215 protein-coding genes, 1 tRNA gene, 2 pseudogenes and 1 riboswitch (2 of these 219 only partly in view) are annotated in these 229868 nt (G+C 56.5%); of the genes and pseudogenes, 117 read left to right on the forward strand and 101 right to left on the reverse strand.

Annotation, left to right across the window (positions count from 1 at the left end; translation table 11 throughout):
* The 4 genes from artQ to GO007_RS03525 all read right to left on the reverse strand — a co-directional run.
* A protein-coding gene (gene artQ, locus GO007_RS03510) for an arginine ABC transporter permease ArtQ (protein WP_095095560.1) crosses the window boundary here: on the reverse strand, window positions 1–245 show its 5' end (the start). The gene continues 472 nt to the left of window position 1, outside the view; 245 of the gene's 717 nt are visible here — the first part of the coding sequence; it begins with the start codon at window positions 243–245; the stop codon falls past the left edge of the window.
* Between the two features lie 6 nt (window positions 246–251).
* A complete protein-coding gene (artI, locus tag GO007_RS03515) occupies window positions 252–983 on the reverse strand; it encodes an arginine ABC transporter substrate-binding protein ArtI (RefSeq protein WP_095098014.1) in 732 nt (243 codons plus the stop codon).
* A gap of 20 nt (window positions 984–1003) precedes the next feature.
* The gene (gene artP / locus GO007_RS03520; RefSeq protein ID WP_095095563.1) at window positions 1004–1732 is read right to left on the reverse strand and encodes an arginine ABC transporter ATP-binding protein ArtP; all 729 of its coding nucleotides are present in this window, start codon (window positions 1730–1732) and stop codon (window positions 1004–1006) included.
* 223 nt (window positions 1733–1955) lie between these two features.
* Window positions 1956–2474: a lipoprotein gene (locus GO007_RS03525; RefSeq protein WP_095095566.1), complete on the reverse strand. Its 519-nt coding sequence runs from the start codon at window positions 2472–2474 to the stop codon at window positions 1956–1958.
* 117 nt (window positions 2475–2591) lie between these two features.
* Here GO007_RS03525 and GO007_RS03530 point away from each other — a divergent pair, with 117 nt between their 5' ends.
* Together GO007_RS03530 and GO007_RS03535 are read left to right on the forward strand one after the other, a co-directional pair.
* Window positions 2592–2912, forward strand: coding sequence for a heavy metal-binding domain-containing protein (locus tag GO007_RS03530; protein WP_095098017.1), 321 nt, complete (start codon window positions 2592–2594; stop codon window positions 2910–2912).
* A gap of 2 nt (window positions 2913–2914) precedes the next feature.
* Window positions 2915–3745, forward strand: coding sequence for an N-acetylmuramoyl-L-alanine amidase (locus GO007_RS03535; RefSeq protein WP_095095569.1), 831 nt, complete (start codon window positions 2915–2917; stop codon window positions 3743–3745).
* 7 nt (window positions 3746–3752) lie between these two features.
* Here the strand turns inward: GO007_RS03535 and GO007_RS03540 are convergent, their stop codons facing one another.
* The 4 genes from GO007_RS03540 to poxB form a co-directional block, all read right to left on the reverse strand.
* Entirely contained in the window at window positions 3753–4766 is a 1014-nt protein-coding gene (locus tag GO007_RS03540) for an NAD-dependent epimerase/dehydratase family protein (protein WP_095095573.1), read from the reverse strand.
* Window positions 4767–4862: 96 nt separating this feature from the next.
* A complete protein-coding gene (locus GO007_RS03545; RefSeq protein WP_095095577.1) occupies window positions 4863–6296 on the reverse strand; it encodes a DUF2867 domain-containing protein in 1434 nt (477 codons plus the stop codon).
* Window positions 6297–6306: 10 nt separating this feature from the next.
* A complete protein-coding gene (ltaE, locus tag GO007_RS03550) occupies window positions 6307–7308 on the reverse strand; it encodes a low-specificity L-threonine aldolase (RefSeq protein ID WP_095095580.1) in 1002 nt (333 codons plus the stop codon).
* 118 nt (window positions 7309–7426) lie between these two features.
* Window positions 7427–9145 carry a ubiquinone-dependent pyruvate dehydrogenase gene (poxB, locus tag GO007_RS03555; RefSeq protein ID WP_095095583.1) on the reverse strand — a complete coding sequence of 573 codons (1719 nt, stop codon included), beginning with the start codon at window positions 9143–9145 and terminating at the stop codon, window positions 7427–7429.
* Window positions 9146–9296: 151 nt separating this feature from the next.
* On the opposite strand from poxB, the gene GO007_RS03560 reads away from it, so the two are divergent.
* On the forward strand, window positions 9297–9731 hold the full coding sequence (locus GO007_RS03560; protein WP_095095585.1) for a DoxX family protein: 435 nt from the start codon (window positions 9297–9299) through the stop codon (window positions 9729–9731).
* A 46-nt stretch (window positions 9732–9777) separates the two neighbouring features.
* Here GO007_RS03560 and hcr read toward each other — a convergent pair whose 3' ends face one another.
* The 4 genes from hcr to aqpZ form a co-directional block, all read right to left on the reverse strand.
* Window positions 9778–10746: an NADH oxidoreductase gene (gene hcr / locus GO007_RS03565; RefSeq protein ID WP_095095588.1), complete on the reverse strand. Its 969-nt coding sequence runs from the start codon at window positions 10744–10746 to the stop codon at window positions 9778–9780.
* An 11-nt stretch (window positions 10747–10757) separates the two neighbouring features.
* Window positions 10758–12410 (reverse strand): hydroxylamine reductase, encoded by a 1653-nt coding sequence (hcp, locus tag GO007_RS03570; protein ID WP_095095591.1) that lies wholly within the window; start codon window positions 12408–12410, stop codon window positions 10758–10760.
* A 145-nt stretch (window positions 12411–12555) separates the two neighbouring features.
* Window positions 12556–13455, reverse strand: a complete 900-nt coding sequence (locus GO007_RS03575; RefSeq protein WP_095095594.1) for a LysO family transporter — start codon at window positions 13453–13455, stop codon at window positions 12556–12558.
* Window positions 13456–13582: 127 nt separating this feature from the next.
* Window positions 13583–14278: an aquaporin Z gene (aqpZ, locus tag GO007_RS03580; RefSeq protein WP_041144770.1), complete on the reverse strand. Its 696-nt coding sequence runs from the start codon at window positions 14276–14278 to the stop codon at window positions 13583–13585.
* 391 nt (window positions 14279–14669) lie between these two features.
* On the opposite strand from aqpZ, the gene GO007_RS03585 reads away from it, so the two are divergent.
* The 3 genes from GO007_RS03585 (at window position 14670) to macB (ending at window position 19488) form a co-directional block, all read left to right on the forward strand.
* The gene (locus GO007_RS03585; protein WP_095095597.1) at window positions 14670–16328 is read left to right on the forward strand and encodes an ATP-dependent endonuclease; all 1659 of its coding nucleotides are present in this window, start codon (window positions 14670–14672) and stop codon (window positions 16326–16328) included.
* A 101-nt stretch (window positions 16329–16429) separates the two neighbouring features.
* Window positions 16430–17545, forward strand: a complete 1116-nt coding sequence (gene macA / locus GO007_RS03590) for a macrolide transporter subunit MacA (protein ID WP_095095600.1) — start codon at window positions 16430–16432, stop codon at window positions 17543–17545.
* Entirely contained in the window at window positions 17542–19488 is a 1947-nt protein-coding gene (macB, locus tag GO007_RS03595; RefSeq protein WP_095095603.1) for a macrolide ABC transporter ATP-binding protein/permease MacB, read from the forward strand. Before macA ends, macB begins: the two co-directional genes overlap by 4 nt.
* A 68-nt stretch (window positions 19489–19556) precedes the next feature.
* On the opposite strand, the gene cspD is transcribed toward macB, so the two are convergent.
* Window positions 19557–19778 carry a cold shock-like protein CspD gene (cspD, locus tag GO007_RS03600; RefSeq protein WP_004860015.1) on the reverse strand — a complete coding sequence of 74 codons (222 nt, stop codon included), beginning with the start codon at window positions 19776–19778 and terminating at the stop codon, window positions 19557–19559.
* Between the two features lie 325 nt (window positions 19779–20103).
* Between cspD and clpS the strand changes: the two genes are divergently transcribed.
* The gene (clpS, locus tag GO007_RS03605; protein WP_095095606.1) at window positions 20104–20421 is read left to right on the forward strand and encodes an ATP-dependent Clp protease adapter ClpS; all 318 of its coding nucleotides are present in this window, start codon (window positions 20104–20106) and stop codon (window positions 20419–20421) included.
* Window positions 20422–20451: 30 nt separating this feature from the next.
* The gene (gene clpA / locus GO007_RS03610; RefSeq protein ID WP_076945049.1) at window positions 20452–22731 is read left to right on the forward strand and encodes an ATP-dependent Clp protease ATP-binding subunit ClpA; all 2280 of its coding nucleotides are present in this window, start codon (window positions 20452–20454) and stop codon (window positions 22729–22731) included.
* 136 nt (window positions 22732–22867) lie between these two features.
* Here the strand turns inward: clpA and infA are convergent, their stop codons facing one another.
* The 5 genes from infA to trxB form a co-directional block, all read right to left on the reverse strand.
* A complete protein-coding gene (gene infA / locus GO007_RS03615) occupies window positions 22868–23086 on the reverse strand; it encodes a translation initiation factor IF-1 (RefSeq protein ID WP_002211347.1) in 219 nt (72 codons plus the stop codon).
* A gap of 512 nt (window positions 23087–23598) precedes the next feature.
* Entirely contained in the window at window positions 23599–24303 is a 705-nt protein-coding gene (aat, locus tag GO007_RS03620; RefSeq protein WP_095098020.1) for a leucyl/phenylalanyl-tRNA--protein transferase, read from the reverse strand.
* A 180-nt stretch (window positions 24304–24483) separates the two neighbouring features.
* On the reverse strand, window positions 24484–26205 hold the full coding sequence (gene cydC / locus GO007_RS03625) for a heme ABC transporter ATP-binding protein/permease CydC (protein WP_095095609.1): 1722 nt from the start codon (window positions 26203–26205) through the stop codon (window positions 24484–24486).
* Window positions 26206–27972, reverse strand: coding sequence for a heme ABC transporter permease/ATP-binding protein CydD (gene cydD / locus GO007_RS03630; RefSeq protein WP_095095612.1), 1767 nt, complete (start codon window positions 27970–27972; stop codon window positions 26206–26208).
* Between the two features lie 113 nt (window positions 27973–28085).
* Complete coding sequence (gene trxB, locus GO007_RS03635) at window positions 28086–29054, reverse strand: thioredoxin-disulfide reductase (RefSeq protein WP_095095615.1); 969 nt, start codon at window positions 29052–29054, stop codon at window positions 28086–28088.
* Window positions 29055–29585: 531 nt separating this feature from the next.
* On the opposite strand from trxB, the gene lrp reads away from it, so the two are divergent.
* The 9 genes from lrp to GO007_RS03680 all read left to right on the forward strand — a co-directional run bounded on the left by lrp (window position 29586) and on the right by GO007_RS03680 (window position 43286).
* A complete protein-coding gene (gene lrp / locus GO007_RS03640) occupies window positions 29586–30080 on the forward strand; it encodes a leucine-responsive transcriptional regulator Lrp (protein ID WP_000228469.1) in 495 nt (164 codons plus the stop codon).
* Window positions 30081–30215: 135 nt separating this feature from the next.
* Window positions 30216–34250: a DNA translocase FtsK gene (gene ftsK / locus GO007_RS03645; RefSeq protein ID WP_095095618.1), complete on the forward strand. Its 4035-nt coding sequence runs from the start codon at window positions 30216–30218 to the stop codon at window positions 34248–34250.
* A gap of 132 nt (window positions 34251–34382) precedes the next feature.
* Window positions 34383–34994 carry an outer membrane lipoprotein periplasmic chaperone LolA gene (gene lolA, locus GO007_RS03650; RefSeq protein WP_095095621.1) on the forward strand — a complete coding sequence of 204 codons (612 nt, stop codon included), beginning with the start codon at window positions 34383–34385 and terminating at the stop codon, window positions 34992–34994.
* An 8-nt stretch (window positions 34995–35002) separates the two neighbouring features.
* Window positions 35003–36346: a replication-associated recombination protein RarA gene (rarA, locus tag GO007_RS03655; protein ID WP_095095624.1), complete on the forward strand. Its 1344-nt coding sequence runs from the start codon at window positions 35003–35005 to the stop codon at window positions 36344–36346.
* A 92-nt stretch (window positions 36347–36438) separates the two neighbouring features.
* Window positions 36439–37731, forward strand: a complete 1293-nt coding sequence (gene serS, locus GO007_RS03660) for a serine--tRNA ligase (RefSeq protein ID WP_041144783.1) — start codon at window positions 36439–36441, stop codon at window positions 37729–37731.
* A gap of 201 nt (window positions 37732–37932) precedes the next feature.
* Window positions 37933–40371: a dimethylsulfoxide reductase subunit A gene (gene dmsA / locus GO007_RS03665; RefSeq protein ID WP_095095627.1), complete on the forward strand. Its 2439-nt coding sequence runs from the start codon at window positions 37933–37935 to the stop codon at window positions 40369–40371.
* A 10-nt stretch (window positions 40372–40381) separates the two neighbouring features.
* On the forward strand, window positions 40382–40999 hold the full coding sequence (locus tag GO007_RS03670) for a DMSO/selenate family reductase complex B subunit (RefSeq protein WP_095095630.1): 618 nt from the start codon (window positions 40382–40384) through the stop codon (window positions 40997–40999).
* Between the two features lies 1 nt (window position 41000).
* The gene (locus GO007_RS03675; RefSeq protein WP_095095633.1) at window positions 41001–41864 is read left to right on the forward strand and encodes a dimethyl sulfoxide reductase anchor subunit family protein; all 864 of its coding nucleotides are present in this window, start codon (window positions 41001–41003) and stop codon (window positions 41862–41864) included.
* A 273-nt stretch (window positions 41865–42137) separates the two neighbouring features.
* The gene (locus GO007_RS03680) at window positions 42138–43286 is read left to right on the forward strand and encodes an MFS transporter (RefSeq protein WP_095095636.1); all 1149 of its coding nucleotides are present in this window, start codon (window positions 42138–42140) and stop codon (window positions 43284–43286) included.
* A gap of 55 nt (window positions 43287–43341) precedes the next feature.
* Here the strand turns inward: GO007_RS03680 and GO007_RS03685 are convergent, their stop codons facing one another.
* The 5 genes from GO007_RS03685 to GO007_RS03705 are packed head-to-tail and all read right to left on the reverse strand — an operon-like array spanning window position 43342 to window position 47114.
* Window positions 43342–43782 (reverse strand): PTS sugar transporter subunit IIA, encoded by a 441-nt coding sequence (locus GO007_RS03685; protein ID WP_095095639.1) that lies wholly within the window; start codon window positions 43780–43782, stop codon window positions 43342–43344.
* A 52-nt stretch (window positions 43783–43834) separates the two neighbouring features.
* Entirely contained in the window at window positions 43835–44746 is a 912-nt protein-coding gene (locus tag GO007_RS03690) for a transketolase family protein (protein ID WP_095095645.1), read from the reverse strand.
* A complete protein-coding gene (locus GO007_RS03695; protein ID WP_044352287.1) occupies window positions 44746–45543 on the reverse strand; it encodes a transketolase in 798 nt (265 codons plus the stop codon). Before GO007_RS03695 ends, GO007_RS03690 begins: the two co-directional genes overlap by 1 nt.
* A gap of 12 nt (window positions 45544–45555) precedes the next feature.
* Window positions 45556–46821, reverse strand: coding sequence for a PTS ascorbate transporter subunit IIC (locus GO007_RS03700; protein ID WP_095095648.1), 1266 nt, complete (start codon window positions 46819–46821; stop codon window positions 45556–45558).
* Between the two features lie 17 nt (window positions 46822–46838).
* Window positions 46839–47114, reverse strand: a complete 276-nt coding sequence (locus GO007_RS03705; RefSeq protein WP_095095651.1) for a PTS sugar transporter subunit IIB — start codon at window positions 47112–47114, stop codon at window positions 46839–46841.
* Between the two features lie 122 nt (window positions 47115–47236).
* Between GO007_RS03705 and GO007_RS03710 the strand changes: the two genes are divergently transcribed.
* Window positions 47237–48085 carry a MurR/RpiR family transcriptional regulator gene (locus GO007_RS03710; protein WP_095095654.1) on the forward strand — a complete coding sequence of 283 codons (849 nt, stop codon included), beginning with the start codon at window positions 47237–47239 and terminating at the stop codon, window positions 48083–48085.
* A gap of 88 nt (window positions 48086–48173) precedes the next feature.
* On the opposite strand, the gene pflA is transcribed toward GO007_RS03710, so the two are convergent.
* The 4 genes from pflA to ycaO all read right to left on the reverse strand — a co-directional run bounded on the left by pflA (window position 48174) and on the right by ycaO (window position 54456).
* A complete protein-coding gene (pflA, locus tag GO007_RS03715; protein WP_041144788.1) occupies window positions 48174–48914 on the reverse strand; it encodes a pyruvate formate lyase 1-activating protein in 741 nt (246 codons plus the stop codon).
* 205 nt (window positions 48915–49119) lie between these two features.
* Window positions 49120–51402, reverse strand: a complete 2283-nt coding sequence (pflB, locus tag GO007_RS03720; protein WP_095095657.1) for a formate C-acetyltransferase — start codon at window positions 51400–51402, stop codon at window positions 49120–49122.
* Window positions 51403–51453: 51 nt separating this feature from the next.
* On the reverse strand, window positions 51454–52311 hold the full coding sequence (focA, locus tag GO007_RS03725; RefSeq protein ID WP_095095660.1) for a formate transporter FocA: 858 nt from the start codon (window positions 52309–52311) through the stop codon (window positions 51454–51456).
* A 384-nt stretch (window positions 52312–52695) separates the two neighbouring features.
* Window positions 52696–54456, reverse strand: coding sequence for a 30S ribosomal protein S12 methylthiotransferase accessory factor YcaO (gene ycaO / locus GO007_RS03730; protein ID WP_095095663.1), 1761 nt, complete (start codon window positions 54454–54456; stop codon window positions 52696–52698).
* Between the two features lie 138 nt (window positions 54457–54594).
* Here ycaO and GO007_RS03735 point away from each other — a divergent pair, with 138 nt between their 5' ends.
* The 6 genes from GO007_RS03735 (at window position 54595) to ihfB (ending at window position 61167) form a co-directional block, all read left to right on the forward strand.
* Window positions 54595–55287, forward strand: coding sequence for a DUF421 domain-containing protein (locus tag GO007_RS03735; RefSeq protein WP_095095665.1), 693 nt, complete (start codon window positions 54595–54597; stop codon window positions 55285–55287).
* A gap of 310 nt (window positions 55288–55597) precedes the next feature.
* The gene (gene serC / locus GO007_RS03740) at window positions 55598–56686 is read left to right on the forward strand and encodes a 3-phosphoserine/phosphohydroxythreonine transaminase (RefSeq protein ID WP_095095668.1); all 1089 of its coding nucleotides are present in this window, start codon (window positions 55598–55600) and stop codon (window positions 56684–56686) included.
* A gap of 72 nt (window positions 56687–56758) precedes the next feature.
* On the forward strand, window positions 56759–58042 hold the full coding sequence (aroA, locus tag GO007_RS03745; protein WP_095095673.1) for a 3-phosphoshikimate 1-carboxyvinyltransferase: 1284 nt from the start codon (window positions 56759–56761) through the stop codon (window positions 58040–58042).
* Between the two features lie 193 nt (window positions 58043–58235).
* Window positions 58236–58919: a (d)CMP kinase gene (gene cmk, locus GO007_RS03750; RefSeq protein WP_041144795.1), complete on the forward strand. Its 684-nt coding sequence runs from the start codon at window positions 58236–58238 to the stop codon at window positions 58917–58919.
* 135 nt (window positions 58920–59054) lie between these two features.
* Window positions 59055–60728, forward strand: a complete 1674-nt coding sequence (rpsA, locus tag GO007_RS03755; RefSeq protein WP_004860074.1) for a 30S ribosomal protein S1 — start codon at window positions 59055–59057, stop codon at window positions 60726–60728.
* A 151-nt stretch (window positions 60729–60879) separates the two neighbouring features.
* The gene (ihfB, locus tag GO007_RS03760; RefSeq protein ID WP_004100704.1) at window positions 60880–61167 is read left to right on the forward strand and encodes an integration host factor subunit beta; all 288 of its coding nucleotides are present in this window, start codon (window positions 60880–60882) and stop codon (window positions 61165–61167) included.
* Between the two features lie 16 nt (window positions 61168–61183).
* On the opposite strand, the gene GO007_RS03765 is transcribed toward ihfB, so the two are convergent.
* Window positions 61184–61378, reverse strand: coding sequence for a hypothetical protein (locus tag GO007_RS03765; RefSeq protein WP_095095676.1), 195 nt, complete (start codon window positions 61376–61378; stop codon window positions 61184–61186).
* Here GO007_RS03765 and GO007_RS03770 point away from each other — a divergent pair.
* The 7 genes from GO007_RS03770 (at window position 61377) to GO007_RS03800 (ending at window position 69749) form a co-directional block, all read left to right on the forward strand.
* A complete protein-coding gene (locus GO007_RS03770; protein WP_095095678.1) occupies window positions 61377–63641 on the forward strand; it encodes a ComEC family protein in 2265 nt (754 codons plus the stop codon). The genes GO007_RS03765 and GO007_RS03770 overlap by 2 nt on opposite strands.
* A 36-nt stretch (window positions 63642–63677) precedes the next feature.
* Window positions 63678–65426, forward strand: coding sequence for a lipid A ABC transporter ATP-binding protein/permease MsbA (gene msbA / locus GO007_RS03775; protein ID WP_095095681.1), 1749 nt, complete (start codon window positions 63678–63680; stop codon window positions 65424–65426).
* Window positions 65423–66403 carry a tetraacyldisaccharide 4'-kinase gene (gene lpxK, locus GO007_RS03780; protein ID WP_095095684.1) on the forward strand — a complete coding sequence of 327 codons (981 nt, stop codon included), beginning with the start codon at window positions 65423–65425 and terminating at the stop codon, window positions 66401–66403. Before msbA ends, lpxK begins: the two co-directional genes overlap by 4 nt.
* Before the next feature lie 57 nt (window positions 66404–66460).
* Window positions 66461–67690, forward strand: a complete 1230-nt coding sequence (locus GO007_RS03785; RefSeq protein WP_095095687.1) for a winged helix-turn-helix domain-containing protein — start codon at window positions 66461–66463, stop codon at window positions 67688–67690.
* Window positions 67691–67789: 99 nt separating this feature from the next.
* Window positions 67790–67972, forward strand: coding sequence for a protein YcaR (gene ycaR, locus GO007_RS03790; RefSeq protein ID WP_041144800.1), 183 nt, complete (start codon window positions 67790–67792; stop codon window positions 67970–67972).
* On the forward strand, window positions 67969–68715 hold the full coding sequence (gene kdsB, locus GO007_RS03795; protein WP_095095690.1) for a 3-deoxy-manno-octulosonate cytidylyltransferase: 747 nt from the start codon (window positions 67969–67971) through the stop codon (window positions 68713–68715). The genes ycaR and kdsB overlap by 4 nt, the downstream gene beginning before the upstream one ends.
* A 140-nt stretch (window positions 68716–68855) precedes the next feature.
* Window positions 68856–69749: a YcbJ family phosphotransferase gene (locus GO007_RS03800; protein WP_095095694.1), complete on the forward strand. Its 894-nt coding sequence runs from the start codon at window positions 68856–68858 to the stop codon at window positions 69747–69749.
* Here GO007_RS03800 and elyC read toward each other — a convergent pair.
* On the reverse strand, window positions 69726–70505 hold the full coding sequence (elyC, locus tag GO007_RS03805) for an envelope biogenesis factor ElyC (protein WP_095095699.1): 780 nt from the start codon (window positions 70503–70505) through the stop codon (window positions 69726–69728). The two genes, GO007_RS03800 and elyC, sit on opposite strands and share 24 nt — an antisense overlap.
* A gap of 120 nt (window positions 70506–70625) precedes the next feature.
* On the opposite strand from elyC, the gene cmoM reads away from it, so the two are divergent.
* The 7 genes from cmoM (at window position 70626) to GO007_RS03840 (ending at window position 81382) form a co-directional block, all read left to right on the forward strand.
* A complete protein-coding gene (gene cmoM / locus GO007_RS03810) occupies window positions 70626–71426 on the forward strand; it encodes a tRNA uridine 5-oxyacetic acid(34) methyltransferase CmoM (protein ID WP_095095702.1) in 801 nt (266 codons plus the stop codon).
* Window positions 71423–72745, forward strand: coding sequence for a chromosome partition protein MukF (mukF, locus tag GO007_RS03815; RefSeq protein ID WP_095095705.1), 1323 nt, complete (start codon window positions 71423–71425; stop codon window positions 72743–72745). The genes cmoM and mukF overlap by 4 nt, the downstream gene beginning before the upstream one ends.
* Window positions 72726–73430: a chromosome partition protein MukE gene (gene mukE / locus GO007_RS03820; protein ID WP_095095708.1), complete on the forward strand. Its 705-nt coding sequence runs from the start codon at window positions 72726–72728 to the stop codon at window positions 73428–73430. The genes mukF and mukE overlap by 20 nt, the downstream gene beginning before the upstream one ends.
* Window positions 73430–77878 (forward strand): chromosome partition protein MukB, encoded by a 4449-nt coding sequence (gene mukB / locus GO007_RS03825; RefSeq protein ID WP_095095711.1) that lies wholly within the window; start codon window positions 73430–73432, stop codon window positions 77876–77878. Before mukE ends, mukB begins: the two co-directional genes overlap by 1 nt.
* Before the next feature lie 197 nt (window positions 77879–78075).
* Window positions 78076–79866: a L,D-transpeptidase gene (gene ldtD, locus GO007_RS03830; protein WP_095095714.1), complete on the forward strand. Its 1791-nt coding sequence runs from the start codon at window positions 78076–78078 to the stop codon at window positions 79864–79866.
* Between the two features lie 303 nt (window positions 79867–80169).
* A complete protein-coding gene (locus tag GO007_RS03835) occupies window positions 80170–80721 on the forward strand; it encodes a YcbK family protein (RefSeq protein ID WP_045855436.1) in 552 nt (183 codons plus the stop codon).
* Window positions 80722–80734: 13 nt separating this feature from the next.
* Window positions 80735–81382: an MBL fold metallo-hydrolase gene (locus GO007_RS03840; protein ID WP_095095717.1), complete on the forward strand. Its 648-nt coding sequence runs from the start codon at window positions 80735–80737 to the stop codon at window positions 81380–81382.
* Between the two features lie 66 nt (window positions 81383–81448).
* Here GO007_RS03840 and GO007_RS03845 read toward each other — a convergent pair whose 3' ends face one another.
* From GO007_RS03845 to pncB, 4 genes are all read right to left on the reverse strand, one after another.
* Complete coding sequence (locus tag GO007_RS03845) at window positions 81449–82639, reverse strand: amino acid aminotransferase (protein ID WP_095095720.1); 1191 nt, start codon at window positions 82637–82639, stop codon at window positions 81449–81451.
* A 191-nt stretch (window positions 82640–82830) separates the two neighbouring features.
* The gene (ompF, locus tag GO007_RS03850; RefSeq protein WP_095095723.1) at window positions 82831–83886 is read right to left on the reverse strand and encodes a porin OmpF; all 1056 of its coding nucleotides are present in this window, start codon (window positions 83884–83886) and stop codon (window positions 82831–82833) included.
* A gap of 591 nt (window positions 83887–84477) precedes the next feature.
* Window positions 84478–85878 carry an asparagine--tRNA ligase gene (gene asnS / locus GO007_RS03855; protein WP_095095726.1) on the reverse strand — a complete coding sequence of 467 codons (1401 nt, stop codon included), beginning with the start codon at window positions 85876–85878 and terminating at the stop codon, window positions 84478–84480.
* A gap of 166 nt (window positions 85879–86044) precedes the next feature.
* A complete protein-coding gene (pncB, locus tag GO007_RS03860; protein ID WP_095095729.1) occupies window positions 86045–87247 on the reverse strand; it encodes a nicotinate phosphoribosyltransferase in 1203 nt (400 codons plus the stop codon).
* 329 nt (window positions 87248–87576) lie between these two features.
* Here pncB and pepN point away from each other — a divergent pair, with 329 nt between their 5' ends.
* Window positions 87577–90192 (forward strand): aminopeptidase N, encoded by a 2616-nt coding sequence (gene pepN, locus GO007_RS03865; RefSeq protein WP_095095732.1) that lies wholly within the window; start codon window positions 87577–87579, stop codon window positions 90190–90192.
* A 51-nt stretch (window positions 90193–90243) separates the two neighbouring features.
* On the opposite strand, the gene ssuB is transcribed toward pepN, so the two are convergent.
* Genes ssuB through ssuE form a run of 5 tightly spaced genes read right to left on the reverse strand, consistent with a single transcriptional unit; the run spans window position 90244 to window position 94488 of the window.
* Window positions 90244–91017, reverse strand: a complete 774-nt coding sequence (ssuB, locus tag GO007_RS03870; RefSeq protein ID WP_095095734.1) for an aliphatic sulfonates ABC transporter ATP-binding protein — start codon at window positions 91015–91017, stop codon at window positions 90244–90246.
* Complete coding sequence (gene ssuC, locus GO007_RS03875) at window positions 91014–91805, reverse strand: aliphatic sulfonate ABC transporter permease SsuC (protein WP_095095737.1); 792 nt, start codon at window positions 91803–91805, stop codon at window positions 91014–91016. Before ssuC ends, ssuB begins: the two co-directional genes overlap by 4 nt.
* A gap of 10 nt (window positions 91806–91815) precedes the next feature.
* Window positions 91816–92961: an FMNH2-dependent alkanesulfonate monooxygenase gene (gene ssuD, locus GO007_RS03880; protein ID WP_095095741.1), complete on the reverse strand. Its 1146-nt coding sequence runs from the start codon at window positions 92959–92961 to the stop codon at window positions 91816–91818.
* On the reverse strand, window positions 92958–93920 hold the full coding sequence (locus GO007_RS03885; RefSeq protein ID WP_095095746.1) for a sulfonate ABC transporter substrate-binding protein: 963 nt from the start codon (window positions 93918–93920) through the stop codon (window positions 92958–92960). The genes ssuD and GO007_RS03885 overlap by 4 nt, the downstream gene beginning before the upstream one ends.
* Window positions 93913–94488, reverse strand: a complete 576-nt coding sequence (gene ssuE, locus GO007_RS03890) for an NADPH-dependent FMN reductase (RefSeq protein ID WP_095095749.1) — start codon at window positions 94486–94488, stop codon at window positions 93913–93915. Before ssuE ends, GO007_RS03885 begins: the two co-directional genes overlap by 8 nt.
* 252 nt (window positions 94489–94740) lie before the next feature.
* Here ssuE and pyrD point away from each other — a divergent pair, with 252 nt between their 5' ends.
* A complete protein-coding gene (pyrD, locus tag GO007_RS03895; RefSeq protein WP_095095752.1) occupies window positions 94741–95751 on the forward strand; it encodes a quinone-dependent dihydroorotate dehydrogenase in 1011 nt (336 codons plus the stop codon).
* A gap of 167 nt (window positions 95752–95918) precedes the next feature.
* Window positions 95919–96461, forward strand: a complete 543-nt coding sequence (gene zapC / locus GO007_RS03900) for a cell division protein ZapC (protein ID WP_095095755.1) — start codon at window positions 95919–95921, stop codon at window positions 96459–96461.
* A gap of 45 nt (window positions 96462–96506) precedes the next feature.
* Here the strand turns inward: zapC and GO007_RS03905 are convergent, their stop codons facing one another.
* Window positions 96507–97616 (reverse strand): YcbX family protein, encoded by a 1110-nt coding sequence (locus GO007_RS03905; RefSeq protein ID WP_095095758.1) that lies wholly within the window; start codon window positions 97614–97616, stop codon window positions 96507–96509.
* Window positions 97617–97714: 98 nt separating this feature from the next.
* Here GO007_RS03905 and rlmKL point away from each other — a divergent pair, with 98 nt between their 5' ends.
* From rlmKL to rmf, 6 genes are all read left to right on the forward strand, one after another.
* Window positions 97715–99820, forward strand: coding sequence for a bifunctional 23S rRNA (guanine(2069)-N(7))-methyltransferase RlmK/23S rRNA (guanine(2445)-N(2))-methyltransferase RlmL (gene rlmKL, locus GO007_RS03910; protein WP_095095761.1), 2106 nt, complete (start codon window positions 97715–97717; stop codon window positions 99818–99820).
* Between the two features lie 12 nt (window positions 99821–99832).
* Window positions 99833–101740, forward strand: a complete 1908-nt coding sequence (locus GO007_RS03915) for an ABC transporter ATP-binding protein (protein WP_095095764.1) — start codon at window positions 99833–99835, stop codon at window positions 101738–101740.
* Between the two features lie 14 nt (window positions 101741–101754).
* Complete coding sequence (gene pqiA, locus GO007_RS03920; RefSeq protein ID WP_095095767.1) at window positions 101755–103023, forward strand: membrane integrity-associated transporter subunit PqiA; 1269 nt, start codon at window positions 101755–101757, stop codon at window positions 103021–103023.
* Entirely contained in the window at window positions 103013–104650 is a 1638-nt protein-coding gene (pqiB, locus tag GO007_RS03925; RefSeq protein WP_095095770.1) for an intermembrane transport protein PqiB, read from the forward strand. The genes pqiA and pqiB overlap by 11 nt, the downstream gene beginning before the upstream one ends.
* Window positions 104650–105213, forward strand: a complete 564-nt coding sequence (gene pqiC, locus GO007_RS03930) for a membrane integrity-associated transporter subunit PqiC (RefSeq protein WP_095095776.1) — start codon at window positions 104650–104652, stop codon at window positions 105211–105213. The genes pqiB and pqiC overlap by 1 nt, the downstream gene beginning before the upstream one ends.
* 255 nt (window positions 105214–105468) lie before the next feature.
* The gene (gene rmf, locus GO007_RS03935; protein ID WP_004871568.1) at window positions 105469–105636 is read left to right on the forward strand and encodes a ribosome modulation factor; all 168 of its coding nucleotides are present in this window, start codon (window positions 105469–105471) and stop codon (window positions 105634–105636) included.
* A gap of 63 nt (window positions 105637–105699) precedes the next feature.
* Here the strand turns inward: rmf and fabA are convergent, their stop codons facing one another.
* Together fabA and GO007_RS03945 are read right to left on the reverse strand one after the other, a co-directional pair.
* On the reverse strand, window positions 105700–106218 hold the full coding sequence (gene fabA, locus GO007_RS03940; RefSeq protein WP_095095783.1) for a bifunctional 3-hydroxydecanoyl-ACP dehydratase/trans-2-decenoyl-ACP isomerase: 519 nt from the start codon (window positions 106216–106218) through the stop codon (window positions 105700–105702).
* Window positions 106219–106287: 69 nt separating this feature from the next.
* The gene (locus GO007_RS03945; protein WP_095095786.1) at window positions 106288–108045 is read right to left on the reverse strand and encodes an AAA family ATPase; all 1758 of its coding nucleotides are present in this window, start codon (window positions 108043–108045) and stop codon (window positions 106288–106290) included.
* A 185-nt stretch (window positions 108046–108230) separates the two neighbouring features.
* Here GO007_RS03945 and matP point away from each other — a divergent pair, with 185 nt between their 5' ends.
* The gene (gene matP, locus GO007_RS03950) at window positions 108231–108683 is read left to right on the forward strand and encodes a macrodomain Ter protein MatP (protein WP_095095789.1); all 453 of its coding nucleotides are present in this window, start codon (window positions 108231–108233) and stop codon (window positions 108681–108683) included.
* 102 nt (window positions 108684–108785) lie between these two features.
* Here the strand turns inward: matP and ompA are convergent, their stop codons facing one another.
* Together ompA and sulA are read right to left on the reverse strand one after the other, a co-directional pair.
* Window positions 108786–109856, reverse strand: coding sequence for a porin OmpA (gene ompA / locus GO007_RS03955; RefSeq protein ID WP_045855437.1), 1071 nt, complete (start codon window positions 109854–109856; stop codon window positions 108786–108788).
* A gap of 352 nt (window positions 109857–110208) precedes the next feature.
* Complete coding sequence (gene sulA, locus GO007_RS03960) at window positions 110209–110718, reverse strand: SOS-induced cell division inhibitor SulA (RefSeq protein WP_095095791.1); 510 nt, start codon at window positions 110716–110718, stop codon at window positions 110209–110211.
* Window positions 110719–111185: 467 nt separating this feature from the next.
* Between sulA and GO007_RS03965 the strand changes: the two genes are divergently transcribed.
* The gene (locus GO007_RS03965) at window positions 111186–111785 is read left to right on the forward strand and encodes a TfoX/Sxy family DNA transformation protein (protein ID WP_095095794.1); all 600 of its coding nucleotides are present in this window, start codon (window positions 111186–111188) and stop codon (window positions 111783–111785) included.
* Window positions 111786–111798: 13 nt separating this feature from the next.
* On the opposite strand, the gene yccS is transcribed toward GO007_RS03965, so the two are convergent.
* Window positions 111799–113934, reverse strand: coding sequence for a YccS family putative transporter (gene yccS, locus GO007_RS03970; RefSeq protein WP_095095797.1), 2136 nt, complete (start codon window positions 113932–113934; stop codon window positions 111799–111801).
* Window positions 113935–113951: 17 nt separating this feature from the next.
* Window positions 113952–114398 (reverse strand): YccF domain-containing protein, encoded by a 447-nt coding sequence (locus GO007_RS03975; protein WP_041144834.1) that lies wholly within the window; start codon window positions 114396–114398, stop codon window positions 113952–113954.
* Window positions 114399–114520: 122 nt separating this feature from the next.
* On the opposite strand from GO007_RS03975, the gene helD reads away from it, so the two are divergent.
* Window positions 114521–116575, forward strand: a complete 2055-nt coding sequence (gene helD / locus GO007_RS03980) for a DNA helicase IV (protein WP_095095799.1) — start codon at window positions 114521–114523, stop codon at window positions 116573–116575.
* Window positions 116576–116603: 28 nt separating this feature from the next.
* Here the strand turns inward: helD and mgsA are convergent, their stop codons facing one another.
* Complete coding sequence (gene mgsA / locus GO007_RS03985) at window positions 116604–117062, reverse strand: methylglyoxal synthase (protein WP_041147568.1); 459 nt, start codon at window positions 117060–117062, stop codon at window positions 116604–116606.
* Between the two features lie 154 nt (window positions 117063–117216).
* Here mgsA and GO007_RS03990 point away from each other — a divergent pair, with 154 nt between their 5' ends.
* Window positions 117217–117630 (forward strand): CoA-binding protein, encoded by a 414-nt coding sequence (locus tag GO007_RS03990; RefSeq protein ID WP_095095802.1) that lies wholly within the window; start codon window positions 117217–117219, stop codon window positions 117628–117630.
* Window positions 117631–117661: 31 nt separating this feature from the next.
* Here GO007_RS03990 and hspQ read toward each other — a convergent pair whose 3' ends face one another.
* Together hspQ and rlmI are read right to left on the reverse strand one after the other, a co-directional pair.
* Window positions 117662–117979, reverse strand: coding sequence for a heat shock protein HspQ (hspQ, locus tag GO007_RS03995; protein ID WP_095095805.1), 318 nt, complete (start codon window positions 117977–117979; stop codon window positions 117662–117664).
* 59 nt (window positions 117980–118038) lie between these two features.
* The gene (rlmI, locus tag GO007_RS04000; protein WP_189339835.1) at window positions 118039–119214 is read right to left on the reverse strand and encodes a 23S rRNA (cytosine(1962)-C(5))-methyltransferase RlmI; all 1176 of its coding nucleotides are present in this window, start codon (window positions 119212–119214) and stop codon (window positions 118039–118041) included.
* A 218-nt stretch (window positions 119215–119432) separates the two neighbouring features.
* Between rlmI and GO007_RS04005 the strand changes: the two genes are divergently transcribed.
* Genes GO007_RS04005 through yccX form a run of 3 tightly spaced genes read left to right on the forward strand, consistent with a single transcriptional unit; the run spans window position 119433 to window position 121127 of the window.
* Entirely contained in the window at window positions 119433–119987 is a 555-nt protein-coding gene (locus GO007_RS04005) for a YbhB/YbcL family Raf kinase inhibitor-like protein (protein WP_095095810.1), read from the forward strand.
* Between the two features lie 17 nt (window positions 119988–120004).
* Complete coding sequence (locus GO007_RS04010) at window positions 120005–120793, forward strand: helix-turn-helix transcriptional regulator (RefSeq protein ID WP_095095813.1); 789 nt, start codon at window positions 120005–120007, stop codon at window positions 120791–120793.
* A gap of 52 nt (window positions 120794–120845) precedes the next feature.
* A complete protein-coding gene (gene yccX / locus GO007_RS04015; RefSeq protein ID WP_041144841.1) occupies window positions 120846–121127 on the forward strand; it encodes an acylphosphatase in 282 nt (93 codons plus the stop codon).
* Here yccX and tusE read toward each other — a convergent pair.
* Both tusE and yccA read right to left on the reverse strand, forming a co-directional pair.
* Complete coding sequence (tusE, locus tag GO007_RS04020; protein WP_095095816.1) at window positions 121124–121453, reverse strand: sulfurtransferase TusE; 330 nt, start codon at window positions 121451–121453, stop codon at window positions 121124–121126. The genes yccX and tusE overlap by 4 nt on opposite strands.
* Before the next feature lie 87 nt (window positions 121454–121540).
* Window positions 121541–122200 carry an FtsH protease modulator YccA gene (gene yccA, locus GO007_RS04025; protein WP_095095819.1) on the reverse strand — a complete coding sequence of 220 codons (660 nt, stop codon included), beginning with the start codon at window positions 122198–122200 and terminating at the stop codon, window positions 121541–121543.
* Window positions 122201–122467: 267 nt separating this feature from the next.
* Here yccA and GO007_RS04030 point away from each other — a divergent pair, with 267 nt between their 5' ends.
* From GO007_RS04030 to GO007_RS04045, 4 genes are all read left to right on the forward strand, one after another.
* The gene (locus GO007_RS04030; protein WP_095095822.1) at window positions 122468–124096 is read left to right on the forward strand and encodes an ABC transporter substrate-binding protein; all 1629 of its coding nucleotides are present in this window, start codon (window positions 122468–122470) and stop codon (window positions 124094–124096) included.
* A gap of 143 nt (window positions 124097–124239) precedes the next feature.
* Window positions 124240–124327 (forward strand) — tRNA-Ser (locus tag GO007_RS04035).
* Window positions 124328–124907: 580 nt separating this feature from the next.
* Window positions 124908–125258: a DUF6404 family protein gene (locus tag GO007_RS04040; RefSeq protein ID WP_095095825.1), complete on the forward strand. Its 351-nt coding sequence runs from the start codon at window positions 124908–124910 to the stop codon at window positions 125256–125258.
* A 68-nt stretch (window positions 125259–125326) separates the two neighbouring features.
* Entirely contained in the window at window positions 125327–125560 is a 234-nt protein-coding gene (locus tag GO007_RS04045) for an SEL1-like repeat protein (protein ID WP_223261744.1), read from the forward strand.
* Between the two features lie 339 nt (window positions 125561–125899).
* On the opposite strand, the gene GO007_RS04050 is transcribed toward GO007_RS04045, so the two are convergent.
* From GO007_RS04050 to GO007_RS04065, 4 genes are all read right to left on the reverse strand, one after another.
* Window positions 125900–127207 carry an MFS transporter gene (locus tag GO007_RS04050; protein ID WP_095095828.1) on the reverse strand — a complete coding sequence of 436 codons (1308 nt, stop codon included), beginning with the start codon at window positions 127205–127207 and terminating at the stop codon, window positions 125900–125902.
* Between the two features lie 68 nt (window positions 127208–127275).
* Window positions 127276–128175, reverse strand: coding sequence for a dihydrodipicolinate synthase family protein (locus tag GO007_RS04055; protein WP_095095831.1), 900 nt, complete (start codon window positions 128173–128175; stop codon window positions 127276–127278).
* Window positions 128176–128274: 99 nt separating this feature from the next.
* Window positions 128275–128913: a DAK2 domain-containing protein gene (locus tag GO007_RS04060; protein ID WP_095095834.1), complete on the reverse strand. Its 639-nt coding sequence runs from the start codon at window positions 128911–128913 to the stop codon at window positions 128275–128277.
* A gap of 9 nt (window positions 128914–128922) precedes the next feature.
* Window positions 128923–129936: a dihydroxyacetone kinase subunit DhaK gene (locus GO007_RS04065; protein WP_095095837.1), complete on the reverse strand. Its 1014-nt coding sequence runs from the start codon at window positions 129934–129936 to the stop codon at window positions 128923–128925.
* 230 nt (window positions 129937–130166) lie between these two features.
* Here GO007_RS04065 and GO007_RS04070 point away from each other — a divergent pair, with 230 nt between their 5' ends.
* Together GO007_RS04070 and GO007_RS04075 are read left to right on the forward strand one after the other, a co-directional pair.
* Complete coding sequence (locus GO007_RS04070; RefSeq protein WP_095095840.1) at window positions 130167–131189, forward strand: LacI family DNA-binding transcriptional regulator; 1023 nt, start codon at window positions 130167–130169, stop codon at window positions 131187–131189.
* Window positions 131186–131707: a NanQ anomerase/TabA/YiaL family protein gene (locus tag GO007_RS04075; RefSeq protein WP_095095843.1), complete on the forward strand. Its 522-nt coding sequence runs from the start codon at window positions 131186–131188 to the stop codon at window positions 131705–131707. Before GO007_RS04070 ends, GO007_RS04075 begins: the two co-directional genes overlap by 4 nt.
* A 58-nt stretch (window positions 131708–131765) precedes the next feature.
* Here the strand turns inward: GO007_RS04075 and GO007_RS04080 are convergent, their stop codons facing one another.
* From GO007_RS04080 to GO007_RS04090, 3 genes are all read right to left on the reverse strand, one after another.
* Window positions 131766–132722, reverse strand: a complete 957-nt coding sequence (locus GO007_RS04080; RefSeq protein ID WP_095095846.1) for a LysR family transcriptional regulator — start codon at window positions 132720–132722, stop codon at window positions 131766–131768.
* 198 nt (window positions 132723–132920) lie between these two features.
* Complete coding sequence (locus tag GO007_RS04085) at window positions 132921–134225, reverse strand: PQQ-dependent sugar dehydrogenase (RefSeq protein WP_095095849.1); 1305 nt, start codon at window positions 134223–134225, stop codon at window positions 132921–132923.
* Window positions 134218–134661 carry a DUF2231 domain-containing protein gene (locus GO007_RS04090; RefSeq protein WP_095095852.1) on the reverse strand — a complete coding sequence of 148 codons (444 nt, stop codon included), beginning with the start codon at window positions 134659–134661 and terminating at the stop codon, window positions 134218–134220. The genes GO007_RS04085 and GO007_RS04090 overlap by 8 nt, the downstream gene beginning before the upstream one ends.
* A gap of 322 nt (window positions 134662–134983) precedes the next feature.
* On the opposite strand from GO007_RS04090, the gene GO007_RS04095 reads away from it, so the two are divergent.
* Window positions 134984–135862 carry an NAD(P)-dependent oxidoreductase gene (locus GO007_RS04095; protein WP_095095855.1) on the forward strand — a complete coding sequence of 293 codons (879 nt, stop codon included), beginning with the start codon at window positions 134984–134986 and terminating at the stop codon, window positions 135860–135862.
* Between the two features lie 76 nt (window positions 135863–135938).
* On the opposite strand, the pseudogene GO007_RS29480 reads toward GO007_RS04095, so the two are convergent.
* A pseudogene (locus GO007_RS29480) lies at window positions 135939–136088 on the reverse strand (hypothetical protein); the annotation flags it as partial.
* A gap of 287 nt (window positions 136089–136375) precedes the next feature.
* Between GO007_RS29480 and nifH the strand changes: the two are divergent.
* From nifH to GO007_RS04140, 9 genes are all read left to right on the forward strand, one after another.
* The gene (gene nifH, locus GO007_RS04100) at window positions 136376–137203 is read left to right on the forward strand and encodes a nitrogenase iron protein (RefSeq protein WP_095095861.1); all 828 of its coding nucleotides are present in this window, start codon (window positions 136376–136378) and stop codon (window positions 137201–137203) included.
* Between the two features lie 58 nt (window positions 137204–137261).
* Window positions 137262–138833, forward strand: coding sequence for a nitrogenase iron-iron protein, alpha chain (anfD, locus tag GO007_RS04105; RefSeq protein WP_095095864.1), 1572 nt, complete (start codon window positions 137262–137264; stop codon window positions 138831–138833).
* Window positions 138830–139174, forward strand: a complete 345-nt coding sequence (gene anfG / locus GO007_RS04110) for a Fe-only nitrogenase subunit delta (protein ID WP_095095867.1) — start codon at window positions 138830–138832, stop codon at window positions 139172–139174. Before anfD ends, anfG begins: the two co-directional genes overlap by 4 nt.
* Window positions 139175–139186: 12 nt before the next feature.
* Window positions 139187–140575, forward strand: a complete 1389-nt coding sequence (gene anfK, locus GO007_RS04115) for a Fe-only nitrogenase subunit beta (RefSeq protein WP_095095870.1) — start codon at window positions 139187–139189, stop codon at window positions 140573–140575.
* A 50-nt stretch (window positions 140576–140625) separates the two neighbouring features.
* The gene (locus GO007_RS04120; RefSeq protein ID WP_095095873.1) at window positions 140626–141045 is read left to right on the forward strand and encodes a hypothetical protein; all 420 of its coding nucleotides are present in this window, start codon (window positions 140626–140628) and stop codon (window positions 141043–141045) included.
* On the forward strand, window positions 141045–141545 hold the full coding sequence (locus tag GO007_RS04125) for a pyridoxamine 5'-phosphate oxidase family protein (RefSeq protein WP_223261745.1): 501 nt from the start codon (window positions 141045–141047) through the stop codon (window positions 141543–141545). The genes GO007_RS04120 and GO007_RS04125 overlap by 1 nt, the downstream gene beginning before the upstream one ends.
* 13 nt (window positions 141546–141558) lie before the next feature.
* Entirely contained in the window at window positions 141559–142164 is a 606-nt protein-coding gene (locus GO007_RS04130) for a Fe-only nitrogenase accessory AnfO family protein (protein ID WP_095095876.1), read from the forward strand.
* 202 nt (window positions 142165–142366) lie between these two features.
* Window positions 142367–143980 carry a sigma-54 interaction domain-containing protein gene (locus GO007_RS04135; protein WP_095095879.1) on the forward strand — a complete coding sequence of 538 codons (1614 nt, stop codon included), beginning with the start codon at window positions 142367–142369 and terminating at the stop codon, window positions 143978–143980.
* Between the two features lie 2 nt (window positions 143981–143982).
* Window positions 143983–145071 (forward strand): sigma 54-interacting transcriptional regulator, encoded by a 1089-nt coding sequence (locus tag GO007_RS04140; RefSeq protein ID WP_095095882.1) that lies wholly within the window; start codon window positions 143983–143985, stop codon window positions 145069–145071.
* Window positions 145072–145325: 254 nt separating this feature from the next.
* Here GO007_RS04140 and GO007_RS04145 read toward each other — a convergent pair whose 3' ends face one another.
* Window positions 145326–146336 carry a GntR family transcriptional regulator gene (locus GO007_RS04145; RefSeq protein ID WP_095095885.1) on the reverse strand — a complete coding sequence of 337 codons (1011 nt, stop codon included), beginning with the start codon at window positions 146334–146336 and terminating at the stop codon, window positions 145326–145328.
* 319 nt (window positions 146337–146655) lie between these two features.
* Here GO007_RS04145 and GO007_RS04150 point away from each other — a divergent pair, with 319 nt between their 5' ends.
* From GO007_RS04150 to GO007_RS04190, 9 genes are all read left to right on the forward strand, one after another.
* The gene (locus tag GO007_RS04150; protein ID WP_095095889.1) at window positions 146656–148053 is read left to right on the forward strand and encodes an amidase family protein; all 1398 of its coding nucleotides are present in this window, start codon (window positions 146656–146658) and stop codon (window positions 148051–148053) included.
* Window positions 148054–148064: 11 nt separating this feature from the next.
* The gene (locus GO007_RS04155) at window positions 148065–148946 is read left to right on the forward strand and encodes a polysaccharide deacetylase family protein (RefSeq protein ID WP_016946041.1); all 882 of its coding nucleotides are present in this window, start codon (window positions 148065–148067) and stop codon (window positions 148944–148946) included.
* A 31-nt stretch (window positions 148947–148977) separates the two neighbouring features.
* On the forward strand, window positions 148978–150351 hold the full coding sequence (locus GO007_RS04160) for an MFS transporter (protein WP_095095892.1): 1374 nt from the start codon (window positions 148978–148980) through the stop codon (window positions 150349–150351).
* Between the two features lie 9 nt (window positions 150352–150360).
* Window positions 150361–151137 (forward strand): SDR family NAD(P)-dependent oxidoreductase, encoded by a 777-nt coding sequence (locus tag GO007_RS04165; RefSeq protein WP_095095895.1) that lies wholly within the window; start codon window positions 150361–150363, stop codon window positions 151135–151137.
* Between the two features lie 9 nt (window positions 151138–151146).
* Window positions 151147–151893, forward strand: coding sequence for an SDR family NAD(P)-dependent oxidoreductase (locus GO007_RS04170; protein WP_095095898.1), 747 nt, complete (start codon window positions 151147–151149; stop codon window positions 151891–151893).
* Between the two features lie 10 nt (window positions 151894–151903).
* Window positions 151904–152218: a hypothetical protein gene (locus GO007_RS04175; RefSeq protein WP_095095901.1), complete on the forward strand. Its 315-nt coding sequence runs from the start codon at window positions 151904–151906 to the stop codon at window positions 152216–152218.
* Window positions 152205–153227 (forward strand): CobW family GTP-binding protein, encoded by a 1023-nt coding sequence (locus GO007_RS04180; RefSeq protein WP_095095904.1) that lies wholly within the window; start codon window positions 152205–152207, stop codon window positions 153225–153227. Before GO007_RS04175 ends, GO007_RS04180 begins: the two co-directional genes overlap by 14 nt.
* Before the next feature lie 4 nt (window positions 153228–153231).
* Window positions 153232–154422, forward strand: a complete 1191-nt coding sequence (locus tag GO007_RS04185) for an ABC transporter substrate-binding protein (protein ID WP_095095907.1) — start codon at window positions 153232–153234, stop codon at window positions 154420–154422.
* Between the two features lie 357 nt (window positions 154423–154779).
* Window positions 154780–155658: an AraC family transcriptional regulator gene (locus GO007_RS04190; protein WP_095095910.1), complete on the forward strand. Its 879-nt coding sequence runs from the start codon at window positions 154780–154782 to the stop codon at window positions 155656–155658.
* Window positions 155659–155701: 43 nt separating this feature from the next.
* Here the strand turns inward: GO007_RS04190 and GO007_RS04195 are convergent, their stop codons facing one another.
* The 13 genes from GO007_RS04195 to GO007_RS04255 all read right to left on the reverse strand — a co-directional run bounded on the left by GO007_RS04195 (window position 155702) and on the right by GO007_RS04255 (window position 167449).
* Window positions 155702–157222: a carbohydrate porin gene (locus tag GO007_RS04195; RefSeq protein WP_223261746.1), complete on the reverse strand. Its 1521-nt coding sequence runs from the start codon at window positions 157220–157222 to the stop codon at window positions 155702–155704.
* An 88-nt stretch (window positions 157223–157310) separates the two neighbouring features.
* Window positions 157311–157643: an L-rhamnose mutarotase gene (locus tag GO007_RS04200; protein ID WP_095095914.1), complete on the reverse strand. Its 333-nt coding sequence runs from the start codon at window positions 157641–157643 to the stop codon at window positions 157311–157313.
* Window positions 157636–158562, reverse strand: a complete 927-nt coding sequence (locus tag GO007_RS04205) for a dihydrodipicolinate synthase family protein (protein WP_095095917.1) — start codon at window positions 158560–158562, stop codon at window positions 157636–157638. The genes GO007_RS04200 and GO007_RS04205 overlap by 8 nt, the downstream gene beginning before the upstream one ends.
* A 102-nt stretch (window positions 158563–158664) precedes the next feature.
* Complete coding sequence (locus tag GO007_RS04210) at window positions 158665–159969, reverse strand: MFS transporter (protein WP_198389033.1); 1305 nt, start codon at window positions 159967–159969, stop codon at window positions 158665–158667.
* A gap of 61 nt (window positions 159970–160030) precedes the next feature.
* A complete protein-coding gene (locus GO007_RS04215; protein ID WP_095095920.1) occupies window positions 160031–160900 on the reverse strand; it encodes an amidohydrolase family protein in 870 nt (289 codons plus the stop codon).
* Window positions 160897–161847, reverse strand: coding sequence for an aldo/keto reductase (locus GO007_RS04220; protein ID WP_157349071.1), 951 nt, complete (start codon window positions 161845–161847; stop codon window positions 160897–160899). The genes GO007_RS04215 and GO007_RS04220 overlap by 4 nt, the downstream gene beginning before the upstream one ends.
* Before the next feature lie 17 nt (window positions 161848–161864).
* Entirely contained in the window at window positions 161865–163016 is a 1152-nt protein-coding gene (locus GO007_RS04225; protein WP_095095923.1) for a mandelate racemase/muconate lactonizing enzyme family protein, read from the reverse strand.
* Window positions 163013–164059 carry an alcohol dehydrogenase AdhP gene (gene adhP, locus GO007_RS04230; RefSeq protein WP_095095926.1) on the reverse strand — a complete coding sequence of 349 codons (1047 nt, stop codon included), beginning with the start codon at window positions 164057–164059 and terminating at the stop codon, window positions 163013–163015. Before adhP ends, GO007_RS04225 begins: the two co-directional genes overlap by 4 nt.
* A gap of 12 nt (window positions 164060–164071) precedes the next feature.
* Window positions 164072–164572: a D-ribose pyranase gene (gene rbsD, locus GO007_RS04235; RefSeq protein WP_095095929.1), complete on the reverse strand. Its 501-nt coding sequence runs from the start codon at window positions 164570–164572 to the stop codon at window positions 164072–164074.
* A gap of 5 nt (window positions 164573–164577) precedes the next feature.
* Window positions 164578–165507: a ribokinase gene (locus GO007_RS04240; RefSeq protein ID WP_157349072.1), complete on the reverse strand. Its 930-nt coding sequence runs from the start codon at window positions 165505–165507 to the stop codon at window positions 164578–164580.
* Between the two features lie 57 nt (window positions 165508–165564).
* Entirely contained in the window at window positions 165565–166266 is a 702-nt protein-coding gene (deoC, locus tag GO007_RS04245; RefSeq protein WP_095095935.1) for a deoxyribose-phosphate aldolase, read from the reverse strand.
* A gap of 389 nt (window positions 166267–166655) precedes the next feature.
* Complete coding sequence (locus tag GO007_RS04250) at window positions 166656–167072, reverse strand: hypothetical protein (RefSeq protein WP_095095938.1); 417 nt, start codon at window positions 167070–167072, stop codon at window positions 166656–166658.
* A 47-nt stretch (window positions 167073–167119) separates the two neighbouring features.
* Window positions 167120–167449, reverse strand: a complete 330-nt coding sequence (locus tag GO007_RS04255; protein ID WP_095095941.1) for an NIPSNAP family protein — start codon at window positions 167447–167449, stop codon at window positions 167120–167122.
* 288 nt (window positions 167450–167737) lie between these two features.
* On the opposite strand from GO007_RS04255, the gene GO007_RS04260 reads away from it, so the two are divergent.
* The 5 genes from GO007_RS04260 (at window position 167738) to GO007_RS29060 (ending at window position 172392) form a co-directional block, all read left to right on the forward strand.
* Complete coding sequence (locus GO007_RS04260; RefSeq protein WP_095095946.1) at window positions 167738–168547, forward strand: ABC transporter ATP-binding protein; 810 nt, start codon at window positions 167738–167740, stop codon at window positions 168545–168547.
* Between the two features lie 23 nt (window positions 168548–168570).
* Window positions 168571–169527, forward strand: coding sequence for an ABC transporter substrate-binding protein (locus tag GO007_RS04265; protein ID WP_095095949.1), 957 nt, complete (start codon window positions 168571–168573; stop codon window positions 169525–169527).
* Complete coding sequence (locus GO007_RS04270) at window positions 169524–170531, forward strand: FecCD family ABC transporter permease (protein WP_095095954.1); 1008 nt, start codon at window positions 169524–169526, stop codon at window positions 170529–170531. Before GO007_RS04265 ends, GO007_RS04270 begins: the two co-directional genes overlap by 4 nt.
* 405 nt (window positions 170532–170936) lie before the next feature.
* Window positions 170937–171653, forward strand: a complete 717-nt coding sequence (locus tag GO007_RS04275) for a FadR/GntR family transcriptional regulator (RefSeq protein WP_095095957.1) — start codon at window positions 170937–170939, stop codon at window positions 171651–171653.
* Window position 171654: 1 nt separating this feature from the next.
* Window positions 171655–172392, forward strand: a complete 738-nt coding sequence (locus tag GO007_RS29060; RefSeq protein ID WP_223261747.1) for an IclR family transcriptional regulator — start codon at window positions 171655–171657, stop codon at window positions 172390–172392.
* Between the two features lie 43 nt (window positions 172393–172435).
* Here GO007_RS29060 and GO007_RS04295 read toward each other — a convergent pair whose 3' ends face one another.
* Genes GO007_RS04295 through GO007_RS04305 form a run of 3 tightly spaced genes read right to left on the reverse strand, consistent with a single transcriptional unit; the run spans window position 172436 to window position 175856 of the window.
* The gene (locus GO007_RS04295) at window positions 172436–173557 is read right to left on the reverse strand and encodes a CaiB/BaiF CoA transferase family protein (RefSeq protein ID WP_095095963.1); all 1122 of its coding nucleotides are present in this window, start codon (window positions 173555–173557) and stop codon (window positions 172436–172438) included.
* Complete coding sequence (locus GO007_RS04300; RefSeq protein WP_095095966.1) at window positions 173557–174711, reverse strand: CaiB/BaiF CoA transferase family protein; 1155 nt, start codon at window positions 174709–174711, stop codon at window positions 173557–173559. The genes GO007_RS04295 and GO007_RS04300 overlap by 1 nt, the downstream gene beginning before the upstream one ends.
* A gap of 2 nt (window positions 174712–174713) precedes the next feature.
* Window positions 174714–175856 carry an extracellular solute-binding protein gene (locus GO007_RS04305; RefSeq protein WP_095095969.1) on the reverse strand — a complete coding sequence of 381 codons (1143 nt, stop codon included), beginning with the start codon at window positions 175854–175856 and terminating at the stop codon, window positions 174714–174716.
* A gap of 264 nt (window positions 175857–176120) precedes the next feature.
* Between GO007_RS04305 and GO007_RS04310 the strand changes: the two genes are divergently transcribed.
* The 8 genes and pseudogenes from GO007_RS04310 to GO007_RS04345 form a co-directional block, all read left to right on the forward strand.
* Complete coding sequence (locus GO007_RS04310; RefSeq protein ID WP_095095971.1) at window positions 176121–177131, forward strand: L-rhamnose/proton symporter RhaT; 1011 nt, start codon at window positions 176121–176123, stop codon at window positions 177129–177131.
* A 16-nt stretch (window positions 177132–177147) separates the two neighbouring features.
* Complete coding sequence (locus tag GO007_RS04315; protein ID WP_198389034.1) at window positions 177148–178203, forward strand: Gfo/Idh/MocA family protein; 1056 nt, start codon at window positions 177148–177150, stop codon at window positions 178201–178203.
* A gap of 19 nt (window positions 178204–178222) precedes the next feature.
* Window positions 178223–179092, forward strand: a complete 870-nt coding sequence (locus GO007_RS04320; protein ID WP_095095974.1) for an amidohydrolase family protein — start codon at window positions 178223–178225, stop codon at window positions 179090–179092.
* Window positions 179093–179139: 47 nt separating this feature from the next.
* The gene (locus GO007_RS04325; protein WP_095095977.1) at window positions 179140–180042 is read left to right on the forward strand and encodes a dihydrodipicolinate synthase family protein; all 903 of its coding nucleotides are present in this window, start codon (window positions 179140–179142) and stop codon (window positions 180040–180042) included.
* Window positions 180043–180061: 19 nt separating this feature from the next.
* Window positions 180062–180394 carry an L-rhamnose mutarotase gene (locus GO007_RS04330; RefSeq protein WP_157349073.1) on the forward strand — a complete coding sequence of 111 codons (333 nt, stop codon included), beginning with the start codon at window positions 180062–180064 and terminating at the stop codon, window positions 180392–180394.
* A 21-nt stretch (window positions 180395–180415) separates the two neighbouring features.
* Window positions 180416–180868 carry a MaoC/PaaZ C-terminal domain-containing protein gene (locus GO007_RS04335; RefSeq protein WP_095095980.1) on the forward strand — a complete coding sequence of 151 codons (453 nt, stop codon included), beginning with the start codon at window positions 180416–180418 and terminating at the stop codon, window positions 180866–180868.
* Window positions 180869–180885: 17 nt separating this feature from the next.
* A complete protein-coding gene (fucO, locus tag GO007_RS04340; RefSeq protein WP_095095983.1) occupies window positions 180886–182037 on the forward strand; it encodes a lactaldehyde reductase in 1152 nt (383 codons plus the stop codon).
* A gap of 141 nt (window positions 182038–182178) precedes the next feature.
* Window positions 182179–182295: pseudogene (locus GO007_RS04345) on the forward strand (porin); the annotation flags it as partial.
* Between the two features lie 362 nt (window positions 182296–182657).
* Here GO007_RS04345 and crcB read toward each other — a convergent pair.
* The 3 genes from crcB to GO007_RS04360 are packed head-to-tail and all read right to left on the reverse strand — an operon-like array spanning window position 182658 to window position 184821.
* Window positions 182658–183032 carry a fluoride efflux transporter CrcB gene (gene crcB, locus GO007_RS04350; protein WP_095095986.1) on the reverse strand — a complete coding sequence of 125 codons (375 nt, stop codon included), beginning with the start codon at window positions 183030–183032 and terminating at the stop codon, window positions 182658–182660.
* 59 nt (window positions 183033–183091) lie between these two features.
* Window positions 183092–184378, reverse strand: coding sequence for a phosphopyruvate hydratase (eno, locus tag GO007_RS04355; protein ID WP_095095989.1), 1287 nt, complete (start codon window positions 184376–184378; stop codon window positions 183092–183094).
* 14 nt (window positions 184379–184392) lie between these two features.
* Window positions 184393–184821 (reverse strand): adenine nucleotide alpha hydrolase family protein, encoded by a 429-nt coding sequence (locus GO007_RS04360; protein ID WP_095095993.1) that lies wholly within the window; start codon window positions 184819–184821, stop codon window positions 184393–184395.
* 339 nt (window positions 184822–185160) lie between these two features.
* A riboswitch (Fluoride riboswitch) is annotated at window positions 185161–185235 on the reverse strand.
* A gap of 460 nt (window positions 185236–185695) precedes the next feature.
* Here GO007_RS04360 and GO007_RS04365 point away from each other — a divergent pair.
* From GO007_RS04365 to GO007_RS04380, 4 genes are all read left to right on the forward strand, one after another.
* Window positions 185696–186481: an HAD hydrolase family protein gene (locus tag GO007_RS04365; protein ID WP_095095996.1), complete on the forward strand. Its 786-nt coding sequence runs from the start codon at window positions 185696–185698 to the stop codon at window positions 186479–186481.
* Window positions 186482–186637: 156 nt separating this feature from the next.
* The gene (locus tag GO007_RS04370; protein ID WP_095095998.1) at window positions 186638–188287 is read left to right on the forward strand and encodes a sensor domain-containing protein; all 1650 of its coding nucleotides are present in this window, start codon (window positions 186638–186640) and stop codon (window positions 188285–188287) included.
* Between the two features lie 344 nt (window positions 188288–188631).
* Entirely contained in the window at window positions 188632–189687 is a 1056-nt protein-coding gene (locus GO007_RS04375) for a catalase family peroxidase (RefSeq protein ID WP_095098041.1), read from the forward strand.
* Complete coding sequence (locus GO007_RS04380; protein WP_095096001.1) at window positions 189684–190220, forward strand: cytochrome b; 537 nt, start codon at window positions 189684–189686, stop codon at window positions 190218–190220. The genes GO007_RS04375 and GO007_RS04380 overlap by 4 nt, the downstream gene beginning before the upstream one ends.
* 71 nt (window positions 190221–190291) lie before the next feature.
* Here the strand turns inward: GO007_RS04380 and GO007_RS04385 are convergent, their stop codons facing one another.
* Window positions 190292–191047, reverse strand: a complete 756-nt coding sequence (locus GO007_RS04385) for an SDR family oxidoreductase (RefSeq protein WP_095096004.1) — start codon at window positions 191045–191047, stop codon at window positions 190292–190294.
* Between the two features lie 358 nt (window positions 191048–191405).
* Between GO007_RS04385 and GO007_RS04390 the strand changes: the two genes are divergently transcribed.
* On the forward strand, window positions 191406–191993 hold the full coding sequence (locus GO007_RS04390; protein WP_095096008.1) for a TetR/AcrR family transcriptional regulator: 588 nt from the start codon (window positions 191406–191408) through the stop codon (window positions 191991–191993).
* Between the two features lie 66 nt (window positions 191994–192059).
* Here the strand turns inward: GO007_RS04390 and GO007_RS04395 are convergent, their stop codons facing one another.
* Together GO007_RS04395 and GO007_RS04400 are read right to left on the reverse strand one after the other, a co-directional pair.
* Entirely contained in the window at window positions 192060–192464 is a 405-nt protein-coding gene (locus GO007_RS04395) for a nuclear transport factor 2 family protein (RefSeq protein WP_095096011.1), read from the reverse strand.
* A complete protein-coding gene (locus tag GO007_RS04400; protein WP_095096015.1) occupies window positions 192457–193032 on the reverse strand; it encodes a nuclear transport factor 2 family protein in 576 nt (191 codons plus the stop codon). The genes GO007_RS04395 and GO007_RS04400 overlap by 8 nt, the downstream gene beginning before the upstream one ends.
* Window positions 193033–193159: 127 nt before the next feature.
* Between GO007_RS04400 and GO007_RS04405 the strand changes: the two genes are divergently transcribed.
* Window positions 193160–194107 (forward strand): LysR family transcriptional regulator, encoded by a 948-nt coding sequence (locus GO007_RS04405; protein ID WP_095096018.1) that lies wholly within the window; start codon window positions 193160–193162, stop codon window positions 194105–194107.
* Between the two features lie 18 nt (window positions 194108–194125).
* Here the strand turns inward: GO007_RS04405 and GO007_RS04410 are convergent, their stop codons facing one another.
* From GO007_RS04410 to GO007_RS04445, 8 genes are all read right to left on the reverse strand, one after another.
* Window positions 194126–194809: a GntR family transcriptional regulator gene (locus GO007_RS04410; RefSeq protein ID WP_189339817.1), complete on the reverse strand. Its 684-nt coding sequence runs from the start codon at window positions 194807–194809 to the stop codon at window positions 194126–194128.
* A 136-nt stretch (window positions 194810–194945) separates the two neighbouring features.
* Window positions 194946–196139 (reverse strand): enolase C-terminal domain-like protein, encoded by a 1194-nt coding sequence (locus GO007_RS04415; RefSeq protein WP_189339818.1) that lies wholly within the window; start codon window positions 196137–196139, stop codon window positions 194946–194948.
* 1 nt (window position 196140) lies between these two features.
* Window positions 196141–197460 carry an MFS transporter gene (locus GO007_RS04420; RefSeq protein ID WP_095096026.1) on the reverse strand — a complete coding sequence of 440 codons (1320 nt, stop codon included), beginning with the start codon at window positions 197458–197460 and terminating at the stop codon, window positions 196141–196143.
* Window positions 197461–197788: 328 nt separating this feature from the next.
* The gene (locus GO007_RS04425; protein WP_095096028.1) at window positions 197789–199189 is read right to left on the reverse strand and encodes a heavy metal sensor histidine kinase; all 1401 of its coding nucleotides are present in this window, start codon (window positions 199187–199189) and stop codon (window positions 197789–197791) included.
* Entirely contained in the window at window positions 199186–199860 is a 675-nt protein-coding gene (locus GO007_RS04430) for a heavy metal response regulator transcription factor (protein ID WP_095096031.1), read from the reverse strand. The genes GO007_RS04425 and GO007_RS04430 overlap by 4 nt, the downstream gene beginning before the upstream one ends.
* 40 nt (window positions 199861–199900) lie before the next feature.
* Window positions 199901–200617, reverse strand: a complete 717-nt coding sequence (locus GO007_RS04435) for an alpha/beta hydrolase (protein ID WP_370525525.1) — start codon at window positions 200615–200617, stop codon at window positions 199901–199903.
* A gap of 181 nt (window positions 200618–200798) precedes the next feature.
* On the reverse strand, window positions 200799–200948 hold the full coding sequence (locus tag GO007_RS04440; protein WP_198389035.1) for a helix-turn-helix domain-containing protein: 150 nt from the start codon (window positions 200946–200948) through the stop codon (window positions 200799–200801).
* Window positions 200929–201483: a TetR/AcrR family transcriptional regulator gene (locus GO007_RS04445; RefSeq protein WP_095096040.1), complete on the reverse strand. Its 555-nt coding sequence runs from the start codon at window positions 201481–201483 to the stop codon at window positions 200929–200931. The genes GO007_RS04440 and GO007_RS04445 overlap by 20 nt, the downstream gene beginning before the upstream one ends.
* Before the next feature lie 87 nt (window positions 201484–201570).
* Between GO007_RS04445 and GO007_RS04450 the strand changes: the two genes are divergently transcribed.
* Window positions 201571–202314, forward strand: coding sequence for an SDR family NAD(P)-dependent oxidoreductase (locus GO007_RS04450; RefSeq protein WP_095096043.1), 744 nt, complete (start codon window positions 201571–201573; stop codon window positions 202312–202314).
* A 140-nt stretch (window positions 202315–202454) separates the two neighbouring features.
* Here the strand turns inward: GO007_RS04450 and GO007_RS04455 are convergent, their stop codons facing one another.
* Entirely contained in the window at window positions 202455–202850 is a 396-nt protein-coding gene (locus GO007_RS04455) for a RidA family protein (RefSeq protein WP_095096046.1), read from the reverse strand.
* 111 nt (window positions 202851–202961) lie between these two features.
* On the opposite strand from GO007_RS04455, the gene GO007_RS04460 reads away from it, so the two are divergent.
* From GO007_RS04460 to GO007_RS04470, 3 genes are all read left to right on the forward strand, one after another.
* On the forward strand, window positions 202962–203561 hold the full coding sequence (locus GO007_RS04460; RefSeq protein ID WP_095096049.1) for a TetR/AcrR family transcriptional regulator: 600 nt from the start codon (window positions 202962–202964) through the stop codon (window positions 203559–203561).
* Between the two features lie 47 nt (window positions 203562–203608).
* Window positions 203609–205060 (forward strand): MFS transporter, encoded by a 1452-nt coding sequence (locus tag GO007_RS04465; RefSeq protein WP_095096051.1) that lies wholly within the window; start codon window positions 203609–203611, stop codon window positions 205058–205060.
* Between the two features lie 61 nt (window positions 205061–205121).
* Complete coding sequence (locus GO007_RS04470) at window positions 205122–205439, forward strand: EthD family reductase (protein ID WP_095096054.1); 318 nt, start codon at window positions 205122–205124, stop codon at window positions 205437–205439.
* Between the two features lie 80 nt (window positions 205440–205519).
* Here the strand turns inward: GO007_RS04470 and GO007_RS04475 are convergent, their stop codons facing one another.
* Window positions 205520–206530, reverse strand: a complete 1011-nt coding sequence (locus GO007_RS04475) for a zinc-dependent alcohol dehydrogenase family protein (protein ID WP_095096057.1) — start codon at window positions 206528–206530, stop codon at window positions 205520–205522.
* 87 nt (window positions 206531–206617) lie between these two features.
* Between GO007_RS04475 and GO007_RS04480 the strand changes: the two genes are divergently transcribed.
* Together GO007_RS04480 and GO007_RS04485 are read left to right on the forward strand one after the other, a co-directional pair.
* Complete coding sequence (locus tag GO007_RS04480; RefSeq protein WP_095096060.1) at window positions 206618–207559, forward strand: LysR family transcriptional regulator; 942 nt, start codon at window positions 206618–206620, stop codon at window positions 207557–207559.
* Window positions 207560–207880: 321 nt separating this feature from the next.
* Window positions 207881–208906 (forward strand): LLM class flavin-dependent oxidoreductase, encoded by a 1026-nt coding sequence (locus tag GO007_RS04485; protein ID WP_095096063.1) that lies wholly within the window; start codon window positions 207881–207883, stop codon window positions 208904–208906.
* A gap of 76 nt (window positions 208907–208982) precedes the next feature.
* On the opposite strand, the gene GO007_RS04490 is transcribed toward GO007_RS04485, so the two are convergent.
* Window positions 208983–209318, reverse strand: a complete 336-nt coding sequence (locus GO007_RS04490; protein WP_095096065.1) for a gamma-glutamylcyclotransferase family protein — start codon at window positions 209316–209318, stop codon at window positions 208983–208985.
* Window positions 209319–209864: 546 nt separating this feature from the next.
* Here GO007_RS04490 and GO007_RS04495 point away from each other — a divergent pair.
* The 7 genes from GO007_RS04495 to GO007_RS04525 all read left to right on the forward strand — a co-directional run bounded on the left by GO007_RS04495 (window position 209865) and on the right by GO007_RS04525 (window position 216234).
* The gene (locus GO007_RS04495) at window positions 209865–210881 is read left to right on the forward strand and encodes an iron ABC transporter substrate-binding protein (protein WP_095096068.1); all 1017 of its coding nucleotides are present in this window, start codon (window positions 209865–209867) and stop codon (window positions 210879–210881) included.
* Between the two features lie 23 nt (window positions 210882–210904).
* Complete coding sequence (locus tag GO007_RS04500; protein ID WP_189339819.1) at window positions 210905–212479, forward strand: ABC transporter permease; 1575 nt, start codon at window positions 210905–210907, stop codon at window positions 212477–212479.
* A gap of 1 nt (window position 212480) precedes the next feature.
* Entirely contained in the window at window positions 212481–213509 is a 1029-nt protein-coding gene (locus tag GO007_RS04505) for an ABC transporter ATP-binding protein (RefSeq protein ID WP_095096074.1), read from the forward strand.
* Window positions 213510–213871: 362 nt separating this feature from the next.
* Window positions 213872–214930, forward strand: a complete 1059-nt coding sequence (locus GO007_RS04510; protein WP_095096078.1) for a DarT ssDNA thymidine ADP-ribosyltransferase family protein — start codon at window positions 213872–213874, stop codon at window positions 214928–214930.
* Between the two features lie 4 nt (window positions 214931–214934).
* Window positions 214935–215660 (forward strand): DarT1-associated NADAR antitoxin family protein, encoded by a 726-nt coding sequence (locus GO007_RS04515; protein WP_095096081.1) that lies wholly within the window; start codon window positions 214935–214937, stop codon window positions 215658–215660.
* A 17-nt stretch (window positions 215661–215677) separates the two neighbouring features.
* Window positions 215678–215917: a hypothetical protein gene (locus tag GO007_RS04520; protein ID WP_095096084.1), complete on the forward strand. Its 240-nt coding sequence runs from the start codon at window positions 215678–215680 to the stop codon at window positions 215915–215917.
* Complete coding sequence (locus GO007_RS04525; protein WP_095096087.1) at window positions 215914–216234, forward strand: hypothetical protein; 321 nt, start codon at window positions 215914–215916, stop codon at window positions 216232–216234. Before GO007_RS04520 ends, GO007_RS04525 begins: the two co-directional genes overlap by 4 nt.
* Before the next feature lie 379 nt (window positions 216235–216613).
* On the opposite strand, the gene GO007_RS04530 is transcribed toward GO007_RS04525, so the two are convergent.
* Both GO007_RS04530 and hpxD read right to left on the reverse strand, forming a co-directional pair.
* Window positions 216614–217585 carry a PDR/VanB family oxidoreductase gene (locus GO007_RS04530; protein WP_095096090.1) on the reverse strand — a complete coding sequence of 324 codons (972 nt, stop codon included), beginning with the start codon at window positions 217583–217585 and terminating at the stop codon, window positions 216614–216616.
* 12 nt (window positions 217586–217597) lie between these two features.
* Window positions 217598–218635: a molybdenum cofactor-independent xanthine hydroxylase subunit HpxD gene (gene hpxD / locus GO007_RS04535; RefSeq protein WP_095098044.1), complete on the reverse strand. Its 1038-nt coding sequence runs from the start codon at window positions 218633–218635 to the stop codon at window positions 217598–217600.
* Window positions 218636–218762: 127 nt separating this feature from the next.
* Between hpxD and hpxR the strand changes: the two genes are divergently transcribed.
* Window positions 218763–219707 (forward strand): LysR family hpxDE operon transcriptional regulator HpxR, encoded by a 945-nt coding sequence (gene hpxR, locus GO007_RS04540; protein ID WP_095096093.1) that lies wholly within the window; start codon window positions 218763–218765, stop codon window positions 219705–219707.
* Here the strand turns inward: hpxR and hpxO are convergent.
* Entirely contained in the window at window positions 219704–220858 is a 1155-nt protein-coding gene (hpxO, locus tag GO007_RS04545) for an FAD-dependent urate hydroxylase HpxO (protein ID WP_095096095.1), read from the reverse strand. The genes hpxR and hpxO overlap by 4 nt on opposite strands.
* 316 nt (window positions 220859–221174) lie before the next feature.
* Here hpxO and uraD point away from each other — a divergent pair, with 316 nt between their 5' ends.
* Together uraD and uraH are read left to right on the forward strand one after the other, a co-directional pair.
* The gene (gene uraD, locus GO007_RS04550) at window positions 221175–221693 is read left to right on the forward strand and encodes a 2-oxo-4-hydroxy-4-carboxy-5-ureidoimidazoline decarboxylase (RefSeq protein WP_095096098.1); all 519 of its coding nucleotides are present in this window, start codon (window positions 221175–221177) and stop codon (window positions 221691–221693) included.
* Window positions 221690–222016 (forward strand): hydroxyisourate hydrolase, encoded by a 327-nt coding sequence (gene uraH / locus GO007_RS04555; protein WP_095096101.1) that lies wholly within the window; start codon window positions 221690–221692, stop codon window positions 222014–222016. Before uraD ends, uraH begins: the two co-directional genes overlap by 4 nt.
* Before the next feature lie 27 nt (window positions 222017–222043).
* On the opposite strand, the gene guaD is transcribed toward uraH, so the two are convergent.
* Window positions 222044–223369 (reverse strand): guanine deaminase, encoded by a 1326-nt coding sequence (guaD, locus tag GO007_RS04560; protein ID WP_095096105.1) that lies wholly within the window; start codon window positions 223367–223369, stop codon window positions 222044–222046.
* 108 nt (window positions 223370–223477) lie between these two features.
* Complete coding sequence (locus GO007_RS04565; protein WP_095096108.1) at window positions 223478–224974, reverse strand: NCS1 family nucleobase:cation symporter-1; 1497 nt, start codon at window positions 224972–224974, stop codon at window positions 223478–223480.
* Window positions 224975–225117: 143 nt separating this feature from the next.
* Between GO007_RS04565 and GO007_RS04570 the strand changes: the two genes are divergently transcribed.
* The 3 genes from GO007_RS04570 to puuE are packed head-to-tail and all read left to right on the forward strand — an operon-like array spanning window position 225118 to window position 227540.
* Entirely contained in the window at window positions 225118–225834 is a 717-nt protein-coding gene (locus GO007_RS04570; RefSeq protein WP_095096110.1) for a GntR family transcriptional regulator, read from the forward strand.
* Window positions 225834–226574: an allantoin racemase gene (hpxA, locus tag GO007_RS04575; protein ID WP_095096113.1), complete on the forward strand. Its 741-nt coding sequence runs from the start codon at window positions 225834–225836 to the stop codon at window positions 226572–226574. Before GO007_RS04570 ends, hpxA begins: the two co-directional genes overlap by 1 nt.
* A 21-nt stretch (window positions 226575–226595) precedes the next feature.
* Window positions 226596–227540 carry an allantoinase PuuE gene (gene puuE, locus GO007_RS04580; RefSeq protein WP_095096115.1) on the forward strand — a complete coding sequence of 315 codons (945 nt, stop codon included), beginning with the start codon at window positions 226596–226598 and terminating at the stop codon, window positions 227538–227540.
* A gap of 51 nt (window positions 227541–227591) precedes the next feature.
* Here puuE and hpxZ read toward each other — a convergent pair whose 3' ends face one another.
* The 4 genes in view from hpxZ to hpxW are tightly spaced (at most 9 nt apart) and all read right to left on the reverse strand, a layout consistent with a single transcriptional unit that may run on beyond the window.
* Complete coding sequence (gene hpxZ / locus GO007_RS04585; RefSeq protein ID WP_041144880.1) at window positions 227592–227978, reverse strand: oxalurate catabolism protein HpxZ; 387 nt, start codon at window positions 227976–227978, stop codon at window positions 227592–227594.
* Window positions 227975–229372 carry an AtzE family amidohydrolase gene (locus tag GO007_RS04590; RefSeq protein WP_095096118.1) on the reverse strand — a complete coding sequence of 466 codons (1398 nt, stop codon included), beginning with the start codon at window positions 229370–229372 and terminating at the stop codon, window positions 227975–227977. The genes hpxZ and GO007_RS04590 overlap by 4 nt, the downstream gene beginning before the upstream one ends.
* Window positions 229369–229557 carry an oxalurate catabolism protein HpxX gene (gene hpxX, locus GO007_RS04595; RefSeq protein ID WP_095096121.1) on the reverse strand — a complete coding sequence of 63 codons (189 nt, stop codon included), beginning with the start codon at window positions 229555–229557 and terminating at the stop codon, window positions 229369–229371. Before hpxX ends, GO007_RS04590 begins: the two co-directional genes overlap by 4 nt.
* A 9-nt stretch (window positions 229558–229566) precedes the next feature.
* On the reverse strand, window positions 229567–229868 hold the end of the coding sequence (hpxW, locus tag GO007_RS04600; protein ID WP_095096124.1) for an oxamate amidohydrolase. The gene runs 1282 nt beyond the window's last position; only the last 302 of its 1584 coding nucleotides appear in the window; its start codon lies off the right edge, out of view — the gene reads right to left on this strand; it ends in the stop codon at window positions 229567–229569.

Raw genomic sequence — 229868 nt, forward strand, 5'->3', positions numbered from 1 at the left:
GTGAAGCCGTCAGAGAGCGTAAGCAGCAGCTGCGAAGATCCGAAATAGATAAACAGGACCACCAGAATTTCCGGTAGCCCGCGCAGAATCGTCACCACGGCGGTGGTCAGCCACGCCAGCGGGCGCCATTTGACTGACTCCAGCACGGCAAAAAGCATCGCCAGGGCGAGGCCGATAATGAGCGCGCAGACGGCAAGGCCGACGGTCATCCCGGCGGCGCTTGCTAATGGAAAAATTTCGTTCATTGAGGGCTACTTCTGAAACCATTTGCTATAGATGGTCTGGTAAGTCCCATCTTTTTTCACTTTTTCCAGCGCAGCGTTAAATTTCTGCTGCAGCTCGGTATTGCCCTGACGAAGCGCAATGCCAAGGCCGGTACCGAAGTAGTCTTTATCCGTCACTTTATCGCCCACTGCCGCCAGCTTCGGATTGCTCTTCAGCCATTCGGTGACCACGGCGTTGTCGCCAAATACGGCATCAATGCGGCCGTTTTGCAGATCCAGCTTCGCATTCTGGTAGCTGTCGTACGGAACGGTGGTGATTTCCGGATGCTTGTCGTTAATGAACTTCTGGTGGGTGGTTCCGTTCTGGACGCCGACCTTTTTGCCCTTCAGCTGTTCGATGCTGGTAAATTTGCCCTGCTGGCCAACGAACAGCGCGGAGTTTTCATAGTAAGGCGTGCTGAACAGCACCTGCTTTTCGCGCTCAGGCGTAATGTCCATCCCGGCCATCACCGCGTCGAAGCGACGGAATTTCAGGCCAGGGATCAGGCTGTCAAAAGCCTGGTTGGTAAAGGTACAGGTGGCATCGATCTCTTTGCACAGCGCGTTAGCCAGATCGACGTCAAAACCGACGATTTTGTTGTTAGCGTCGGTCGTTTCAAACGGAGGATAGGACGCCTCGGTGGCAAAACGGATGGTCTGGGCTGCGGTAGCAGAAAGGCTCATGCTGGCCAGAAGCGCGGCAATCAGTACTTTTTTCATCGTCATTTCCCCGAAAAACATCAATGTGAAAGATAGTTTTTAAACGCGTCGGTCTGCGGATGCGCGAAGCAGTCAGCATTCCCTTGTTCAACGATATGGCCATTTTCCATATACACCACGCGGCTGGCCGTTTTACGCGCCACTTCCACTTCGTGGGTGACGATGACCTGCGTAATGCCGGTGCCCGCCAGCTCGCGGATAATGCTGACGATCTGGGCGGTAATTTCCGGATCGAGCGCCGCCGTTGGCTCATCAAACAGCAGCACCTGCGGCTCCATCATCAGCGCGCGCGCAATGGCGACGCGCTGCTGCTGACCGCCGGAGAGGTGCAGAGGATAGCGGTCGCTGTAGGGTTTCAGGCGTAAACGTTCCAGCAGCTTCTCGGCGCGGGCCAGAGCACTCTCTTTGCTCAGACCCAGCACGCGGCAGGGGGCTTCAATCAGGTTTTGCTGCACGGTCAGGTGCGGCCACAGATTGTACTGCTGGAAAACCATACCGACGTTCTGGCGCAGCTCACGGATGGCTTTGTCAGACGGCGCTTTGGTGAAGTCGAAGTGGTTACCGGCGATATGTAGCGTGCCGGAACGCGGCATCTCCAGCAGGTTGAGTACGCGAAGCAGCGAGCTTTTCCCGGCGCCGCTCGGGCCGAGCAGCACCAGCGTTTCCCCCTGCGGGCAATCCAGCGTGATGTCGAACAGCGCCTGGTGCGCGCCGTAGAAGCAGTTAATGCCGTTTAGTTTAATACTCATCTGGGCTGTCTGATACGAATAGCTATTGAGGCCGCAAATACTACCTTTGACAGAATAGTTATGCAATATTTATGCGTTAAAAGTTAAATGTAACCCGCATTTACCTCTAAACTTAGCACAAAATATGGGTTCGTGGGGGCGGCGGGAGCAAATGTCGGCATTACCTAAGGAAATACCGACATTTTACCGGGGGTATCGTTTCAGTAGAGCAGGTTCAGCGCCCTTATCCGCGTTTTTCGAGACTCTGTTGCAGTGAACCCGCCGGCGCATGGGCGTTAATCCCGAGGTAGCGAACATCATCTACCGCCCAGCACTGGCCTTCCTGAATCATCAGCACTTCATCTTTCCAGCTTTGGCTGCCCTGGCTGAACTCAACGCGCAGCGGAATATTGCGCGCATCGCGGTTCGGGATGGTGGATGCGCTGGCGACTTCCGCGCTATCAGCCGGGGTGGCCGAACTGGAGAACGGGTTGGACTGCAGCACAGCGCTGCGTGACGGGTCCTGACGCGCGTCGTTGAGCAGTTTAGCCAGATCGTCGCTCAGGTAGGGACGCAGTGCCGTCAGGTCGTTATTGCGGTGCTGGATCTGATAATCATAAAATTTTTGCGCAACCGCATCCGGGCCGCCTTCGATGCAGGGACCGCTGCGGGTGCCGTTATCTTTATAGGCCGGCGTGACGGTGGTACAGGCGCTAAGTACCAGCGCGCAGGGGATAATAAAGGCCATGATTTTGTAGCGCATAATGATTTCCTTATAAGCTCACTACGTTAAAATATCCATTCAAGCATAGCGTATCGATACGGGAATGTGCTTGACTCTCAGAGCTAACACCTTGAACGCTAAAGAAGGAGCTTTATGATGCAATTTTCCACTACCCCAACCCTCGAAGGGCAGCCTATCGTGAAATACTGCGGCGTTGTGACGGGGGAGGCGATCCTCGGCGCGAACGTGTTTCGCGACTTCTTCGCCAGCATCCGCGATATCGTCGGTGGCCGCGCGGGGTCCTATGAAAAAGAGCTGCGCAAGGCGCGGGAGATAGCGTTCGGAGAAATGGGCGAGCAGGCAAAGGCGCTGGGCGCCAACGCGGTAGTCGGTATTGATATCGATTATGAGACGGTGGGCAAGGATGGCAGTATGCTGATGGTCACCGTCAGCGGCACGGCGGTGCAGACCCGGTGAGGATGCGCCCTGGCCCGATCGCGGCGATGCTGGCGCTGCTGCTGGTGGGCTGCTCGGCGGAAAAGGGGATTATCGATCGCGACGGCTACCAGCTGGATACCCGCCATCCGGCGCAGGCCGCCTACCCGCGGGTGAAGGTATTGGTCATTCACTATACCGCCGATGATTTTGACGTATCGCTGGCGACCTTGACCGACAATCAGGTGAGCTCCCACTACCTGATCCCTGAACAGCCGCCGCTGCACCGCGGTAAGCCGCGCATCTGGCAGCTGGTGCCGGAAGAGGATCTGGCCTGGCATGCGGGTATTAGCTTCTGGCGCGGCAGTACGCGTATTAACGACACCTCAATCGGCATTGAGCTGGAGAACCGCGGCTGGCAGAAAGAGGCGGGGGTGAAAAGCTTTACGCCGTTTAGTCCGGCGCAGATTAATGCCTTGATTCCCCTGGCGAAGGATATTATCGCCCGCTACCACATTGCGGCGCAAAACGTGGTTGCCCATGCCGATATTGCCCCGCAGCGCAAGGACGACCCTGGGCCGCTGTTCCCCTGGCGCCAGCTGGCTGAGCAGGGCATTGGCGCATGGCCGGATGGCGACCGGGTCGCCTTTTATCTTAACGGTCGCCCGACCTGGCAGCCGGTCGATAGCGCAGAGCTGCTGGATATACTCGCCCGCTACGGCTATCAGGTGACGCCGGAGATGACGCCAGCGCAGCAGAAACGGGTGATTATGGCATTTCAGATGCATTTCCGGCCGGCGCGCTGGGATGGCGTCGCCGATGCTGAAACCCAAGCCATCGCCGAGGCGCTGCTGGAGAAATACGGCCAGGGTTAATTCGACGCTAGCGGTGCAGCTTACCGTGATCTTTCAGCCAGGCGGCGGTGCGGATAATCCCCTCATCCAGCGTCACCACCGGCCGGTAGCCTAGCTCTTCCTCAGCGCGGGAAATATCGAGGGTAAAATCAAAGTTCAGCTTGGAGACGCCGTAGTGGGTAAAGGCCGGCTCCTTGGCTGACTTATTGCCAAAATGCTCCATGCTGCGGGCGATGATATCCAGCATCGGATAGGGGACCGAGCGGATACGGCACTTTATTCCCAGCTCATCAATCAGCTTTTGCACAATGCTGCGCAGGGTGCGCGGTTCGCCGTTGGTGATATTCCACGCCCGCGCGGAAGGCAGGTGGTCGCACTGCGGCTGGCTGGCGAGCCACATCGCGTGCACCGCGTTTTCATAGTAGGTCATATCAACCAGCGCGCTGCCGCCGCGGGGCAGCATCACGCTGCCGTAGTGCTGCATCATCTGCGCAAGGCGGGGGATGAACACTTTGTCATGGGCGCCGAACAGACTCTGCGGGCGCAGGATGGCAAAGCGGGTATTTGGGTTCGCCTGTGCCAACAGATTAATCACCTCTTCGCTCGCCGCCTTGCTGCGGGCAAACTCGTTGGCAAAGCGGTGCGGGCGGAAATCTTCCCGCACGTCGCGATGGTGGTGATAATCAAAATAGAGCGAAGGAGAGGAGATATGAACGAAGTTGCGTACGCCCCAGGCCACGGCCCATTCGCCAAGGCGACGGGTGGCGCGGACGTTGGCTAAATCGAAGGCCTGCTGCGTGCCCCACGGCGAGGTAAAGCTTGAACAGTGCCATAGGGTATCGATACCGGCGAGCATCACCTTGGCCTGGGATGAAACCAGTTCGGTTAAATCTGCGGGTACAAACTCGGCGCCCATTTTGCTCAGAAGCTTGCCCATCGCTTCGTTTCGCCCGGTCGCTCTTACGCTGATGCCTTTGTTACGCAGATATTCCACCGCGTTGCGGCCTAACCCGCTGGTCGCACCGGTAACCAGTACCTTCATATCAACCTACTGTCCCAGAAAAGAATTTCGTGCGCATTTTTCCGTGATTCTCCTCACGATGCAATGAGAATGATAGCAGAATGACGTATATGCTTCCTATTTGCCTGTGATTTGCTCTGCCTGCCGGGCAATGCGCCGCGCCATGCCGCGAAAGATAAACAGATGGGCGGGGATCATCAGCAGCCAGTAGAACAGCCCGGGCATACCGTGAGGATGCCACCAGGCCCGGACGTCAAGCTCGCGGCGATCGCCTTTATCGCTCAAGGTAAAGCTCAGGCGCCCCAGGCCGGGTGCCTTCATGCCGAAGAGCAAGGTGAGCTGCTTTTCCGGTTCGACAATGATCACCTTCCAGCTGTCTACCGCATCGCCGGTTTGCAGGAGGTCACGCGACGGTCGGCCTTTTGCCAGACGATGGCCCACCAGCAGGTCCATAGCGCCGCGGATCTTCCACAACGCGTTGCCGAAGAAGTAGCCCTCTTTGCCGCCGATTTGGTTGACGACCTGCCAGATTGCCGCCGCGCTGGCGGACGTGCTGACCGTACAGCCGGCCTGCTTAGGGTAATAGCCATATTCCGGCCGCCAGCGGGCGAAGGCCTGTGCGTCGTAGCCCCAGTCGCTGGAGTTAACTAACTGCTCCTCTTCTTTAAGCGTGCGGCGCACGGCTTCGTCAAATGAGATTAGCGCCTGGGGGATCAGCGCCCGCAGCGCGCGATCGTCGGCGATCAGATCGTGCTTCAGCCCCTGAATCAGCGCCTTCGCGATGGTGGGCGGAACCGAAGTAATCACGTTGAGGAACCACACCGAAATCCAGCGGGTGGGGAAAGGGATCGGGATCAGCAGGCGATGCTTGCCGCTGACCGCCATAAAGCGGGTGAACTGCTGCTGATAGCTTAACATTTCCGGTCCGGCGGCTTCGAAGACGCGATGTTCGCTGGCCGGGTGGTAGAGCAACTGCACCAGATAATAGAGCAGATTTTCGAGATCGATCGGCGTGGTGCGCGAGCGCACCCAGCGCGGAGGGGTTAAAACCGGCAGGTTGTAGACCATATCGCGCATCACCTCGAACGCAGCGGAGCCGGCGCCCACGATGATACCTGCCCGCAGCTCGGTGACCGGCACGCCGGATTCGCGCAGAACGTCGGCGGTAACCTGCCTGGCGCGCAGATGGTCAGACTGTTCCGCCGCCGGTACCTGCAGCGAGCTGAGGAATATCAGCTGCTTTACCGGCGTCGCGCGCAGCGCGTCGCGCACGTTTTGGGCCACCTCGCGTTCGTGCCGAATAAAGTCACCGCCTTCGCCCATTCCGTGCACCAGATAGTAAACGGTATCCGCCTGCGCCAGCAGATCAGAGAGCCCCTGGGGCCGGGTCAGGTCGATGGGATGACAGCTTACCCCCGGGAGATTGCGTTTCTTTAGCCGCTCAACGTGGCGCGCCGCCGCCAGCACGGAATAGCCCCGATCGCTCAATGCCTGCACCAGATGCTGGCCGATATAGCCGCTGGCGCCGAGCACCAGAATAGGTTGCGACACGCCTGACTCCTTAGCGGTTCAAAAATTCCTGCCAGTAGCCAACGACTTCCGCCAGCTGCTGACGGTTGACGTCGAGGTGGGTGACCAGACGCACAACCGGCGAGGCGTTGATCAGTACGCCGCGCTGCTGCATAAACGCCCCCAGCGCCCGGGCCTGCTCATCGCCAACGCGCACGAACAACATGTTGGTATCGTGGCGGGTAACGTCAGCGCCGATGGCGCGCAGCTGTCCGGCCATCCATGCGGCGTTGTCATGATCTTCCTGCAGGCGCGCGACGTTATTTTGCAAAGCGTACAGGCCCGCAGCCGCCAGAATTCCGGCCTGGCGCATGCCGCCGCCGACCATTTTACGCCAGCGGGTGGCGCGGCGAATGTAGTCGTGGCTGCCGACCAGCAGCGAGCCCACCGGGGTTCCCAGCCCCTTCGAGAGGCAGATAGTGAAGGTGTCGCAGTATTGGGCGATATCGCGCAGCTCGCAGCCGTAATCGACCACCGCATTAAAGATGCGCGCGCCGTCAACGTGCAGCGCCAGGCCGCGTTCGCGGGTAAACTCCCACGCCTCTTTGAGGTATTCGCGCGGCAGCACCTTGCCGTTATGGGTATTTTCGAGGCTCAGCAGGCGAGTGGGGGCAAAATGGATATCGTCAGGCTTAATCTTTGCCGCGACCTTATCCAGCGGCAGGGTGCCATCCGCCGCCGCGTCGATGGGCTGCGGCTGAATGCTGCCGAGCACCGCCGCCCCGCCGGCTTCATACAGATAGTTATGCGCGCCCTGGCCGACGATATACTCTTCACCGCGCTGGCAGTGGCTCAGCAGGCCCACCAGATTCGCCTGGGTGCCGGTCGGTAGGAACAGCGCCGCCTCTTTCCCGGCCAGCTCTGCGGCGTAGCGCTGGAGCTCGTTAACGGTCGGGTCATCGCCATAAACGTCGTCGCCGACCGGGGCTGACATCATGGCATCCAGCATGGCGCGCCCCGGGCGGGTTACGGTATCACTGCGGAGATCTATCACGGCATTTCCTTGTTAATGTTTCATCCTTCACGCTGTATCCGCGTTAGCCGCGTGAACCACCTCTGCGGGGCCTTCGATGCATCATGAATGATGGTATGTGTGGGCTTAAAAGGATGTTTTACCTGAGCCAGTTGGTTTTCGCCAGTTCGATAACTTCATCCCCGCGTCCGCTGATGATGGCGCGCAGCATATACAGGCTGAAACCCTTAGCCTGATCCAGCTTAATTTGCGGCGGGATCGCCAGCTCTTCCTTAGCGACCACCACGTCGACCAGCACCGGGCCGTCGGTGCTAAACGCGGTTTGCAGCGCGTCGTCGACCTCAGAGGCTTTTTCGACGCGAATGCCCTTAATGCCGCAGGCTTCGGCGATGCGGGCGAAGTTAGTGTCGTGCAGCTCCGTACCGTCGGTCAGATAGCCTCCGGCCTTCATCTCCATCGCCACAAATCCCAGCACGCTGTTGTTAAAAATCACGATTTTTACCGGCAGCTTCATCTGCGCCAGCGAGAGGAAGTCGCCCATCAGCATGCTGAAGCCGCCGTCGCCGCACATCGCGACGACCTGCCGCTCAGGCGCCGTTGCCTTGGCGCCAATCGCCTGCGGCATAGCGTTGGCCATTGAGCCGTGGTTAAACGAGCCGATCAGCCGGCGCCTGCCGTTCATTTTCAGATAGCGTGCGGCCCAGACGGTTGGCGTGCCGACGTCGCAGGTGAAAATGGCGTCGTCAGCGGCGAAGCGGCTAATCTGCTGCGCCAGGTACTGGGGATGAATGGCCTTATCGCTCGGCTTAGCCAGATCGTCGAGCCCTTTACGCGCCTCGCGGTAGTGCTCAAGCGCTTTGTCGAGGAAGCGACGATCCGTCTTCTCTTCCAGATGCGGCAGCAGCGCTTTTAAGGTCGATTTGATATCGCCGATCAGCGCCATATCGACTTTGCTGTGCGCGCCGATGCTGCCGGGATTGATATCAATCTGAATGATTTTTGCGCTGCTGGGGTAGAAAGGCCGGTAGGGAAACTGGGTGCCGAGAAGCACCAGGGTATCGGCGTTCATCATCGTGTGGAAGCCGGACGAGAAGCCGATCAGCCCGGTCATCCCGACGTCATAAGGGTTGTCGTACTCAACGTGCTCCTTGCCGCGCAGGGCATGGACGATGGGCGCCTTGAGCCTGGCGGCGAACTCCACCAGCTCCGCATGGGCTCCGGCACAGCCGCTGCCGCACATCAGAGCAATGTTGCTGGAATAGCGCAGCAGCTGCGCCAGACGAGCTATTTCTTCCGCCGGTGGCGTCACCTCCGGCAGCGGGGCGGAGTACCAGTGGCTGCTGGCGCCTTCCGGGGCGGCTTTCAGCGCCACGTCTCCCGGCAGTACCACGACCGAAACGCCGCGGTTGAGGACCGCTTTGCGCATGGCGATGGCCAGCACCTGCGGGATCTGTTCCGGCGTGGAGACCAGCTCACAATAGTGGCTGCATTCGCGGAACAGCTCCTGCGGATGGGTTTCCTGAAAATAGCCGCTGCCGATTTCGCTGGAGGGGATATGGGCGGCAATGGCAAGAACGGGAACGTGGTTGCGGTGACAGTCAAAAAGACCGTTGATCAGATGGAGGTTGCCCGGGCCGCAGGAGCCTGCGCATACCGCCAGTTCACCGGTAAGCTGGGCTTCGGCGCCCGCGGCAAACGCGGCAACTTCTTCGTGACGCGTTGGCATCCAGGCAATCGTACCCATGCGGTTCAGGCTGTCGCTCAATCCGTTGAGTGAATCGCCGGTGACGCCCCAGATGCGCTTCACGCCGGCCTGTTCAAGAGTTTTCGCTACGTATGCGGCCACGGTTTGTTTCATGGTTCTCCATCTCCTTTATGTGATAACGCTTACAAGCTTAGATGAAACTCATCGTTACGCCCGCATTCCCCTCCTATTTTCAGCTGGTATTATTGCGCGAAAATTCCGCATAATCTGTTACCACTAAAAGAGTAAACAGGAATCATTTCAAATGGTTAAATCTCTGTTAAATGCTGTTAATAAAATGCTAAGTCACGACGATTTTGGCAAACTCTTGTTACGACTTGCCGTGGGCGGGCTGATGCTGTTCCACGGGCTGCATAAGCTGTTTGACGGCGTGGCGGGGATCGGCGGGATGCTGGTGGCGAAGGGATTGCCTGAGTTTATTGCCTATGGCGTGCTGGTGGGGGAAGTGCTGGCGCCGTGCCTGTTGATTCTGGGGATCCTCACCCGTCCGGCGGCGCTGGTGCTGGCATTTACCATGATTGTGGCGTGGCTGATGGTCGGTATGGGAGAAACCTGGCAGCTGGATAAAACCGGCGCGTGGGCGATTGAGAGTCTGGTCTATTTCTTTGTTGGCGCGCTGGCGATTGCCTTTATGGGCGCCGGTCGCTACTCGCTGGTAAAAGACCCGGCGTGGAAATAAAAAAAGCCCCGCCGAGGCGGGGCTTGCCGTTAAGGATTGTTCCCCGCTAAGCCAGAACCAGATCGCCCAGCGGGTGGCAGGAGCAGGCCAGCACGTAGCCGTCGGCGATCTCCTGCCCGGTCAGCGTCATGGTGCTGCTGACCGTATAGTCGCCGGCAACGACTTTGGTTTTGCAGCAGCCGCAGACGCCGGCACGGCAGGCGACGGTAACCGGAACCTTGTTGCTTTCCAGCGCCTCCAGCAGGGTGGTGCCTACCGGCGCATAAAACTCTTTTGCCGGCTGGAGCCTGGTAAATTTAAGTCCGCTGGTCGCCGCCTGGGCGACCGGAGTAAAGAACTTCTCTTTAAAGAAGCGCGTCACGCCCAGCGCGCTGACTTCCCGCTCAACCATTTCCATATAAGGCGCAGGCCCGCAGGTCATCACGGTACGCGAGGCCAGATCTGGTACGCTTTTCAGCAGATCGGCGGTCAGGCGACCGGCGACAAAACCGTGGGTGGCGTTGTTTTCCGCCACCAGGGTTACCGCATACTGGCGCCACTCTTCGGCGAAAATCACATCCTGCGGCGAACGTACGTTGAAAATAACCTGCACATCCGCCTCGGGACGGTACTTCGCCAACCAGCGACGCATCGACATAATCGGCGTCACGCCGCAGCCGGCGGCTAGCATCAGGAAACGGTCCGCCGGTTTATCTTCACAGGTAAAATCCCCCATGGCGTCGGACAGCCAGATGTAGTCACCGCGCTTGACGTCACGGGTTAACCACTGAGAGCCGGCACCGTCATCAATACGGCGCACGGTCAGCGTAATGTACTCGCTGACGCCCGGCGTAGAGGAGATCGTGTAGGCACGCAGCGTATCCGCCGAATTGCGTACGCTGACCAGTGCATACTGCCCGGCCTGATAGGGATAGTAATCGTGGCACAGCAACGATACCGTCCAGACGTCCGGGGTTTCCTGATGGATGTGGTGTACCTGCATCCGCCACGGGCACTGATTGGTTGGCATAGTCATTCGTTCGCTCCTTACGCGCTCAACAGTTGCTGCATGTCTTGTTCAACGGTAGTCACAGAGCGCAGGCCAAATTTCTCATTGAGAATAGCCAGCAGGTCCGGGGTGAAGAAGCCCGGTGCTGTTGGGCCGGTGACGATGTTTTTCACGCCGAGGGAGAGCAGGGTCAGCAGGATCACGATCGCTTTCTGTTCGAACCAGGAGAGCACCAGCGACAGCGGCAGGTCGTTCACGCCGCAGCCCAGTTTTTCAGCCAGGGTGACGGCCAGAATAATCGCCGAGTAGGCATCGTTGCATTGACCGGCATCCACCAGGCGCGGCAGGCCTTCGATATCACCGAAGTCCAGCTTATTGAAGCGATATTTACCGCAGGCCAGGGTCAGGATCAGGCAGTCATCCGGAACGCTGGTGGCAAAGTCGGTGAAGTAGTTACGCTCGCCGCGCGCGCCGTCACAGCCGCCGACGAGGAAGATATGGCGCAGTTTTTCGCGGCTGACCAGGTCGATCAGCGTATCCGCCGCGCCCAGCAGGGTCTGGCGGCCGAAACCAACGGTGATCAGATGCGGAATTTCGCTATACGGGAAGCCCGCCATCTGCTGCGCCTGAGCGATCGCCGGAGCAAAGTTTTCGCCTTCCAGGTGGCTCACGCCCGGCCAGCCGACGATGCTGCGGGTCCAGATACGATCGTCATAGGCGCCAACGGTAGGATCGATGATGCAGTTAGAGGTCATCACGATAGGGCCAGGGAAACGGGCAAATTCAACCTGCTGATTCTGCCAGCCGCTGCCGTAGTTACCGACCAGGTGTTTGAATTTACGCAGTTCAGGGTAGCCGTGCGCCGGCAGCATTTCGCCGTGGGTATAGACGTTAACGCCGGTTCCTTCGGTTTGTTCCAGCAGGTTATACAGATCTTTCAGGTCGTGGCCGGAGATCAGGATGCACTTACCTTCAACCGATTTCACGTTGACCTGAGTCGGAGTCGGGTGGCCGTATTTGGTGGTTTCACCGGCGTCCAGAATGCTCATGACCTTAAAGTTCATCTGGCCGATTTCCATTGAGCACTCCAGCAGAGCGTTCAGGTCGGCAGGCCAGGTGCCCAGCCACGCCATAATTTTGTGGTACTGAGCGTAGATAGCGTTGTCGTACTGGCCCAGAACGTGAGCGTGCTCCATATAGGCCGCGGCGCCTTTCAGGCCGTACAGGCACAGCAGACGCAGGCCGAGAATGTTTTCGCCGATGTCCGGTTTGTCTTTATTCGGGGTAAATTCTGCCGCCTGACGCTGCAGGTCGCCCAAATCGTCGCTAACCAGCTGCAGGCTGGCCATTGGGTTGTCCACCGCCGCGCTGGCGTCAATGTTCAGACACCGGGCCTTCAGCGCATCGCGCATCGCGATGGCTTCACGCGCGTAGCCAACGATACGCGGGGAGTCGAAGTTAACGTTGGTCAGCGTGGAGAAGAAAGCACGCGGCGCAAAGTTATCAATTTCATGATCAATGATGCCATATTCACGGGCTTTAACGGCCCAGGCGGACAGACCTTGCAGGGAGGCAATCAGCAGATCCTGCAGATCGGAGGTTTCGGCCGTTTTACCGCACATACCCTGCGCGTAAGAGCAGCCGTTCCCCGCCGGAGTACGGATGGTTTGTTCACATTGCACACAAAACATGGTCACACCTTTTTTAAAGTTATATTTTAGATACATGTTTAAGGTTATGCCCGAGCGCGCGGGGATTAAAGGTATTTCTGGCACAATTTACAGGGAGATTGATTTAGCGCAATTTTGGCGGTAGATGACTACCGCCACAGGGGTATTAAGCGGAGAAAAAGGCCATCAGCACGGGCACCAGCAGGCTCAGGATAAAGCCATGAACAATAGCCGCCGGCACGATTTCGACGCCGCCGGAGCGCTGTAATACCGGAAGCGTAAAGTCCATCGAGGTCGCACCGCAGAGGCCTAATGCCGTTGAGCGGCTGCGGCGAACCAGGCCGGGAATAAGCATAATCGCCAGCAGCTCACGGGCAAGATCGTTAAAGAACGCGGCGCTGCCAATAACCGGCCCGTAGGATTCGGTCAGCAGGATCCCTGATAGCGAATACCAGCCAAAACCTGAAGCCATTGCCAGGCCGGTCTTTAGCGGCAGGTCAAGAATAAAGGCGTTGATCATCCCGCCGAGTAATGAGCTGACCATGACGACGACCGCAACAATCATTCCCCGACGATTAAGCACTATTTGCCGCAGGGTCATTCCGTTATTGCGCAGCTGAATACCAATCAGGAACAGCAGGAAGATCAGCGTATATTCGCTGGCTTCGGTGGCGTGCTGCAGAAATGACAAACCGCTTAAACCAATCAGGAAACCAATAAGTACGACGCCGCACAGCTGCAGCGATTCCATTGCCATCGCCACGCGCGAAGGTAATTTTTCCTGCCGATGCTGGCTGCGCCACGGCATCTTCTGCTCGAGCCACATTAATGCCGCAATATTACACAGCATAATAATGACGACGCTGACCGCAGCATAATGAAGAATGGCAAGCAGGTTGCTGGCTAAATTGTCGAGGAAGGCGAGGCTAATCCCCATGAAAAAGAGGATAACGTAGACAATCCAGCTCAAAAGCCGCGTGATAACTTTAAGGGCTACCGGCTGACGGAGTGGAATGATATAGCCGATAACCAACGGCAACAGAATGATTAATAATCCCGAAAACATGAACGTCCTGGTCCTTGCAGAATGAAAATAGCGCCACTGACACTACCCAAATCATTGAACCGAGTAAAGCCGTCGCCAAAAAGAAAGGCCCGGCATAGCCGGGCCTGAGCACGAGTTCCTGGGGAGACTAGCTGCGTTTTTCCAGCAGCGTGCGGTACAGCACGCCGCCGAGGATCCCGCCGATGATCGGCATAACCCAGAACAGCCACAGCTGCTGCAGCGCCCAGCCGCCCTGGAAGATAGCGACCGCGGTGCTACGCGCCGGGTTGACGGAGGTATTGGTCACCGGAATGCTGATGAGGTGGATTAAGGTCAACGCCAGGCCAATGGCGATCGGTGCAAAGCCCGCCGGAGCGTTTTTATCCGTTGCGCCGTGAATAACCAGCAGGAAACCGCAGGTCAGAACAATTTCGATGACAATCGCCGAAAGCATTGAGTAGCCGCCCGGTGAGTGTTCGCCAAAGCCGTTAGACGCAAAGCCGCTGGCCGCTGCGTCAAAGCCCGCTTTACCGCTGGCAACCACGTACAGAACGCCGGCAGCAATAATACCGCCAACCACCTGGGCGATAATATAACCGATTACGTCTTTTGCCGGGAAACGGCCGCCGGCCCACAGGCCTAAGGTCACCGCCGGGTTAAAGTGCCCGCCGGAAATATGGCCCACGGCAAACGCCATCGTTAATACGGTTAAACCAAAGGCCAGAGCGACCCCGGCAAAACCTATTCCCAGCTCAGGGAATGCTGCTGCAAGAACCGCGCTACCGCAGCCACCGAACACAAGCCAGAATGTACCAAAACATTCCGCTGCTAATTTTCTAAACATAACCACCTCAAATAATAATGTTAATGAGCACGGTTAACGTGCCGATCTTTATTTATCAACTAAAGGATGAAGATAAAAATAAAGCGCCGCTATTTTATGGACGATCGTCATCCTGTAACCAGTTAAATAAATAGATGTAATTTGATTTAGGGCAAGGTGATGTTAATCCTTATACCATTCATTGTGCAAGAAAAGAGTAGTACAAAAATAATAGTTCTAACCACTGCGCCGAATGAATTATTTTTTAAACAAATACCCTTATCAATAACCATATAGAAAACGTTTTTATTCGCCCCTGTTGATATTGGCGTTTGCGGCAGTGTCATGTTCCAGCATGTGTCGCTATACTGCTGATAACTGAAGGAGAAAGTGGTTACTGAGCGGAGGGGATATGCTTCTTGAACGCGTGGAGATCGTCGGTTTTCGCGGTATCAATCGTTTATCATTGATGCTGGAGCAAAATAACGTGCTGATCGGCGAGAATGCGTGGGGAAAATCCAGCCTTCTGGATGCCCTGACGCTGCTCTTGTCGCCAGAGTTCGAACTTTATCATTTTGTCCGGGATGATTTCTGGTTCCCGCCCGGCGACGTGCAGGGACGCGAACACCATCTGCACATCATTCTCACCTTCCGCGAGAGCGAGCCTGGGCACCATCGGGTGCGGCGCTTTCGCCCGCTCAGCAGCAGCTGGGTACCCTGTGATGACGGCTATCAGCGAATTTTCTATCGTCTGGAGGGTGAGCTGGCCGATGATGGCAGCGTGATGACGCTACGCACCTTTATCGACGGCAAAGGGGAAGCGCTGGAGCTGGAGGATATTGACGAGATCGTGCGCCATCTGGTGCGCCTGATGCCGGTCCTGCGCCTGCGCGATGCCCGTTTTATGCGGCGCATTCATAACGACAGCGTGCCGCACTCTCCGCAAATTGAGATCACCGCCCGCCAGCTTGATTATCTCTCCCGCGAGCTGGTGAGCCATCCGCAAAACTTAACCGACGGCCAGATCCGTCAGGGGCTGTCGGCCATGGTGCAGCTCCTTGAACACTATTTTGCCGAGCAGAGCAGCGTGCAGTCCCGCAACCGCCTGATGCGTCGGCATTCGCACGATGAGCAGCGCAGCTGGCGCTATCTGGATATCATCAACCGGATGATTGATAAGCCGGGCGGACGGAGCCACCGGGTAATCTTACTGGGGCTGTTTTCTACTCTGCTGCAGGCTAAGGGCACGGTCCGGCTCGACCGCGACGCGCGGCCGCTGCTGCTGATTGAAGACCCGGAAACGCGGCTGCACCCGATTATGCTCTCCGTCGCCTGGCATCTGCTCAATCTGCTGCCGCTGCAGCGCGTGACCACTACCAACTCCGGCGAGCTGCTGTCGCTGACCCCCGTTGAGCACGTCTGCCGGCTGGTGCGCGAATCGTCGCGAGTCTCGGCCTGGCGGCTTGGGCCGGGGGGAATGAATGCCGAAGACAGCCGGCGCATCGCTTTTCACATTCGCTTCAATCGCGCGTCGTCGCTGTTTGCCCGCTGCTGGCTGCTGGTGGAAGGGGAGACCGAGACCTGGGTAATCAACGAACTGGCCAGACAGTGCGGGCATCACTTTGATGCGGAAGGGGTGAAGGTCATCGAGTTTGCCCAGTCGGGATTAAAACCGTTGATTAAATTCGCCCGGCGGATGGGAATTCAATGGCACGTTCTGGTTGATGGCGACGAAGCGGGGAAGAAATACGCCGCGACGGTGCGCAGCCTGCTTAACGACGATCGCGATCTGGAGCGCGACCATCTGACGACGCTACCGGCGCTGGACATGGAACACTTTATGTATCGCCAGGGCTTTAATGATGTCTATCATCGGGTGGCGCAGCTGCCGCCAAACGTGCCGATGAACATGCGGCGGGTGATCACCAAAGCTATCCATCGTTCATCAAAACCGGATCTGGCGATTGAAGTGGCGATGGAAGCCGGGAGGCGCGGGGTTGAATCCGTGCCGGCGCTGCTGAAAAAAATGTTCTCCCGCGTGCTGTGGCTGGCGCGTGGCCGGGCGGATTAAGTGCGCTAACGGTAAGGATGCATCAAATTCAGGGTTATGTTTTCGCTATCTCCGGATAGAATCACCGGCTTGCGCTGCGGTTTAAAACATCAGGAATTTTTATGAAGCTCAATGGAAAACGCAGGAAAGTCTGGTGGCTACTGGCCATTGTCGTACTGGCTCTGGCCATCTGGGGATGGCGGGTGCTGAATGCGCCGCTGCCGCACTATCAGACTCTGGTGGTGCGTAAAGGCGATCTCCAGCAGAGCGTGCTGGCCACCGGTAAGCTGGATGCGGTACGTAAAGTCGACGTTGGGGCGCAGGTGAGCGGGCAGCTGAAAACGCTGCGCGTGAGTATCGGCGACAAGGTACAGAAGGATCAGCTGCTGGGGGTTATCGATCCTGAGCAGGCGGAGAACCAAATTAAAGAAGTCGAAGCGACGCTGATGGAGCTGCGCGCGCAGCTGAATCAGGCCCGCGCCGAACGTCAGCTGGCCGCCGTGACCTTAGCGCGTCAGCAGCAGCTGGCGCAGCGTCAGCTGGTTTCGCGCCAGGATCTGGATACCGCGGCCACCGATTTAGCGGTCAAAGAGGCGCAGATTGGCACCATCGAGGCGCAGGTCAAACGCAACCAGGCCACGCTGGATACCGCGAAAACTAACCTCGATTACACTAAAATTTTGGCCCCGATGTCCGGGGAAGTAACGCAAATCACCACCCTGCAGGGGCAGACGGTTATTGCCGCCCAGCAGGCGCCGAATATTCTGACCCTCGCCGATCTCAGCACCATGCTGGTGAAGGCGCAGGTCTCTGAAGCGGACGTTATCCACCTTCGCGCCGGGCAAAAGGCGTGGTTCACCGTGCTTGGCGACCCGCTTACCCGCTACGAAGGGACCTTGAAAGACATTTTACCCACCCCGGAAAAGGTGAATGACGCGATCTTCTACTACGCCCGCTTTGAGGTCCCGAACCCGCAGGGGATTCTGCGTCTCGAGATGACGGCCCAGGTCCATATCCAGATGGCGGAAGTGAAAAACGTGATAACCATTCCGCTGAGCGCGCTGGGGGACGCTATCGGTGAAAACCGCTATCACGTGCGGCTGCTGCGCGCCGGTGAGGTTAAAGAGCGCGAGGTCACCATCGGCGCGCGCAACGATATCGATGTGGCAATAGTTAAGGGATTAGACGAAGGCGATGAGGTTATCGTCGGGGAAAGTGTGCCCGGGACGGCTAAATGACGGCGCTGCTCGAACTGCGTGATATACGCCGCAGCTATCTTTCCGGCGACGGGAGCGTTGATGTCCTGAAGGGGGTCACGCTGAGCATCAACGCTGGAGAGATGGTAGCCATTGTCGGCGCTTCCGGCTCCGGTAAATCGACCCTGATGAACATCCTCGGCTGTCTAGATAAGCCGAGCAGCGGCACCTATCGGGTGGCGGGAACGGACGTGTCGCGGCTCAACGGCGACGAGCTGGCGCGGCTGCGGCGAGAGCATTTTGGCTTTATCTTCCAGCGCTACCATCTGCTGTCGCACCTGACGGCGGTACAGAACGTCGAAGTGCCGGCGGTTTACGCCGGCACTGAGCGACGGGCTCGCCTGGAGCGCGCGCGGGAACTGCTGGTGCGGCTGGGGCTTGGCGACCGGGCGGAGTATCAGCCTTCGCAGCTCTCCGGCGGCCAGCAGCAGCGGGTCAGCATTGCCCGTGCGTTAATGAACGGTGGGGAAGTTATTCTGGCGGATGAGCCAACCGGCGCGCTGGATAGCCGTTCCGGCGAAGAGGTGATGGCGATTCTGCACCAGCTTAAATCGCAGGGACATACGGTTATCATCGTCACCCACGATCCGCTGGTCGCGGCGCAGGCAGAACGCATCATTGAGATCCACGATGGCGAGATCGTGCGTAACCCGCCAGCGCAGGCGGCAGGCAGCGCCGGCGTCATTCGCCAGGGCTCCGCGGCCGAATCTTCTGCCTGGCGTCAGTTCAGCAGCGGCTTTCGTGAAGCGCTGGTGATGGCCTGGCGGGCAATGACCGCCAATAAAATGCGCACTCTGCTCACCATGCTTGGCATTATTATCGGCATCGCCTCGGTGGTGTCGATTGTGGTGGTGGGGGATGCGGCGAAGCAGATGGTGCTGGCTGACATTCGCGCCATCGGCACCAATACGATCGATGTCTATCCCGGGAAGGATTTCGGCGATGACGACCCCCGCTATCAGCAGGCGCTGAAGTATGACGACCTGCTGGCTATTCAGAAGCAGCCCTGGGTAAGCTCGGCGACGCCTGCGGTTTCGAAAAGCCTGCGCCTGCGCGCCGATAATATCGACGTTGCCGCCAGCGCCGAGGGCGTCGGGGCGCAGTATTTCAACGTCTACGGCATGACCTTTAGCGAAGGCAATACCTTTAATGAGCTGCAGCTAAGCAGCCGGGCGCAGGTGGTGGTGCTGGACAGTAATGCCCGACGCCAGCTCTTTCCGCACAAGGCGCGGGTGGTGGGCGAAGTTATTCTGGTTGGCAATATGCCCGCGACGGTGATTGGCGTGGCGGATGAGAAGCAGTCGATGTTCGGCAGCAGCAAAATCCTCCGCGTCTGGTTGCCTTATACCACTATGGCCGGAAGAGTGATGGGGCAGTCGTGGCTGAACTCAATCACCGTGCGGGTGCGCGAAGGATACGATAGCTCAATCGCCGAACAGCAGCTGCTGCGTTTGTTCGAACTGCGGCATGGCAAAAAAGATGTTTTCACCTGGAATATGGACAGCATCTTGAAAACCGCAGAACGGACCACACATACACTACAGCTGTTTCTGACTTTGGTGGCGGTTATCGCGCTGGTGGTTGGCGGCATCGGGGTGATGAATATCATGCTGGTATCGGTAACCGAACGGACCCGCGAGATTGGTATCCGAATGGCGGTCGGGGCGCGGGCCAGCGACGTGCTGCAGCAGTTCCTGATTGAGGCGGTGTTAGTCTGCCTGGTGGGCGGTGCGCTGGGGGTGACGCTATCGCTGATGATAGCCTTCATCCTGCAGCTGTTTTTGCCCGGCTGGGAGATTGGTTTTTCACCGCTGGCGCTGCTGACGGCGTTTTTGTGTTCGACGCTAACCGGCGTGCTGTTTGGCTGGCTTCCTGCGCGAAACGCCGCCCGTCTCGATCCGGTGGATGCGCTGGCTCGCGAGTAGGAGCAAAAAAATGCCAGTCAGAAGGACTGGCATTTTACTGGCAGGATGTACACAATGAAGCGAAAGAGTTATGCAGCCGCTTCCGCTTCTACAGGAACAATCACGCTGGCGTGATTACCTTTCGGTCCCTGGTGGACATCAAACCGAACGGCTTGTCCGGCTTTTAGCGTTCTGTAACCATCCATCTGGATGGTGGAGTAATGGGCGAAAATGTCTTCGCCTCCGCCCTCAGGGCAAATAAAACCAAACCCTTTGGCATTGTTGAACCACTTAACAGTACCCATTTCCATACTTCGACATCCTTCGTAATTCTTTATAAGTAAGATGGAATGAACCGGTAGTGGAGTGACGAGTTGTTCAAATGCTCGCCAACTCTCGCCAGTACAATTTAGAGAAATACGAAAATGCGTCAAGCGATTGACGGTAGGGGAAGGCGAAAAATGCGTCAAAATTTGAAGCAGTTAACGCTATTGCCGGGGAATGTGACAGACATCGCGGATGGAAGTAATAGATGATAGTTATCTATGATCTATTGTAGATTTGTGATGGGCATAACTTTTGATCATCGACAGGCCACCGCCTGTTGGCAACAGCAACCGATGATGAATACTGACGATGAGTAAGAAAGATTGGCTGGACTTCGATCAGCTACTTGAAGACGAAGTGCGCGATGAGCTTAAACCACCATCGATGTATAAAGTGATATTGCTCAATGATGACTACACTCCAATGGAGTTTGTTATTGACGTGTTACAAAAATTCTTTTCTTATGATGTAGAACGTGCGACGCAACTGATGCTGACGGTTCACTATCAAGGTAAAGCGATTTGTGGTGTATTTACCGCAGAGGTTGCGGAAACCAAAGTCGCGATGGTGAGCCAGTATGCGAAGGAGAACGAGCATCCATTGCTGTGTACGCTAGAGAAAGCCTGAAGACAGGCATGAAAATTGGGGGAGGTGCCAATGCTCAATCAAGAACTGGAACTCAGTTTAAACATGGCTTTCGCCAGAGCGCGCGAGCACCGTCATGAGTTCATGACCGTCGAGCACTTGCTGCTGGCGCTGCTCAGCAACCCTTCGGCCCGCGAAGCGCTGGAAGCGTGTTCCGTGGACCTGGTGGCGCTGCGTCAGGAACTTGAAGCCTTCATCGAACAGACCACGCCTGTTCTACCCGCCACGGAAGAAGAGCGCGACACTCAGCCGACGCTGAGCTTCCAGCGCGTACTGCAGCGTGCAGTCTTCCACGTACAATCCTCTGGCCGCAGCGAAGTGACCGGCGCCAACGTTTTGGTCGCTATTTTTAGCGAGCAGGAGTCGCAGGCGGCCTATCTGCTGCGTAAACATGAAGTCAGCCGTCTTGACGTGGTGAACTTCATCTCTCACGGTACGCGTAAAGACGAGCCGAGCCAGCCTTCCGAAAACAGCGGAAGCCAGCCCAGCAATGAAGAGCAAGCAGGCGGGGAGGATCGTATGGAAAACTTCACCACCAACCTCAATCAGCTTGCTCGCGTTGGCGGAATCGATCCGCTGATTGGCCGCGAAAAAGAGCTGGAGCGCGCCATTCAGGTTCTGTGCCGCCGTCGTAAGAACAACCCGCTGCTGGTGGGTGAGTCCGGCGTGGGTAAAACCGCGATTGCCGAAGGGCTGGCATGGCGAATTGTGCAGGGCGACGTGCCGGAAATTATGGCCGATTGCACGATCTATTCGCTGGATATCGGCTCCCTGCTGGCAGGAACAAAATACCGCGGTGATTTTGAAAAACGTTTCAAAGCGCTGCTGAAACAGCTGGAGCAGGATACCAACAGTATTCTGTTCATCGATGAAATCCACACCATCATCGGCGCGGGCGCCGCTTCCGGCGGCCAGGTCGATGCCGCCAACCTGATTAAACCGCTGCTCTCCAGCGGCAAGATTCGGGTGATGGGGTCTACGACCTACCAGGAGTTCAGCAATATCTTCGAAAAAGACCGCGCGTTAGCCCGGCGCTTCCAGAAGATAGACATTACTGAACCTTCGGTAGAAGAGACGGTGCAGATTATTAACGGCCTGAAGCCGAAGTACGAAGCGCACCACGACGTGCGTTACACGGCGAAAGCGGTGCGTGCGGCGGTCGAACTGGCGGTGAAATATATTAACGATCGTCATCTGCCGGATAAGGCGATTGATGTTATCGACGAAGCGGGCGCGCGGGCGCGGCTGATGCCGGCCAGCAAGCGTAAGAAAACGGTTAACGTGGCGGATATCGAATCGGTGGTGGCGCGCATTGCCCGCATCCCTGAGAAGAGCGTCTCCCAAAGCGACCGCGATACGCTGAGAAATCTTGGCGATCGGCTGAAAATGCTGGTCTTTGGTCAGGGTAAGGCGATCGAGGCTTTAACCGAAGCCATCAAGATGGCGCGTGCCGGACTGGGCCACGAGCATAAGCCGGTGGGTTCCTTCCTGTTCGCCGGGCCTACCGGCGTCGGGAAAACCGAGGTCACCGTACAGCTGGCCAAGGCGCTGGGTATCGAGCTGCTGCGCTTTGATATGTCTGAGTATATGGAGCGTCACACCGTCAGCCGTTTGATCGGTGCGCCTCCGGGCTACGTTGGTTTCGATCAGGGCGGGCTGCTGACCGATGCGGTCATTAAACATCCGCATGCGGTGCTGCTGCTTGATGAGATTGAAAAAGCGCATCCGGACGTCTTTAACCTGCTGCTGCAGGTGATGGACAACGGTACGCTGACCGACAACAACGGCCGCAAGGCGGACTTCCGCAACGTGGTGCTGGTGATGACCACCAACGCCGGCGTGCGTGAAACCGAGCGTAAGTCGATTGGCCTTATTCATCAGGATAACAGTCCCGATGCGATGGATGAGATCAAGAAGATCTTTACGCCGGAGTTTCGTAACCGTCTCGACAACATTATCTGGTTCGATCATCTGTCAACGACGGTGATCCATCAGGTGGTGGATAAGTTTATCGTCGAGCTGCAGGTTCAGCTGGATCAGAAAGGCGTGTCGCTGGAAGTGAGTCAGGAAGCGCGAGACTGGCTGGCAGAAAAAGGCTATGACCGGGCGATGGGCGCGCGTCCAATGGCGCGGGTGATTCAGGATAACCTGAAGAAACCGCTGGCCAACGAGCTGCTGTTTGGTTCGTTAGTTGACGGCGGACAGGTCACCGTCGCGCTGGATAAAGAGAAGAGTTCGCTGACCTATGATTTCCAAAGTGCGCAGAAGCACAAACCGGAAACGGCGCATTAATTCTCCCTCTGAAACGTCAAAAACCGGCCTGTGGGCCGGTTTTTTTATATCCGCAGTCGCTTAGCGGAGAAGGGATGTAAAAAGACCGGGAATTATCCCGGCCTTTCGCATCTAACGCCACGAGGGCGGAAAACTATCAGCGACTACGGAAGACAATGCGGCCTTTGCTCAGGTCGTACGGGGTCAGCTCAACAGTCACTTTGTCGCCCGTCAGAATGCGGATGTAGTTCTTACGCATTTTACCGGAAATATGCGCAGTTACCACGTGACCGTTTTCCAGTTCTACGCGGAACATTGTGTTAGGCAACGTGTCAAGTACGGTGCCCTGCATTTCAATATTGTCTTCTTTGGCCATCTAGTCCTCTGGGGTATCACTACCGTAGTTTTGAACCGGCAAGATAATGCCGAAGTTCAGCGAGTAAGTAAAGTTTTACGTTTATACCCGTCACACTCCGCGTTGCATCCACGCTGGCTGCGTTCATCGATCCCGGCTACCTGTTTCAGTAAGCGCTGGGGATTCGTTCACTTGCCGCCCGCCTGCAACCCGACTTATTGCGAGTGTATATACTTTATCTTGCTGGCTGCCTTAGTTCTCACGGTCACATAGTTATTGATGCTGCCTGGCGTTTGGTTTGTCGTCCCGGCGCATCATGAATAAGTTTGGGTTTAAATCACTGAAGTAGTTTTGGCGCATTGCCCGGAATGCACGCGGATAAACCGCACGACAGGCGCAAACGTAAAGGGGGGGAGTGACAGAACGATGGGCGTTATCTGACTCTTATTATTCCCAAACGGCGGCGGGGCAACGGGCAGAAGCTACTCTACCGCGCAATTATACCATCCCGGCGAAGAATGTGCTGAAAACATTTACACATTGCCGGTAAATAGCACCCTCGGCACCCAAAATCTTTCCGGTAAACGCTGGCTGCGCAATTGCGCCAGACGATCGAGATAGTCGCGGCGGGGAATTTCGACGGCGCCCAGCGACGCGGTATGATTATTTAGCACCTGGCAGTCAATTAACTGGCCACCGTCGCGCATAAACGCCTGGCAGAATACCAGCAAGGCTGTTTTAGACGCGTTTTCCGCATGGCTGAACATCGACTCGCCGCAAAATAGCGCCCCCTGAGCCACGCCGTACATCCCGCCAACCAGCGTCTCGTCGCGCCACACCTCGATTGAGTGCGCGTGGCCCAGCTCGTGCAGCTGGTGGTAGGCCTTGACGATGCTGGCGGTTATCCAGGTGCCCTCATCGCGATTGGCGGCGCAGCCCTCAATCACCTCGCCAAAAGCATGGTTCAGCGTCACGCGATAGGGAGAGCGCTGGTGGAAGCGCTTCATGCTGCGGCTGAGATGAAACTGCCCGGGCCACAGAACCGCGCGGGGATCGGGAGACCACCATAAAATGGGGTCCCCCGGCGAAAACCACGGAAAGATGCCGTGCTGATAGGCCATCAGCAGGCGCGCCGGGCTAAGATCGCCCCCCAGCGCCAGCAGGCCATTCGGTTCACGCAGGGCGCCTTCCGGAGCGGGGAAGGCAATGGACTGACGGGAGAGCTGAACCAGACGCATTTTAACCTCAATACGCACCAGCAATTGTCCAGTATATTCGCTGTCTTTCAGGCGCCGGCGTACTATCTGCGCCCGTGACCAGCGGCCAGGGGCTCGCATGCTGCGCGTGCCTGAAACTCATTGAGTATATACACAAAATCATTCGGGATGCCCGGCGGCGATAGCCCGATAACGATTGGCCTACAGGCGCTGCTTAAACTGGTAGTAGCGCCCTTGTTGAGCCAGCAGTTCTGCGTGACTACCTTGCTCAATAATCTTCCCGTTGTCCATGATAATTATCTGATTAAAACGCGCCAGCCCGCGCAGGCGGTGGGTGACCATCAGCACGGTTTTTTCTTTCATCACTTCGGCTAATAAATCAAGGATTTGGCTTTCCGTTGTGGCGTCCAGGCCTTCGGTCGGCTCATCGAGCAGCATCAGCGGCGCGTCGTGAAGCAGGGCGCGGGCAATCGCCAGCCGGCGCAGCTCGCCGCCGGAAAGCTGACGGCCGCCTTCTCCCAGCCAGCTGTTGAGGCCGCTATCGTCGAGCAATTTGCCCAGCCCGACCCGTTCGAGGGTGTTCGCCAGATGCGCATCGCTCGCCTGCGGGGCCGCCAGCAGCAGGTTGTCGCGCAGCGTTGCGCTAAACAGATGCACGCGCTGAGGAACCACGCTCATTGCCCGGCGTAGGGTCGTTTCGTTGAGCTGCGTAAGCGGCTGGTCGTTGAGTAAAATCTCTCCCTGGGCCGGATCCCAGGCGCGGGTAAGCAGCTGCAGAAGGGTCGATTTTCCGCAGCCGGTGCGTCCGAGAATAGCGATATGCTCGCCGGCGGCAATCTGTAAAGAGATATTCTCCAGCGCCGCGGTGGGCTGCTGCGGATAGCTAAAGGTGACCTGATTCAGCGTGAGCGTCACGCGTGAGAAGGCCTGGTTAGCGCTCTGCGCAAAGGAGACTTCCGGCGGCTGCTCGGTGATTTGCGTAATCCGCCGCGCGGAGGCGATGACCTGCCCGAGATGCTGGAACGCGCCGGTGACCGGCGCCAGCGCCTCAAACGCCGCCAGCGCGCAGAAAACGAAGAGCGCGATCAGCGCGCCCGGCTGGCTATCGCCGCCGACGCCGGCGGACGTCAGCCACAGCATCGCAATCACCGCAACGCCGCCAATCAGCAGCATCAGCGCCTGGGAAAGCGCGGTGAGTTCGGCCTGACGTCGCTGGGCATCCTGCCAGCGCTGTTCGGTTTTCTCCAGCTGCTCGCGGTAGCGATCGCTGGCGTTAAACAGCATCAGCTCCGCCTGTCCCTGCAGCCAGGCCGTGAGCTGCTGGCGGTACTGGCCGCGCATTTGGGTTATGCACTCGCCGGCCGGTTTGCCGGCCCGATAAAACAGCGGCGGCAGTATCAGCACGGTCAGCAGCATAATACCGCCAAGCGTCAGGGCCAGCGTGACGTCCAGAATACTTAGGCCGGCGGTGACCACCAGAATGACCACCAGCGCCCCTACCAGCGGCGAAATGACCCGCAGATAGAGATGATCCAGGGTATCGACGTCGGCAACGATGCGGTTAAGCAGTTCGCCCTGGCGAAAACGCGCCAGCCCGGCAGGGGAGAGCGGCAGCAGCTTGCTGAACGTGAAAACGCGCAGATGCTGCAGGACGCGAAAAGTCGCATCGTGGCTCACCAGCCGCTCAAAGTAGCGCCCGGCGGTACGAATAATCGCCGCGCCGCGTACGCCGGCGGCGGGCAGCATGTAGTTAAAGCTGTAGATACCGGCGACGCCGACGACGGCCGATGCCGACAGGAACCAGCCTGACAGCGTTAGCAGTCCGATACTGGCCAGCAGGGTGACGATCGCCAGCACCACGCCGAGCATCAGCAGCCACAGGTGCCGCTTGTACAACGCCAGATAAGGTAATAATGCGCGCATTTAAATCTCCTCCTGACGATGAGCCAGCAGGGTCGCGAAGGGCCCTTCGGCGGCGGCAAGCTGCGAATATTCGCCCTGCTCGACAATCTGTCCGTTTTGCATCACCCAGATAGCGTCCCAGCCGGCTATACCTTCGAGCTGGTGAGTGACCATCAGCGTTGTTTGCTGCGAAGAGGCGTTTGACAGGGCCTGCATCACCCGCTGTTCGCTGTGGGCGTCAAGGCTGGCTGCAGGCTCATCAAGCAGCAGCAGACGGCAGGGAACCAGCAGCGCGCGCGCGACGGCGATACGCTGCGCCTGCCCAACCGATACGCGGGTCGCCTGATCGCCAACGGGCGTATTAATGCCCTGCGGCAGCTGCGAGATAAATTCGCTTACCCAGGCCTTATCCAGCGCAAGCTGAAGCTGCGCTTCGGTCGCCTCAGGCCACGCCAGAAGCACGTTTTCACGCAGCGTGGCCGCAGGCAGCTGTGGGTTTTGTCCAACCCAGCTCAGCATGTGATGCCAGCGCTGGCTATCAAGATCGCGCAGCTCGACGCCGTTGACCATCAGCGACCCGTCATAGGGCAGAAAACCCGCCAGCGTATTCAGCAGCGAGCTTTTGCCGGAGCCGCTTTGCCCAACCAGCACCACGCGCTTACCGGCGGGGAGGGTGAAGTTCAGCGGTCCTGCCAGCACTTTACCCTCCGGTGACTTGATCCGCAGATCGCGCGCTTCAAGACTCACCAGCTCGTTATCGCTAAGCACCTTCTCGCCGCGCTCGGCCTGCGCCAGCGGCGTTTCCATAAAGGCTTTCAGGCTGTCCGCCGCGCCGATAGCCTGCGCTTTCGCGTGGTAAAAGGTGCCCAGATCGCGCAGGGGCTGGAAAAACTCCGGCGCGAGGATCAGGGTCAGAAAGCCGGCCATCAGGGTGACGCCCGCGCCGTAATGACCAAAATTAAGCTCGCCCAGGTAGGAGAAACCGAAATAGACCGCCACCAGCGCGATGGAGAGGGAAGTGAAAAATTCCAGTACCCCGGAGGAGAGAAAGGCGAGACGCAGGACGTCCATCGTTCGCTGGCGGAAATCCTGCGAAGCCTCGCGGATATTGTCGGTTTCCGCGGCGCCGCGATCGAAAATTCGCAGCGTTTCCATGCCGCGCAGGCGGTCGAGGAAGTGGCCGCTCAGCCGCGCCAGGGCCTGGAAGTTGCGGCGGTTTGCATCCGCGGCGCCCATGCCGACCAGCGCCATAAACATCGGGATCAGCGGCGCGGTGCCGAGAAGAATCAGCGCTGCCGCCCAGTTAATCGGGAAAATAGTGATAACGATGAGCAGCGGTACGCACGCGGCCAGCGTCATCTGCGGCAGATAGCGCGCATAGTAATCGTGCATATCGTCGATTTGCTCGAGGATAAGCGTCGCCCAGCTGCCCGCAGGTTTGCCCTGTATCCATGCCGGCCCGGCCTCCTGCAGACGATCGAGCACCTGGCGACGGATCTCATAGCGGATATGCTGCCCGGCATAAAATCCTACCCGCTCGCGCAGCCATACCACCCACGCCCGGAGGACGAAAATCAGCACCAGCACGGTAAACGGCAGCAACAGCGCCGTCGCCGGAATATTCTCCATTATCATGCGGTGAAGGATCCGCGCCAGCAGCCAGGCCTGAGCGACAATCAGCAGGCCGCTAATGACGCCCAGCGTGCGGGAAATCATCAACCAGCGACGGGAGAGAATGCTCTGTTCTTTTAACCAGCGGGTTAACTCTTGTTGACGGGTTTTATTCATTGCGCACTTAGCAGGTGGAGTTATAAGTTTTTGGGCACGGCAATGTTACAACGCGGAAAAAATAAAGGCGACTTTTCGTCGCCTTCTTTACCTTTGTTACTGACTTGTAAAGATTATTTGCAAGCGTCAGCCAGGCCGTCAAGATAGCGCTCGGCGTCCAGCGCGGCCATACAGCCGGTGCCGGCAGAGGTAATGGCCTGACGGTAGATGTGGTCCATCACGTCGCCGGCGGCGAAGACGCCAGCAACGCTGGTCTGGGTCGCGTTGCCGTGAATGCCGGACTGAACTTTGATATAGCCGTTTTCCAGCTCCAGCTGACCTTCAAAAATCGCCGTGTTCGGGCTGTGGCCGATAGCGACAAACAGGCCCGCAACCTCCAGCGATTCGACATTATCGGCATTCTGCGTATCGCGCAGGCGCAGGCCGCTCACGCCCATCTGGTCGCCGGTCACTTCTTCCAGGGTACGGTGGGTATGCAGCACGATGTTGCCGCTTTCCACTTTGTCCATCAGGCGCTTGATGAGAATTTTTTCAGCGCGGAAGGAGTCGCGACGGTGGATCAGGTGTACTTCAGCCGCGATGTTGGATAGGTACAGCGCTTCTTCAACCGCGGTGTTGCCGCCGCCGATAACCGCGACCTTCTGGTTACGGTAGAAGAAACCGTCGCAGGTGGCGCAGGCGGAAACGCCGCGGCCCTTAAAGGCTTCTTCAGACGGCAGGCCGAGATAGCGTGCGGAAGCGCCGGTGGCAATGATCAGCGCGTCACAGGTGTATTCGCCGCTGTCGCCGACCAGGCGGAACGGACGGTTTTGCAGATCGACGCTGCTGATGTGATCGAAAAGAATTTCGGTTTCGAACTTGGCCGCATGCTCGTGCATACGTTCCATCAGCAGCGGCCCGGTCAGATCGTTCGGATCCCCGGGCCAGTTTTCCACTTCGGTGGTGGTGGTCAGCTGACCCCCTTTTTCCATCCCGGTAATCAGCACCGGATGCAGGTTTGCACGTGCGGCATAGACCGCAGCGGTGTATCCCGCAGGTCCAGAACCAAGAATTAGCAGCTTACTGTGTTTGGCCGTGCCCATGAGAACCCCATAATTTATTGGCATACATTGGGCTGGATTGTAGGGAATTTGTTGTCGTAAAAAAAGAGCATAGCGATTTTGTTAACGATATGTGCAATAGCACCCGCCGATGAACTGGCGATTTAACGAACGGAGAATATAACTAATTCTACTGTCAGCAGCACAATTATAAGAGGAAAACATGAGAATCAACGGGGGGGGATAATGAATATCTGGCATCTTGTACTAAAAATCGATGTTTTGCTTTGACAATCCCCTGTGCTTTTGCGAAAACATTCATGGAAGAAGAAAAGCAGCGTTTTGCGTGTGGCGAATTTTCATGCATGCAAATGCCATTTTTATCCGGGTTAGCGAAATCTACGCATGGTGTGGACAGACGCCATGCGTGATGTCGGTGGCTGCCGTCAGGCAACGGGCTTCTCACGTACCCCTGGGTTACTCAAGTCGTACGGGTAAGAACAGGATGGGCTCTGGCAGTGAAGGCTCAGAGTCAGAACAGGAGTAGGGAAGGAATACAGAGAGACAATAATAATGGTAGATAGCAAGAAGCGCCCTGGCAAAGATCTCGACCGCATCGATCGTAACATTCTGAATGAGTTACAAAAAGACGGACGTATTTCTAACGTCGAACTTTCTAAACGGGTGGGACTTTCTCCGACGCCTTGCCTTGAGCGCGTGCGTCGACTGGAAAGACAGGGTTTTATTCAGGGCTATACGGCGCTGCTTAACCCGCATTATCTGGATGCATCACTTCTGGTATTTGTTGAGATTACTCTGAATCGTGGCGCGCCGGATGTGTTTGAGCAATTTAACGCCGCTGTGCAAAAACTTGAAGAAATTCAAGAGTGTCATCTGGTATCCGGCGATTTCGACTACCTGTTGAAAACTCGCGTACCGGATATGTCAGCGTATCGTAAACTACTGGGCGAAACCCTGCTGCGCCTGCCGGGCGTTAACGACACCCGTACCTACGTGGTAATGGAAGAGGTCAAGCAGAGCAATCGTCTGGTAATTAAGACGCGCTAACACGGAACAGGTGCAAAATCGACGTAGTTTGATTACACTCCTGTTAATCCATACAGCAACAGTGCCGGGGTGACCCGGCACTGTTGTCCGTTTTAGCAGCAGGCAGGAAACAGCCTGATACCTGGAGAGCCTTTTTTGAGCCAGGAATACACCGAAGACAAAGAAGTCAAACTGACGAAGCTAAGCAGCGGGCGCCGACTCCTTGAGGCGTTACTTATCCTTTGCACCCTTTTTGCCATCTGGCTGATGGCGGCCTTACTCAGCTTTAATCCCTCGGATCCAAGCTGGTCGCAAACTGCCTGGCACGAGCCTATCCACAACATCGGCGGTACGCCGGGAGCATGGCTTGCCGATACGCTATTTTTCATTTTTGGCGTAATGGCTTACACCATTCCTGTGATTATCATCGGCGGCTGCTGGTTTGCCTGGCGCAATCAGGCTAACGACGAGTACATCGATTATTTCGCCGTTTCGCTGCGCTTAATTGGCGCGCTGGCGCTGATCCTGACCTCCTGTGGCCTGGCCTCTATCAATGCCGATGATATTTGGTATTTCGCCTCCGGCGGGGTCATTGGCAGCTTGCTGAGCACCACTTTGCAACCGCTGCTGCATAGCAGCGGCGGGACTATCGCACTGCTCTGCATCTGGGCGGCGGGTTTAACCCTGTTTACCGGCTGGTCGTGGGTCAGCATTGCCGAAAAGCTCGGCGGCGTGATTCTTTCCGTCCTTACCTTTGCCAGTAACCGTACCCGTCGGGACGATACGTGGGTGGATGAGGACGACTATGAGGATGACGAAGACGACGATACGGCGAAACCGCAGGGATCGCGTCGCGCACGAATTTTACGCAGCGCCCTGGCGCGTCGCCAGCGTCTGGCTGAGAAGTTTTCCAATCCGATGGGGCGCAAGACCGACGCTGCGCTGTTCTCCGGTAAGCGCATGGATGATGCCGAGGAGGACGTCCAGTTCAGCGCCAACGGCGCGCCGGTTGCGGCAGACGATGTGCTGTTTTCTGGCGCCAGCGCCGCGCGTCCGTCAGATGCGGACGATGTCTTATTCTCCGGGGCCAGCGCAGCGCGTCCGGGTGACTTTGACCCCTACGATCCGCTGCTTAACGGCCATAGCATCGCCGATCCTGTCAGCGCGGCTGCGGCAGCAACCGCGGCGCCGCAGGTATGGGCTGAGCCGGTAGCCGGGCAGACTCCACAGGCCGGCTGGCAGCCGGAGGCGCAGGCGTATCAGCCTGAGCAGGCTCCTGTACATGAGCCACACTACCAGCCTGAGCCAACGTACCAGCCGCAGCAGGCGTATCAGCCTGAGCAAGCTCCGGTGCAGCAGCCACACTATCAGCCTGAACCACCGTACCAGCCGCAGCAGGCGTATCAGCCTGAGCAGGCTCCTGTACATCAGCCACACTATCAGCCTGAGCCACCGTACCAGCCGCAGCAGGCGTATCAGCCTGAGCAGGCGCCGGTGCAGCAGCCTCACTATCAGCCTGAACCACCGTACCAGCCGCAGCAGGCGTATCAGCCTGAGCAGGCTCCTGTACATGAGCCTCACTATCAGCCTGAGCCACCGTACCAGCCGCAGCAGGCGTATCAGCCTGAGCAGGTGCCGGTGCAGCAGCCTCATTATCGCCCTGAGCCAACGTATCCGCCGCATCAGGCGTATCAGCCTGAACAGGCGCCGGTACAGCAGCCTGCTTATCAGCCTGAACCCTATGCCGCCTCGCCGGTTACCGAGCCCGAAGCTCCGCAGGAAGAGGTTAAGCCGCAGCGTCCGCCGATGTACTATTTCGAAGAGGTCGAAGAGAAACGCGCGCGTGAACGCGAACAGCTTGCCGCCTGGTATCAGCCGATTCCGGAACCTGCCAGCCCGATTGTGACTAAACCGATCTCTTCGCCGCCGCCATCGTCGCCCGTTGATGCCGCTGCGGTGGCGTCCGCCGCGTCATCCGCCGCGCCGCTGTTCAGCCCGGCTGCGGGCGGGCCGCGCGTGCAGGTCAAAGAAGGCATTGGTCCGAAGCTGCCGCGTCCTAACCACGTCCGCGTACCGACCCGCCGTGAGCTGGCATCGTATGGCATTAAGCTGCCTTCTCAGCGCATTGCGGAAGAGCGCGCTCGTCAGGCGGAGCTGGACCAGAATTATGACGATGAACCGCTCACCGATGAAGAAGTTAACGAGCTGGAGCAGGGGGAGCTGGCGCGCCAGTTTGCCGCGACCCAGCAGCAGCGCTACGGTGAGGTCTACCAGGCTGACGAAGCCGACGATGACGATTCAGCCGCTGAAGCCGAGCTGGCCCGTCAGTTTGCCGCGACCCAGCAGCAGCGCTACAGCAGCGAGCAGCCGCGTGGGGCGAATCCGTTCTCCTCGGCTGATTATGATTTCTCGCCGATGAAAACGTTAGTGGACGATGGCCCGAGCGAACCGCTGTTTACGCCGATGCCGGAAGTTCAGCCGTCGGTACAGCACTATCAGCAGCCGGCGCAGCAACCGCAGCCTGCATACCAGCAGCCTCAGGTTCAGCAGCCGGTACAATCTGCGCCAGCGGCGCAGAGCTATCAGCCGCAGCAGGCCCCTCAGGCCCATATGCAACCGCCGGTCCAACAGCCTGCACCGCAGCCGCAGGAGAGCCTGATTCACCCGCTCCTGATGCGTAACGGCAACAGCCATCCGCTGCAGCGGCCGACGACGCCGCTGCCGTCCCTGGATCTGCTGACGCCGCCGCCGACTGAGGTAGAGCCGGTTGATACCTTCGCGCTGGAGCAAATGGCGCGCCTGGTGGAAGCTCGCCTCGCCGATTTCCGTATTAAAGCGGACGTCGTGAACTACTCTCCTGGCCCGGTTATCACCCGCTTTGAGCTGAACCTGGCTCCGGGGGTGAAGGCCGCGCGTATCTCTAACCTGTCGCGCGACCTGGCCCGTTCGCTATCCACGGTCGCCGTGCGCGTCGTGGAGGTTATTCCAGGTAAACCGTACGTAGGCCTGGAGCTGCCGAATAAGAAGCGTCAGACCGTCTACCTGCGTGAAGTGCTGGATAATACCAAATTCCGCGATAACCCATCGCCGCTGACCGTGGTGCTGGGCAAGGATATCGCGGGCGATCCGGTCGTTGCCGATCTGGCAAAAATGCCGCACCTGCTGGTTGCCGGTACCACCGGCTCCGGTAAGTCGGTCGGCGTCAACGCCATGATCCTCAGCATGCTCTACAAGGCGCAGCCGGAAGATGTGCGCTTCATTATGATCGACCCGAAAATGCTCGAACTGTCGGTCTATGAAGGGATCCCGCATCTGCTGACGGAAGTGGTCACCGATATGAAAGACGCCGCCAACGCTCTGCGCTGGAGCGTGAACGAGATGGAGCGCCGCTACAAGCTGATGTCAGCTTTGGGCGTGCGTAACCTGGCGGGCTACAACGAGAAGATTGCCGAAGCGGCGCGCATGGGGCGGCCAATTCCGGATCCGTACTGGAAGCCGGGCGACAGCATGGATGCGGTCCATCCGGTGCTGGAAAAACTGCCTTACATCGTGGTGCTGGTGGATGAATTCGCCGACCTGATGATGACCGTGGGTAAGAAAGTGGAAGAGCTGATTGCTCGTCTGGCGCAGAAAGCGCGTGCGGCGGGTATTCACCTCGTGCTGGCTACCCAGCGTCCGTCGGTTGATGTGATCACCGGCCTGATTAAGGCCAACATCCCGACGCGTATTGCGTTCACCGTGTCGAGTAAAATTGACTCGCGCACCATTCTCGACCAGAGCGGCGCCGAATCGCTGCTGGGGATGGGGGATATGCTCTACTCCGGGCCGAACTCGACTATCCCGGTGCGCGTGCACGGAGCATTTGTGCGTGACCAGGAAGTCCATGCGGTAGTCCAGGACTGGAAAGCGCGCGGGCGTCCGCAGTACGTCGACGGCATCACCTCCGATAGCGAAAGCGAAGGCGGCGGCGGCGGATTTGACGGCGGAGAAGAGCTGGACCCGCTGTTCGACCAGGCGGTCAATTTCGTAACCGAGAAGCGTAAAGCCTCTATCTCCGGGGTTCAACGTCAGTTCCGTATCGGCTATAACCGTGCCGCGCGTATCATCGAACAGATGGAAGCGCAGGGCATCGTCAGCGAGCAGGGCCATAACGGAAACCGCGAAGTGCTGGCGCCGCCGCCCTTCGAGTGAGTGCAAAGTTGGGTAAATAAGAGCAAAATCAGCCTATTCTTCTGTCCCGCCGCGCCAGGCGGTCCTACATTAGGGGCAGAAGAGGCTCCCGCGCCGGGAGCGACGCACGTTGACGGACATTAAGGAATAACAATGAAAAAACTCGCAATCACCTGTGCATTACTGTCTGGGTTTGTTGTCAGCCAGGTTTGGGCTGATGCCGCCGGCGATTTGAAAAGCCGTCTGGATAAGGTGAGCAGCTTCCACGCCAGCTTTACGCAAAAAGTGACTGATGGCAGCGGCAATGCGGTACAGGACGGGCAGGGCGACCTGTGGGTAAAACGACCGAATCTGTTCAACTGGCATATGACCCAGCCGGATGAAAGTATTCTGGTCTCTGACGGTAAAACGCTGTGGTTCTATAACCCGTTCGTTGAGCAGGCGACCGTCACCTGGCTGAAAGACGCCACCAGCAACACGCCGTTTATGCTGATTGCGCGTAACCAGTCTAACGACTGGCAGCAGTATAATATTAAGCAAAACGGCGATGACTTTGTCCTGACGCCGAAAAGCGGCGGCGGTAACCTGAAGCAGTTCACCATTAACGTAGGGCGTGATGGCACCATCCATCAGTTCAGCGCGGTAGAGCAGGACGACCAGCGCAGCAGCTACCAGCTGAAGTCGCAGCAGAACGGTGCGATAGACGCATCTAAGTTTACCTTCACGCCGCCGCAAGGGGTTACGGTGGACGATCAACGTAAATAGAGGCGAATGTGGGCAATCTGTCGCTCGATTTTTCCGACAATGCGTTTCAACCTCTGGCCGCCCGTATGCGGCCAGAAAATTTAGCGCAGTACATTGGCCAGCAGCATCTGCTGGCACCGGGTAAACCTTTGCCGCGGGCAATTGAGGCCGGGCATCTTCATTCGATGATTTTATGGGGCCCGCCGGGCACCGGAAAAACCACCTTAGCGGAAGTGATTGCCCGCTATGCCAGCGCCGACGTCGAGCGTATTTCGGCCGTGACCTCCGGCGTTAAGGAGATCCGTGAAGCCATCGAACGCGCCCGGCAGAACCGTAATGCCGGTCGGCGCACCATCCTGTTTGTCGACGAAGTCCACCGCTTCAATAAAAGCCAGCAGGATGCGTTTCTGCCGCATATCGAAGATGGCACGATCACCTTTATCGGCGCGACGACGGAAAACCCCTCTTTTGAACTGAACTCCGCGCTGCTATCCAGAGCGCGCGTCTATCTGCTGAAATCGCTCACCAGCGAAGATATCGAGCAGGTATTAACGCAGGCGATGAGCGATAAAACCCGCGGCTACGGCGGGCAGAATATTGTGCTGCCTGATGAGACGCGTCGGGCGATCGCCGAGCTGGTAAACGGCGATGCGCGCCGTGCGCTCAACACGCTGGAGATGATGGCCGATATGGCCGAAACCGACGCCGCCGGTCAGCGGGTGCTGCAGGCCGAACTGTTGACCGAAATTGCCGGCGAGCGCAGTGCGCGTTTTGATAACAAGGGCGATCGTTTTTACGATTTAATTTCGGCGCTGCACAAGTCCGTTCGCGGCAGCGCGCCGGACGCCGCGTTGTACTGGTATGCCCGGATCATCAGCGCCGGCGGCGATCCGCTGTACGTTGCCCGCCGTTGCCTGGCGATTGCCTCGGAAGACGTCGGCAACGCCGACCCCCGGGCCATGCAGGTCGCTATCTCCGCCTGGGACTGCTTTACCCGGGTAGGGCCGGCTGAAGGCGAGCGGGCGATTGCTCAGGCCATTGTTTATCTGGCCTGCGCGCCGAAGAGCAACGCGGTTTACAGCGCCTTTAAGGCCGCGATGGCCGATGCCCGCGAACGTCCGGACTACGACGTGCCGGTCCATCTGCGCAACGCGCCGACGAAGCTGATGAAAGAGATGGGCTATGGCCAGCAGTATCGCTATGCCCACGATGAGCCCAACGCTTATGCCGCCGGGGAGGAGTACTTCCCGCAGGAAATGGCGCAAACTCGCTATTATCGGCCAACAAACAGAGGGCTTGAGGGGAAAATTGGCGAAAAGCTCGCCTGGCTTAGCGAACAGGATCAAAATAGCCCCACAAAACGCTACCGCTAACAGAAGCGTTGCGGTAAGGTTATCAAGATATTCCGGTGGTCGTATTCTGCGGCCACTTTTCATTTTATTAATTCGATAAGCACAGGATAAGCATGCTCGATCCCAATCTGCTGCGTACCGAGCCAGACGCAGTCGCTGAAAAACTGGCACGCCGGGGCTTTAAGCTGGATGTAGATAAACTGCGCGCTCTGGAAGAGCGTCGTAAAGTTCTGCAGGTTGAAACTGAAAATCTGCAGGCGGAGCGTAACTCCCGATCGAAATCCATTGGCCAGGCGAAAGCGCGTGGGGAAGATATCGAGCCGTTACGCCTGGAAGTGAACAAGCTTGGCGAACAGCTGGATGCGGCGAAAACCGATCTGGACGCGCTGCTGGCCGAGATCCGCGACATCGCGCTGACCATCCCGAACGTCCCGCATGATGACGTTCCGCTGGGCAAAAGTGAAAACGACAACGTCGAAGTGAGCCGCTGGGGAACCCCGCGCGAGTTCGATTTTGACGTGCGCGATCACGTAACGCTGGGCGAAATGCACGGCGGGCTGGACTTCGCTGCGGCGGTCAAACTGACCGGCTCGCGCTTTGTGGTCATGAAGGGCCAGCTGGCTCGTCTGCACCGCGCGCTGTCGCAGTTTATGCTGGACCTGCATACCGAACAGCACGGCTATAGTGAAAACTATGTCCCGTATCTGGTAAACCAGGAAACGCTGTATGGCACCGGCCAGCTGCCGAAATTCGCCGGCGACCTGTTCCATACTCGTCCGCTGGAAGAAGAGGCGGATAGCAGCAACTACGCGCTCATCCCGACCGCCGAGGTTCCGCTGACTAACCTGGTTCGCGATGAGATCATCGATGAAGACGATTTGCCGATCAAAATGACCGCGCATACGCCGTGCTTCCGCTCTGAAGCAGGCTCCTACGGCCGTGATACCCGCGGTCTGATCCGTATGCACCAGTTCGACAAAGTTGAAATGGTGCAGATCGTCCGTCCGGAAGATTCCATGGCGGCGCTGGAAGAGATGACCGGCCATGCGGAAAAAGTTCTGCAGCTGCTGGGTCTGCCATACCGTAAAGTGGCGCTCTGCACCGGCGATATGGGCTTCAGCGCATGCAAAACCTACGATCTGGAAGTGTGGGTTCCGGCGCAGAACACCTACCGCGAAATTTCGTCCTGCTCGAACGTCTGGGATTTCCAGGCGCGCCGCATGCAGGCACGCTGCCGCAGCAAGTCTGATAAGAAAACGCGCCTGGTCCATACGCTGAACGGCTCTGGCCTGGCTGTGGGTCGTACTCTGGTTGCGCTGATGGAAAACTATCAGCAGGCAGACGGCCGTATTGAAATCCCGGAAATTCTGCGCCCGTATATGCGCGGCCTTGAGTTCATCGGCTGATTTTTCTACCTCCTTCTCAAAAGCGCCTACGGGCGCTTTTTTTTCATCTCCTTCTTGATGCTGGGCAATAACCCGTCCGTTGAACCCTTCCATACTCCCTTTGAGTTAAAGCAGCATAAAAAACTAATAAAATATAATTGCGTTATATATAAAACTATATAGCGATTGTCAGTAAATTGTGAGCAATCAAAGCGAGTACCCATGAAAACTAAAGCCCCCGATGCTTTACTGGCTGCCGAAGTAAGCCGGCGTGGTTTAATGAAAACCACGGCGATTGGCGGTCTGGCAGTGGCCAGTAGCGCATTTACCTTACCCTTCACGCGCATTGCCCATGCCGCAGATACCCTGTCACCGGTAAGCGAAACGGTAACCTGGAGCGCCTGTACCGTTAACTGCGGTAGCCGCTGCCCGCTGCGCATGCATGTTGTTGATGGCGAAATTAAATACGTTGAAACAGATAATACCGGCGATGATAACTACGACGGTCTGCACCAGGTGCGCGCTTGCCTGCGCGGACGTTCGATGCGTCGTCGCGTCTACAATCCCGATCGCCTGAAGTACCCGATGAAGCGCGTGGGTAAACGCGGTGAGGGTAAATTTGAACGCATCAGCTGGGAAGAGGCGTTCGATACCATTGCCGGCAATATGCAGCGCCTGATCAAGGACTATGGCAACGAGTCTATCTACCTGAACTACGGGACCGGGACCCTGGGTGGAACCATGACCCGCTCCTGGCCGCCGGGAAAAACGCTCATTGCCCGCCTGATGAACTGCTGCGGCGGTTATCTTAATCACTACGGCGACTACTCCTCCGCACAAATCGCCGCAGGGCTGAATTACACCTACGGCGGCTGGGCCGACGGCAACAGCCCGTCTGATATTGAAAACAGCCAGCTGGTCGTTCTGTTTGGTAATAACCCGGGCGAAACGCGGATGAGCGGCGGCGGGGTGACCTACTATCTGGAGCAGGCGCGACAAAAATCCAATGCGCGGATGATCATTGTCGATCCCCGCTACACGGATACCGGAGCCGGTCGTGAAGACGAGTGGATCCCGATCCGTCCGGGTACCGATGCGGCGCTGGTCTCCGCGCTGGCCTGGGTGATGATTACGGAAAACCTGGTCGATACCCCGTTCCTCGATAAATACTGCGTTGGCTACGATGAAAAAACGCTCCCTGCCGATGCGCCGGCAAACGGCCACTACAAGGCCTGGATCCTGGGCCAGGGCAGCGACGGTATCGCCAAAACGCCGACATGGGCGTCAACCATCACCGGGATTCCGGTCGATCGCATTGTGAAGCTGGCGCGTGAGATTGCCAGCGCGAAGCCTGCCTGTATTAGCCAGGGCTGGGGACCGCAGCGCCACGCTAACGGTGAAATTGCGACCCGGGCGATCTCGATGCTGTCGATTCTGACCGGCAACGTCGGCATTAACGGCGGCAACAGCGGCGCGCGCGAGGGCTCATACGATCTGCCGTTTGAGCGTATGCCGACGCTGGATAATCCGGTTGAGACCAGCATCTCCATGTTTATGTGGACCGACGCGATTGAGCGCGGCCCGGAGATGACGGCGCTACGCGACGGGGTCCGCGGCAAAGACAAGCTCGATGTACCGATCAAGATGATCTGGAACTATGCAGGCAACTGCCTGATTAACCAGCACTCTGATATTAACCGCACCCATGAAATTCTGCAGGACGACAAGAAATGCGAGATGATCGTGGTGATCGATTGCCATATGACCTCATCGGCGAAATACGCCGATATCCTGCTGCCGGACTGCACCGCCTCCGAGCAGATGGACTTCGCGCTGGACGCCTCCTGCGGCAACATGTCGTACGTTATCTTCACCGATGAGGTGATTAAGCCGCGCTTCGAATGCAAAACGATTTATGACATGACGACGGCGCTGGCAAAACGCATGGGCGTGGAGCAACGGTTTACCGAAGGCCGTAGCCAGGAAGGCTGGATGCGCTATCTGCATGAGCTTTCCCGTCAAGCGATCCCCGACCTCCCGGACTTTGATACCTTCCGTAAGCAGGGGATCTATAAGCAGCGCGATCCGGAAGGACACCACGTTGCCTATAAAGCGTTCCGTGAAAATCCGCAGGCGAATCCCTTGACCACGCCGTCGGGAAAAATCGAGATCTATTCGCAGGAGCTGGCAAAAATTGCCGCCATCTGGGAGCTACCGGAAGGAGACGTGATCGATCCGCTGCCAATTTATACCCCAGGCTTTGAAAACTATAACGATCCGCTGATCGAGAAATTCCCGCTGCAGCTGACCGGCTTCCACTATAAATCCCGCGTTCACTCGACCTACGGCAACGTCGATGTGCTGAAGGCCGCCTGTCGCCAGGAGATGTGGATTAACCCGCTTGATGCGAAGGCGCGAGGTATCACCAACGGCGAGCGAATTCGTATTTTCAACGCCCGCGGTGAAGTGCATATCGAAGCCAAAGTTACGCCGCGTATGATGCCTGGCGTCGTCGCGCTGGGTGAGGGCGCCTGGTATAACCCGGACGCAGGCCGCGTGGATCAGGCGGGGAGTATTAACGTGCTCACCACCCAACGCCCGTCGCCCCTGGCGAAAGGAAACCCGTCGCATACCAACCTCGTCCAGGTTGAAAAGCTGTAAGGAATAACCGATGACAACTCAATATGGATTTTTTATCGATTCCGCCCGTTGCACCGGTTGTAAAACCTGCGAACTGGCTTGTAAAGACTATAAGAACCTGACGCCGGACGTCAGCTTCCGTCGCATTTATGAATATGCGGGCGGCGACTGGCAGGAGGATAACGGCGTCTGGCAGCAGAACGTGTTTGCCTACTACCTCTCTATCGCCTGTAACCACTGCGAGGACCCGGCCTGTACCAAGGTGTGTCCGAGCGGAGCAATGCATAAGCGTGACGATGGCTTTGTGGTGGTGGATGAAGACGTCTGTATCGGCTGCCGCTATTGCCATATGGCCTGTCCATACGGCGCGCCGCAGTACAACGCGGCGAAAGGGCATATGACCAAGTGCGACGGCTGCCACGAGCGCGTCGCCGAAGGTAAAAAACCGATCTGCGTCGAGTCCTGCCCGCTGCGGGCGCTGGACTTTGGCCCAATCGAAGAGCTGCGGCAGAAGCACGGCAAGCTGGCCGCCGTTGCGCCGTTGCCGTCGGCGCATTTTACGCAACCCAGTATTGTCATTAAACCGAACGCCAACAGTCGCCCGTGTGGCGATACAACCGGCTATCTGGCCAACCCGAAGGAGGTGTGAGATGGGAAGTGGATGGCATGAATGGCCGCTGATGATCTTCACGGTCTTTGGTCAGTGCGTGGTGGGCGGTTTCATCGTCCTGGCGCTGGCTCTAATGAAGGGCAGCCTGTCGCGTGAGCAGCAGCAGCGCGTGGTGCTTAGCATGTTTGGCCTCTGGGTGCTGATGGGGATTGGCTTTATCGCCTCGACGCTGCACCTGGGATCGCCGATGCGGGCCTTCAATTCGCTGAACCGCGTAGGCGCATCGTCGCTGAGTAATGAAATCGCCAGCGGAGCTCTCTTCTTCGCCGTTGGCGGTATTGGCTGGCTGCTGGCGGCGGTTAAGAAGCTGCCGGTCGGGCTGCGCAGCCTGTGGCTGATCGTCACGATGGTATTGGGCGTCATCTTCGTCTGGATGATGGTGCGGGTGTACAACACCATTGATACGGTGCCGACCTGGTATAGCGTCTGGACGCCGCTGAGCTTCTTCCTGACGCTGTTTATCGGCGGGCCGCTGCTGGGCTATCTGCTGCTGCGCGTGGCCGGCGTGGAAGGTTGGGCGATGCGCCTGCTGCCCGCCATAACGCTGGTGGCCCTGGTGGCTAGCGTCGTTGTGGCGCTGATGCAGGGTAGCGAGCTGTCGACTATCCATAGCTCCATCCAGCAGGCGTCTGCGCTGGTGCCAGCCTACGGCTCGCTGATGGCCTGGCGCGTAGCGGCGCTGGCGCTGGCTTTGGCGTGCTGGGTTGCGCCAATGCTTAGAGGGTATCAGCCGGCGGTACCGCTGCTAGGCCTGGCATTTGCGCTGGTGCTGGTGGGCGAGATGGTGGGCCGCGGGGTCTTCTACGGTCTGCATATGACGGTTGGCATGGCTATCGCCAGCTAAGCCGCTATTCGCGCCGGAACCTGGCGGTTCTGGCGCGATAAAAAATGCGCTCTCTTCATGAAATATTTCAACTGATATTCCCGCCTGTTAATTCCAATAAATTAATAAAAACAATGGAATAATATAAAGAATAATTCTGCCGCCTCGCCGATGGATAAAAAACTTCAATCGTTGCCCGAGAAACCGCGTCCTGCCTGATTTCAGGTGGATTGACAATGTTTTTAGCGGTGGCATGATGCGCACGAAATCTGAACTTCCTCACGGTTTATATCCATGTCCATCTACACCCGGCCGGTGCAAATGTTGCTCTGCGGCCTGCTTTTGTTGACGCTGGCGATAGCGGTTTTAAATACCCTCGTCCCGCTTTGGCTCGCCCATGAAAACATGCCTACCTGGCAGGTCGGGATGGTTGGCTCATCCTATTTCACCGGTAACTTGGTCGGAACCCTGATGGCCGGATGGGTCATTAAACATCTGGGATTTAACCGTAGCTACTATCTTGCCTCGCTGATTTTTGCCGTCGGCTGCGTTGGACTTGGCGTCACCATTGGCTTCTGGACCTGGTTTAGCTGGCGTTTTATCGCCGGCGTAGGCTGCGCAATGATTTGGGTGGTGGTGGAAAGCGCGCTGGTTTGCAGCGGGACCACCCGCAGCCGCGGTCGCCTGCTGGCGGCGTACATGATGGTTTACTATGTCGGTACCGTGCTGGGCCAGCTGATGGTGAGCAAGCTGCCGACGGATCTGATGAGCGTTCTGCCCTGGGTGACCGGGCTGGCGCTGGCCGCAATCCTTCCTCTGCTGTTTACGCGCGTGGTCAATCAGACGGATGAGCCGCACGAGCCGGCCCGCATCTGGCCGATGCTCAAGCTTCGCCAGGCTCGCCACGGCGTTAACGGCTGCATTATTTCCGGGATCGTCCTCGGCTCGCTGTACGGGCTTATGCCGCTGTGGCTGAATCATCAAGGGGTGAGCGACGCCGGGATTGGTTTCTGGATGGCGGTGATGGTGAGCGCCGGGATCCTCGGGCAGTGGCCGGTGGGGCGGCTGGCGGATCGCTATGGGCGTCTGCTGGTGCTGCGCGTTCAGGTCTTTATCGTTATTCTTGGCTGTCTGGCAATGCTGAGCCAGGCCGCGATGGCTCCTGCTCTGTTTATCCTTGGCGCCTCGGGCTTTACGCTGTATCCGGTGGCGATGGCGTGGGCATGCGAAAAAGTTGAGCGCCATCAGCTGGTGGCGATGAACCAGGCGCTATTGATGAGCTACACCATCGGCAGCCTGCTTGGGCCGACTCTTACTGCGATGCTGATGCAGAATTTCTCCGATAATTTGCTGTTTATTATGATTGCCAGCGTGTCGTTTATTTACCTGCTGACGCTGCTGCGTAAAGCGGGGCACCACCCTACGCCGGTGGCTCACGCGTAATTTTTCTTCGGGCCTTCGCTACGGTGATAATAAAAGGGGACTTTGTCCCCTTTTATTATTTGCAGCCAGCGACGAGCGCATCAAGCTGGTTCTGATGCTCCACCCTGGTGAGCTGACGCAGTCGATCCTCCTCATCCAGCCAGCAGACTAATCGCTGGATCGTCTGAATATGTTGTTCGCTATCGGCCGCGGCCAGGACGATAATCAGCCGCACATCGGGATGATCGGGAAACGCCACGGCTTCGGCGCAGCAAACCAGTGAGAGCACGCTGTGCGGGCTCAGAACCCCTTCATCCGGGCGGGCGTGCGGGAGCGCAAATTCCGGAGTGAGTATGTACCAGGGGCCATTTTCCTCGGTGGCGCTGATGATGGCATCCGCATAGCCGGCGCTGATTTTCCCCTGCTGCGCCAGCGGGCGGCAGGCCAGCTTAATGGCGCCGCGCCAGTCCAGACCACTCCCGGTGTACTGACAAGCGGCAAATAATTTCGCATCCATGTCGGCTCCTCAAATAGCGAGCCGGTCACTGGGCGACCGGCTCGTGCGACGGTCAGCGAAGCGCGTTATACAGCGCCTCGCCGGAGATGCCGTATTTTGCCTTGAGCTGCCGGCTGTTGCCCGACTCGGTGAAGGTATCCTGCGTTCCCAGGCGCGTCAGGCGCGCCGGATGGGCCGCCTGGGCCATCGCTTCGGCTACCTGACCGCCAAGGCCGCCGTTTACCGTGTGATTCTCCAGCGTGGCGATCAGCGGGCAGTCTTCGACCAGCGCATAAAATTCCTGCTGGTTAAACGGTTTGAGCGTCGCCACGTGGATGAGCTTGCCTTTCTTGCCGCTGGCAACCAGCTTTTCATAGCCTTCGCTGGCCTGTTCCAGCACCGTGCCCTCAAAGAGAATGGCGAACTCGTTGCCGCTGCTGGCGATAGCCGCGATATCGGTGACCCGGGGTATCACGCTTTTATCGCGCACCGGCATCGGTTCACGCGCCACGCGGATATAAACCGGGCCTTTGATTTTTGCCGCCTGCTCAAAGGCGTCGGCTATTTCTTCGGCATCTGCCGGCGTCAGGATCGTCAGGCCCGGCAGCACACGGGTCAGGGCAAGATCCTCCAGCGCGTGGTGCGAGGCGCCGTCCGGTCCGTCATCCATTCCCGGATGGCTACCCACCAGCTTGACGTTGGCTTTGGCGTAGCAGGCCTGTCGCAGCTGGGTCCATGCCGTCCCCGTCACAAACATTGCAAAATTGACATAGAAGGGGATATCGCCCTCAAGCGCCTGACCCACGGCAAAACTCATCGCTGAACCTTCCGCAATCCCCATTTCGAAGAAGGCCTCCGGGTAGCGCGCCTGAAACTGGTCGGTGCGGGTTGAACTGGCTAAGTCACTATCGATAGCGACGATGGGGTAGCCTTTTTCTTTCAGGGCAATCAGTGCATTACCGATCTCATCACGCGGTGCTTTCATCACTGTAACTCCTCCATTGCCTGCTGGTATTGTTCGTTGGTCGGGGTTTTTGAGTGCCAGTCGCCGTTATTTTCCATATAGCTGACGCCGGATCCCTTGGTGGTATGGGCAACGATGGCTACGGGCTTGCCTTTCAGATGGCGGGAGAGCATCAGGGTGTCGGCCACCTGGTGCATATCATTACCGTTATGCAGCTCCAGCACGTGCCAGCCGAAGCTGCGGATCTTATCCGCCAGCGGCTCGAGATTAACCACCTCATTGACCGGATCGTGGGAAGAGAAGCCGTTGTAATCGATAATCGCGACCAGATTATCCATTTTCATATGCCCGGCCTGCTGTAGGGTTTCCCAGATTTGCCCTTCGTGCATTTCGCCATCGCCGATGATGGCAAATACCCGATGAGGCTCGTCGCGCCGCTTTTTAGCGGCCGCCATACCGAAGGCGACGGATAGCCCCTGGCCGAGCAAACCGGTCGTCGCGTCGACATCCGGGAGCGATTTTATGCTGGGGTGTCCCTGCAGGCGCGAATTGATCTGGCGGAAGGTATTGAACTCGCTGCGATCGATTTTCCCTTTTTGGTAAAGCATGGCGTACTGCGCGGCAACGGCATGCCCTTTGCTCATGACGACGCGTGCGCGGGGCGAGGCCGCTAGGTCAACCTCCTGATAATAGATCCAGGTGAGAATATCGATTATCGATAAGGCACCGCCCGGGTGGCCAATGCCGGACTCATAAATCATCGTGACGATATCGCGGCGAGCGGCGAGCGCATGGGACTTCAGTTCATCAATGTTCATGTTGTTTCCTTCTTATGGCAGCATTTTGCCGATGTAGTACACAACCAGGCCCAGGGCGACAAAGTCGGTTTCCGGGAAGCTGGTTCCCGACAGGCCGACGGACTCCATGATGGGGTAGATCAACGCAGGGCCAATGCCGATAAGGATCCCGGTGACGAAGCTGCCGGCGATGGCCCCTTTCCAGCCGCCGGAGGCATTACCAAATACCGCTGCGGTGGCGCCGATAAAGAAGTAGGGGATAGCCACCGGAATAATGACGGTTTGCCCGAGGATCGCGAGAAAGCCCATCACCACCAGCCCGCCAACAAATGAAGAGATAAATCCCAGTACCGTGGCGGTTGGCGCATACGGGAAAACTACCGGGCAATCGAGGGCGGGTTTGGCGTTGGGAATGAATTTCTCCGAAATGCCGAGGAAGGCCGGGACAATTTCAGACAACAGCAGGCGTACCCCGGTAATGATGATGTACAGAGACGCGGTGAAAGTGAGCGACTGGAACAGAGGGTAAACCAGCCAGTGCATTCCGCCAGCCGCCGCCGTGACCGCCTCTTTCCCGGCGGCGAGCGCCGCAATGTAATAGAAAATACTGACCGAGATTGATACGGAGACGATGTAATCTTTAAAGATCCCCAGCCAGCCGGGCAGGTTCAGCTTTTCGGTCGACTGCTTAGGATCGCCCACCTTTGAACCGATCCATCCGGATGCCGCGTAGGCCAGCGTCACGTAGTGCCCCATCGCAATTTCATCATTACCGGTGATTTTTCTCATCCACGGCTGGGCAATTGCCGGGTACAGACAGGCGGCCAGCCCCAGCAGGATTGAACCGACAATAATGGTGGTCATGTCGCTATAGCCGAGCGCTTTCAAGGTGACGGTCAGCAGGGCCGAGAGATAGAGATTATGCTGTCCGGTGAGAAAGATGTATTTGAAAGGAGTCACGCGGGCAAAGAACAGGTTCCAGCCAAAACCAATCACCATAATGAGCGAGACGCACATCGCGAATTTAGTTTGCGCCAGTCCGGTCAGCGCTTCCGCCAGCGGCATAACGCCTTTCAGACCAAAGCCATCGCTGAATAATGTCTGAAAATTGCCAAGAGAGGTCACGGCCAGCCCGGCCCCGCCGGCAAAAACCAGAAAGCCGACAATGGTTTTGAAAGTCCCGGAGAGCACTTTTTCAATGGGCTTTCGTTGGATCAATAAGCCAATTAATGCGATAAAACCAACTAAAAGTGGGGTGACGCCCAGAATGTCGAATACAATAAATCTGAGGAAATCCATATTGCCTCCGGGAGAGGTTAGTTGTGCTGGATTACGCGGATAAGCGCTGATTCCATTTCTTCACTGTTCATCAGGTCGGTGATACCGATAGCTTTAAACCCGGCAGCTTCGACTTCATCGGTGAGATCGCGCATCGTGATCACGAAATCAATATCTCGCCAGGTTCGTAAACCTGAGAGAACGTCGTGTTCCAGTTCGATATCCCAGCCGTGTTTATCGATGATTTTTTGTGCTTTTATTTTGAGCATTAAGGAACTGCCCATACCGGTGCGACAGACGATGAGACCTTTCATGAGATGTTCTCCTGTTTGTAAAAATAATTATTTTTATTTGTTTGTGTGAGATAATAATTATTATCTTTAGCGCGAAACGAAAGATGTGACTGTGTTTGCATTTTGAGCAAGAAAGGCAAAAAATGAGCCAGATAGACAATAATTTGTTGATAAACATACGAAATGGGTCTTCAGAACTCAGCCCGATACTGGAGAAAGTGGGCCGTTTTATTGCGGAAAATCCTGATTTTGTGATGCGGCATACGATTTCAGAACTGGCCGACTCTGTTGATACCAGCGAGGGCAGCATCACCCGTTTTTGTCGGGCGTTTGGATTTAAAGGTTTCTCAGATTTCAGAACGGCGCTGGCGGTTGAGCAGGGGGCTGCCCGCTCGGAAGCCGGCGATGACGACGATATTGCGCCGGTGCTGGCGAGCATTCGCGATAGCAATACCATTATCGATGCTCAGGAGCTGCAAAGCGCAGCTGTTTGGCTGAATGCGCTGAATAACATTGCCATTTATGCGGTGGGTACGGCGGTGCCCGTTGCCCTGTTTCTGCAAATGAATTTAATCAACATGGGCAAAGTTGCCAGCTTCGTCGATCGCTCTTATCCGGCGGCGATCCCGATATCAACCGATCGGCAAAAGACGGGAATTATCGTCGTTCATACCGAACAGGCCTCGGCGGATATGATGCAGGCTTTGACGCTGGCAAAGCAGCAGGGGGTGAAAATATTGTCGCTTACGCGCGGCACGTTTACGCCACTGGCCCGTTTATCGGACTGGAACCTGCAGGCTGCGGTGGCTTTACAGGGGGAAGGTGAATCAGGATTTGCCGAAATTGCGGGAGCAATGATGGTTGCCGATCGGATGCTTCGCGCGCTGGAGGAGCAGGATGAGCGCTATGTGGAGTATCGTAAGGCGCATCAGAAACGCATTTTCTCGATTGAAAGCGTGGCTAATAAGCTGTCGCAATACTTTATGTCGTAAGCTTGCCGAAGCGTTTTCCGCCCGGATAAGACGTTCTGCGCCGCTATCCGGGGAAAATTCTGCTTAGCCGGGCACGCCGCCCGTCGGCTTAGTACATGACCTTATGGCCATACTGCTCGAGGATGCCTTTTACGCGCTCCATGGTCTCTTTCTTCGGCGGATGCACGCCATCAAGCTTGTACTCTTCGCCCATCGCCACCCATTTATGCTTGCCTAGCTCGTGATACGGCAGCAGCTCGATTTTTTCGACGTTGCCCATATCGCGGGTAAACTCGCCGAGGCGGTGTGCGGAATCATCATCATCTGACCAGCCGGGCACCACCACATAGCGGATCCAGACGTTGATATTCTTCTGTGACAAATAGCGGGCAAACTCCAGCGTTCGGTGGTTAGAGACGCCGACCAGATTTTGGTGGATTTCATCATTCATCTGCTTAAGGTCAAGCATCACCAGATCGGTCACTTCAAGCAGCTCGTCAATCACCGGATCGTAGCGTCGAACAAAGCCGTTGGTATCGAGGCAGGTATGAATGCCTTCCTTGCGGCAGGCGCGGAACCAGTCGCGTACGAATTCAGCCTGCAGGATAGCCTCACCGCCGGACGCGGTCACGCCGCCGCCGGAAGCGTTCATAAAATGACGGTAGGTAACGACCTCTTTCATCAGGCTTTCGACGGTCACTTCCGTGCCGCCGTGGGTATCCCAGGTATCGCGGTTATGGCAATACAGGCAGCGCATCAGGCAGCCCTGGAAGAAGGTGATGAAGCGGATCCCAGGGCCATCGACGGTGCCACAGGATTCAAAGGAGTGAATGCGACCAATAGTTGACATTGCGGTGGTATCTCCAGATTCGGTCCGTCCGGGACCTGTGATGCACAGCTCAAACCGGCTGTGTTAAGTCTGTTTTGGCAGTTATCCATTCAGTATAGATAGCGGACAAAAGAGACTGGGGGACAGGGAGGTATTGTTAAAAAGGCCCCACTTGCGTGGAGCCTTTATTGTACGCTTTTTATATCGCGATTTCAGTCAAAACCCATTACATGGTCTGAGTGAAGGTACGAGTGATAACGTCCTGCTGCTGTTCTTTAGTCAGGGAGTTAAAACGTACTGCGTAGCCGGATACGCGGATGGTCAGCTGCGGATATTTTTCCGGGTTTTCCATCGCGTCGAGCAGCATTTCACGGTTCATGACGTTGACGTTCAGGTGCTGACCGCCTTCGATAGAAGCTTCGTGGTGGAAGTAACCATCCATCAGGCCGGCCAGGTTAGTCTTACGAACTTCGTCGTCTTTACCCAGAGCGTTAGGAACGATAGAGAAGGTGTAAGAGATACCATCTTTAGCGTAAGCAAACGGCAGTTTTGCAACGGAGGTCAGAGAGGCAACGGCACCTTTCTGGTCACGGCCGTGCATCGGGTTAGCACCTGGTCCGAACGGAGCGCCAGCGCGACGACCGTCAGGGGTGTTACCGGTTTTCTTACCGTACACAACGTTCGAGGTGATGGTCAGAACGGACTGAGTCGGGATAGCGTTGCGGTAGGTGTGCAGTTTCTGAATTTTCTTCATGAAACGTTCAACCAGATCGACCGCCATGTCATCTACGCGAGAGTCGTTGTTACCAAACTGCGGGTATTCGCCTTCGATTTCGAAGTCGATAGCCAGACCGTCTTCGTCACGAATCGGTTTAACTTTCGCATATTTGATAGCAGACAGGGAGTCAGCCGCAACGGACAGGCCGGCGATACCGCATGCCATAGTACGAACAACATCACGGTCGTGCAGCGCCATCAGAGATGCTTCGTAGCTGTACTTGTCGTGCATGTAGTGGATGATGTTCAGCGCGGTGACGTACTGTTTAGCCAGCCAGTCCATGAAGTGATCCATGCGTTCCATAACTTCATCAAAGTTCAGAACGTCGCCTTTGATCGGTGCAGACTTAGGACCAACCTGCATTTTCAGTTTTTCATCAACGCCGCCGTTGATAGCGTACAGCATGGTTTTCGCGAGGTTAGCACGAGCACCGAAGAACTGCATTTGCTTACCAACAACCATCGGGCTTACGCAGCAAGCGATAGCGTAGTCATCGTTGTTGAAGTCCGGACGCATCAGATCGTCATTCTCATACTGCAGAGAAGAGGTATCGATGGAGACTTTAGCCGCGTATTTTTTGAAGCTCAGCGGCAGTTTTTCAGACCACAGAATAGTGATGTTCGGCTCCGGAGACGGCCCCATGGTGTACAGGGTGTTCAGGAAGCGGAAGCTGTTTTTGGTAACCAGAGTACGGCCATCAACGCCCATACCGCCGATTGATTCAGTTGCCCAAATCGGGTCACCGGAGAACAGTTCATCATATTCAGGAGTACGCAGGAAACGAACCATACGCAGTTTCATGACCAGGTGGTCAATCATTTCCTGAGCGTCCTGCTCGGTGATTTTACCGGCTTTCAGGTCACGTTCGATGAAGATATCCAGGAAGCTGGAGGTACGACCGAAGGACATTGCCGCGCCGTTCTGAGATTTAACGGCAGCCAGGTAACCGAAGTAGGTCCACTGGATAGCTTCTTGCGCAGTTTTTGCCGGAGCGGAGATATCGCAGCCGTATTTTGCTGCCATTTCTTTGATCTGACCCAGCGCACGATACTGCTCGGAGATCTCTTCGCGCAGACGGATGGTCGCTTCCAGATCTTCGCCGTTTTCCAGTCTTTCTTGCAGAGACAGGAACTGAGCGTATTTGTCTTTCATCAGGAAGTCGATACCGTACAGCGCAACGCGACGGTAGTCACCGATGATACGGCCGCGGCCGTAGGCATCCGGCAGACCGGTCAGCACGCCAGATTTACGACAGTTCAGGATGTCTTTGGTGTAAACATCAAAAACGCCCTGGTTGTGAGTTTTACGGTACTCGGTGAAGATTTTTTTCAGCATCGGGTCCAGCTCGCGATCGTACGCTTTGCAAGAACCTTCAACCATTTTAATGCCGCCGAACGGGATGATCGCACGTTTCAGCGGAGCTTCAGTCTGCAGACCAACGATTTTCTCGAGCGCTTTCTCGATGTAGCCTGCGTCGTGAGAAGTGATGGTGGATGCAAGGGAAGTGTCAAAATCAACAGGCGCGTGAGTGCGGTTTTCCTGTTTAACACCTTCCATTACGTTGTCCCACAGCTTGGTGGTCGCGTCAGTGGCGCCAGCCAGGAAGGACTCGTCACCTTCGTACGGGGTATAGTTTTTCTGGATAAAGTCACGGACGTTGACTTCGTTCTGCCAGTCACCTTTCGCAAAACCTTCCCAGGCTGTGGCTAACTTTTCATTAAGCTCGGACATGTAACACCTACCTTCTTAAGTGGATTTTTTATTTACTGCCTGAAACAACCCTTAGTGATGGTCGTCGCCACGCAGGTAAATGACCCAGTATGTCAGCCCAACCAGCAGACCACCGCCAATAATGTTCCCGATAGTTACCGGAATCAGGTTATCAGTGATGAAGTTCATGATGGTCAGGTGAGAGAAACTTTCCGGAGTTGAACCAACGGCGGTCCAGAATTCCGGGCTTGCAAAGTCGCGGATTACGATACCCATCGGGATCATAAACATGTTAGCGATACTGTGCTCGAAGCCGCTGGCAACAAACATGGCTACGGGGAGAACCATAATCATTGCTTTGTCCATCAGGCTGCGGCCGGAGTAGCTCATCCACACCGCGAGGCAGACCATCAGGTTCGCCAGGATACCCAGGCTGACGGCTTCAATAAATGTATGATGCATTTTGTGGTCAGCGGTTTGCAGGACGTTGAGCCCCCAACCGCCGTTAGCGGCCATATATTCACCCGACAGCCACATCAGCAGCACGAACAGCAGTGCGCCTATCAGGTTACCAACATAGACGTTGAGCCAGTTTATTGCCAGTTGACCCCAGGTAATCCGTCCGCTGGCTTTCGCCACAACGATCAGTACGGTGGAGGTAAACAGGTCGGCACCGCAGATGACGCACAGAATCAGGCCGAGTGAAAAGCAGATCCCCCCGATAAGCTTGGCAATACCGAAAGGCATCGCGGCAGTACCGGTCGTCGCGGTGATGTAGAAGACAAAAGCAATGGAGATAAAGACACCAGCGGTAATCGCCAGATAAAAGGTCTTCATCGGGTGCTTTGTCGCTTTATAGACACCCGCTTCTTCGGCGACTTTCGCCATCGCTGCGGGGAGTAAAAGATCAAAAGGGTTGTCAGCTTTCACACTAACTCTCTCTTTATATAAGTTGGCGGTGAGATACTAACAAAGCATTATAGAAGGGAAATTGATGTAGATCATATCCCACCGGAACTATAAGCCCGTTTAGCGTATGGTTTTTGGGGTAATTGATGATAACCATTTGTTTTTTAATGGGAAAATAAAGTTTAAAATTTACAAATTATGTTGATTTTTTTCATTTTTGGGCTAAAGCATCGGTTAATTAAAATGGGGTATTTTTATTAAAATTAACATCTCCAAGGTGCTGTGCGATCAATTTTCACTGTAAATTAACTTTGCAACTACAAGTTATTGGCCCCGTGAATCAAATATAAAAAAACGGAGCCGTAAACGACTCCGTGATGGGGCACTCTGCGGTAGGGCTAAAGGCTATTCAGCCCAGTACGCCGCTTTAGCACGCTGCAGCTTTTCGTAGGCTTTCAGTAAGGACTGATGGGCCGGGAACGCATGCAGATCGCTATCTACCGCCTGCAGGCCGTAGAACGGCGCTTCACCGCTTAGCGCAGCGCTGGCGGCTTCCACCGCATCTGCGCCGTACATGCGGACAAAGGCATTCAGATACTGCAGCGGCTGGCGTTCTTCTTCCTGGCTCAGCAGCAGCAGCGTTTGCAGGCAGCGGTAGTAGTTTGCGCGCTCTGCGCTGAAGATTGACGCATTGAACTCAATGGTCCATTCCGTCCAGATCAGCGCCTGCTCCAGATCGCCGCCAGCCAGCGCCAGCATCGCTTTCAGTTCGCCAATACGCAGCGTATACCAGCCGTTGTCTTTGCCCGTTGCCAGACCCAGCAGTTCGCGGACGCGGGTGAAGTCGTCGTTGCCTTCATCGTCCAGCTGCTCAATCAGCGCCAGATAATCTTCTTTCTCCCATTCGCTGCCCGGCAGAGAGAGGAGCGTTTCGCGCAGATGGCTGCCCATGCTGTTGTTCGCCAGCCACAGATCTTCTGCCGGATAGATATCCGACATGCCCGGGACGATGATCCGGCATGCGTAGACGCTCAGGTGCTCGTAATCGGCGATGTAGACCTCTTTATCTTCTTCTTTAAAGATGGCCATCAGGGTGGCGAACTCTTCTTCCGTAGTGCCGGAGAAGTTCCAGTCGACGAACGGATAGTCGGCATCCTGTTTGAACATATCCCAGGAGATCAGGCCGCTGGAGTCGATAAAGTGGGTTTCAAGGTTGGCGTGCTCAGCAACTTCTTCGTCATCGAAGGTTGGCGGCGTGAAGACGTCGAGATCCTTCAGGCTACGGCCCTGCAGCAGTTCGGTGACGGTGCGCTCCAGCGCGACGCCGAAGTCAGGATGCGCGCCGAAGGAGGCGAAGCAGGTTCCGTTTTCCGGGTTAAACAGCACCACGCAGATCACCGGATACTTGCCGCCCAGCGAGCCGTCGTAGGCAAAAATCGGGAAACCTTCCGCTTCCAGCTTATTAATCGATTCCACCACGCCCGGATAGCGGGCCATCACTTCGGCAGGGATTTCCGGCAGGCTGATGCTTTCCGCAATGATGCGGTTCTTGATATGGCGCTCAAAGACTTCCGACAGGCCCTGAACGCGCGCTTCGTTAGCGGTGTTGCCCGCAGACATCCCGTTAGAAACGTACAGGTTGCCAATGATATTCATCGGAATATAGACGGTTTCACCGTCGGACTGACGGGTGAACGGCAGGCCACAAACGCCGCGATCGTCATTGCCGGACTGCAGATCGACCAGCATGCTGGCGGTCAGCTGATCGTCAGGATCGTAGAAGGCGCGCAGGCGAGGATCGAGCAGCCCCTGAGGCACTTCGTCATCTTCGGTCAGCGGGAACCATTTTTCGTTTGGATAGTGAACAAACGGCCCGTTAGCGATGGTTTCGCCTAACCAGAAGTCGGCGAAGAAATAGTTGGTCGACAGACGTTCGAAGTACTCGCCCAGCGCAGAGGCCAGCGCCGCTTTTTTGGTCGCGCCTTTACCGTTGGTGAAGCACAGCGAGCAGGCTTTATCGCGGATATGAACTGACCATACGTGCGGTACCGGATTCAGCCACGAGGCCTCTTCAATATCAAATCCGAGGTCGAGCAATTTCTGCTGGAAGCGAGCGATGGAATCTTCCAGGGCGGCGTCTTTGCCGGGGATAAACGTTTGAGTCATAGCGGTCACTTTTTTCGTACGTAAAGCGCGCAATGATACGGGGTTTGTGTGTCAGGCGCTATCTTCGTGAAGGCCCCGGCGAAAATAAAAGCCTGGGCTATGCTTACAGCCAGTAACCTACTGTTAAGGCATTAAAAAATGAAAGCGTTCGATCTTCATCGCATGGCGTTTGATAAAGTTCCGCCGGAGTTTTTAGGGGAAGTCGCGCTGCGCAGCCTCTATACCTTCCTGCTGGTTTTCCTGTTCCTTAAAATTACCGGGCGGCGCGGTGTCCGCCAGATGTCGCTCTTTGAAGTGCTGATCATTTTGACGCTAGGCTCTGCGGCCGGGGACGTCGCCTTTTATGATGACGTGCCGCTGATCCCGGTATTTATCGTTTTTGTCACCCTGGCGCTGCTGTACCGCCTGGTGATGTGGCTGATGTCCAAAAGCGAGAGGCTGGAAAACCTGCTGGAAGGAAAGCCGGTGGTTATCGTAGAGGCAGGGGAGCTGGCGTGGGAGAAAGTCCGCAGCGCCAACATGACCGAGTTCGAGTTTTTTATGGAGCTTCGTCTCTACAGCGTGGAGCAGCTCGGCCAGGTGCGGCTGGCGATAATGGAAACTAACGGTCAAATCAGTATGTACTATTACGCTGATGAAGAGGTGAAGCCGGGGCTATGCATTCTGCCGGACGGCTGCTATGAGCGTTTTGTGACCATTCCTGAGCGCGGCGAATATGCCTGCGTGCGCTGTAGTCAGGTGATCGAGATTGAGGCCGGTAAAAAGCAATTATGTCGACGCTGTCAAAATCCAGAATGGGCGAGGGTTAGCAGAGCTAAACGCATCACCTGACAGCCTTTTTGTCGGTTTTGTTCCGGAGGGGTAGTGAATTGTTTTGTGTGAAGCCGATCATATTTTTCCGGTCATAAGTTTTAGGCATTGCGATGCGTGTCGCTGAATGATAAAACCGATGTACCCGTCATACTTCAGGCTGCATGCGCGCTGGCTGCATTCATTCAATCCGCCCGCATACTTCAGCAGGCCCCAGCGGATTAATCCACTGGTCGCCCGCCTGCAGCCCGAAGTATCAGGGTCAGATACCGGAATAACTTATGCACGCGACAGTTCGCGAGCAAATAACATAGCAACGTGGTGAGGGGAAATGGCTCAGGTCTATAACTTTAGTTCGGGCCCGGCAATGCTGCCGGCGGAAGTTCTCAAACTGGCTCAGCAGGAGCTTTGCGACTGGCAGGGTCTGGGAACGTCGGTAATGGAGATCAGTCACCGTGGTAAAGAGTTTATCCAGGTGGCCGAGGCGGCGGAGCAGGATTTTCGCGATCTGCTCAACATCCCCTCCAACTACAAAGTTTTATTCTGCCATGGCGGCGGTCGCGGCCAGTTTGCCGGCGTACCGCTGAACCTGCTCGGTGATAAAACCACCGCTGACTACGTTGACGCTGGCTACTGGGCAGCAAGCGCCATTAAAGAAGCGAAAAAATACTGTTCGCCAAATACCATCGACGCCAAAGTGAGCGTTGATGGCCTGCGGGCCGTCCGTCCGATGAGCGAATGGCAGCTGACGCCGGGCGCGGCCTACCTGCACTATTGCCCGAATGAAACCATCGACGGCATCGCCATTGATGAAACGCCGAACTTCGGCGATGACGTCGTTGTCGCCGCTGATTTCTCCTCGACTATTTTGTCTGCGCCGATCGATGTCAGCCGCTTTGGCGTTATCTACGCTGGCGCGCAGAAAAACATTGGTCCGGCGGGGCTGACGCTGGTAATCGTTCGCGAAGACCTGCTGGGTAAAGCGAACGTCGCCTGCCCGTCAATACTCGATTACTCCGTGCTTGATGCCAATGATTCCATGTTCAACACGCCGCCGACCTTTGCGTGGTACCTGTCAGGCCTGGTCTTCAAATGGCTGAAAGAGCAGGGCGGCGTTGCGGCAATGGATAAAATCAACCAGCAAAAAGCCGATCTGCTCTACGGCGCGATCGACGGCAGCAGCTTCTATCGTAACGACGTGGCGGCGGCCAACCGCTCCCGCATGAACGTCCCGTTCCAGCTGGCCGACAGCGCGCTGGATAAGCTGTTCCTCGAAGAGTCCTTCGCCGCCGGCCTGCATTCACTGAAGGGGCACCGCGTCGTGGGCGGCATGCGCGCATCTATCTACAATGCGATGCCGCTGGCTGGCGTGAAGGCGCTGACCGACTTTATGCAGGACTTTGAACGTCGTCACGGCTAATCATCGTTGTGCTTTTCATCCCCGCAGCCGGTCTGCGGGGTTTTTATTCCGTTTTTTTGAGAGTTGAGTTTGATGGAATCCCTGACGTTACAACCCATCGCGCGCGTGGATGGCACCGTGAACCTGCCTGGGTCTAAAAGTGTCTCTAACCGCGCTTTGCTGCTGGCGGCATTAGCCCGTGGCACCACGGTGCTGACCAACCTGCTGGACAGCGACGATGTACGCCACATGCTGAATGCCCTGAGCGCCCTGGGAGTTCATTACACCCTGTCCTCCGATCGCACCCGCTGCGAAGTGACCGGCAACGGTGGTCCGCTGCAGGCGAATAGCGCGCTGGAGCTGTTTCTTGGCAATGCCGGGACCGCAATGCGCCCGCTGGCGGCAGCCCTGTGCCTGGGAAGCAACGATATTGTGCTGACCGGCGAACCGCGGATGAAAGAGCGTCCGATTGGTCATCTGGTTGATGCGTTACGTCAGGGAGGCGCGCAAATTGAGTATCTGGAGCAGGAAAATTACCCGCCTCTGCGCCTGAACGGCGGCTTCGCCGGCGGCAGCGTTGAGGTTGACGGCAGCGTTTCCAGCCAGTTCCTCACTGCTCTGCTGATGGCTGCGCCGCTGGCGCCGCAGGATACCGTTATCACCATTAAAGGCGATCTGGTTTCCAAACCCTATATTGATATTACGCTGCACCTGATGAAGACCTTCGGCGTTAACGTTGAAAACCAGTCCTATCAGCGTTTTGTCGTCCGCGGCAACCAGCAGTATCTCTCCCCGGGCGACTACCTGGTTGAGGGCGATGCCTCTTCCGCGTCCTACTTCCTCGCGGCGGGCGCCATTAAGGGCGGTACGGTAAAAGTGACCGGTATCGGCCGTAACAGCGTGCAGGGCGATATCCGCTTTGCCGACGTGCTGGAAAAAATGGGCGCTATCGTGAGCTGGGGCGATGACTATATTGCCTGTACCCGCGGTGAGCTGAACGCGATCGATATGGATATGAACCATATCCCGGATGCGGCAATGACTATCGCCACCGCGGCGCTGTTTGCCAAGGGCACCACCACGCTGCGCAATATTTATAACTGGCGCGTGAAAGAGACCGATCGTCTGTTTGCGATGGCTACCGAACTGCGCAAAGTCGGCGCTGAGGTGGAGGAGGGCGAGGATTACATCCGCATTACGCCTCCGGTGGAGCTGCAGTTTGCTGAGATTGGCACCTATAACGATCACCGCATGGCGATGTGCTTCTCGCTGGTGGCGCTTTCCGACACGCCGGTGACGATCCTCGATCCGAAGTGCACGGCGAAAACCTTCCCTGACTACTTCGAGCAGCTGGCGCGGATTAGCACCCTGGCGTAAGCGCCTGCGGTTGCGCAAACGTAAAGCTTTGTCATCTCCGGGCTGATATTCCGTCAGCCCGCTATAATTGCGCAATTATTCTGCATTTCATTTCCGGTCGTCCGTATTTTGCATCCAATGCTCACTTTCCGTCGTATAGATGCGTATAATGCGCGGCGTTTATATTCTATGCGCCTTGCTGAAGGAGAAAAAGATGACGGCAGCTATTCCGGTAATCACCATTGATGGGCCTGGCGGTGCGGGTAAGGGAACGTTGTGCAAGGCGATGGCGGAAGCTTTAGGCTGGCATTTGCTGGATTCCGGCGCTATCTATCGCGTTCTGGCGCTGGCGGCGCTGCATCATCATGTGGATGTTGAATCTGAAGAAGCCCTGGTGCCGCTGGCCGCGCATCTGGACGTGCGCTTTATTTCCACCGACGGCAGCCTCGAAGTTATCCTGGAAGGTGAGGACGTCAGCGCGGCGATCCGCACGCAGGAAGTGGCGAATACCGCCTCGAAAGCCGCGGCTTTTCCCCGGGTGCGTGAAGCCTTGCTGCGCCGTCAGCGGGCGTTTCGCGAGCTGCCGGGTCTGATTGCCGACGGGCGGGATATGGGCACCGTGGTATTCCCCGATGCGCCGGTGAAAATTTTCCTTGATGCGTCCGCGCAAGAACGTGCGCATCGGCGCATGCTGCAGTTGCAGGAAAAGGGCTTTAGTGTTAACTTTGACCGCCTTTTATCCGAGATAAAAGAGCGTGACGACCGCGATCGTAATCGCAGCGTGGCGCCGCTTGTCCCGGCTGCTGATGCTTTAGTTCTCGATTCTACTGAACTAAACATTGAGCAAGTAATTGAAAAAGCGCTACAATATGCGCGCGAGAAATTGGCAGTCGCTTAGCCGTTACCGGCAAAGCGCAGCGGCCTCCGAATTATAGCAGTACCCCCGCAGCAATGGAGTGTTAGCGGGTATGTTAAACAACCCCATCCGGCATGGAGCCAGGTGGACGTTAAATATGAAACCTGAAGATTAAACATGACTGAATCTTTTGCTCAACTATTTGAAGAATCCTTAAAAACAATCGAAACCCGTCCGGGTTCCATCGTTCGTGGCGTTGTTGTTGCTATCGACAAAGATATCGTACTGGTTGACGCCGGTCTGAAATCTGAGTCTGCCATTCCGGCAGAGCAGTTCAAAAACGCCCAGGGCGAGCTGGAAATCCAGGTCGGTGACGAAGTTGACGTTGCTCTGGATGCAGTAGAAGACGGCTTCGGTGAAACCCTGCTGTCCCGTGAAAAAGCTAAACGTCACGAAGCTTGGATCACGCTGGAAAAAGCTTACGAAGAAGCTGAAACTGTAGTCGGTGTTATCAACGGCAAAGTTAAAGGTGGCTTCACTGTTGAGCTGAATGGTATTCGCGCGTTCCTGCCGGGTTCCCTGGTTGACGTTCGTCCGGTTCGCGACACGCTGCACCTGGAAGGCAAAGAGCTTGAGTTCAAAGTAATCAAGCTGGACCAGAAGCGTAACAACGTTGTTGTTTCCCGTCGTGCCGTTATCGAATCCGAGAACAGCGCAGAACGCGATCAGCTGCTGGAAAACCTGCAGGAAGGCATGGAAGTCAAAGGTATCGTTAAGAACCTCACTGACTACGGCGCATTCGTTGATCTGGGCGGCGTCGATGGCCTGCTGCACATCACCGACATGGCGTGGAAACGCGTTAAGCATCCGAGCGAAATCGTAAACGTTGGCGACGAAATCACTGTTAAAGTGCTGAAGTTCGACCGCGAGCGTACCCGTGTATCTCTGGGCCTGAAACAGCTGGGCGAAGATCCGTGGGTAGCTATCGCTAAACGTTATCCGGAAGGTACCAAACTGACCGGTCGCGTGACCAACCTGACCGACTACGGCTGCTTCGTTGAAATCGAAGAAGGCGTTGAAGGCCTGGTTCACGTTTCCGAAATGGATTGGACCAACAAAAACATCCACCCGTCCAAAGTTGTTAACGTTGGCGACGTAGTGGAAGTTATGGTTCTGGATATCGACGAAGAACGTCGTCGTATCTCCCTGGGCCTGAAGCAGTGCAAAAACAACCCATGGCAGCAGTTCGCGGAAACCCACAACAAGGGCGACCGTGTTGAAGGTAAAATCAAGTCTATCACTGACTTCGGTATCTTCATCGGCCTGGACGGCGGCATCGATGGCCTGGTTCACCTGTCTGACATCTCCTGGAACGTTGCAGGCGAAGAAGCAGTACGTGAATACAAAAAAGGCGACGAAATCGCAGCAGTTGTTCTGCAGGTTGACGCAGAACGTGAGCGTATCTCTCTGGGCGTTAAGCAGCTCGCAGAAGATCCGTTCAACAACTGGGTTGCACTGAACAAGAAAGGCGCAATCGTAAACGGTAAAGTCACTGCAGTTGACGCTAAAGGCGCAACCGTAGAACTGGCTGACGGCGTTGAAGGTTACCTGCGTGCTTCTGAAGCATCCCGTGACCGCGTTGAAGATGCGACTCTGGTTCTGAGCGTTGGCGATGACGTTGAAGCTAAATTCACCGGCGTTGATCGTAAAAACCGCGCAATCAGCCTGTCTGTTCGTGCGAAAGACGAAGCTGATGAGAAAGATGCAATCGCAACTGTTAACAAACAGGAAGATGCAAACTTCTCTAACAACGCAATGGCTGAAGCTTTCAAAGCAGCTAAAGGCGAGTAATCTTAGTCTTTCGGGTTACAACAACCTGAATTACGACGAGTTTACTTGACAGATTGCAGGATTCGTCCTGTAATCAAGCACAAAGGGCGGCTACGGCCGCCCTTGTTTAAAGCTGTTAGCTAATTTGGCCTTGAAGGAAACCGGAGGAAAAATGACCAAGTCAGAATTGATAGAAAGACTTGCCAGCCAGCAATCTCACATTCCTGCGAAAGCGGTTGAAGATGCTGTTAAAGAAATGCTGGAACATATGGCCTCAACGCTTGCTCAAGGTGAGCGCATTGAAATCCGCGGTTTCGGCAGCTTCTCTTTGCACTACCGAGCACCTCGCACCGGGCGTAACCCGAAAACTGGCGATAAAGTCGAACTGGAAGGCAAGTACGTTCCGCACTTTAAGCCTGGGAAAGAATTACGCGACCGCGCCAATATTTACGAAGAGTAAGTTTCGCTGAACGGCGTTAACGTACTCCGAAGATAAAAAAAGCACCTGAGGGTGCTTTTTTTATGCCCGCAATCCAGCCCTCCTCGCAAACGCCCGTCTGCCTGACTGCAACGCCCTGATATCTCCGGAAGCCGGGCTCCACGCCGCCAAATTTCTGGCTGACGGCCTGCCAGCCCGACGCGATACTTTCCTGAAACAGGGAGGTTGGCATGCGTTTACCACAGCTTGCTGGTTGTGCGATTGTCGGAATCTTGCCGCTGCTGCTGTTAGCGCGCCTGCCCGCGCTGGCTACCGTCTGGTGGCTGATAGCCTCAGCGCTTGCCGCGTCGCTATTCCGCTGGCGGCCCTTACGCTTCGCGGCGCTGACGCTGCTTTTTTTCCTCTGGGGCGCGCTGAGCGCTCATCAGGTCCTCTGGCCGACGCACGCCTTGCCCGGCAGCCCCCGACGGGTAGAGATTGAGCTGACGGCGACGGACGAGCGGACAACCCATCAGGGAAATATCATCCGGGTGGACGGGCGTCGGCTATTCCCGGCGCCGGGGATCGCGCTTTATGGTCAGACGCTTCCCGAACCGCCGTGCGCAGGTCAGCGCTGGATGATGACCGTCCATATTCGGCCGGTACACGGCCAGCTTAATGATGGCGGTTTTGATAGCCAGCGTTTTGCCCTGGCGCAATATCGCCCCGTGACCGGGCGCTTCACGTCAGCTGAGGCCCTGGACCTGCGCTGCAGCCGACGCGCGGTCTATCTGCACTCGTTAACCCGCACCCTCGATACGCTGCCGTGGCGGTCGGTGATATTAGGGTTAGGGATGGGAGAGCGGCTGGTGGTGCCGAAGGAGATCAAGGTCCTGATGCAGGAAACCGGGACCTCCCATCTGATGGCCATCTCCGGCTTGCATATTGCGTTAGGCGCTCTGCTGGGTGGGCTGCTTACTCGCGGCGTGCAGCTCTTTTTCCCATGTCGCTGGATTGTCTGGCAGCTGCCGCTGCTGACCGGCCTGGCGTGCGCGCTGTTCTATGCCTGGCTGACCGGCATGCAGCCGCCGGCGCTGCGAACCTGCGTCGCACTCGTCGCCGGCTGCGGGCTGCGGCTGTCCGGCAGGCGCTGGTCGTCATGGCAGATATGGGCATGCTGCGTTGGCGCCATTCTGTTTACCGACCCGCTGGCCGTTCTATCTGACAGCCTGTGGCTATCGGTATTTGCCGTGGCGACGCTCATTTTTTGGTACCAGCTGGTGCCGCGGCCCTCAACATCGCGGAGCTGGCTGCTGCGCCATGTCCTGGGGTTAGGCCACCTGCAGTTCGGGCTGATGCTGCTGCTGTTGCCGATGCAGATTGTCATCTTTCACGGTATCAGCCTGACCTCGTGGCTGGCGAACCTGGTTGCCGTGCCGCTGGTCACTTTTGCTATCGTCCCGCTGATTCTGGCGGCGATGCTGCTGCATCTCTGCGGGCCTGCGGCGGTGGAGATGGCGTTATGGCTATCGGCAGATCGCCTGCTGGCCGCGCTGTTCTGGTTTTTACGCTGGCTACCGCAGGGCTGGCTGCCGCTGGATTCTCGCTGGACCGGCGTCAGCGCGCTGCCCTGGCTGCTGCTGCTGGTCTGGCGCTTTCACGCCTGGCGCTCGCTTCCGGCTCTGTGCCTGAGCAGCATCATGCTGCTGAGCTGGTCCTTCTGGCGTCCGATGGCGAAGGAGGAGTGGCGCGTGACGATGCTGGACGTCGGGCAGGGGCTGGCGATGGTCATCGAACGGCAGGGGGCGGCTATCCTCTATGACACCGGTCCGGCCTGGCCCGAGGGTGACAGCGGTCAGCTGATAATCACCCCCTGGCTACGCTGGCATCATCTACGGGTGGAAGGGTTTATTTTGAGCCATGAGCATCTTGACCACCGCGGCGGCCTGAATTCGATACACAAAGTCTGGCCCGCGGCCTGGATACGCAGCCCTCTGGGGTGGGAGGGGCATCGCGCATGCCGAAGAGGAGAGCGCTGGCGATGGCGTGGCTTAACCTTTCGCGCGCTTTGGCCGCTGCCGGGAGCGACTACGACCGGCAATAATCGCTCCTGCGTGGTGCGCATTGATGACGGCCAGCGCAGTATTTTGCTCACCGGTGATATCGAAGCTGCGGCAGAGCGCGCAATGCTGAGCCGCTACTGGCAGCATCTGGCGTCTACACTTATCCAGGTTCCACATCATGGCAGCAACACCTCCTCGACCATTGCGCTGCTGCAGCGCACCGGTGGACAGGCGGCGCTGGCTTCGGTATCCCGCTATAATGCGTGGCATATGCCCTCGGATAAGGTTGTTCAGCGCTACCGACAGCAGGGTTACCGCTGGTTCGATACGCCCCATCAGGGGCAGATTACGGTTATTTTTTCCACAGATGGTTGGCAAATCCTTAGCTTACGAGATCAACTTTTACCTCGTTGGTATCATCAGTGGTTTGGCGAGACCGAGGATAACGGGTAGAATATGCGGCTATTTCAACATAAGCTGGTTTACTGAATGCAGAATGATAAAGATCTCTCCACGTGGCAGACCTTCCGCCGCCTCTGGCCGCTTATTGCGCCATTTAAAACCGGACTGATCGTCGCGGCAATTGCGTTAGTCTTTAACGCGGCTAGTGATACCTTCATGCTATCGCTTCTTAAACCGTTACTGGATGATGGTTTTGGTAAAACGGATCGCTCAGTGCTGCTGTGGATGCCGCTGGTGGTTATTGGGCTGATGCTGCTGCGTGGCGTCACCAGCTATATATCGAGCTACTGTATCTCGTGGGTTTCCGGCAAGGTCGTGATGACCATGCGACGCCGTTTATTCAGCCACATGATGGGGATGCCGGTCTCCTTCTTCGATAAGCAGTCCACCGGGACGCTGCTGTCGCGTATTACCTATGATTCCGAACAGGTTGCGTCGTCCTCATCCAGCGCGCTGATAACCGTCGTGCGCGAAGGCGCGTCGATCATCGGTCTGTTTATCATGATGTTCTACTACAGCTGGCAGCTGTCGCTGATTCTGATCGTGCTGGCGCCGATCGTCTCCGTCGCGATTCGCGTGGTATCCAAGCGTTTTCGTAACATCAGCAAGAATATGCAGAACACCATGGGCCAGGTGACCACCAGCGCGGAACAGATGCTCAAAGGGCATAAAGAAGTGCTGATGTTTGGCGGCCAGGCCGTGGAAACCAAGCGTTTCGATAAAGTCAGCAACAAAATGCGCCTGCAGGGGATGAAAATGGTCTCCGCATCGTCCATCTCTGACCCCATCATTCAGCTGATCGCCTCTCTGGCGCTGGCGTTTGTGCTGTACGCCGCCAGCTTCCCAAGCGTCATGGAAACGCTGACTGCCGGTACGATTACCGTGGTCTTCTCCTCAATGATCGCCCTGATGCGTCCGCTGAAGTCTCTTACCAACGTCAACGCGCAGTTCCAGCGCGGGATGGCCGCCTGCCAGACGCTGTTTGCTATTCTTGATTCCGAGCAGGAAAAAGACGAAGGCAAGCTGGTTATCGAGCGCGCGAAGGGGAGCCTTGAGTTCAATAACGTCACCTTTACCTATCCAGGCCGCGAAACTCCGGCGCTGCGCAATATCAGTCTGGATATTCCGGAAGGCAAAACCGTCGCCCTGGTGGGGCGCTCGGGATCGGGTAAATCGACAATCGCGAGCCTGATCACGCGCTTTTATGATATCGATGAAGGCCAGATTTTGCTCGACGGTCACGATCTGCGTGAATACACCCTGGCCTCTCTGCGCGATCAGGTCGCCCTGGTTTCGCAAAACGTGCACCTGTTCAACGATACCGTAGCCAACAACATTGCCTACGCGCGCACCGAAGAGTACAGCCGCGAGCAGATCGAAGAGGCGGCGCGGATGGCCTATGCCATGGACTTTATCAGTAAAATGGATAACGGCCTCGATACCGTCATCGGCGAGAACGGCGTGCTGCTTTCCGGCGGTCAGCGTCAGCGTATCGCCATCGCGCGCGCGCTGCTGCGTAACAGCCCCATTCTGATCCTCGATGAGGCAACGTCGGCGCTGGATACCGAATCTGAACGCGCCATTCAGGCGGCGCTGGACGAGCTGCAAAAAAACCGCACCTCGCTGGTGATCGCTCACCGCCTGTCAACCATTGAGCAAGCCGATGAAATCGTGGTGGTCGAAGATGGACGCATCGTTGAACGCGGCAGCCATGCTGACCTGCTGGAACATCGCGGCGTTTACGCTCAGCTGCATAAAATGCAATTTGGCCAATGATCGCGCGCATCTGGTCCGGTGAGTCGCCTTTATGGCGACTGCTGCTTCCGCTCTCCTGGCTTTACGGCCTGGTGAGCGGCCTGATTCGGCTCAGCTATCGGCTGGGGCTGAAGAAAGCCTGGCGGGCGCCGGTCCCGGTGGTGGTTGTCGGAAATCTTACCGCGGGCGGTAACGGCAAGACGCCGGTTGTCATCTGGCTGGTGGAGCAGCTGCAGCAGCGCGGGATCCGCGTTGGCGTTGTTTCCCGCGGCTACGGCGGCAAGGCGGCGAGCTACCCGCTGGTGCTCAATAACACCACCGCAACCGCGGAAGCCGGCGATGAGCCGGTGCTGATTTATCAACGCACCGGCGCGCCGGTGGCGGTCTCCCCGCAGCGCAGCGATGCGGTGCGGGCGCTGCTGGCCGCGCACGACCTGCAGCTTATCGTCACCGACGATGGCCTGCAGCACTACGCGCTGGCGCGCGATAAAGAAATCGTGGTTATTGACGGCGTACGCCGTTTTGGCAACGGCTGGTGGCTGCCGGCCGGGCCGATGCGCGAACGCGCCTCACGCCTGCGCTGCGTTGACGCCATTATCGCTAACGGGGGCGTCGCGCGGCCGGGAGAGATAGCCATGCAGCTGCGCCCCGGACAGGCGGTGAATGTGCTAAACGGCGAACGGCGTGACGTGGCGAGCTTTGATAACGTCGTGGCGATGGCCGGGATCGGCCATCCGCCGCGCTTTTTTGCGACCCTCGAAAGCTGCGGCGTGCAGCCGGTAAAAACCGTGGCGCTGGCCGATCATCAGGCCCTCACCCGGGCCGACGTTTCCGCGCTGGTGACCGCGGGGCAAACGCTGCTGATGACCGAGAAAGACGCGGTGAAATGCCGGGCGTTTGCCGAAGCCAGCTGGTGGTATCTGCCCGTCGACGCCATAATGACGGATGAACGCGCGCAGCGGCTGCTTACGGATCTGGTCACGCTGGCGCAACGTTAGTTTTCGCCACGCCTGCTTTCGGTGCCGCTGTATCGGGGTCCTTGACGGAGAACCTGCATGTCGGTACTAACGCTTTCACTTAAAGAAGCCCGCCATCTTCACCTTGCGGCGCAGGGCCTGCTGAAAAAGCCCCGGCGTCGCGCCCGCTCGGCCGACGTTCTGCAGACTATTCGCCAGATGTCGCTGCTGCAAATTGATACCATCAACGTTGTCGCCCGCAGCCCCTATCTGGTGCTTTTCAGCCGCCTCGGCAGCTATCCGCAAAGCTGGCTGGATGAGGCGCTGCGCGTGGGCGAACTCATGGAATACTGGGCTCATGAAGCCTGCTTTTTACCGCGCAGCGATTTTTCGCTGGTGCGCCACCGCATGCTGACGCCGGATAATATGGGCTGGAAGTATCATCAAGGGTGGATGAAGGAGCATGCGGATGACATTCAGCTGCTGCTGGAGCACATCGCGCAAAATGGCCCGGTACGCTCAGCTGACTTTAGCCATCCGCGTAAAGGCGCCAGCGGCTGGTGGGAGTGGAAGCCGCACAAGCGTCATCTGGAGGGGCTGTTTACCGCCGGCGAAGTGATGGTCGTGGAACGGCGCAACTTTCAGCGGGTTTACGACCTGACGCAGCGGGTGATGCCGCACTGGGATGATGCGCGCGATGCGCTGTCGCAGGCGCAGGCTGAAGAGATTATGCTGCGCAATAGCGTCCGCAGCCTGGGTATTTTCCGCCCGCAGTGGCTGGCCGACTATTATCGCCTGCGCCAGCCAGCGCTTGCGGGCCTGCTGGCGAACTGGCAGGAAGAGGGGCTGGTGACGGCGGTGAACGTCGAGGGGCTAGGCGATATGTGGCTGCACCGGGAGGCTTTGCAGCAGCTGGAAGCGGCGCCGGGCGGTAAGCTTTCGGCGAGCCATAGCGCGGTGCTGTCGCCGTTTGACCCGGTTGTCTGGGACCGTAAGCGCGCTGAGCAGCTGTTTAATTTTAGCTACCGCCTCGAGTGCTACACGCCGGCGTCAAAGCGCCAGTATGGCTATTTTGTGCTGCCGCTGCTGCATCAGGGCAGGCTGGTGGGCCGTATGGACAGCAAAATGCATCGCAAAACCGGGGTTCTGGAAATTTTCTCGTTATGGCTGGAAGAGGGCGTCAAGGTGACCTCTGGCCTGGAGAACGGCCTGCGGCGGGCGATTGACGATTTCGCCCGCTGGCAGCTGGCCGAGCGCGTTAGCTTCGGCCTCCTGCCGCCGGAACTCTTTGTCGACCGCCGGCAGGGGTGGCAGCTCGACGCTATTTGAGCGGCCGGCATCCGCCCGGCCGCATCGCCAAACGCAGCGCGGCGTCAGGTATCCTGTGCTATGCTGCTGCGGAATCTATTTGGTCCATCAGGAGGAAACATGGATCACCGTTTACTTGAAATTATCGCCTGTCCTGTTTGCAACGGTAAACTGTATTACAGCCAGGATAAGCAAGAGCTAATCTGCAAAATTGACAGCCTGGCTTTTCCTCTGCGCGACGGAATCCCCGTATTGCTGGAAACCGAAGCCCGCTCGCTAGCCGTTGGAGAGAGCCATTCATGAGTTTTGTGGTCATCATTCCTGCGCGCTTTGCCTCCACGCGTTTGCCTGGCAAGCCATTGCAGGATATCAACGGCAAACCGATGATTGTCCATGTGCTGGAGCGCGCGCGCGAGTCCGGGGCCGAGCGTATTATCGTCGCTACCGACCATGAAGAGGTGGCGCGCGCGGTGGAAGCCGCCGGCGGCGAAGTGTGCATGACGCGCGCCGATCATCAGTCCGGCACTGAACGCCTGGCGGAAGTTGTCGAGAAGTGCGCCTTCAGCGATGAGACGATTATCGTCAATATTCAGGGCGACGAGCCGATGATCCCGCCGGCGATTGTGCGCCAGGTCGCTGAGAATCTGGCCTCCAGCACCTGCGGGATGGCGACGCTGGCGGTGCCGATTCACGATGCCGAAGAGGCGTTCAATCCGAATGCGGTGAAGGTGGTGATGGATGCCGAAGGCTACGCCCTTTACTTCTCCCGCGCCACGATTCCCTGGGATCGCGATCGCTTTGCGCACTCCCGCGACGCCATCGGCGATTCGCTGCTGCGCCATATCGGGATCTACGGCTATCGCGCCGGCTTTATTCGCCGCTATGTCAGCTGGGCGCCGAGTCCGCTGGAGCAAATCGAAATGCTCGAGCAGCTGCGCGTGCTGTGGTATGGCGAAAAAATCCATGTCGCGGTGGCCGAAGTTGTCCCGGGTACCGGCGTAGATACGCCGGAAGATCTGGAGCGCGTTCGCGCCGAACTGCGTTAACTCCCCGATCCCCTCCATCAGGAGGGGATATCCTCAGGCTATTTTTCCATACTTTTTGCCGCAATTTTTGATCTCACCCGATGACAACCTCGCGACCGACGCTCATGATGAAACCAGTAGTATTCATGAGGGTAATTCAAATGGAACAGTTGCGAACCGAGCTGAGCCACCTGCTGGGCGAAAAACTCAGTCGGGTAGAGTGCGTTAGCGAGAAGCCCTTGACGGCGCTGTGGGCGCTCTATGATGCACAGGGAAATCCGCTGCCGCTGCTGGCGAGAAGTTTCACCACGCCCGGCGTCGCGCGCCAGCTGGCGTGGAAGATATCAACGCTGGCCCGCAGCGGCTCCGTACGTATGCCGGTGGTGTACGGCGTAATGACGCATGAAGAGCAGCCCGGGCCGGATGTCCTGCTGATTGAGCGGCTGCGCGGCGTCTCCGTCGAAGCCCCGGCCCGCACTCCGCAGCGCTGGGAGCAGCTGCAGGAGCAGATCGTCGAAGCGCTGCTGTCGTGGCACCGTCAGGATAGCGGCGGCTGCGTCGGGGTGGTTGATAGTACGCAGGAAAACCTGTGGCCAAACTGGTATCGCCAGCGGGTGGAGGTTCTGTGGGGGACGCTTAACCTTTATCAGGATACCGGCCTGACGATGCAGGACAAACGGATCCTCTTCCGTTCGCGGGAGTGCCTTGGCGAATTATTTAAAGATTTCAATGATAACTGCGTGCTGGTGCACGGCAGCTTCACGCTGCGCAGCATGCTGAAGGACGCGCGTAGCGACCAGCTGCTGGCAATGGTGGGGCCGGGGATGATGCTGTGGGCGCCGCGCGAATATGAGCTGTTTCGCCTCTGCGACGGCGGGCAGGCGGAACAGCTGCTGTGGCACTATCTGCACCGCGCGCCGGTAGCGGAATCCTTCCTCTGGCGGCGCTGGCTCTACCTGCTGTGGGACGAGGTCGACAGCCTGGTCAATACCGGGCGCTTCGATCGCGCCCGCTTTGATTTAGCCGCGAAATCACTCCTGCCCTGGCTCGCCTGACGCGCCTTTTAGCCACTGCCAGATGCGCCCGAGGGTTTCATAGCCGACGCGATCGCTGTGCATCAGCCAGAAGGGGGACGGGATCGCGCGCTCCCACGGATTTAGCGGCGATTCGATCGCCAGCTGGTTGGCCGGCGCCGGCAGCGGATTGAGTCCGGCGTGGCGGAAGAAGATCATCGCTCGCGGCAGATGCGAGGCGGAGGTGACCAGCAGGAAAGGCGCATCGCCAATCGCCTGTTTTACCGCCTGAGCCTCTTCTTCCGTATCCTTTGGCCGATCCAGGACGATAATGTCGCCGGCCGGCACGCCGAGGCTCTGCGCGACGCGGGCGCCGGCCAGCGCGGTGCTGACCGGGTTAGTTTTGGCGGCCGCGCCGGTAAAGATAATCTTCGATCCCGGATTCTCATGCCACAGGCGGATCCCTTCGGTCAGCCGCGGCAGGCTGTTGTTAATCAGGTTCGAGCTGGGGGCCCAGTCCGGATTCCACGTATACCCGCCGCCGAGCACCACCACATACTGAACGCGTTGCGCGCCGCGCCATGTCGGATAGGTCTCTTCGATCGGCTTGAGTAAGCTATCGGCCACCGGCTGCAGGCTGAGCAGGGCCAGCAGCAGCCAGCCGATGCTGACGCAGGTCTTGCCGGTTTTTTGCCAACGGCTAAACCACAGCAGCGCGATGCCGAAAGCGATCAGCATCAGCAGCAGGGGAAGGGGCAGCATCATGCCCCCCAGATACTTTTTCAGCGTAAAAAGCATGCCAGATGGGTCCTTTTTAACCACATAACCAAACTTATGCCCCGATCTTATAACAGATCGCTTCACTCTCAGCGCGGGTATGACAAAATAGCGGCTTTGTGTTGGCTTGTGGAGTCGCCCGTGCAGGATCGCAATTTCGATGACATTGCCGAAAAGTTTTCGCGCAATATATACGGCACCACCAAGGGCGAACTGCGTCAGGCCATCCTCTGGCAGGATCTGCAGCCGCTGCTGGAGCGGCTTGGCCCCGGGCCGCTGCGCGTTCTCGACGCCGGCGGCGGCGAGGGACAAACGGCGGTAAAGGTTGCGCAGATGGGTCATCACGTCACGCTGTGCGATCTTTCTGCCGAGATGATTGCTCGCGCCCGGCAGGCGGCAGTCGATAAAGGTGTGATCGACAACATGCATTTTGTACAATGCGCGGCTCAGGATATTGAGCAGCATTTGGAAAGCCCGGTCGATCTGATACTGTTTCATGCGGTGCTGGAATGGGTGGCCGAGCCTCAGGAGATGCTGCGGGTGCTGTGGTCGGTGCTGCGTCCCGGCGGCGCGCTGTCGCTAATGTTCTACAATGCTAACGGTCTGCTGATGCACAACATGGTCGTCGGAAACTTCGATTACGTGCAGATCGGGATGCCAAAAAAGAAAAAACGCACGCTATCGCCGGACTATCCGCGTTCGCCGGAGCAGGTGTACGGCTGGCTGGAAGAGCAGGGCTGGCAAATTACCGGCAAAACCGGCGTGCGGGTGTTTCATGATTATCTGCGTGAAAAACGCAGACAGCGCGACAATTTTGCGGCGCTGCTGGAGCTGGAGACGCGCTACTGTCGCCAGGAGCCGTATATCAGCCTGGGCCGCTATATTCACGTCACCGCGATTAAGAACCAGGCTCAGAGCTGCCGATGCAAGGATAAAGTATGAGTGAATTTTCCCAGACAGTCCCCGAACTGGTTGCCTGGGCCAGAAAAAATGATTTTTCTATTTCGCTGCCGGTCGACAGACTCTCTTTTCTGCTGGCGGTTGCCACGCTGAACGGCGAGCGGCTTGAAGGGGAAATGACCGAGGGAGAACTGGTGGACGCGTTCCGCCACGTCAGTGATGCGTTTGAGCAGACCAGCGAAACCATCAGCCAGCGCGCCAATAACGCGATTAACGATATGGTGCGCCAGCGTCTGCTGAACCGCTTTACCAGCGAACTCACGGAAGGCAATGCCATTTATCGCCTGACGCCGTTAGGTATTGGGATTACCGACTACTATATTCGCCAGCGCGAGTTTTCCACGCTGCGCCTGTCGATGCAGCTATCGATCGTCGCCGGCGAGCTCAAGCGCGCCGCCGACTCTGCGGAAGAGGGCGGAGATGAGTTTCACTGGCATCGTAACGTCTTTGCGCCGCTGAAATATTCGGTGGCGGAAATTTTTGACAGCATCGATCTGACCCAGAGAATCATGGATGAACAGCAGCAGCTGGTGAAGGACGACATCGCCCAGCTGCTGAACAAAGACTGGCGGGCGGCGATCTCCAGCTGCGAGCTGCTGCTCTCGGAAACGTCCGGGACTTTGCGCGAACTGCAGGATACGCTGGACGCGGCGGGCGATAAGCTGCAGGCTAACCTGCTGCGGATCCAGGACTCGACTATCGCGCGGGACGACCTGCATTTCGTCGATCGCCTGGTGTTCGATCTGCAAAGCAAGCTCGATCGCATCGTTAGCTGGGGCCAGCAGGCGATCGACCTGTGGATCGGCTACGATCGCCACGTGCATAAATTTATCCGTACCGCCATTGATATGGATAAAAACCGCGTATTTGCTCAGCGTCTACGCCAGTCGGTGCAGACCTACTTCGATGCGCCCTGGGCCTTGACCCACGCCAGCGCCGACCGCCTGCTCGATATGCGTGATGAAGAGATGGCGCTGCTCGATGAAGAGGTCACCGGGGAGCTTCCTGAGGATCTGGAGTACGAAGAGTTTAATGAAATTCGTGAACAGCTGGCGGCCCTCATTGAAACGCAGCTGGTTATCTATAAAGACAAAGGGCTGCCGCTGGATCTCGGCCTGGTCGTGCGCGAGTATCTGGCGCAGTATCCGCGCGCGCGGCACTTCGATGTGGCGAGAATCGTCGTCGATCAGGCGGTACGTTTGGGCGTAGCGCAAGCAGATTTCACCGGACTGCCGGCACAATGGCAGCCGATTAATGATTACGGAGCCAAGGTACAGGCGCATGTCATCGACAAATATTGAACAAGTGATGCCAGTTAAACTGGCGCTGGCGTTGGGCAATCCGTTATTTCCGGCGCTGGATAGCGCCCTGCGTGCGGGTCGCCATATCGGCCTGGACGAACTGGATAATCACGCATTTTTGATGGATTTTCAGGATTACCTGGAGGAGTTTTACGCTCGCTATAACGTTGAGCTGATCCGCGCGCCGGAGGGGTTCTTCTACCTGCGCCCGCGCTCCACCACGCTGATTCCGCGCTCGGTGCTTTCAGAGCTGGATATGATGGTCGGCAAAATTCTTTGCTACCTCTATCTTAGCCCGGAGCGTCTGGCGAATGAGGGGATCTTCACCCAGCAGGAGCTTTACGACGAGCTGCTGACCCTGGCGGACGAAGCCAAACTGCTGAAGCTGGTGAATAACCGCTCCACCGGTTCGGACCTCGACAGGCAGAAGCTGCAGGAAAAAATGCGCGCATCGCTTAACCGCCTGCGCCGTCTCGGCATGGTGTGGTTTATGGGCCACGACAGCAGCAAATTCCGCATTACCGAATCGGTGTTCCGCTTCGGCGCTGACGTTCGCGCCGGCGACGATCCGCGCGAGGCGCAGAAGCGCCTGATCCGCGACGGCGAAGCGATGGCGCTGGAGAATCACCTGCAGCTCAATGATGAGAATGAAGAGAATCAGCCGGATAGCGGGGAGGAAGAGTAATGATTGAACGCGGTAAATTTCGCTCGCTAACGCTGGTTAACTGGAACGGCTTTTTTGCCCGTACTTTTGACCTGGATGAACTGGTTACCACGCTTTCAGGGGGCAACGGCGCCGGGAAATCAACCACCATGGCGGCCTTCGTCACGGCCCTGATCCCGGACCTGACCCTGCTGCACTTCCGTAACACCACCGAAGCGGGCGCCACCAGCGGCTCGCGCGATAAGGGCCTGCACGGCAAGCTGCGCGCCGGGGTGTGCTACTCGGTGCTGGACGTTATCAACTCTCACCACCAGCGCGTGGTGGTAGGCGTACGCCTGCAGCAGATTGCCGGTCGCGACCGCAAAGTCGATATCAAGCCGTTTGCCATTCAGGGCCTGCCGGACTCTATTCAGCCGACGCAGCTGCTGACGGAAACCCTTAACGAACGCCAGGCGCGCGTCCTGAGCCTCAACGAGCTAAAAGATAAGCTGGAAGAGATAGAAGGGGTGCAGTTCAAGCAGTTCAACTCAATAACCGACTATCACTCGCTGATGTTCGACCTGGGCGTGGTCGCCCGCCGTCTGCGCTCGGCCTCTGACCGCAGCAAATACTATCGCCTGATCGAAGCCTCGCTGTACGGCGGGATCTCCAACACCATTACCCGCTCGCTGCGCGACTACCTGCTGCCGGAAAACAGCGGCGTACGCAAGGCGTTCCAGGATATGGAAGCCGCGCTGCGTGAAAACCGCATGACCCTGGAGGCGATTCGCGTCACGCAGTCCGACCGCGATCTGTTCAAGCACCTGATCAGCGAGGCCACCAACTACGTGGCGGCGGACTACATGCGTCACGCCAACGAGCGTCGCGTCCACCTGGATAAAGCGCTGGAGTACCGTCGCGATCTGTTCACCTCCCGCGCACAGCTGGCGGCAGAGCAGTATAAGCACGTCGATATGGCCCGCGAGCTGCAGGAGCATAACGGGGCAGAAGGCGATCTTGAGGCCGACTATCAGGCCGCCAGCGATCATCTGAACCTGGTGCAAACCGCGCTTCGCCAGCAGGAAAAAATCGAGCGCTACGAAGCGGATCTCGATGAGCTGCAGATTCGTCTTGAAGAGCAGAACGAAGTAGTGGCGGAAGCGACCGATCTGCAGGAAGAGAACGAGGCTCGCGCCGAGGCGGCTGAGCTGGAAGTGGATGAGCTGAAAAGCCAGCTTGCCGACTACCAGCAGGCGCTGGACGTACAGCAGACCCGCGCGATTCAGTACAACCAGGCGCTGCAGGCGTTAGACCGTGCGAAGGCGCTGTGCCATTTGCCGGATTTAACTCCGGAGAGCGCCGGCGAGTGGCTGGAAACGTTCCAGGCGAAGGAGCAGGAAGCGACGGAGAAAATGCTGTCGCTGGAACAAAAAATGAGCGTTGCGCAAACCGCGCACGGTCAGTTTGAGCAGGCTTTCCAGCTGGTGGCGGCAATCAACGGCCCGCTGGCGCGTAACGAAGCCTGGAGCGTGGCGCGCGAGCTGCTGCGCGATGGCGTTAACCAGCGCCACCACGCCGAGCAGGCTCAGGGGCTGCGCAGCCGCCTGACCGAGCTGGAACAGCGCCTGCGCGAGCAGCAGGAGGCTGAACGTCAGCTGAACGAATTCTGCAAGCGCCAGGGCAAGCGTTACGATATTGACCGTCTGGAAACGCTGCACGAGGAGCTGGAGGCGCGGATTGCCTCCCTGTCGGACAGCGTCTCCTCCGCCAGCGAGCAGCGAATGACGCTGCGTCAGGAGCTGGAGCAGCTGCAGTCCCGTACCCAGACGCTGCTGCGCCGGGCGCCGATCTGGCTGGCGGCGCAGAACAGCCTCAGCCAGCTCTGCGAGCAGAGCGGCGAGCAGTTTGAATCAAGCCAGGACGTGACCGAATATCTCCAGCAGCTGCTGGAGCGCGAGCGCGAGGCCATCGTTGAGCGCGACGAAGTCGGCGCGCGTAAGCGGGCCATCGATGAAGAGATTGAACGTCTTAGCCAGCCGGGCGGCTCGGAAGATCCGCGGCTTAATGCCCTGGCGGAGCGTTTTGGCGGCGTGCTGTTGTCGGAAATTTATGACGACGTTAGCCTTGAAGATGCGCCGTACTTCTCCGCGCTGTACGGCCCGTCGCGCCACGCCATCGTGGTTCCCGACCTGTCGCAGCTCACCGGGCAGCTTGAAGGCCTGGAAGATTGCCCGGAAGATCTCTACCTGATCGAAGGCGATCCGCAGTCGTTCGATGACAGCGTATTTAGCGTTGATGAGCTGGAAAAAGCGGTTGTCGTCAAGGTTGCCGATCGGCAGTGGCGCTACTCGCGCTTCCCGACGCTGCCGCTGTTTGGCCGCGCCGCCCGTGAAAGCCGTATTGAAAGCCTGCACGCCGAGCGGGAAGATCTGTCCGAGCGTTTCGCTACCCTGTCGTTCGACGTGCAGAAGACCCAGCGTCAGCATCAGGCCTTCAGCCGCTTTATCGGCAGCCATCTGGCGGTGGCCTTTGAAGACGATCCGGAAGAAGAGATCCGTAAGCTGAACAGCCGCCGCGGCGAGCTGGAGCGGGCGCTTAACGCCCATGAAAGCGACAACCAGCAGAACCGGGTGCAGTACGACCAGGCGAAAGAGGGCGTTTCCGCGCTTAACCGCCTGCTGCCGCGCCTTAGCCTGCTGGCGGACGATACGCTGGCCGATCGCGTTGACGAGATTCAGGAGCGCCTGGACGAAGCCGAAGAAGCGGCTCGCTTTATCCAGCAGCACGGCGGCCAGCTGGCGAAGCTGGAACCGATGCTCTCAGTGCTGCAGAGCGATCCGGAGCAGTTCGAACAGCTGAAAGAAGATTACGCTTACTCGCAGCAAACCCAGCGTGAAGCGCGCCAGCAGGCGTTTGCGCTCAGCGAAGTGGTGCAGCGCCGCGCCCACTTTAGCTACTCTGATTCCGCAGAGATGCTTAGCGGCAACAGCGATCTCAACGAAAAACTGCGCCAGCGTCTGGAGCAGGCGGAGAGCGAACGCAGCCGGGCTCGTGACGCCACGCGTACGCATACCGCGCAGCTGAACCAGTACAACCAGGTTCTGGCCTCGCTGAAAAGCTCGTATGACACCAAAAAAGAGCTGCTGGGCGATCTGTATAAAGAGCTGCAGGATATCGGCGTACGCGCCGATAGCGGGGCGGAAGAACGCGCCCGCGTGCGTCGTGATGAGCTGCATACGCGGCTGAGCAATAACCGCTCGCGGCGCAATCAGCTGGAAAAAGCCCTGACCTTCTGCGAAGCGGAGATGGACAACCTGACCCGCAGGCTGCGCAAGCTTGAGCGCGATTACTGCGAAATGCGTGAGCAGGTGGTCAGCGCCAAAGCTGGCTGGTGTGCGGTGATGCGCCTGGTGAAAGACAACGGCGTTGAGCGCCGCCTGCACCGTCGCGAGCTGGCCTACCTCTCGGCAGACGAGCTGCGTTCGATGTCGGATAAAGCGCTCGGCGCGCTGCGTCTGGCGGTGGCGGATAACGAACACCTGCGTGACGTGCTGCGAGTCTCTGAAGATCCGAAGCGTCCTGAGCGCAAAATTCAGTTCTTCGTCGCCGTCTACCAGCACCTGCGCGAGCGTATCCGTCAGGATATTATCCGCACCGACGATCCGGTTGAGGCGATTGAGCAGATGGAGATCGAGCTCAGCCGTCTGACCGAAGAGCTGACGAATCGCGAACAGAAGCTGGCGATCAGCTCCCGCAGCGTGGCCAATATTATCCGCAAGACCATCCAGCGCGAGCAGAACCGTATCCGCATGCTCAACCAGGGTCTGCAGAGCGTCTCCTTTGGTCAGGTCAACAGCGTGCGTCTCAACGTCAACGTACGGGAGACCCACTCGACGCTGCTTGACGTGCTGTCTGAACAGCATGAGCAGCATCAGGATCTGTTCAACAGCAATCGCCTGACCTTCTCGGAAGCGCTGGCGAAGCTCTATCAGCGCCTCAATCCGCAGATTGATATGGGCCAGCGTACTCCGCAAACCATCGGTGAAGAGCTGCTGGACTACCGCAACTATCTGGAGATGGAAGTGGAAGTTAACCGCGGCTCCGACGGCTGGCTGCGCGCGGAGTCCGGCGCGCTGTCGACCGGGGAAGCGATCGGTACCGGGATGTCGATTCTGGTGATGGTCGTTCAGAGCTGGGAAGACGAGTCCCGCCGCCTGCGCGGAAAAGACCTGTCGCCGTGTCGTCTGCTGTTCCTCGATGAAGCGGCGCGTCTTGATGCCCGTTCTATCGCCACGCTGTTTGAACTGTGCGAACGTCTGGAAATGCAGCTGATTATTGCCGCCCCGGAAAATATCAGCCCGGAAAAAGGCACCACCTATAAGCTGGTGCGTAAGGTGTTCAATAACCATGAACACGTACACGTGGTTGGCCTGCGCGGTTTCGCGGCCCAGCTACCGGCAACGCTGCCGGGCACGGCGGATGCTTCCTGATGGCTATGCAGTAATATGCGATGAGTAGTATCAAAGGGCGACATGATGTCGCCCTTTTTGTTAGTCGATGAGATGTGTTAACGTTGTATAATCTTTAAACTTCTTTACATTTGGGAAGGCAAAAGCGTTTTCGCCTTTATATACTGAGAGTGAGCCCTTTTTTTAAGGGCGGCAATGTGTCAACAGGGGGGCAAGGGATGTTGCTAAAGAAACGGTATGGTCGTCAATTGTCGGCGCTTAGCTTGAGCCTGGCTTTTGCATTTGCTCCACTGTTCAATGTCCAGGCCGAAGAGCCTGAAGTCGTACCCACGGACAGTTCCGCAACGCTGGGAGAGCCCTCGTCTGCGCTGATCCAAAACAACAGCCAGTCTGCCGCGGTGGCGAAAATGGCCGGCGAGCAGTCCCTGGCGACAGAGGTCGCCGCGAAAAGCCGGGCTGAAATTGAAGCGCTGCTTCCGGCTGACTATAAGCCTGTCTTTATGAATCCGCTGGTCTCGCTGTATGCGGCCAGGGATATGAAGCCTATGTGGGAGAACCGTGAGGCGGTGCAGGCGTTCCAGCAGCAGCTGGCCGAAGTCGCTATCGCGGGTTTCCAGCCGCAGTTTACAGCCTGGGTGAGCCTGCTGACCGATCCCGCGGTGAGCGGTATGGCGCGCGATATCGTGCTGTCCGACGCCATGATGGGCTACCTGCATTTTATTAGCGGTATTCCGATTCAGGGCAACCGCTGGCTATACGGAACCAAACCCTACACCATGGCCACGCCGCCGCTATCGGTCATTAATCAGTGGCAGCTGGCGCTGGATAACGGCTCTCTGCCGCAGTTTATTGCCGGGCTCACGCCGCATCATCCGCAGTATGAGGCCATGCATCAGGCGCTGCTGCAGCTGGTGGCCGATTCGCGCCCGTGGCCGCAGATGACCGGCAGCGCATCGCTGCGTCCGGGAGAGTGGAGTAATGATGTTGGCGCGCTGCGCGAGATATTACAGCGTACCGGCATGCTGGATGATTCGGCGAAAATTACCCTGCCGGGAGACGTTGTCAGTCCGTCGGCAGGTAAGAAAAGCAAACCGGCTGCGCGCGGCATCTACGATCGCCAGTTAGTTGAGGGCGTTAAGCGCTTTCAGGCCTGGCAGGGGCTGGGGGCGGATGGCGTGATTGGCCAATCTACGCGCGAAGGTCTTAACGTCTCCGCGGCGCAGCGCGCCGGCGTTCTGGCGCTCAATATTCAGCGCCTGCGCCTGCTGCCTGGCAATCTGTCGACCGGCATTATGGTGAATATTCCGGCCTTTTCGCTGGTCTATTACCAGGACGGAAGCCAGGTGCTGGCATCGCGGGTGATCGTCGGTCGTCCGGATCGTAAAACGCCGATGATGAGCAGCGCGCTGAATAACGTGGTGGTCAATCCGCCGTGGAACGTGCCGCCGACGCTGGCGCGCAAAGATATTCTGCCGAAGGTGCGCAACGACCCGGGCTATCTTGAGCAGCATGGCTATACCCTGATGCGCGGCTGGAACAGCAAAGAGGCGATCGACCCTTACCGCGTTGACTGGTCGACCATCACCGAGAACAATCTCCCGTTCCGCTTCCAGCAGGCTCCGGGCGCGCGCAACTCGCTGGGGCGTTATAAGTTCAACATGCCGAGTTCTGACGCTATCTATCTGCACGATACGCCGAACCACAATCTGTTCCAGAAAGACGTACGGGCGTTGAGCTCCGGCTGCGTGCGCGTGAATAAGGCGTCCGAGCTGGCAAATATGCTGCTGCAGGATGCGGGCTGGAACGATACGCGAATTTCCGCCGCGCTCAAGCAGGGCGATACCCGTTATGTGAATATTCGCAACAATATACCGGTGAATCTTTATTATCTCACCGCGTTTGTTGGCGCTGATGGACGGACACAATATAGAACAGATATTTACAATTACGATCTCACCGCGCGATCTGGCGCACAAATTCTGGCAAAAGCCGAACAATTAATCAGGTAAATGAAGTAGTTCAACGGATCTCGTTGTCCTAACTCTGGGTGAAAACAGGCGCTGTTCGTCTACAGGGCCCGTTTTCACTGGGGTTAGGCCGCCTTGACGTTGGCAATAATGCCCGGTAAGGTGCCTTTCGTGCGCCAGAAGTGCATATTACACAACACCATTAAAACTGCCTTGAGGCGATTGGTCCGGGAACCCCCTGACGCTTGTTCTGCTAAGTGCGCGGGGAGTAGACGTCGCTAATAAAGAGGCTGCTTGAAGGATGGCGTGTATATTTCGATTCATTTACTTGTAGACCTGATTATCATGGACAAATTTGACGCTAATCGCCGCAAACTGCTGGCGCTAGGTGGCGCTGCGCTAGGTGCCGCTGCCATTTTGCCTGCGCCGGCATTTGCCACCCTCTCGACCCCCCGACCGCGTATTTTGACGCTGAATAACCTGCATACCGGTGAATCACTCAAAGCGGAATTCTTCGATGGCAGAGGCTATATTCAGGATGAATTAGCAAGACTTAACCATTTTTTCCGTGATTTCCGCGCGAATAAAATAAAGTCCATCGATCCGAGTTTATTCGATCATCTTTATCGCCTGCAGGGATTACTTGGCACCAATAAGCCTGTCCAGCTTATCTCCGGCTATCGTTCCCTCGATACCAACGATGAGCTACGTGCACGAAGCCGTGGTGTAGCCAAACATAGCTACCACACCAAAGGCCAGGCCATGGATTTTCATATCGAAGGCATTTCGTTGAGCAATGTTCGCAAAGCGGCGTTATCTATGGGCGCTGGTGGTGTAGGATATTACCCACGTAGCAACTTTGTGCATATTGATACCGGTCCGGTAAGGCACTGGTAACGAAAGGAGCGTCATGAACTATCGTATTATTCCGGTTACCGCGTTCGCCCAGAACTGCTCTTTAATCTGGTGTGAGCAAACCCGACTTGCTGCGCTGGTCGATCCTGGCGGTGATGCAGAGCGAATCAAACAGGAAGTGACGGCAGCAGGCGTCAGCCTGATGCAGATTTTGCTCACTCACGGTCATCTCGACCACGTTGGTGCGGCAGCCGAGCTGGCGCAACACTACGGCGTGCCGATTATCGGGCCGGAAAAAGAAGATGAGTTCTGGCTGGAAGGACTCCCTGCGCAAAGCCGGATGTTCGGCCTGGAGGATTGCCAGCCGCTGCATCCTGACCGCTGGCTTAATGAAGGCGATGTCGTCAGCGTGGGGAACGTTTCTCTGCAGGTTCTGCATTGCCCAGGCCATACGCCGGGACACGTTGTTTTCTTCGATGACGCGTCGCGGCTGCTGGTTTCCGGCGACGTTATCTTCAAAGGTGGCGTCGGGCGCAGCGACTTCCCGCGCGGCGACCACGGGCAGCTGATCGACGCGATTAAACGCAAGCTGCTGCCTTTGGGCGATGACGTGACCTTTATCCCCGGCCACGGGCCGATATCAACGCTAGGCCATGAGCGTTTGCATAACCCTTTCCTGCAAGATGAAATGCCGGTCTGGTAACCATTCCGGACGCTAAATATAAAGAAGGCCGCATATGCGGCCTTCTTTTTTTAGGGTACAGCGGCGTTACAGTACGGCGACGATCGCTTCACACAGCGGCGCCATATTGTCCGGCGTCATGCCGGCAACGTTAATGCGCCCGGAAGCCACGGCGTAAATCGCGAACTCTTCGCGCAGACGCAGAACCTGCTCTTTGGTCAGGCCGCTAAACGAGAACATGCCGTTTTGCTTAATGATGAAGGAGAAGTCGCGGTTAGCGCCTTTTTCCTGCAGGGTATTAACGAACAGCAGGCGCATACGCTGAATGCGCTGACGCATGTCGGTCAGCTCCTGCTCCCAGATAGCGCGCAGCGCATCGTTGCTGAGAATTGTCGCCACAACGGCAGCGCCGTGTGCCGGCGGGTTGGAGTAGTTAGCGCGGATCACTGACTTCATCTGGCTGAACGCGCGGTCGACGGTGTCGCTATCGCTTGCCACCAGCGTACAGGCGCCAACGCGCTCATTGTACAGGCCGAAGTTCTTCGAGTAGGAGCTGGCAACCAGCAGCTCTTTGTGCAGCGCGGCAAACGCGCGCAGGCCTTCAGCATCCTCTTCCAGACCGCGGGCAAAGCCCTGATAGGCGAAGTCGAACAGCGGCAGCCAGCCCTTATCAACGGAGAGCTGCGCCAGCTGTTGCCACTGCTCCAGGGTCGGATCGATACCGGTTGGGTTATGGCAGCAGCCGTGGAACAGAACAACGTCGCCAGCCTGGGCTTCATTGAGGCTTGCCAGCAGACCGGCAAAGTCGAGAGTGCGGTTAGCCGCATCGTAGTAGGTGTACTCGCGAACTTCGAGGCCGGCGGAATTGAATACGCTCTTGTGGTTCGGCCAGCTCGGATTGCTCACCCAAACGCGCTTAACGTCGGTATTTTTGGCAAGGAAGTCGGCGGCAACGCGCAGGCCACCGGTACCGCCTGGAGTCTGGGCGGTACGCGCGCGCTTATCGCTGACGATAGCGCTTCCTTTACCGAACAGCAGCTCCTGCGTGCATTGACCAAATTCCGGAATACCATCGATACCCAGATAATTTTTGGTGGTCTCATTCTCCAGCAGATATTGCTCTGCCTTCTTCACGCTGGTCAGGACCGGGGTTTTACCCGTTTCATCTTTATAAACGCCAATCCCGAGGTTAATTTTTGTAGGACGGTCATCGGCACGAAACAGATCGGCCAGGCCCAGAATAGGGTCGGCAGGGGCGGCAGTAATGTTCTCAAACATGACGAGGTTCCATTGTGATTACTGAAGGGAGTTCCGCTATCAGGGTAACGGGAGAATGAGCAATTGCCAACCGTTTGCGACAAAAAGCGCGAAGGTTTTCCAAAGTTACGATCTTTGCCTTAGTAACGCAGAAAAGCAGGACCGAAGTCCTGCTTTTTAGGCATATCACGAAGGGGTGTACTGATTAAAACTTAGAACTGGTAAACGATACCCACGGCGACGGTGTCGTCGGAATTCACGCCCAGTTTGTTGTCGCTATCGATCTGGTTGATCTGATAATCGACATAGGTAGACATGTTTTTGTTGAAGTAGTAGGTTGCGCCGACATCAATGTAGTTGATGTAGTCTTCGTTACCCACACCCTCAACGTTTTTCGCTTTAGATTTGTAGTAAGCGATGGACGGACGCAGGCCGAAATCAAACTGATACTGCGCAACGATGGAGAAGTCCTGAGTCTTGTTGGCAAAACCGTCAGTAATACGGGTCGCATTACGGGTTTCGCCGTACAGAGCTGCCAGGTAGATGTTGTTCGCATCATATTTCAGACCGGTTGCCCACTGCTCGGCTTTGTCGCCTTTACCGCGAGTCAGAGCCTGCTGTGCATCGGTACGATCCGCTGCGCCGTATGCGCCGACAATGCCGAAGCCGTCGATGTCATAGCTCAGAGAGGTTGCCCAGCCGTCGCCGTTAGAGCGGGAAGCGTCTGTGTGCTCGTTTTTGCCCAGGTACTGTACGCCAAAGCTCAGGCCGTCAACCAGACCGAAGAAGTTGGTATTACGGTAGGTTGCGAGACCACCGGTACGACCTGCGAAGAAGTTATCGCTGGAACCGGTGTCGCCACCAAACTCAGGCAGCATATCGGTGACGCCGATAGCGTCATACACCAGGCCGTAGTTACGACCATAGTTGAAGGAGCCTGCATCGCCGAATTTCAGACCGGCGTATGCCAGACGGGTTTTGTTGCCGCTCTGAGCGTCGCTACCTTCAGTGTTATTACCCTGGAAGTTATATTCCCACTGGCCGAAACCGGTCAGCTGATCGTTGATCTGGGTTTCACCTTTAAAACCTAAACGTGCATAGGTCTGGTCGCCGTCATTACCCTTGTTATCAGAGAAATAGTGCAGACCTACGGTTTTACCGTACAGATCGAGTTTGTTGCCGTCTTTGTTATAGATTTCTGCAGCATTTGCTGCGCCGGCTACCAGCAGGGCAGGGATCACCGCTGCCAGAATATTGCGCTTCATCATTATTTATTACCCTCATTAGTATTTTTATATGAACACTTGCCACTGCCGCCAATACATTCTGTCAATGAAAATTTACAGAACCATTGATGATAGTTTGGTGTCTGAAGGCATCTTTCCATCCGCGACATCGTTTCGCTAGCCGGAAAATGCTACCAATGTCGCATATGAGTAACAATTAGAAAGTGTATGTAACAAAATGTGAATTTTTGGGAACTTTGTGAACTCAATCAAAATTCCATTCCACTTTGCGTATAAAATCGTCATGGCTTATATATCTATATGAATTAATTATGATTAATTTAGATAAGAGCCGATTTGTGCATTTTGTGGCTGGTTTTCGCTTTTTTTTTACTCAACGTTTGTCTTTGCATGTTGTGCGGTGGGTGGTTAAAAAATGAGCAAAATAATCAGGCATTTCGCCCATGAATGAACATAAGGTGCGCTTTCTCGTTTCGGCGGGTAGCGAAATAGTGAGTAACATAAATGTGAAGCGGAAGGCTTGATGTTTAAATTTCTTGATATTCGTTAACAATAGCTGACATAAAAAAGGGCCAGCTTACGCTGACCCTTTTTACAAAGCGGTAATAAAAATCAGAATGTCGCGCTGCGCGGGGTGCGCGGGAAAGGAATGACGTCGCGAACGTTCTGGACGCCGGTTACGTAGGCAATCAGACGCTCAAAGCCCAGTCCGAAACCGGAGTGCGGAACGGTGCCGTAACGGCGCAGGTCGCGGTACCACCAGTAGTCTTCTTTATTAAGACCCATTTCCGCCATGCGCGCGTCAAGCACGTCCAGACGCTCTTCACGCTGCGAACCACCGATAATTTCACCGATGCCAGGGGCCAGAACGTCCATTGCGGCGACGGTTTTCCCGTCTTCGTTAAGGCGCATGTAAAACGCCTTGATGTCTTTCGGATAGTTTTTTACCACCACCGGTGCTTTGAAGTGCTCTTCTGCCAGATAGCGCTCGTGCTCGGAAGAGAGGTCCACGCCCCAGTAAACCGGGTTTTCGAACTGCTTACCGCAGTTTTCGAGGATCGTTACCGCGTCGGTATAATCGACCTGGGCGAAATCGGCAGACACGAAACGCTCGAGGCGATCGATCGCATCTTTATCCACGCGTTCGGCGAAGAATTTCATGTCATCCGCGCGCTCTTCCAGTACGGCCTTGAAGACGTACTTCAGCATCGCTTCCGCCAGGCCCGCAACATCGTTCAGGTTGGCGAAGGCCACTTCCGGTTCCAGCATCCAGAATTCCGCCAGATGGCGGCTGGTGTTGGAGTTTTCCGCACGGAAGGTCGGACCGAAGGTGTAGATTTTTGACAGCGCGCAGGCGTAGGTTTCGCCGTTCAGCTGGCCGGATACGGTAAGGAACGACTCTTTGCCGAAGAAGTCCTTATCGAAATCCACTTTGCCCTGGTCGTTACGCGGCAGGTTTTCCAGATCCAGCGTGGAGACGCGGAACATTTCACCTGCGCCTTCGGTATCAGAGGCGGTAATCAGCGGGGTAGAAACCCAGAAGAAGCCCTGCTCGTCAAAGAAGCGATGCAGCGCCTGCGCCAGAGTATGACGCACCCGGGCAACCGCGCCAATCAGGTTGGTACGCGGACGCAGGTGGGCAACTTCGCGCAGATACTCGATGCTGTGGCGTTTAGCCGCCATCGGGTAGGTATCCGGATCTTCGACCCAGCCGGTAACTTCTACGCTGCTGGCCTGAATTTCGAAGCTCTGGCCCTGGCCCTGAGATGCCACGACTTTACCGGTGACGATGACCGAACAGCCGGTAGTCAGACGCAGCACTTCCTGATTGTAATTGGGAAGAGAATTACTAATGACGGCCTGTACAGGATCAAAGCAGGAACCGTCATAGACGGCCAGGAAGGAAAAGCCAGCTTTTGAATCTCGGCGGGTACGTACCCATCCGCGGACGGTGACTTCGCTGTCAACCGCAACACGGCCCTGGAGTACGTCGGCTACAGGCACAACGCTCATAATAGTCTCTCTATTCGTAGTCCAATAAAAATATCTGTTTCCCCCGGCAATCGGGGGATATCTATGTTACCTGTCATCTTCCATCAGACAAGCAGATTTCGCACCGCGAGGGAGAGTTTTCGGAAATAAATAAGGAACAAGGAGCCAGAACGGCTCCTTGTGGTGATTAACTGGCCTTTTTAATCGGCGGCAGGTCGAAGGCTTCGCGCAGGGCGCGCACAAATGCCTTATCGTGACAGATGGTTTTGCCCGGGCTGTCAGAGAGCTTGGCCACCGGCTTGCCGTTGCATTCCACCAGCTTGATCACGATATTGAGCGGCTTAACCTGTGGAATATCACAGGTTAAGCGCGTACCGATGCCAAAGCTGAGATTCACCCGCGATGAGAAATGACGATACAAATCGACGGCTTTCGTCAGGTCGAGGTTATCGGAGAAGACCAGTACTTTACTCAGCGGGTCGATACCCAGCTTCTGATAATGGGCGATGGCTTTCTCGCCCCATTCAACCGGATCTCCGGAGTCGTGGCGCAGACCCTGATAGCGTTCGGCGAATTCCGGGCCGAAATCACGCAGGAAGGCATCCATAGTAATACAGTCGGTCAGGGCAATGCCCAACTGGTCCGGATACTCTTCGAGCCAGGCGGCAAGGGCCGCGCGCTGGCTGCTGGCAAGGTTAGGGCTGATCTGCTGATGGGCCTGGAACCATTCATGAGCCTGAGTGCCCATCGGCGTCAGATGCAGGCGACGAGCCAGGTCGTAGTTGCTGGTGCCGGTAAACCACGGCTCCTGCTGCAGACGTTCGACGATAGCTTGCTGTACTTCGCGCGAGAAGCGACGACGGGTACCGAAGTCCATTAAGCGAAAGCGGCTCATATCGATATCGGCCGTGATTTCCCGGAAGTCGCTCAGCTTGCGTTCGAGGGTCTCCAGCGCCAGCTCAACGCCGATTTCCGGCGAGCGGTAGCGGTGAACCAGCTCGCTGATCACCGCCAGCAGCGGGACTTCCCACATAATGACTTCACGCCAGGGCCCGGAGAGACGAATGTTCAGCTTGCCGTTGTCGTTACTGACGGTGACCTGCTGCGGGTCGTAACGGAAGTCGCGCAGCCAGTCGAGATAATCGTGCGAAAAGAACGGCAGGGTCGAGAGCCAGTGATACTCATCGTCCTGCAGCTTCAGGTCGCGCATGGCCTCAACCTGTTCGCGAATCGCATCGGCATAGATGCCGAGCAAATCATCCCCGCGGCAGCGGAACTCCGCCGCAACGTGTACATCGTAATAGCGGTGGAAGACGGCCTGCTGCATGTGCAGCTTGTAGGCATCCGTATCAAGCAGCGAGTGCAGTACAGGAGAAGTGAATTGTGTCATGGTGCGCGGTAGCATCCTCTCACTGGAGCGTTTCCATCAAAACCTAAGCAGAAAAAAGGAGGCGGAGTATAGCTTTATTCCCCGACTCTGTCCCGCAGTGAAGGCCGATGGCGACGCTGACGGTCATTTGCGAGGCCTAGTTTAATATATTGAACACGGATCACACCACAAGCTTTGCACCGGGTCGAGCGCATTTCGTGCCTCCTGTGTTATCAAAATGTAGCGATTTTCGTGTTTGACGTTGAAAAGATGAAGATTCTGCATAGCGAGAACATCACAACAGGAATAGACTGGGTTTGACACTTTATGGAACATGCTAAAGGTTTTTTATGACACAACAGCCCCAAGCCAAATACCGCCACGACTATCGTGCGCCGGACTATCTGATTAGCGATATCGATTTGACCTTTGACCTGGATGCCGCGAAAACCGTTGTTACGGCTGAGAGTAAACTCTCCCGTCACGCGGCTGCGTCTGATGTGCCATTGCGTCTGGATGGCGAAGACCTGACGTTGGTCTCTCTGCAGGTTAACGGTCAGCCGTGGAGCGACTATAAAGAAGAAAATAACCAGCTGGTTATTGGCGGTTTACCGGAACATTTCACCCTGACTATCGTCAATGAAATCAGCCCGGCGGCCAATACCGCGCTCGAAGGGCTGTATCAGTCAGGCGAAGCGCTGTGCACGCAGTGTGAAGCAGAGGGCTTCCGCCATATCACCTGGTACCTGGACCGCCCGGACGTTCTGGCGCGTTTCACCACCAAAATTATCGCCGACAAGGCGAAATACCCGTACCTGCTGTCTAACGGCAACCGCGTGGCGCAGGGCGAGCTGGAAAACGGCCGTCACTGGATGCAGTGGCAGGACCCGTTCCCAAAACCGTGCTATTTATTCGCGCTGGTGGCCGGTGATTTCGACGTCTTGCGCGACACTTTCATCACCCGTTCCGGACGCGAAGTGGCGCTGGAGCTGTTCGTCGATCGCGGCAACCTTGACCGCGCGCCGTGGGCGATGACGTCGCTCAAAAACTCGATGAAATGGGACGAAACTCGTTTCGGCCTCGAGTACGATCTCGACATCTATATGATTGTCGCCGTCGACTTCTTTAATATGGGGGCGATGGAGAACAAAGGGCTGAACGTCTTTAACTCCAAATACGTGCTGGCGCGTACCGATACCGCCACCGATAAAGACTACCTCGATATCGAACGCGTGATTGGCCACGAATATTTCCACAACTGGACCGGCAACCGCGTGACCTGCCGCGACTGGTTCCAGCTGAGCCTGAAAGAAGGCCTGACCGTGTTCCGCGATCAGGAGTTCAGCTCCGATCTGGGCTCGCGCGCGGTGAACCGCATCAATAACGTCCGCACCATGCGCGGGCTCCAGTTTGCCGAAGACGCCAGCCCGATGGCCCATCCGATTCGTCCGGATAAGGTTATCGAGATGAACAACTTCTACACCCTGACGGTATATGAAAAGGGCGCGGAAGTGATCCGCATGCTGCATACCCTGCTGGGTGAGGACAACTTCCAGAAAGGCATGCAGCTGTACTTCGAGCGCCATGACGGCAGCGCCGCCACCTGCGACGATTTCGTTCAGGCGATGGAAGACGCGTCGAACGTTGACCTGTCTCATTTCCGCCGCTGGTACAGCCAGTCCGGTACGCCGGTAGTGAGCGTGCATGATGACTATAATCCGGAAACCGAGCAGTACCGCCTGACCATCAGCCAGCGCACGCCGCCGACTTCCGAGCAGGCGGAAAAACAGCCTCTGCATATTCCGTTTGATATCGAGCTATATGATAACGAAGGCAAGGCGATCCCGCTGCAGAAGGGCGGGCATCCGGTGCATCACGTGCTGAACGTCACCCAGACCGAGCAGACCTTTGTCTTTGATAACGTCTACTTCCAGCCGGTTCCGGCGCTGCTGTGCGAATTCTCCGCGCCGGTGAAGCTGGAATATAAGTGGAGCGATCAGCAGCTGACGTTCCTGATGCGCCACGCGCGCAACGACTTCTCCCGCTGGGATGCGGCGCAGAGCCTGCTGGCGACCTACATCAAGCTTAACGTCAACCGCCATCAGCAGGGTCAGCCCCTGTCGCTGCCGGTTCACGTCGCCGATGCGTTCCGCGCGATCCTGCTGGATGAGAAGATCGATCCGGCGCTGGCGGCAGAGATCCTGACGCTGCCGTCCGCCAGTGAAATCGCCGAGCTGTTTGCGATTATCGATCCGATTGCCATTGTGGCGGTGCGCGAAGCGCTCACCCGCACGCTGGCGAAAGAGCTGGCGGATGAATTCCTCGCTGTCTACAACGTCAATAAGCTCGACGGCTATCGCGTAGAGCATGCCGATATCGGCAAGCGCTCGCTGCGCAATACCTGCCTGCGCTACCTGGCGTTTGGCGATGCTGAGCTGGCGGATAAGCTGGTCGTCGCCCAGTATCATCAGGCCGACAACATGACCGACGCGCTGGCGGCCCTGTCGGCGGCGGTGGCGGCGCAGCTGCCGTGCCGCGATGCGCTGATGCAGGAATATGACGATAAATGGCATCAGGATGGCCTGGTCATGGACAAATGGTTGATCCTGCAGGCCACCAGCCCGGCGGATAATGCGGTAGATGCGGTACGTGCGTTGCTGAATCATCGCTCGTTCAGTATGAACAACCCGAACCGCGTCCGCTCGCTGATTGGCGCCTTTGCCGGCAGCAACCCGGCGGCCTTCCACGCCGAAGACGGCAGCGGATATCAGTTCCTGGTGGAGATGCTGACCGAGCTCAACAGCCGCAACCCGCAGGTGGCCTCGCGTCTGATTGAGCCGTTGATTCGTCTGAAGCGTTATGATGCCAAACGCCAGGCGCTGATGCGCGCGGCGCTGGAGCAGCTGAAAGGTCTGGAGAATCTCTCCGGCGATCTGTTCGAGAAAATCAGTAAAGCGCTGGCGTAAAGGGCGTTCCGCTCCCGGATTGCGGCGGCAGCGCCGCGCTCCGGGAGCCGTTTAGCCGTGACTGAACAGGCGTGGCGAGGCTTCGTGCCTGCCGCGCTTCATTACTCTGTTGAGAACTTCTGCCTCCAGCTCCGCCAGCCGCGCCGAACCGGTATGCCGCGGGCGCGCAATATCCACCGTGACGTCCAGCCCAATCTTGCCCTCTTCAATCAACAGCACCCGATCGGCCATCGCCACCGCTTCGCTCACATCGTGAGTCACCAGCAGTACGGTGAACCCATGTTCCTGCCAGAGCGAGACGATTAAATCCTGCATTTCAAGGCGGGTGAGGGCGTCAAGCGCGCCCAGCGGCTCGTCAAGCAGCAGCAGGCCGGGGCGATGAATCAGCGCCCGGGCCAGCGCCACGCGCTGCTTTTGTCCGCCGGAAAGCGCCGCTGGCCATTCGTTGGCGCGATTTTCGAGGCCGACGCTGGCCAAAGCCTGCAGGGCCGCGTCTCGCCACGAGCCTTTAAGCCCCAGGCCGACGTTATCGATCACCGTTTTCCACGGCAGCAGGCGCGAATCCTGAAACATCATGCGGGTATCGTCCTGGATTTGCGCCAGCGGCGTCGAGCCCGCCAGCAGCTCGCCGGCGTTGGGTTTCTCCAGCCCGGCCAGCAGACGCAGCAGGGTACTTTTACCGCCGCCGCTGCGCCCGACCACCGCGACGAACTGCCCGGTGGGAATATGTAAATCAAGCGCGTTAAGAATCGTGTTTTCGCCGTAGCGTTTGGTCACGCCGTTGAGCAACAGCGGGATCCCAGGGTTCAGACGGGCGGTCGTCATGCGTTAGCCTCCTGAAGATGATAGGCCGGATTCCAGCGCAGCCAGACGCGCTCCAGCAGCTGTGCGCTGAAGTCGGCCAGTTTGCCTAGAATGGCGTAGAGAATGATGGCCACGACCACCACGTCGGTTTGCAGAAATTCTCGCGCGTTCATAGCCAGGTAGCCGATGCCGGCGTTTGCCGAGATGGTCTCGGCGACAATCAGCGTTAGCCACATCAGGCCGAGAGCGAAGCGAATACCCACCATGATTGACGGCAGGGCCCCGGGCAGAATCACGTGACGAAATAGCGCAAAGCCGGATAGGCCGTAGCTGCGCGCCATCTCGACCAACCCGCGGTCAATGTTACGAATACCGTGCCAGGTGTTGATATAAATCGGGAACATGGTGCCCAAAGCGACGAGAAAAATCTTGGCGCTCTCGTCGATGCCGAACCATAAAATAACCAGCGGAATCAGGGCCAGGTGCGGCACGTTGCGCAGCATCTGAATCGAGGTGTCCAGCAGACGCTCTCCCCAGCGCGAGAGGCCGCTAATCATCCCCAATGCCAGGCCAATGGAGCCGCCGATAGCGAAGCCAAGCAGCGCGCGCCACGAGCTGATGGCCAGATGTTGCCAAAGCTCGCCGCTGGCGGAGAGCGTCCAGAAGGCTTTCAGCACCCCTTCCGGCGAAGGCAGGATCCGGGTGGAGAGCCAGCCCACCGAAGAGGCGAGCTGCCAGACGATGACGGTGCCGACCGGTAAAAACCAGGGGGCAAGGCGAATCAGGAGTTTTTGCCCAGGGGTTGCCATATGTCGCTCCTCAGCTCTGCGCCGCTTTACGCGGGATAAATTCATTCGCTACCGCTTCACCCTGCGGACGCAGACTCTGCGGCTGCGGGATTGACGGAATATTGACGTCCAGCAGCGGGAACAGCAGCTCGCCGACGCGCAGGGCTTCTTCAAGGTGCGGATAGCCGGAAAGCACGAAGCTATCGATGCCGAGATCGGCATATTCATTGATACGCTCGGCGACCGTGGCGGCATCGCCGACCAGCGCGGTTCCGGCGCCGCCGCGCGCCAGCCCGACGCCGGCCCACAGGTTAGGGCTGATTTCGAGCTTGTCGCGCTGGCCGTTGTGCAGCGCGGCCATTCGGTGCTGGCCGACGGAATCCGTTTGCGCAAAGGCGGCCTGCGCCCTGGCGATAGTGTCATCATCCAGATGGGAAATTAAGCTCTCCGCCGCCTGCCAGGCCTCTTCGTTAGTTTCACGCACAATCACATGCAGGCGGATGCCGAAGCGAACCTTACGACCGTGGCGCGCGGCCTTTTCGCGCACCTGGGCGATTTTTTCCGCCACCTGCGCCGGGGGCTCTCCCCAGGTCAGATACAGATCGACCTGCTCGGCGGCAAGATCCTGCGCCACTTCAGAGGATCCGCCGAAGTAGAGCGGGGGACGCGGCTGCTGCAGCGGCGGGAACATCAGCTTCGCACCGCGCACGCGCTGATGCTTGCCGTTGAAGGTCACGGTTTCGCCCTCCATCAGCCGGCGCCAGATATGGGTAAATTCCGCCGAGGCTTCGTAGCGCTCGGTGTGATCGAGGAACACGCCGTCGCCGGCGAGCTCCTGCGGGTCGCTGCCGGTCACCAGATTAAACAGCGCCCGGCCGTTGGAGAGTCGATCCAGCGTCGCCGCCTGGCGCGCCGCGACCGTTGGCGAAACGACGCTCGGACGCAGGGCGACGAGAAATTTCAGGCGCTGAGTCACCGGGATCATCGAGGCGGCCACCAGCCAGGCGTCTTCACATGAGCGTCCGGTGGGGATCAGGACGCCGGTAAATCCCAGCCGATCGGCGGTCTGCGCAATCTGCTGCAGATAGCCGTAATCAACCGGACGCGCGCCTTGATCGGTCCCAAGATAGCGACCGTCACCGTGAGTGGGTAAAAACCAGAACATATTCAGACTCATGATTTCGCTCCTTGAATGGCTGCGGGCTGCCAGATGCGCGCGCGGATATCGACTTTTTTCGGCACCAGCTTGTTCTCATAGAACAGGTCGGCGGTTTGCTGCTGGCGCGCGGCCGTTTCGGCGCTAACCGGCGTAATGGTGGTTGGCGGGCGATGGTCGAGATAGCTGGCTATCACCGCTTCAGGAAGACCCATGATTTTGGCCAGCAGGGCAATGCTTTGCGGACGCTGGCTGAGCGTCAGCGCATCGGCCTGGCTAAAGGTTTGCAGCACGCCTTCAATAAAGGCGCCGTTTTTTTCCGCATAAGGACGAGAAGCGAGATAGAAAGAGCCGGTTTGCTTCAGGTCGGTTCCATCTTTCAGAACCCGGGCGCCGCCCTGCTGGAGAGCCGCGGAGTAGTAGGGGTCCCAGATAGCCCACGCGTCGACGTTACCTTGCTGGAAAGCCGCACGGGCGTCGGCGGGAGCGAGATAGACCGCCTGAATATCGTTGAACGTCAGGCCCGCCTGCTGTAGCGCGCGGAGCAGCAGGTTGTGGGAGCTGGAGCCGCGCTGAAAGGCGACCTTATGGCCCTTTAGCTGCGCGACGTTTTTAATCGGGCTGTTTTCCGCCACCAGAATCACTTCGGCTTTGGGTTTAGGCGGTTCGGCGCCGACATAGACCAGATCGGCCCCGGCGGCCTGGGCAAAAATAGGTGGAATATCGCCGGTGCTGCCAATATCAATGCTGCCGACGTTCAACGCTTCGAGCATCTGCGGGCCGGCGGGAAACTCCACCCATGAGATTTTGGTGCCCGGGTAGCGTTGTTCCAGCAGCTGGTGGCTTTTCGCCAGCACCATGCTGACGCTGCCTTTTTGATAGCCGACGCGTAGAGCATCCGGCGCGGACTGCGCCGCGTGGGCCAGGGCGGAGAGCATCAGCAGCCCGCCGAGCGCCAGGGGAGCCAGGAGATTACGCATGTTCGACCCCGTGCGTTGCTTTGAGGGCAGGCGCGCGGCTGGTTGGGCGATGAAGCGCCTGCCAGAAGGTTTCCAGCGCGTGGTCGAGGCGACCCTGCAGGTTTGGCGTAAACTGCGGCTTGTGCTGGTAGTCAGTCACCTGGCTGTCATCGGCAAACACGCCGTGGAGGATCTCCTGGGCCTTCAGCGCGTTGAGAACCGGCTTCAGGGCATAATCCACCGCCAGCATATGGGCGATAGTGCCGCCGGTCGCCAGGGGCAGGACGATTTTTCCTTCCAGCGCGCGTTCCGGAAGCAGATCGAGCAGCGTCTTCAGCGCGCCGGAGAAAGAGGCTTTATAGACAGGAGTGGCGATAATCAGGCCATCCGCGCCGGCCAGCTGTTCGTTCAGAGTATGCAGCGCCGGATTATCGAAACGGGCATAAAGAAGATCTTCCGGGGCAAAATTCTGCAGGTGCCAGTGGCAGACTTCAACATCAGCGGCGGAGAGCGTCTCTCTGGCGTATTCCAGAAGGGCGCTGGAACGGGAAGGGTAGCGCGGGCTACCCGCAAGTGTAATGACACGCATGTTCTCTCTCTCCTTATAACCAAATGTTCGCATTTATCTATTATTGATAACATTTACTGGCAGTGTGACAGAGGCGATTTATTTACCTAAATGATTTTTCCACCCTTGTTTTGTCAGAATTTGCATAAAGAAGGGCGGAAAAGTAAACGTTTGCGTTGGATGGACGATTTTTTGTCGTAGGTCAATTCCCTTTCCGCTGAGGATCGAACATAATACGCCCCCGGTTTGCACACCGGGAATCCAGGAGAGTTCATGTACTACCCCTTCGTTCGTAAAGCTCTTTTTCAGCTCGATCCTGAGCGCGCTCATGAAGTAACCTTCCAACAATTACGCCGTGTATCGGGAACGCCGCTTGAGATGCTGATCCGCCAGAAGGTGCCGGCTAAACCGGTGACCTGCATGGGACTCACGTTTAAGAATCCGCTGGGCCTTGCCGCCGGGCTGGATAAAAACGGCGAGTGTATCGATGCGCTCGGGGCTATGGGTTTTGGTTCAATCGAAATTGGTACCGTGACGCCGCGCGCGCAGCCGGGCAACGATAAGCCGAGGATCTTCCGTCTGGTTGCGGCAGAAGGTTTGATCAACCGCATGGGCTTTAATAATCTCGGTGTTGATAACCTCGTCGAGAACGTTAAAAAGGCGCATTTTGACGGTATTCTTGGGATTAATATTGGTAAAAATAAGGATACCCCGGTTGAGCAGGGCAAAGATGATTACCTGATTTGTATGGAAAAAGTCTATCCCTATGCCGGCTATATCGCCATTAATATCTCCTCACCGAATACCCCGGGCCTGCGCACGTTGCAATATGGCGACGCGCTCGATGATTTACTTTCTGGTATTAAAAATAAGCAGCTTGAGCTGCAGCAAAAGCATCAAAAATATGTCCCCGTGGCCGTGAAGATCGCCCCGGATCTTTCCCTCGAGGAATTGATCCAGGTAGCCGATAGCCTGGTTCGCCATAATATTGACGGCGTGATTGCCACCAATACCACCCTCGATCGATCGTTGGTGCAGGGAATGCAATATTGCGATGAAACCGGTGGCCTGAGCGGTCGTCCTCTGCAATTAAAAAGCACTGAGATTATCCGCATGCTGGCGACAGAATTAAACGGCCGCTTGCCAATTATCGGAGTAGGCGGGATTGACTCTGCGATTGCAGCCCGGGAAAAAATGGCCGCCGGCGCGACGCTGGTCCAGATTTATTCTGGCTTTATTTTTAAAGGCCCGCCGCTGATTAAAGAAATTGTTACCAATATCTAATCTTTTCCCCCTCTGAAACACCCCCAGGGCTTTATTTCCGGCCCTGGTTGTTTTATATTCCCTCATTGTTGCTTATTTAGACATTTTAGTCTTTTCTTAATTTTGGAAATAATTCTGTTGCCGTATGCCGTGCATTACAGATAGAAGTGAAAGAGGACGGGGGAAAAATGCGGATTAAACCTGACGATAACTGGCGTTGGTATTACGATGAAGAGCACGATCGCATGATGCTCGATTTGGCCAATGGTATGTTGTTCCGCTCGCGCTTTGCGCGCCGGATGCTGACGCCCGATGCATTCGCGCCATCCGGGTTTTGCGTTGACGACGCCGCTCTTTATTTTTCCTTCGAAGAAAAATGCCGGGATATAGAATTATCTAAAGAGCAGCGCGCTGAATTAGTGCTTAACGCGCTGGTTGCCATTCGTTTTCTTAAGCCCCAAATGCCGAAAAGCTGGCATTTCACCACCCATGAAGAGAACTGGCAGCCCGGCGGCGGCGATACCGCCAGCGCCTGGCTCAGCGATACCGGGCAGCAGGTGAATCTGCTGGTGGTGGAGCCTGGCGAAAATGCCGCACTGTGCCTGCTGGCCCAGCCGGGGTTAACGCTGGCCGGACGGGTGATGCAGCTTGGCGACGTGATTAAAATTATGAACGACAGACTACAGCCCGCCCCGCGTATCTCCAGCTACAGCCTTGGCGAGGCGGTTTAAGGCGGCGAGCCTCTTTGGCTGCCAGCTGAAGAACCTCTGAAGACCTCAGGGCGCCAGGCGTAAGTCGGTTTTTGGTACGCAGCTGCAGCACAGAATAGTGCCATCCGCCGCAACGGCGTTTTTCTTCAGCGGGCTGACCTCACCTTCCTCAAGCCGAATGCGGCAGCTGCCGCAGATGCCCGCCCGGCAGGAGTAGGGCACGCGGATCCCCTGTTGCTCCAGCTGTTCCAGCAGAACCTGCTGGTTATTCCCGGTAAAACTCTGTCCCTGCCACTCAATATCAACCGTCGCATTCTGCTGAGCTGCAGAAGGTTCACTATCATCGCTTTCGCCCGCCCCGTAGGCCTTTGCCGGGCCACGCTTCAGCACCTCGACTTCATCGCCCACGCGAATAACGCCGCTGCTGCGGGCAATCAGATTTTGACCGAAATCGACATCGCCATTATCCACGGCGGTGCGAAAGCGTTGCAGCGTGGCTAGCGGTTCGCCGGACGGATGCTTTTGTCCGCGTTCCGGACTGACGGTGGTAAAAATACAGCGGCTGCAGGGCTTGGCGACATCAAAAGTCACTTCGCCAATGCGGATCACCTTCCAGCTATCTTCCTCCCACGGCTCGGCGCCGGTGACGACCAGGTTAGGGCGAAACTGCTCCATACGTACGCTGGCCGTACAGCGCTGCTGCAGGTCGCGCAGCGAGGCTTCATTGGTGAGTAAATAGGGGTAACCGTCGGCAAAGGTGAGCGGGACGGCGTCATGGCGCTTAACGCGGCGGGTCAGCTGCGGTCCCAGCCAGCGAAGCTGAACCTGGCGATTAAAGAAGCCGCTAAGCCATTGGTTAACCGTTGACGGCGCAACCAGGGCGGTGAAATGGTTTCCCCACACCTCGGTAGGCTCGCCCTGAGGCGCGAAATCAGCGAAGCGAACGATCGCGCTGCTGCCGTCAGGAGCGGTCAGATGAACGCCGTCCTGCAGCGGGGAGGGGGTGAATTTCACCATCTGTGGAAACTGGCGGGCGGTAATAAAGGTGCCATCCGTTTCCGTCACCATAAACAGGCGATCGAAGGCCAGGCCGCTGATATCGGCAAACGCATGCGTCAGGCCAATTCCACGCATGGATTTGACGGGATGAATAAAAAGTCGCGATAGCGTTTTCATGCGTAGTCTCTGGGCTTAAAAATAAGCCTTTAACTTTATGACATGGGGCGCATATTGGCTATAATGCGCACCAATTTTCTTTTAGTAAAAGTGACGATATGAATTCTCTGTTTGCCAGTACGGCTCGTGGGCTTGAAGAGCTGTTAAAAACTGAACTGGAATCACTTGGCGCAGCGGACTGCCAGGTAGTCCAGGGCGGGGTCCATTTTCAGGGAGATACGCGCCTGCTGTATCAAAGCCTGATGTGGAGCCGGCTGGCCTCACGCATCATGCTGCCGTTAGGCCAGTGTAGCGTGTATAGCGATTTGGACCTGTACCTCGGTGTACAGGCCATTCCATGGACGGAGATTTTCACCCCTGACGCCACCTTCGCCGTGCATTTTAGCGGGCTGAACGATGAGATTCGCAACAGTCAGTACGGGGCGTTAAAGGTTAAAGATGCCATCGTCGACAGCTTCACGCGTAAAAATCTGCCGCGGCCGAACGTCGATCGCGAAAATCCCGATCTGCGAATCAACGTCTGGCTGAACAAAGAGACGGCGCATATCTCTTTAGATCTGAGCGGCGAAGGCCTGCATCTGCGCGGCTACCGCGACGGCACCGGGATGGCGCCGATCAAAGAGACGCTCGCTTCGGCGATCGTCATGCGTTCCGGCTGGGTGCCGGGAACGCCGCTGCTCGATCCGATGTGCGGTTCCGGTACGCTGCTGATCGAAGCCGCGATGCTGGCGACCGATCGCGCTCCAGGCCTGCATCGCGGCCACTGGGGCTTCAACGGCTGGGTCCAGCACGATGACGCGGTCTGGAAAGAGGTGAAGGCCGAAGCCCAGACCCGCGCCCGTAAAGGGCTGGCGGCATATGAGTCGCGTTTCTACGGGTCTGACGTCGACGCGCGGGTTATTGAACGCGCGCGCAGCAACGCCCGTCGCGCAGGCGTTGGCGAACTGATTGCGTTTGCAGCGAAAGATGTCGCTCAGCTCAGCAACCCGCTGCCGAAAGGCCCGTACGGGACCGTTATCAGCAACCCGCCGTACGGCGAACGTCTGGAAAGCGAGCCGGCGCTGATTGCCCTGCATAGCCTGCTTGGCCGGACGATGAAAAGTCAGTTTGGCGGCTGGAATCTGTCGCTGTTCAGCGCTTCTCCGGATCTGCTTAGCTGCCTGCAGCTGCGGGCAGACAAGCAGTTTAAGGCCAAAAACGGTCCGCTGGACTGCGTGCAGAAAAACTATCACGTTGCCGAAAACGAAGGCGGTAAAGCGGTATCGCTTGCCGAAGATTTCGCCAACCGCCTGCGCAAAAACCTGAAGAAATTTGAGAAGTGGGCGCGCCAGGAAGGTATTGAATGCTACCGCCTGTATGATGCCGATCTCCCGGAATATAACGTCGCTATCGACCGCTACGGCGAGTGGGTGGTGGTGCAGGAGTATGCGCCGCCGAAAACGGTCGATGCGCATAAAGCCCGCCAGCGTCTGTTTGATATTATCGCCGCGACGATTTCGGTATTAGGTATCGCGCCGAATAAGCTGGTGTTGAAAACCCGCGAACGGCAGAAAGGGAAAAACCAGTACCAGAAAATGGCTGAAAAAGGCGATTTTATCGAGGTACAGGAGTATAACGCTCGTCTGTGGGTCAACCTGACCGATTACCTAGATACCGGTCTGTTCCTCGACCACCGCATCGCGCGGCGTATGCTTGGTGAGATGAGCAAAGGCAAAGATTTCCTCAACCTCTTTGCCTATACCGGCAGCGCCAGCGTCCACGCCGGTCTTGGCGGCGCGCGCTCGACGACCACCGTCGATATGTCGCGCACCTACCTCGAGTGGGCCGAGCGAAATCTGCGTCTCAACGGGTTAACCGGCCGTTCGCACCGCCTGATGCAGGCCGATGTGCTGGGCTGGCTGCGCGAGAGCGATGAACAGTTCGACCTGATCTTTATCGATCCGCCGACGTTTTCTAACTCGAAGCGTATGGAAGAAACCTTCGACGTACAGAGCGATCACCTGCGCCTGCTGACCGATCTTAAACGTCTGCTGCGTAAAGGCGGCACGATTATGTTCTCGAACAATAAACGCGGTTTCCGTATGGATCATGACGGGCTGGCGCAGCTTGGACTGAAGGCGCAAGAAATTACGCAAAAAACGCAATCTCAGGATTTTGCCCGTAACCGTCAGATTCACAACTGCTGGCTGATTACTGCAGCCTGAAAGGAATAAAGAATGTCATTGATTAGTATGCATGGGGCCTGGCTCTCCTTCAGCGACTCTCCGCTGCTGGATAACGCCGAGTTGCATATCGAAGATAACGAGCGCGTGTGCCTGGTTGGGCGTAACGGCGCGGGCAAATCCACCCTGATGAAGATCCTCAACCGCGAGCAGGGTCTGGATGACGGGCGCATTATTTATGAACAGGATCTGGTCGTTGCGCGTCTGCAGCAGGATCCGCCGCGAAATATCGCGGGTACCGTGTACGACTTCGTTGCAGAAGGCATCGAAGAGCAGGCGGCGTACCTAAAAGGCTATCACGACGTTTCTCGTCTGGTGATGACCGACCCGAGCAACAAAAATTTAAACGAGCTGGCGCGTCTGCAGGATCTGCTGGACAACCTCGGTCTGTGGCAGCTGGAGAGCCGCATTAACGAAGTGCTGGAGCAGCTGGGCCTCGATGCCAACGCCGAGCTGGCCTCTCTGTCCGGCGGCTGGCTGCGTAAAGCGGCGCTCGGCCGCGCGCTGGTCAGCGGCCCGCGCGTGCTGCTGCTGGATGAACCGACTAACCACCTCGATATCGAAACTATCGACTGGCTGGAAGGCTTCCTGAAGACCTTCAAAGGCACCATCATTTTCATTTCGCACGACCGTTCATTTATTCGCAATATGGCGACGCGGATCGTCGATCTCGATCGCGGCAAGCTGGTGACCTATCCAGGCAACTACGATCAGTATCTGCTGGAAAAAGAAGAAGCGCTGCGGGTTGAAGAGCTGCAGAATGCGGAGTTCGATCGCAAGCTGGCGCAGGAAGAAGTCTGGATCCGCCAGGGGATCAAAGCGCGCCGTACCCGTAACGAAGGCCGCGTTCGCGCCCTGAAGGCGATGCGTCGCGAGCGCGGCGAACGCCGCGAAGTGATGGGCAGCGCGAAGATGCAGGTAGAAGAGGCTTCACGCTCGGGCAAAATTGTCTTCGAGATGGAGAACGTTAACTACCAGGTTGGCGGCAAGGTATTGGTCAAAGACTTCTCGGCACAGATTCAGCGCGGTGACAAAATAGCGCTGATTGGCCCTAACGGCTGCGGTAAAACTACGCTGCTGAAGCTGATGCTCGGTCAGCTGCAGGCGGACAGCGGACGAGTTCACGTCGGCACCAAGCTGGAAGTGGCCTACTTCGATCAGCACCGCGCCGAGCTGGACCCGGACCGGACGGTGATGGATAACCTCGCTGAAGGCAAGCAGGAAGTGCTGGTTAACGGCAAGCCGCGCCACGTGCTGGGCTATTTGCAGGACTTCCTGTTCCATCCGAAGCGGGCAATGACGCCGGTTCGCGCGCTGTCCGGCGGGGAGCGTAACCGTCTGCTGCTGGCGCGTCTGTTCCTGAAGCCCAGCAACCTGTTGATTCTCGATGAACCGACCAACGACCTGGATGTCGAAACCCTTGAGCTGCTGGAAGAGCTTATCGACGGCTACCAGGGCAGCGTGATGCTGGTCAGCCACGATCGTCAGTTTGTGGATAACACCGTCACCGAATGCTGGATCTTCGAAGGCGAGGGGCGCATCGGTCAGTACGTTGGCGGCTACCACGACGCGCGCGGACAGCAGTCGCAGTCTTTGGCGCAAAAACAGTCCGTGGCCAAAAAAAATGTTGAAGCCGCGCAGCCGAAAACGGAAAGTGTTAAACGTGCGGCGAGCAAACTAAGCTATAACCTTCAGCGTGAGCTGGAGCAGCTGCCGCAGCGTCTGGAAGAGCTGGAGGCCCGGCTGCAGAGTTTGCAGGATCAGGTCGCTGACGCCTCTTTCTTTGGTCAGTCGCATGACCATACGCAGCAGGTGCTGGCGCAGCTGGCCGAAGCGGAACAGGCCCTGGAAACGGCCTTTGAGCGCTGGGAATATCTCGAAGGATTAAAAAACGGCGCATAAGCTGAGGAGTTTTCATGTGCGATCATCATCATGCTGCGCGGCATATCCTGTGTCCACAATGTGATCTGCTGGTGGCGTTGCCCCGGCTGGAGCATCGCCAGAAAGCCGTATGTCCGCGTTGCGGCACAACGTTAACGACTTCATGGGACGCGCCTCGGCAGCGTCCCACTGCCTATGCGCTGGTCGCGTTGTTTATGCTGCTGCTGGCAAACCTGTTTCCCTTCGTCTACATGAACGTTGGGGGACTCAACAGTGAAATTGAGCTGCTGGAGATCCCCAACGTTCTGTTTAGCGAGAATTACGCCAGCCTCGGCACCTTCTTTCTCCTTTTTGTGCAGCTGGTGCCGGCCTTTTGCCTGATAACCATTTTGCTGTTGGTCAATCGCGTTCGTATGCCCGCAGCGCTAAAGGCGTTTCTGGCGCGAATTCTGTTCCACCTCAAAACCTGGGGAATGGCGGAAATCTTTCTCGCCGGGGTGCTGGTGAGCTTCGTGAAGCTAATGGCCTACGGCGATATTGGCGTTGGCCTGAGCTTTTTTCCCTGGTGTATGTTCTGCCTGCTGCAGCTGCGCGCGCTACAGTGCGTGGACCGGCGCTGGCTTTGGGACGACATCGCGCCAATGCCTGCGGTTAAACAGCCGCTGAAGGTTGGCGTGACGGGGATTCGCCAGGGCCTGCGCTCCTGTTCCTGCTGTACGGCCGTTTTACCCGCCGATGCAGCGGTATGCCCGCGCTGTCAGACGAAAGGGACGGTGCGGCGTAAGCATAGCCTGCAGTGGACGCTGGCCCTGCTGATCACCTCGTGCCTGCTCTATCTCCCCGCCAATATCATGCCCATTATGATAACCGACCTGCTGGGCGATAAAATGCCGTCTACGATCATGGCCGGGGTGATCCTGCTGTGGAGCGAAGGATCGTATCCGGTTGCGCTGGTGATATTCATCGCCAGTATTATGGTGCCGACGTTGAAAATGCTCGCGATTGGCTGGCTGTGCTGGAACGCCAACGGCAATGGTTCGCGTGATTCAGAGCGTATGCATCTGATTTATGAAGTAGTGGAGTTTGTTGGCCGCTGGTCAATGATTGATGTTTTTGTCATCGCTGTACTCTCGGCGCTGGTGCGCATGGGAGGGTTGATGAATATCTATCCTGCGATAGGGGCGGTGATGTTCGCGCTGGTTGTTGTGATGACAATGTTTTCAGCGATGACGTTCGACCCTCGTTTGTTGTGGGACCGTGAACCAGATTTAAGCCATGAGGAAATACAGCAGCATGGAAAATAATAGCGGAGAAGCAAAAGTGCAAAAGGTGAAGAACTGGTCACCAGTATGGATCTTCCCCATCGTCACTGTGCTAATCGGCGCGTGGATTCTTTTTTATCACTATAGCCATCAGGGGCCGGAGGTGACGCTGATCACCACCAACGCCGAGGGCATTGAGGGTGGTAAAACCCGGATTAAAAGCCGCAGCGTTGACGTCGGTGTGGTAGAAACCGCCACCCTGACGGACGATCTGACGCACGTAGAGATTAAGGCTCGCCTGAACTCCGGTATGCAGAAGCTTTTGCATCAGGACTCGGTGTTTTGGGTGGTAAAGCCGCAGGTGGGGCGTGAAGGGATCAGCGGCCTTGGGACGCTGTTATCCGGAGCCTATATTGAGCTTCAGCCTGGAACGAAAGGGGCGGATGCTGCGCAGTACCCGCTGCTGGACTCTCCGCCGCTGGCCTCGCCGGATGCGAAGGGTATCCGCATTCTGCTGGAAAGCAATAAAGCCGGCCAGCTCTCTCCCGGCGATCCGGTGCTCTTTCGCGGCTATCGGGTGGGGTCGGTCGAGACCAGCACCTTCGATCCGCAAAAGCGTAATATTACCTATCAGCTGTTCATCAACGCGCCAAACGATCGCCTGGTGACTACCAACGTTCGTTTCTGGAAAGATAGCGGTATTGCCGTGGATCTGACCTCGGCCGGGATGCGGGTGGAAATGGGCTCGCTGTCGACGCTGTTTGGCGGCGGGGTGAGTTTTGATATTCCGGAAGGGCTGGATCTTGGCGAACCGGTCGCGAACAAGACCGGCTACCATCTTTTTGATGACCAGAAAAGTATTCAGGATTCGGTCTTTACCCAGCACATCGACTACGTGATGTTCTTCAAAGATTCGATCCGCGGGCTTCAGCCCGGCGCGCCGGTGGAGTTCCGCGGGATACGCCTGGGCACGGTCGGCAAGGTACCGTTCTTTATTCCAGGACTGCATCAGCGGCTGAATGACGATTATCGCATTCCGGTAGAGGTGCGCATTGAGCCGGAACGGCTGATCAACCAGCTTGGTGACGATCCGAATATTCGCACCCATATGGACGATCTGATCAATCGCGGCCTGCGCGGTTCGCTTAAAACCGGCAACCTGATTACCGGCGCGCTGTATATCGATCTCGACTTCTATCCCAAAGCGCCTCCGCGCGGCAGCATGCATGAGTTTGGCTCTTATCCGATCATTCCAACGGTTAGCGGCGGCCTCGCGCAAATTCAGCAGCGCCTGATGGATGCGCTGGATAAGATTAACAATCTGCCGATTAACCCGCTGCTGGAGCAGGCGACCAGTACGCTGGCGCAGAGCGAAAAAACGATGCAGCACGTTCAGGCAACGCTGGATAGCTTGAATAAGATCACCTCAAGCCAGTCGATGCAGCAGCTGCCTGGTGATATGCAGAATACGCTGCGCGAACTGAACCGCAGTATGCAGGGCTTCCAGCCGGGGTCCGCGGCGTACAATAAGATGGTTGCGGATATGCAGCGACTGGATCAGGTTCTTCGTGAACTGCAGCCGGTACTGAAAACGCTCAATGATAAGAGCAACGCGCTGGTATTTGAGGCCAAGGGTAAAAAAGATCCGCAGCCGAAGGGAGCGAAATAATGAAAAAGTGGTTAGTAGCGGCAGCGGTATGCGCGCTGGCGGCCTGCAGCAGTAGCGGGGAGGATAAAACCTACTATCAGCTGCCTGTCGCCCAAAGCGGTGCGCAAAGCGCCACCCACGAGGGGAAGAACCTGCTGTGGGTTGAACAGGTCACTATCCCGGACTATCTGGCGGGCAACGGGGTGGTCTACCAGACCACCGACGTGCAGTACGTCATTGCGAGTAATAATCTGTGGGCCAGCCCGCTCGATCAGCAGCTGCGCACCGCGCTGGTTGCGAATTTAAGCAATCAGCTGCCCGGCTGGGTGGTGGCATCGCAGCCGCTGGGCAACGAGCAGGATACGCTTAACGTTTCCGTTAACGGCTTTCATGGCCGGTACGACGGGCGGGTTATCGTCAGCGGTGAATGGCTGCTGAAGCATCAGGGCCAGCTGATTAAGCGTCCGTTTAATATTGAGCTGAAGCAGCAGCAGGACGGTTACGATGCGATGGTGAAAACGATGGCTCAGGCCTGGGCTCAGGAAGCGACCGCTATTGCCAGCGAGCTGAATCGCCTGCCATAAGCAAAATGAATGAAGCTAAACCGCCGCCGTGGTCTGAAAAACCGCGGCGGTTTTTTATTTGCCTCGTCAGATTGTTACTTGTGCTGGTTCACAGTTTTTGTACAAATGAACTTTCATGTAGCTCACAATTATGACAATGGCGTGAATTTTGCGCATTGACGTTACCTCTGATTCGCGGTATTCGTTAACCGTGGTTGCATATTTAGTGACCACTGTTTTCTTTTCCACCAGATCAAAGAATGAGGGAAACGAGGCATGAAGAGACAAAAACGAGATCGCCTGGAACGGGCACATCAACGTGGATATCAGGCCGGGATAACCGGAAGATCGAAAGAAATGTGTCCCTACCAGACCCTGAATCAAAGGTCCTACTGGCTAGGAGGCTGGCGAGAAGCCATGGAGGACAGGGTACAAACTGCCTGACTGTCTCTTTAAAAAAGAAGCCTCCGCAAGCGGGGGCTTCGCCTTTTTAAGCGTTGCTGCTAATCAGAACGCAGAAGTGTCCTGGAACAGGCCCACTTTCAGATCGGCCGCGGTGTAGATCAGACGATCGTCAACCAGCACTTCACCATCCGCCAGGCCCATAATCAGACGACGGTTAACAACGCGTTTAAAGTGAATACGATAGGTCACTTTCTTCGCAGTCGGCAGCACCTGGCCGGTGAATTTAACTTCACCCACGCCCAGCGCGCGGCCTTTGCCTTCGCCACCGAGCCAGCCCAGATAGAAGCCAACGAGCTGCCACATTGCGTCCAGGCCCAGGCAGCCCGGCATGACCGGATCGCCGATAAAGTGGCAACCGAAGAACCACAGGTCCGGGTTGATATCGAGTTCTGCTTCGACATAACCTTTATCGTAGTTACCACCGGTTTCGGTCATTTTGATGACGCGGTCCATCATCAGCATACTTGGCGCGGGCAGCTGCGGGCCTTTTGCGCCAAACAGTTCACCACGGCCAGAGGCAAGAAGGTCTTCTTTCGTATAGGATTCGCGTTTATCTACCATGTTTTCAGTAAGCCTTATTTTGAGTTCGGGACGCAGGATAGCTAACACGTGTAAGCTGAACAAGTCCGATCAGTTAGAACCTGAACCACCTAACCAGCGTAGCGGCCACGGAAAACGATGACGACTCTCTTGCTGCGTCGCCTGCGCAATCCGCTCCTGAATGGTTTGCCGTAAAGTTTGCCCCTCGCCATCCCACAACAGCTGGGTCAGCATGGGCAGCGCTTCCGTAACGTCTTCCACCGCCCAGATGGAAAACTTCTCTTCAGCGACAGCCTGCTGTAGTTCTGGCGCCAGGCTCAGATGGCGAACATTCGCCGCAGGAATGATGACTCCCTGTTTGCCGGTCAGCTCGCGCTGCTGGCAAATGGTGAAGAAGCCTTCAATTTTTTCGTTAAGCCCGCCCACCGGCTGTACGCGACCGAACTGATCGACTGAACCGGTGACGGCGATACTCTGATTAATGGGCACGCCGGCCAGCGCGCTGATTAAGGCGCACAGTTCGGCCATAGAGGCGCTATCCCCGTCCACTTCGCTGTAGGATTGCTCAAAGGTCAGCGATGCGGAGAAGGGGAGCTGCTGCTCGAGTTCGAGTTCGGACATCAGGAACGCCTGCATAATCATCATGCCTTTGGCATGAATATTGCCGCCCAGCTCGGCCTTGCGTTCAACGTCGATGAACTCACCGTCGCCGATATGTACGACGCAGCTGATGCGCGATGGCTCGCCAAAGGCCCGCGGATGACCGGGGAATTCGATGACCGACAGCGCGTTGATTTGCCCGATGCATTCACCTTCGGTCTCAATCAAAATTTGTTCTTGCAGGATTTCATCCTGGATCCGCTCGGCAAGATAGCCTTCGCGCCATTCGCGACGTGCCAGCATGGTCTGCATCTCTTCCGCGGAGATAAGCTCATCTTCGCAGAAGGCGGCGGCTTCGCGCAGCTGGCGGGCAATCCACAGCGGACACAGCGGCAGCGTTTCCTGATCGCCGGTGTAGCGTGCGCCTTCCTGAATCAGCTGCGGCCAGGCATCGGCGGCCAGCCCGGGCAGCTCAAGCTGCTGCGCGTTTTGCCACACCCACTGACACCACTGTTTCAGGGTGTCGCCATCCGCGATTTGCAGATTATCTTCATACTCGCTGTAAATCGCCTGGGCCGAGAGCTCGGGTTCCATATCCTGAAAATCAGCCAATGAATCTCGTTCACCAACCAGAATTATCTTCAGATTGAGCGGCATCGATGGAATGCTGACCGGCAGCGGGCGAGACTCATCGATGGACAGCCAGTCAAAGCGCTGGCGGGTAACGATGTTCTTCAGGCGCATCCACAGCAGCGGTTGGGCTAATAGCGCGCGCAGGGCGATAATAAGCACGCCGCCGTTGCTACGATGTACCAGGCCCGGCTGCAGGGATATTTCGCCGTTAAACTGGCGCACGCAGCCAAAAAGCTGCTCTGCTTCAATCCAGTCGGCTGATTCAACCGGCGCGGTGCTGGCAAAATTATCATCGGCGCTTTTTGCCGGTGAAAGGGTGACGTTTCCACCGTTAATCTGGTAACGCACGCCGTAAAGAGGCGCGGCCGGCTGGTATAAGCTGCGGGTTTCTGCGGCTAACCACTGCAGGTATTCCGGTTCTTCCGGAGCCTTAACCAGCATGAACGGAGAAATGGTCGGAGTCACCAGAAGCTGCTCCAACGCATAGAATAAACGGGGCTGCAGTTCGCCTGACAGGGAAGCCTCTGGCTGGGCTAAATCAGCTTGTGTAAACAGCGCCTGATAACTTTCCGTATCAGGAGCAAGGTCGTTTCGGGTAAGTTTCGTAATGGTCAAAGTCGCTGTTTTTTAGTGAGATGTAAAACGCGCGATTATACCTTATGCCGCGTCTGAGCACACGGAGGATCGTGTTTGCGTTAACGATAACGACGTAACGCATATCACGAATGATGATTTATTCTCAGCACATCGAGAAAAAACTGATATCCTGAAGTGAGTTACACGGTCACATTGAGATCGCAATGAAATATCAACAACTGGAAAATCTTGAAAGCGGCTGGAAATGGAAATATCTGGTTAAAAAGCACCGGGAAGGTGAGCTGATTACCCGCTATATTGAAGCCAGCGCAGCGCAAGCCGCGGTCGATGTCTTACTGACGCTCGAAAATGAACCTGTTCTGGTGAACGCCTGGATTGAGCAGCATATTAATCCGGAGCTAATGAACCGGATGAAGCAGACTATCCGCGCGCGGCGAAAGCGTCATTTTAACGCTGAGCATCAGCATACGCGCAAAAAGTCTATCGATCTGGAGTTTGTGGTCTGGCAGCGTCTCGCTGGCCTGGCGCAGCGACGGGGAAAAACGCTGTCGGAAACTATCGTACAGCTGATTGAGGACGCGGAGCATAAAGAGAAGTATGCCAGCAAGATGTCCAGCCTGAAGCGCGATCTGCAGGTATTGCTTGGTAAGGAGTAGCCCGGAAGGCTGATAGGGTGCGCGCGGGCGCTTTTCGCGCTGAGGCTAAATTTGAGACAAAAAAAACCCCGCATCAGCGGGGTTTTTTATCGGTAGTAAAACTTAAGCCTGCGGCTGAGCTACTACTTCTTTGTAACCTTTAACTTCGATCTCTACGCGACGATCCGGAGCCAGGCAATCGATCAGTGCAGCGCGAGCTTTCACGTTGTCACAGGTGTTGCCAGTAACTGGGTTGGATTCGCCCATACCGCGAGCGGAGATTTTACCAGCCGGGATACCTTTAGAAACCAGGTAATCAACAACGGACTGAGCACGTTTCTCAGACAGCTGCTGGTTGTAAGCGTCAGAACCGATGCGGTCAGTGTAGCCCAGAACAACTGCGGAACCGTCTTTCGGATCCATGTTGCTCAGCTGGGTGTACAGCTGATCCAGAGCCTGCTGGCCTTCCGGTTTCAGGGTAGATTTGTTGAAGTTGAACAGTACGTCAGACTTCAGAGTGAAGTGCTTGGTAGTCACTTCCGGAGCCGGAGCCGGAGCAGGAGCTACAACCGGAGCTGCTTCTTCCTGACCGAAACGGTAGGAAACACCTACGCTCAGCATGCCGTTATCAGGACGTGTGCCAACGGTACCTGCATCACCGATGTTGTTAACCCACTGGTATTCCAGACGAGTAGCGATGTCGCGAGTCATTGCCCACTCGATACCACCAGCAAATACCGGGGATACGCCAGTGTCGTGTTCGCTGCGGGAAGTACCGGTGGAACCGTAGTTACCCTTCGAATCTGCACGCCAGACCATACCACCCAGACGGGTGTAGATGTCCAGATCGTCAGTGATCGGGTAACCCAGTTTAGCAGTCAGCTGAACGCCCTGAGCTTTGAAAGCGCCGTTATCAACGCTGCCTTTATAGGCCATACGTCCCAGCCAGTCGTAACCCATTTCGAAACCGAGGTACGGGTTAACCTGATAGCCACCGAACGCACCAGCACCCAGCTGATCGTTACGGGTCGGGCCATTGTTGTTCTGGAAACCGTTACCGTAGAAACCGGTATCGTGATACTGGGACCAGCCCAGTTTACCACCTGCATACCAGGTGTTATCTTTCGGTGCGGCCTGCGCTACGGTAGCGAAGCCAGCCAGTGCCACTGCAATCGCGATAGCTGTCTTTTTCATTTTCTGCGCCTCATTATCATCCAAAATTCGCCATGAAGTTACAAAAGACCTCACGGTTAGATCCTTCACCCGGGGCGTGACTTGTTGTTAACTATGCTGATACATGCAGCGTAAGCCGATCACCCCTGGCGATGTAAAGTCTACAACTTAGTTCGAAACTTACAAGTGTGAACTCCGTCAGGCATATGAAAAAAAAGGGTTGTATACACAATATTTAACAAATATGGTTAGTTTTCGTTCGCCGATAAAACCTGCGAGACCGCATCAGACAGGCATCCGCACAAAAACAACCCTTATTAAAGCACGTCCTTGTACTGCGCAAAAAAAATTCCAGGATTAATCCTAATTTGGCTTAATGATACAAATTAGAGTGAATTTTTAGCCCGCTCAGTTGTCTCCCATGCTGGCTTGTATTTCCCACTGGCCTCATGATAAACCCCATCGCATGACCTTCTTCCGCGGCATTAACCAGCCGTTCATGTTCTTCGGCCGTCAGTTCATCCGCCAGCCAGCCGATTACTACGCTATAGTTACCCGTGCGCAGGGCGCGTATCATTGATTCTACCGTATTGAACGGGGAGAGCTGGTTTATCTGCATGACTTTCGATAGCGGCAGGCCGGAGGATTGCACCCACTCGCGGCTCAGCTTCTGTTTTGGCGTTAGCCAGAGCTGCCAGCGGGATTGCTGACCTAGCTGCTGTAATAAAGGAAGCAGCAGTAGCTGTGTCATCATCGGCTGATCTTCACGGTAGACAATCTCACTAATCAGCCCGCTGGCTGGTTGTTCGACGGCGTCATGGGAGTGGCGACGTACTGAAGCAGAAGTCAGTGATGAACGATTTGCGTAAGCTGAAGTAAGCATTGTCTATTTCCGCCTGTAGTTACTGTATGCATATACAGTATATCCGGGCGGCGAAAAGATCAACCTCATTTATCGTGCTGTCGCTCGAAATTTGTTCGACATTGTCGGCCGCGTTGGCGAAGACCTGCTCTCGCCGCGGTAACCCCGCGGCATAAATTTTTGGCGACAGAAACCTCAAACCGCGCAAGCGTACCTGCGTATCTCTTTACGCACCCCCGGCGCAGCGCTGCTCTTCCCAGGCACAAACTATTTGTGCAACTATTAATTGATGCTCCGGTTATATTTTATTTTTAATACATCCGCTTTCGCCGAAGAGTAATTTCTTGAAAGCACCTCGCAAAATGGTGAGTTGCCTGAGTGGAACGTTAAAATCATCTTGCCGCAATAAAGGAACTCACTTATTTTCTGAACTAACGGATCCGTTAACTAAATTACTCCGTATTCGCATGATTAACCAAGGAATAATCATGAAAAAAATCTCATCCCTGCGGTTTCATAAATTTCAGAAGTGCTTATCGCCATTAGGAAAAATAATCTGCCGTCCTTTGTTTGGTGGCTATAGCCTGGCAATAGACGACACCGTATTTGCGATGGTTGCAGAGGGGGAAATCTATCTTAAGATTTGTGAGCAGGGCGCCGCGTATTGTGTCGCCCACGCAAATCCACTTTTAAAAATGCGTAAAAACGGGCGCCCAATTTTTCTAAAATACTATCAGATAAATGAAACGCTTTGGTGTGACAGTAAAATGCTTTTCAAACTATCGTCGCTTTCATTACAGACCGCTCAAAGAGAAAAGAACCAGCAGCGTTATTCTGGCAGGTTGAAAGATCTGCCAAATATTAGTTTCCACATGGAGCTACTATTAATTAACTCCGGCGTAATAGATCAGCAGGCGCTGCGCCTTATTGGCGCGCAGCGTGCGTGGCTTAAGCTGCGAGAGTCGAATAAAGCGCTGACGCTGAATATTCTCTATTCGCTGGAAGGGGCCATTACCGGGGTTCATGCCGCCGCGCTCCCGACGGCACGGCGCCAGGAGTTGCAGGAATGGGCTCTCAACCAGCGGTAAGATAGGCCGCGATTTACTCGGGCCGAACGGCCACCTGCTGTTGGAGGCGGCAGATTTCCGGTAATAGCGCTAACAGCAGACCGATTTGCTGGAGCACCAGCGGCTCTTTGCTATCGGCACGAGGTTCGAGGTGTTGGATCCGGGTCTGCAGGCGGGTGAGCGCCTGCTGTACCCGCTGTTCGTCGGCCGGGGAATGATGTAGCGCATCATCCACATAGCAGACGGCGTCATCCAGCAGCGCCAGAGTCTCGGGCGTGGTCAGCTTTTCACGGTGCGCGCCCAGCGCTGAAATATAGCTGGTGAAGGTATGATTCAGGCAAAGCAAGCGGAAGGCCGTTTCGCGGATGTCGGCATTTGCCCGCGGCTCCGTTGATAAATTTGATACCACTGAGGCCAGCTCGCCGTCCCGACTATGGGCATCCCGGCGCGCAACCCGATATGCCAGACGGTTATCGCGCCCCTGATGATACTGTTCAAGAATCGCGTCCAGGTATCGGCAGTTGGCGTTTATGGCCTGATCCAGAACCCGCGGCAGGTTACGGAATTTCCAGTCCGGCCAAATAAAGCTGACCGCAGCCCAGGCAATCGCACAGCCGATGAGGGTATCGAAGATGCGCGGCAGGGCGACCTCGAAGCCTTCTCCCAGCAGGTTAAAGCACAGCAGAACCAGCAGGGTAATGAACATTGTGGCGTGGGCATATTGTACATTGCGAAAGGCAAAGAACAGGACGCCGGTAAGGACGATCAGCAGCAGCTGGCCTTCCACCGAGGGAACCAGCAGCAGTATCGGTAGACCGATAGCCACACCCACCAGGGTGCCAATAATCCTCAGGGCCAGGCGGTGACGGGTCGCGTTATAGTTTGGCTGACAAACAAACAGGCTGGTCAGCAGTATCCAGTAGCCGTGATTTAGCCCGGTTAGCTGGATAAACGCGTAGCCTGCGCATAGTACCAACGACATCCTCACCGCGTGGCGAAAGAGGGCCGATTCCGGTGACAGGTTGCGGCGTAACCGCAGCCAGATATCGCTAAAGCCGCTAAGCTGGTCCTCCGCGAGCAAATTCTCCGTAGTACCGTGCGCTGGCGCGGCAACCTGAGCGGACTCAATAGTTGCCAGCTGGGCGTCAATCGCTCTCAGGTTATTCAGCAGGAAGCCCAACGCTTTGACCTGCTCAAGGGGTTCTCCGCTGGCACGCACGCGGTCGAGGGCGGCATCAAGATGCATAAACGCGCGCTCGAAATGCGCATCGTGCTGGTACGGTTCGCGCAGCAAAATAGCGCGGGACAATTTCTGACAGGCCTGGGCCTGCATCGACAGCATACGCTGAAAGCGAAACATGATGTCACTGTAGCGAAAACGATCGCGTAGCGTTTGATACTGGATATGCGATGAGCTGGCGCGCTCGTGGATATCCTGGGCAACGAAGTAATACTGCAGCGTCCGTCGGGTGCCTCGCTGCCCGCGGTCGCCGCGCAGACGGGTGAGCAGCGACGTTTTAGTCTGGTTGAGCGTCGTCACCAGCAGGCCATTCGCGATGGCCAAATCGTAGAGTGGAGCCTGGCTTTCATCTTCAATATCCGGGTCAAACATGCGGGATTTGAGATCCAGATAGCGCGCCAGCAGCTCATAGCTGCGCGCAAGATTGTCCTGAAGCGGGCGAATCGGGAAGATGATATGTCCGGCCAGCGTCAGCAGGTTGTACCAGACGGCACCGGTCAGCAGAAATAGCGGCTGTAGATACCAGCGATCGTAGAGCGTGACCCCCAGCATGGTGTAGATAGCGATCAGCAGAGCGCCGAAGGCGATCGTGGCGTAACGCTGTCCCAGGCCCCCGAGTAAAATAAATCCGGTGGTAGAGAGGGTTAAACCGATCGCAAATAGCCACGGCCAGGGGAAAAGGAGCTCCACCGAAGCCGATGCGATAAAAAAGCACACCAGGGTGATGGCCAGGTTGCGTAACCGCCCGGTCAGGCGGTCGTCGAGATCGGTTAACGCGGCGGCAACTACCCCCAACGTTAATGGAATAGTTAGTTTTACTTCGCCAAGCCACCATGGAACGGCGGTTGTGCCGCAAAGTGCGACAAAAATCCTGGCGTTATAGAGCCAGGCGCTGTTCCATGTATAACGGCGTAGCAGGGGGCTAAGCATGTCAGTATTCCGTCCGATTACTGGAAGCGACGGCGCGCATTGGCTTCGCGAGCGGCACGCGCGGTTTCGACGGAAACAACCCGACGTCCCACAGGCCACAGCGCAATGGCGGCGATTTTAAAGTTGGCGATACCAACCGGGATACCAATAATGGTCAGACACTGGGCGATGCCGCTAAAGATATGCATCAGGCACAGCCACCAGCCGAAGAAAATAAACCATAAAATATTCAGCACGGTACCGCCTGCATTCAGCAGGCTGTTTTTGCCCTGAGGCTCGAGTTCATCGACGTGAATGGCTTCATTCCCATAGGGGAGGAGGGAGAGTCGGGTAATTTCCCAGCATGAGCGGGTCAGCGGCAGCGTGAAGATCAGAATAATGCTGACCAGCGTCGCCAGCAGCCAGCCCAGCGTGGTGGCGAAACCACCGAGGATAAAGTTCAAAATATTCAGAATGGTACGCATAACCCCTCCGTTCACTCCTGTGGATAATAAGACCCGGCCATTGTAACGTTTTTTACGCTGGAGCACCCGGTCGCTGGCGGTTAAACTTAAAAACATCCAACCTGATTGAAATTCGGCATGATATGGAACTTAAAGCGACAACATTGGGCAAACGCATGGCACAGCATCCCTATGATAGGGTGCAGCTGCTTAACGCCGGAGTAAAGGTTTCCGGTGATAGCCACGAGTATCTTATACCTTTCAATCAGTTATTGTCAGTTCATTGTCGGCGCGGTCTGGTCTGGGGCGAACTGGAGTTCGTGCTTCCGGATGGCAAAGTCGTGCGTTTGCATGGTACCGAATGGAATGAAACCCAGCGTTTCTTTCATCATCTGAATACGTTATGGCAGCAGTGGAGCGCGGAAATGAGCATCATTGCCGCCGACGTACTGAGCCAGCAGCTGGCTGAGATCGCCCGCTCCAGCGCAGAAGGCAAATGGTTGACCCGTCAGCAGGTTAGCGACGTGCAGGGTAAAATTCGCCGGGCGCTCACCGGGCTGCCGATACCGACCAGCCGACTTGACGCTTTCGACAACTGCCGCGAGCCGTGGCGTCAATGTCAGAGCTGGCTGGGTGACACCGAGGTGGCCAGACTGGCCCACAATCAGGCTTTCACTGAGTCGATGCTGGAACAGTACGGCGCATTTTTTGCGGGCGTGGAGTCTTCACCGCTTAACCCGGCGCAGGCGCGTGCGGTGGTTAACGGCGAGCGTTCTCTGCTGGTTCTTGCCGGCGCCGGCAGCGGCAAGACGTCGGTGCTGGTTGCCCGTGCCGGATGGCTGATCACAAGAGGTGAAGCGGCGGCTGAGCAGATTCTGCTGCTGGCGTTTGGTCGCCAGGCGGCGCTGGAAATGGATGAACGCATTCGCGAGCGGCTGAGCACCGATGATATTTCGGCGCGGACATTTCATTCACTGGCTCTGCATATTATTCAGCAGGGCAGTAAGAAAGTCCCGTCTGTTAGCCAGCTCGAGAGCGACAGCCCGGCGCGTCAGGCGCTGCTGCTGAAAAACTGGCAGCAGCAGTGCCAGGAGAAAAAAGCTCACGCCAAAGGCTGGCGACAGTGGCTGGAAGACGAGATGGGCTGGCAGGTGCCGGAAAACGATTTCTGGCAGGATAAAAAAATACAGCGACGAATGGCGAGTCGCCTCGATCGCTGGGTCAGCCTGATGCGTATGCACGGCGGCTCACAGGCGGAGATGATTGCCGGCGCGCCGGAGGAGATACGCGAGCTTTTTGCTAAGCGCGTAAAATTAATGGCTCCGCTGCTGAAGGCGTGGAAAACGGCGCTGAAAGAGGAAAATGCGGTCGATTTCTCCGGCCTGATCCATCAGGCCATCAATATTCTTGATAAAGGACGCTTTGTCAGCCCGTGGAAGCATATTCTGGTCGATGAATTTCAGGATATTTCACCGCAGCGGGCCTCGCTGCTGGCCGCGCTGCGCCGGCAAAATACCCAGACCACGCTCTTTGCGGTCGGCGACGACTGGCAGGCAATCTATCGCTTTAGCGGCGCCCAGCTTTCGCTGACTACAGCGTTCAACCACTATTTTGGCGAAGGGGATTGCTGCGCGCTGGATACCACATATCGCTTTAATGGCCGCATTGGTGAAGTGGCGAACGGCTTTATTCAACAAAACCCGCACCAGCTGAGCAAGCCGCTCAACAGCCTGACCGCCGGGGATAAAAAGGCCGTTACGCTGCTGGCGGACGATAAGCTTGATGATTTGCTCGATAAGCTGAGCGGCTACGTGAAACCAGACCAGCGGATCCTGCTATTGGCGCGCTACCATCATCTGAAACCCGCCGCGCTGGAGAAGGCCGCTACGCGATGGCCGAATCTGCAGCTCGATTTTATGACGATCCATGCCAGCAAAGGGCAGCAGGCGGATTACGTGATTGTCCTTGGGCTTCAGGATGGCGATGATGCGTTCCCGGCTCCGGCGCGGGAGTCGATCATGGAAGAGGCGCTGCTGCCGCAGCCGGAGGATTTTCCCGATGCAGAAGAGCGGCGCTTGCTGTACGTTGCCGTCACGCGTGCGCGTCTTCGCGTTTGGCTGCTGTTCAACAAAGAGCGGCCGTCTGCGTTTGTGGAGATGCTGGAAGCGCTGGATGTACCGGTAGCAAGAAAACCGTAACGGCTGGCGGCCTGGCCGCCAGCGGGGTTTACTTAAGACGTTCCGCCAGGTAACGCTGATAATCCGGGATCAGAATATCGAGAGGCTCGCCAAAGTGCGGCGACAGGATAATAAAGTCGGCGGTTGAAGCATTGGTCGCAACGGGAATGTTCCATACCGTCGCCAGGCGCAGCAGCGCCTTAACGTCCGGGTCGTGAGGCACGGCGTTTAGCGGATCCCAGAAGAAAATCAGTACATCAATTTTCCCTTCTGCAATCAGCGCGCCGACCTGCTGGTCGCCGCCCATCGGGCCGCTGAGCATCGCGTTAACTTCAAGCCCGGTTGCCCGGGAGATGAGATTTCCGGTGGTGCCTGTTGCGTAGAGTTCGTGTTGAGCCAGCAGCGCCTGGTGGCGAGCAACCCACTTCATCAGCATATCTTTACAGTGATCGTGAGCAACCAGAGCGATATGTTTGCGCGCGGGTAGCGTACGTGTCGTCAGTTCCATAATTTCATTCCACATTTTAGCCTGCAGACAGATTACTGGAAGTGACTGTTGCTGCAAGCATCAGGGTGAAAAATTTTGACGTACCCGTTAGTCAGGGTAGATGGCCGGTTAGCCTGGATTAGCTTACACTTGGGCTAAATAGCGGGAGGATAAAATGAAAGAGAACGATATCGCAGGCATTCTGACCTCAACACGGACTATTGCGCTGGTGGGAGCCAGCGACAAACCGGACCGCCCAAGCTATCGGGTGATGAAGTATCTGCTGGAGCAGGGGTATCACGTGATCCCGGTTTCGCCGAAGGTAGCGGGTAAAACGCTACTGGGGCAACAGGGCTACGCAACGCTGGCAGATGTTGCGGAAAAAGTGGATATGGTCGACGTATTTCGCAACTCCGATGCGGCGCTGGGCGTTGCTCAGGAGGCCATCGCCATCGGTGCGAAAACGCTGTGGCTGCAGCTAGGCGTGATTAACGAGCAGGCGGCTGTTCTGGCACGAGAGGCAGGGCTAAACGTGGTGATGGATCGCTGTCCGGCGATTGAAATCCCGAGATTAGGTCTGGCGAAGTAAATAAAAACCCCGCCGTTGCGGGGTTTTTTTGCTAGTTGCGCAGTCGAGGCGCCTGGAGCTGCTGGCGAATGGTCCTCGCCAGCTCGTCCATTGACGGCTGCTCCGGATGCTCATCGCTGGGCTCGCTGCTGAGCTGCGCTTCGGCAAGATAGGTGTGAACGGGCTGGCCATCCTCATCTTCCATCACCACATGATACCAGGGCGATGCCCGCAGCTCGTCATTGGCCGCAATTTCGTCCTCCGCCGGTTCTGCAAGCGAATATTCTGGATCGATATCAACAACCACGCCGAGGAAGCCTAACAGCGTATGGCGAACCTGCTGGCCGATACCGAATTTGCTGGCAATCATAGGCACCTCCTGGGAAACGTTATTACCTGCTATATGCGGGCAACGTTCCGCTTTTCAAGTTACATGATGCGGCAGGCAAACCCTTTCAGATACAGACCTTCCGGGTAGGTTGCGATCACGGGATGGTCGGCAGCCTGGCGGAACTGTTCTATAAATTGTACATCACGTCCGGCGTCAATTGCGGCATCGGCGATGATTTTCTGAAATAAATCGGTAGCCATCAGACCCGAGCAGGAGAAGGTCAGCAGGATCCCGCCGGGATTGAGCAACTGGATAGCCAGCATGTTGATATCTTTATAGCCGCGGCAGGCGCCCATCAGCTGGCTTTTGTTCTCAACAAACTTCGGCGGATCCATCACGATCACATCAAATTTTTCATTCTGGTCACGATACTTACGCAGCAGCTTAAAGACGTCATCGCGGACAAATTCAGCTTTGGAGAGATCGAGCTGGTTCAGTTCGATATTCTGCTTCGCCACGTCCAGCGCTTCCTGGGAGGTATCGACGCTGATCACCTGGCTACAGCCGCCCATCAGCGCGGAAACGGCGAAACCGCCGGTATAGGAGAAGCAGTTGAGGACGCGTTTGTCGGCGACGTAGCGGCGGGTCGCCAGGCGGCTATCGCGCTGATCGAGATAGTAGCCGGTTTTATGGCCGCCCTGAATATCCACCAGCAGCTGCATTCCGTGCTCGGTGATGGGCAGCAGCGCAGGCGGCATTTCGCCGGTAACCAGGCCCTGCGCCAGATCCAAACCCTCTTTTTTACGTACCGCGACATCGCTGCGATCGTAAATGGAACAGGCGGGGAACAGGGTCTGTAGCGCGCTAACGATGGACGCGCGCTGATATTCTGCGCCGGCGCTGAGCAGCTGCAGAACGAAAAAATTGCCGAAGCGGTCAATCGTTACGCCCGGAAGCCCGTCGGATTCGCCGGCAATCAGACGATAGCTGTCGAGGCCATCGCGGGCCGCCAGCCATTCGCGCCAGGTTTGCGCCTGCTGCAGACGGCGTTCGAAAAAGGCAATATCGATCTCCTCGTTGCGGTCAAAACTCCAGACGCGCGCGCGGATCTGCGATGACGGAGAGAACGCGCCGCGAGCAAGCCATTTCCCCTGCGAATCAACGATATCGATAGTTTCGCCGGAACGGGCTTTACCTTCCATACGGGCGACGGCGCCGGAGAAAATCCAGGGGTGGCGACGCAGCAGGGATTTCTCGCGTCCTTTGGTCAACACTAAGCGGGGGAAAATGGAATCTGTCATGGGGCTACCTTTAGCAACGGGAATGTCGGCACCGAAAAATGGCGCGTAGGTTAGCACATGTGGCCGCCGCAAGCACCATGCCCGCTGCGCGAGCAGGTGAGCGTTTCGGCACAAAACACAGGCACTTTGGCACAATAAAAATCACCCGCGGATCTTACAGTGTTTTCCTCAACCCAATGGAGGAAAATGCAATGAAAACAGGATTTGGCTTAGCTGCGGCCTTGATGTTAGCGATGAGCGGCAGCGCGGCGGCGGCGCAGTTTCAGGTGACCAGCGGCGATATGCGGGATGAAGGAAGCCTCGCTCAGGCACATTGGTTCAGCGGTTTTGGCTGCACCGGCGGCAACGTCTCGCCGCAGCTGGCCTGGAAAAATGCGCCGCCGGGGACCCGTAGTTTTGCCGTCACTGCCTATGACCCGGATGCGCCAACCGGCAGCGGCTGGTGGCACTGGACGGTGGTGAATATCAGCAGCAGCGTGGCAAGTTTAGCCGCTGGCGCCGGAGATAAAAACAACGCTAAACTGCCGGACGGAGCGGTTCAGGGACGCAATGATTTTGGCTATGCCGGATTTGGCGGCGCCTGTCCGCCCGCCGGCGATAAGCCTCACCGCTACCGCTTTACCGTGTGGGCGCTTGATACGCCGACATTACCCGTTGATGCACAGGCCAGCGGCGCGTTGGTCGGATTTATGTTGCATAGCCACGCTATCGCCAGCGCGCAGCTGACGGCAAGGGCAGGGCGCTAAACCCGTAAGGAGGCCAGATGCAGAATATAAACTTTCGCCATAACGCCTTAACCGCGGCGGAAATTACCTCCCGGCGCCTGTATAAACTGCATCGCGTGACGCTGTTTACTCCCGCTCTGTGCCGGGTCAATCGCGGCAGCAAAATTATCGTTCAGGGCGTAAGCCAGATGCTGGCCACGCCGCAGCAGCTGATTATTCTGCCGGCCGATCTTGAGCTCGAGGTGATTAATCAGCCGGATAACGGGCTGTTTTGCTCCGATCTACTCTCTCTGACGCCAGAACTGCTGGCGGATTTTAAAGCTCGCTATATGAGTGAGCCGCAGCCCGGGCGACTTACCTCCCTGTGCGCGCCGGCGACTCCCGATCTGGTGTTTATGTGGCAAAACGTCCTGCAGGCGGTACGCAGCGGATTATCGGCCGAGCTGCAGCATCACCAGGCGATGGGACTATTGCTGGCGCTGCACCAGGCGGGTTACGCCGGGCCGCTGCTCAATGAGAGGCAGCAGAATCTGAGCGGCCAGGTGCGGCAAATTATTATGCTGTCGCCCGCGCAGGCGTGGAGCGTCCCGCGGGTGGCGAAAATGCTGTTCCTTGGCGAATCGACGCTACGCCGACGCCTGCACCAGGAAGATCAAAGTTTTCGCCAGATTGTTGAGGAGGTGCGTATGGCTTATGCCCTCGGCCAGCTACAATCGACCTCATTACCGATAGGCGAAATCGCCGTGAACAGCGGCTATCAGTCCGGTTCGCGCTTCACGGCGCGCTTTCGTCAGCACTATGGCCTGTTGCCGAAACACGTACGCTAGTCAGAATTTGCTATTCTCAGCGTAGAGTTATTGGCACGAAAGGAGAGCAATCATGGCGACACTCTGCACGATGGCATGGGTATACGGTTCAGTTCAGGGGGTAGGCTTTCGCTACACGACGCAGCGGGAGGCGCTACGCTTAGGGCTGACGGGCTACGCGCGCAATCTTGACGACGGTAGCGTAGAGGTGCTGGCCTGCGGTGAGGCGGAGCAGGTGGCGGCGCTGGTGAGCTGGCTGAAGGAGGGCGGGCCTCGCAGCGCGCGGGTCGACCGGGTGCACACCGAGCCCCATCAGCCCACCAGAGAGTGGCAAAAATTCTCCATTCTGTACTAGATGCATTTCACCGGTTTGGGCAGCCCGGCAATTTTCGTTGCCTGTTTGGCGGGGCCTTTGGGGAACAGGCGGTAGAGATAGCGGCTGTTGCCTTTCTCCTCGCCGAACTTATTTGCCATCGCCTTCACCAGCATCCGAATGGCCGGCGAGGTGTTGAACTCCAGATAAAAGTCGCGGACAAAACGCACGACCTCCCAGTGTTCAGGCGACAGGACAATACCTTCCCGTTCGGCAATGGCTGTTGCCAGGGCTTCACTCCAGAGGGTGGTATCCTTCAGATAGCCTTCGCTATCGGTCTCAATTTCATTGCCTTCAAAGATCAACATAATTCTTCACACACCGCTAAAACTGGCGGCAGTTTAGCAAAAAAAAAGGCCCCGCATAAGCAGGGCCTGAGAAGAACTGAAGGGAGATTAGTCTTTGCTGGCGAAGCCCAGAATGCTCAGCAGGCTGACAAAGATGTTGTACAGCGACACATACAGGCTCACGGTTGCGCGGATATAGTTGGTTTCGCCGCCGCGGATGATGTTGCTGGTTTCAAACAGGATGGCGCCGGATGAAATCAGAATAAACACCGCGCTGATTGCCAGATGCAGAGCCTGCAGCTGCAGGAAAATATTCGCAACCATACCGATCAGCACCACCACTACGCCCGCCATCAGCATTCCGCCAAGGAAAGACATATCTTTGCGGGTCGTGAGCACGTACGCCGAGCAGCAGAAGAACACCAGCGCGGTACCGCCCAGCGCCAGGCCGATTAAATCTCCCATGCCTGCTGACAGATAGGCGTTGAGCATCGGCCCAAGGATATAGCCCAGGAAGCCGGTAAAGGCGAAGGCCGCCAGGATGCCCGACGGCTTGTCGGCCAGCTTATAGGTCAGGAACATCAACCCGTACATGCCGACCAGAGTCAGAATCAGCCCGGGAGACGGCAGCATCAGGACCGTGCTTGCCGTTGCCGTAATGGCAGAAAATGCCAGCGTCAGGCTGAGCAGGAAATAGGTGTTACGCAGAACTTTGTGCGTGCTGAGCAGCGATGAACGGTCACGCGACGACGTAATTATACGATCCATGAGTCACTCTCTTATGACAGATGTTATTAATAACGAAGCATAAAAAAACCACGCCAGAAGCCATAGTGCTTTTACCCATCTTTACTTAGACCTTAGCGCAATATTCCAGCATATTATTCTAATAAATTACGAAAAGGCGGTGTGTTTGTGCGTTTGGCGCCAGGAACCAGATCGGAATCTGATAGGTTACTGAAAAATATTGCGTTATCGCCATTCTGTGGCTAAGTGTGGGGAGGGTACAAACGAAGCGTCATAAAGGCAAGGGATATGAAATTACAAAAATATAACGACATCACGCAGGCATTATTGATGGCGGGTTTACTCGCCGCAGCGGCGCCGACTCTGGCTGCACAGGTCCCGGCCGGGACCGTGCTGGCAGAGAAGCAGGAGCTGGTCAGAAATAACGGCAGCGAGCCCTCGTCGCTGGATCCGCATAAGGTCGAAAGTGACGTTGAATTCAACATCATCAGCGATCTCTTCGAAGGACTGGTCAGCGTCTCTCCTGGGGGCGAGATTCAGCCTCGTCTGGCGGAGAAATGGGAAAATAAAGATAACACCGTATGGACGTTTCATCTGCGTCCGGGCATCACGTGGTCTGACGGGACCGCGATTACCGCGCCGGATATTGTCTGGAGCTGGCAGAGGCTGGTTTCCCCGGCCACGGCATCACCCTATGCCAGCTATCCGGGGAACATGCATATTGTGAACGCTCAGGATATCGCGCAGGGTAAAAAAACGCCCGACACGCTGGGCGTAAAGGCTATCGATGACGCGACGCTGGAAGTCACCTTAAACCAGCCTAACGCGGCGTTCTTGCCGATGCTGGCGCATCCGTCTCTGGTGCCGGTCGATAAAGTGCTGGTAAATCGCTTTGGCGAGAAGTGGACCAAACCGGAACATCTGGTGACCAGCGGCGCCTATAAGCTGTCCCGGTGGGTGGTGAACGAGCGCATTGTGGCCGAGCGGAATCCGCGCTACTGGGATAACGCCGATACCGTCATCAATAAAGTGACCTATCTACCCATTAGCTCCGAGGCGGCAGACGTTAACCGCTATAAAGCGGGGGAAATCGATATCGTTTATACGGTGCCGATCAACCAGTTTGCTCAGTTGAAAAAAACTATGGGCGAGCAGGTGAACGTCTCGCCGCAGCTGGCGACTTACTATTACGAGTTCAATACCACTAAGCCGCCGTTTAACGACCCGCGGGTCCGGCTGGCGCTGAATATGGCGCTGGATAAAGACATTATCGCTGAGAAGGTATTGGGGCAGGGTCAGCGTCCGGCATGGCTAATTAGCCAGCCTGATATTGGCGGCGTAAAGCTGCATAACCCGGATTATGCCAGCTGGCCGCGCGACAAGCGTATTGCCGAGGCTAAAAGGCTGCTGAGAGAAGCCGGTTATAACGAAAGCCACCCGCTGGTGTTTAATTTGCTCTACAACACTTCAGAATCGCATCAGCGCGTGGCAATCGCCGCCAGTTCGATGTGGAAGAAGAATCTAGGCGTTGAGGCGAAGCTACAAAATCAGGAATGGAAAACGATGCTCGACACCATGCATACGCATAATTTTGATGCGGTGCGCTACGCGTGGATTGCTGATTATGACGATGCCGCTACCTTCCTCAATAACTTCCGTACCGGCGATAGTGAAAACACCAGCCAGTACAGCAATCCTGCGTACGATGAAGCGTTACGCAATGCGGCCAAAGCTCCGGACGTGACCACCCGCGGCAAGTTTTATCAGCAGGCGGAGGATCTGTTGGGCAAAGATGTTCCGGCAGTCCCGGTTTATCACTATGTCCGCACGCATCTGGTGAAGCCGTGGGTCGGCGGATTTACGCCGGATAAGCTGGGGTATTACTTCACCAGGGATATGTACATCAAAAAACATTAACGCGGAGAGGGCGGTTGGCGCTGGAATTCTGTGCAAACCGCCTGATTTTCAGACGAATAACGCGTTTTTGTTTATTTTTAAGGCAGTTGAACGAAATCGTGCTTTACAGCCTGAACAGAGGTGTTTATAGTGCGCCCCATACCGGAAGCGTGGCCGAGCGGTTGAAGGCACCGGTCTTGAAAACCGGCGACCCGAAAGGGTTCTAGAGTTCGAATCTCTACGCTTCCGCCAAATAAAACAAGGGGTTACCGAAAGGTGGCCCCTTGTTACTTTGTGTTCTACATAAAGTAATACAAAAAAAGCCCATAGAAACGGGCTTTTTTTGCATCCAAAATCCGTATTTTTCCCACCAAAATATTAATGAAGTTGACTTTGAGCAAGTCGCAGCCATGCTGATGTGGTATTCGGATATATTCAGAAAGTAAATTTTACTCTTTCACCGAAAGAGACTAACAATAAAATATAACCAATCAGGCTAAATATGATTGATAAATTCCATATCATGTATGTGGGAATAAAATAGAAAGCCGCTGCTATCGTGCTGAAAATATTAAATAAGATTTTAATGAAGTTGCGGAAATAGCATGTAACCGGGTTTCTCCAGAGGATGTAAGGGAATGCTAATATTTATATTCATCGGATGTCGGGATATTATCTGGTAAGGCTTTCCCTTTTATTTCATTTATTTTCTTGTTGTGGAATGATTTTTAAGTATTTATTGACACATGTGGGTGGTAATGATAATTATTATTTATTGAAAGTAGTCTTTATCGATAAATAGGTGAGTCAAGGTAAATCCGGAGGGAACTGTATGAGCTTTGAAGCTAAAAAGGAACGTGCCATCGCCGTTATGGAAAGCAAGAAGATGTGGCGTAGTAATTATGCCCCGCCTTTGCTACGCCTCGCGTGGAAAGCTGGCCTCAAGATACCGCCGTTACCTTTTGCCTCGTTCTGGCAAATTACTTTGTTGATGGGGGGATGGTTTGGTCCGGCATGGGGGATTTGTATGTGGTTTTCCTCATGGAAGGACAGCGGTATGCAACCGGGAGTTGCATTCGCCTCATGCACGGTAGCGGGTATTTTCTTTGGCGCTTCTATGGCTGCGTATCATTGGTGGCGAAAGGTAGTTAACAATCTGCCAGACTGGGATAGTCTGGAGTAAATATCTTTCTAACGCTATATAGTCTTTAAATGGACAAGGTGTGAAATGGGAAAATAAGATATTGGCTAATGGCTGGGTTGATTATACTTCTCGCAATTATTTACATTGCCACCAATGACAGGGATTCTACGCTTTCTAAGTTGAAATCAGCGGGCGAAAATGGAAATGCAGAAGCCCAATACGCTTTGGGTCTCATGTATTTCTATGGAGAAATGTTGGATGTTGATTATGAGCAGGCAAGGGCCTGGTATGAAAAAGCTGCTGCGCAAAAGATGCACAGGCACAGTTCGATCCTGGCGTGATGAATGAACGTGGTGAAGGGTGAAGTATAAACCCAGAGCAAGCAACAACCTGGTATGAGCTGGCATGTAAGAATGGGCACAAGGAAGGTTGCGAACGTTATGAATATTTATTAAAAAAATAATGCAATAATAAAATCACGCGTGAATACGATAAATTTGTATGATCATAAATATCCTGTTTGAGGGTTATTAATAAACGGTGATGCTGAGGGATGAGCGACTAAAATAATCCTGAACATTTATCAGGAAGCCGGCATCCAGGGAGAGCAAGAGGTAAAGCCGGGGCTAAGTGCTCCCGAACCCGGTGCACTGAGCACCGGGCTAAGAGCGAGGTTATCGCTACGAATGTTCCTCATTCCTGATAGGTTCTTTCAGAACAAAGCCATAGCTGAGGGCCCCGAGTAATAACAGGGCCGCACCGGCAAGGAAGACATAGGTAAAGTTGTTGGTCGTATCGAGAATTAAGCCGGCAACGATAGGGGCCAGCGCCGCGCCCAGGAAACCGCCGAAATTCTGAATTGAGCCGAGAGAGCCTACCGAGCCCGCGGGAGCGACATCCGTCACCAGCGCCCAGATTACGCCTGAAGGAAGCTGGGCGGCGAAATAACCAATAGTCAGTAACAACATACACAGCGGCGTGCTTTCAATGTAAGGTACCGGCGCCACCGCACATGCCGCAATTAGCGCTCCGCCGACGATCGGGATCTTACGCGCGGTAATCGCTTTCATGCCTTTTCTAATCAGTAAGTCTGAAATAACGCCTCCCAGCAGCACGCCAAAAATACCCACAAAGAAAGGGATGGCGGCCAGCCAGCCGGTATTCATCAGACTCATATGACGATCGTGCTCAAGATAACGCGGCAGCCAGGTCAGGTAGACCCAGACCGTAAAGTAAATCCCGAAACAGCCTACGACCATCCCCCACGTCGAGCGCTCGCGGAACAGGGAACCCCAGCTGCGGGAAGGTGCGAAAGGCGACTGATGGGGGTCGACAATCTTGTCTTGCGGGGCCTCTTCTGCGGTGGGTTCGCGATAAAACCGCAGCCATGCGAGCAGGATCACCAGGCCGAGAACCCCAATGACGATAAACATGCCTCGCCAGCCCATGGTCAGCATCAGGATCGTCAGTATGGGGGGCGCGATGGCGTTGGCAATCTGCGATCCGGTGTTGAACAGAGCGGTTGGAAAGCCGCGCTCTTCTTTACTGAACCAGCTATTGGTGACTTTGACGCCGGAGGTAAAAAACGGCGATTCCGTTACGCCCAGCAGCATACGCAGTGCGTACATTACCCCAAAGCCATTAGCAAACGCGCAGAATATCGTCACCAGCGACCAGCCCCCGGCGGCAAAGGAAAACATCTTTTTGGGGCCAAAGCGGTCGACAAGATACCCGGCAGGGAGATTGGCCAGCGCATAGGGCCACAGAAAAGCCGATAGCAGTAATCCCATCTGAAATGACGACAGGCCAAATTCAGCGGCAATGGTCGAATTCGCGACGCTGAGATTGGCGCGGTCGAGATAGTTGACCACGGCGGCCAGCAAAATAATCACCACCAGGTACCATCTGAGTTTTGCTCCGGGAATGGCGTTAGCTTTATTCTGGCTGAGGGCATTATCAGGTACGGGTACAGAGTCTGTTCTTCTCATGAAAGAATCCTCTAAACTTCATCTTGACATCGACGTTATGCGTTTAAAATTTATATTATTCGTCGAAGTTAAACGGGAGCTGACGTTTCCAGTTCAGCAAGCCCGGCAATCAAGCTCTGCACTTCTTCGGGCGTAATATTTAATTGCGGCGCGCGCATAACGCCGGCATCAATTCCGCGATATTTAAGCCCTTCTTTAAAGTAAGACATATTGCTGCCGTTTCTCAGCAGCTCGCAATATTTATTCGCCTGGCGCTGGGCGGCGCGTGCGCCTGGAATATCTCCGCGATTAAAGGCCTCATAAATTTTTATAAAAGGCTCCGGGTAAACACAGGAAACCCCTGAAACCACGCCATCGCAACCCATCGCCAGTGCCGGAAGAAACAGACGATCTGCGCCGACCATAACGGAAAAATCATGATCCTTGATGGCAAGGTACTGATTCACGGTGAGGTAGTCCGGGTAGCTGTATTTAATCCCCACGACATTCCTACACTTATCAGCAACGCGCTGAGCGACGTCAGCAGAAAGGTTGTTAGCGGCGCACTGCGGAATATTGTAGAGATAAACCGGGAAATCGTGGGGAACGGCATTGGCGACGGCGACAAAATAAGCTTCCAGCTCACGGTCGTTTGCGCCGAAAAACGCCGGAGTCACGACGCCAATCCCGTCAGCCCCGGCCTCGACCGCATGGCGAGCAAGCGACAGCGTTTCTGCGGTAGTCATCGCACCGACGTGAATATAAACCGTTGCTCGTTGGTTATTTCTTTTAATTACGGTTTCGGCAACTTTCTTGCGTTCTTGTTCGCTGAGGCGAAACATTTCGCCGGTGGTGCCCAGCGGATAAAGACAGTGCACGCCTTTCCCGACAAGAAAATCGGTCAGCGCTTCGATGCTTTCATAATTAATAGTATCGTCATCATTAAATGGTGTAATCATTGCGGTGGTAATGCCATATAATTTTTTCACAGAGACCTCGTCAGATGTTGAAGAAAATATTCCGGAAATAAGCGAAAGACGCCGGGAATTCCGGAGTTTTTACTGCCTGAATAAAGGTGAACAGTCTTGTTATTTATTAACGTAGCGGCTGAATACGCTAAAAATAATCAGCGCGACGGTACCGCCGGGATCTTCTTTACCCGCGCTGCTGTCGGCAAACGCCGCTGCTTTACCATGACGTGGAAACATGGTGCGGGTTGCTTCAAGCCCGGCCAGCGCGGCCGCCTGAGCGGCTTCCGCCGCGCGGCCGAGCGGCGCTCCGGCGGCGGTTTCCCGCGCTAACGCGTCGCTGGCGGGTAATAAGACATCCAGAACGGTTTTATCCCCGGGCTGGGCTTTCCCTCGCTCCGCGATACCCTGAGTAAAGGCGCTGAAGAAGGCGGCCAGATCTGCGGCGCTGAGCGTAATCAGCTCCGGCGCAAGCGCTTTCCCACCGCGCATAAACCCGGTAGCCATCAATGTTCCCATTGTCGATGGCGCCGCCCTGGCCATCGCAAAGCCGCACTGAATGAGGTAATGAGCGATACCTTTCTCCTGCTCGGGTTGTATCTGCTGTGCGGCATGAAAGGCTTTTTGCATCGTAATGCCAAGGTCACCGTCGCCCACGGCCTGGTCTAGTTTGATTAATTCATCCCGCTTCAGGCTCAGTTCGGCAGACCAGGCGGCAATAAGGCCCGTCGTATCGTTAAATGTCAGTTCAGTTTTCATATCGTACCTTTAGCTATCCAGATCCGGCTGGCAGAAGAAGGGGGTACCGGCGGAGGTGGCGAGGTAGCCCGCCAGTTCATCGTTGAGCTTACAAAGGGACAGCGAAAACCCGGTCATTTCCATTGCCGTGGCGTACTCCCCTTGATACACGTGGTATACGACGATGCCGCGTTCATTTAACGTTTGTTTGACCCGGCGGAAAAGAATATAAAGCTCATCCAGAGGCGTCCCTCCCAGGCCATTAAGCAGAACGGCAGTACGATCGCCGGGGGTAAAATGCAGTTCGTTAAGAAGCAGGGGCAGGATGCGGTCAATAATTTCGTCGGCAGTGCCGAGCGCGGCGGACGAAATTCCGGGTTCGCCATGGATACCCATGCCAATCGCCATTTCATTCTCGGCCACCGAGAAGGCGGCCTGACCAACCTCAGGAATGATGCAGGGTGAGAGCCCAATGCCAATCGTTCTGGTGCAATCCCCGACCTGTTTAGCCAGTCTGGCGACTTCATCGAGGGATAAACCGGCGGCAGCGGCGGCTCCGGCGATTTTATACATGAAAAAAATGCCGGCGACGCCGCGCCGCGTTGCCGCCCGTTCAACCGGGGCCGATCCGACGTCATCGGCACCGCGTACGGATAGCGTTCTGATATCCTCCATCTCCGCCATCTCGGAAGCCATGTCGAAATTGAGGATATCTCCGCTGTAATTACCGTAGAGGTAGAGTACGCCGGCCCCCTTATCCACCGCTTTTGTCACCTGTAAAATCTGATCGGCGGACGGAGATTGAAAAACATCGCCGACGGCGCAGCCATCGAGCAAATTATTCCCGACATACCCCAGAAACAGTGGCAGATGGCCCGAACCGCCGCCGGTGACAATGCCGACTTTCCCTGGGCGAGTCTCTTGGGCGGTCACCAGACAATGGCGATCGTTATTGGCATATTTAAGCTCCCGGGGATGCGCCGCATAAATTCCCTCGAGCATTTCTGCCACATATTCAGTAGGGATATTGATGAACTTCTTCATTTGGTAAATCCTTAAAGGATTGATATTTAATTAATGGCTTGCTGCCTGTCGGATATCTGTTTTGATAATGAAATTGGTCAGCGGTGGCGTAAACTAAAATTTTACTAAAATGATTTTAAGAAAAAATAATTGTGATGACTATCACATGTTTAAATTCGCTAAGCGGCTAGGGTTTATATAATAAAAGATAAGAGAATAAAGCTTGTAATACATAGGGTTGAATTGTCATTATGGTTAAAATTAAAGATATTGCTCAAAAGGCCAACGTTTCTTTGAGCGCAGTATCGATAGCGATTAACGGCAAAAAAGGGTTATCCGTAGAGACGCGGGAGAAGATCCTGAAAATTGCCCATGAATTAAATTATCAACAATCATCGACAAGAGAAATTCGCGGCGTATTACGATTCCTGAAAATTGCTTTACATGGCGAAACGATCAACGAGGCGCATAACCTGTTTATCAGTGGATATATTGATGGGCTCATCGAACAGGCCGGAAAATACAGCTATGCGCTTGAGGTTGTGGGCTATGACAAAAAAAGCGTTGAAGAAATCGTCCGCTCACAGAATAGCGGAGCCCTCGCCGATGGGCTGGTCATCCTTGGCACCGAGTTCGAGCAGGGGGACTTTACGCCCCTACGCCGATTATCGGTACCCTTTGTGATTATCGATAATGTGAACGATTTTTTACCCTTTGATTTTATTAACATGAATAATCGCGCGGCGATTTACAACATTCTTCACCATTTCAAACGTGCCGGAATAGAGGATATTGGGCTGGTATACAGCGATGCGCATACGCCAAATTTCAGGCAACGTGAGCAGGCATTTCATGAACTGGTACCGACGATAGGGCTAAGATCCGCAGAGGAGAATCTGGTCTGCGTCAGTCCGAACGCCCGATCGGCATATGAAGCCATGCTGAGCCATATCAGGGCAGCAGGAAAAATTGCACAAGGCTATTTTTGCATTAATGACATCGTCGCCTACGGCTGTATAAGAGCGCTACACGAATGTGGATTCCGCGTGCCCGACGATGTTTCAGTTATCGGTTTTGACGACCTGCCGGTCTCCGGGGTGATGGAACCGGCGCTGACTACCGTGAAAGTGGGGAATAAAAAGCTGGGAGCCGCCGCCGTTGATTTACTGGTCAGTAAAATAGACCACGGGCGGAATAACAACCATACCAGCGTGTTGCTCAGCGGTGAACTGGTCAAAAGAAAAAGCGTGCGTCAACGTTCCGCAAAGCCATGATGAATTACATTATTTCGTATCAACAGCCACGTATTATTGAGGGTATTATGATTATATCAAGCTTAGATAATGTCAGTCATGATTTTACTCCGTTAACGGAAATACTGAATCATCCCGAACTTGAGCTGTCGACGCTGATAAATACGCCGCACGGGAAATATTCTGTACAAGGACAGGAGTGGTTCTATATTATCAGCGAAGATGAAACCAAACCTGAAACTGGTCATAAAGCCGAGTTTCATAAACTCTATGGCGATATTCAGCTGGTGATTAACGGTTCGGAAACAATTTACTTCAGGACCACTCCGCCAGATGCAGAAGAGTACGGGGTACCGCCTGCCGCAACCGATCTTTATTTTTTAGAACACGGTAGTACGAATGGTTCAGTGGTGCTGAACAAGGGCGAGTTTATTGTTTTTTATCCCGGCGAAATTCATAAACCGATGTGCCATACCGCAGGTCGCGCTAATAGCGTCAAAAAACTGGTGGTGAAATTCCCTTATACCCGGCAAGAGTGAAAACGGTGTGATTAACGCAAGGGTTGCTGACGACCTTTGCGTTAATCCTGAAGGCGGGCTACCGTTTGCTGTCAGACGGGGAATTATCTCCCCAGTACGGCGGGGTTCCCACTTTCTCAAGCATAAAGTCGATAAAGGTTCTGACCTTATGCGGTAAAATCCGCTTTTGCGGATAGAGCATCCAGATGGCGGTTTCGCTGGGGAACATACTAAACTCCCGGTCCGGAAAGACCCGCTGGATATGGCCTTTTTCCTCCTCCTCACGGGATAACCAGTCAGGCAGAATCGCAATCCCGGCGTGGTTGCAGCAGGCATAAAGCATCGCGGCGCTGTCGCTGACGCTAAGCCGATAGTTAATCGATATCCGCTGCCATTCCTCTTCTGACCCGGCTTTGCGCGTATACCACCCGGCACCGTGCAGGCGAGAAAACATCACAATATTCATCTCTTTCTGACCGTCGCCGCCGGCACCGAGGGTGGCGGGAGGGCTGTTTTGCGCGATCCACTGCGGGCTGGCCCACGCTGCGCGCGTCTGAGAGGCCAGTTTGCGAGCGTGAATAGAGGAGTCCGGCAACACCCCAATGCGGATACTCAGATCGATTCGCGCTTCAATCAGATCCTGGATCTCATCATTAAAACTGATATCCAGAGAGATGTTGGGGTGCAGGCGGAGAAACTCATCGACAAAAGGCATGACATGTAACCGGCCAAAGGTGCTGGGCACGCTGATGCGCAGCAGGCCGGAAGGGTGCTTATCCAGCGCGGAAGTTAAATGGCGCGCTTCCTCCCATTGCAGGAGCAGCTGTCGGGCATGAGAGTAGAAAAAATCCCCGGTTTCCGTCAGCGTTAATCCGCGGGTGGAGCGGTTAAACAGCGTCACCTGTAAATACTCTTCCAGTTCAGAAATATGACGAGAGGCGGTGGATACTTCTATATTTAACGCTTTGGCTGCGGCGCTAAAGCTTTTATGATCGGCGGCGCTGACAAAGGTCCTGATTGCGGATAAATGGTTCATCGAATTTTACGTCTCATTTATGATGAATGTCTTTTCAGCAACCCATTCTGGTGTAGCCGCTTAGCAATAACGGTCCTGACTGTACAGCTTATCACTTTGCTTCCCCAATTATTCCCTGCAGTATTCATGGATACTGATGGTCGATGCATAAAAACGGCTTCCCCAACTGTAGGAAGCCGGATGATTAATGGCATAACATTATTTTGCCGTAACGCGCCAGACGGTATTTCCGACATCATCGGCGATGATTAACGCCCCCTGATTATCCTGAGCGAGTCCGACCGGAGCGCCATACAGCTCTTTCTCATCCCGGGAGACAAAACCGCTGACTACGCTCTCTGGCTTACCGACCGGTTTGCTATCTTTAAAGGCGACGAAGCTAACTTTATAGCCATTGAGCGGTGAGCGATCCCAGCTCCCGTGCTCGCTGATAAAGGCGCCGCCCTGGTATTTTTGCGGCAGCATCTGCCCGGTATAAAACAGCATCCCCAGCGGCGCAACGTGGGAGCTCAGGGCGTAGTCCGGCTTGATGGCTTTGGCGACCTTGTCCGGGCGAGGCGGCTGGACGCGGCGATCGACATGCTGGCCGAAATAGCTCCAGGGCCAGCCATAAAAACCGCCGTCCTGAACGGAGGTCAGATAATCGGGAACCAGGTCGGCGCCTATCTCATCGCGTTCATTGACAATCGCCCACAGTTTCCCGCTCTGCGGCTCCCAGCCGAGGCCCGTCGGGTTCCTGATGCCGCTGGCAAAGATCCGGCTGGCTCCCTGTGCGGTATCGACTTCAAGAACGGCGGCGCGACGGTACTCAACGTCCAGACCGTTCTCGGTAATATTGCTGTTAGAACCGACCCCGACATACAGCTTCTTACCATCGGGACTCGCCAGCAGCGCTTTGGTCCAGTGGTGGTTAATGGTATTGGGCAGATCGGTGAGCTCGGTTCCGGCATCGCTGACGTGCGTTTCACCCTGCTGATAGTGATAACGCATGATGCTGTCGGTATTGGCCACGTACAGGTTGTCGCCAATCAGCTGTACGCCGAACGGGGAGTGCAGATGTTCGAGGAAAACATGTTTCTCCCAGCCGCTGCCGCTTTTGCGTAGCAGGGTAATGCGATTACCGCCTGTACCGCCTTTGCCGGACTGATTTTTTACGATCCCGGCAATCAGCTGTTTCGGTGTGGTCAGCGGCTCTTCGCCGGGACTGTTGCTTTCAACCACCAGCACATCATCGTTTGGCAGGACGTAGACCATGCGCGGATGCAGGAAACCGTCGGCCATCTTCTCAATGCTCAGTCCCTGGGCGACGTCCGGCTGCGCGCCTGCTTTCCAGCCCACGCCGGACGGAACCTGCATTGGCGGCATCAGGTAATCCTGTGCTTTTGGCATCAGCGGATCGGGCCCGGTTTGTTGAGCCGGCGACAGTTTCGCTTTTTCATCACATCCCGCAAGGACCAGAGTCAGCGTTAACATTACTGGTAGGGGCAGTAATATTTTATTCATAGCCATAACCTTTATTTTTTGCGTGGCAGGAGGAGCTGATAATGTTGGCAAGAAGCACACAGATAACGGTGATGGTCGAATAGACCACATTTTGTGGCGCAATGGCGTAAGCATCGCGGCTGTGGACAAAACAGTTCACAATGGCTGAAATAATCGCGATGACGTTCAGCCAGAAATCAATTTTCGCCGCCGGGAGCCGAGGGGAAGGGACGAAGAACCAGACCTGCGCGAGATTAATCAGCCGTGGGACGATCGCGAAAATCAACCCCAGGGCAATAAGCCAGCTGGCGCTTTTTCCCCACATCACGTTGGCGCTGTAGAGATAAATAATATCAAAGATCCATTCGGCAATAAAAAAACCGTAAGGTACGGGGTTGAGAAGATTATAAATTATCGTCGCAAGCGTATTACGCCGGCCATGAGAGTGTTCACTCATACTATTAATTCCTCGTCAGGGAGAATAAAGGCACGCTGAGGTTTCTGCTGTCAGTTACGTAATAAGGACAGGTGAATGGCTGCCTGCAAAATAACCGGACTAATTAGTGTGTATTAACATTATAAACACGTAAATAATTATACATATTGTTAATAAGTTCGATATATCAATGTACGGAAATCTGTTTTGCAGAAATCGCCATACCTGATGGTGTTATAGTTAGTTATTGTGGTATTCAGCTAAATCGACTACGCAGAGATGTTCAGGTCATGGTCAGCGGAAACTGCGTGGGGATATTAATCGTGATGTGGGAGAATATGGAATGAACTTACCGGTTGTCGCCGTCCTTGGGCTGGGTGCTATGGGGCACGCTTTTGCCAGCAATCTGCTAAAAAATGGCTTTACCGTCCACGGCTGGAACCGTTCGCCAGAACGGGGGGAGGATCTGCTGGGCTGCGGGCTTATCCGGCATGCGACGCCGCAGCAGGCGGTGGCGTCTGCCGAGGTCATTCTGTCAGTCCTGACCGATGCGGAAGCCACATTGAACGTGATCCAGCAGATTGCCCCCGAGTGCCGGGAAGGCGCGATTTTTTGCCAGATGGGCACTATCGGGGTCGGGGAGACCCGGGAAGCCATCGGCCTGCTGGAATCAAGGGCTCCTTCGCTGATCTACCTCGATGCCCCGGTTTCGGGGACCAAAAAACCGGCCGAGAATGCGCAAATTCTGGTGCTCGCCAGCGGCGATCGTCCGCGATGTGCGGCAGCTGAGCGCGTATTCGCCGCCATTGCGCGCCGCACGCAATGGTTTGGTGAAGCCGGCAGCAGCCAGAAAATGAAGCTCGTGCTGAACGCCTGGCTGATTACGATGATGGAAGGCGTGGCCGAAAGCGCATTGCTGGCGACGAAATTAGGGTTTTCCCCCGCAGAGTTCTGGCAAGCGGTGGATGGCGGTCCACTGGCGGCGCCGTATGTCAAAGGCAAGCTGGATATGATTGCGGAGAACCGTTTTCCTGCGCAAATGCAGCTCAGCCACGCGCTAAAAGATGCCAATCTGGCGCTCGATGCGGCCGAAGGCACGGAGCTGCCGATCCTGAGCAAAATCGCCGATTGCTGGGACGAGGCGGCCGCAGATGGCTATGCCGATCAGGATCTGGCGGCGGTTTACGCCTGGCTTGCGGGCCAGCCGAAAAGCCAGCGCTAAGCGCAAAGCGCAGAAGGTCCAGGTGAGTGTGGCGTGAAACCAGCTGCGCTCTTCACGTCGCCCCGAGGAGCGACGCTCAGGAAAAGGCCTCTACTATATCCTCGACCGTCCAATACTCTTGTGCGCCGTCAGGGAGACGGTCATTTACCCGAGTATCGATGCGTTCCGCCGGGGCGCACTGCGCCGGCGAGGAATTATTGAGTTTGCTGTAGTCGCAAACCACACTCGCCTGGACGCACCCCACTATCAGTTTGTGCTTACTGTATTCATGCCTGTCAGTTTCTACGCTTGCGTACCGCATTCGCGGGAATAGTTCCGCGCGGAACGGTTACGGTCGGATGAGATAAGCATGTTATTCCTTGTTGGGAACTTTTTAATAGAAAAAAAGCTAATTAACTCATCCGCTTAGGTTCGAGTTTTATTGTTTTTCCTGAGAATGAATCAGTCTGGCAATAGTTTTGCTATCTATAAAAGGCAAAACCAAAACGAACGTTTCTTTTAAGAGGAAAAAGCATGACTCGTAAACTTGCTATTTATGGTAAGGGGGGGATTGGTAAATCCACCACCACGCAAAATACCGCCGCAGCATTGGCCTTTTTTCATGGTAAAAAAATTTTTATTCACGGCTGCGATCCTAAAGCTGACTCCACGCGCCTTATTCTTGGTGGTAAACCGCAAGAAACATTGATGGATGTGCTACGCGATCAAGGGGCGGAGAAAATCACTAATGAAATGGTGGTGAAAACAGGCTGTTTTAATATTCGCTGTGTCGAATCTGGTGGCCCGGAGCCAGGGGTGGGCTGTGCCGGTCGTGGGGTGATTACCGCCATTGACTTGATGGAAGATAATAAGGCCTATACCGACGACCTTGATTTTATTTTCTTTGACGTGCTGGGTGACGTCGTTTGCGGTGGGTTTGCCATGCCTATCCGCGATGGCAAAGCCCAGGAGGTTTACATCGTCGCATCTGGTGAAATGATGGCGATATACGCCGCCAACAATATCTGCAAGGGGCTGGTGAAATACGCCAAACAGAGCGGGGTGCGCCTCGGCGGTATCATCTGCAACAGCCGAAACGTTGATGGTGAAAAGGAGTTTCTTGAGGAGTTCACGGCGGCGATTGGGACGAAAATGATTCATTTTGTCCCACGTGACAATATTGTCCAAAAAGCCGAATTCAATAAAAAAACGGTGACCGAATTTGACCCCAATGCTAATCAGGCGCAGGAGTATCGCGAGCTGGGACGTAAAATCATTGAAAATGACGATCTGGTGATCCCACAGCCATTATCCATGGATCAGCTGGAAAAGATGGTTGTTAAATACGGGATGATGGATTAATTTTCTCCAGGGTTAATATCCCTGTATTCAGCCATATTTGTCAGATGGGGTGGATGATATGCCTTACCATGAATTTGAATGCAGTAAATGTATTCCTGAACGTAAACAACATGCGGTTGTGAAAGGGGAAGATGAAAATATTACATCGGCGTTACCTCTGGGGTATTTAAATACTATTCCGGGAACCATCTCCGAACGCGGGTGTGCCTATTGCGGGGCCAAGCATGTTATTGGCACGCCAATTAAAGATGTCATTCATATTAGTCACGGGCCGGTGGGCTGTACGTATGATACCTGGCAAACGAAACGCTACATTAGCGATAACGATAATTTCCAGCTGAAATACACGTTTGCGACTGACATGAAAGAGAAGCATATTGTTTTTGGTGCGGAGAAGGTGCTCAAAAATAATATTATTGAAGCATTCAATGCGCATCCTACCATTAAGCGTATGACCATCTATCAGACCTGCGCTTCAGCCCTGATCGGTGACGATATCGCGGCTATTGCGCAGGAGGTTATGGATGAGCGCCCGGATGTCGATATTTTCGTCTGTAACTCGCCGGGCTTTGCCGGTCCCAGTCAGTCAGGTGGGCATCATAAAATCAATATTGCCTGGGTTAATCAGAAAGTGGGCACCGTCGAGCCGACGATCGTCAGCGATTACGTTATTAACTATGTGGGCGAATACAACATCCAGGGTGACCAGGAAGTGATGGTGGATTTCTTCAGGCGGATGGGGATCCAGGTACTCTCTACTTTTACCGGCAACGGTTCGTATGACGACCTGCGCGCGATGCATAAAGCGCACCTCAACGTGCTGGAGTGCGCCCGTTCGGCGGAGTATATCTGCAATGAGCTGCGCGTACGCTACGGCATTCCGCGCCTGGATATTGACGGTTTCGGCTTCGGACCGCTGTCCGACTCATTGCGTAAGATTGGCCTCTTTTTTGGTATCGAAGATCGCGCTCAGGCAATTATCGATGAAGAAGTGGCGCGCTGGAAACCCGAGCTGGACTGGTATCGGGAGCGGCTGAAAGGTAAGAAAGTCTGCCTCTGGCCGGGGGGCTCTAAGCTGTGGCACTGGGCGCACGTGATCCATGAAGAGATGGGCCTGGAGGTGGTATCGCTTTATACCAAATTCGGCCATCAGGGCGATATGGAAAAGGGGATTGCTCGCTGTGAAGCCGGGGCGCTCGCCATCGACGACCCTAATGAGCTGGAGTCGCTGGAGGCGATGTACACCCTGAAACCGGACGTCATTTTTACCGGCAAACGCCCTGGCGAGGTGGCGAAGAAAATTCGCGTGCCGTACCTCAACGCCCATGCTTACCACAATGGCCCCTATAAAGGTTTTGAAGGCTGGGTGCGTTTCGCGCGCGATATCTACAACGCGATTTACTCGCCAGTCCATCAGCTGGCCAAACTCGACATCAGCCAGGACGTTATCCCTACAACTCAGGGCTTTGCCACGGCGCGCATGCTCTCTGACGCCAGCCTGAGCGAAGAGATACGCAACAGCCCGGATCTGCGTGAATACACCGGCGGCTACGACAGCGTGACGAAGCTGCGCGAGCGCGAATACCCGGATTTCCCGGCGCAGGCTTCAGGCCGCCAGGAGGCCGTATGACCCAGGATGAAAAAATCGAGCAGATGGTGGATTACATCATGAAGCACTGCCTGTGGCAGTTTCACTCTCGTAGCTGGGATCGGGAAAAGCAGAACGCTGGCGTACTGGGAAAAACCCGTGAACTGCTGTGCGGCGAACCCGTCACCCTGGATACCCCTGCGGACCGCTGCTACTGGGCTGACGCAATGGTGCTGGCGGATGCATGGCGTGCGCGCTTTACGTGGCTGAAGTCGATGAGCGTCGATGCCGTTGCCGAACTGATGGATGCGCTGCATCAGCGCCTGAACTATCTGACTATTACCGGTTCACTCAACGCCGAGCTGACCGATAAGCGTTATTAAGAGGGGTTGATCATGTCTTGTGAACTGAAAGCGAAAGATCGCACCGGGGTAATCAATCCCATTTTTACCTGTCAGCCTGCGGGCGCGCAGTATGTCAGTATTGGCATTAAGGACTGTATCGGCATTGTTCATGGGGGACAGGGCTGCGTGATGTTTGTCCGTTTGTTGATTTCCCAGCATCTGAAGGAGAGCTTCGAGATTGCCTCGTCGTCGGTTCATGAAGATGGTGCGGTATTTGGCGCGCTTGACCGGGTTGAACAGGCGGTGGATGTGCTGCTGATGCGCTATCCCCACGTTAAGGTTATCCCGATTATCACGACCTGTTCCACGGAGGTTATCGGGGACGATGTGGACGGCGTCGTGCGTAAGCTCAACGATGGGCTGCTGAAGGAGAAATACGCCGGCCGGGAAGTGCATCTGATCCCCATCCATACGCCGAGTTTTGTCGGCAGTATGATCAGCGGCTATGACCTTGCCGTGCGCGATATGGTGAAATATTTCGCCCGCAAAAGCGAACCTAGCGGCAAGCTGAATTTGATAACCGGATGGGTCAATCCGGGGGACGTTACGGCCCTTAAGCATCTGCTGACGGAGATGGCGATCGACGCGACAGTATTGTTCGAAATTGAAGCGTTCGATTCGCCGCTGATGCCTTCCGGGAACCATGTGTCCCACGGCAACACCACGATTGCCGATCTGGTCGGTACCGCTAACGCGACCGCTACCCTTGCGCTCAACCGTTATGAAGGGGCAAAAGCGGCCCGCTATCTGGAGGAGACCTTCGAAGTGCCCGCGCTGATTGGCCCGACGCCGATTGGCATTCGAAACACCGATACTTTTTTGCAAAACCTCAAAAACCTGACCGGCAAACCTGTTCCGCCATCGCTGGTGCGCGAGCGCGGTATCGCCCTCGATGCCCTGACCGACCTGGTGCATATGTTTCTCGCCGACAAAAAGGTGGCGATTTACGGCAACCCGGACCTGGTCGTAGGGCTGGCGGAATTCTGTCTCGACCTTGAGATGAAGCCGATGCTGCTGCTGCTCGGCGACGATAACGCCGGCTACGGCAGCGACCCGCGTATCCAGGCGCTGCAGCAGCAGGTGGATTACAAGATGGAGATTGTCACCAACGCTGACCTCTGGGAGATGGAGAAGCGCATCACGGATGGCTCCCTGGAGCTGGATTTGATCCTCGGGCATTCAAAAGGACGCTTTACCGCCATCGACAACCAGATCCCGATGGTCAGAGTCGGCTTCCCCACTTACGACCGCGCCGGCCATTACCGGCACCCGGTCGTGGGCTATGCCGGGGCCATCTGGCTCGCGGAACAGATGGCCAATACGCTCTTTACCGATATGGAATACAAGAAAAATAAAGAGTGGATCCTCAACGTCTGGTAGTCGCCGTATCCAACGCCGGGGGAACCCGGCTTTTTTCCTGGAGAATATCTATGTCGACGTTACTGTTTGAAAGCGACGACCAGCGCTTTAGCCGCTGCTATGAACACGCCTGCGGCTATCATCATCGGGCGCGACTGCTGGTGGATCAGACCCGGTCATCAAGCCTGGTGTTCAACGTCGGGGCCATTGCGGTGGAGTGTTATCTCATCGCGCTCTGCGCCCTGTATGGCGATATGCCGCTCAACCACAACTACCGCAGCCTGTTGTGCAGTATTGAAGAACACCTTGAGATCGACGATGCGCTCCGGCAGAACATTTTGTCACTGGATACCATTTTCGGCATCTGCTCCGTTGATGACTATCACCACGGCGCCCCTGATGAGAGCGACGGGGCACGCATTCTGGTGCTTTGCGATGAGCTGGATGCGTTAATCAAGGCCGGGCGGGTAGCGCTCGCGGAGAGATCGTGATGGAGACTTCCTCATTCATGTTCGGACACCCGCACGGTGAAATGCGTCGGGATGAACGCGAGATAACCGACCTGGCAGAAATCGACGCCATTCTGACCCAGGAGAGGGTGATGCATATCGCGTTATCCTGCGATGACGTACCGTTTCTGCTGCCGGTTTTCTACGTATGGGATGGTTCATCGATCTATTTTCACTCTGCCCGCGCTGGCAGCAAAATTGAGATCATGAAAAAAAACCGGGCAATCTGCTTTGCTATCTCTCAGTTCGGCGGGGTGGTGGAAGATCCTCTGGCCTGTAATTATGAAGCGCGGCACCGCACGGTTATTGGCCTGGGGAAAACGTATTTCGTTCAGGATGATGCGGAAAAAATTGCCATGCTCCATCGGCTGATGGCGCGTTTTAGTCGCAAATCCTTCACCTTTCCGGCGGCTAACCTGACGGCGACGCAGGTTATCCGCATCGACATTACGTCGATGAAAGGTAAGCAGCACGGCTTTTAATGGGGGGAATGCCATGAAGATCGCCGTATTTGTTGATGAACGAGGCATAACGGCCCCGCTGGGCCAGTCCGGCTATGTCAACGTCTTTACCCGCGAAGAGGGCCAGTGGCAGAGCTGTCAGCGTATCCCTTTTGCTCTCTCACCTACGCTTACGCTTAGCCAAATTCGCCAGCGTACGCTATCCATGCTGGCCGAGCTGCCGCACTGTCGGCATTTTGTCGCCAGCGAGATCCGCGGCGCGCTGCTGGCATGGCTCGACGGCATGGGGCTAACCATGTGGAAAACGAGCGGCAGGCCGGAAGACTTTCTGGATCGTATCGTCGTGCAGATACCGCCCGCGCCTGAACCTGTCACCCTCCTTCCTCAGGCATTCATCATGCCCGCCGAGGGGGAAGGGGCGTTTCGCGTTGATTTGCTGGCGGCGCTGCAGAGTGGCGGAGCGCACACCTCGAAGCGGCTGCTGATGCCGTTCTTCGAGCAGCAGACGTTTAGTTCGCTGGAGATCCGCTGCGACCATCTGCCAAAGTGGTTTTCTGCTCTGGACCCTGCCCGTTTTACCTGGCGCGTCATGCCCGGCGGCGACGGCATGCTCAGCGTCATGGTGGAGCCTGTACGCTAATGTACGAAAGCCAACAATAATGTACCTTGCGGAACACTTTCTCCCGTCGTGCGCGCCTGGTTTTTTAAAGAAATAAATAAATTCAATTGGTTATGTTGCGCTCGTTTCAGGCTGCGCTGGCGTTGATTTTGCATCAGAGAACGCAGGCGGTTTAACGCCGCTCGCTCGTGAGTCTGGTCGTCTATTTATCGGGAGAAACGCGATGCACCTTGAGAAAAGAGCTTTTAACCTGACCGGCGCGACACTTTCCCCCCTAACGGAGCCGCTGTCGTTCAGCTGCCGTCTGGGGGAGTGCCGTTCTGAACTGATGCCGCTGCTCTCGGAGGTCAGTAAAGTGGTCAGCGCAGAGGGAAAACTTTCGCGCACCCTGAAGCTGGTGCTGGAGCTGATGCAAAAACATATGCAGGTGATCCGCGCCATGATTACCCTCTATGACGCGAGTTGCGATCAAATCTTTATCCATGAAAGCTACGGCCTGTCGCCGGAAGAGGTGGAAAAAGGCGTCTATGCGCCGGGGGAAGGCATCACGGGACGGGTGATTGAGACGCGACAGCCCATCGTGGTGCCGCATATTGCCGATGACCCTTTATTCCTTAACCGTACCGGCAGCTGGGATAAGCAGCGTGACGGGCAGCACTCGTTTATATGCGTCCCGATTATCCGTGGCCTAAAGGTGATGGGGACCATCGGCATTGAACGCGTTTACAACAATGTCCAGCTGCGTTTTTTAGATCTGGAAGTGCTGCGGGTCATTGCGGCCATTATTGCTCAGGCGGTGGAGCTTCATTTACTGGAGCGCGCGCACAAAAAAGTGCTGCGGGCGCACAGTACGGCCATCAGTCAAAGCGCGGAAAAGTATAAGCCTGCCAATATTATCGGCAACTCCCGCGCCATGCAGGCGGTATATCAGCTGATTGATAAAGTCAGCCACGCGCGCACCACCGTGCTGATCCTCGGAGAGAGCGGAGTTGGCAAAGAGCGGGTAGCTACGGCGATTCACCAGAACAGCCACTGTTCGGCGGGCCCCTTCATCAAATTCAACTGCGCGTCATTGCCGGAGAGCGTTATTGAGAGCGAACTTTTCGGCCATGAGAAAGGGGCGTTTACCGGGGCCATTTCCCGCCGGGCAGGACGTTTTGAAGAGGCGGATGGCGGTACGATTTTTCTTGATGAAGTCGGCGAACTCTCGCCCTCGGCGCAATCCAAACTGCTGCGCGTCATACAGGAGCGCAGCTTTGAGCGAGTGGGCAGTAACGATACGCTGCAGGTTAACGTCCGGATCCTCGCCGCCACCCATCGGGATCTCAGTGAGATGGTCGGGAAGGGGACGTTTCGCGAAGACCTCTATTATCGCCTGAACGTCTTCCCGGTTACCATTCCCCCCCTGCGCGAACGCGGGAACGATATTTTCATTCTTGCCGATCACTTCAATGCCTGGTTTGCCCGCGAGCAGGGGGTAGAGATCCCCACTATCGCCACGCCTGCGCTGAATATGCTGCTCAACTACGACTGGCCAGGCAACGTACGGGAGCTGGAAAACGTAATGGAGAGAGCGGTGCTGCTGGCGGATGAAGGTATCATTCATGCCTGGCATCTCCCCCTGTCGCTTCAGCCGGTGATTGAGCATCTGGCGGAGCAGGATGGCCTGGAGGCTCGCCTTTCGCGAATCGAATACGATCTGATTGTTGAAGCGCTGGGCATGTTTCAGGGAAATGTCTCTCGCGCCGCCGCGCATCTGAATATGACGCGTCGGGCGCTGGGGCTAAGGCTGGAAAAATACCGCTTGAACTACAAACAGTTTCGGGGGCAAGCCTGACGATGACGCGTAACAACCGCGACAATATCCATACGCCTGAGCGTCCGGCACCCAGGCACAGTGAACCCCGCCCGCTGATTGCCCATTCGCCAGCGATGAAACAGGTGATGACCCGCTTGCAACAATATGCGTCAGTGCAAACGCCGGTGCTGCTGCGCGGCGAACCCGGAACCGGAAAAGATACCATCGCGCGCGCCCTGCATCGCGGGTCGTCCTGGCGGGAAGGTCCCTTTGTGAAGCTTGCCTGCGATCATGTGGCGGAAGAGGAGGTATTGCACGCGTTGCTGGGAGATGCCATGCGCACGCCGCCGGTGCCCGGAGCGTTGGAGCAGGCGGCGGGCGGAACTCTTTTTCTAAGCGAGATCGGTCACTTTTCATTACGCCTGCAACGGCTGTTGATACTGCTGCTTGAGCAACGTCCTTTTCTCTCTCCGGTCGATAATCGCAGCCGGTGCGGCGATACCCGGCTGGTGTGCGCCAGCGAGCTTAATCTGGAGGAACGGGTTGCTCAGGGCGCTTTTTTGCCGGAGCTATATTACCGCTTGCACGTGGCCAGTATTCCGCTCCCGCCGCTAAGTGAACGACCTGAGGATCTCCCTGGGCTGGTGGAGGATTTTTTTCGCCGCTTTAACCGGCACAATCACGTTAAGGTGCAGTTGGATCCGCAGGCGCTTTCGCCGCTGTATGTTTGCCAGTGGCCTGGCAATCAGCGCGATCTGGAAAACTGTCTTGAATATGCGGTGCTGCATCGCCAGAGCGATATCATTGCGCAACTGCCCTGTATTCAGGGACACTGTCTGCGTAAGCAGCTGAATTTGCGTATTGAAAACTACAGTAAACGACGGAGAAATATCTCTCTGCCGGAACCTGCCGGCGGGTGGGATCCCTGCCGGGCGCCCGCAAATATCCAGGCGCCGACGGCGATGACGGTAAGCGGTAGCGATGCGGATGACGAAATTCGGCATCGATTTATTACGGCACTGGAGAAAAGCGGATGGGTAAAAGCCAAAGCCGCGCGGTTGCTCAATATCACGCCGCGCCAGCTCTATTATGCGCTTCATAAGCTGAAGATTGAGGTGCGAAAATTTTGAATGAAAATAGGGGAAGGTCATCTTACTCAGAACAACGCCAATAATGACATCCTGCTTTCTTGTATGTTCCATAAGCTATTCCCCGTCAGCAGATGGGGAGATAATAAGTATCCTTATTACGTCATGCGCCAACCCATATCCAATTGATGTACCCCAAATGCCCTCCGGTAATTTTGCTTCAACGGACTCCTTTACCGACGGCGGCTTGAGCTATAGCCAAAATGAAGAATGCCGACACAGCAATTGCTAAGTTACTATTTTGGTTCCATAAAATCCGGGAGAACGGGTACCGGCAGCACGGAAAGGACTTTTAAGCGCTGCAAAGTTCGGACCTGGGCGCGTTCGAGATGATCTTTCAGGCAGGCTGCCGCCAGGGGCCAGTTTCCTTTCAGCAGCATGCCATACACCAGAGCGTGTTCCTCCAGCGTGGTTGTTTCCACCGGGATAGCAAGTAAATCGTAGAAGATGCGCGTGACGATGAAGGGGGACTGATGCTGACGCAGGATTTGCATCATCAACTTATTACCGGCAGGTTCGAGGCAGCGGACGTGCAAATCCTCTTCAAGTAATTCCAGCTCCGTGGCCGTCAGCTGCCGGCCTTTGTATTTATGCGTCTTTTCCAGCATGGAAGCAATCCACTCCGCCTGGAGGAGAGGGCCAGCCTTGCAGAGCGCCGCGGGTTCGAGGCTGGCGCGGATCTCAAAGTGATCCGCGATTTCTCGAGCGGTAAGCGGTCCCGTCAACCACTGTGAATAGGGCTCTTTTTCTACCAGTCCCTTATCGCGCAAGCGCATCAGGCTTTCACGGACCACCGACCGACTCACGTTGTAGTACAGCGCCGCCTTTTGCTCATTAACCTGATAACAACCGAACACCATCGCGGTTGAAAGCACGATCTGCAGCCCTTCCAGTACCTTCTCCCCGCTGGTACGAGTGTCCACCAGCGCTTGCTGCTCGTTAAGCCCGAACAATTCTCGCGTTAAGGCAATACGCAAGGGTTCTACGGCTTCCGCATCCTGCGCCACGATAAAGCCGCGACCCTCAAATCGGGTAATCAGACCTTCTTCATGTAACAGACTTAACGCCCGGCGCACCGGTACCCGGCTGGTGCCGAATAGTTGCGCTAACGGACCTTCCAGCAGCACCAGGCCCTTAGGCACTCGCTGCTCTATCAAGGTGTGACGTAAAAACTGCCGAATGACTTCATAGCGCGCAGAGGCGGTTTCTTCCGTTGCCGCATGCGAAGGGTTTGTCTGCATGACCATATTTTCGATCCTTACCTCATCGCACTTACCTTATCACATCCTGCTCAATGACATAGCTACCCGCATCGCTGGCACCGCCGTGGTGCAGAATGCCCTTTAATGGACCATTGATAACAAAATACATTTTGTTCCATGTCGTGCCGATCCGGGGAAGCAGGAGCAGAGGCCGCAACAGCTATGCTTCATCTCCATGATATTTAATGATTAATACAAATATAATACACTTTGATCACATTTTGGTCACTTATTTGTCGTTTTATTGGCATTCGTTTTGCTATGTTTAAATGGATTTTTAATTAAATATACATTTAAGGTGAGCATGAACGCCAACACGATCCGCCAGCAGTTCCAGCAGGGCCAACTCGATGCCTGCTCTATTGCCGCACTGTTTGCCGAGGGCCAGCTCTCACCGCTCGATTTCACCGACGCATGCCTGGCGGCGGCGGAGAAATCGAGCGGCATTTTCATAACTCTGACTCCCGAGCGCGCTCGTAAAGAGGCGGCGGCGTCGGCGCGGCGCTGGCAGCAAGGGGCGCCGTTGAGCGCGCTGGACGGTATCCCCGTCGCCTGGAAGGATCTGTTTGATATTGCGGGCACACGCACGACGGCAGGGTCGGCAACCCGCCGGAACGCCCCGGCGGCCGTTTGCGACGCCGCGCTGGTGGCGCGTCTGACCCAGGCGGGGATGGTCACGATGGGTAAAACCAACCTGAGCGAATTTGCTTTCTCCGGACTGGGCATTAACCCGACGTTCGGCACCCCGGCCCTGCTGGCGGCTGACGGTGAAGAACAGGTCCCGGGCGGTTCTTCCAGCGGCGCGGCCAGAGCGGTAGCGCTGGGGCTGGCCTGCATTGCGATGGGGACGGATACCGCGGGTTCGGTACGGATCCCGGCGGCGTTCAACGGCGTGATGGGATATCGCTCCAGCCGTCAGCGCTATGACGCGAGCGGGGTGTTCCCTCTCGCCGATTCGCTGGACACGCTCGGCCCGCTGTGCCGTAGCGTTCGCGATGCCCGCGCGCTGGATGCGATTCTCTGCGGCGTGGAAGAGGAGACGTACCCGGCTCCGGCGCTGGTTGTTGATTCTCAACTTATGGACGCCGCTGATGCTGCGGTCCGGGAACAGGGCTATCGCCTGCTTTCGTCCCTGGCTGCCGCAGGTATCGCCGTGGAGTACCGGCGGCTAAACGCCTTCCATGATGCGCTCGCCTGGATTGCGGCGCACGGCTGGCCGGGGGCCGTTGAGGCTTTCCAGCTACATGCTGCGCTGCTGTCATCGCCTGCGGCGGAAAATATCGATCCGTTTATTCGTCGCCGCCTGATGGCTTCCGGGCGCATTGACCCGGCGGTGCTAACCACGTTTTTGCGCCAGCGGCCGCTGTGGCAGCAGGCGCTGGCCGATGAGCTCAATGGTGCGGTGCTGGTGACGCCGACGGTGGCGCATACCGCGCCGCGCCTGGCGCCGCTGGTTGCGGATGCGGAGGCTTTCGCCGTGGTCAATAGCGCGACGCTGCGTTTGACCATGCCCGGCAGTTTGCTGGATATGCCCGGCGTCGCGTTGCCGAGCGGGGTGACGGCTAACGGGCTGTTCACCAGTCTGCTCTTCTCACTACCGACCGGCGAGGATCGCCGTCTCTTGATGGCCGCCAGTGCGGTATCCGACCTTCTTGCGCAGCGGCATGCCGCCTGCGCTGACCCGTTGTATCTCAACTCTTAAGGAAATGAAATATGGCCAAAGACATCCTTTGCGCGTTTGGTGTAGACGTTGATGCCGTTGCCGGCTGGCTGGGTTCGTACGGCGGGGAAGATTCGCCGGATGATATCTCGCGCGGTCTGTTCGCCGGCGAGGTGGGGGCGCCGCGGTTGCTGAAAATGTTCGCGGAACAGAACCTGCGCACCACCTGGTTTATCCCGGGCCACTCGATTGAGACCTTCCCGGAGCAGATGAAAGCGGTTGTTGATGCCGGGCATGAGGTCGGGATCCATGGCTATAGCCATGAAAACCCGATTGCGATGACCCCGGCTCAGGAGGAAGCGGTACTGGATCGCAGTATCGAACTGGTGACGAAGTTAGCGGGTAAACGCCCCACAGGCTATGTGGCCCCCTGGTGGGAGTTCAGCAACGTGACCAACGAGCTGCTGTTGAAAAAAGGGATTAAATACGACCACAGCCTGATGCACAACGACTTCCATCCCTACTACGTGCGGGTTGGCGACAGCTGGACCAAAATCGACTACAGCCAGCATCCGGACGCCTGGATGAAGCCGCTGCAGCGTGGTGAAGAGACTGATTTGGTGGAAATTCCCGCTAACTGGTACCTCGACGATCTGCCGCCGATGATGTTTATCAAAAAATCCCCCAACAGCCACGGCTTCGTCAATCCGCGCCATCTGGAGGAGATGTGGCGCGATCAGTTCGATTGGGTCTATCGCGAAAATGATTACGCCGTCTTCACCATGACCATCCACCCTGATGTTTCCGGCCGTCCCCAGGTGCTGCTGATGCTCGAGCGCCTGATTCAGTACATCCGCAGCCACGAAGGGGTGCGTTTTGTCACCTTTGATGAGATTGCGGACGATTTCAAGGCGCGCAAACCGCGCTCGGCATAATGTCATTTAACCCCGACCGAGGGATTACGCTATGAGCATTTTTAAGAAAACCTCCGTAAACGGCTGGCAGCCGCAGCAGTTGACTATCAAGGATGTGAAATTCGCCACCTGGATTGCATTTTTTGCCTGGGTTTTTGCTGTATACGATTTCATTTTGTTTGGTACTTTGCTGCCGGAAATAGGCGTGCATTTTGGCTGGGACGAGGTTGAGCAGGCGGAAATCGCCACCTGGGTCGCGGTTGGCGGGGCGGTAATCGCGCTGGCGATCGGCCCGCTGGTGGACCGCCTGGGTCGGCGGATGGGAATTGTTATTACCGTCGGCGGCGCCGCGCTTTGCTCATTACTGACCGCCGTAGGCGGCTCCTGGGGGAAAGGCGCGCTCACGGCGATTCGCTCAGTCGCCGGGTTGGGGTATGCCGAGCAAACGGTGAATGCGACATATTTATCCGAGCTATATACCGCCATTGACGACCCGAAGCTCAATAAGCGCAAAGGCTTTGTCTATAGCCTGGTGCAAGGAGGATGGCCGGTGGGTGCCCTGGTGGCTTCGGCGCTGACCGCTATTCTGATGCCGATTATCGGCTGGCAGGGCAGCTTTATTTTCGCCGCCTTACCTTCACTGATTATCGCGGTGTTGGCGTTAAAGCTGAAAGAGACGCCGCAGTTTCAGGTGCAGAAAAAGATCCAGCAGCTGCGCGAGCAAGGCAATGTTGCCGATGCGCGCCAGGTGGCGGCGGATTATCAGGTTTCCTGGGAAGAGCATCACCGCGGCGGCATCGCCGCAGCCTTTCGCGGTCCCTCGCTGCGCGCCACGCTGGTGCTGGGTGCGGCGGTGCTGATTAACTGGTTCGCCATTCAGATTTTTAGCGTGCTGGGCACCACGGTCATTACCAAAACTCACGATGTCTCCTTTAATAACTCGCTGCTGATCTTGATTCTGTCGAATCTGGTGGGCTATTGCGGCTACCTGGCCCACGGCTGGCTTGGCGACCGGATTGGCCGGCGTAACACCATCGCGGTCGGCTGGATGCTGGGGGGGATCGCTTTTGCCGGCATGCTGTTCTGCCCGGACAACTTTGCCACGATCGTCGCGTTGTACAGCATTGGATTATTTTTCCTGATCGGTCCCTATGCCGCGGCGCTGTTTTTCATTAGCGAAAGCTTCCCTACCGCGATCCGCGCTACGGCGGGCGCACTAATCGGCGCGATGGGGCCGGTCGGGGCGATTATCGCCAGCGTCGGTACTACCGCCGTGCTGAGCCACGGCGGCAACTGGCAGGATGCGGCGCTGTGGTTCGGGGCGGTTCCGTGCTTCATCTCCGGCATCGTGATGTGGTTTGCGCGTGCCGATATGCAAAGCGCGGCAGCAGTCAAAAATGCGGTTAACACTGAGCCTCAAATTTAAGGAGCGATTATGCACATGACGATTTCCAGCCAACCTGTCGCCGCCATCAGCGGCGCAGCGAGCGGTATTGGGCTGGCGTTAGCGACGCTGTACGCCCGGCGCGGCGTTCGCGTGATTGCGGGCTACTACCCTGACGATCCGCATGACCCTGCCGCCGCCGCGGCTCAGGTCGAGGCCGCCGGAGGGGAGGCGCTCTGGCTGCCGCTGGACGTGGCCGACACCGCGTCGGTGGATGCGTTTATCTCCCAGGGGGTGAACCATTTTGGCCGTCTTGATTATGTTATTGCCAATGCCGGGATCTTACGCTGTTCGCCGATTGAAGAGATGAGCGACGAGCGGTGGAACGCCATGCTTAATGTTGATTTGACGGGCGTGATGCGTTGTTTTCGCGCCGCGGCCCGACATCTGGGGGACGGCGCTAGCCTGGTGGCTATTTCGTCGATTGCTGGTGGCGTCTACGGCTGGCAGGAGCATGCGCACTATGCGGCGGCGAAGGCTGCCGTGCCTGGGATCTGCCGTTCGTTAGCGGTTGAGCTGGCTCCGCGAGGGGTCCGCTGCAATGCGGTTATTCCCGGCTTGATTGAAACGCCGCAGTCGCTGGATAAACAGAACTCTCTTGGGCCCGAGGGGCTGGCGAAAGCCGCGAAATCTATCCCATTGCAGCGGGTGGGGCGTCCGGAGGATATTGCCCGGGTGGTGGCCTTTCTGACCAGCGCAGAGAGCAGTTATCTGACCGGACAAAGCCTCATTGTTGATGGCGGTCTGACCGTTCGTTGGCCTGATTAAGGAGTCAGTATGCTACTGCAAAACAGACGTTGCGTTATCACCGGGGCGGCCAGCGGAATAGGCGAGGCAATCGCCGTGCTGTTTGCCTGCGAAGGAGCGCGGCTGGTGTTGACCGACCGCGATAGCGATAGATTGTCCGCCGTGGTTGAACGCTGCCGACAGTCAGGGGCGGTATGCCAGGGCATCGTCGCCGATGTCGGCGAGGTCGCCGGGGCGACCGCCGGGGTTGATGCCTGTCTTGAATACTATGAAGGCATTGATGTGCTGGTCAACAACGCGGGTATGCTGACCCAGGCGCGCTGTAGCGACATCACGCTGGAGATGTGGGAAACGATGATGGCGGTGGATCTGCGCAGCGTGTTTCTGGCGAGCCAGCGTGCGCTACCGGCGATGCTGGCACAGCGATGGGGGCGCATTATTAATATTGCCTCCCAGCTGGGCATTAAGGGTGGGGCTGAGCTGTGTCACTATGCGGCGGCGAAGGCGGGGGTGATAGGCCTGACAAAATCACTGGCGCTGGAGGTCTCTTCCGGCAACGTGCTGGTGAACGCTATCGCGCCTGGGCCGATTGATACACCGCTCATCGACGGGATTAACCAGGCCTGGAAGGCGGCGAAAGCGGCAGAGCTGCCGTTGGGCCGCTTTGGACGAGCGGAAGAGGTGGCGCCGGTGGCGTTGCTGCTGGCCAGCGAACCCGGCGGCAACCTGTTTGCCGGCCAGACGCTGGGCCCTAATTCTGGCGATGTGATGCCCTAAGGAGCCCAAAATGTGTGGTGTTTGCGGTCTGCTTGACAACGGGCCGCAGTGGAGCGATCCGCTGCGGCAGGATATTCCCCGGCGCCAGCTGCGTTTGCAGCAGCTGGCGCTGCTCAACCGGACTCTGAAGCCCTGGCGCCTCACGCTGACGGAGTTTCACGGCAGCTGGCTGCTGGCCAGCCCAACGGGGCAGCAGGTGCTGGTGCACTCGCTTGACGTATTGTGGAAAGAGGCCGAAAAAATGCTCCACCGCGCGGTCGACCCGCTGGATGAGGGCTGGCTGGCCGCGCTGGACGCGACGGGGAGGGATGATGTCTTACGATGAAAAATTACCCCTACATGTATTGAGCGGGTTCCTTGGCAGCGGCAAAACGACGCTGCTTAAAGGCTGGCTGGCTCAGCAGAATCTCAACGATGTCGCCTTGCTGGTCAACGAGTTTGGCGAGGTCGGTATCGACCATCATCTGCTGAATGAAGTTGCGCCGGATACGGTGCTGCTGCCGAGCGGCTGCGTATGCTGCCAGATTCGCGGCGAGCTAAAGGCTGCCCTGTTGGATCTCTATGAACGCCGGACCCGCGGCCTTATCCCGGCATTTCATCATGTGGTGCTTGAGACCACCGGGCTGGCCGATCCGGCCCCCATTCTTTCCACGCTGCTTCACGATCGGCAGCTGCAGAACCATTTTGTGCAGGGAACGCTGGTTACGCTCGTTGATGCGGAACATGCTCGTCATCAGGCGGATAGCCAGCCCGAGTGGCTGGCGCAGGTTAGCGCGGCGGATAAATTGCTGGTGAGCAAAAGCGATCGCGTCCCGACGGAAGAGGCGGCCGCCCTGCGGCAGTGGCTGCGGCAGCTGAATCCGCTGGCGGAGTTGGGGGATACCCGGCAGGCGCTGGATGCGCCAGCGTGGTTATTCCGCAGCGAAGTCGTTCGCGGCTCCCCCGAGCAGCGCGTTCGCTGGCTGGGCGCTTGCGCGGAGAAGACATTTACGCTGATGCCAACCCCCTACAGCGAGGCGCATCCGGCGACGCAGACCTGCGTAATTTCGCTTGAACGGTCGTTAAACTGGCCGGCATTTGCTATCTGGCTATCAATGCTATTACATTGCCATGGGAGCGCAGTCCTGCGGGTGAAGGGGATTTTGCGCGTCAGCGACAGCGACTCGCCAGTGGTGATCCACGGTGTGCAGCATACGCTGCATCCGCCGGTGCATTTACGTGACTGGCCGGGAGCGCTGGAAAGTTCAACGCTGGTCTTTATTTTGCGGGGGCTTGAGGCCAGCTGTTTACAACAGGCCTTCAGCCGCTATATGCATGTATTACAGGAGTCCTGAAGGGATGAATTCAGCCGCGATAATGCGCCCCCCGCTGACGCTTCGGGTGCTTGGTACATCGGTGACGTTGCTGGAGATGCTGCGCATACGCGCGGAGCAAGAGCTGGGGATTAACATCGAATACCTGCTGCACAGCGTTGAGGACGCGCAGCGTATCGCAGTCATGCAGCCGGAAAGTTACGATCTGTACGATCAGTGGTTTCATAATATCGATTTTGTCTGGCCAGCCCGCGCTATTCAACCTCTTGAAATTAAACGGTTGAAATACTGGGATGAGGTCAACGAGCTGGCTAAATTGGGCACCTTAACCGGTGAGCTTGCCGACGGCAGCGTCCCGTCCCAGCGCTTGTACGTCCAGCGCGATCTCCATTTGAGCAGCCAACCGAGCGATCGCATTAGCATGCTGCCGCTGACGCATAACGCCGATAGCTTTGCCTATCATGTCGACCGTCTTCCTGATGCGCTGCGCGGCGAGGAGGAGAGTTGGGGATGGCTGCTGCATCCTGCTCTCACCGGGGCGGTTGCGCTGCAGGAGGATGCGGCAATGGGGGGCATTGATGCGGCCCTGGCTATGCAGGGGGCCGGGATGGCGCGGTTTTCGGATATCGGCAATCTGTCGCTGGAAGAGATCGATGTTCTGACGGAGGAGCTGACACAGCTCAATCGCCAGGGGCACTTTGCGGCGTTCTGGTCGACTCAGGAGCAGGCTTGCGACTTAATCGATAACCGGCACGTGGAGGTCCAGAGCCTGTGGGCTCCTATCTATTTCCGTCGCCACTTTCACCAGCGGGGCTATAAAATGGCGCACCCGAGAGAAGGGTATCGCGCATGGTACGGCGGGATGTCGTTATCACGCTGCGTGACCGGGAGCATAAAAGATGCGGCATACGAATACCTCAACTGGTGGCAGTCCGGCTGGCCCGGCGCGGTAATGGCCCGGCAGGGATATTACATCTCCAATCCACAGCGAAGTCGCGCCCATCTCTCACTGGCTGAATGGGATTTTTGGTATGGGGGAAAACCTGCCGCTGAGCTGCTATTTGATGCGCATGGCGCGCCGCTGATCCCTGTGGGCGAGATCCGTGACGGCGGAAGTTACGCGCAACGTATGGGACATATTGCGGTGTGGAATTCGGTTATGGATGAACATAATTATCTGACGAGACGCTGGCAGGAGGCCATGTTAAAGAACTAACCCTATTCTAAGGGAGTAGATTCTCATCAATCCTTTTCTTTAATTGGTTCACTGCGTACTACGGTGGAAACCGTTAAACAACGATCTCATCATTCAGGGGGAGAGCCGGAAGGGAAAACGTTACCCTGAGGCAGGCCGAAGCATTGTGACACCGGCCATGCGCCGTGGGGCTTTCCTGACGCGCTGAGTGAGTGTTAAAGATGGCTTTTGGGGGAAAATCTTCGACGTAGAATTCATCTGTTGCTTTGTTGTGAGATAGCTCAAAAATCCATAACGAAACCGGCCTGAATTTCCGCATACCGTGTCACGATAGATATTCATACGCTTGATGAATATTGATTGTTTAGGGAGCGGCATATGAATTCACTCGCGCAGCGAACGCAGGTCATCGAAAACTGGTATCGGGAATCCGATGATTTTTCGACGCTGGTTAACTATCGGGTTCTCAGGGCGGGGCATATCCGGACTAACGCCAATTTTCATATTCAGCGCCAGTCCGTTGTCGGGCATGAGCTTATATATTGTCTCAAAGGGCGAGGCGTTGTTCGCCTGGAAAATAATCTTCATCATGTGCAGGAGGGGAATCTCGCCTGGCTGCCGGTAAGATGGCCGCATGAACACTATCCTGATAGCGCCGAGCCTTGGGAAATATTATGGCTGAGAATAGATAGTTCAAAATTAAATAGCATCATGCATATTCTCAATGTTCTCCAGGCGCCCGTTTTTACCTTTCAACAGCCGGAGAAGGTCACCGAAATTTATTATCAACTCTTCGGCTTAATGAAAAGCCATACGCTGGTTTCGGACGCGCACTGTGATGCGCTGTGCGCCAAACTTATTTTTACTTTGCTGGAAAACCGCAGTCAGGAAACGGAGAAATCTCCGGTGATTACCCATCGGGGACTGGGGCATCTTATTTATCAGATCCACAGCCACTATAATGACGAGTGGGATATTGGCAAATTTATGCAGTATTGCCAGGTCAGCAAGTCGCAGTTATTTCGCCTGTTTCAGGAAACCTTCAATCAGAGCCCGTTAAAATGGCTAAAAAACTATCGCCTGTCCCAGGCCCGGCGCTTACTGGTGGAAACGGATGACACCATTGGCAAAATTGCCGGGCAGGTGGGCTATAACGATCCGCTGCATTTTTCGCGTGATTTTCATCGTGCGGTTGGGGTTTCGCCCAGCGAGTTTCGCCGCCAGGAGAGACAGCTGTCGGACGGATCGGCAGAATAAACCAGCAGGTGTTCGGCTTTGCCAGAAAGCCGAACACCTTCGATCAGAAGAAGGTTTCCATCTGAATACCAAACGACCACTCTCCACCGGAGGTGAAGCCTTTCTGGCCCAGCGTATCGTTCGGACTGTAGTTATCCAGCGCCTTATCCCAGTTCATCCAGGTGGCAAAAACGCGCAGCTCCGGGCGGGTGAAGAACGGCGAAATATCATCCGGGCGGAAGGTTGGGGCAAAGGTGAGTTTATAGAAGTTGCCGTGTACCTTCTGGTACTGCTGATAGCCGTTGGGGTCGAGATCCATATACTGCCACGTGGCCTCATAGCCTAAAGCGAAGTTTTGCGTAATGTTTTGCATCAGGCGGCCGTTGAGGGTTATCCAGCGGTAGTCGTCGCCCTTGACGTAGCGATCGCGGCTAGATTGCGCAAGGACCGAGGGGGCAAAATCCCAGTCGGGGGCCAGATTGACCATCCCATAGCTAGCAAAACGCAGGGTACTGGCATCGGAGAGTAGCGCCGGGTCGGTGCCGATATTTTTCACCTCCGCGCCCAGACCTTGTCCCCATGACAGCACGCTGCGCGTTTCCCCCTGCGTCAGTCCATAGAAGCTATCGCCCTGATAGCCGAGCAGGACGGTGTAGCCTTTATTGGCGGCGTTAAAGACTTTATAGCCGCTAAGCGTTTCCCGTTGCTCATTGTCCTTTGCCTGCATGCCGCTGACAAACAGCTGTACCGGGCCAAAATAGTTGTTGGCGGTAAGGATATAGTTCTGCACATCATTATTGACTACGTCGACATCGCCGAAGCTGCGCCCGATAAAAGAGAAGTTGCTGCGGGTATTCTCCGACCAGCGAACGTCATAAATGCCGCCTCCGGTACCGTTGAGCGCCACGAATTTGGAGTCGAGCCACGGAATTTCAAAGTTATCGCGATCGACGCGCTTGCCGGCCCACAGCGTGGTGTCCTTAAGCGGCCCGCTAAAGCTGGGCAGAGAGGCGATTTCGGCAAACGCCTGACTGACGTTTAAGGTGCTGGAATCAGCGGTCCAGTCGTTATAGCTTTTTTGCTGGTCGGCGATCATGGTCATAAAGCGGGTGGTCGCGCCATTATCCAGGCGCTGTTTTTTCTCCAGATAGACTTCGACATAGGTGTCCGGCTCGTTCCCCAAACGGCCAATTGCGCCGCCAGTTTGCCCGGCCGGGGTCATAAACGGTCCTCCCTGTGAATGGCGGGCGTTGTGGTTGGTCATCATCCCGGAGCGCGCATAGCCGTGGAGTTCAAAATAGCCATTATCATCAGGAGTGATTTTTTCAATTTTTTGCGTACGGGTTTCAAGATCTTCGACCTTTTGTTGTGCCTGGTGCGAACCCGCTTCCGTTTGTTTTAGCTGGGTTGCTAATTGTGCATTTTTTTGCTCTGCCACCGCGGCGCGATTTTCCGCCTGCTGTAGCCGTAATTCCAGCTGATTCAGGCGTTGTTCGATACTGACATTCTGTGCGGAAAATGCGTAAGGGATGGCCATGATATTTATCAGGCAGAAACCTGGTAGGGTCATAGAGGTTATTTTCATCTTATTCTCATTAGGTCACTATCATAAATAAAAGTGCAGGGAACCCTGCGCCAGTAAAATAACGCAGAGGGGGTATTTATTTTTTCTATTAATCGAGGTGGTAAACTTCTTCCATTTCAGCCCACAACGAGCCTTCCGGTTCGCCGTCGAGAGGCATCTGGCATGGCCCGGTCTCCTGCCACCATGCCTGGGTTTTTAAATGCGCGGCCATTTTCTTTTGGTCAGCTTCGTAATCGTCGCCGTCATACTCCAGATAGCTGAACAATAATCCATTTTTATAGTAAATAGAGAAGTTGCGTAAATGGCACTCTTTAATCATGGCATTGACTTCCGGCCAAGGGTTAGCGTGAAGCTCTTTATAATAATCGAGCTTTTCTGGACGGACTTTAACCACACAACCAAAGCGGCGAACTTTACTCATCGTTGTCATCCTTATTAATAACGTGGGCACGGTGCAGAATCTGTTTAATTTCTTCTTGCATTTCGTTTGTTAATGGCGACGCGGGAGGTAGCGCATAGACAGGAATATCCACGCCGGTCAGCCGGAGGGCATATTTCACGGCATTATAAAATGGCACATCGATAGCGTAGAGCGGCGGGATCCACGAAAGAGACTGCTGCAGGGCCACCGCTTCGCTAAGATCGTGACGATGCCAGGCGCGAAGTATTCCGCAGGCGAGCTGCGGCGCAAAGTTGGCGCTGGCTGGAATAGCGCCGTCACCTCCCAGAATCAAGGTCCCCAGTAGATATTCGTCATAGCCGGCAAACACCGCGAAATCCGGGCGTAGGGGCTTGACCGCGTGCAGGGTTTCTCTGATATGCGAGAGCGTATCGACGGTATCTTTCAGGCCCACGATATTCGGGCAGCTCAGCGCCAGGTCTTTGATAACCGACGGCGGGATCGACTGACCGGTAAGCGCCGGGAAGTTATAGAGAATGATGGGGAGCGGCAGGGCGTTAGCAATCGTTATGAAATGGCGCACCAGATTGCTTTCACTCAGAGGACTGTACCAGGGGTTAACCACCACCACGCCGTCTGCGCCAGCCTGTCGCGCATGCAGTCCGACCTCGATTGTCTGCTGAGTGCCGCAGCAGGCGATGCCGATCAAAACGGGTTTTCTCCCACCCACCTGGGTGAGACAGAATTCTGCTACATGACGCCGCTGGGCATCGGACATATGGGCAAATTCCCCCGCGCTGCCGAGGAAAAAAAGGCCATCTACCGGCGATGCCAGCAGGTGTTCAATTAATATTGCCTGGGCGGATTCATCAAATTCTCCCTGCGCATTAAATAGCGTAGGTACCGGGGGAATGACCCCGTGGAAAAGAGGCTGAGCCATTGTATTCTCCTGTGAAAATTACCGGGAATCCCGGTATCAGGCGCAGGCGAGGGCCTTCACACTCATTGCTGAGCGCGCTCTCGCCTGCATATAACGCGTTATTTATTTAACGGATTTAATCGGTAATACAAAAAACGATGAAGCAAAGACGAAAACAATAGCGGCAATAAATAGCGATGAATAATCATTATTAAACGTTGCCAGTAGCCATGCGGATAATATTGGGCTGAAAGATTGTGGTAATACGGTAGCAATTGTCAGGATCCCCATATCTTTACCGGCCTGTTTACCGCCGCCCGGCAGCACCTGAGTCATCAGCGCCATATCGATGGAGGTATAAGCGCCATAGCCCAGCCCCATAATGGCGGCATAGATATACATTCCGGTCAGCGTCGGCATAAACAGAGGAACGCATAAACCAGCGGCCATCAGCAGAGTTGAGAGGAACACAAAGATTTTTCGCCGTTGCAGTTTGTCGGAGATGATGCCGGAAACCAGACCGGAGAAAAGCAGCGTCACCAAAGTGATGACCGAGATGGTGCCGATAGCATAGTTAGAATCTTCGACGCTTAAGCCAATGAAATCTTGCAGAATATACAGCTGGTAAGTGACCACGCCCTGGTAGCCCAGATACATGGCGAAGCGGCCAAAGAATGCCCAGCCAAAATCAGGGTATTCGCGTGGGCTGACCCAGAAGTTTTTGAAGAACGACCCCCAGCGGAAGGGTTCAACCTCCATGGCTCGGGTCGAAGGTTCGCGGTTGATCAGCACAAAGGCCACGCAGCAGGCGGCGATAGCCAGTGCGAAAACCAGGTACCCCAGCTGCAGGTTCCAGGCCAGATAGCCGGCAAGAATAATCCCCACCGTGCCGCCGGCGGTGGAACCCGCGCCGACGAAGCCGGAAGCGATACCGCGGTTCTCCGGTAAGAATCGGTCAGCGACCACCGTCGCCAGCGGGCCGTTCATGCAGTTCAGCGAGACGGCAGCCATTAACCAGAACACCGCAATGCCGGCGATAGTGGTTGTCATGGAGATGCCGAAGATAGCCAGCCCGCCGATTAATGCACCGCCAACGATAAACGGCGAACGGCGTCCCCATGTCGAACGGCAGCGATCGGATAAGGCTCCGGCAATCGGCTGAGCGAAAATCGTAAACAGCAGTGCCGAAGTCATGACGATAGCCAGGTTGTTAGCTTTATTTTCCGGGTCGATTTGCGCCACGTGATTAGGGAGAAGAACCGAGATAACCCCGCAGTAGAGCGCCAGCAGAACAAAGAAATTAGTAAACAGCGAGGCCAGCAGAATATTTTTCTTACGCCCCGTCACCATAATGTTATTTGCTGGCGACGTGGTTTGCGACCGATCGTCAACCTTGCCGCCGGGTAATGAATTGATATTATCGGACATGCTTATTTCCTCATTATTATTCAGTAGGGTGAATTGAAATAAACGTCATCTGACTCAGTTTTTATTTATTTTCCCCTCCTGATTGCATCAGGTAAATACGGCGCGCGTTTTCGCCCATTACCGCGTTAATGTCCTCGGGAGATAAGTGGGCAATGGCCTCGGTCACGCAGGTTTGCCAGCGCGCGTAGCCACCCGCCAGTTCGACTACCGGCCAGTCGCCGCCGAATAAACAGCGCCGTGGGCCAAATACCGCTATTGCCTGTTGGATCCAGGGCCGCAGCTGCTCCGGCCGCCAGCTTTGCCAGTCCGCTTCTGTCGGCAAGCCAGAGATTTTGCATGCCAGATGAGGAAAGGCGGCGAGAGCGGTAAATGCGTCCAGCCAGGTCTGCCATTGGGCGTCAGCGATAGCCGGTTTTCCCATATGATCCAGCACGACCAGGGCTTCAGGCGCGCGTTGATACAGCCACGTCAATAAATCGTGAAGCGCGGTCAGTTGAGATGCCCTGACGCACATATCCAGCACAAAGCCTTCGCGGGCCGCCGCCAGTAAACCCTCGCGATAACCGGCGTGATAAAACAGATCCAGCGGCTCATTGTGCAGGGAGCGCCGGATGCCCACCACGCGCGGCAATTCACGTAAATGGCGCAGATAAGGCGCCACGGCGTTGCCCGTTTCCAGCGGCGCCCAGGCGACAATTCCGGCAAGTTTAATCGCGCTGGTTTCAGCCAGCTGGTTTATCCACGCCACCTCCTGGAGCGCCTGCTGCTCGGCGCAGTCGGCCTGAACTACGATGGCCGCTTCCGGGGACTTCGCCACTTCCGCCAGCTGAGCGGGCAAAAAGGGCCGGTTAAGCGCCGGGAGTTTCTGCAGCCAGTCGTAGCGCAGCACGCGCGGATCCCAGAGATGCAGATGGCTGTCGAAGGTGCTCATTTTTGCGCTTTCCCTCCGTTGCCCGGCAGCAGATCCCAGCCAATATTGAGTACGGGAGCCATCAGCTCATTGATTTGAGCGAGCAGTTCCGGGTCAAGCGGCTGCGTGCACCAGCGGATATTATCCAGCATATTGTCGGCGCTGGCGGTGCCGATTACCGTGGAGGCAATGCCGTTATCCGCTGCGGTGGTGAGCGCAAACTGGAGAGCAATCTGGGCAATATTCACGCCGTGGCTATCGCACAGGGTGGACACCTGGCGGCAGATAGCCTGCACATCCTGATGCGCCGGGTGCCAGTCCGGCGCGCCGCTGCGGGTCAGCAGCCCCATCGCCAGAGGCGAAGCGTTGAGTACGCCAATCCCTGCCTGATTCAGCCGCTGCGCTACCGAGCCCAGCCGCCGGTCCTGTAAGCTCCAGGTACAGTAGGCCATCACGGTATCCACTTTTTGCTCACAGGCGACGCGCTCCAGCAGGGCAAGATCGTAGCCGGTGATACCGACGTGGCGTACGACGCCGCTATCGCGTAGCTCCCGCAGCGTCGGCAGCGCCTCATCCAGCAGTTGCCCCATATCACCGTATTCAATGTCATGGCACTGAATCACATCGATATAGTCGCTGCCCAGACGGGTAAGACTTTCATCGATGCTGCGCAGGGTGGCCTCGCGGGAGAAATCCCACTGGCTGTCGCCGTAGCGCCCGACTTTCGTCGCCAGGGTATAGCTGCCGCGGGGTACGCCTTTTAGCGCGACGCCCAGGGCGGTTTCCGCTTTGGTCAGCCCGTAATAGGGGGCAACGTCGAAATAGTTCACGCCGTGGGCAAGGGCCGTCGCCACGGTTTCGTTAGCCTGCTGTTGCGATACCGGGTGATAAATGCTGCCCAGAGAGGCCGCGCCCATCGCCAGCACCGGTACCTGAATTCCCGTGCGTCCAAAAGGTACTGTTTTCATTATTCGCTCCATTATGATTAATCGTCGACGGGCGTCCGCAGGCTCAGGCGCAGCCCCGCGCGTTCGGGCCTGACGTGCGGGCCCTGAGCTATCGTCCAGTTGCCGTCGTTTTGCTGTTGCTGTAATGCGTTTTCATCAATGGCGATCCCGAGCCCCGGTTCGTTGCCCAGTACGATGCCGCCGTTTTCGATGCGCTGATCCACGCGTAATCCGTTCGGGAAGGTGAGATCCTGTATCTCGCAGCTGAGATGGTTGCTGACCGCCGCCGCCGCGTGGGCCACCGGATTGGCGTTGTAGCCGACCGGGCTGACCGGCAGGCTAAACGCCTGCGCCAGGTTGGCGACGCGCAAGAAGTGGGTGATGCCCCAGCACATGCCTGCCTGAAGGACATCCACTGCATTCTCTTTCAGCAGCGGCAGAAATTGTTCCAGGCCGGTGAGGTTCTCCCCGGTAGCCACCGCGCAGCGCACCTGCTGGCGAATGGCGGCGTGTCCGGCGGCGTCCCAGCGGCGCACGGGTTCTTCAATCCAGCTCAGATCCAGCGCTTCCTGCAAACGACTGACGTAGCGCACTGCCTGTTTCGCGCTCATCGATTCGTTAACATCAATCATCATCACCGGCGAAGGGCTGTTAGCGAGATACACTTCGCGCACCGCCAGCAGGCGCTGTAAATCCTGTTCAACGTCGAGGCCGCCCTTGAGCTTAAAGGCGCTGAATCCACGCTCGGCGAAACGCTGATGGAGCGCGGTTAACGCCTCCAGCGACAGCGGGAAATCCAGCCCCGAAGCATATCCGGGGACGAACGGGCTTCTCGCGCCGAGCAGACGCCAGAGCGGCTCCCCGGCGCATTTGGCCTTCAAATCCCACAGCGCCATATCGACGACACCGATCGCCCCAAAAACGCTGCCCGTATGGCCGCTTTTAAAGACCCAGGCCTGCATTCGGTCGTAGAGCGCCGTCACCGCACGCGGATCTTCGCCTTCGATGGCGGGGAAAATGCGCGCAATATCCGCATGTCCGCCGACGCCGATACCGCTAATGCCCTCATCGGTTTCGAGGATCAACACCGGGACTTCAGTGACGCCTGAGGTGAGGGTGCCGTTGACATCGCCAATCGGCCGCCCCCAGCGGTGCCAGGTTTTCAGCGTGCGCCAGCCGGTAATCTTCATGCGCCTGACTCCTCTGTTTGCCGCGACGTGCGTAAATCAATCACCATGCGTCCCTGGATGGTGCCGTTGTCCATCTCGTTAAAAATGGCATTGATCTCTTCCAGCCTGCGGGTCTGTACCACCGGGCGAACGCGTCCGGCCAGCGCGTGCTGAAAAGCCTCCGCCAGATCCTGGCGGGTGCCCACCAGGCTGCCGACTATCTGGATACCATCGAGTACTGTTTTGACGATATTCAGGTCCAGATCGCCCGGCGGAACGGCGACGCAAACCACTTTGCCCGCGGCGCGGACGCTATTGACGGCCTGGTGAAAGGCGGCGCGCGCCACGGCAACCACCACGGCGCAATGGGCGCCGCCATCGGTGATCTGCTGGATGCGTGCGGGAACGTCGTCCCGGCTGGGGTTGAGGGTAATTTCCGCACCGCACTCGCGGGCGAGCGCCAGCTTGTCGTCCTGCAAATCGATGGCGATAACGCGGGCGTTAAAAACGTGGCGGGCAAACTGGATCGCCATATTGCCCAAACCACCGGCACCCCAGATGGCCAGCCACTGTCCGGGACGAACATCGGAGACGCGAATGGCTTTGTAGGTGGTCACGCCAGCGCAGGTAATGCTGCTGGCAATCAGCGGGTCGAGGCCTTCGGGGACTTTTACCGCGTAGTCGGCTTTCACGATGCACTGCTCGGCCATCGCGCCATCGACGCTGTAACCGGCGTTTTTTACGCTGCGGCAAAAGGTTTCCCGACCGCTGACGCAGTATTCACATACTCCGCAGCCTGCATAGAACCAGGCGATACTGACCCGATCGCCGGGCGTCAGGCTGGTCACGTCGTCGGCGACGGCGCGAACGATGCCGATCCCTTCATGGCGCGGAACCCGACCGGGAACGGGGCCAAAATCGCCCTGCACGACGTGGAGATCGGTATGGCAGACGCCGCAGCACTCCACGTCCACCAGCGCCTCGCCGGAAGCTAAAGGACGAACCGCCATCTGACGAATCTCAACCTGGCCTGGATGACGTTCACTGACTACTGCTGCTTTCATCATTGCCTCCCGTCAGCTCAGTTCTGGTACAGCGTTGTCGGTCATGCGCTGGCGTCGCGCGACGTAAGCGGGCAGGGGCTGCACGCCTGAATCGTCGGTAAACCAGGCGAAAGGATCGGTGCTGGCGACGAGAGCGAAATTCGCCCATGGCTCGAACGATCCGGAGCGAATAACCAGCCTGGCTTTGTGCGCGATCTCGTGGCACAGCGTTTCGTGGCTGGCAGCGTAAAACGCCGCGCCAGAGCCGGTATAGATAGTTTGTACTTCGCGATACAGCTGCGGGTGGCAGTCGCGGACTTCGCTGGCAAAATGCACTTCTTCAACGAAAATCTCCGTTCGCAGCACGCGCAGGATGTCGCGGACATCGACGGTGCCGGGCCACAGTCCGAGGTCGATACGGTTCGCTCCGGCCGGGATTGGAAACCCTGCGTCGGTTACCAGCACGATATCGGTATGGCCGAGCGTCGCCAGAGCGGCGGCAAGTTCAGGGTGTAAGATTCTATCGGGTCTCATTGTTATTATTCCTCGGTCACGACGTGAGATTGCAGAAATGCGTCGACATCGGTGCGGTATTTATAAGAGGGGACGGTTTCCCAGTCAGAGCAGCACAGGGCCGCCGCGGCGTTGGCGAACAGTACCGCTTTGCTTATCGGCAGGCCCTCATCCAGCGCCACCGCGAGGGAAGCGTTAAAGCTGTCGCCCGCGCCGTTGCTGTCAACCACATCCACCTGGCAGGGCGGGATCTCCTGAGTGGTTTGCGGGCCAAAAACGGCGGACCCCGCTTCGCCCAGCGTCATCACCACATAGCGGCAGCCGGTTTCAAGCAGCATACTGGCGATTTCCCGGTTGCTGCGGGCGTCGTCCGGCGCCAGGCCCAGCGCGACGCGGGCTTCGGTTTCATTGGGCGTCAGGTAGTCAATGGCGCTCAGGTCGAGGCCGCGCAGGTCTCTGGCCGGAGCCGGGTTGAGAATGGTGATTTTATCCAGTGATTTTGCGCGTCTTAGCCCGTAGAGCGCGGTTTCCAGCGGGATTTCCAGCTGAGCCAGCGCCACGCCACAGCTCTTTATCTGATGCAGAGCGTTATCCACCAGCGCCGGGGTAAACAGTTTGTTGGCCCCCATATCAACCACAATCACGTTGCGCGCTTCTTTATCTTTAATAATCAGGCCAGCGCCGGTCGGCAACTCGTTGGTCAGCGTGAGACCGTCGATATTGATCCCTTCCTCAAGCATCAGCTCAACAAACTCATTGCCGAACGTATCTTTACCGACCACGCCGCTATAGACCACATCCGCCCCCAGGCGGGCGGCCTGCACTGCCATATCGGAACCTTTGCCGCCCCAGGTTTGACGAAAGTCATGTCCGATTAGCGTCTCACCAGCCAGCGGTATGCGTTCGGCCGTCATCACCAGGGCTTTTGCATAACTGCCGAGAATAAATACACTCATCACATACTCCTTAAATTGTGCGGGCGTAGTACCGCCGTTACCGGCGGTACTCTTCGGTTAATAGGCGTTGATGTCGCCGACCAGACCTTTCACCAGCTCAGGGCCGGAACTGGTGCCAACCAGCTCTGCGCCTGCGACGAACATCTCTTTCATCTTCTCAAGCGTGTTCACTTTACCGGATACTTTGACCCGGCAAGGGGCCTGGATATTGGCTTTGAGAAGTTGGACATCTTCTACCGTTGCCGCGCAGCCGCCTTTGCCCCAGCCGCTGGATTGTTTCACCCAGTCAATACCTGCTTCGTAGGCGTAGCGGGTGGCTTTGATTTTCATCACCTCTTCGGTGATAAAGCCAAACTCCAGCATCGCTTTGACTTTCATTCCCAGGTCATGGGCAATGTGGGTCACCTCTTTCAGCTCGTTGAAATAGAGGTCATCCATTCCGCCGAGCAAAAAGCCTGGGTTGGGCGGGAAATCAAATTCATCGGCGCCTTCTTTTGCCAGTTCTCTCACCACGGCGACTTTCATTGCTGTCGTATCGTTGGCCTGGGGGAAGTTCACGGTGGTGGCAACGCGAATACCGGTTCCTTTCAGGACGTCTTTGGCGACGGCGACCCAGCACGGCGCGATCATTGCCGCATCAAACTGATACTCCATACAGATGTTGAGATGCTGAATAAGCCCTTCGCGGGTCAGGTCCGGGTTGACGTTGGTGAACTGAATGGCCTTTGCGACCTGGCGGGGATCATTAAAATCGATCATGTACCACTACTCCTGTTGGCTGAAAAAACATAGGTTACGATGTGAATGACATGGGCTTACTGTAAGGAGCTGGCGGAAAAGGCGTGATAGGCAAGAGTCCCGGCCATATGGACAGAATTTTCAGACGGATAATTTTGTGAGGGAGTTGGCAAAATGAGCCGGCGGACAGCGCAGGAAAACGGTTGAGGAGGGCGGGTTGCAATCAGGCAAAAAAATAAGGAGTTTCAGAATGCCTGCCAGGCATTGCTCGTTGGAGCCTTATAGTCGAGGCTTATTCAATTGATATGGCTTGTTTTGTCGGCCGGGTAAGGCATGGGCCTCCACCCGGCAGAAATACGATGATAATAGATCCGGTCTCGCAAAATCTTTCTATACGATAACGCCCGGTTTTATTTTATTTTGAATTTCCCTTGCTTCCACTGTTTGATCGTATTCGCTTTTGCCGCAGCGCTCTGGATATATCCTATCCCCCACGAGCCAACGCCATACTGATAAATTTGGTTTTTATAGGCACTTTCGGCTGTCGCCTCATGGGCGTAGGGAGCCACTGTACCCTGAAATGCCATAATCCCTTCGTTTGTTCCAAAGTCAGGCCAGTCGGTGACGAACTTTTTAATATCATCAGCCCCTTTGCTGCAGGCCGCAATCAGCTCTTTATAGGGGGTTGCCGAACCCTCTTTTTTTAATGCTTTGGCATTGTAATCGCAGTTATATTCGATATAAGCGGCAACGGCTTTGTCATAATCTGTATCAGCGAGTGCTGGCTGGCTGAGGATGATTAGCGCCAGCAGGTATTTTTTTTCCATTTTGCAAACTCTCCATAATTTAAGGCAATGCGGTGAAATAATTAAAGTCAGCAAGAACGCAGACCGTCAACGGCGCCGGCGCTAAGGACCATCGTTGATTTTATGCTGGCGATGATTTTATCGATAATGGCCTGACGTGGGCCTTCGCGCCACGCCGGGCTGCGATAAAAGGCTTCTTGCGAAGTTTTTAAATGAGTTAGATCGTCATAGGCGCGAATCAAATAGTAAGCATCTTTGTCTTCGACAGAGTTACCAAAAGAGACGATATCCATTCCGGCGGCACGGTGGCAAGGCGCACTTTGCTCCAGCATAATCTGGTGAAAATCTTCTCCGGTGCCGGGTTTTAGGGTGTACAGCAAAAACTCAACCGTTTTCATCCTGAACGTTTCCTTTTGAAATCACGTTAGTGATGTAGCAATACAGCACAGCGGTACTCTTTGGACAACCACCAATGTTTTAACTTTTCTCGCCGGTCAGGTCATGAGAGCAGGTTGCAAACCTTTGCTCTTTATTGTTATGTTATAACATACCCTATAAATCATTGTGAAATATGTGGCTATTCACCTTTCTTTTTAGATGATCATTATTATCATCTGTTCCAGGGAGTAAAAGATGAAAAAAGATGGGCCGGCAATTCGCTCTGAAGAGCGGCGAAGAGCCTGCTAATGGAGGAGCGTTTGACAAATTGTGGTACGGCCGTTGAGCCGGTGCTTAGCGTCAATATTGAATCATTGCCGCGACCCGGCGGCGGGGAGCTTCTCTCCGGCATTCATTTTAATGCCGGCAGGGGAGAGTGCCTGGCGGTGATTGGGCCGAATGGCAGCGGGAAAACCTCTTTATTACGGGCGATCGATCAGGAGCTGACTTCGCGGGATAGCGACATACGGCTATTCGGCCGCTCCGTTGCGGCTTTGACCCGGCAGCAGCGGGCCCAGCAGATTGCAGTCCTCGCGCAGAATGATGCCCCGGATATGCGGCTGATTCTTGAGGATTATGTCACTCTCGGACGTATTCCTCACGCCCGGGATATGTCGCGTCGTGAACATGAAACCATCGTGACCCGAGCCATTAACGATACGGGATTGCAGAAGCTGCGCAAGCGTCCGCTATCTGCGTTATCCGGCGGGGAGCGGCAGCGGGCGGCGCTGGCGCGGTTGCTGGCCCAGTCGCCAAAACTGGTGCTGCTGGATGAGCCGACCAACCATCTTGATCCGTCGGGCCGGGTGGAACTGCTCTCGCTAGTGAAAAGCCAGGGGATCACGGTAGTCGCGGTACTGCACGATCTTTCACTGATTGAATCCTTCGCCGACCGCGTTTTGCTTTTATCGCAAGGGCGCGCCGTGGCCTGGGATGCGCCGGAGCGCGTGCTTGTTTCGAAACAGCTTTATCCCGTTTTCGGCGTGACCAGCTTTACCGTACCGCATCCTGAGACCGGGAAGGCGCTGCGGATTTTTGAGGTTCCAGGCTATGCGTAATAAATTTCTGAGGACAAAGAATAATGAATAAATGGTTTGCAGGCATGATGGCTGTTCTATCCGTTTCCGCGGCAAACGCTGCTGATTATCCCGTCACCATTGACAGCTGCGGGACGCCGGTGACGTTTACACAAGCGCCGAAAAGGGCGGTAATACACGACCTTAATATGTCTGAAATGGCTTTTGCTCTCGGGTTGCAGGACCGTATCGTTGGGTTAACCGGTATTACCGGCTGGTACAAAATGACCCCGGAATTTAAAAAGGAGATGGGTTCAATTCCCGAGCTTGCGCCTAAATATCCCTCTCTGGAAACGCTGCTGGCGGCTAATCCCGACTTCTTTTTCGCGGGCTGGAATTACGGGATGAAAGTCGGCGGAGAGGTCACGCCTTCCGTGCTCGATAAATACGGCATCAAGACATTTGTTTTGAGCGAGAGCTGCGTATTTACCGCTGACAATAAGCGCAAAGCAAGCATGGACCTGCTGTATAACGACGAGCTGACGCTGGGCAAGATTTTCGGCAAACAGCATGAGGCGCAGGCGCTGGTCGATGGCTGGAAAAAAACGCTGGATGAACTGCCTGAGCCGCCGCCAGGCGTTCAGCCATTGAAAGTGTTTGTCTATGATTCTGGCGAAGATAAGCCCTTTACCAGCGGTCGATACGCTATGCCGACCGCCATTATCGAAGCAGCGGGGGGCAAAAACGTGATGGACGGGCTGGATATCAGCTGGGGAACAACCTCCTGGGAGAGCGTCGCGACGGCAGAGCCCGACTTTATTATTCTTCTCGATTATCAGACCGGTAGCGGAGCGGATTCGCTGCGTCACTTCCTCGAAAATCATCCGTTAATGAAGCAGACTCCGGCGGTGAAGAATCAGCGTTATCTGAAGCTGCAGTACGCTGAACTGACGCCTGGTCCGGCAAATATTAAAGCGGCCGAAAAACTGGCTCATGCGATGTATCCAGCGGCCAACCAATGAGTGGTACTCAATGTCGCTACTACTGGGCAATGTGGGGCGCTGTGCCAGTATTAGCCGGATTGATGCTGCTCAGCGTTGCCAAAGGCAGCGCGCCGCTATCGCTGGAGCAGGTCCTGGGTGCCTTACTGCTTCTTGATGTGCCGGTTTCTGAGATGGTCAGCCGCATCGTCATTGATTTACGTGTGCCAAGAACGCTGCTATCGGTGCTGGCGGGAGCCGTGCTGGCTATGGTTGGCGGGCTTTTGCAGACCACCACGCGCAACGATCTGGCCGATCCTTTTTTATTCGGACTTTCCTCCGGCGCTTCGGCGGGGGCGGTACTGGTGATTACCCGATTCGGTGAGCGGCTTGGCGCGCTGACGCTGCCGGTATCGGCGTTTGTCGGCGGTATCTGCTCCGCGGTGGCGGTGATGCTGCTGTTCCATTTTAAAAAGCAGCGTGGCGCCGAACACTTAGTGATCTGCGGGCTGGCTATCTCCTTTTTATTCGGTGCGCTGACCAGCTATCTGATTTTCTCCGGCGATCAGCGGGCCGCCAGCTCGGTGCTGTTTTGGTCGCTGGGGGGCCTCGGTCTCGCGCGTTGGGATAATTTACCTTATGCCATATTTAGCCTGCTATTTCTCAGCGCTTTTATTCTGTTACGCTGGCGCTCGCTGGATGGTTTACTGGCCGGTGAGCAAACGGCGCAGTCGTTGGGCATTAACGTCAGCCGCCTGCGGATGGAGGTTTTCCTCTGCTGTGCGCTGGCAACTTCGCTGCTGGTGGCTTTAACCGGGGTGATTGGCTTTATCGGGCTGATGGTTCCGCATATGTGCCGCTACTTTTCCGGCGTTAAGCATCTGCTGCTGCTTCCTTTATGCGGTCTATGGGGGGCGGCGCTTTTGTGCGGCGGCGATATCGTCAGCAGGACGCTGTTAGCCCCGCAGGAGCTGCCGATTGGGATCATTACTGCAGGAATAGGCGGCTTGTTTATTATTATCCTGCTGGCCAGAAGCCGTTCATAAACCTATCAACGCCGGGCACCGGCCTGGCGTTTTTATCTTATCGGGTTGGTGTATTGATAAATGGATATTTTCAATTTCAATCATCAAATACCTGTCGATTCACAGCGCCTTGCCGGCATTGTCTGATTATTTACAGGCATCTGCGATGAGCGATAAATTCACGACGGATTAATCACCCCGCAGTCATGCATTAGCGTATCTTTCTTCTTGTAACCGGTTCTGCTCTTCGCTTTAAAACGCCCGGTTCTGCTCTTCGCTTTAAAACGCCCGGTTCTGCTCTTCGCTTTAAAACGCCCGGTTTTGCATCTGCGATCCTGCTGGAATAGTGAACATCAAAGTGTTGCACAACGGACATGGCTTACGTAAATTCATAGATATGAACCTTGTCCGCATACGGAAAATATCATGGATGTGACAGCACTGAAGAAAACCACGCTTACCGAGCAGATTATGGAGCAGATCGCTTTGCAGATCACCTCCGGAAAGCTCAGACCCGGCCAGCGCTTGCCGAACGAACGGGCGATGGGGGAGATGTTCAACGTCACGCGCAGCCGGGTACGTGAAGCGCTGCGCGCACTATCGCTGATCGGGCTTATTGAGATAAAACCAGGCGATGGCAGCTATGTCTGCGAAAACAAACCGCAGCTTCCTGAAGAGACGATGACCTGGATCTTCCATAAAGAGATTCACAACCTCGATGAAATCTATGCCGCGAGGAAGCTTATCGAAGAAGAGGTGTATCTCACCGCGATCGGCGTGGTGAACCATGACAATCTTATTCGTTTCCAGTCGATAATTGACCAGATGGCGGAGCTTATTGTCCAGGACGGTCAACCGGAAGCCTATCACCAGCTGCTTGATGAATACGACCTGTTGATGGGCCGTCTGTGCGGTAACCAGATTTATGACAAGTTGATGCAGACCATCGTGATGCTGCGTAAAGACTTCTCGCGCAAGCTGCTTAACGCTGATGGTGCGATGGCGCATAGCTTTAAGCTGCGGCTGAGCATTCATGAGGCCTTTATCCAGCGAGATAAGGTCCAGCTGCGTAAAAATCTGAAGTCCTTCTATCAGTCTTCGCGCAAATTTTACGATCGCATCGCGGATAATAAAGACAAATAATATGGCCAGAGTTAAATCTGCGGAGAGATCTTTCCGCCTGTTGGAGCTGATTGCCAGCCATCGCGAGGGACTGAGCTTCACCGATCTGCAAACCAGCCTCGATATCCCCAGAAGCTCCGCCCATAGCCTGATTCAGGAGTTTCTTGATAACGATTATCTGCTGTATATGCCGGATACGCGCCTGTATCACGCTGGTCTGGCGTTGATTAAAATTGCCGCTAACTGCATTGAAAGCACCGATCTGGTCCGCGATTTGCGGCTGCTGACCGCATTTCTGAGCAAACGACTGGGCAAAACCAGCCACGCGGCGATTCTGGACGGCAGGCAGGTGGTTTATCTGGCGAAAGCGCTCGCCCAGGACGATCTCTCATTAATGCGCCATATCGGTAACCATCTCCCGGCGCACTGCACCGCCGTTGGCAAAACTCTGCTGAGCCAATACAGCGATGAAGAGATTACGCAGCTTTATGGTGAGACGCCGTTGGAGAAAATGACGGTTAACTCGATTGGTACGCTGCCGGTATTACTGGCTGAACTACGCCAGGTGCGCCAGCAGGGCTACGCGCTTGAGCAACGAGAGGCCAACGAACGCGCAGCCTGTATTGCGCTGCCCATTTACTCTTCTGCTGGAAAAATGGTGGCGGCTTTTAGCGTGACCGTTCTGGCCTACGAGTGGGAGTCGCTGGCGCTTGATGATGTGCTTGCGGTGATGAAAGAGTGCCGGGTTCTGGCGCAATAGCTACGGTGACCGGGAATGTCCCGGTCATCTGCCTGTGACATCATTATCCAGGATTATCCGCGCCAAGCGGCGGTGCGCCGACGAAGCTGGTGAAGGTCTCGCCGTTGATTTTTATTGGACAGCGGGTGGTTTGCAGGGTTTTTCCGCTCTTCAACCGGACTTCCTGTAGCATCTTCAGCGACTGGAAGCCTTCGCTGGCAATTAACTGCGGCCAGTCCATCACCTGCGCACACCAGATATCTTCCGCCTCCAGAATGTTTAACCACTCCTCGCTTTTCTTATGCCGCAAGTGTTCCAGCAGGATCCGTTTGATATCATCCCGACGGTTGAACCACTCCTGCGGCTGGTTAAACTCAAGCAGTGCCGGGCATGCCAGCAGGTTCCCCAGAACGGGAATCGGCGCCATCGCCAGTGCGATAAAGCCATCGGCGGTGGGATAAATGCCGTAGGGCGCAGAAATGTAGGCGTTGGCATTATTGACCGCACTTCTGACCGGCGGCTGCTGACCATCGTTCAACCAGGTGGTTAAGACTTCAAACTGCAGGTCGAGGATGGTGTCCAGCAGGCTCACCTGGACCAGGCACCCGGCACCGCTGCTGGCCCTTTGTACCAGCCCGGCCATAAGCCCTTGAACCAGATACTCTCCGGCGAAAATATCGCAGACGGAAAGACCAAAGGGAAGCGGGGGCTGATCCTGATTGCCATTGAGCCAGCATAAGCCAGAAAGCGCCTGCACCAGTAAATCCTGACCCGGACGGGAAACCCAGGGACCGCTATCGCCGTAGCCGGAAATTTCACCGTAAACCAGACCGGGATTGATTTCATGCAGCGATGCATAGTCCAGACCGAGGCGCTTTGAGACACCTGGACGATAATTAAAGATAACCACGTCCGCCTGTTCAATTAGCGGGCGCAGGGCGTTTTTTTGCCCCTCGTCTTTGAGATTAACGGTGATGCTTTTCTTATTGCGGTTAATGGCGTGGAACAGCGAACTGTCACCATCAATTTGCAGCTCGGAAATATAGAGCTTACGGCAGATATCGCCGCCGTCCGGATTTTCAATTTTCGTTACGCTGGCCCCTAAATCGGCGAGGCGAAGCGCAGCCGATGGGCCAGAAAGAAACTGGCTGAAGTCCAGCACATTAATACCTGTTAGTGGTTTCATCAATCAGCCTCCAGTAAGTGAAAATCGGCCTGAATCTGCGCCGTATGCGTCCCTAAAGCTGGCGCGGGGCGGGAGGAGGAGGTGCGCGCACCGTTGAAGATCAGCGGCGATTTCAGCATAACGATTGTTTTACCGTCATCGAGTTGAACATCGTGAGTCATGCCCAGTGCGCGGAATCCCTCGCTTGCCGTCAGGGTTGACCAGTCGCTCACCTCAGCGCACCAGTAGCCGGCTCCCTCGAGTCGTTCCAGCCAAAAAGCGGCGGTTTCAGAGGCCAGAATCCCGGCAATCACGCGCTTGATCTCGTCCCTGCGGCTGAACCACTCGTCCGGTTCGCTGTATTCGCTGAGTGCTGAAGAACGCAAAATATCGCCCAGCTTGACCACCGAGCCCATTGCGAGCGCGATATAGCCTTTTTGGGTGGCATAAATGCCGTAAGGCGCAGCGAGATATGCATGCGCGTTATTGTCCGCGCTGCGGCAGGGCGCACGGTGTCCATCGTTAAGCCAGGTGGTCAGCACTTCAAACTGCATGCTGAGCAGTGACTCCATCAGGCTGACTTCAACCCGCCCGCCGGATCGGGTCTTACCGCGGCGGATCAGGCAGGCCAGGACACCCTGCACCAGATGCGCCCCGGCAAGCGAATCGGCAACCGATAGTGCAAATGGCGTCGGCGGTTGGTCCTTGTTGCCGTTTAGCCACGTGAGGCCCGACATGGCCTGCACCAGCAGATCCTGACCGGGCTTTTTAACCCACGGTCCCTCGGTACCGTATCCGGTGACCGAGGCATAGACCAGCCGCGGATTGAGTTGCTTGACTTCTTCATAGCCAAGGCCAATTTTGTCCATTACGCCGGGGCGGAAATTTTCGATAAGAATATCGGCCTGCGCGATCAGTCGCTTAACCTGCGCCAGCTCCCGAGAGTCCTTCAGATCGGCCGTGTAGCTCTCTTTACCGCGATTAATGGTATGAAAAAGCAGGCTGTCGTTATTGATCCACTGATTGTTAAGACTCAGGTTTCTGCTGGCGTCCCCGCCGCGGGGACGTTCCACTTTGATGACCCTGGCCCCCATATCCGCCAGGCGTAGCGCAGCGGAAGGCCCGGCCAGAAACTGGCTGAAGTCCAGTACCACTAAACCTGTTAAAGGAAGCATAATTACTCCATTAAGCTGCGTGATTTTTGATAAAGCGCGTTCAGGCTGGCGAAAACGGCGCCGCCGTTACCGCCGTTCATGACATACTCTCGCACCAGATCGCCGGCATGATCCTGAAAGCTCAAAAAGCCGCTGTAGCGTGGACGCTTAGCCGAGCGGTCGAGAGTGGGCAGGGTGTCGATGAAGAAATCCAGGCTGCGGCGATTCACTTCTTCATCAAGCCAGGCTCCGCGATGACCCGGTTGGCCGCCGTTATCGAAGAAGAGCGTTTTCTGCACCTCCGCCGAAGCGGTATAGCTGGCGTAGGCGAGGGCCGCTTCTTTATGCCGGCATTTTGCGGAAATCGCCAGCCCGGTCCCGCCGAGAATGGTCTTCAGCGGCTTGCCGTGCCAGGAGACAACATCCGTTGCCTTCAGAAGATAGCGGGCATAACCGGCGCGGGAATAGTTTGAATAGCCATAGGCGAATGGGCAGTAGCTCCAGGCATCGCGTGTTGAAAGCTGTTCATGAACGGCGATAGGGTCGTAGTCAAAAATCTCTTTTGAACAGTGGCTGGCCAGTTCGCGCAGCGCTTCAAGCGCTTCGATGCCAGTGTCGCGGCTGGCGATACTCTCCTCGTCAAACCAGGCGCCGCCGCGGGTGGCGCAGAGCATTAGAAAGTCCATCAATAAGTTGATCGGGATCCCGGCATAAATGACCTTTCCGGTGCGGGCCAGGGCGAGCAGGTCTTGCCAGGTTTTCGGCAGGGCGAATTGCCCCTGTTGCAGGTGGTCCGGCCGATAGACGGCGACAGGCGTTGCCGCATCAATGGCCAGAGCGCTCTGGAAGCCGTTGAAAAGATAGCTTTCATGAGAGCCGCCCACCGAGTTTGCTGCCTGATCGTCAAGGTACGCTTTTGGTAAATGGTCCTGCAGAGGTAAAAGGATCGCTTTCTCTGCGACAAACCCCGCCCACGGATGGTCAATAACCAGCAGATCATAAAGCCGCGCCAGTTCATCAAGATCGCCATCGGCGAACGCCTGCAATGAACGTTTCTCCCACACAATTTCGACATCCGGATTTAGCTCGCTGAACCGCTGCGCGGTGGCCATTACGGATGTAAACCCGCGGCTATGACCCCAGGTAATGCCCCTCAACGTCATCATAAGAACTCCTTTTTGCAATGAGCTTCACATAAAATTGGTACTACCGCGCTACCATTGGGGCATAGCTACTGATACTTTTGTAGTCAGATTAGGTGAAATTGTGATCGGCCTTGAAAAATAATAATTGATCTTTTTTTTCGGTTGACCATAAAAAAAACGAGGATTAGTTTTCTATTAGTTTATATTTGTGGTCATTAATTCACATATGTGAACATTGTGGTGAGAAAATCCTTGAGTACACAATCTAATTAACAGGAGAGTTCTATGTTAGCGGGATTTTTTGTCTTGATGATCGCTTGTATGTTCCAGGGAAGCTTTGGTCTCGGTATGAAAAACTATCGACCATTTTCCTGGGAAGCCTTTTGGGTGATATTTTCCATTATCGGCATATTAATCATTCCTATTGTCTGGACGTGGATTGAAGTTCCCGGATTTTTAAAGTATATCCTGATGACGCCCGCCTGGATTTTATCTATCGCTGCCGCCTGCGGTTTTCTCTGGGGCATCAGCGCCATTTGGTACGGTAAAGGTATTGATAATATCGGCATGTCTCTGACCGTCGGGATCAATACCGGTGTGGGATGTTCTCTCGGTTCATTAATTCCACTATTCATCCTTAATAAAATTCCGCCCGCTAATTCACTGATCTGGCTGCTGGCAGGAATGGCGGTGATGCTGATTGGCGTGGGGGTGATTACTAAAGCCGGTATTCTTAAAGATAAAGAGTCACAGCGGGATGAGTCGCGGGTTAAAAATGACAAATTCGTCAGCGGCCTGCTAATGGCGCTGGCCTCCGGGTTTGGTACCGCAGCGATGAACGTCGGCTATACCTACGCCAGTCGGGCCAGCGCGCTGGCGGTAGAGGATGGTATTAATCCGGTCAGTGCCAGCCTGATCGCCTACGTCATCGTTTTTGCATCCGGCGGCTTTATTTCCAATATTGGCTACGCCCTGTGGGTGTTGAGAAAAAACAATACCTTCAGCGACTTTTCCCGACCAGGTTCGTCCTTCGCATGGTTTAAAGCGTTGTTGACCGGGGGGATTTGGTTCGCCGCGCTGGGATTATATGCCAAGTCAACGGCGCTGCTGGGCGACCTCGGACCGGTCATCGGCTGGATAGCGTTCCTGTCAGGGGCGCTGATTATTTCCAACGGATGGGGGCTGAAAACGGGTGAATGGCAAGGATATGAAAAACCTAAAAAAGTTATGCTTCTGGGTAATGTGATTTTAGTTCTCTCCGTCGTTATCGTCGGATACGCCAACGGATTAGCTTAGAAAAGAGGATAAAGAAATGACAATGCAACTGAACATGCCGCAACGCAGTAAACCCGTCGTCATTATCGGCGCGGGTGGGATCGTCACCGACTCGCACTTACCTGCTTATAGTAAAGCCGGGTTTCGGGTTCTCGGTCTGTACGATCGGGATTATCAGAAAGCGCAGAGCGTGGCCAGCCAGTGGGATATCCCTCATGCCTGCCAGACTATTGATGAACTGATCGTCCTGGCGCAGTCCGAGGGCTGCGTATTTGATATCGCCGTACCAGCTTCTGAGATTCTGCCTATTTTACAAAAATTACCCTCCCACGTTGGTGCGCTTATTCAAAAACCGATGGGCGAGTCCCTTGAGCAGGCCAAAGCTATTCTTGATTGTTGTCATGAGAAAAATATCACTGCCGGTATTAATTTCCAGCTACGTCGCGCACCCTTTATGATTGCCGCGAAAAAAATGATTGATGAAGGTCTGCTGGGCGATATTCATGATGTTGAAATGCGCGTTATTTGCCAGACACCGTGGAATTTATGGAAATTTTTATTTGAGAAACAACGAATGGAGGTTAATTACCACAGCATCCATTATATTGATGCCATCCGTTTCTTCCTCGGCGATCCGCAGTCCGTTTACTGTAAAACCATGAAGCATCCTAAAATGATGGCGCTGGCGCAAACTCGCTCGTCGATCATTATGGACTACGGCGATGTTATTCGCGCCAATATTCATACTAACCACGGCCATGATTATGCGCCGGATAAGCAGGAGTGTTTCTTTAAAATAGAAGGGACCAAAGGCGCGATTAAAATTCAGATTGGGGTTATTTTGAATTATCCGCAGGGCGCTGACGATAAATTCGAATTTATCCTTGATGATGGCAAAGGGTGGCGAACCCTGCCCGTTGAAGGGACCTGGTTCCCGGATGCCTTTATTGGCCCGATGGCTGGCCTGCAGTGCAAACTCGAAGACCCGGATTATGTCTGGCTTAACGAGATCAACGATGCGTGGAAAACCATGTGCGTCGTTGAAGCCTGCTACCAGTCAAGCGCTAGCGGTGCCACTGCGGTGAAATACTGATTACTACGGGAGGTCCGGCATGTTGCACATTACCGATACCCATCTCCATCTTTGGGATCTGTCGCGTTTTCGTCTGTCGTGGCTAAGCGAGGTTCCGGCGCTGAATCATGATGTTAGCTGGCAGGATTATCGCGCGTTGATCGATCAGGATACGTGGTGTATCGATCGCGCGTTGTACGTTGAAGTCGACGTCGTCCCCGACCAGCGCGGGGCGGAAAGCCTGTTTTTACGCGAGCTATGCGCAGACCCGACGAATTTTGTTGAGGGAGGCATTATCTCGCTCGACCTGCAGCAGCCCGATGCGGTATCGCGATGGCTGACCTCAGACGCGCGTCACCCGGCGGTAAAGGGCGTACGTCACGTACTGCACGTCGCCAGCCAGCCGTCTGGAGCCTGCCTGACCTCTGCCTTTATCAATAATGTTAATGCGCTGGGTAATGCGGGGCTCTGTTTTGAGGTATGCCTGCGCAATGAAGATATGGCGGATGCAGTGGCGCTGGCTGAACGGACGTCAACTCCCCTGGTTTTAAATCATATGGGCAATGTTGATAGCGTTCGCCTGGCGGAAGACGCGAACTACGCGGCGAACTGGCGGCGAAGTTTGCGCAGGCTGGCGCAGCTGCAGCACGTCTGGTGCAAAGTCTCCGGCGTCAATATCCCTGCTGGCGAGGATTGCGAGCGGGTTCGGCCGGTTGTGGAGCAGTGCCTTGCAACGTTCTCCGCCGACAGGGTTATGTTCGCCAGCAATTTTCCGGTCTGTTCGTTGAATACAGGGCTGATCCCGTGGGTCAACACGCTTATACGCATCACCGATGGGCAGGGAAGCGCCTGGCAAGAGCGCTTTTTTAACCGCAATGCGCAGCAACTCTATCGGTTAACGGAAGCGTGATGCTGGAGTCTCTTTAACCGATATCTTTAGCACATCAGGAGTGATATATGAGTACCACATTCAGCGGTATTATCCCCCCGGTCCCGACGTTGTTTGATGAGCACGAGCAGTTAGATCGACCGGCGATGTCGCGGCTGATTGACCATCTGCTTGCCAGCGACGTGGATGGCCTTTTCTTTCTCGGTAGCGCAGGCGAATTCGCCCATATGTCGGACAGCTTGCGTCTGGAAGTGATGCAGTTCTGTATTGAGTACGTCGCGGGCCGCAAGCCGGTGCTGGTTGGCATCTCTTGCCCGGGCACGCAGGCGACGATTGAGTTTGGCCGCAAAGCGCTGGAGGCGGGAACGGATGGCGTGGTGGTTATCAACCCGTGGTATAACCCGCTGGCCGAAGAGTACCTGTTCGAACATTTCCGCTATATTGCTGAACAACTGCCGCTGCCTATCCTGCTGTACAACTTTCCGGCGTTGACCGGACAGGCTATTCCCGTCTCCTGTATTCAGCGTCTGGCCCTGGCGTGTCCGAATATCGTGGGGCTGAAGGATACCGTTGATACCTTAAATCATATCCGTGAAGTGATTCATGCGGTTAAACCGCTGCGCCCTGGTTTTGCCGTATTCTCCGGTTACGATGAATATCTGTTCGGTACGTTAATTTTAGGCGGTGACGGCGCGATCCCCGCCAGCGCTAACTTTGCCCCGGAACTGACCTGCGGTATTTATCAGCACTGGCGTAATGGGGAGCTGAGTGAAGCGGTCGCGCTACAGCAGCGGCTCTCCTGGCTCCCGCCGCTTTATGGCCTGGATGTGCCTTTTTATAACGTCATTAAATATGCGTTGCAGCTGACAGGTCTCGATGTGCCGGTTAATTCACTGCGCCCCACCGGGCCATTAAGCGAAGCGCGGAAAATTAAAATCCGTGAGGTGCTGAAGCACAGCGCCATTATCTGATTAATTTATGAAGGTTAATATGAAAACGATCCAACGGTTCGCCGGCGTGATTCAGGTCAAACCTGAAAAATATGCTTACTATGCGCAACTGCATGCAAATCCCTGGCCGGAAGTAAACGCCATGATTAAGGCCTGTAATATTTCTAATTACTCAATCTACTTCAAAAATGGCTGGTTATTTAGCTATTACGAATATCACGGTGATGATTATCAAAAAGATATGGCGAAGATGGCCGCTGACCCGGTGACGCAGCGCTGGTGGGGCGAGTGTGTTCCGTGCCTGACGCCCCTTGAAAACAGAAAAGACGGGGAGCTGTGGGCATCAATGGAAGAGGTTTATCACCTGGAGTAATCGCCTGTCGAGGTAAGAATTATGTTTATCGATAAATATTTCGAAGATTTCTCCCTGTCTGAATGTCGAACAACAGTGGGGCGTACCATTACCGAAAGCGATATTGTTATACATGCCGGGCAGACCGGCGACTTTTATCCTCATCATATGGATACGGAATGGTGTAAAACTCAGCCTTTCGGCCAGCGTATTGCCCACGGCACCTTGACGTTTTCCGTCGCTGTTGGGATGAGCGCAGGGATTATTAATTCTAAAGCAATGACCTATGGCTATGAAAAATTACGTTTCCCACATCCGGTTTTTATTGGCGATACCATTCGGGTCAATATTTCTATTAGCGAAAAACGCGATCATCCGCGTAATGCGAAATATGGCTTTGTAACGGAGAAGCTGGAGGTCGTTAATCAACGCAATGAGTGCGTGATGGCGACGCAGCACGTGCTGCTGGTGGAAAAACGGGATCTTGCGGATTAAATCAAAAGGAGTGAACTATGACCTATCGAATGATACTTAACGAAACGGCCTGGTTCGGCGCCGGGGCAATTAACCATATTGTCGATGAAGTGAAGCGCCGGGGGTACAAGAAAGGGCTGGTGGTGACGGACCGGGTACTGGTGGAGTGCGGCGCGGTGGATAAAGTCACCTCCTTGTTGGCGCAGTCCGGGCTGGAGTTTGACGTTTTTGCCGATGTTCTGCCTAACCCAACCATTGCGATGGTGCAGAAGGGGGTTGAGGTATTTAAACAGGCGTCAGCTGATTACCTGGTCGCCATTGGCGGCGGATCGCCACAGGATACCTGTAAAGCCATCGGGATTATTATCAACAACCCAGAATTTGCCGATGTTCGTAGCCTGGAAGGATTTGCCGCTACCCGAAAACCCAGCGTGCCGATTATTGCCGTGCCGACCACGGCAGGTACCGCTGCGGAAGTGACCATCAACTACGTCATCACCGATGAAGAGAAGCGGCGTAAGTTCGTCTGTATCGACCCACACGATATTCCGCTGGTTTCTATTATTGATTCCGACATGATGGCCACCATGCCGCCTGCATTAAAAGCCGCAACCGGGATTGATGCGCTGACCCATGCAATTGAAGGATTCACTACGCTCGGGGCATGGGAAATGACGGATATGCTGCATCTGAAAGCGATCTCGCTGATCTCCCGCAGCCTTGCTGCTTCCGTTGCCGGCAAACCCGAAGGCGGCGAGGGGATGGCGCTGGCACAATATATTGCCGGAATGGGATTTTCCAACGTGGGGTTAGGTCTGGTTCATGGAATGGCGCACCCGCTAGGCGCGTTCTATAACATGCCGCACGGTGTCGCCAACGCGATTCTGCTGCCCCACATCATGGAATGGAATGCCGATTGTACCGGAGAAAAATATCGCGATATTGCCGAAGCGATGGGCGTAGATAATGCCCGGAGCGTAAGCCTTGCCGATGCTCGCAGAATGGCCGTGGATGCCGTGCGCGCGCTGTGCCGCGAGGTGGGTATTCCTCAGGGGCTTACCCTCGCGGGTGCAAACCGTGCGGATATTCCTCAGCTGGCGCAGGCCGCTCTGGAGGATGTCTGTACGGGTGGAAACCCACGAAAAGCTTCTCTGGAAGAGATCAAAGAGCTCTACCGGCAGGCGATGTAGCAGCTTTTCCTGATACATCGCCGCCCGGTATCAGGGTTAAAGAAGAGAACCTCGATCTGGCCAAAGGTCATGGCGATGGTTGGGGTCTGGCTTCACCTATGAGTATGAAGGATTTGGCGTAGGCGCGACTGACTCCTTCAATTCAATAAAAACATGTCCACCTATGTGGACTATAAAATCAACCTGCTGGATGACAAGCCGTTCCCTAAAGATGCCAGTATCAGCACCGACAACATCATTGCGGGGGGGCTGATCTGAAGCATTTTCTTGTGCGATGCCTGCCAGGTAACCCTCCTGGCAGGCATTTTTATCGGTGAGAACAGGGCGATAAATAAGCCGCCTAAAAGCGGGCTTAAACACGACCCCTCCAGTCCGCATTGTCTTTGTCTTTCTTCTTCCATCCGCATTCGTTGCGTAGGTAAGGATCGCTTCTTTACCCATCCGCCGCAAAACCATAAACAAATGTGAAGAGGGCAGCCACATGCGGGAGATCATTAATCTTCAGCCGAAGGACGAGCTGGTCGCGCTTAATGAATCTGTCTCTCCGGCACCTGAGTGCGCGGAATAACGGCAGATAGCTGATTCTCCGCTCCTCGACAGAAAGAACGGAGATATTTCCTCTATATCACCGTCATGACCAAAAAGCCGGCAGCGGTCATCAGTAGTGAACCAAAGACATGCGCCAGTACCGAAATGATGGCCCACGAATAATTACCGTTCTGAAGCAGCACCACAACCTCGGCGGAAAACGTGGAAAAGGTCGTCATGCCGCCGCACAGCCCGGTGGTAATAAAAAACTTCCACGCCGGATCAAGATGCGGTTGCCTGACGAAAAAGGCCAGAGCAAGTCCGATAATAAAGCCGCCAATCAGGTTAACCAGCAGGGTACCGGGCGGCAGATTAGGAAAGGAGCCATTAAGACGCATGGAGAGTACCCAGCGGATCACGCAGCCCAGCGATCCGCCGATAACCACCGCGAATAATGATTTATACATAAAACCTCACAGATATACGGGAGCGTCGGCGCTGACTCCAGAGGAGAGCGGCCGCGGGGTTAGCGTTTTTTAAAGGCGGACTTACCCGCAAAGACGGCCGCATCGCCCAGCTCATCTTCAATTCGCATCAGCTGATTGTATTTCTCAATCCGCTCCCCGCGGCTGGGGGCGCCGGTTTTCAGGTGCCCGGCGCGAAGTCCTACGGTCATATCAGCAATAAAGCTGTCCACGGTTTCCCCGCTGCGGTGCGAAATAAAGGTCCCCCAGCCGTGGTCCTGGCACAGCTGTACAGCCGCAATCGTCTCACTCAGGGTGCCGATCTGATTGAGCTTAATCAGCGCCGCGTTGGCCAGGTTCTCATCAATGCCGCGCTGAATGTATTTCACGTTAGTCACAAAAATGTCGTCACCAACCAGCTCGACTTTATCGCCCAGCGCGTCGCTCAGGATTTTCCAGCCAGCCCAGTCATCTTCCGCCAGGCCATCTTCAATCAGGACAATCGGGAACTCCTCCACCAGCTGCTCATAGTAACGAGTCATCTCCTCGGCACTGAGCTGCGCATTTTCCGTACGCAGGGTGTATTTCCCATCTTTATAAAACTCGCTGGATGCCGGGTCCACGCAGATCGCGATATCTTCGCCAGGCCGGTAGCCGGCCTTCTTAATGGCTTCGACAATCAGCTCCAGCGGCTGCCGGTTGGAGGAGACCACCGGGGCAAATCCCCCCTCGTCACCCACGCCGGTGGAGAGGCCTTTTTCAAGTAAAACCTGACGCAGATTCTGATACACCTCGCTACCCCAGCGAATAGCCTCACGTACGGAGGAGGCCCCCCAGGGCGCAATCATAAACTCCTGAAAATCGGCGCCTTGCCAGCGGGCATGAACCCCGCCGTTAATAATATTCATGCAGGGGACCGGCAGCAGATTAGCGCCGATGCCGCCCAGATAGCGGTACAGCGGGATACCGGATAGCCGTGCGGCCAGACGAGCCACCGCCAGCGAGACGCCGAGAATGGCGTTGGCGCCTATCTGGCCCTTATTTTCCGTCCCGTCCAGGGCAATCAGACGGCTATCGATATCTTTCTGCCGGCGGACGTCGTAGCCCCGCAGAGCATCGTGAATTTCCGTATTGATGCTGTGCACGGCATCCAGCACTCCCTTGCCGCCAAAACGTCGCCTGTCGCCGTCGCGACGCTCAATAGCCTCACGGGAACCCGTGCTGGCGCCGGAAGGCACTGACGCCCGCGCAGCGCGGCCATCAGCAGAGGTCACCTCCACTTCTACGGTTGGATTACCCCGGGAGTCCAGAATTTCTCTGGCGATTACACCTTCGATTTCATAGCTCATACAATGACCTTATTTTAAGGAGCAGGTATATGTTTAATCAGTACATCAACGCAGAGATGGTTGATAAATTCGCACGAGAACGAGGAATACACCCCGAACAGGCGGTTTTTATGCCCCAGCATGACCAGATCGATATCCTCATGCTGCACCACGTCTTCAACGTCTCTGAAGCGATGAATACTGACGAGGGATTTGACTTTGATATCAATACTGCAGGATTCCACCAGGCGGCTCAGCATCTCCTTTGCATCGATAATTTCCCGCGACTGGCGGTCCTTGATGAGTGAATCACTGGTGTACTCCATTTCCCGATAATCAGCGCTGAGATGGCCAACCGTGATGCGGATTGCCGTCTCTTTTGCCAGGCGTTCAGCATGCCGGAGCAGCAGCAGCCCGTCGGTTTCATTCTGAACAAGTAACAATGCGTGCCGGTAGATGTGCATAGCTCACCCCTTAGTCGAAGCGAAACGAAGCGTTAGCGAAGGAAGATCGTCTTTTTCCTGCAGCTGAGCTGGCTGAGTCACGTCGGATTTAGGCCGAATGTACTGGGTTTTCGGGGGCATTTCCCCGAGATGAGAGGGCCTTACGGGCCTGATGGTATGGCCGAGCCAGCCGGTAATAACCGGCGCGCGGCAGGGCCTGTTACCGTCAGGATTGTCATGGACAAAAACGCGAACGGGAGCGCCGCTTTCAGATGAGAAAGTCGTGGGAAGTGCAGAAAAATCAATTATGTTTTGCATAGCAACACCTGACATACATGCCTAAAAGGAAACAGCAACAGTTGTATATCAGGCGTCATCATCCGGTTCGACAGAACCGGCGGTTGGGAAAGGTGGAACACCATCACCTTGTCATTTGAGCTTATATGACGCTTTTCGCTAAATCAATATTTATTGATGCCGAGGGGGCGGTTTTTCTTCCGCTATGGCGGCGGAGCGATCGGGATTTTTACCGATGGCTGAGTTTATTCGCATCCGGTGACATTTAATAAAAGTGGCCTTCGCAGGGGCCTGGATGCGAGGGGACCATATTCAAATCGATGCCCTACATCGTTACGTGATTATTTTTACGGTTAATATCCATTTGTGGTTAAATATTAATCTGACGCTTATTTTGCTATTATCTGCATTATTCTCTCATCAGGGTGTTGCTGTCGATGGTATATAAATTTAATACATACCCTACGCGCTAGTGATAAATTTCGCGGATATTAGCGATAGCGAACGCCCGGCATCGGAGCCGGTAAGGAATATCAAATGCGAACCAGGTATTAATCTTATCCCTCAAACTATATTAGTATCAAAAAAAGGAGGATTTATGCTACTAATTGATGACGTAAAGAATGAAGAGCTACGAGATATACGTTTTGTTTTAACCGATATGGATGAAACGCTAACCTATCGGGGAAGGTTACAGGCGCGGACTTATGAAAGCCTTGAGCTGCTACAGGATGCTGGAATTAAAGTCATTCCTGTGACTGCAGCCTCCGCCGGATGGGCGGATCAAATGGCCAGAATGTGGCCGGTAGATGGCGTTATTGCCGAAAATGGAGGGCTATTCCTCACCCGTAACGCCGACGGTCATAGCGTGCAGAGATACTACTGGCATGAGGCCGCGTTTTTAAACAATAAACAACGGCTCACTGATATTCAGGAAATAATTCAGCTTAAGCTTCCATGGACACGGGTATCTGACGATCAGGAATTTCGCCTTACCAGTATTGCGTTCAGGCTCCCTGATTCCCCTGTACAAACACAACAGCTTGTTGACGAATTACGTCAACAAGGTTGCTGTTACACCATTAATAATTTATGGCTGCTAGGCTGGCTGGGGCAGTATGACAAGCTGGCTATGAGCCGAAAAGTTCTGCAGCAATTTTATGCTCTGCGAGAACAAGATGAGCAAGCCTCTGTCTACTACAGCGGCGATTCGCTCAATGACGCGCCTATGTTTCGGTATTATCGTAAAAGCTTAGGAATGAGCACCGTCAATAAAGTGTTACAGGAAATGCCGGCTTTGCCCAGCTGGATTAGCAAATACCCCGGTGGAGAGGGATTTGTGGATGGCGCGCTTAGGATTCTTAATGCCAGGATAGGCCAGTAAAGCATCCTCTGCATCCGCGCCCGAGGCGGCGAAACCACTGGTCAGAGATGCTTGTGGAAAGAGCTGTAGCGATGGGTTACATTGTGATTAACATATTTGCACGTTTTTCTCCTGTGATTCTGTCATACATGCTGCTACGCCTCTGGGTTGGTTTATATGGATAACATAATGTTAACTGATATTTCATATCGTCATTTCGTTGAAAATGTGAAAGATTATGCTATCTATATGCTGGATCTGGATGGCACGATCGCCAGCTGGAATGAAGGCGCGCGCCGGGCTAAGGGCTACTCCAGCAAAGAGATTATTGGCAGTAACTTCAGCATATTTTATAGCGAAGGCGAACAGCAATCGGGAGAGCCGGCGAGAAATCTGGCGATCGCCCTGAAAACCGGGAAATTTGAGGGAGAAGGGTGGCGCTACAGGAAAGATGGTTCGTCCTTTTGGGCGCACGTCGTAATAGACGCTATCAGAAATGATGATGGTACTTTACTGGGTTTTGCCAAAATAACCCGGGATATTACCGAGCATAAGGAAGTGATTGATAAGCTTTCGTGGATGGCGAGGTATGATTCTCTTACCGGGCTACCTAACCGGGTGGCATTCTTTGCGTTTGTCGAAGGATTGATGGCGGGCAATAACTATACGCAGCTGGCGATCTTTACTATAGACCTTGATAAGTTCAAGGAAATAAATGACGTTGAGGGTCATCTTATTGGCGACCTCCTCCTGCAAAGAGTCTCGGCTAATGTGACTAAAATGGTCAAGAATGATGAACTCGTGGCGAGGTTTGGCGGCGATGAGTTTGTGGCGGTAAAGCCGTTTGAGTCCGCCGAAGACCTCGACCTCTTTATCGAGAAACTGCAGGGCTGTTTTACCGGAACGCACAATTTTGCCAGCACTTCGGTTTCAGTCATCGCCAGTATTGGGATTTCTATTTTCCCGCGCGACGGTTCCGATATTAACACCTTAATTAGCAACTCAGATTTGGCGATGTATCGTGCCAAATCTGATATCGACAACAAGGTATGCCGGTACGAGCCTGAAATGGATGAACGAACGCGTAAGCGTAATCAGATGATTTCAGATATCAGGCAGGGGATCAAAGACGGCCAGTTTTATCTCCATTATCAGGAAAAACACTCAATTTCCGGGCAGCAGGTTACGGGGTATGAAGCCTTATTACGCTGGCAGCATCCGGAACTCGGGCTGATATACCCTGACGAATTTATTCCCGTCGCGGAAGAGAGCGCAACGATTATACCCTTGGGCTATTGGGTATTAGAGCAGGTGTGCCGCGAAGCGTTAGTGAACAAGATTCACAAGAAGGTTTCGGTAAATATCTCTCCGGTGCAGCTGCGGCATCGCCATTTTATAGACAATGTCCGCGGCATTCTCATGAGAACCTGTTTCCCGGTTAGCCTCCTTGAGTTCGAGGTGACGGAGACGGCGTTTATTGTCGATAAAAAGCTGGTATTTAACGTTCTCTATCAAATAAAAAATATGGGGATCAGTATCGCCCTCGATGATTTCGGAACCGGCTACTCCTCCATTAGCATGCTGCGTGAATTTCATTTCGACCTCATCAAAATGGACCGCAGCTTTCTGCAAAACATTGAGAATGACTCCGAAGTTCGCTCCTTCGTGAGGGCGGTGATCTCACTCAGTAAATCGATTAACACCCCGCTGATTGCCGAGGGGGTTGAGACGTTGGAACAGCTGAAAATTCTGGAAGATGAAGGCTGTAACGAAGTTCAGGGATTTCTTTTTGGCAAGCCGACGATTATTGAGCAATTAAAAAAGTAGGCTCTCAGGTTCTTCATCTCTACGCTGCGAGCAGGCCCGAGAGGCCTGCCTGCCGGCAGAACGCCGGCTTCTCCTGCGGTTCGTCCCTCGACTGAAACTCCCCGAATGAAAAACGCCGGCGTCCCCGACGGGGGAAAGCGCGATGGCATTGACATTTTATCTACCAACTAGTAGGTTGTTTTTTGCCGACCGCATAAAAATACCCGATTCTGACCACTGCGGGTCGGCTAATAAACGCAAGCCTCGGCCCTTAACGCGGTTTTGCAGCAATAAGATTTTGTCCTGCGGGAATCGTTTCTCGCGTATTTGTTTGTGGGTGCAATGTTAATAGTGTGAGCGAAAATATGACAACCTCTTCACTTTCCGGTGGCCAAAAAATAGCGCGTCTGCTGTTAGTTGGTCTTATTCCTTTAGGCGTAATATTGCTCTTTCTGTGGGCGGGCGGCTGGCTGACGCCGAATCGTCTCAGCGCGGACAAGCTGGTGACGGTCCTGCAAAAATCGGGCGGCGAGCATCCTGGCTTTCGTCGCAATCATGCCAAAGGCGTATGCGTGGTGGGGCGTTTTATCTCTAACGGCAACGCCAGCTCGCTGTCGCGCGCAGCGCTGTTCGCCGCCGGAGAAACGCCGGTAACGGGCCGCTTTGCCATCGCCGGCGGCAACCCCAACGCGCCGGATTATGCCGTTCCCGTACGCAGCATGGCGCTGGAGTTCAGACAGGGGAACGGGGAGCAGTGGCGGACGGGGATGAACGCCATGCCGCTGTTCCCGGTTTCCACCGTTGAAGAGTTCTACGAGCTGCAAACGGTCACCTTGCCCGATCCGGCAACCGGCAAACCGGACCCGGAAAAGCTAAAGGCGTTTGTGGGCTCGCACCCCCAGCTGCAGCGCTATCTGGCCTGGGCGAAGCAGTACGTCCCCTCATCGAGCTGGGCGAGCGATCGCTATAACAGCCTGAACGCGTTCCGTTTTATCGACAGGACGGGGGCCGAGCATCTGGTTCGCTGGAGCATGGTGCCGCATACCGACTATCAGCCCATTAGCGAGGCGGATAAAAGTAATAAAGATTTCCTGCAGCAGGATATTACACAGCGCCTGGCTCAGGGACCGCTGCGGTGGGATCTGATGATCACCGTCGCCCAGGCGGGCGACGCGAGCAACGATGCGGCTAAGCTCTGGCCTGACGATCGGCAAACCGTCAATGCCGGTACCCTCGAGCTGGTAAGCGCCAGCGCGCAGGAGAACGGCCCATGCAACGATATCAACTACGATCCGCTGATCCTGCCGGCCGGGATCGCCGCGTCGGACGATCCTTTACTCAACGCGCGTTCGTCGGCCTACGCCAAATCGTATAACGCGCGCACCCGCGAGCAGTCCCAACGGTCAGGAGCCCACTTATGAAACAGGTAACCCATTTTCATCCGGCGCTGCGCTGGCTGCACTGGCTGATGGCCGCGGCAATCGTGGCGATGCTGTTTATTGGCGTGGCGATGGTTTCAACGGTTTCGTCGCTGCATGCGCTGCTGGTGTCGATTCACAAACCGCTGGGCCTGATGATCCTGCTGCTGGTGGTGGTGCGGCTGTGGCTGCGCTTTTACACCGCCGTGCCGCCGCTGCCGGCTGCCATACCCGCCTGGCAACGGCGGCTGGCGCATCTCTCGCACTGGATACTGTATGCGATGATGTTCCTCCAGCCGCTCATCGGCTGGGCGATGCAGTCGGCGGCGGGGTATCCGGTCTCCGTCGGCGGGGCCTTTGTTTTACCGCCTGTCGCGCCGGTGAATAACGACTGGTATGCGGTCCTGCGCCCGCTGCACTCTGCGGTTGCGCTGCTGCTGTTCATTACCGTGATGCTGCATCTGGCCGCCGCGCTATTTCATGCTTTAGTGCGCCGCGACGGCGTCTTTGAAAGTATGTCCGGGAGAAGAGAGTGAGGTCGGGGATAAGGCGCTATCGAGCCGCCGGGCAAAACCGTGCCGAACTGTTTTCGGCACGGGGTGGGGGATTAATCCGGGTTCATGGCGCGAAAAAGCGTCGCAAACGTGCCCTCTTTTTCCGCCCAGCGGCGGCCCTTATCGCCATCAAGCAGGATCTCCCCGTTCGGGTGCCGATGGTGCTCAATCAATTCCATCACTCTCGAGATATACTCCGCCAGCGGCATCGCCCTCGGGTCGGCGGCCTGAGCGCTGCCCGTCAGCTCGGTCTGCACGTACGGCGGCGACAGCTCAAGGACCTCAACCGGAATATGCCGCATCTGGTGACGCAAAGAGATCAGCCACGAGTGCAGGAACGCCTTGCTGGCGCAGTAGGTTGGGAAGTCCGCCTTAGGTACGAATGCCAGCGCGGAGCTGGTTGCCATAAAGGTGGCGTCCGGCTGGCCCTGAATCAGCGGCAGGAAGGCCGCCGCGAAGCGGATGGTGCCGAGAATATTGGTCCTGACGATGTCCTGAGCGACGCCCGCGTCCCCGCCGTCGGCGAGGAAATCTTCGCTGCGTGAAATACCGGCATTGGCGATCAGCACGTTCAGCTGTGGAAAGCGCGCTTTGACCTCTGAGGCAACGGCCTCAAGCATCGCGTCATCGTCTATATCGAGCCTGAAGCCCGTTATTCCGGGATGAGTGCGGGCGATCTCGTCGAGCAGAGCCTGGCGGCGTCCGGTGATGATGACCCGGTTGCCGCGCGCGCAAAACGCTTCGGCCAGCGCGCGGCCGATACCGCTGGTGGCGCCAGTAATCAGAATGGTGTTACCGCTAATTTTCATAACAATGTCCTCTCCGGTCAGAGCTGGTGGAAAGGCGGCGAGGGGCTATCGGAGCTGCCGTAGCAGATGATAACCGCCTGAAAACAGAACGTCGCCGCTAGATCCCCGTATTCTCTGCTGAGACCCTGGGGTATCCGGGCGCGTTGGATGACGGTAACGCCTACGGCATTGTGGAAATGCCCGGTGATTATATTTACGCCATCTTGGGTCGGCAAGGGAATTATCTGACCAGCGATTGTCGGTTAAACCCCGGCGGCGCTTTGCGCATCGGCAGGAGGGCTACCTGTTGGTAGGTTTCCTGCCAACGCTCTGATATTATGCACCTTATTCAGTATCACATGCACACGCGGATCCGACTATGGCGACTGAGCGTTCATCGAAAGCAAACGAAATTATTTCTTATACCCGACAGCTACTTACCTCCGGCGGCTACCAGAGTTTCAGCTTTGCCGATATTTCTGCAAAGGTGAATATTCGTAAAGCGAGCATTCATCACCATTTCCCGAGCAAGGCGGAGCTGGTGAAGGTCGTGGTAACCGGGTATCGGGAAGAGGCGCGGGCCGGAATGCAGGCGATGAGCCGGCAGATGAATAACCCGGTGGCGGAACTTCAGGCCTACGTCGACTACTGGGCTACCTGTATTCGCGAGGGATCCTCACCGTTTTGCATCTGCGCGATGCTTGCCGTCGAGCTGCCGACGCTGCCGCCGGAAATAGCCAGCGAAGTGACCGGGCATTTCAGCGATCTTACCGATTGGCTGGCCTCTTTACTGCGCAGGGGGGAAAGCGAAAAGCGCCTGCGGATATCCGGCGCCCCTGCGGATGAGGCGAGCCTGCTGATGGCGACGGTGCATGGCGCCATGCTGTCGGCGCGCGCCTTTAACGATGCGGATATTTTCCGCAGAATTGTGCAGCCACTGATCGATAACATCACGCTCCGCGCCTGATCGTTCGCCGGAGATCGCGCGATACAATCAGCCGTCTCATATCTGCGCAGCGTTGACCCAATGCGGCTATTGATCGACAAAAAGGGCATTCATTTTGAATGAGTCATAATATCCCCAGATTTTTACGATTTTCTGATGCTCCAGGCGCAACACCCAGCAATATTGCATATTAAAATCTGCGCCGTTTTTACCTTGACCGCCGGTGGCGTGGAACTGCAGGCAGGCAAGGTCTCCGTCAACGATCAGGCTATCGACGATCGGCACGGGCCATGACGCCAGTCGGTCATCAAGCCGTTTAAGCAGCCGTTGGCGGTAGTTTTCTTTTCCCCGGTAGCATCCCGAGATCGGCGAGGTGCCCATAGCATTGAATTCCAGATCGTCATGCAATGCGGCGATAAAATTCTCTCCCCATCCCCGATCCGCTATCGAAAGGAAAAGCGACGATAAAAACTGGCGGTTCTCTTCACTCATGATCTTGCTCCGTAGCGGTTAATGGGTTCTGGTAGGTCGCCTGCAGAACATCTGCGAGGCCTCGCGCCAGCAGCTGACGCGGGGCCTCGCTCCCGTCGACGGGAAGCAGCGTTCTGCTGCGTATTTTCCAGCGCCCGTCGTGGCATTCAAGCTCCCAGCGGTTAACGACAACCCGATGGATGCGGTACCCGGTGGAGGTGCCGTGGTTAGCCATTTCCCGCGGCGCACCCTGCTTATCCAGCTGCAAAAGCTGTAAATAGGAGGTCACAACGGCCGTATCGCCGCGCAGGTCGATAAGCGGTAATCCGGCAAAATGCGCCAGCCCGCTTTTGATAGCCTCTTCATGAGCCGGCCTGAGAATAAATGCCGCAATAGCCGCCACGCCTTTTGCGCCGTCCAGCCCCTCTCCGCGATTAAACACTCCGTCCTCCATATAGACGGATGCCGTATATTCAGCGAGCCCGCTGTCGGCGCTGGGGGGATGAGAGGCAATAAGCTCATAGATCGCTAATTTCGCTTCTATTATTCGCAGCCGTTGTTCTATCGTAAGTTGATTTTCGTTAGCCATACGGTATCTCTTCCTGTTGTTTCGGGCTTGACTAAAGCGGTACGACCATAATAATTGTTTTATGGAATTGCATAATCCGCTAAAAACTTGATGCAGTGATTAGCCATATTTAATAAAGGGGCAACGGATGATTAGCCGCGCGCATTTTCCGGCGCTTAATACGTTTGTTATGGTCGCCGAAAAGCTGAACTTCAGGGCCGTTGCGGACGCGCTGGGCGTCTCCGCATCCGCCGTCAGCCAGCAAATTAACGGGCTTGAAGAGCAGCTGGGGCTGCGGCTTTTCAACCGAACAACGCGTTCCGTAAGCCTCACCGAGGACGGCAGGGGGCTGTATCTGCAGGTCGCCCCGCTGCTGGAGAACCTTGCCGGCGCGCTGATGCAGGCGCAGTCCCGCAGTCGGGTCATCAAGGGGCATATTCGCCTTCACGCTTTTCGCTCGGCGGCAGAAATGTTCCTCGACGCCAGGATACCCGCTTTTCTCGCCGCTTTTCCCGACGTGCACATGGATATTGCCGTCCACGACTCCCCCGTGGATCTGATTGCCGGTGGGTACGATCTTTCGCTGCGGCTGGGCGAGGTGCTGGCGCCCGGGTTAGTTGCGGTCCCCGTTGGCGGGCCGCTGCATCAAATCGTTGTCGCGGCGCCGTCCTATCTGGCAAGGCATGGCAGCATCGGGAAGCCAGAGGATTTAAGCCATCACAACTGTATCGGCTGGCGGTGGCCGGGAGCGGCAACGCCGGAGCCCTGGCAATTCGCTTATAACGGCCGGTTAAAAAATATTGCGGTGAGCGGGAATTTGCTGGTGGACGATCGCGAGCGGCAGTATCAGGCGGCGATCGCGGGAGTCGGGGTGGCTCAGGTTACTGAGGAACGGGTGAGGCCGCATCTGGTTTCCGGCGCCCTGCAGCGCATTCTTAGCGCCTGGGAAACTGAATTTGCGGGATACTATCTGTGCTGGACGGCGGGGAGAGCTATGTCGCCGGCGATGAGGGCCTGTATCGACTGGTTACGGCAAGAACCGCGAGAGCCTCTGGCGTCAGGCGGCTTTAATCCGGGCGAAAAAACTCACGGATAATCGCCATGAGGCTGGTGGCTACTTGCCGAATTTTTCATGGAATCGGCGCTCTATTCCGCCAAGGTGCCAGTGCAGTTTCTCATGCGCCTGCTGGTCCTCCTGCCGCTCTAACAGCCCGACGATCGTTTCATGATCAACCTGGGAATTTTGAAACTCTTCCGGCGTTCTGGTCAGATGGTTCAGGAAGGCGCGTATGCGGTTGATGCTGGTTTTATAGAAACCGATCAGCTCCCTGTTCTGGCTGGATTCAACGATCGCCATATGAAAATCCGAATCGGCCTGGCGGTAGCTCTCCGGCGCGTTTTGCAACGCCTCGCGTCCCCGCTCAACGTGCTCTTTCAGCAGCGCAACCAGCGCCTGGCGATCGTGTCGAAGAGCCAGCGTTAGCGCGCCGGCCTCAAGGATTTGCCGCATTTCACAGGTTTCCCGCATCTCCTGCTCATTGAACTCAAAGACGAAGGTCCCACGCTGGGGAAATATTTGTACCAGGCGTTCCATTTCCAGCTTTTGCAGCGCAGCTCTTACCGGCGTCCGGCTCACGTTGAGCTGGGCCGCAATATCATTTTCTGAAATTAGCGAGCCGGGCTCTATTTGGCAATTGACGATGAGGTCGCGAATGTGATCGGCCAGAATACTACTCAGTGACTGAGGGCGGATTATCTTCTTCGAGGACCAGTCAATAAATAGTTTATCGGAGGACATAGCGTGGCGTACTTCCCTAATACAAATAGCCTTTATTGCCTCAATAGTTGCACGATCCGATTTAAGATGCAAGGTGTAGTATACAAGATACATCCCCCTCAAACGGCAGGAAATTCGCCGTTTGAGGGGGGCAGGATCAGGAGGTGAACAGGTACTCCTGATGTCGAATATGCTCAGGATTAAGCGCCATCCCCATGCCAGGCGCTTCAGGCACCCGAATCAGGCCATTTTCCGGGACCAGCGGTTCGCTGAGGAAATACTGGTGAATGTCGTTCCATTTCACCAGGTACTCCTGATAGGGCGTGTGGATCGGCGACTGCGTGGTGGTAAAATGGGCCGTGGCGATGGTGGAATGACCGTGCGGAATGACCTGCAGATCGTACATCGTGGCGGCCGCGGCGATTTTTAAGGTTTCAGACAGGCCGCCGCACCAGTAGATATCCGGCTGAATAACGTCCAGCACGTCGGCCTCAAAGAAGCGTTTGAAACCCCAGCGGGTATATTCATGTTCAGCCCCTGCCAGCGGGATGGTCAGCTTCTCTTTCAGGCGGCGCATGCTGTCGATTCTGTCCGGCATGACGCACTCTTCCAGCCAGCGCGGGCGATAGGGCTCAATGGCCTTCGCCAGTTCGATGACGTAGGTCACGTCCATCGACTGCCAGCAGTCAAACATCAGATCGTAATCCTCACCCACCGTCTCGCGCAGGGTTTTTACCAGCTCAACGTTTTTCTTTAATCCTTCCCTGCCGCTCATTGGCCCATGACGGAAAAACCATTTTTGTCCGCGATAGCCCAGCGACTTGTACTGAAGCGCCCGTTCTCTCACTAGTCCCATATCCTGTACGGCAAAGCCCAGCATTGAGGCGTAGGCCGGGATCTCCTCGCGAATTGAGCCGCCCAGCAGACGATAAACCGGCTGCTGCATCCACTTGCCGCGGAGATCCCACAGCGCGCAGTCGACCGCGCTAATCGCCAGCATGGCGTCGCCCTGGCGACCGTGAATCAGGGCCCGATGCATCTGGTCCCACAGGCGCTCGCTGTCGCGCGGGTCCTGGCCCAGCAGTAAAGGGCGCAGCTGGCCGTGGACAATCGATGCCACGGCGTGGGGAACGGGGCCCGCCAGCCCTTCAACGCCTTCGTCGGAGATAATTTCCAGAAAGACGGTGGATATAGAAAAACCCTCTTTCAGCTGCACGCCGCCGTCATGATTGTCCACGATGCGATACTGGGCATACACGTCGGTCGGGCGAGCAAGGCGCTCTTCCCAAAAGTCCACTTCCCCGGGCAAAACGCCCTTAACCTGAAGTAACCGGACGTCGATAATCTTCATCTTACTGACCCTCATGTTGTTCATTGCTGTTTTGATATACCGATGATTGCTGGCGACGGAAAATGATGCTCAGGGTAATGATGGAGAGCAGCGCCATTGCCGCCAGCCAGTAGAATCCGCCGTTATAGCTGCCGCTGCGATCGCGGATAATGCCGATGACCCACGGGTTAACTACGCTGGCAATGCTGCCGAGGGCGTTAATCAGCGCGATGCTGCCCGCCACCACCGATGCGGGGAAGAACTGCGCCGGCAGGCCCCAGAAAACGGGCATCGCGCCGAAAAAGCCGAACGCCGAGCAGCAGAGAAACGCCATTTTGAGCAGGGAGTTATCGAACCACGCCACGCAGAGCAGGCCGAGGCATGAGATAAGCAGCGCCGCGTAATTGGCCAGCAGGCGCGAGCCGGGACGGTCGGCGATGCGTCCTAATACCAGCATGCCAATCAGGCCGAAGATATAAGGAATAATGGTGATAAAGCCGGTCTGCACGTGGCTTAAACCCGTTTCGCTGATAATTAGCGGCAGGAAGGTGCTGACCGCGCCGTTGAGGTTAGCCAGCCCGTAGTAGGTGAGGCTGAATAACAGCACCAGCGGGCTGAATAGCGCTTTGAGCAGGCCGCCGTGTCCGCGTGACGGCAGCTTTTTTTGTTCCGCAGCGAGGGTTGCCATCAGCCAGCGCTGCTCTTCTGCTTCGAGGAATTTGGCGTCTTTGGGTTTGTCGGGCAGCGCGAAAGGGACAATCAATCCCAGGGCAATGGCCGGAATGGCTTCGATCAGGAACATGATCTGCCAGCCGCTGAGCCCCATCCATCCGTGCAGCTCCAGCAGCAGGCTCGAAATCGGCGTGCCGATAATCAGCGCAATCGGGATACCCGTCATGAAGGAGGCAATAATGCGTCCGCGCCAGGCGGCGGGGAACCACATGGTGAGATAAAACACGATGCCAGGGAAGAAGCCGGCTTCGGCGGCGCCGAGCAGGGCGCGCATCACGTAAAGGCTATTTTCGTTCCAGACGAAGATATGCGCGCCGGAAACGAGCCCCCACGTCACCATAATTCTGGCGATCCACCAGCGGGCGCCAATTCTTTCCATCAGCAGGTTTGAGGGCAGTTCAAGGAGAGCGTAGGGGACAAAAAACAGCCCGGCGGCCAGGCCAAAGCTTGCGGCGCTGAGGCCGATATCCGCATTCATGGTTAATGCGGCAACTCCGATATTGGCCCGATCGATAACGGCGATGACGTAGCAAGCAATCAGCAGCGGGATCAGCCGCCAGGAGAGTTTGCGTATAACCCTTTTTTCAATTTCAGAATCTGTGGTTTGCATGGTGTGTCCTGATTATAAGGTCATAGGTATTCAAGGTTCTTGTATACAAGTTCTGTTGTATTCATCTCCCGTCCGGAGTTCAATACCGTCATTATCGAAATGAGATGTGAAACGTTTCAGCCGATGATTACAGGTCCTGGGCGATCGATAACGTTGAGCGGGGGCGGCAAAAGCGTCGGGCGGGGTTCCGCGCACGAAGCGGCGGCGCAGCCCCGATGAGTTAAGCAAGGCTGGGGGAAAAGGCGCGGACAAAGGTGCGGTGAAAGGTGCGAATCACGGGCGGAAGCGCTGGGGCTCCCCGCCTCAATTAGCGCGCGTTTCGGCGGCGTTACTTTGCAGAAGGATGGGGAAAGAGCAGCCAGAAGCTCGTCCGGCGCCGGCCGGAGTTTACGCCGCAGCGCCCCTGGTGCAGTTGCATAATGCTGCGCACGATAGACAGACCCAGCCCGCTGCTGTTTCTGGAGGCGTGGCGGGCGCTATCGGCGCGCCAGAAGCGATCGAACAGCCGCTCCTGCTGCTCCGGCGAAATCGCCTCGCCGCGGTTGGTGACGCTAAGCAGTACGCCATCGGGCTGGGTCTGCGCTTCAACCTGTACTTCGCTACCGCTGTCGGCGTAGCGAATCGCGTTATCGAGCAGATTGGCGACGGCCCGCCGCAGCAGGTCAGCATCGGCGGTGATTTTTCCGCTGGCCGAAAAGCGCAGGGCGATCTGCCGCTCTTCCGCCGGACCTTCAAAATATTCCGCCAGCGGACGTAGAACCTCATCCAGCGACAGCGGCGCTTTGTTAATCGCCTGGCTGGCATTTTCCGCCCGGGCGAGGAACAACATTTTGTCGATCATGGTGGACAGGCGCACCAGCTCTTCAAAATTGGAGCCCAGCAGCGCGGTGTAATAGGCTTCGGTGCGTTTTTGCGTCAGCGCGATTTCGGTCTGCCCCAGCAGATTGCCGATGGGCGTGCGCAGATCGTGGGCCATATCCGCGCTGACCTGGCTGAGCTGCTGAAAGCTGTTTTCCAGCCTGTCCAGCATCTGATTAAAGGCGCTGATAAGCGGCCGTAGTTCCGCCGGAGGGTTGCGCAGCGTGATGCGCCTGCCCAGGTGGCGTACGTCAATCGTCGACGTTTCTCTGGCCAGACGCTGCAAAGGCCGCAGGCTGCGCCGGGCGAACAGGGCGCTGAGCACTATCACTACCAGCGCCGCGCACAGGGTGATCAGCGCGATCTGGCGAAGGTAGTTGGCCTGGATTTGCGTCCGCTCGGTCATCAGCCTGCCGGTAATAATTTCCAGCTGGCGTGAGGGAGAATGGCCGGTAATCGCCAGAGCGGAAGCCGAGATAAAGGGCACGCCGTTTGGCGTCTGCTGGTGATGCACGTCCTGCGGGACGATTGGCCGGCTGGCGGTTACCGGCTCGATGTCCGGCAGCGGACGCCTGCCCGGATTGACCTCAATCAGCGCAGGCTGGCCGGGGAAACGCAGCACCAGCAGCGATTCGGTATTGCCCAGCATGTTGGTAAACAAATGGGGCTTTTCGCGGATCATCTGCTGGACATCCTCGTTAAGCACCAGCGTGCGGATTTGGTCCAGGCGGTTGGTTAAGGCGATGTCGTCGCGGATGCTGAGCTGCTGGCAGAGAGAGCGGTAGAGCGCGGTACCGACGCCGAACAACACCACCAGAACCGCAGCCCCTATCATCAGTGATAATCGGGTGCTGATTGCCAGGCTTCTCATTCCTGCTCCTCGCAGCAGTAGCCCACGCCGTGCACGGTATGAATCAGCGGAAAGTCAAAGGGCGCATCTACCTTTTGCCGCAGACGGCGCACCGCCACATCCACCACGTTGGTGTCGCTATCAAAATTCATGTCCCACACCCGCGAGGCGATCAGGGTGCGGGTCAATACCTGGCCGGAGTTGAGCATAAAGAGCTGTAGCAGGTTGAATTCTTTGTTGGTGAGGTCCAGGCGTACGCCGGCGCGCTCTACCCGCCGCGTCGTGATGTTGAGGCGCAAATCGCCGACCGTCAGCTGCTCTTCGCGCTTAGCCTGTCCGCCGCGGCGCAGGGCGGTGCGGATGCGCGCCAGCAGCTCGGCAAACGAGAAGGGCTTGACCAGATAGTCATCTGCGCCGAGTTCCAGCCCCTTGATTTTGTCCTCGACGGTGCCTTTGGCGGTGAGGAAGATCACCGGGGTGTCAAACTGCTCATCCAGCTGCGCCATCACTTCCCAGCCGTTCATCCGGGGCATCATCACGTCCAGCAGGATGAGATCGTAATGGTGTTCCTGGGCCATAAACAGCCCCTCCTGACCGTTTGCGGCAACATCGACCACATAGCCGGACTCAGTCAGGCCGCTGCGCATGTACTCACGCGCTTTGGGTTCGTCTTCTATCACCAATATTTTCACTATGGCTCCTGAACGCGTTTCCCCGCGCAGCGGCAGTGACTCACTTCTGCGCGCCGTTGGCCGCCTGCTCAATCAGCGCGGCGACCTCTTTGGGATGAGACTGAAAAACGGAATGGCTACCGTCAACTTCCACGGTATGGCTCTTAGCACGTTTGGCGTACATGCGTTCCAGATCGGGGTTAATGATTTTGTCCGCTTTTGCCACCATATACCAGCTCGGTTTGGTTCGCCACGCGGCTTGCGTTACCACGGCGCCAAGCGAGGTCGGCGAGGTGGGGATTTGCGACTGCGCGCCAAACTGAGCCCAATCGCGCGGCAGGTCGGCGGCAAAATCCCCCGGGAAATACTGCGGATCGAGCATGACGTAGCCGTCAGCGGTTTTGATAAAAGGGTGCGCGGTATTGGGGTATTTTTTGCTGACTTCCGCCCGGTTCTCTCCGGCATCCAGCGCGTGGGCGGCGATATAAACCAGCCCGGCCACCTTAGGATCGTTACCGGCCTGGGTAATAATCGCGCCGCCGTAGCTGTGTCCGACCAGAATGACCGGACCATCCTGGCGATCCAGAATACGCCGGGTGGCGGCGACATCTTCGGCAAACGAGGTCAGCGGTTCCTGCACCAGCGTGACCTTGTAGCCGTCGCGGCTCAGAATGTCATAGACCGGCTTCCACCCGGAGCCATCAACAAAGGCGCCGTGTACCAGCACGATATTTTTCACCGGCGCGGCCTCGGCCGCGCGGCTGACGCCGCCAATCATCAGGGCCGCGGCGACAAGACTCACTACTGCTTTGCGTTTTATTTTCATGCTCATTCTCTCCTCAACGGGGGTTGTTCTCGATGTGGGAGTGAGTGTAGCGAGGGGGTTCTGACAGGAGGGTGAGCCAGTTATGACAAAAAAATGACGGACCGGGAGCCAGGAGGCGTGACGATACGGCGGGTTACGTCCGGGAGCGGGCCTTCGGCGTATAGCCTAACTCCCGGCGGAAGGCGTCGGTAAAGGCGCTCTGCGACGTATAGCCGACCCTGTTCGCGATGCTGGCGATCGTCGGATCGCCGCGCATGGCGACCTCAGCGTTCGCTGATCCCAACCAGAAACAGGTTTACCAAATGCGCGATGCGCGATGGCGGCGATTCATCCTGCTCCGCTGCCAGAGAGATCGCCGTGACGACATACACCAGATCGTCAAAGGTCACATCGTGACGCAGGATCCCGGCTTCCTGCCCGCGGCGGAGCAGGCGCTGACCCTCTTCGGTTATCGCATGGCAACCGGGCGTACCGCTTTGCAGAACCGTGCCAAGCGAGGCGGCAAGGCTGCGATAGATATTGGTGTTGGTCACGAGCTCTTCAAGATAGAGGCGTACCGCGCTACCCGGATCGACCTCGGCATCCCGGGCGCGGCTGGTCTCCGCCAGAGACAGAAAGCGCTCGCTGCAGGCGGCTGCCAGAAGGGCTTCACGGGTCGGGAAGCGCCGATACAGCGTACCGATACCGACCCCCGCACGTTTAGCCACGTCTTCCAGCGAGACGCTGGCCCCTTTGGTCAGAAATACCTCTTCGGCGGCGGCAAGAATCCGCTCGCGGTTTCTCTGCGCGTCAGCGCGCAGTATGGATTCGTCGTTCAATTTTTTCTCTCCCCCTTTGACAAGTGGAGGATACCTCCGTATTTTAAGTGGAGCAATACTCCACTTATTGATTGAGAGGGCGATGAAATGACGAAGCGGTTTGAGAACAAGGTTGTGGTCATCACCGGCGGCAGCGACGGTATTGGCCTGGAGACGGCGAAACAGTTCGCCGCTGAAGGTGCCCACGTGTATATCACCGGGCGTCGGCAGGAGCATCTCGATGCCGCCGTGCAGGAGATTGGCAACGGCGCGGTGGGCGTGCAGGGGGATGTCGCTATTCCCGCCGATCTCGATCGTCTCTACGCGCGGATCGGGCATGACCACAGCAGGGTGGACGTTGTCTTTGCCAATGCGGGGATTGCCGAAACGCAACCGCTGGGGGCGATCGACGAAGCCCATTTCGACCGAATGTTTGCTGTGAATGTCAAAGGATTACTTTTCACCGTGCAGAAGGCGCTCCCGCTGATGAGTGCGGGGGGCGCGATCGTCCTCAATGGATCGGTCGCCGGCAGCAAAGGCTTTGCCGGCCAGTCGCTGTACAACGCGAGCAAGGCCGCGGTTCGCTCGTTAGCACGAACCTGGACCAATGACCTGAAAGAGCAGGGTATTCGTGTGAACGTCGTCGCGCCGGGAGGCACGGAAACACCTCTGATGCGTGGCTATCTTGACGCGCGTCCTGGATTTGAAGATATGCTGAATCAGCTTGTTCCGCTCGGCAGGCTGGGGCGGCCGGACGAAGTGGCGAAGGCCGTGCTGTTCCTGGCATCCAGCGAGAGCAGCTTCATCGCCGGCAATGAGCTGTTTGTCGATGGCGGCAGCGTCGCCGTTTAGCCGCCTCGCTGCCTGGGGCAGAGCCATTCCGCCCGGCGGCGGGGAGAGCTCTGCCATCTCCCGGGACAAAAGCGCGGTGGACAATCCGCGCTTTTTTTTATGGCACGCTATCTCTAAATTTTATCCCCACAGGGGCGCGTTTACGCACTCCGGACGGCAATACACTTTATTTCGACCAGCAGGCCCGGATGCGCCAGGTTCGTCACCTCTACACAGGTCCATGCGCTTCTGCCGCGCGGAAAAAGGCTGTCCTTCACGCGGCGAAAGGTACTCATATGTTCCGCCATATCAACGTGATAAGTGGTCATCTCCACCACGTCGTCAAAGCTGCAGCCCGCTTCGTTGAGCACTAATTCCAGGTTACGCCAGCAGGCAATAAACTGCTGTTGCGGGTCGGTAATCACCTCAAGCTCGGCCGTGCGGCCCACCTGCCCGGCGCAATAGAGGGTGTTGCCGACCAGCACGGCGGGCACGTAGCCGGTGCGTTCAGAGAGCGCCCGCATGGCGGCGGGGATAATGAATTTTCTTTCAGTCATGACGTATTTAATCCTTCGTTGTGCAGCCAGGCGGCTTGCGTTTGTCCTTCCGCCGCTGCTAGTATAGGAACCAATCGGTTTATAATCTAAGCCTCCTGTTTGGGTTTATCAATGAAAAATCTGTCTGGTATCGGGCGTCCGCGAGAGTTTGAGCTGGAAGAGGCCGCCCGCGATGCAATGAACGTTTTTTGGGATCTCGGCTATGAGGCGGCCTCGCTGCCGGATTTGATCGCCGGTACCGGCTTATCGCGCGGTAGCCTTTACAAAGCGTTCGGCGATAAAAAGGGGCTGCTGCTGGCCGCGCTGGATCTGTACACCGCCGACGGGCTGAAGGCGACGGCGGATATTCTGTCCCAACCCGGATCGGTAGCCGAAGCGATCCGCGCTTCGCTGCTGCGCTATGCCGCGCTTTCATCGGGCGAGAAGGGGCGACGCGGCTGCCTGGTGGTGTCATTGACCACCGAAATGGCCGCGCGCGATGAGCAGGTGGCCGAGCGAACCGGGCGCATGTTCCGGCGGTTGCAGCAGCTGTATGCCGCGGCGATCGTGCGCGGTCAGATCGGTGGCGAGCTGCCCGAGTGCGATGAGCAGGCGGCGGCGCGTTTTCTGGTTTGTCAGATTGAAGGTATGCGGGTGCTGGGCAAAACCGGCGCGCGCGAAGAAGATATGCACGCCGTGGTTGATTGCACGATGCGGGTTATCGAGGGTTAAATTTTTATCTTATTTGGGACTGATTGGTTCCATTTTGGAGGCCGTATATGTCCCACATAGATCCTGACTCAGCCGAGCCTCATCGTTGGGCGATGTTTATCGTCCTGCTGGTGGGCGCTTTTTTACCGCCGCTTGATTTTTTTATCGTGAACGTGGCGCTGCCTTCAATTCAGGGGGAGCTCGGGACCTCAGCTTCGGCTGAGCAGTTTGTCATATCGTCCTATGCCGGATTTTATGCCGTTACGCTGATCACCGGCGGGCGGCTGGGGGATCTGTTTGGGCGCGGGCGGATGTTTTTTACCGGATTGATTGGCTTTGCCGCGGCATCGGCGCTGTGTGGTTTTGCCTGGTCGCCCGGGGCGCTGATCGCCGGCCGCGTGTTGCAGGGGATCGCCGCCGCGATTATGGCTCCGCAGGCGCTGGCGTCGATTCAGGCTATTTTCCCGGAAGCGGAAAAATCGCGCGCGTTGGGCCTTTATGGGGCGGTATTCGGCCTGGCGTCGGTCGTCGGCCAGGCGCTGGGCGGCATTCTGATCTCTTTAAATCTCTTTGATAGCGGCTGGCGGGCCATTTTCCTCGTCAACCTGCCGATCGCGCTACTGGTCATCCTGTTCGGCATTCCGCTGATAAAAGAGACGCGCGCACCGCAGGCCCGCAGGTTAGACATGGGCGGGATGACGCTCTCAGTCATCACCCTGGGGCTGCTTATCGTACCGCTGATCGAAGGCCGGGAGGCGGGCTGGCCGTGGTGGTCCTGGCTGGCGCTATCACTCACGCCGGTCGCTGCCTGTCTGTTCTGGCGCTATGAAAACCGGCTTGCGCGCAGGGGCGGCGATCCCCTTATCGACCCGATGATTTTTCGCGAGCCGGGCATGGGGCTTTCCCTGCTGCTGGCGCTGCTGTTCTATTCGATTGGCGTCTTTTTCCTGCTGTTCTCGATCTATTTGCAGAGCGCTCTGCAGCAAAGCGTACTGCGGGCAGGGCTGATCTTTTTGCCGTTCGGCGCCGGTTTTTTGCTGGGGCCGCTGTCAACGCCGTTTGGCCGACGGATTGCAGGCGCCTATGTCAATCCCATCGGGATGGGGCTGGAAGCGCTGGGTCTGCTGGGGTTCGCCGGACTGATGATGACGACGGCGGACGGTATCCCGCCGGCCGCCGTCCCCCTGTCAGCGGCGCTTTTCATCATCGGCTTCGGCCAGGGGCTGGCGCTCCCGACGCTGATGCACATTATTACCGGCCGCGTTGCGCCGGCCTATGCCGGGATGATTGCCGGCTTGGTCAGCTCGACCCTACAGCTGAGCACAGCCCTTAGCGTGGCGGTTATTGGCGGCATTTTTTATGCCGTACTGGGTTCACGCAGCGATCCTGCCGCGATTACCCATGCCTTTATCGTCGCCGTCCTGTGCATCGCCAGCTGTCTGGCGGCCGGGGCAGGGTTAAGTATCAGGCTGGCCCGAAAGTCTGCGGTTGGGCTGAAGGTCCTTAAATCGAACGTATGAGCCGCTCAACCCGCGCTGAGGCCAACGCGGCTATTTCAAATCCCTTTAACAGAAGAGCATTATGAATACAGAGAATACGCAGGTTGTTATCTACGTCAGCTATCAGGGCAGCGCGCAGGATCGTTTCGATCGGCAATACTATGTTAACGGCCATCTTCCGCTGGTGATGGACCTCTGGGGAAAATATGGTTTGCTCAGCGTGGCCGCTTTCTTCCCGATGCGGGAGGAACCGGGAACTCTTGCCATTTGTGAATGTATTTTCCGCGATGAGGCGGCGGTGGCCGCGGTATTTTCTTCGCCGGAAGTCGCCGAAGTGATGGCGGACGTGCCGCTGTTTACCGATATCCACCCCGTGCGCATGCGCGCTCGTCCGCTTTGATTACGTAAATAGGCCACCTGCAGAGCAGGTGGCGTTAATCTTATTGCGTTTCCGGGAATCAGATGCCGGGACGACAGGCCTCACCAATCAAATTCGATCGCAATTTTACCGAAATGCCCGCCTTGCGACATCAGCTCATAGGCCTGCGCGAGCTCGTTGAGGGTGAATTTGCGGTCGATGACCGGCTCGATGCGGTGTGCTGCGATCGCCGCCACCGCAGCGGCCAGATCGGCCACCGACCCACCGTTGGCGCCCTGAACGCGCACCTCCTTGAAGATCACTGACAGCAGGTCCAGCGGAGTCGAGCCACCGCCGAGAAAACCGATCGCTGCTACCGTGCCGCCGTGGCGCACGGCGGATACCGAGCGGTTAAAGGCTTCCCCTCCGACGGGATCGATAACTAAGTCCGCGCCCACGCCGCCGGTTCGCTGCTGGATAAATACGTCCCATGCGGCGTCCTTGCGGTAGTTGAACACCTCATCGGCACCTAGTTCACGGGCTCGCCTCAGCTTTTCCTCGGAGGAGGAGGTGATGATGACTCTGGCCCCGCGGGCCTTGGCCAGCTGCAGAGCGAATATTGACACCCCACCTGTACCCAGCAGAGCTACGGTCGATGCGGGTCCAATATGCGCCGCCTCCAGAGCCCGCCATGCGGTCATCGCGGCGACGGGCAGCGTACCCGCCGCTTCCCAACTTAAGTAATCAGGGATCTTTACAACGCCAGCCGCGTCGAGTTCGGCGATTTCAACCAGCGAACCGGGGAGGGTCGCTCCGCGCATGGGGTTGGCCAGCTCGGCGCTGGAGCGGCCGGCAATCCAGCGCGCCTTAACGTGGACGGCGACGCGATCCCCCACTTTGACCTGCCAGACATCCTCCCCGATAGCCACGACTTCACCCGCGCCATCGGCAAGCGGAATAATGGGATAAGGCGCACCGGGATATTGGCCGGAGGCCACGGCCAGATCGGCGAAATTAATACTGCCAGCCTTCATCCGTACCAGGATGCGCCCTTTGGTCGGGGGGACGGGGTCGGGACGCTCTCCATACTGGAATGCATCTCGTGAAGGGGCTGTGATTTCAATGTATTTCATCGGGGTTACTCCGTGGGGAAAAACCCACTGTACATTGCTGCATTTATATTTAGAATTGATAGGACTTACACTTCATCCGTGCGATATATGCAGCAATCATTCTTTTCTAATTTGAACGAACTGGCGGCATTTGTGGCGCTGGCTGATACGGGGTCTTTCGCCGCGGCCGGTCGGCAACTCGGACGCGATTCGACGGCTATTTCTCGCCGCCTGAGTGCGATGGAGGCGAGAATGGGGATCAGACTGGCGGAGCGAAGCACGCGTAAGGTTGTCCTCACGGAAGCGGGCCGCAGCTACCTGGAGCGTATTCGTCCGCTGCTGTATGAGCTGCAGGCCGCCGGAGGGGAGGCGGCTGCCTTTGCCGATGGCGAAGCCCGCGGGCATTTACGCGTCACCCTGCCGGGAAACTTTGGCCGCCTGTGGCTGACGCCGCTCATCCTGGAGTTTCTGCGCGCGCATCCTCAGGTAACCGTGGAAGTGGATACCAGTAACCGATTCGTCGATCTTATCGGCGAGCGTTTTGATCTCGCTATTCGGCTGGGAGAGCTCCCCGACTCGCGCCTGGTTGCGCGCAAAGTAGCCGAGCGGCGCCGATTAATCTGCGCATCACCGGCGTTTATTGCCCGGCATCCGACTATCCGGGTACCGCAGGACCTGACGAACGTGCCGTGCTTATGCTTCACCGGCCGGCACGATCCTTACAAATGGAGCTTCAGCAAACCAAACGGAGGAGCCTCTGGCGTCGCGGTGACCGGCCCCCTTGCTTCGGACGATGCCGAGCTATTGGTCGAGGCGGCCGTCAGCGGCATGGGGGTTTTATATACTTCTGACTGGTATGCCTCCCGTGAACTGGCAGCGGGGCGGCTTGTTGAGATCCTGCCTGACTGGACCCTACTCGACCGAGGTGCGGTGTATGTGGTTACCCCCGCAGCCGCGGGTACGCCCTCGAAAACTCGCGCCTTTTCTGATTGGATCGCGGAGAGATTGAAGCCGCCACCTTGGGCCGTGTTACCGAAGGTTGCCTCCTGACCATCCCGTCACGCTGAGTTCGCACGATCGCGGCGCGGGGGGATAATTTAGCGGGTTATGATAAAGCCCTGACGGCTCCTTCAGGGCTTTTTAATTGGGCGCTTCGGCAGGGGGCCGTATGCCAGGTGCAGGCCGCAGGGGGTGAGGATCGAGGCCAGCGCCACTCGGTCAATTTATTTGATGCATTATGTTAAACAAACGATATTTATTCTCATCAGCGAATGCGTAAAGTAGATCTAAACCTCGGCAGGTGCTGATTGACGGCACCGTGGTCAATGCCAGCCTGCGGATAATTTCCCTGCAAACCAGGATGAATACGTCATGAAAAAGATTGGATTTTTGTCATTTGGTCACTGGACGCCGTCGGCGCAGTCCGCAACCCGTTCGGCCGCTGACGCGCTGCTGCAATCCATCGACCTGGCCGTTGCCGCCGAAGAGCTGGGCGCGGACGGCGCCTATTTCCGGGTGCACCATTTTGCCCGCCAGCTCAGCTCGCCGTTTCCTCTCCTGGCCGCGATAGGCGCGAAAACCCGCAGCATTGAAATCGGCACGGGCGTTATCGATATGCGCTATGAAAATCCGCTGTATATGGCCGAGGACGCGGGGGCGGCGGATTTGATCTCCGGCGGCCGCCTGCAGCTTGGTATCAGCCGCGGCTCTCCGGAGCAGGTGGTCGACGGCTGGCGTCATTTTGGCTATGTGCCTTCCGCCGGGGAAAACGAAGCAGACATGGCGCGCCGTCATACCGAAGTGCTGCTGGACGTACTACGAGGCGAAGGTTTTGCCAAACCGAATCCGCAGCCTATGTTTCCTAACCCGCCGGGCCTGCTACGCCCCGAGCCCTATGCTGAAGGGCTGCGCGAGCGTATCTGGTGGGGGGCGGGCTCGAACGCGACCGCGGTATGGGCGGCGAAGCTGGGCATGAACCTGCAAAGCTCGACGTTGAAAGATGACGAAACGGGCGAGCCTTTCCATATTCAGCAGGCGAAACAGATCCGGGCCTACCGCGAGGCCTGGGCGCAGGCGGGACATTCCCGCACGCCGCGCGTCTCGGTCAGCCGCAGTATTTTTGCCCTGATGGACGACCGCGATCGGATGTATTTCGGTTCCGGCCGCGATGACGGCGATACGATCGGCTTACTGGATGAGAAAACGCGCGCGATTTTCGGCCGCAGCTATGCCGCAGAGCCGGACAGGCTTATCGAGCTGCTGAAACAGGACGAAGCCATCGCCGAAGCGGACACCTTATTACTGACCGTGCCGAATCAGCTGGGCGTGGATTACAACGCGCACGTTATCGAGTCGATCCTCAAACACGTTGCGCCGGCGCTGGGCTGGCGCAGCTAATTGGCTGTAAGGCAAAACGCTCCGCAGGCATTGCGCCATGCGGGGCGTTAATCATCGATACGTTGAACGCACGACCCTACGGGTGCGTTTGCGGCTGTAGCTGATAGATCCATGCGCACAGGCGCCGACCATCGGCCGTCGTCACCTCAACTTCCACCCGGTCGTAGCCCTCTTCAAATTCATCCAGCATTGGCCAGCACTCCGCCAGCTTCGCGGACAAAAACAGATAACCCTGGACCTGCGGCCCGTTTTTACTCAGGACGATCCCCGGAAAATCAGCGGCAGCGCCCCAGCCGCGTTCGTAAAACGTGCCGGTCACCGCGCCTGGCAGCCACTCTCCGCCGATGTTTTCCAGAATATGGGCATTAGCGTGGCCCGGGCGCAGCGTGCCGTAGACAAATAAGCGTTCCATTATCCCTCATTAAGCAAAGTGATGAATTCCCCAACGGGCAGGGGACATCGCTTATACTGGCGGAATCATCACGCTTTTTAAAGCGCCGGGATAGTGCTTCAGCCTGGTCAGCGACCCGCCGGTGTGAATAAAAGGACGTCACAGGAACCGTTCTGATACTCTGACATGCTTTGTTTGCCGGACGGTCAACGGAGCGGATGGATATCAATAAATAAAAAACGAGCGCATCTGGCGAGCAGGCTGCGTTCAATATTTCCCGGATTATCGCCCTGCCGTTGGCGGCTGGCGTGGCGGGCTAAAATGTTATGTCGATCGCGTTTATTATTATTGCGCTTAAAAAACATTTCCACCTTAAGGTTATTTTAAGCTTCTTTTATCCCGTAATTTAAAATAAGAATAATCAAACAAGCCGCTTATTAAACAGAGTGTTTTTAACTGTTTTGTTTTGATGGTAATTGTTTTCATTATCATTCTTATTTCTCTGTGCTTTAATCCTTTTCGCTCTGCTTTGGTTGCCCTTTTTCTTCTATTACTAAGGATTAGCATATGAATTTCCGCCTCTCATCCTGTTACTCTGCGGCGTTGGTCGCGTCGGCAATGTTCCTTGCGCCTCAGGCTCTGGCTGCAGATAGCAGCGAAGGTATTGTTATTTATAATGCGCAGCATGAAAACCTGGTTAAGTCGTGGGTTGACGGGTTTACCAAAGAGACCGGTATTAAAGTGACCTTACGTAACGGCGGAGACAGCGAGCTGGGCAACCAGCTGGTGCAGGAAGGGGCGGCATCTCCGGCCGACGTCTTCCTGACCGAAAACTCTCCGTCGATGGTGCTGGTTGATAACGCCAGGCTGTTTGCCCCCCTGGAGGCCGATACCCTGAAGCAGGTGGCGCCAGAGTATCGCCCGGAGCACGGGCGCTGGGTTGGTATCGCCGCACGCAGCACCGTGTTCGTCTATAACCCGCAAAAAATCAGCGAATCTCAGCTGCCGAACTCGCTGATGGACCTGGCAAAACCGGAGTGGAAAGGGCGCTGGGCGGCCTCTCCGTCAGGGGCCGATTTCCAGGCTATCGTTAGCGCGATGCTGGCGCTGAAAGGCGAGAAGGCGACCCTCGACTGGCTCAAAGCAATGAAGGCCAACTTTGTGGCCTATAAAGGCAACAGCACGGTGATGAAGGCGGTCAACGCGGGCCAGATTGATGGGGGCGTGATCTACCACTACTACCGCTTTGTCGATCAGGCTAAAACCGGCGAAAACAGCAAAAACACCAGGCTCTATTACTTCAAGCATCAGGACCCGGGCGCGTTTGTCAGCATTTCCGGCGGTGGCGTACTGGCATCCAGCAAGCATCCGCAGCAGGCCCAGGCCTTTATCAGGTGGATCACCGGCAAGCAGGGCCAGGACGAGCTACGCACCAACAATGCGTTTGAATATGCCGTTGGCGTCAACGCGGCCTCCAATCCGAAGCTGACGCCGCTGCGCGAGCTGGATGCGCCAAAAGTTGAGCCTTCCTCACTGAACGGTAAAAAGGTCATCGATCTGATGACGCAGGCCGGTCTGCTGTAATCCCTGGCTGAAGTGAAAAATTTATGTCTGGTCTGAGTCTTATACTCGGAAAAAAAGTTGGACGCCTGCCTGAGCGCAGGCGTCCTGCGTTTCCGATGATGGCATTAGCCGTCCTGTTTTCATTACTTGCGCTGCTGCCGCCCGGTTTTGTCATTGCTGTTGGCATTGAAACCGGCTGGGAGACCATTAAAACGCTGGTATTTCGCCCGCGGGTTGGCGAATTGCTCAACAACACGCTGTGGCTGACCGCGCTGACGATCCCGCTGTGCATTACGCTCGGGGTGATGGTGGCATGGCTGACGGAGCGCACGACGCTGGCGGGTCGCGGGATATGGTCGGCGCTGGCCGTTGCGCCGCTGGCCATTCCGGCATTTGTGCAAAGCTATGCCTGGGTCAGCGCCGTTCCGTCGATGCACGGCCTCTCCTCCGGCGTCTTTCTCTCGGTCTTAGCCTACTACCCGTTTATCTATATGCCGGTTGCGGCGGTGCTCAAACGTCTTGACCCGACGCTTGAGGACGTGGCCGCATCGCTCGGGACGCCGCCCTGGAGGGTCTTTTTCAGCGTGGTATTCCCCCAGCTGAAGCTGGCGATTTGCGGCGGGGCGCTGCTGGTAGCCCTTCATCTGCTGGCGGAGTACGGTCTGTTCGTGATGATCCGCTTCGATACCTTTACTACCGCGATTTATGACCAGTTTCAGTCCACTTTCAGCGGCCCGGCCGCGAACATGCTGGCCGGCGTCCTCGCGCTGTGCTGCCTGGCGATTTTACTGCTGGAGGGCGCAACGCGCGGTAAGGCCCGCTACGCGAGGATTGGTGCGGGGGCCGCACGCGAACAGAAGCGGCGGACGCTGAAAACGCCGGCCACCCTTGCCGCGCAGCTGCTGCTTTTTATGCTGGTGCTTCTCGCGCTCGGCGTGCCGCTGATTGTCCTCTGCCGCTGGCTATGGCTGGGGGGAGTGGCAAACTGGTACCACGCCGATCTCTGGCTCTCGCTGCGCCAGACGCTGATGACCGGCGCCGCCGGCGCCCTGTTGACCACCGCCTGCGCTATCCCCATCGCGTGGCTGGGCGTTCGCTATCCGCACCGCGTGTTCCGCCTGCTGGAAGGGTGCAACTATATAACCAGCTCGCTGCCGGGTATCGTCACGGCGCTGGCGCTGGTGACGGTCACTATCCACTACGCGCGGCCGGTCTATCAAACGGAAGTCACTCTGTTTCTTGCCTATCTGCTGATGTTTATGCCCAGAGCGCTGATCAATCTGCGCGCCGGGATTGCCCAGGCGCCGGTGGAGCTGGAAAACGTCGCGCGCAGCCTGGGGCGAACTCCTGCCCGGGCGCTCTGGAGCGTCACCATGCGCCTCGCGGCACCCGGCGCCGCCGCCGGCGCGGCGCTGGTCTTCCTCGGCGTGAGCAACGAGCTGACCGCCACGCTGCTGCTTTCGCCGCTGGGTACCCGCACGCTGGCAACCGGCTTCTGGGCGCTCACCAGCGAGATTGACTACGTGGCCGCCGCGCCCTACGCGATGCTAATGATTCTGATCTCGCTGCCGCTAACCGGCATTCTTTATGTACAGTCGAAAAAAATGGCAGGTTTGTAATATGCTGGAACTCACCTCGCTCTCTAAATCTTTTGCCGATGCCCTGGTGCTGGATAATCTCAATCTGACGGTGGCTCCCGGCAGCCGTACGGCGATCGTCGGGCCTTCAGGGTCCGGAAAAACCACCTTGCTGCGCATTCTTGCCGGCTTTGAAACGCCGGATGCCGGTCGTATCGTTATGCTGGGAAAAACGCTGTACGGCGAAGGGGTTTTTATTCCCGCTCACCAGCGTGGTATCGGCTTTGTGCCGCAGGAGGGGGCGCTTTTCCCCCATCTTAACGTGGCGGACAATATTGCCTGGGGTCTGGACGATACCCGCCGGGAGAAGCGGCGTAAGGTAGAGGCGCTGATGGAGATGGTCTCTCTGGACCCTCAGCTGGCGACCCACTGGCCGCACGAAATTTCCGGCGGCCAGCAGCAGCGCGTGGCCTTAGCCAGGGCTCTGGCGCAGCGTCCCGCGCTGATGCTGCTGGATGAGCCTTTCTCGGCCCTCGATACCGGACTTCGCGCCGCCACCCGCAGAGCTACCGCAGATTTGCTGGCGCAGAGCGGCGTGGCGTCCATCCTTGTAACCCACGATCGGAACGAAGCGCTCTCTTTCGCCAGCCAGGTGGCGGTGATGCGCGAGGGGCGTTTCACTCAGGTCGGCAGCCCTTTTGCGGTTTACTCCCGGCCGGTTGATGAGGCGACCGGGCTGTTTCTTGGCGACGCGCTGGTGCTTCCCGCCCGGCTCAGCGCCGGCCGCGCGGAGTGCGTCATTGGCGAGGTGCTCACCGATGATGACCATGCTGCGGGGAGCGGCCGGATTATGCTGCGCCCGGAGCAGCTGATTGTTACCGTCTGCCAGGCGCATGAAAGCGCCATGACGATCGTTGACGTCGATTTTTGCGGACATCTCTCCACCCTGAGCCTGGCAGCCCCGGGGATGGCGGAACCGCTGATCCTGAAAACCGTTAGCCAGGCAGGCTGGACGATGGGCGCCGCGGTGCGTATAGCGGTCGCCGGGAAGGCGCGGGTATTTATGCATTAAAATAATGATACCTCTTTTGTCGATGATTGTTCTGTCCGGGCGGCTAAATGGCGTGACAGAGTGCTGCATATCTGCTGCCGAATAATGATAACGCGATATTTTCACGGTAAATGCGCCATATTACGCTGCGGTTTCGGGCTATAAAATAGCCGAAGTCCGCAGCCTCACGGCGTATTGATTGCCCTTGAGTTCACGGAATGAATGGATTACTGTAGGGCGGCGCTTATTTATTGCGCGTTCCGTGCGTTCGCCGATAAGCGCAAAATACTAATAAGATAATACTTGCCCGATCCCATTATCAGGGAGGCGGCGCTGTTCGTTTTTACACACAACAAAATCATAATGCGGCTGCTGGAGTTCATATGTGGACTGTGATTGGCATTCTAATTGTGCTGGCTATTATTGGTAACTTAATAAAAAAAAAGGAAACGCCACCTACTAAATCAGGTAGTCAACCGGTTGCGCCGCAGGCGGTGGTCGCAAAGCCAGAGGCGCGCCAGCGAGGGGCCGAGCCGTTCCGCGAGGCGGCGGAACAGCGCAATTCACTATTTAATAACCGCGAAGTAGTTAATAAAGAAAAGCCGACGCTAAGTCGCGAGCCTGATAATGTACCGGTGTCGATTACGATGACCGAGGCGCTGGCTATTATTATGCATGTCGTCGGGTTTAAAGATTATATGCTAACGCGCTACGCGATTACCGGGTTGACCAATCTGGCGCCGGCCTATACATCAGATTTACATTACGCATTTATGCAGCAAATTCCGGGCAAGCCGTTCTATGCCATTCAGCAATTTAACTGGGCGCGGGCGATAGATTTTTCGCAGGTAAAACGCCGGAATATCTCTTCACTGTATCACTTTACTCACCTGGATAATTTGAAAGGGATATTTTCATTAGGCATTATGACGCGCCAGCAAATTGAAAATGCGGGCTACTCTTTTCACTATAATGACGAGCTACGATTGGATGGGGTACGAGATTCAATATCTCTGTCGGTAGGCCATATTAATAATAAAATGCTCTACAAATATTCTCAGGGGTTAAGCCATCGTGAGTGGGTGATTTTGAAGATCAAAAAAGAGCTAATCAGCGGGCCCACTCAGCCCTCATTTGACTTTTCACAGCTGCTCAACCGGGCCGTATTCTGCAGAAGCAACGCGGCATCGAATGCGGTGAAGGCCGTCAGCGTTGAAGAGCGTAAAAAGCATACGGCGTTTCAAACCATGTTTGTCGGGGATAATGACGAGGAGTCCGGGGATCGCCCGTATGATATTCAGGCGGAAATTCTCTATCTTGGCAATATTCCCCCCGGGTTTATCAGTGAAGTTATTTTCTACAGCGCCGATAATATTCCTTTATGGCTACGCGATAGTCCGGTGATAATCACGGTCGATCCTTCTCGTTTTTCTTTCAGGTGAATTTATGGCCGTACGCCCCGTGTTTATCCCGAGAAGCCAGGGGGATACCCTGGTTGATATCGCTAATGTGGAGTTCAGCTGGTCAGCCGGGCTGGCGGTGACGCAAAAGCAGAAATCTATCGCCTCCCTGCACGATAACTATCGGCAACATGCCCCGGGCGCGAAAATTCTTGAGGTATCCAGTAAGTCCACGCAAGCCGTGGGCAGGGAGCTGAGCGCCTTTAATATGGGCGTGCAGAGCAGCGGGGGGCAGTTTATTAGCGTGGAATCGCTATTTCAGTCTTCGAAAGTATTTATTGATAACGGAATTGTGCGCGGCCCTTTTCGCGAACTGATGCGCATGTCGCCGAAAGACGCCAAGCGCGCGGAGCAGCTGAAAACGTCCGGGCGACTGGCGCACTTTTCCTTCCAGCCGAACGAACAGCGCGCAGCCATCATCTGGGCATTAGAACCGAAAACCGCCTTCTATGACTGGCTGTACCTCAATGCGCTCAACCATTCGCCGGTTAAAGAGAGCGTGCTGGATTACCAGGCGTTTACAGATATTGAATTCAACCCGGAAAAATCGGTGAATTGTCAGGCTTACTCCGTGGCGCTGTGGTGCGCCCTGAGCCAGCGTAAGCTGCTGGAGAACGGGATCCCGCCGCGCGACGAATTTATTGCACTGATCGAGAGATTCACGATTTACAACACCAGCGATGGCGATCTGCGCAATATGCGTCTGTTTTAAATTATCAGGAGGCTCTTATGGTCAGGCGACTCCCTGGCACGGTTTTCACCACCGACTCTGCATCAACGGATGCCTTTACCGATATCCCTGCCGAGCGTCGACGGGAGATTCAGGCAGAAGTGCAGCAAGCGTACTTCGACCGCGTTAACGCGGTTAAAAGACAGGTGGATGCGCTGAGCGTCGCGCAGCGGGAAATGTTTCATCGCCAGCTGGCAGAGACGCTGAGGCTGATCTCGGTCGGGGGAACTGAACAATGAGCGAGAATAAAATACTGGCCGCCGTCGCCGAATCGCTGCAAAAAAGCAGCGCCGCGATTAATCAAGCTAATAGCAAAATGGGCGCGCTGGCGCGGGAGTTTCTCTATCGCTCAAAGCTTGAAAGCGAGCTGGCAGGGGAGCTTATTGCTATGGAGGCGGCGCTGAAATCGGTGCAGGAGAGTATCCGCAGGCAGGAGCAGCGCGAGGCGCTGGTGGCGGATTTAGACCCGCAGAGCCGCGAGACGTTTAACGCACTCTTTGCGCAAAACCATGCCCGCTTAAGCGACCTGCTGAAAAACGAAAAATCAGGCCGGTGACGGCAAAAAAAAGCCAGCCAAAAGCTGGCTGGCAAATACTCGGATAGAACTCAATTTTATTGTGGATGTCCAGAATGATTCCTGAGCACCGGTCTGGAGGCTGCGACAGGCAATACCCAGACAGCTGGTCAGGATCGTCACGCTACTTGTCCACCAGGAGAGACCTTCTCTTACTCTCTGCCAGCAGGAGGCGTCTGGCGAGGCCTGATTTGTCATACAAATATGGCGGTATTTGCTTCAGAAAGGAAATGAATAATTTTTATCAGAATTATTCGATTAGGGAATGTTTAACTAACTTTTTGATATGTAGATATTTTATCGGCGGGCAGGGCGCCAGCCTGCTTTATGGCAGCCTGGCGCCAGCGGAGAGCGGCATCCGCTAGAGATCGATCAGCAGGTTTGGCGAGTGGCTGCGGGAGCAGCAGAGCGCGATACGCTGCGCGGCGGCGGCTTTCTCGGTCGGGGACTGTACCGTATCCCGGTGATCGACAACGCCCTCGATAACCGGCGTGAGGCAGGCGCCGCACATCCCCATCTCGCAGGACAGCGGGACCGCAACTCCCTGCTGCTGGAGCACCTGGGCGATAGTCTGGTGCGCCGGCACCGGCCACTGCGCGCCTGATGACGCCAGGGTGACGATAAACGTATCGGCCTCACTGTTTACGTCGGCGATCGCCGGCGTCGCCTGAAACGCTTCGCTGTGGATCTGCGCCTCCGACCAGCCCCTTTCCGCCGCGGCCTGGCGTGCGCAGGCCATAAAACCGTGGGGCCCGCACAGATACAGATGCTGCCCGGCCCGCGCCTCGGCGAGCGTCGTGGCGAGGCGCTGACGCGGGCTTTGCCCCTCTTCTGAGCAGTAAAGAGTACAGGTTCCCTGACGGAAGCGCCGTGCCAGCTGGCGGATGAAAGCCGCGTTTTCGCGGCGCTTCACGTAATAATGCAGCTCAAACGGCACGCCGTCCGCTTCGAGCTGCAGCAGCATCGCGTACAGCGGCGTAATGCCAATACCGGCGGCCAGCAGCAGAACGCGTTCCGCCGGTTGGAGCGTAAACAGATTACGCGGGGGAGAGATGCGCAGCGCCTGGCCTGGGCGCAGCGCCTCGTGGATATAGCGCGATCCGCCCCGCGATGCGCGATCCCGCGCGACGCAGATCAGGTAGCCCTCCGCGCCGCTCGTCGGGCCGGTCAGCGAGTACTGGCGCATCATCCCATCCGGCAGATGGAGATCGATATGCGCCCCCGGCCGCCACTCGGGAAGCGGCTCCCCGCGGCTGGCCACCAGCCTGACGGCGAGGCTGGAATCGCCCTCGCGCCACATTCCGTCAACGACAACCTGCAGCAGTTCACTCATTTACGCCTCCGCCTATACGAGGAAAAAGTCGCCAAAGCCCATCTTCTGCAGCCCGCGACGGTAGGCAATCGAGCTGCGGTCGGCGGGAATATGCGCCTCAAGGGTTAAGTCCAGCGGCAGCCTCTCCGGCCGCTGGGTTTCGACCATCAGCCGGTCCTCCTCGAAGACGCGCAGATTGAACGCGTGAACGTCCGCGACCGGAACGTGCAGATCGAAGTTGCGCGCAATCGGGGCGAACATGCGGGTGACGCGTGACGATACCGGCGAAGCGGCGTTCATAATCACCAGCCTGGCTTCGCCGGGGAAGTGGATGGTCAGCGTCGCGGTAAAGGGCAGGTGCATCTCGAAATGGCGCAGCCACTGAAACCCCTCCGGCGCGCGGAATCCGGCGCTGGCCGGATAGTTGCCGACCGAGCTCCAGTAATCGGCAATAAAACCAAAAGACGTTTCCTGCGGGCTGTAGGCCGGCACCTCCTGATTATCCGGATCGGCGAAGGTATCGGTATGGATCCAAGCAAAATGGGCGACATCGAGAAACCCCTCCACCTGACGGCCGGCAAAGCCGTTGACTTCAAACGCCGGGCAGTTGATCTGCTGAAACCCCTCATCGTGCCAGTGCGGCATGGTGGGCAGCGGCATCGGGTTCTCCGGGTCGAAGGCCATGCACACCCAGATCAGCCCAAAGCGCTCCTCCACCGCATAGTGGGTCAGGTGGAGCCTCGCCGGAACCGGCTGGTCGGGGCTGGAGGGGATTCGGTTGCAGCGCCCCTGTTCGCCGAAGCGCAGGCCGTGATAGGGGCAAATAATCCCTTCGTCGTCGTGAGAGCCGAGGGTCAGCGGTACGCCGCGATGGGGGCAGACGTCGCGGGCGACCACCACCGAGCCTTTAATCCGGTAGATAACCAGCGGTTCGTCCAGCAGAGTCGCCTTCAGCGGGGCGCCGCCGACATCCTCGGCGCGGGCGACCGGGTGCCAGCATTTCGCCAGCCTGAGCCAGTCATCCGGCTCGAAGGTGCAGCGGGCCGGTGGGGTGGGATTGGTTCTGTTCATCATGTTCCTTCCTGCTCACGGAAAAGCATTTGTTTAATTGTTGTGAGTTTATTGTTGTCATATTAGGGTGTTGACATCCATCGCCATTAATTCAATAACCCGTTGCAAAAAAGAGAACAGGTGGGATATGAGTCCGTTTTCGCGTTTCGCTATCTATTTCGCCGCGGTGGCCCGCAGCGGCAGCCTGCGCCGGGCGGCTGAAAAGCTGCATATCTCGGCCTCGGCGATTAACCGCCAGATCCTGCAGGCCGAAGAGGAGTTCGGTACGCCGCTGTTTGAACGGCTGCCGGAAGGGCTGCGAATGACCACCGCCGGAGAGCTGCTCTATGACAACCTGCTGCGCTGGCAAAAAGAGTTTCAGCTTACCCGCCAGCAGTTTGACGAGCTGCAGGGGTTAAAGCGCGGCAGCGTCAGCATCGGCATGGTGCAGGCGCTGGCGGAGGGCAGCTTTGCCGCGGCGCTGGCCGATATTATTACCGGGTGGCAGTGGCTGGAGCTCAATCTGCGGGTGGCGGATAGCCACGCGGTGAGCGAGAAAGTCCGTCAGGCCGACGTCGATTTTGGGCTGATTCTCGACCCGGAAGGCCAGGCGGGACTTAGCGTGCTGGCGTTCGTCGAGCTGGAGATGGGGGTGGTGATGCGCCCGGACTGCCCGCTCGCCCAGGGCGCTGCGCTGTCGTTAGGCGATCTCAGCCAGCTGCGGCACATCGTTCCCGGCGCGCCGCTTATCGTGCACGACCGGGTGGCGATGCTCTACCGGCACTATGACTTTTCCCCGGCAAACAGCATCAGCTGCAATGATATTCGCCTGATTAAATCGCTGGTCCTTAAAGGCAGCGGCGTGACGGTATTGAGCCTGCTGGACGTCCTGGATGAGGTAAAAAGCGGACAGCTGGCGTTTATTCCGTTGCGCAATAAGCTGCTGCGGCCGCTGACCCTGGCGCTGTGCACCGCGCCATCGCGCCAGCTCTCTCGTCCGGCGCAGATGGCGATTCAGAAACTGACGGCGGTGATGGAGGAGATGCAGGCCGTCGGCGAAAGGCGAGGCAGCGGCCCTGAAAGCGGCGGCTAGCCGAGCGGGCCGCCCTGTATCGTCTCGCACAGGCCGTTGATAATCCGCTCGCCGCTCTCCTCCTGCAGCTCCCGGTACCAGGCCTCGGTCAGCGCCATCTCCTTGCCGTGGGTGATATCGCAGCGCTTTCGCGCTTTCAGGATCAGGTCGCGAACCCGCTCGCAGCGCCGGGCTTCGTAGCGGCGCAGCGCGGCGGCGATATCCCCGCCTTCGCGCAACGCCTCGCCCAGCACAACCGCGTCCTCCAGCGCCGCGCAGCCGCCCTGGCCGATATCCGGGGTGGTGCTGTGCCCGGCGTCCCCGAGCAGGGCTACCTTGCCGCGCACCAGCCTGTCGAAGGGCTCAATATCGTGAATTTCGATACGATTGGTGGTGGCCGGATCGAGGCGGGCTATCAGCTTCTGCACCGGCGCCGCCCAGCCGCTGAAATAGCGGCTAAGATCCGCCCTCAGGGTGCTGCGATCTTCCTGCAGTCCGGCCGGCAGGGGGACATCAAAGAAAAAATAGAAGCGCCCCCTGGCGACCGGCATCAGCGAGACGCGTTTGCCTTCACCGACGAAGGTGGTCCACTGATCGGCGGGGGCGATGGACTCATCAATCTCCACCAGACCGTTCCAGTTGACGTAGCCCGCGTAGCGCCGTTCGGGCGTAAAGCCAAGCACGTACGGGCGCAGGGCCGAGTGGCTGCCGTCGGCGGCAATCAGCATATCGCCGTGGGCCGTGGTTCCGTCGCTGAACCACACCGTCACGCCGTCCTCCTCCTCCTGCACGCGGGTAGCCCGTTTACCGAACCGTACCGCGTCGCGGCCCCAGAAATTGAGCATCTCGCCCTGCAGTTCGCTGCGCGAAACCGGGCAAGGGCGGCCGCCGGTGCGCTCGACCAGCGGAGCAAGGCTAAAGCGGGTCAGGGTTTTTCCATCCAGGTAATCCTGATAGGCCATATAGCGCATCGGGCCGCCGTAGGTCTCCGTGATGTCGCCCATACCCAGCCGGTTCATGCACTTCACCCCGTTGGGCCAGATTGAGATGGCGGCGCCAACCGGCTTAATCTCCTGCACCGCCTCAAAAACTTCGCAGCTAATCCCGGCGTCTTTAAGCGCGACGGCCGCGCTCAGGCCACCGATACCGGCGCCCATCACTAATGCTTTCATCATCTTCTCCTGTGGCATGCGTCCTGAAGAACCGAGCAATTTGCGTACCAGCTTGCCGGCGGGCGCGACAGAGGCGTCTGGCGGACGCGTTGGCGGAGGTTATGCGCTAAAGTGGTGCGTTATCGGGCAATAATTGCCTTTTTTTGCATCAAAAATTGTAAGGCTGGCGTATGAGAATCAACCGTTTCATCAGGCCGCGGCGGCCAGACCCGCAATGAGGGAATGTGGCCTGCTTTGTGCAAGCCGCTTTGTGCAATATTGCGCTAACGCTATTAACAACGAGCCGCATGGGCCGTTTGGCATAAGGGGCGACAACATGTCCGAAGAGGCCGCGACAATCGCGATTGGTGAGTTTAACCTGCTGGATGAAGAGGCGGCCTGCGGCCTGCTGCGGCCCTGCGTGGCGATCCCCGCCTGGGCCACGGCGCTGGTGCGGGGCCGTCCCTATCCTGACCTTGCCGCGCTGCTGGCCGCCGCCAATGAGGCCGCGCAGCGCTGGGGGGAGGCCGAGCTGGATCGGGCGCTGAGCGCCCATCCGCGAATCGGTGAAAAACCGGCCGGAGAGCGGGGCCATGCCGCGCTGTCGCGGCGGGAGCAGGCGTCCATCAATGATGAAGATACGCTCCTCGCTCAGGCGTTGAGGGAGGGCAACGCCCGCTACGAAGCCCGCTTCGGACGGGTGTTCCTGATCCGCGCCAAAGGCCGCAGCGGGGAAGAGATACTGCAGGCGCTGACGCAGCGGCTGAACCACGGCGAAGCGGAAGAGGCGCAGGTGGCGCTGGCGCAGCTTCGCGAAATTACCTTATTAAGACTGACGGGAGTCATAGGCGAATGAATACGTTGAGCACCCATATTCTCGATATCTCCAGCGGCAGGCCCGCCGAGGGCGTGGCGGTGAGCCTGCTGCTGGGCGGGCAATCCATCGCCAGCGGCCTGACCGATGAACAGGGCCGCATTGCGCTGCTGGCGCCGGGCATGCTGGTTGCCGGGCGCTATCGGCTGGTGGCGGAGATTGGCGACTGGTTTTCGCGCGACGGGCGGGAAACGCTCTACCTCAAGGCGCAGATCGATTTTGCTATCGGCGAAGAGGACGATGAGCACTTTCACCTGCCGTTTTTGATCGCCCCCGGCGGCTGGTCAACCTATCGGGGGAGCTAACTTTTCCTTGCGGCCTGGCCTGCGGCGTCAGCCATGCTGGCGCCAGACGGGCTCGCCGTTGACCCAGGTCTCGCTGATATTACGCTCGTCGCCGAGGGTCATCAGCACAAACAGCTGCTCGTAGATATCTTTGCAGCGTCCGATCCGCAGCCGCTGCAAAGGGGTGGCTGCCGGGTCGATGACCACGAAGTCGGCCTCTTTCCCCGGCTGGAAATTGCCAATTTTATCGTCGAGGCGCAGGGCGTGCGCGCCGCCGAGAGTGGCGTGGTAAAAGGCCTCGCAGGCGGGCAGACGATAGCTTTGTAGCTGCGCAACTTTGTAGGCTTCCCCTAGCGTGCGCAGCATGCTGAAGGTGGTTCCCGCCCCCACGTCGGTGCCGATGCCGATCCGCACCCGCTGCTGCCAGCTGGCGGGCAGGCGAAACAGGCCGCTGCCGAGGAACAGGTTGGAGGTCGGGCAAAAGGCCAGCGCGGAACCGGTATCGTGCAGGCAGCGCCACTCCGCGTCGGCCAGATGAATGCCGTGCGCAAACACGCTGCGCTCGCCGGTCAGCCGGTAGTGGTGATAGACGTCGAGATAGTGTTCATGCTCCGGCCACAGGCTTTTCACCCACGCCACCTCGCTGAGATTTTCGCTCAGATGGGTATGCAGCCAGGTGTCCGGAAACTCCTCCCTCAGCTGCTGAATGGCCGATAGCAGATCCGGCGTGGAGGTGGGGGCAAAGCGCGGGGTAATGGCATAGCCCAGACGCCCGCGGTGGTGCCAGCGTTGAATCAGCTCGCGGGTTTGCCGGTAGCTCTGCTGCGCCGTCTCCGTCAGATAATCCGGCGCGTGGCGGTCCATCATCACCTTCCCGGCGAGGAGCCGCATATTCAGACGCAGCGCTTCGGTAAACAGCGCATCGACGGACTCGGGATGCAGCGTGCAGAAGACCAGCGCGGTGGTGGTGCCGTGGCTGAGCAGCTGGTTGACAAAAAACTGGGCGATCTCCGCGGCGTAGGCCTCATCTGCGAACTGGCTTTCGACCGGAAAAGTGTAGGTGGTTAACCACTCCAGCAGCTGTTCGCCGTAGGCGCCAATCATCTCCGTTTGCGGATAATGGACGTGGGCGTCGATAAAACCCGGCAGCAGCAGCCGGCCGCGCAGGTCGGTATAACCCTTGTGCGGATGGAGAAACTGCTCTCCCTCCTGCCACGGCAGCAGCATGCGGATCGCGCCGTTCTCAATAAACAGCAGGCCATCGGCAAGATAGCGCGCGTGACGGGCGATATCGTCAGCGCTGTCGGCGACCTGGGCGATATCAAAAAACGCCCCGCGAATTGCAGCATCGTACGACCTGATGGTTTCCGCCATGTTGACTCCCTGTTGAAGCGCTCATTGAGTAAAATTTAAAGCAATATTGATGCCAGCCGTCGCGGTTGAGGAGTATGCCGCGCCGGAGGCGCGGCCAGAGAGGGGAGATTACTCTTTCTGCGCAACGGCGCGGGCGTCATAGCGCGTGGCGACGACGGCGGCGCGATCGTCGCGGGCAATCCAGCGGTAGGCGGCGCCGCTCAGGAACACGCCGATAAACCAGCTGAAGTTGGCGACCTCATGCAGGGCGGGGATAAAGCTGATAACCAGACCGATAGCCACGGAGGGCACCAGCGCGGCAATGGCCTTCGGGTTAAAGCCGTTGCGATACCAGTATTGTCCTTTCGGCGTGTCGTCAAACAGATCGTCCACCGAGATTTTCCCGCGCTTAATTAAGTAGAAATCAACCAGCAGAATGCCGAACAGCGGGCCGATAAACGCCCCCAGCACGTCGAGGGTGTAGTGGATAAGCTCCGGGGAGTTGAACAGGTTCCACGGGGTGAGCAGGATCGACCCCACCGCGGCGATCATGCCCCCGGTACGGAAGCTGATTTTTTGCGGCGAGCAGTTGGAAAAGTCGAAGGCCGGGGAGACAAAGTTGGCGACGATGTTGATCCCGATGGTCGCGGTGATCATCGTCAGCAGGCCGATCGCCACCGCCAGGTCGTTACCTACGCGGCTCACGGTCTCAATCGGGTCGGTTATCATGCGGCCGAACAGCGACTGCGTCCCGGAGACAATCACCACGGTGACGATAGAGAACAGCAGGAAGTTAAACGGCAGGCCCCAGCGGTTGCCGCGGCGGATTTCACCCATGCTTTTGCCATAGCGCGAGAAGTCGCCAAAGTTAAGCAGCGGGCCGGAGAAATAGGATACCACCAGCGCGGTCGCGGTGATCATCTGCCAGGTTTGCTCCCCGGCGCTCAGCGACTTGCTGGCGAGGGTAAAGGAGATCCCGTCAAAGCCGGTCTTGTATACAATCCAGCCCGCCAGCGCCAGCATCACCACGTAGACCGCCGGACCGGCGATATCAATAAAGCGCTTGATGGCGCTCATGCCGTGCCAGAACACCATCGCCTGCAGCAGCCACATGGTGGCGAAGCACAGCCAGCCGAGATGAGACAGCCCGAGGAAGCTGCTCGCGGTAAGCGTCGCCAGCGACGGCCAGAACTTTAGCATCACCAGCATCAGCGCGTTGGCGGCCAGATAGGTCTGGATCCCGTACCAGGCAAAGGCGATAAGCCCGCGGATCACCGCCGGAATATTGGCGCCGAAGACGCCGAACGCCTGGCGACAGATCACCGCATAGGGCACGCCCGCCATCTGGCTGGGCCGGGCGACCAGGTTGGCGCACAGCTGGACGATACAGATGCCGACCAGCAGGCACAGCAACACCTGCCAGCTGGCTAAGCCCAGGGTAAAGAAACTCGCCGCCACGACGTAGCCCCCCATGCTATGCACGTCCGACATCCAGAAGGAAAAGATGTTGTACCAGCTCCAGTTCTGGTCGCGCGTCGGCGCCAGATCCTCATTGCACAGCCGTGGACTGTAGCCGGCGCTGGAGTCAGCGGCCTTAACCTGATGCGTATTTTGTGAATGTGGCATGAAACCTGCTCCTCTTAATGAAACCCCTTGAAATGGATTGATGAGGCTGTTGCAGGAATTAGGCCAAAATAGTTAATCTTGTATGCAGAATTTAATTTTTATGTATACGATCTGATATCGAAACGTGAATATGGAGCCGGTTAATGAGTCACGAAAATCGTCTGTACGCCGCGCCAGGCCTGCAGGACAAGGATGAACCCATCTATCAGGCGCTGATGACCGCCATTGTTGAACATCAGCTGCCGCCGGGCAGTAAACTGCCGGAGGAGGCGCTGGCGGAGGTCTTTGGCGTCAGCCGCACGGGGATCCGCAAGGTGCTGCAGCGACTCGCCGCTGTGCAAATGGTCACCCTGGCGCCCAAACGTGGTGCACAGGTTGCCAGCCCCACGGAGGAAGAGGCGCGGGATATCTTCCGTACGCGAGAGCTGCTGGAGGTGGCTAATCTGCCCGACGTGCTGGCCCGCTGCCGGCCGCCGCATCTGGCGGCGCTGGAGGCGATTATTCGCCAGGAGCAGCAGGCGCATGAAGCCTGTGATGGCCCGGCGGCGATCCGCTACTCCGCCGAATTTCATATTCAGCTGCAGGCGATCTCCGCCAACGAGGTGCTTACCGATATGGTCACCCGCCTGAGCCAGCGCTCTTCATTAGCTATTGCGGCATGGGGCTCGCCGTGGCGACAGGGCTGCCGCTGCGACGATCACGGGCAGCTTATCAGGCTGCTGCGCGACGGGGAGCTGCAGCCGCTGAGCGAGGCGCTGACCCACCACTTTGCCCATATTGTTGCCAGCCTGCGCTTTGACCGGGCGGGCGTTTCCCTGCCCGATTTCGCCCGGCTGTTCGCCGGCTACAAGGAGCCGTAATGCCCTCTGTTTGTATACAAGTGATTAATCCCAACACCAGCCTCGCGATGACCGAGACCATCGGCGCCGCCGCGCGGGCGGCGGCCGCGCCGGGAACTGAGATTCTGGCGGTCTGCCCGGCGGAGGGCGTGCCCTCCATCGAAGGGCATTTCGATGAAGCCATCGCCGCGGTCGGCGTGCTCGAACAAATTAAGGCCGGGCGCCAGCAGGGCGTCTCCGGGCACGTGATCGCCTGTTTTGGCGATCCGGGGCTGCTGGCGGCGCGCGAGCTGGCGCAGGGGCCGGTTATCGGCATCGCCGAAGCGGCGATGCATATGGCGACGCTGGTAGCCACCCGCTTTTCCATCGTCACCACGCTGCCGCGCACGCTGATTATCGCCCGCCACCTGCTGCATCAGTATGGCTTCTATCATCACTGCGCCGGGCTGCACGCCATCGACCTGCCGGTGCTGGCGCTGGAAGATGGCAGCGGGCTGGCGCAGGAGAAGGTCCGTCAGCGCTGCATTCAGGCGCTGAAGGAGGACGGCTGCGGGGCGATTGTGCTGGGCTGCGGCGGGATGGCGACGCTGGCGCAGGAGCTCACTCGCGAGCTGCGCGTTCCGGTCATTGACGGCGTGAGCGCGGCGGTAAAAATGGTCGAGTCGCTGGTGGCGCTCGGCCTGTCGACCAGCAAGCAGGGGGACTTAGCTTTCCCGGAAGCGAAAAATTTAGGCGGCAGGTTTCAGTCATTCAACGGATAGTGATTAGTGAAGAGGTGGGAGATGGGTCAGCAGTCAGCGCTTTTTAATCAGGACTACCCTCGCGACCTGCGGGGCTACGCCGGGCAGACGCCGCGCGCGCCGTGGCCGCAGAACGCGCGTATCGCCGTACAGTTTGTTTTAAATTATGAAGAGGGGGCGGAAAACCACGTGCTGCACGGCGACGCGGGCTCCGAGCAGTTTCTCTCCGACATTATCGGCGCCGCCAGCTACCCTGACCGGCATATGTCGATGGACTCGCTGTATGAGTACGGCAGCCGCGCCGGGTTCTGGCGCATTCACCGCGAGTTCAGCCAGCGCGGGCTGCCGCTGACCGTGTTCGGCGTGGCGATGGCGCTGGCGCGGCATCCGGATATCGTGGCGGCGATCAGGGCCGCCGACTACGACGTGGTCAGCCACGGCTGGCGCTGGATCCACTATCAGCAGATGGATATCGAGACCGAACGCGCGCATCTGCAGCAGGCGGTGCAGGTCTTAAGCGATCTGTTCGGCAGGCCGCCCACCGGCTGGTACACCGGGCGCGACAGCCCCAACACTCGCCGGCTGGTGGTCGAGCACGGCGGCTTTGATTACGACAGCGACTACTACGGCGACGATCTGCCGTTTTGGGTTGAGGTGCCGTGCGGCGACGGTTCGCGTAAGCCGCACCTGATTGTGCCCTATGCCCTCGACACCAACGACATGCGTTTTGCCACCGCTCAGGGGTTCAACACCGCGGAACAGTTTTATACCTACCTCAAAGATAGCTTCGACGTGCTGTATGAAGAGGGGCGCGAGGCGCCGAAGATGATGTCTGTCGGCATGCACTGCCGTTTGTTAGGCCGGCCGGGGCGCTTTCGGGCCCTGCAGCGCTTCCTTGATTACGTCCAGCAGCATGAGCAGGTGTGGGTCTGCACCCGCCAGCAGATAGCCGACCGCTGGCGGGAGGCGCATCCGTTTCGTCGCTAGCCGATGGCCGGACCGGAGCCTGCTCCGGTCCGGTTGTACCGGCCGTTTTCGTTAGCTCATCAGGCTTACCTGAGCGGCGACAATGCGCCAGCCGAAGGGAAAGCGCACCCAGGTTTGCTGCTGGCGGCCCACGCGATCGCTGCCTTCACGCGTAAACTCGGTGCTGCAGACCGCGTAATCCTCGCCGAAGCTGACGATCACCGTGTGGCGCAGCTCGCGCTGGAGTCCGGCCGCCGGGCGGGCGGCGCGAAAGGCGCGGATTTCGTCCGCGCCGTAGAGATTCTCCCCGGCGCCGAGGCGCACCGTGCGTTTATCCTCCCAGAACAGTTCGTCGAGCACCGCGACGTTGTTGCTGACCAACGCCTCTTCATAGCGATAAAAGGCGGCCGTCACCTCGGCCAGAACGCGAGGCCGGTTGATATTATCCTGATCGATCATGCTATTACCTCCGCAGGGCTGGCATCGGTAAGCCCCATCTCTTCCAGTACGCGCGCCGCCCGCAGGCAGGCCTGTTCATTAAACGGAGCGGCGATCAGCTGCAGGCCAATCGGCCGCCCGGAGGCGCTGCGCAGCGGCACCGTAGCGACCGGCAGCCCGACGAAGGAGATGGGCTGGGTGAGCATTCCCATGCTGGCGCGGACCGGCAGCGGCTGGCCGTTGATTTCCATCGTCTGCTCGCCGATGAGCGTGGCGCTGCGCGGCGTTGCCGGCGCGATCAGAATATCGGCGTGGGCAAACAGCGCCTGAAACGCCTGCCGGGCGTGGCGGCGAAAACGCTGCGCCTGAATATACCAGCTCGCCGGGATCATCGCCCCGGCCAGCAGGCGCTCCCGGGAGTGGGGTTCGAAGCGTTCCGGCTCGCGGCGCAGCGCGGGCAGGTAGTGATTGCCCCCTTCGGAGGCGCTGATGATAAACGCCGCCGAGCGGGAGAGCTCGGCCTCGGGGAACAGCAGCTCTTCACGGGCGTCGAGGGCTTGGGCCACCCGGGCGACGGCGGCCCGCGCGTCGTCATCGCACCAGCGGCTAAAATAGCCGCCGAGCACCGCGCAGCGCAGGCCTTCCAGACCGCGTGGCAGCAGGTTGCTGGTTCGCTCGCTGGCCTTATCGGCCTGGAAACCGTCGCCGGGATCGCGCCCCTGCAGCGCATCGTAGACCGCGGCGAGGTCGCCGACGCTGCGGGCTAAGGGGCCGATGTGGTCGAGGCTGGCGACGAACGGATGGCTGCCGGATCGCGACAGGCGGCCAAAGGTCGGCTTGAGGCCAAAAATGCCGCATAAGGAGGCCGGTACGCGGATGGAGCCGTTGGTATCGCTGCCTAAGGCGAAGTGCACCAGCCCGGCCGCCACCGCCGCCGCCGAACCGCCGGATGAACCGCCGGCGATGCGCGCCAGGTCGTGCGGGTTACGCGTCGCGCCGTAGTGGCTATTTTCGGTGGTAAAGCCGTAGGCGTAGGCATCCATATTCAGCATCCCTGACAGCAGCCCGCCGGCGGCGTGCAGCTGGCGCACCGCCCAGCCGTCGGCCGCGGCGGGAGCGCGTTCGCTAAACAGCCTGGCGCCGGCGAGGGTGGTCTGTCCGGAGACATCGAACAGATTCTTCACCGCGTAGGGGACTCCGGCTAGCGGCGGCAGCGGCTGCTTGCCCCGGCGCAGGGTATCAATACTCTCCGCTTCGGCGAGCATTCGCGCTTCCGTCACCGTCGTCCAGGCGTTGATGTGCGGGTTGACCCGCGCAATGGCATCCAGGGTCTGGCGCGCGATCTCCCGGGCGCTGAGCTCCCCGGCCTGCAGCGCGCGCTGGATCTCGCTAATCGTCATTTGGTTAAGCGTCATGCTTTATACACTCCGGCGATTTCCAGGCGTTCATCGATGGGGAAGGCCATCAGCGGTTCGGCCATGGCGGCGATGCGGCTGAACTGCAGCTGAAGCTCGGCGCGGCGGGCTTCATCAAGCTCCATCCCGAGGATCTGCTCCATTTGTGCCAGGTACGTGCTCCAGTCGAGCGTCATTTTTTGCATGCTAAACTCCTAATAACCAGCGGCTGAGCCGTTGCTGCGCGGATCGGATGCCCCTTCAAACAGGCCATTCGGATGACGGACGATGGCGCCGGCGTGGCCCATAGCTTCGCTGAAATCGTCCAGCACTTCGACCTCATGCCCCAGCGCCCGCAGGCGGGCAACGCTCTGCGGCGTAAAGCGGCCTTCCAGCTTCAGCGAGTCGGAGGTTTGTCCCCAGGTCCGCCCCAGCAGCCAGCGCGGCCGGGAAATGCTCTCCTGCAGCGGCACCCCCTGCAGGATATAGCGGGTAAATAGGGCGGCCTGAGTTTGCG

It is taken from the genome of Klebsiella sp. 10-1 (assembly GCF_009758445.1).
Classification (GTDB): Bacteria; Pseudomonadota; Gammaproteobacteria; order Enterobacterales; family Enterobacteriaceae; genus Klebsiella; species Klebsiella scottii.

Bases quoted from the DNA above. Each gene is read 5' to 3' on its own strand.
- artI (WP_095098014.1), bottom strand. From the start codon at position 983: ATGAAAAAAGTACTGATTGCCGCGCTTCTGGCCAGCATGAGCCTTTCT.
- artP (WP_095095563.1), bottom strand. From the start codon at position 1,732: ATGAGTATTAAACTAAACGGCATTAACTGCTTCTACGGCGCGCACCAG.
- GO007_RS03525 (WP_095095566.1), bottom strand. From the start codon at position 2,474: ATGCGCTACAAAATCATGGCCTTTATTATCCCCTGCGCGCTGGTACTT.
- GO007_RS03530 (WP_095098017.1), top strand. From the start codon at position 2,592: ATGCAATTTTCCACTACCCCAACCCTCGAAGGGCAGCCTATCGTGAAA.
- GO007_RS03535 (WP_095095569.1), top strand. From the start codon at position 2,915: ATGCGCCCTGGCCCGATCGCGGCGATGCTGGCGCTGCTGCTGGTGGGC.
- GO007_RS03540 (WP_095095573.1), bottom strand. From the start codon at position 4,766: ATGAAGGTACTGGTTACCGGTGCGACCAGCGGGTTAGGCCGCAACGCG.
- poxB (WP_095095583.1), bottom strand. From the start codon at position 9,145: ATGAAACAAACCGTGGCCGCATACGTAGCGAAAACTCTTGAACAGGCC.
- GO007_RS03560 (WP_095095585.1), top strand. From the start codon at position 9,297: ATGGTTAAATCTCTGTTAAATGCTGTTAATAAAATGCTAAGTCACGAC.
- hcr (WP_095095588.1), bottom strand. From the start codon at position 10,746: ATGACTATGCCAACCAATCAGTGCCCGTGGCGGATGCAGGTACACCAC.
- hcp (WP_095095591.1), bottom strand. From the start codon at position 12,410: ATGTTTTGTGTGCAATGTGAACAAACCATCCGTACTCCGGCGGGGAAC.
- GO007_RS03575 (WP_095095594.1), bottom strand. From the start codon at position 13,455: ATGTTTTCGGGATTATTAATCATTCTGTTGCCGTTGGTTATCGGCTAT.
- aqpZ (WP_041144770.1), bottom strand. From the start codon at position 14,278: ATGTTTAGAAAATTAGCAGCGGAATGTTTTGGTACATTCTGGCTTGTG.
- GO007_RS03585 (WP_095095597.1), top strand. From the start codon at position 14,670: ATGCTTCTTGAACGCGTGGAGATCGTCGGTTTTCGCGGTATCAATCGT.
- macA (WP_095095600.1), top strand. From the start codon at position 16,430: ATGAAGCTCAATGGAAAACGCAGGAAAGTCTGGTGGCTACTGGCCATT.
- macB (WP_095095603.1), top strand. From the start codon at position 17,542: ATGACGGCGCTGCTCGAACTGCGTGATATACGCCGCAGCTATCTTTCC.
- cspD (WP_004860015.1), bottom strand. From the start codon at position 19,778: ATGGAAATGGGTACTGTTAAGTGGTTCAACAATGCCAAAGGGTTTGGT.
- clpS (WP_095095606.1), top strand. From the start codon at position 20,104: ATGAGTAAGAAAGATTGGCTGGACTTCGATCAGCTACTTGAAGACGAA.
- clpA (WP_076945049.1), top strand. From the start codon at position 20,452: ATGCTCAATCAAGAACTGGAACTCAGTTTAAACATGGCTTTCGCCAGA.
- infA (WP_002211347.1), bottom strand. From the start codon at position 23,086: ATGGCCAAAGAAGACAATATTGAAATGCAGGGCACCGTACTTGACACG.
- aat (WP_095098020.1), bottom strand. From the start codon at position 24,303: ATGCGTCTGGTTCAGCTCTCCCGTCAGTCCATTGCCTTCCCCGCTCCG.
- cydC (WP_095095609.1), bottom strand. From the start codon at position 26,205: ATGCGCGCATTATTACCTTATCTGGCGTTGTACAAGCGGCACCTGTGG.
- cydD (WP_095095612.1), bottom strand. From the start codon at position 27,972: ATGAATAAAACCCGTCAACAAGAGTTAACCCGCTGGTTAAAAGAACAG.
- trxB (WP_095095615.1), bottom strand. From the start codon at position 29,054: ATGGGCACGGCCAAACACAGTAAGCTGCTAATTCTTGGTTCTGGACCT.
- lrp (WP_000228469.1), top strand. From the start codon at position 29,586: ATGGTAGATAGCAAGAAGCGCCCTGGCAAAGATCTCGACCGCATCGAT.
- lolA (WP_095095621.1), top strand. From the start codon at position 34,383: ATGAAAAAACTCGCAATCACCTGTGCATTACTGTCTGGGTTTGTTGTC.
- serS (WP_041144783.1), top strand. From the start codon at position 36,439: ATGCTCGATCCCAATCTGCTGCGTACCGAGCCAGACGCAGTCGCTGAA.
- dmsA (WP_095095627.1), top strand. From the start codon at position 37,933: ATGAAAACTAAAGCCCCCGATGCTTTACTGGCTGCCGAAGTAAGCCGG.
- GO007_RS03670 (WP_095095630.1), top strand. From the start codon at position 40,382: ATGACAACTCAATATGGATTTTTTATCGATTCCGCCCGTTGCACCGGT.
- GO007_RS03675 (WP_095095633.1), top strand. From the start codon at position 41,001: ATGGGAAGTGGATGGCATGAATGGCCGCTGATGATCTTCACGGTCTTT.
- GO007_RS03680 (WP_095095636.1), top strand. From the start codon at position 42,138: ATGTCCATCTACACCCGGCCGGTGCAAATGTTGCTCTGCGGCCTGCTT.
- GO007_RS03685 (WP_095095639.1), bottom strand. From the start codon at position 43,782: ATGGATGCGAAATTATTTGCCGCTTGTCAGTACACCGGGAGTGGTCTG.
- GO007_RS03690 (WP_095095645.1), bottom strand. From the start codon at position 44,746: ATGAAAGCACCGCGTGATGAGATCGGTAATGCACTGATTGCCCTGAAA.
- GO007_RS03695 (WP_044352287.1), bottom strand. From the start codon at position 45,543: ATGAACATTGATGAACTGAAGTCCCATGCGCTCGCCGCTCGCCGCGAT.
- GO007_RS03700 (WP_095095648.1), bottom strand. From the start codon at position 46,821: ATGGATTTCCTCAGATTTATTGTATTCGACATTCTGGGCGTCACCCCA.
- GO007_RS03705 (WP_095095651.1), bottom strand. From the start codon at position 47,114: ATGAAAGGTCTCATCGTCTGTCGCACCGGTATGGGCAGTTCCTTAATG.
- GO007_RS03710 (WP_095095654.1), top strand. From the start codon at position 47,237: ATGAGCCAGATAGACAATAATTTGTTGATAAACATACGAAATGGGTCT.
- pflA (WP_041144788.1), bottom strand. From the start codon at position 48,914: ATGTCAACTATTGGTCGCATTCACTCCTTTGAATCCTGTGGCACCGTC.
- pflB (WP_095095657.1), bottom strand. From the start codon at position 51,402: ATGTCCGAGCTTAATGAAAAGTTAGCCACAGCCTGGGAAGGTTTTGCG.
- ycaO (WP_095095663.1), bottom strand. From the start codon at position 54,456: ATGACTCAAACGTTTATCCCCGGCAAAGACGCCGCCCTGGAAGATTCC.
- GO007_RS03735 (WP_095095665.1), top strand. From the start codon at position 54,595: ATGAAAGCGTTCGATCTTCATCGCATGGCGTTTGATAAAGTTCCGCCG.
- serC (WP_095095668.1), top strand. From the start codon at position 55,598: ATGGCTCAGGTCTATAACTTTAGTTCGGGCCCGGCAATGCTGCCGGCG.
- aroA (WP_095095673.1), top strand. From the start codon at position 56,759: ATGGAATCCCTGACGTTACAACCCATCGCGCGCGTGGATGGCACCGTG.
- cmk (WP_041144795.1), top strand. From the start codon at position 58,236: ATGACGGCAGCTATTCCGGTAATCACCATTGATGGGCCTGGCGGTGCG.
- rpsA (WP_004860074.1), top strand. From the start codon at position 59,055: ATGACTGAATCTTTTGCTCAACTATTTGAAGAATCCTTAAAAACAATC.
- ihfB (WP_004100704.1), top strand. From the start codon at position 60,880: ATGACCAAGTCAGAATTGATAGAAAGACTTGCCAGCCAGCAATCTCAC.
- GO007_RS03770 (WP_095095678.1), top strand. From the start codon at position 61,377: ATGCGTTTACCACAGCTTGCTGGTTGTGCGATTGTCGGAATCTTGCCG.
- GO007_RS03765 (WP_095095676.1), bottom strand. From the start codon at position 61,378: ATGCCAACCTCCCTGTTTCAGGAAAGTATCGCGTCGGGCTGGCAGGCC.
- msbA (WP_095095681.1), top strand. From the start codon at position 63,678: ATGCAGAATGATAAAGATCTCTCCACGTGGCAGACCTTCCGCCGCCTC.
- lpxK (WP_095095684.1), top strand. From the start codon at position 65,423: ATGATCGCGCGCATCTGGTCCGGTGAGTCGCCTTTATGGCGACTGCTG.
- GO007_RS03785 (WP_095095687.1), top strand. From the start codon at position 66,461: ATGTCGGTACTAACGCTTTCACTTAAAGAAGCCCGCCATCTTCACCTT.
- ycaR (WP_041144800.1), top strand. From the start codon at position 67,790: ATGGATCACCGTTTACTTGAAATTATCGCCTGTCCTGTTTGCAACGGT.
- kdsB (WP_095095690.1), top strand. From the start codon at position 67,969: ATGAGTTTTGTGGTCATCATTCCTGCGCGCTTTGCCTCCACGCGTTTG.
- GO007_RS03800 (WP_095095694.1), top strand. From the start codon at position 68,856: ATGGAACAGTTGCGAACCGAGCTGAGCCACCTGCTGGGCGAAAAACTC.
- elyC (WP_095095699.1), bottom strand. From the start codon at position 70,505: ATGCTTTTTACGCTGAAAAAGTATCTGGGGGGCATGATGCTGCCCCTT.
- mukF (WP_095095705.1), top strand. From the start codon at position 71,423: ATGAGTGAATTTTCCCAGACAGTCCCCGAACTGGTTGCCTGGGCCAGA.
- mukE (WP_095095708.1), top strand. From the start codon at position 72,726: ATGTCATCGACAAATATTGAACAAGTGATGCCAGTTAAACTGGCGCTG.
- mukB (WP_095095711.1), top strand. From the start codon at position 73,430: ATGATTGAACGCGGTAAATTTCGCTCGCTAACGCTGGTTAACTGGAAC.
- ldtD (WP_095095714.1), top strand. From the start codon at position 78,076: ATGTTGCTAAAGAAACGGTATGGTCGTCAATTGTCGGCGCTTAGCTTG.
- GO007_RS03835 (WP_045855436.1), top strand. From the start codon at position 80,170: ATGGACAAATTTGACGCTAATCGCCGCAAACTGCTGGCGCTAGGTGGC.
- GO007_RS03840 (WP_095095717.1), top strand. From the start codon at position 80,735: ATGAACTATCGTATTATTCCGGTTACCGCGTTCGCCCAGAACTGCTCT.
- GO007_RS03845 (WP_095095720.1), bottom strand. From the start codon at position 82,639: ATGTTTGAGAACATTACTGCCGCCCCTGCCGACCCTATTCTGGGCCTG.
- ompF (WP_095095723.1), bottom strand. From the start codon at position 83,886: ATGATGAAGCGCAATATTCTGGCAGCGGTGATCCCTGCCCTGCTGGTA.
- asnS (WP_095095726.1), bottom strand. From the start codon at position 85,878: ATGAGCGTTGTGCCTGTAGCCGACGTACTCCAGGGCCGTGTTGCGGTT.
- pncB (WP_095095729.1), bottom strand. From the start codon at position 87,247: ATGACACAATTCACTTCTCCTGTACTGCACTCGCTGCTTGATACGGAT.
- pepN (WP_095095732.1), top strand. From the start codon at position 87,577: ATGACACAACAGCCCCAAGCCAAATACCGCCACGACTATCGTGCGCCG.
- ssuB (WP_095095734.1), bottom strand. From the start codon at position 91,017: ATGACGACCGCCCGTCTGAACCCTGGGATCCCGCTGTTGCTCAACGGC.
- ssuC (WP_095095737.1), bottom strand. From the start codon at position 91,805: ATGGCAACCCCTGGGCAAAAACTCCTGATTCGCCTTGCCCCCTGGTTT.
- ssuD (WP_095095741.1), bottom strand. From the start codon at position 92,961: ATGAGTCTGAATATGTTCTGGTTTTTACCCACTCACGGTGACGGTCGC.
- GO007_RS03885 (WP_095095746.1), bottom strand. From the start codon at position 93,920: ATGCGTAATCTCCTGGCTCCCCTGGCGCTCGGCGGGCTGCTGATGCTC.
- ssuE (WP_095095749.1), bottom strand. From the start codon at position 94,488: ATGCGTGTCATTACACTTGCGGGTAGCCCGCGCTACCCTTCCCGTTCC.
- pyrD (WP_095095752.1), top strand. From the start codon at position 94,741: ATGTACTACCCCTTCGTTCGTAAAGCTCTTTTTCAGCTCGATCCTGAG.
- zapC (WP_095095755.1), top strand. From the start codon at position 95,919: ATGCGGATTAAACCTGACGATAACTGGCGTTGGTATTACGATGAAGAG.
- GO007_RS03905 (WP_095095758.1), bottom strand. From the start codon at position 97,616: ATGAAAACGCTATCGCGACTTTTTATTCATCCCGTCAAATCCATGCGT.
- rlmKL (WP_095095761.1), top strand. From the start codon at position 97,715: ATGAATTCTCTGTTTGCCAGTACGGCTCGTGGGCTTGAAGAGCTGTTA.
- GO007_RS03915 (WP_095095764.1), top strand. From the start codon at position 99,833: ATGTCATTGATTAGTATGCATGGGGCCTGGCTCTCCTTCAGCGACTCT.
- pqiA (WP_095095767.1), top strand. From the start codon at position 101,755: ATGTGCGATCATCATCATGCTGCGCGGCATATCCTGTGTCCACAATGT.
- pqiB (WP_095095770.1), top strand. From the start codon at position 103,013: ATGGAAAATAATAGCGGAGAAGCAAAAGTGCAAAAGGTGAAGAACTGG.
- pqiC (WP_095095776.1), top strand. From the start codon at position 104,650: ATGAAAAAGTGGTTAGTAGCGGCAGCGGTATGCGCGCTGGCGGCCTGC.
- rmf (WP_004871568.1), top strand. From the start codon at position 105,469: ATGAAGAGACAAAAACGAGATCGCCTGGAACGGGCACATCAACGTGGA.
- fabA (WP_095095783.1), bottom strand. From the start codon at position 106,218: ATGGTAGATAAACGCGAATCCTATACGAAAGAAGACCTTCTTGCCTCT.
- matP (WP_095095789.1), top strand. From the start codon at position 108,231: ATGAAATATCAACAACTGGAAAATCTTGAAAGCGGCTGGAAATGGAAA.
- ompA (WP_045855437.1), bottom strand. From the start codon at position 109,856: ATGAAAAAGACAGCTATCGCGATTGCAGTGGCACTGGCTGGCTTCGCT.
- sulA (WP_095095791.1), bottom strand. From the start codon at position 110,718: ATGCTTACTTCAGCTTACGCAAATCGTTCATCACTGACTTCTGCTTCA.
- GO007_RS03965 (WP_095095794.1), top strand. From the start codon at position 111,186: ATGAAAAAAATCTCATCCCTGCGGTTTCATAAATTTCAGAAGTGCTTA.
- yccS (WP_095095797.1), bottom strand. From the start codon at position 113,934: ATGCTTAGCCCCCTGCTACGCCGTTATACATGGAACAGCGCCTGGCTC.
- GO007_RS03975 (WP_041144834.1), bottom strand. From the start codon at position 114,398: ATGCGTACCATTCTGAATATTTTGAACTTTATCCTCGGTGGTTTCGCC.
- helD (WP_095095799.1), top strand. From the start codon at position 114,521: ATGGAACTTAAAGCGACAACATTGGGCAAACGCATGGCACAGCATCCC.
- mgsA (WP_041147568.1), bottom strand. From the start codon at position 117,062: ATGGAACTGACGACACGTACGCTACCCGCGCGCAAACATATCGCTCTG.
- GO007_RS03990 (WP_095095802.1), top strand. From the start codon at position 117,217: ATGAAAGAGAACGATATCGCAGGCATTCTGACCTCAACACGGACTATT.
- hspQ (WP_095095805.1), bottom strand. From the start codon at position 117,979: ATGATTGCCAGCAAATTCGGTATCGGCCAGCAGGTTCGCCATACGCTG.
- GO007_RS04005 (WP_095095810.1), top strand. From the start codon at position 119,433: ATGAAAACAGGATTTGGCTTAGCTGCGGCCTTGATGTTAGCGATGAGC.
- GO007_RS04010 (WP_095095813.1), top strand. From the start codon at position 120,005: ATGCAGAATATAAACTTTCGCCATAACGCCTTAACCGCGGCGGAAATT.
- yccX (WP_041144841.1), top strand. From the start codon at position 120,846: ATGGCGACACTCTGCACGATGGCATGGGTATACGGTTCAGTTCAGGGG.
- tusE (WP_095095816.1), bottom strand. From the start codon at position 121,453: ATGTTGATCTTTGAAGGCAATGAAATTGAGACCGATAGCGAAGGCTAT.
- yccA (WP_095095819.1), bottom strand. From the start codon at position 122,200: ATGGATCGTATAATTACGTCGTCGCGTGACCGTTCATCGCTGCTCAGC.
- GO007_RS04030 (WP_095095822.1), top strand. From the start codon at position 122,468: ATGAAATTACAAAAATATAACGACATCACGCAGGCATTATTGATGGCG.
- GO007_RS04040 (WP_095095825.1), top strand. From the start codon at position 124,908: ATGAGCTTTGAAGCTAAAAAGGAACGTGCCATCGCCGTTATGGAAAGC.
- GO007_RS04045 (WP_223261744.1), top strand. From the start codon at position 125,327: ATGGCTGGGTTGATTATACTTCTCGCAATTATTTACATTGCCACCAAT.
- GO007_RS04050 (WP_095095828.1), bottom strand. From the start codon at position 127,207: ATGAGAAGAACAGACTCTGTACCCGTACCTGATAATGCCCTCAGCCAG.
- GO007_RS04060 (WP_095095834.1), bottom strand. From the start codon at position 128,913: ATGAAAACTGAACTGACATTTAACGATACGACGGGCCTTATTGCCGCC.
- GO007_RS04065 (WP_095095837.1), bottom strand. From the start codon at position 129,936: ATGAAGAAGTTCATCAATATCCCTACTGAATATGTGGCAGAAATGCTC.
- GO007_RS04070 (WP_095095840.1), top strand. From the start codon at position 130,167: ATGGTTAAAATTAAAGATATTGCTCAAAAGGCCAACGTTTCTTTGAGC.
- GO007_RS04075 (WP_095095843.1), top strand. From the start codon at position 131,186: ATGATGAATTACATTATTTCGTATCAACAGCCACGTATTATTGAGGGT.
- GO007_RS04080 (WP_095095846.1), bottom strand. From the start codon at position 132,722: ATGAACCATTTATCCGCAATCAGGACCTTTGTCAGCGCCGCCGATCAT.
- GO007_RS04085 (WP_095095849.1), bottom strand. From the start codon at position 134,225: ATGAATAAAATATTACTGCCCCTACCAGTAATGTTAACGCTGACTCTG.
- GO007_RS04090 (WP_095095852.1), bottom strand. From the start codon at position 134,661: ATGAGTGAACACTCTCATGGCCGGCGTAATACGCTTGCGACGATAATT.
- GO007_RS04095 (WP_095095855.1), top strand. From the start codon at position 134,984: ATGAACTTACCGGTTGTCGCCGTCCTTGGGCTGGGTGCTATGGGGCAC.
- nifH (WP_095095861.1), top strand. From the start codon at position 136,376: ATGACTCGTAAACTTGCTATTTATGGTAAGGGGGGGATTGGTAAATCC.
- anfD (WP_095095864.1), top strand. From the start codon at position 137,262: ATGCCTTACCATGAATTTGAATGCAGTAAATGTATTCCTGAACGTAAA.
- anfG (WP_095095867.1), top strand. From the start codon at position 138,830: ATGACCCAGGATGAAAAAATCGAGCAGATGGTGGATTACATCATGAAG.
- anfK (WP_095095870.1), top strand. From the start codon at position 139,187: ATGTCTTGTGAACTGAAAGCGAAAGATCGCACCGGGGTAATCAATCCC.
- GO007_RS04120 (WP_095095873.1), top strand. From the start codon at position 140,626: ATGTCGACGTTACTGTTTGAAAGCGACGACCAGCGCTTTAGCCGCTGC.
- GO007_RS04125 (WP_223261745.1), top strand. From the start codon at position 141,045: ATGGAGACTTCCTCATTCATGTTCGGACACCCGCACGGTGAAATGCGT.
- GO007_RS04130 (WP_095095876.1), top strand. From the start codon at position 141,559: ATGAAGATCGCCGTATTTGTTGATGAACGAGGCATAACGGCCCCGCTG.
- GO007_RS04135 (WP_095095879.1), top strand. From the start codon at position 142,367: ATGCACCTTGAGAAAAGAGCTTTTAACCTGACCGGCGCGACACTTTCC.
- GO007_RS04140 (WP_095095882.1), top strand. From the start codon at position 143,983: ATGACGCGTAACAACCGCGACAATATCCATACGCCTGAGCGTCCGGCA.
- GO007_RS04145 (WP_095095885.1), bottom strand. From the start codon at position 146,336: ATGGTCATGCAGACAAACCCTTCGCATGCGGCAACGGAAGAAACCGCC.
- GO007_RS04150 (WP_095095889.1), top strand. From the start codon at position 146,656: ATGAACGCCAACACGATCCGCCAGCAGTTCCAGCAGGGCCAACTCGAT.
- GO007_RS04155 (WP_016946041.1), top strand. From the start codon at position 148,065: ATGGCCAAAGACATCCTTTGCGCGTTTGGTGTAGACGTTGATGCCGTT.
- GO007_RS04160 (WP_095095892.1), top strand. From the start codon at position 148,978: ATGAGCATTTTTAAGAAAACCTCCGTAAACGGCTGGCAGCCGCAGCAG.
- GO007_RS04165 (WP_095095895.1), top strand. From the start codon at position 150,361: ATGCACATGACGATTTCCAGCCAACCTGTCGCCGCCATCAGCGGCGCA.
- GO007_RS04170 (WP_095095898.1), top strand. From the start codon at position 151,147: ATGCTACTGCAAAACAGACGTTGCGTTATCACCGGGGCGGCCAGCGGA.
- GO007_RS04175 (WP_095095901.1), top strand. From the start codon at position 151,904: ATGTGTGGTGTTTGCGGTCTGCTTGACAACGGGCCGCAGTGGAGCGAT.
- GO007_RS04180 (WP_095095904.1), top strand. From the start codon at position 152,205: ATGTCTTACGATGAAAAATTACCCCTACATGTATTGAGCGGGTTCCTT.
- GO007_RS04185 (WP_095095907.1), top strand. From the start codon at position 153,232: ATGAATTCAGCCGCGATAATGCGCCCCCCGCTGACGCTTCGGGTGCTT.
- GO007_RS04190 (WP_095095910.1), top strand. From the start codon at position 154,780: ATGAATTCACTCGCGCAGCGAACGCAGGTCATCGAAAACTGGTATCGG.
- GO007_RS04195 (WP_223261746.1), bottom strand. From the start codon at position 157,222: ATGAAAATAACCTCTATGACCCTACCAGGTTTCTGCCTGATAAATATC.
- GO007_RS04200 (WP_095095914.1), bottom strand. From the start codon at position 157,643: ATGAGTAAAGTTCGCCGCTTTGGTTGTGTGGTTAAAGTCCGTCCAGAA.
- GO007_RS04205 (WP_095095917.1), bottom strand. From the start codon at position 158,562: ATGGCTCAGCCTCTTTTCCACGGGGTCATTCCCCCGGTACCTACGCTA.
- GO007_RS04210 (WP_198389033.1), bottom strand. From the start codon at position 159,969: ATGTCCGATAATATCAATTCATTACCCGGCGGCAAGGTTGACGATCGG.
- GO007_RS04215 (WP_095095920.1), bottom strand. From the start codon at position 160,900: ATGAGCACCTTCGACAGCCATCTGCATCTCTGGGATCCGCGCGTGCTG.
- GO007_RS04220 (WP_157349071.1), bottom strand. From the start codon at position 161,847: ATGAAAACAGTACCTTTTGGACGCACGGGAATTCAGGTACCGGTGCTG.
- GO007_RS04225 (WP_095095923.1), bottom strand. From the start codon at position 163,016: ATGAAGATTACCGGCTGGCGCACGCTGAAAACCTGGCACCGCTGGGGG.
- adhP (WP_095095926.1), bottom strand. From the start codon at position 164,059: ATGAAAGCAGCAGTAGTCAGTGAACGTCATCCAGGCCAGGTTGAGATT.
- rbsD (WP_095095929.1), bottom strand. From the start codon at position 164,572: ATGAGACCCGATAGAATCTTACACCCTGAACTTGCCGCCGCTCTGGCG.
- GO007_RS04240 (WP_157349072.1), bottom strand. From the start codon at position 165,507: ATGAGTGTATTTATTCTCGGCAGTTATGCAAAAGCCCTGGTGATGACG.
- deoC (WP_095095935.1), bottom strand. From the start codon at position 166,266: ATGATCGATTTTAATGATCCCCGCCAGGTCGCAAAGGCCATTCAGTTC.
- GO007_RS04250 (WP_095095938.1), bottom strand. From the start codon at position 167,072: ATGGAAAAAAAATACCTGCTGGCGCTAATCATCCTCAGCCAGCCAGCA.
- GO007_RS04255 (WP_095095941.1), bottom strand. From the start codon at position 167,449: ATGAAAACGGTTGAGTTTTTGCTGTACACCCTAAAACCCGGCACCGGA.
- GO007_RS04260 (WP_095095946.1), top strand. From the start codon at position 167,738: ATGGAGGAGCGTTTGACAAATTGTGGTACGGCCGTTGAGCCGGTGCTT.
- GO007_RS04265 (WP_095095949.1), top strand. From the start codon at position 168,571: ATGAATAAATGGTTTGCAGGCATGATGGCTGTTCTATCCGTTTCCGCG.
- GO007_RS04270 (WP_095095954.1), top strand. From the start codon at position 169,524: ATGAGTGGTACTCAATGTCGCTACTACTGGGCAATGTGGGGCGCTGTG.
- GO007_RS04275 (WP_095095957.1), top strand. From the start codon at position 170,937: ATGGATGTGACAGCACTGAAGAAAACCACGCTTACCGAGCAGATTATG.
- GO007_RS29060 (WP_223261747.1), top strand. From the start codon at position 171,655: ATGGCCAGAGTTAAATCTGCGGAGAGATCTTTCCGCCTGTTGGAGCTG.
- GO007_RS04295 (WP_095095963.1), bottom strand. From the start codon at position 173,557: ATGAAACCACTAACAGGTATTAATGTGCTGGACTTCAGCCAGTTTCTT.
- GO007_RS04300 (WP_095095966.1), bottom strand. From the start codon at position 174,711: ATGCTTCCTTTAACAGGTTTAGTGGTACTGGACTTCAGCCAGTTTCTG.
- GO007_RS04305 (WP_095095969.1), bottom strand. From the start codon at position 175,856: ATGATGACGTTGAGGGGCATTACCTGGGGTCATAGCCGCGGGTTTACA.
- GO007_RS04310 (WP_095095971.1), top strand. From the start codon at position 176,121: ATGTTAGCGGGATTTTTTGTCTTGATGATCGCTTGTATGTTCCAGGGA.
- GO007_RS04315 (WP_198389034.1), top strand. From the start codon at position 177,148: ATGACAATGCAACTGAACATGCCGCAACGCAGTAAACCCGTCGTCATT.
- GO007_RS04320 (WP_095095974.1), top strand. From the start codon at position 178,223: ATGTTGCACATTACCGATACCCATCTCCATCTTTGGGATCTGTCGCGT.
- GO007_RS04325 (WP_095095977.1), top strand. From the start codon at position 179,140: ATGAGTACCACATTCAGCGGTATTATCCCCCCGGTCCCGACGTTGTTT.
- GO007_RS04330 (WP_157349073.1), top strand. From the start codon at position 180,062: ATGAAAACGATCCAACGGTTCGCCGGCGTGATTCAGGTCAAACCTGAA.
- GO007_RS04335 (WP_095095980.1), top strand. From the start codon at position 180,416: ATGTTTATCGATAAATATTTCGAAGATTTCTCCCTGTCTGAATGTCGA.
- fucO (WP_095095983.1), top strand. From the start codon at position 180,886: ATGACCTATCGAATGATACTTAACGAAACGGCCTGGTTCGGCGCCGGG.
- crcB (WP_095095986.1), bottom strand. From the start codon at position 183,032: ATGTATAAATCATTATTCGCGGTGGTTATCGGCGGATCGCTGGGCTGC.
- eno (WP_095095989.1), bottom strand. From the start codon at position 184,378: ATGAGCTATGAAATCGAAGGTGTAATCGCCAGAGAAATTCTGGACTCC.
- GO007_RS04360 (WP_095095993.1), bottom strand. From the start codon at position 184,821: ATGCACATCTACCGGCACGCATTGTTACTTGTTCAGAATGAAACCGAC.
- GO007_RS04365 (WP_095095996.1), top strand. From the start codon at position 185,696: ATGCTACTAATTGATGACGTAAAGAATGAAGAGCTACGAGATATACGT.
- GO007_RS04370 (WP_095095998.1), top strand. From the start codon at position 186,638: ATGGATAACATAATGTTAACTGATATTTCATATCGTCATTTCGTTGAA.
- GO007_RS04375 (WP_095098041.1), top strand. From the start codon at position 188,632: ATGACAACCTCTTCACTTTCCGGTGGCCAAAAAATAGCGCGTCTGCTG.
- GO007_RS04380 (WP_095096001.1), top strand. From the start codon at position 189,684: ATGAAACAGGTAACCCATTTTCATCCGGCGCTGCGCTGGCTGCACTGG.
- GO007_RS04385 (WP_095096004.1), bottom strand. From the start codon at position 191,047: ATGAAAATTAGCGGTAACACCATTCTGATTACTGGCGCCACCAGCGGT.
- GO007_RS04390 (WP_095096008.1), top strand. From the start codon at position 191,406: ATGGCGACTGAGCGTTCATCGAAAGCAAACGAAATTATTTCTTATACC.
- GO007_RS04395 (WP_095096011.1), bottom strand. From the start codon at position 192,464: ATGAGTGAAGAGAACCGCCAGTTTTTATCGTCGCTTTTCCTTTCGATA.
- GO007_RS04400 (WP_095096015.1), bottom strand. From the start codon at position 193,032: ATGGCTAACGAAAATCAACTTACGATAGAACAACGGCTGCGAATAATA.
- GO007_RS04405 (WP_095096018.1), top strand. From the start codon at position 193,160: ATGATTAGCCGCGCGCATTTTCCGGCGCTTAATACGTTTGTTATGGTC.
- GO007_RS04410 (WP_189339817.1), bottom strand. From the start codon at position 194,809: ATGTCCTCCGATAAACTATTTATTGACTGGTCCTCGAAGAAGATAATC.
- GO007_RS04415 (WP_189339818.1), bottom strand. From the start codon at position 196,139: ATGAAGATTATCGACGTCCGGTTACTTCAGGTTAAGGGCGTTTTGCCC.
- GO007_RS04420 (WP_095096026.1), bottom strand. From the start codon at position 197,460: ATGCAAACCACAGATTCTGAAATTGAAAAAAGGGTTATACGCAAACTC.
- GO007_RS04425 (WP_095096028.1), bottom strand. From the start codon at position 199,189: ATGAGAAGCCTGGCAATCAGCACCCGATTATCACTGATGATAGGGGCT.
- GO007_RS04435 (WP_370525525.1), bottom strand. From the start codon at position 200,617: ATGATTGGCGGCGTCAGCCGCGCGGCCGAGGCCGCGCCGGTGAAAAAT.
- GO007_RS04450 (WP_095096043.1), top strand. From the start codon at position 201,571: ATGACGAAGCGGTTTGAGAACAAGGTTGTGGTCATCACCGGCGGCAGC.
- GO007_RS04455 (WP_095096046.1), bottom strand. From the start codon at position 202,850: ATGACTGAAAGAAAATTCATTATCCCCGCCGCCATGCGGGCGCTCTCT.
- GO007_RS04460 (WP_095096049.1), top strand. From the start codon at position 202,962: ATGAAAAATCTGTCTGGTATCGGGCGTCCGCGAGAGTTTGAGCTGGAA.
- GO007_RS04465 (WP_095096051.1), top strand. From the start codon at position 203,609: ATGTCCCACATAGATCCTGACTCAGCCGAGCCTCATCGTTGGGCGATG.
- GO007_RS04470 (WP_095096054.1), top strand. From the start codon at position 205,122: ATGAATACAGAGAATACGCAGGTTGTTATCTACGTCAGCTATCAGGGC.
- GO007_RS04475 (WP_095096057.1), bottom strand. From the start codon at position 206,530: ATGAAATACATTGAAATCACAGCCCCTTCACGAGATGCATTCCAGTAT.
- GO007_RS04480 (WP_095096060.1), top strand. From the start codon at position 206,618: ATGCAGCAATCATTCTTTTCTAATTTGAACGAACTGGCGGCATTTGTG.
- GO007_RS04485 (WP_095096063.1), top strand. From the start codon at position 207,881: ATGAAAAAGATTGGATTTTTGTCATTTGGTCACTGGACGCCGTCGGCG.
- GO007_RS04490 (WP_095096065.1), bottom strand. From the start codon at position 209,318: ATGGAACGCTTATTTGTCTACGGCACGCTGCGCCCGGGCCACGCTAAT.
- GO007_RS04495 (WP_095096068.1), top strand. From the start codon at position 209,865: ATGAATTTCCGCCTCTCATCCTGTTACTCTGCGGCGTTGGTCGCGTCG.
- GO007_RS04500 (WP_189339819.1), top strand. From the start codon at position 210,905: ATGTCTGGTCTGAGTCTTATACTCGGAAAAAAAGTTGGACGCCTGCCT.
- GO007_RS04505 (WP_095096074.1), top strand. From the start codon at position 212,481: ATGCTGGAACTCACCTCGCTCTCTAAATCTTTTGCCGATGCCCTGGTG.
- GO007_RS04510 (WP_095096078.1), top strand. From the start codon at position 213,872: ATGTGGACTGTGATTGGCATTCTAATTGTGCTGGCTATTATTGGTAAC.
- GO007_RS04515 (WP_095096081.1), top strand. From the start codon at position 214,935: ATGGCCGTACGCCCCGTGTTTATCCCGAGAAGCCAGGGGGATACCCTG.
- GO007_RS04520 (WP_095096084.1), top strand. From the start codon at position 215,678: ATGGTCAGGCGACTCCCTGGCACGGTTTTCACCACCGACTCTGCATCA.
- GO007_RS04525 (WP_095096087.1), top strand. From the start codon at position 215,914: ATGAGCGAGAATAAAATACTGGCCGCCGTCGCCGAATCGCTGCAAAAA.
- GO007_RS04530 (WP_095096090.1), bottom strand. From the start codon at position 217,585: ATGAGTGAACTGCTGCAGGTTGTCGTTGACGGAATGTGGCGCGAGGGC.
- hpxD (WP_095098044.1), bottom strand. From the start codon at position 218,635: ATGAACAGAACCAATCCCACCCCACCGGCCCGCTGCACCTTCGAGCCG.
- hpxR (WP_095096093.1), top strand. From the start codon at position 218,763: ATGAGTCCGTTTTCGCGTTTCGCTATCTATTTCGCCGCGGTGGCCCGC.
- hpxO (WP_095096095.1), bottom strand. From the start codon at position 220,858: ATGAAAGCATTAGTGATGGGCGCCGGTATCGGTGGCCTGAGCGCGGCC.
- uraD (WP_095096098.1), top strand. From the start codon at position 221,175: ATGTCCGAAGAGGCCGCGACAATCGCGATTGGTGAGTTTAACCTGCTG.
- uraH (WP_095096101.1), top strand. From the start codon at position 221,690: ATGAATACGTTGAGCACCCATATTCTCGATATCTCCAGCGGCAGGCCC.
- guaD (WP_095096105.1), bottom strand. From the start codon at position 223,369: ATGGCGGAAACCATCAGGTCGTACGATGCTGCAATTCGCGGGGCGTTT.
- GO007_RS04565 (WP_095096108.1), bottom strand. From the start codon at position 224,974: ATGCCACATTCACAAAATACGCATCAGGTTAAGGCCGCTGACTCCAGC.
- GO007_RS04570 (WP_095096110.1), top strand. From the start codon at position 225,118: ATGAGTCACGAAAATCGTCTGTACGCCGCGCCAGGCCTGCAGGACAAG.
- hpxA (WP_095096113.1), top strand. From the start codon at position 225,834: ATGCCCTCTGTTTGTATACAAGTGATTAATCCCAACACCAGCCTCGCG.
- puuE (WP_095096115.1), top strand. From the start codon at position 226,596: ATGGGTCAGCAGTCAGCGCTTTTTAATCAGGACTACCCTCGCGACCTG.
- hpxZ (WP_041144880.1), bottom strand. From the start codon at position 227,978: ATGATCGATCAGGATAATATCAACCGGCCTCGCGTTCTGGCCGAGGTG.
- GO007_RS04590 (WP_095096118.1), bottom strand. From the start codon at position 229,372: ATGACGCTTAACCAAATGACGATTAGCGAGATCCAGCGCGCGCTGCAG.
- hpxX (WP_095096121.1), bottom strand. From the start codon at position 229,557: ATGCAAAAAATGACGCTCGACTGGAGCACGTACCTGGCACAAATGGAG.